The following is a 224634-nucleotide window of genomic DNA, read 5'->3' as shown; positions in this document are numbered from 1 at the left end:
TTGGTGAAGGCCAGCAGGAAGAACAGGCCGGCATGCGGCAAAGCGAGGCGGAAGGACGGTCCGCGCAAGCCGAGATAGAGCTGCAGGGCTATCGCCGCGATGGCGACGCGAAACAGCACCAGCACCAGCGGTTGGAGTTCCGCCACCGCGATGCGGGCGAAGAAGAACGAGCCGCCCCAGATGGCGCCGAGCAGCAGCAACTGCCCCCAGTCCCTGAGCGTCATCGGTCCGCGTGGCGCAGATACAGCGGTCACTGCCATATGAATCCTCCCCCAGACAGCCGGAATGCCGACCGTCAGGCGGAAGCCATATCTGGTCCGGCGGCAAGGGCCACCCGAAACCCGACTGGCAACCAAGCCTTTCGGCAAAGGCCAGTGCCGTGCCGCAGGAGCACGAGACACAGAATTGTTTTCATTGCAGCGCCGCGCGCCTCCAGAGACGCGCAAAGGACGCTGCAAGGTTCATCCCTGGCGCATGATCCTTTCCGAAAGTCGAAATTAACTTTCGGGGTCATGCGCTAGCCGCTAGCTTGGATTAATTGTGCGAGCTGAAGTCGGGGATTCGTCCATGCAGCGATTCGAGAATGCAAGCGAGGCTGCACTGGCGCTTCGCCCGGACGACCCGGTCTACTGCTTCCGCCCGCAGGTCTTGAAGGCGGATGCGAAGCAGTTCATGGGCATGTTCCCCGGCAAGACCGCCTACGCGGTCAAGACCAATGGCGAGCAGATCGTGCTGAAGACGCTGGTCGAGGCCGGCGTCACCGCCTTCGACGTCGCTTCACCAGGCGAGTTCGCCGCTGTGCGCGCTGTCTCGCCCGATGCGGAGATGCTCTACATGCATCCGGTCAAGGCGCAGTCGGACATCAAGCTGGCACTGGAGAAATACGGCATTCGCGTCATCTCGCTCGACCATGAGGACGAGATCACCAAGCTGACCCGCGTGGTGCGGGCGCTCGATATTGACCCGGGCGCGGTCAGCGTCTTCGTGCGTGTGCAGACAAAGGGCCATGCCGCCTACGAGCTGTCCAAGAAATTCGGCGCCGGGCCTGCCTATGCGGTCGAACTCGCCGAGCGGCTGAACCGCACCGGCTACAAGGTCGGCCTGTGTTTCCATGTCGGCAGCCAGATCGAGGATCCCGACACCTATGAGCGGGCGCTGGCCTCGGCCGACTGGGTGCGCAACCGGCTGACCTTCGACATTGCCGGGCTCGATGTCGGCGGCGGCTTTCCGGCCGAATACGGCCATGATCCCAACCGCAAGCAGATCGAGATGCCGTCGCTCGGCCAGATCATGTCGCGGCTGTCAGGCGACCTGAAGGAATATCAGTTCGACCAGATGCCGCTGGTGGCGGAGCCGGGCCGGGTGATCGTGGCGCGCTGCCTGTCGCTGATCGTGCGGGTGCTGTTGCGCAAGGGCAAGCGGCTCTACATCAATGACGGTATCTGGGCGTCGCTGTCGGATTCGTGGACCGGCAAGATCACGCTGCCGGCGCGGTTTATCCCCGATCCGGCAATCCGCACGCGCAATGGCGACGAGAACAAGATCGTACCGTTCAAGGTGTGCGGGGCGACCTGCGATTCCGTCGACATCTTGTCGCGGCCGTTCTGGCTGCCGGAAACCGTCGACACCGGCGACTGGATCGAGATCGGCCATATCGGCGCTTACTCGCTGTCGCTCAGAACCCGCTTCAACGGCTTCTATCCCGACACCTTCGTCGAGGTCACGACGCCCTTCGACGAGGGCGACGCGCCGGTGGGGTTCGCAAGTTTGGAGACGATGGCGGATTAGGAAAAAAGGGGTGAGTAGTCAGTAGTCATGAGTAGTCAGTAGTCAGCAGGGAATCGCTATATCTCACTACTCACTACTCACTACTCACTACTCACTACTCGCTCTCTTCACAATTTTTCCAACAGCTCCGGCGTCGGCCAGCCATCGACCGGCATGCCGAGGCGCATCTGCTCCTTGCGGATGGCTTCACGGGTGTTGGTGCCCAAAATGCCGTCGACGGTGCCGACGTCGTAGCCCCTGGCCTCGAGCTTGGTCTGCAGTTCTTTCATCTGCTCATTGGTGAGGCCGGGCTCGGGATTGCGCGGGTCGAGCGGCGGCGCGCCCGCCAGCCGCGCGGCGAGATTGGCCGCGGTCAGCGCGTAGGTGAAGGACTGGTTCCATTCGAGATAGACGTCGAAATTCTCGTAGGTGAGAAAGGCCGGGCCCCTGCGGCCCATGGGCAACGCCAGGCCGGCCTTCAGCCCCTTGTCGACCAGCGGCGAGCCGTCGGGATTGGTGACGCCCCACTGCGCCCACTGCGTCAGCGGCAGCTTGTTGGTGCGCCCGGTCTGGTCCCACGGCATCTCTTCGGGCACGCGCACTTCCTGGATCCAGGGTTCGTCCCGTTTCCAGCCGCGCGACAGCACCTTGTTGCCCGTGGTCATGATCACGTCGGGCACGGAGCCGCGCAGATCGATTTTGCCGTCGCCGTCGCCATCGATGCCCCGCGCGAGATAGTCGGATGGCAGGATCTGCGTCTGGCCAATCTCGCCGGCCCAGGCGCCGGTGACGTCGGCCGGCAGCACGCCGCGATCGATCAGTTCCAGGAGCGGCACCAGTTGCTGGCGGAAAAGCTGCGGGCGGCGGCAGTCATGCGACAGCGTCACCAATGCGCTCAGCGTATGGAAATCGCCCTGCACGGCGCCGAAATCCGTTTCAAGCGCCCAGAAGGCGGTGATGACCGGGGCCTGGACGCCGAACTGCTGGTCGGCGCGGGCGAAGATGTCGGCGTATTTCTTCATGTTCGCCGCACCTTGCTTCAGCCGGTAAGCCGAGATCATGCGGTTGGAAAACTGGACGAAGGTCTGCGTGAAGACGCCCTGCGCACGGTCGCGCGCCAGAGCCCTCTCGTCGATCCTGGCGTCCTCCAGCGCATCAAGACCGACCGCGCCGACACCGGCAGCCTTGGCTTCCGCCGCCACACCCTGCTTCCAGGTTTCAAAATCGCCGCCGCATTCCTGCGCCATCGCCGGCAAGGCCGTGGCGCACAAGAACAGCGCCGCGAGGGCTTGGGAACGCAGTCGCATCAGCTTCCTTTCGAAACGAGAGGGCATTGTCGTGCCTGAAAGCGCAACGCCCTGAATTACCAGCGGTTGCACTCTTTAGCGCTGGCTGTGTCGAAAGCAGGCGGCAGGCCCGGTGTCAACGGCTGATCTGTCGCAATCACTATTCCCGCGGCTTGCTGCCGTTGTCACGGTGTCAACGGGTGTTCTGCCGCAACCCCCATTCCCGCGGCCTCGCTGCCGTTGCCACGGTGTCAACGGGTGATCTGCCGCAACCCCCATTCCCGCGGCTTGCTGCCGTTGCCACGGCGTCAACGGGTGTTCTGCCGCAGCCACTTGTTCCAGGCGGATTCCGAGCCGTTGAAGACGTTGATGTCGGACTTGCCGGTCATGCCGGGAACGATGCCGGTTCCGGTGTACTGCCAGAAGGTGAAAGGGTGGCCACCATATTTCTCGCGCGGGTGTCCGGCGACGGAGCGCAGCCAGTAGGGATAGCCGCGGAAGGTCGACAGTTCATTGTCGTCGAAGAAGTCGACCGAGGTGTAGATGATCGGCTTCTTGCCGTAATGCCGCTCCACGATTTCGAGGAAGGTGGTCATCTCCGCGCGCACCGTGGCGGCGTCGGGGCGCAGCCGGCAGGTCGGCGAGTTCGGGTTCCATTCCATGTCGAGAACCGGCGGCATGGCGGAGCGGTCGACGGGGACATTCTGGATGAACCAGCGCGCCTGGGTGGCTGCCGGAGTGCAGAAATAGAAGAAATGATAGGCCGCGCGTGGAATCCCATTGGCTTTCGTGCGCGCCCAGTGCTCGCTGAAATACTCATCGAAACGGTCACCGCCTTCCGTTGCCTTGATGAAGGCGAAGGAGATGCCGCTGGCCTTGGCCGCCGGCCAATCGACCGAGGTCTGGTATTTGGACACGTCGGTACCATGGACGGCATAGTTCCACGGCGCACCGCTGTCCCACTCATGCGGCTTTGAATCGGCAAAGCGCGGCGCGCGCACGGCCACCGTCGGGCTGCTCGACGCGGATGGCGACAGCGGCGAGAGATCGTCCACGGTCGAGCAGGCGCCGAGCAGCGTCAGCATGAAAAGGACCGCAAGACGGCGCATTGCAACTTCCAAGCCGGAATCAGCCGGTCGCTGATGGGTCTGTGCACTGATGGCCGAAGCTGGTCTGGCCCCCTCCAGGCGATCGCCCCACGCATCGCCTGGCATATTCGTTTTTCGTGCATGTCGTTGTCCCAAAACCGCTGAGCGCTTTTGGCCGACATGCACCCCTGTGATCGCCGATCATGGTTGATATCTGGTTTATGGCGGTCGACAAGAGGCCCGATTTTGCGGAAGCAATGGCGGCAATTCGATGACATAAACGTCAGGCGAATGCCTGGGAGGCAATGGATGCGGTTCGTCGTCAAGATCGTCAAATGGCTGCTTGGCCTGATCGTGCTGGCTATCGCCGCGCTGTTTGCCTGGCTCTATATCGCGCCGCCGGAACTGATCCGCGTCGGCTCGGGCTATTCGGCCAAGATCGTCTGCTCCAACGTCTTCATCGCCGGGCGCGATGCCAACGAGGTGCTGGCCGTCGACGTGCAGGCGCCGGGCCACCCGCTGCTGCGCTTGATGCGGGTTTCGGTCGACAAGAACCGGGGGACGGTTTCGGCCGGCCTGCTCGGCTTCCTCGGCAAGAGCGAGGCGGTTGCCCGCGACGGGCTGGGCTGCGCCTCGGTCCCCGACGGCGATGTCGGCAAGGCGCGGCGCACGGCAACCCACGCCTCGCCATCGCCGACCAGTCAGGATGCGCTGTGGCCCGAGGGCGAACGGGTCGATGCCTCGCAAAATCTCGAGGTCTCGAAGATCGTCGGGGATGACGCGCTGGCCGGCACCGGCATGCGCGCGATCGTGGTGATCAAGAACGGCCGCGTCGTCGCCGAACGCTACGGCGACGGTTTTTCGGCCAAGACGCCGCTGCTCGGCTGGTCGATGACCAAGACAGTGAATGCCGCTATCGTCGGCACGCTGGTCAAGGATGGGAAGATGACGGTCGACAACAAGGGCCTGTTCACGCCGTGGAAGGCCGACGGCCGCGCCGCGATCAGCCTTGCCGACATGATGGCGATGTCGAGCGGGCTGGAGTTCAACGAGGATTATGGCGACGTCGCCGACGTCACGCGCATGCTCTATCTCGAACCTGACATGGCGGGCTTTGCCGCAACCAAACCCCTCACCGGTGAGGTCGGCAAGACGTTTTCCTATTCGAGTGGCACGGCGGTGATGCTGTCACGCGTCTGGCAGGACGCGATCGGCGACAAGGCCAAGGCATTGACGTGGCCGCGCATGGCGCTGTTCGAGCCGCTCGGCATGCGTAGCGCGGTGCTCGAGACCGACGAGCAGGGCACTTTCGTCGGCTCGTCCTATCTCTACGCCACAGCGCATGACTGGGCCCGCTTCGGCCAGTTCCTGCTGCAGGGCGGTGTATGGAACGGCAACCAAATCCTGCCGGCCGGCTTCGTGGAATGGATGCGCGAGCCGGCATCCGCCTCGAAGGTCTACGGCAAGGGCCAGTTATGGATCGAAGCGCCGGGCGACGAGGAAAACCCCGGCGCCGGCGTCGCGGCCGGGCTGCCGAAGGACACTTACTGGATGGAGGGCCATGACGGACAGACCGTCGCCATCATTCCGTCTGAGCAATTGGTGGTGGTGCGGCTCGGGCTAACGCCGGCCAAGTTCAACTACCGCCCGCAAGCAATGGTGGGAGCGCTCGTGAAGGCGCTGCATTAAGCGGCAGTCGGTTGCTGTAGAGTTTCTTCTAGGCCGCGGTCGCCAAAGGCTTGGCGCGATCAATCCGCGCCCGCTCCTCGGGTGAATTCATGACCTGCCAAAGATCGCTGCGGCGCTGCACGTTGAGCCAGAAATCCGGGCTGTTGCCAAAGACCCGCGCAAGAATGAGCGCGGTCGCGGCCGTCACGTTGCGGCGGTCGTTGCACAATTCGTTGACATGCTTGCGCTGAACCCCCATCGCTTCCGCCAAAGCAGCCTGTGTCAGGCCAAGTGGTTGCATAAATTCTTCCGTGAGGATTTCACCCACCGTTGCCGGCTTGCGTGTGGTCATCAACATGTGTCGTCTCATCTGTAGCTATGATCGTCGAGATGGATATCCGACGCTTCACCACGGCCGCCATTCCACCGAAAGATCAGCCGCCATTGGTTGTTGACGCGGATTGAGTGGAAGCCATCGAGACTACCACGCAACTTTTCGAAGTGATTGCTCGGCGGTACGCGCAAATCCTGATCGGTCGTCGCGTCATCGATCATCTGGAGCTTGCGGAACAACCGGCCTTCAAGATCGGACGGAATGTTGCGGGAATGGATGTCTTCCACGAAAAAGGCTCGCAGCCATCCGTCCCGAAACCCGACGATCACTTTCTATCTCCAGCATGGAGATAGTGTACCACCCTTTGGGTCATTCTGCAATCGCGAAGGGCGAACCCTGCTGATCGCGTTCACCGGATTGACCTTGGAATTGGAGCGTTGGGCCGCCGATGGCGAAAGCGCGCCGGGTTCTACGGCTGTTTTGTCTGCGATGTCAGGTGCCGAGCTTGATCACAGCCAGCCAGGAATAACCGTGATAAAGCGTGCGGAAACGGAAGGTTGCGCCGGTTCGCTCGGCTTCCGATTCCAGAACGTCGCGCAGGGATTCACGCGGCGTGACGTGGAATTTTTTCAGCCAGCCGCGCAGCAAGGTGCGGAACCAGCCTGGCAGACCTTCCTGCTGGCCGAAATCGACGACGTGCAGCGAGCCCATCGGGGCCAGCGCGGCAAGTGCTGCCGATACCGTCTTCTCCCAGCCCGGGATCATCGACAGCGAATAGGATACGAAGACGCGGTCGAAGCTGCCTTGGCCAAACAGCGCCTTCGCGTTGAAATCCGTGGCATCGCCCCTTGCCAGCATGACGCGATCAGAGAGGCCTTCGCGGGCAACCGCGGCGCCTGCCGTCTCCAGCATTTCGGCCGAAATATCGAGGCCGAAGAAGCGCGCGTCTGGATAGGCGCGGGCGGCGAGGATGATGTTGCGGCCGGTGCCGCAGCCGAGTTCCAGTACGGTGCCGCCCGATGGCACGTCCAGTCCCGATATCAGCTTGTCGCGGCCGAGCAGGTAGTATTTGCGGGTCAGGTCGTAGACATGGCGCTGCCAGCGGTAGACGCCGTCCATCAGTTCGGCGTGGCTGGCCGGCAGCTCCGTCGTGCTCATGCGGCGCGCTTCACATAGAGGTGGAAGCCGCCATAGATGGCCGAGCGGTCGCGGGCCGAGAATTCGCGCGAGGCCTCGTTCTGGTAATCCCACTGGTCGAGAAGCGAGGTGGAAACGCGGCCCGGCAGCAGGCTGGGCTCGGCAGCGGTGCGGAAAATGACGCGCGCCCCAGTGGAGGCGGAGCGGGTGATTTCCGACCACAGTGCATTGAGCTGGTCATCGGTCATCCAGTCCTGCGCGTCGAGCAGGATGAAGCGGTCGACGGCGCCGGCATCCTTGCCGGCGAGGAATTCGATCAGGTTGGCGTGATGGATGGCGACGCGGTCGACATTGCCGCGGATGGTCTCGTAATTGTGCTTTTCCAGATAGGCGGGCAGGGCGGCCTCGCCTGGTTCCGGGTAGCGGCGAGCAAAGGCCTGCCAGGCGAAGTAATTGTTTTCCAAGGGGAAGTCGCAGGCAAGCTTCTCCAAGCGGGCCTTAAGCACGCTGGCCATGGTGCCGTCGCCGGAGGTGATCAGCGAATCATACTGCGCCGGCGGAATGCCGAGACCGAACAGCGAGGCTTTTCGCGAGGTCGCCCATTTCAGAAGCTTCCTGTCGAAGACCGGCGCCAGCTCCTCGTTGAAGAAGCGGCGCTGTTCGCCGATATTCCTGGCTTCCATCATGCGGGCCGGGTTGACGCCGAACAATTTCGCCGTGCGGTGGCCCATGGCGATGAACAGGCCGAGCAGGCCGGTCTGGTAGAAATTGCGGTCGAAGACACCAATACGCCGGCGGCCGCGCCAGTTGCGGTGTTCCCAATAGTGGCGGCTGACCGGGTCGAGATGCGGCGCGATGAAACGGTCGTAGGCTTCCGAATTGTGGCTGGTGTCGGCGGCGCCGAAGAAGCGGAACAGGTCGCTCTGCGAAGGCAGATGGCGGACTGCCTCAAGCTTCATGCGGTTCAGCGCGATGTGAGCGGCGTTGAGGTCGACAGCGTCGATCCGTGCCGGCGAACGGGTAAGGTAGGCCAGGATGTTGCAGCCGCCGGAAGCGATGGTGACGACGCGATGACCCTGGCCAAGTTGCATCGCGTCCATGTCGACGTCAGGATCTTCCCAGATCTGCGGATAGACAAGGCCGGAAAACAGGAAGGCGAACAGCCGCTCGGAAATGCCAGCTTTCGAAAGCGCGCGGTTCTGGTAGACGGCTTTTCCAACTTCCTTGCCGCGGCGAAAAACCAGATCCGAGGAGACGTCCGTCATGGCAAAGTGATTCCCCATTTGCTTTGCCGCAAGCGGGTATCGCAGGGTCATGACAGGCCGGTGACAGCCTGTTGACGTCTTCCTTACAGCTTGCCAAACCCGCCCGGCGTCGGCGTCGTCACGATCACCGCCTCGCCAGCGTCGAGCACGGTCTGGTCGCAGGCCTTCAGCACCTTGACCGTGCCGTCGTTGCGGCGGACCTTGGTCGAGCCGACTTCGCCGTCGCCGCCGCCATCCAGCCCCCGTGGCGGGCGGTTGCGGTGCGAGGACAGGATCGCGCATTCCATTTTCTCGAGGAAGCGGATGGTGCGTTTGGTGCCGTCGCCGGCGTTCCATTTGCCCTTGCCGCCCGAGCCTTCGCGGATGTGAAAATCCTCCAGCACCACGGGAAAGCGCAGTTCAAGCACCTCCGGATCGGTTAGGCGCGAATTGGTCATATGGGTGTGCACGCCGGAGGTGCCGGCAAAGCCGCGGCCGGAGTTCATATGGCCGGCCGGCGAGCCGGAACAGATGGTCTCGTAATATTGGTACTTCTTGTTGCCGAAAGTCAGGTTGTTCATCGTGCCCTGCGCATTGGCCATCGCGCTCATGGCGCCGAACAGCGCATTGGTTACGTGCTGCGAGGTCTCGACATTGCCGGCGACGACGGCGGCAGGGTAGGCGGGCTTCAGCATACAGCCGTCGGGAATGACGATGTTGATCGGCCTGAGGCAGCCGGCATTCATCGGGATCATGTCCTCGACCATGACGCGGAAGGCGTAGAGCACGGCCGCGCGCGCCACCGGCTCAGGGGCGTTGAAATTGTTCTTCATGACAGGCGACGTGCCGGTGAAGTCGACGGTCGCCTCGCGCTTTTGGCGATCGACCGTGATCTTCACCTTGATGACCTGGCCGGTATCGGTCGGATATTCATATTCCGACGTGTCCGGCAGCCGCTCCAGCACCCGGCGCACGCTCTCGGCGGCATTGTCCTGGACATGGCCCATATAGGCCTCGACGACATCAAGTCCGAAATGGGAGACCATCTTGCGCAGTTCGGCGACACCCTTCTCGTTGGCGGCAATCTGTGCCTTGAGATCGGCGATGTTCTGGTGCGGGTTGCGGGCGGGGTAGCGATGATCGGTGAGCAGCGTATGCAGCTCCGTCTCGCGGAATTTTCCGCCGTCGACGATGCGGAAATTGTCGAACAGAATGCCTTCCTCGTCGACCGTGGTGGCGAGCGGCGTCATCGAGCCCGGGGCGGTGCCGCCAATGTCGGCATGGTGGCCGCGCGAGGCCGCCCAGAAGAGGATGTTTTTCCTGATGTCGTCGAAGACCGGTGTCACCACGGTGATGTCGGGCAGATGCGTGCCGCCATTATAGGGGGCATTCAAGGCAAAGACGTCGCCAGGGTGGATGTCGCCGGAGTTCAGCCGGATGATGGTTTCGACCGAACGGTCCATGGAGCCGAGATGCACCGGCATGTGCGGCGCATTGGCGACCAGCGCCCCGGTGTGGTCGAAGACGGCGCAGGAAAAATCCAGCCTTTCCTTGATGTTGACGGAATAGGCGGTGTTCTGCAGCGTCACGCCCATCTGCTCGGCGATCGACATGAAGAGATTGTTGAAGACTTCGAGCATCACCGGATCGGCTTGCGTGCCCAGGGCAGCGGCGCGCGCTTTCTTTTCCGTGCGACGGATGACGACGTGATTGAGGTTGGTGATTTCAGCAAGCCAGCCCGGCTCGACGACGATGGTCTGGTTCGGCTCGATGATCAAGGCGGGGCCGGCGACCAGATTGGACGGTCCGAGGGTCTCGCGACGGTAGACGCCAGCTTCATGCCACTGGCCTTCCGTGTAGATTAGCCGGGTCTCGGAAGCGGCTGGATGGACCCTTGCCGGTCCGGCAGGCGCATGGGCCTCGGCGCTGGTCTGGCCGGTTTCGGTGCCCTCGACGCCGACGGTCTCGACCACCATCGGCTTGTCGTCATAGACGAAACCGAATTGCGCTTTGTGGGCGATTTCGAAATCGCGCTTTGCCTGGAAGATCGAATCGTTCTCAAAATTCACCGGGAGGGTCGTGTCGGTGCCGTCATAGCGAATGTGCAGCACCGGCCTGGTGGCAACCGCGTCCTTGGCGATGCCTTGCGCCGCCAGTTCCGCGATCACGGCCTTTTTCAAGGTGGCGATGAGGCCGCCAATCTCCGTTCTGGACTCTTCGGCGAGCGGCTTGAGCAGCGCCTGCTGGCGCGAGGCGAACACGGAGGCCAAGCCGATGCCATAGGCCGAAAGCAGGCCGGAGAAGGGATGGATCAGCACGGCCTCCATGCCAAGCGCGTCCGCGACCAGGCACGCGTGCTGTCCGCCGGCGCCGCCGAAGCAGTTCAGGAGGTATTCGGTGACGTCGTAGCCGCGCTGCACAGAAATCTTCTTGATCGCATTGGCCATGTTCTCGACCGCGATGGTGACGAAGCCCTCGGCGACCGATTCGGGCGGCCGGCCATCGCCGATCTCAGCGGCAAGTGCCGCGAATTTCGCACGTACGGTTTGCGCGTCGAGCGGCGCGTCCTGGCCGGAACCGAAGATCGACGGGAAGAAGTCGGGCTGCAGCTTGCCGAGCATGACATTGGCATCGGTCACCGCCAACGGGCCGCCGCGCCGGTAGGCGGCGGGGCCGGGATTGGCGCCCGCGGAGTCCGGTCCGACGCGGAAACGCCCGGCCTCGTAGTGCAGGATCGAGCCGCCGCCGGCGGCGACCGTGTGGATGCGCATCATCGGCGCGCGGACGCGCACACCGGCGACTTCCGTGTCGAAGGCCCGTTCATACTCGCCGTCATAGTGGGCGACGTCGGTGGACGTACCGCCCATGTCGAAGCCGATGACCTTGTCGAAACCGGCGAGCTTCGCCGTCTCGACCATGCCGACCACGCCGCCGGCCGGGCCCGACAGCAATGCGTCCTTGCCCTGGAACATGTCGGCGGCGGTGAGCCCGCCAGAAGACATCATGAACATCAGGCGAGGGGATTCGTTGTTTTTTCCCGCCGCACCCGGTTCTCCCGCCACCCCCAGTTCTCCCGCCACCCTTTGCACATAGCGCGACAGGATCGGCGACAGATAGGCGTCGACCACCGCGGTGTCGCCGCGGCCGACCAGCTTGATCAGCGGCGAGACCTCGTGGCTGACCGAGACCTGTCCGAAACCAAGCTTGCGGCAGACCTTGGCCACCGCCTTCTCGTGATCGGGATATTTCCAGGCATGCATGAAGACGATCGCCACCGCATCGATGCCATCGGCTTTCGCTTGTTCTATGGCCGGCCGGCAGGCTGATATGTCGAGCAGCCGTTCGACGCGGCCGTCGGCGAGCACACGCTCGTCGACCTCGATGACGCGCTCATAGAGCTGTTCGGGAAGGATGATCTCCTTGGCGAAGATGTCCGGTCGCGCCTGGTACGCAATCCCTAACGCATCGCGAAACCCCTTGGTGATGAGCAACAACACGCGGTCGCCCTTGCGCTCCAGGAGGGCGTTGGTGGCCACGGTCGTGCCCATCTTGATGTCGCCGATCAGGCTGGACGGGATCGCGGCGGCCGGTTCAAGGTCGAGCAGGTCGCGGATGCCCTGAATGGCCGCATCGGCATAGGCCTCAGGATTCTCCGACAGCAATTTGCGCGGATGCAGCCCGCCTTGCGGGTCACGGCCGATAATATCGGTGAAGGTGCCGCCGCGATCGATCCAGAAATCCCATTTCGCGGTCATGCGGCTGTCTCCGGTATTCGTTTTCGTTATCGTTGTTAAAGCGCCCAAGCGCCGGCAGCAATGTCGCCTGCATGCCATTGATGTTACAGGCGGAAACGCAACGTTATGAAACCCATGGCCGTCCGGGGCATTTCTCCTTCGACCGTTCACCGCAACGTGAACGTGTGTTGAAGGAGAGACGTAATGAAAAAGCTCATTCTTGCTTCGGTGTCCGCCCTGGCCCTGCTGGGCGTTGCCGCCTGCAGCGACAGTGGCACAGGCACTGACAACACCACCACGCAGAGCACCAATCCGCCGGCTGCCGAGCAGCCGATGAAGCCCGCGGCCCCGGCCGATAATTCGACCAAGCCTGCCGAGCCGGCTCCGGCAACGCCCGCTCCTGCGCCCGCGCAGTAGTTTGTAAGCAGTAGGTGTCTTGGGAGGAAGGCCGGCTTCATGCCGGCCTTTCTCGTGGAGACCGCGCTCGGGACCGTGGATCGTCGGTGGCCACGGACCCGATAGAGAGTGGCCGTTATTGGCTTGATAGCGGGGACCGGTTGGCTCTATGAAGCTGGCCATGTCGATTTGGGACCGCCTCGGCGACTTCATCACGCGGGTTTCGTCTTCAACCACGTCAGGCGTCGCCGACGTGGTTGAAGCTGTGCGCACGGTTTTCTCCGGCGATGCCGACCTGCGCCGCCGCGTCGCCTTCTCGGTGGCGATGATCGCGCTGTCGGCCAAGATGGCCAAGGCCGACGGTATCGTCACCCAGGATGAGGTGCGCGCCTTCCAGGAAATTTTCGAAGTGCCGCCGAAGGAGACGCGCAACGTCGCGCGGCTGTTCGATCTGGCCCAGCGGGATGTGGCCGGTTTCGAGACCTATGCCGAGCGCATGGCGCAGCTCTGCGGCTCCGGGCACTCCAATTGCGTGATGTTGGAAGACATACTCGATGGCCTGTTCCACATCGCCAAGGCCGATGGGTTGGTGCATGAGCGCGAAGGCATCTTCCTGCACCGTATCGCCGAGATCTTCCGTATTGACGAGACGCATTACGAATCGATCATGGCGCGGCACGTCAATCTTGGTGCCGGTGACCCCTATGTCGTCCTCGGCATCGAGCGGGGCAAGCCGTTCGAGGAGGTCAGGAAACGCTATCGCAAGCTGGTGTCGGACAACCACCCGGATCGGCTGATCGCGCGCGGGCTGCCGCAGGAATTCATCAAGATCGCGACGACCAGGGTCGCGGCGATCAACGCCGCCTACGAGATGATCGAGCGGGGTCTGCGGCACGCATGAGCGGCTTCCTGCCCGACGAGCCAAGCGCCGAGGTCAGGGTATCGCCGAATTTCGGGCCAAGGCGCGACGCGCAGAAGCCCGACATGATTGTGCTGCACTACACGGGCATGGCTACCGGGGCCGCGGCCGAAGCCTGGCTGTGCGATCCGGCGAGTGAAGTCTCGTCGCATTATCTCGTCCATGAGAATGGTCACGTCGTGCAGATGGTGCGGGAAAGCGATCGCGCGTGGCACGCCGGCCAGAGTTCCTGGTTCGGACGCACCGACATCAATTCCTGCTCGATCGGCATCGAAATCGTCAATCCCGGCCATTCACTGGGCTATCCCGGCTTTCCGAAACGTCAGATCACGGCGGTCATCGAGCTGTGCAAGGGGATTGTCACGCGGCACGCGATCACCCCCCAGCGGGTGTTGGCGCACTCCGACGTGGCGCCGGGGCGCAAGATCGATCCCGGCGAGAAGTTCCCATGGGCCGCGCTGTTTAAGGCCGGTGTCGGTCATCTCGTGCCGGCCGCTCCCGTCAGGCGCGGAGCCGCGCTGAAGTCCGGTGACCGCGGTGCCGATGTGGAGACGCTGCAGTCGATGCTGTCGCTTTATGGCTATGGCGTCGAGATATCGGGCATTTTCGACGACCGGACACGAATTGTCGTTGAGGCCTTTCAACGGCATTTTCGACCGCGCCGGATCGACGGAATCGCCGACGGCTCGACGATGCGCACGCTGCAGAAACTGCTTGCTTCCGCGAGGAATTGACCTCAGGTCAAGAGCGGGTCCAAGTAATCCTCGCTGGTCATAAAGTTACAAACTGTCACTGAAAGTGACTTGCCTCGCCTTCATTGGCGCCAAATCGGACTTCAAAGGGCGTTTCGTACAGTTTGTCGGACGTCCATCCCCCCGGGTGTTCCGATATTGATCAAGCGATGCCACGCGAAGATCTTCGCGTGGCCCCAACAGAACAGGATCACATGCAGAAATTGACCGTTTTAACGGCAGCTCTTGCTGCCGGGGTAATGAGTTTTGCCTTCAGTGCGGCCGACGCCGCGCCGTTAAGTCCACGGGCCGACCAGGGCCTCGTCGCGGCATCCGCCAAAGGCAAGGCCATTTCGGCCAAAAGCAACAAGACGACGAAGCAGGTTTCCGCGAAAGTGGAAAAGGCAAGCTGGGCCAAGGCAAGTGGGACCAAGGCAAGTAAGACCGGGGCAGGGAAATCCTCCGCCAAGAGGCAGACAAAGCGCGGCCGCAAAACCGTGGACATGACGACGACCGCATCGATCGGTCTCGGCAACGTCGCTGCGGCGACCGCGGCGGTGACGAGCGGTGGCCAGTATTCCGCGATTGTCGGCCGCTACGCGGCGACCTACGGGGTTCCGGTGTCGCTGGCCCAGGCCGTGATCAAGATCGAAAGCAACTACCGGCCGAATATGGTCGGCGGCGCCGGCGAGATCGGACTGATGCAGATCAAGCCGGCAACCGCGCGCATGATGGGTTACAGCGGGTCGGCCAAGGGCCTGTTCGATCCCGACACCAACATCAAATACGGCATGAAGTACCTCGCCATGGCGCGCGACCTCGGCGGCGGCACGACCTGCGGCACCATCCTGAAATACAATGCCGGCCATGGCGCCACCCGCATGAACCCGGTTTCGGCGGCCTATTGCAGCAAGGTCAAGGTCCAGTTGGCGGCTGTCGGCGCACCGGCTTGACAAGAACCGGGCACGACGGCTTTTTCGGTTGCGTTTTGCGGTGTGAACCCCTTTATACGCCCTGCCAGCTGGCCGGGCGGCCGCACCCGCAAACGCCGAAAGGCCGCGGGTGAGGAAAGTCCGGGCTCCATGGAAACACGGTGCCGGTTAATGGCCGGCGGGGGCGACCCCAGGGAAAGTGCCACAGAAAGCAAACCGCCACGACTTTGTCGGGGTAAGGGTGAAAGGGTGGGGTAAGAGCCCACCGCGCGACTGGCAACAGGAGCGGCACGGTAAACCCCACCGGGAGCAAGACCGAATAGGGGCGGTGCGAGGGGGAACCCTCGAGGGCTGTTTCCGGTCCACCGTCCGGGTAGGTTGCGTGAGGCGCATGGCAACATGCGCCCAAGATGAATGGCCGCCACGTTCTCGCCTCGCAAGGGGCGAGGGCCATACAAAACCCGGCTTACAGGCCAGCTGGCAGTTTCTCTCCACGACATCTGGGATAAAGCCTTTGATGCCAGAAGGTTACGCCCATGGGCGCAGCTTCTGATTCAACGCATGGCGCTGATTTGCCCCGCCGCAAGACAGAGATATCCGCCGACTTTTCTTGAAACTGGTGCGATTAAATCGTACCATCACGGCTCATCATCAGGAGCCTATCGTGGGTCAGGTCGACAAACGCAGCATCACGCTTTCGCCGGAGTTGGCTCAGGCCGTCGACGATGTGGTCGCGGCTGGAGAATACGCTTCGGCGAGCGAGGTGATCCGCGATGCGTTGAGGCAATGGAAGGACCGCCGCGACCTGATGGGCTACACGGTTGAGGAACTGCGCAAGCTGGTGCAGGAGGGGATCGACAGCGGGCCTGGTCGGTTTGCCTCGATGGACGAAATCAAGGCGGAGGCCCGCAGGCGTCTGCGATCTGACGACGCGGCATGAAGTTGCTGCCAATCGACCGCAGCGCTCGTGCGGAAGAGGATTTGGTTGCGATCCGGCTTCATATTGCGGGCAACAACGAGGCAGCAGCGGACCGGTTGCTTGATCGTTTAGCGGCAAGATGGCAGCAATTGTCGACTTAATCCCTTCTCAGGTGCGCCACGCAACGACATTGCGCCGGGTATCCGCCATCTGATTGTCGGCGAATATCTCACCTTGTACCGGGTCGGCGGTGATGCGATCGAAGTTCTTCGCGTGCTGCATGGTCGGCGCAACATCGAAGCCAATGACCTCGGCTCCTAAGCAATCCAGGAGAAGCGCTAGCGCTTTCCCTTGCGGAATCGCGTAATTGCGTAAAACAAGGAGTTAGGGCGGTTCGGCGATCCCATCAAACGCTGACCCGCTCGTGGTCGATTTGTCAGTCGCTGATCCTGTCCAGCGAGGCCTCGATCGCCTTCCAGAGTTCTTCCACCGGCTCACAACCGACCGACAGGCGAACGAAGCCGGCCGGAACCGCGTCGCCTCGCTTCAAGCGCCGCTCGGCCGAGGTGTGGACGCCGCCGAAGGAGGTCGCGGCCTGCATCAGGTCGCAATTGTTGATGAAATCCTCGGCTTTCTGCTCGGAAGCGAGTTCGAAGGAGATGAGGAAGCCGAAGCGCTCCATCTGGGCGCGGGCAAGATTGTGCGAGGGATCGCCTTCCAGGCCGGGATAGCGCAGGCCGTTGATCGCCCGATGGCCTTGCAGGCGCCGCGCGATCACTTCCGCCGACGAACACATGCGGTCGAAGCGCACATCCAATGTTTCCAGGCCGCGATGCACCAGCCAGGCTTCGAACGGCCCGGGGATGCTGCCCGAGACCTCGCGCCAGCCGGTCACGGCGGCGATGATATCCGCATTGCGGCTGGCAACATGTCCGAACAGCACGTCGGAATGGCCATTGGGTGCCTTGGTGTCGGCGGCGACAACGATATCGGCGCCGTGATCGAGAGGGCGCTGGCCGAAGGGCGTCATCGTCGTGTTGTCGACCACCAGCAGCGCGCCGGCCTTGTGGACGGCTTCGGCGACAGCGGCGATATCGCAGATGTCCAGCCCCGGATTGGCCGGCGTTTCGACGAAGGCCAGGCGATAGCCCGCAAAACCGCCGTCAAGGAAAGTCGATGTCGGCCGGACATCGTAGGAGACACCGAGCGGTTGCAGGAAGCGATCAGCCAGCGCCCTGGTGGTGTGATAACCGTCCGAAGGCAGCAGGACATGGTCGCCGGCCTTGAGCATGGCAAAGAATGCCGCCGAGATCGCTGCCATTCCCGAGGGAAAGCCGACGCAGGGCGCGTCTTCCAAATGGGACAACATGTGTTCGACGGCATCCCAGGTCGGGTTGCTGAAACGGCCGTACTGGTTGAAGCCGGTGGCATCGCCCGGTGCATGGAAGATGGCGGCCATGGTCAGTGGCAGGGGAATGGAATCGCCCATGGCAAACCCGCTGCGACGCAAATGGGGAAGGGCCGCGGCGCGCGATTTGGCAGTTTCAGACATCGAGTTTCAAATCCCTTGGCGATCGGTGATATGGGGAGACGCTATGCCCGGCCGCGGCTCGCGGCAAGGCGTCTCCAGTTAGACCAGCGAGGCTCTAAACGGTTCGTTAGGCTTAATAGACCATAAAGACGAGACGTGCCGTCAAAGCCTTCTCGTCGCCGTGATGCGCATGTTTGTGAAGCCTATTCCCGTTGACGCCCATAGTGCCCCATGGTATCCCATTTCGACATCAAAGCCTTCGTTCCGCGTCAGGGTAAAGCGTACGCCAATCGGGCAGCCGCGGCGGCTGCGCGTTTGCCGTTTTTTGCCCGTGTGGACGAGGTTGGTGCGGGGCAGACGCAGCGCTGCGGTGGCGCGTGCGACACGATGAAGAGGGGTGCGGCCGCGCAGGCGGCTGCAACGTGTGATGGACCGGTTTCTGTCGAACACGGTGAGCAGGATCGATGCGAAGGGACGGGTGTCCGTTCCGGCGCATTTCCGTGCCGTGGTGCAGAAGCGCGGCTATTCGGAACTCTATGCGCTGCGGTGCCTGGATCTGCCGGCGATGGATGTCGGCGGGCTCGATCTGCTCGATCGCTACGAACAACGCATCGCGCGGGAAGACCCGTTCCTGCAGGCTGCGGACGACATGTCGTTCTTCTGCCATGGCGACGGAGCGTTCCTGAAACTCGACCAGGACGGCCGCATCACCATGACCGATTTCATTCGCGAACATGCCGGCATTTCCGCGGAGGTGGCCTTTGTCGGGCGCGGCAATTTCTTTCAGATCTGGGAGCCGGGACGGCTTGCGACCTACGGCGCGCAGGCGCGTGCCAGGCTTTTGCAGCTTCGGCAGGGGACGAAGGCTCGCGAGGCCAAGGCTGGGGAGCGACCGGAATGACGGTGGGCCACGGCGATGATATCAACGCCGTTGGCGGATCGGTCCGCCACATTCCGGTCCTCCTTGGCGAAGTGCTGGAAGCGCTGGCGCCGGCGGAGGGCGACATCGTCATCGACGGCACGTTCGGCGCCGGCGGCTACACCAAGGCCATCCTGGCGGCAGGCGCGTCCGTGATTGCCATCGACCGCGATCCGGATGCCATCGCGGCCGGCCGCGACCTCGAGGCGCAATCCGGCGGCCGGCTGAAGCTGGTGCAGGCGCCGTTCTCGACGCTCGACGAGCACGTCGAAAGCGTCGATGGCGTCGTGCTCGACATCGGCGTTTCCTCCATGCAGCTCGACCAGGCCGAGCGCGGCTTTTCCTTCCGCAACGACGGACCGCTCGACATGCGCATGGCGCAGGCGGGCCTGAGTGCTGCCGATGTCGTCAACAGTTTCAAGCCGGGCGACCTTGCCCGCATCTTCGGCTTCCTCGGCGAAGAGCGTCACGCCGGCCGCATCGCCCGCATGATCGAGGCGCGCCGGGAAAAACGCCCATTTGAGCGCACGCTCGAACTCGCCGATGCGATCGAAACCCATATTGGACGCGCGCCGAAGGACAAGATCCATCCGGCGACCCGCGTCTTCCAGGCGCTGCGCATCTTCGTCAATGACGAGCTCGGCGAACTGGCCAGGGCGCTGTTCGCGGCCGAACGCGCGCTGAAGCCTGGTGGACGGCTCGCCGTGGTGACGTTCCATTCGCTGGAAGACCGCATCGTCAAGCGCTTCATCGCCGACCGCGCCGACACCATGACCGGCTCGCGCCACATGCCGGAGGCGCAGGCGCGCACCGCGACATTCCGCAAGGCTGGTGGCGGGGTGACCGCAGGCGATGCCGAGGTTGCGGCCAACCCACGCGCCCGCTCGGCCAGGTTGCGTGCCGCGATCCGCACCGAGGCTCCGGCGCGCGGCGACGATTTTTCGATTTTCGGCCTTCCAAAACTTCCCGGCATCGACCGGCCGGGGGAGAGGTAAGCACGTGTTTCGTACCAGCGACATTGTCCTGATCGCCGTCATGGTTTCGGCGGCCGCCCTGACCTACAAGGCCAAGCGCGAGGCCGAGGACCAGTTGGCGGCCGTGCAGAAGATCCATGCCGAGATCCGTTACGAGGAGGACACGATCGACCTGCTCAAGGCCGACTGGAGCCTGCTCACCCAGCCGTCGCGCCTGCAGAAGCTGGCCGAACTCTATAAGTCGCAGCTCGCGCTGGAGCCGGTCAGCGCCCGCCAGATCGTGGGCCTGGGCGACCTGCCGGCCAAGGCCCTCGATATCCAGGACATCCTGAACGGGCGCCAGGGCGCGATGGCCGACAATTCCGATAAGGCGCCTTCAGGCGACAAGGATCCCGTCGTGACCGGAGACATCGCCCAATGATCGGCAAACTGCTGAAGCGCTTCGCGTCGGTAAGGCGCGCCAGGACGGGCGAGGACAGATCGATCGTGGTCGAAGGCGCCCGCAAGGCGACAGGCGGCAAGGGCAAGGCGCGCATCGTGATGACGATGGCCGTGTTCTTCGGCATCTTCTCGACCATATCCGGGCGGCTGGTCTATCTCGGTTTCCAGACACCCGACCTGTCGGGCGGCCCGCAGAGCCGGGTGACCGCCTCGCGGCCCGACATTGTCGACCGCAACGGCGAAGTGCTGGCCACCGACATCAAGACGGCGTCGCTGTTCGCCGAACCGCGCCGCATCGTCGATGCCGACGAGGCGATCGAGAAGCTGTCGACGGTGCTGCCCGAAATCGACTACGAGCAGACCTATCACAAGCTGAAGAGCGGCGCCGGCTTCGTCTGGCTGCAGCGGCAGCTGACGCCCAAGCAGCAGGCCGACATCATGCAGCTCGGCATTCCCGGTTTTGGCTTCCGCACCGAAAAGCGCCGTTTCTATCCAAGCGGCGAAACCTCGTCCTACGTTGTCGGTCTGACCAACATCGACAACCAGGGCATTTCCGGCATGGAGAAATATATCGATGAGCAGGGCCTGAGCGACCTGCAGGCGTCGGGCCTGGCGGTGGCGAAGGATCTCAGGCCGGTGAAGCTTTCGATCGACCTGCGCGTCCAGCATGTGGTGCGCGACGAGATTGCCGCCGGCCTGGAACGCTATCGCGCCATGGGCGCAGGCGCGGTCGTGCTCAACGTCAAGACCGGCGAAGTGGTGGCCATGGCCTCGGTGCCGGATTTCGATCCGAACAATCCCTACAATGCGCAGGACAAGGACCGGCTCAACCGGATGTCGGCGGGGCTCTATGAAATGGGCTCGACGTTCAAAAGCTTCACCTCTGCCATGGCGCTCGATTCCGGCAAGGCGACGATGTCGAGCCGCTTCGACGCTTCGCATCCAATCCGCGTCGGCCACCAGGCCATTCACGATTTCCACGGCAAGAACCGTGTGCTGTCGTTGCCGGAGGTGTTCCTCTATTCGTCCAACATCGGATCGGCCAGGGAGGCAGAGCTGGTCGGCATCGAGGCGCACCGCGAATTCCTGCACCGCCTCGGCATTCTGGAGAAGATGCAGACCGAACTGCCCGAAGTCGCCCGCCCGACCGAGCCGAAAGTCTGGAAGCAGGTCAACTCGTTCACCATCGCCTTCGGCCATGGCGTGTCGACGACGCCGCTGCAGGCGGCTGTCGGCTGCGCAGCGCTGGTCAATGGCGGATATCTGATGGAGCCGACATTCCTGGTCCGCAGCCAAGAGGACGCGATGGCGGCAGCCAAGAAAGTGGTCGCCGACAAAACCGTCGAGGGCATGCGCTACCTCTACACGCTCAACGCCGAAAAGGGCTCGGCCAGAAACGCCCGCGTTCCCGGCTACCGCGTCGGCGGCAAGACCGGAACGGCCGAGAAGGTCATCAACGGCCGTTACTCGAAGGAGTTGAATTTCAACACCTTCGTCGCCGCCTTCCCGATGGACGATCCGCAATATCTGGTGTTCACCATCGCCGACGCCCCGCATCCGGAAAAGCCTGGGATGACCGACGTCGCCGCCAACAATGCTGGGGTTATGGCCGGCAATATCATCAGGCGTTCAGCGGCCATGCTTGGCGTGAAGCCAGATTTCAGCCATGAAAATGGTGCAACGCTGGTTTCCTATCAGTGATTCTTAGGGCGCGCCGGCAACTGCGCGCTATTTTGTTGCGGTGAACGGGACTCGATGAAGCTCAAAGATCTAGCCGGTATCCTGCCAGTCGAAGGAACAGCTTCCGCCGATCTGGAGGTCACCGGCATCTCGTCCGATTCCCGCCAGGTAAAACCGGGCGTCGTCTTTTTCGCGCTTGCCGGAACCAAGGCCGATGGCGCGAGCTACGCCGCTGATGCGGCCCGGCGTGGCGCCGCCATGATCGTCCTGGGCAAAGGCAGCGCCCTTGCCGATTTGCCGGTTCCGGTGCTGGCGGTCGATGATCCGCGCCTGGCACTGGCGTTGAGTGCCGCCCGCTACTTCGGCAGACAGCCGCAAACCATGGTCGCGGTTACCGGCACCAGCGGCAAGACATCGGTTGCCGCCTTCACCAGGCAGATTTGGGAGCAGGCGGGATACGCCGCCGCCTCGATCGGCACCACTGGCGTGGTCGCGCCCGGCCGCAACGAATATGGTTCGCTGACGACACCCGATCCGGTCGCCCTGCACCGGTTGCTCAGGGAATTGGCCGATGCCGGCGTTACCCACGCCTCGATGGAGGCCTCCAGCCACGGGCTCGACCAGCGCCGCCTCGATGGGGTGAAGCTCTCGGCCGGGGGCTTCACCAATCTCGGCCGCGACCACATGGATTACCATCCGACGATCGAGGATTATCATCGCGCCAAATTGCGCCTGTTCGACACGTTGCTGCCGAAGGGCGCCCCCGCCGTCGTCTTCGCCGACGATCCGTGGTCCGAGCCGACGATAAAGGCGGCGCGGGCCGCCGGGCTTGATGTGCTGACGGTCGGCCGCCATGGCGATTTCCTCAGGCTGAAGCGGGTCGAGCATGAGCGTCATCGCCAGCGTGCCGAGGTCGAGGCCGACGGTGTGATCCACGAGATCGACCTGCCGCTCGCCGGCGATTTCCAGATCGCGAATGCGCTGGTTTCGGCGGGGCTGGCCATTTCCACTGGAACGCCTGTCGCCAAAGCCTTGGCGGCATTGGAGAAATTGAAAGGCGCGCCGGGCCGGCTCGACCTCGTCGGCACCACGGCGAGCGGCGCGCCGGTCTATGTCGATTACGCGCACAAGCCCGATGCGCTGGAGAACGTGCTGGCCTCGGTGCGTCCGTTCACCACCGGCCGTGTCATGGTCGTCTTCGGCTGTGGTGGCGACCGCGACCGTGGCAAACGACCGATCATGGGCGAGATCGCGACACGGCTTGCAGATGTCGTCATCGTCACCGACGACAATCCGCGCTCGGAAGTGCCCGAAACCATCCGCGCCGCCATTCTTGGGGCCGCGCCCGGCGCCATGGAGATCGGCGACCGGCGCAAGGCTATCCACGAGGCTGTCGGCATGCTGCATGCCGGCGATACGCTGATCGTGGCCGGCAAGGGTCATGAGGAAGGCCAGACGATCGGCTCGGAAACGCTGCATTTCTCCGACCACGAGGAAGTGCGCGCCGCGCTCCGGGAGCATGCCGCATGAGCTTGCTGTGGACGTCGGAAGCGCTGGTTGCCGCCACGGACGGGCGGCCGCTCGGCCCCATGCCCGAAGGCATATCGGGCATTTCGATCGACAGCCGCAGCCTGCAGCCGGGCGATGCTTTCTTTGCCATCAAGGGCGAGGCGATGGACGGCCATGACTTCGTCACCGCGGCCATCAAGGCCGGCGCCGGCGTGCTGGTGGTGGCCGAAGGCAAGCTGCCCTCACTTGGCCGGTTGACCGCGCCGATAATCGTCGTCGACGACGTCCTGGTTGCGCTGGAAAAGCTCGGTGTCGCGGCGCGCGCCCGCTCGCAAGCCAAGATCATCGCGGTGACCGGCTCAGCGGGCAAGACCACGACCAAGGAGGCGCTGCGCCACGTGCTTTCGGCTGTCGGCAAGGTGCATGCCTCGGCGCAGTCCTTCAACAACCATTGGGGCGTGCCGCTGACCTTGGCGCGCATGCCCGCCGATTGCGACTATGCCGTGTTCGAGATCGGCATGAACCATCCCGACGAGATCCGGCCGCTGGTGAAGATGGTGCGGCCGCATGTCGCCATCGTCACCATGATCGCGGCCGCGCATCTTGGCTTCTTCCGCAACCTGGACGAGATCGCCAAGGCCAAGGCCGAGATTTTCGAGGGCCTGGAGCCCGATGGTGCTGCCGTCCTCAACCGCGACGATGCGCGTTTCAAGCTGCTGTACAAGATGGCACAGGCTGCCAGCGTCGAGCATATCCATGGCTTCGGCGAGAATGCGCGCTCGACCTTCAAGCTGGTCAAGTGCGAGTTGCATGCCGACCATTCCGACATCGTCGCCAGGATCAGCGGCCACGATATCATCGCCCGTATCGGCGCGCCCGGCCGGCACATGGTGCAGAACGTGCTGGCGGTGCTTGGCGCCGCCCATCTGGTTGGCGCCGATCTCGACAAGGTTGCATTGGCGCTGGCCGATCTCTCGGCCGAGCGCGGGCGCGGCAAGCGCCACGTGCTGCGGCATCCCGGTGGCCCGATTTCGGGCCGGGCCGGGGGCCCGATTTCGAGCCAGGCCGGTGGCTCGATCACGCTGATCGACGAGAGCTACAACGCCAATCCTGCCTCGATGGCGGCCGCGATGGCGCTGCTCAACGCGACGCCGGTAACGAGCGAGGGCAGGCGCATCGCCGTGCTTGGCGACATGCTCGAGCTCGGCGATCACTCGGCCAAGCTGCACGCCGCTCTTGCCGATCTCATCGTCGGCACCGGCACGCGGACGGTCTTTCTCGGCGGCCCGGAAATGCGGTCGCTGGCGGAAGCGCTGCCGGACGATATCAGGACGGAATACCGCGCCGGCGTCGAGGAGTTGAAGCCGGTGCTGCTCGCCGCGCTGAAGCCGGGCGACGTGGTGATGATCAAATCGTCGAAGGGCATCGGTTTTGCAAAACTGGTCGATGCGCTGCTGGGCAAATTCCCGGCTGAAACGACAACAAGCAACCAGACCTAGTCGGGGGACGAAAGCGCATGTTCACACTGCTGGTCGATTTCGCGGACAAGGTCTCTGTCTTCAATGTCTTCCGCTACATCACGTTCCGCACCGGCGGGGCGCTGATCACCTCCGCCCTGATCGTCTTCATCTTCGGGCCGACCATCATCAATTCGCTGCGGCTCAGGCAAGGCAAGGGCCAACCGATCCGCGCCGACGGGCCGCAGACCCATTTCAAAAAGGCAGGTACGCCGACCATGGGCGGACTGATGATCCTGTCCGGCATCATCGGCTCGTCGCTTTTATGGGCGAACCTGTCCAGCATCTATGTCTGGGTGGTGCTTTTGGTGACACTCGGCTTCGGCTCGATCGGCTTTTACGACGACTATCTGAAGGTGACGAAGCAGTCGCATCTCGGCTTCTCCGGCAAGGCGCGGCTTGCGCTGGAATTCGTTATCGCCGGCATCGCCGCCTGGGCGATCATGCACAATGGCCAGGCGCCGTTCTCGTCGTCGCTGACATTCCCCTTCGCCAAGGAATTCATCATCAACCTCGGCTGGTTCTTCATTCCATTCTCCTGCTTCGTCATCGTCGGCGCCGGCAATGCGGTGAACCTGACCGATGGCCTCGACGGCCTGGCGATCGTGCCGATCATGATCGCGGCGGCGTCCTTCGGCGTCATCGCCTATCTCTCGGGCAACGCGGTTTTCGCCGAATATCTGCAGATCCATTTCGTGCCCGGCACTGGTGAACTGGCGGTCGTGCTTGGCGCGGTCATCGGCGCTGGCCTCGGCTTCCTGTGGTTCAACGCGCCGCCCGCGGCGATATTCATGGGCGACACCGGATCGCTGGCCATGGGCGGCCTGATCGGCACGGTCGCGGTCGCCACCAAGCACGAGATCGTGCTCGTCATCGTCGGCGGCCTGTTCGTGGTCGAGATTCTCTCGGTCATCATCCAAGTCGGCTACTTCAAGATGACCGGCAAGCGCGTGTTCCTGATGGCGCCGATCCACCATCATTTCGAAAAGCTCGGCTGGACCGAAAGCCAGGTGGTGATCCGCTTCTGGATCATCGCCGTCATCCTGGCGCTGGTCGGTCTTTCCACCCTCAAGCTCAGGTAGGCCGCCACTTGATCCCCGCCGCATCCTTCGCAGGCAAGCGTGTATCGCTCTTCGGGCTCGGCGGCTCGGGGATCGCCACGGCGCGCGCGCTGATCGAGGGCGGCGCCGAGGTGCTGGCCTGGGACGACAATCCCGGCAGCGTCGCCAAGGCGGCCGCCACCGGCATCGCCACCGGCGATCTGCGTGGCGCCGACTGGGCCGGTTTTTCCGCCTTCGTGCTGTCACCCGGCGTGCCGCTGACCCATCCCAAGCCGCACTGGACCGTGGAGTTGGCGCGCGGGGCCGGCGTCGAGGTCATCGGCGATATCGAGCTGTTCTGCAGGGAACGGACGCAGCGTGCGCCGGATGCTCCCTTCATCGCCATCACCGGCACCAACGGCAAGTCGACGACGACGGCGCTGACAGCGCATATCCTTCAAGCCTCCGGGCGCGACACGCAGATGGGCGGCAATATCGGCCGTGCGGTGATGACGCTCGATCCGCCGAAGCCCGGCCGGCATTATGTAGTCGAATGCTCGTCCTACCAGATCGACCTTGCGCCCTCGATCAATCCGACGGCCGGCATCCTGCTCAATCTGACGCCCGACCATCTCGACCGCCACGGCACCATGCAGCACTACGCTTCGATCAAGGAGCGGCTGGTGGCGGGCAGCGAGACGGCGATCATCGGCATCGACGATTCCTGGTGCTCGCAGATCGCCGATCGGCTGGAGCGGGCAGGGCGGCAGGTCGTCCGCATTTCCAAGCGCCTGCCGCTGACCGACGGCTATTTCGCCGACGGCACCAATCTGATGGAAGCCGTGCACGGCCGCTACAGCCGGGTAGCCTTCCTCGAAGGCATTGGCTCGCTGCGTGGTCAGCACAATGCGCAAAACGCGTTGGCCGCCGTCGCCGCTTGCCTCAAGGTCGGGCTCAACCTTGGCGAGATCCAGTCTGGGCTGGAAAGCTTCCCGGGTCTGGCGCACCGCATGGAGCAGGTTGGCCGCAAGGACCATGTGCTGTTCGTCAACGATTCCAAGGCGACCAATGCCGATGCCGCCGCACCCGCGCTGTCCAGCTTCAATCGCATCTACTGGATCGCCGGCGGCCTGCCCAAGGAAGGCGGCATCGAGCCGCTACGCGGTTTTTTCCCGCGCATCGCCAAGGCTTATCTGATCGGCGAGGCGGCGCCCGCCTTTTCGGCGACGCTCGGCGAGGCCGTGCCCTACGAGATCTCGGGCACGCTGGCGGCAGCGGTGGAGCATGCCGCGCATGACGCGGCCAAGGACGACAGTGGCGAGGCGGTGGTGCTGTTGTCGCCGGCCTGCGCCAGTTTCGACCAGTTCAAGAATTTCGAGGTCCGCGGCGAAGCCTTCAGGCAAGCTGCGAGCGCTATGGATGGCGTCAAACCCATCGGAGGGGCACGATAATGCAGAGCCGTCTCGACAAAAGTCCGGTCGCAACCTGGTGGTGGACCATCGATCGCTGGTTCCTGGCGGCGTTTCTGTCGCTGATGGGGCTCGGCATCGTGTTGTCCTTCGCGGCAAGTCCTGCGGTGGCCGAACGCATCGGCCTCGACAGTTTCCATTTCGCCACCCGGCAGATCATCTTCACCGTGCCTGCGCTCGGCGTGATGCTGGCGGTCTCGTTCCTGGATTCCAGGCAGATCCGGCGCATGTCGCTGATCATGCTGTGCCTGATGCTGGTGCTGATGGTGGCGGTGCTCTATGTCGGCGTCGAGGTGAAGGGCGCGCGCCGCTGGGTGTCGCTTGCCGGCCTGTCCATCCAGCCGTCCGAGTTCCTCAAGCCGGCCTTCGTCATCATGTGCGCGTGGCTGTTCGCCGAGCACAAGCGCCAGCCCGACATTCCGGGCAATCTGTTCGCCATGCTGCTCCTGGTGCTGGTCGTGTCGCTGCTGGTGGCGCAGCCGGACCTCGGCCAAACCATGCTGACCACCGGCACCTGGGGCATCATGTTCTTCATGGCGGGGCTGCCATGGCTTTGGATCATCGTGCTGGGCGCTGCCGGCGTCGGCGGCGTCTTCGCCGCCTATACGGTGTTTCCGCACGTCGCGCTGCGCATCGACAAATTCCTCACCGGCGAAGGCGACACGTTCCAGGTCGACATGGGCCGCGATGCGCTGATCAATGGCGGCTGGTTCGGCGTCGGGCCGGGCGAGGGCACCGTCAAGCGGGTCATCCCCGACAGCCATGCCGACTTCGTCTTCTCGGTCGCGGGCGAAGAATTTGGGCTGATCATGTGTTTCTTCATCATGTCGATCTTCGCCTTCATCGTGCTGCGCGGTCTCAACACGGCGCTCAAGGAGCATGACGACTTCACCCGTTATGCGGTCGGCGGTCTGGTCACCGTGTTCGGCCTGCAGGCCGTCATCAACATGTGCGTCAACCTGCAGCTGGTGCCGGCAAAGGGCATGACGCTGCCCTTCATCTCCTATGGCGGCTCCTCGCAGATCGCCATCGCCATCTCGATGGGGATGGTGCTGGCGCTGACGCGCAAGCGGCCGGAAAAGCGCAAGCAGATGGGCTTTACCCTGCCGCAGCGCGCCATGCCGGCGGAGTGACATGGCCAGAGGCGTTATCCTTCTCGCGGCGGGCGGAACCGGCGGACATCTGTTTCCAGCCGAAGCGCTGGCGCATGAACTTTTCGATCGCGGCTGGGCGGTGCATCTGGCGACCGACACCCGGGCCGAACGGTTTGCCGCCCATTTTCCTGCGGCGGCCGTCCATCCGATCCAGTCGGCGACGTTAGGCTCGAAAAATCCCTTCGCCCTGCTCGGCGCCTTCTGGAAAATCTGGAGCGGCGTGCGTCAGGCCTCCGCCATCATCGGCAGGGTCAAGCCGGAGGCCGTGGTCGGCTTTGGCGGCTATCCGACCTTGCCGCCGCTCTACGCGGCGACGCGGCGCAAGGTGCCGACGCTGATCCACGAGCAGAACGCGGTGATGGGGCGCGCCAACCGGGCGCTGGCCGGCCGTGTCGACGCGATAGCCGGCGGCTTCCTGCCGCAGGATGAAAGCGCGGCCGGCGCCAAGACTGTGACGACCGGCAATCCGGTCCGGCCGGCTGTGCTCGAAGCGGCCAGGACGCCTTACGCGGCTTCGACCGGGGATGAGCCCTTCCGCCTGCTGGTGTTCGGCGGCAGCCAGGGCGCACAATTCTTTTCCGATGCCATGCCAGGGGCCATCGCGCTGCTTTCCGACGCACAGCGCAAGCGCCTTGTCGTGACCCAACAAGCTCGCGCGGACGACGTGGCGCGGGTGAAGGCGGCCTATGCCGCGCTCGGCGTCGCCGTCGAGGTCTCGCCGTTCTTCACCGACATGGCGGCGCGCATAGCGGCGGCGCATCTTGTAATCTCTCGTTCCGGCGCCTCGACCGTGTCGGAAATCGCCGTCATCGGCCGGCCGGCGCTGCTGGTGCCCTATCCCTTCGCGCTCGACCACGACCAGGCGGCCAATGCAGCCGCCCTTGCGGCCGCCGGCGGTGGCGAGGTGCATGTGCAATCCTCGCTTTCGCCCGAGCGCATCGCGGCACTGCTCGGCGCCCTGATAGACCAACCGGAGCGGCTGGCGACGATGGCTGCCGCGGCCAAGTCGGTCGGCAGGCCCGACGCGGCGCGGTTGCTCGCCGACCTCACAGAGGCTATTGCGTCCCGCAAAACAGTATCGGATTTCAGGAAGGGGACGCACCCATGAAGATGCCGCAGACCATCGGCCTCGTGCATTTCATCGGCATTGGCGGCATCGGCATGAGCGGCATCGCGGAGGTGCTGCACAATCTCGGCTACAAGGTGCAGGGCTCCGATCAGGCCGACAGCGCCAATGTGCAGCGGCTGCGCGACAAGGGTATCGAATGCTTCGTCGGCCACAAGCCGGAGAATCTCGGTGACGCCGAGGTCATCGTCGTCTCGACGGCGATCAAGAAGTCGAATCCGGAGCTGAAGGCGGCGCGTGAAAAGCTGTTGCCGATCGTGCGCCGCGCGGAGATGCTGGCCGAACTGATGCGTTTTCGCCAGGCGGTGGCGATCGGCGGCACGCATGGCAAGACGACGACGACCTCGATGGTGGCGACGCTGCTCGAGGCCGGCGGGCTCGACCCGACCGTCATCAATGGCGGCATCATCAATGCGTACGGCACCAATGCCCGCATGGGCGATGGCGAGTGGATGGTGGTCGAAGCCGACGAAAGCGACGGCACCTTCCTCAAGCTGCCGGCCGACATCGCCGTCATCACCAACATCGACCCCGAGCATCTCGATCATTACGGCAATTTCGACAATGTGCGCGAAGCGTTCCGCCAGTTCGTCGAGAACGTGCCTTTCTATGGCTTTGGGGTGATGTGCACCGATCACCCGGAAGTGCAGGCGCTGGTCGGGCGCATCGAGGATCGGCGCGTCATCACCTATGGCGAGAACGCACAGGCCGATGTGCGCTTCACCAACCATCGCATGGCGGGGGCGACCTCGGAGTTCGACGTGATCATCCGCGACCGCAAGGGGCGCGGCCAGACGGCGATATCGGGCCTGCGCCTGCCGATGCCCGGCCGCCACAATGTCTCCAACGCGACCGCCGCGATCGCGGTCGCGCACGAACTCGGCCTGTCGGCCGAGGCGATCAAGAAAGGCCTGTCGTCTTTCGCCGGCGTCAAGCGCCGCTTTACCCACACCGGTTCCTGGAACGGTGTCGACGTGTTCGACGATTACGGCCACCACCCGGTCGAAATCTCGGCGGTGCTGAAGGCGGCGCGCAGCGCCACCAACGGGCGTGTCATCGCCATTGCCCAGCCGCACCGCTTCACCCGGTTGCATGATCTGTTCAACGAGTTCTCCGCCTGCTTCAACGATGCCGACACGGTGATGGTCACCCCGGTCTACGCCGCCGGCGAAGAGCCGATGGACGGCGTGACATCGGACGCGCTGGTGTCGCGTATCCGCGCCGGCGGCCATCGCGACGCCCGCTACATCGAGGGACCGGCCGACATCGCGCCCGTCATCCGCGACATCGCCAAGCCCGGCGACTTTGTCGTCTTTCTCGGCGCCGGCAATATCACTCAGTGGGCCTATGCGCTGCCGAAGGAGCTTGCCGCCCCATGATGAACGGCCAGGCCCTGATCGACAGACTTGGCGACCGGCTGGCCGGTCTGCGCGGCCGCGTCACGCCGAATGCCGAGATGGACAAGATCACCTGGTTCCGGGCTGGCGGCCTTGCCGAGGCGCTGTTCCAGCCTGCGGACGAGGAGGATCTGTCGGCCTTCCTCAGAGCGGTTCCCAAAGAGATACCCTTGACCATCGTCGGCGTCGGCTCGAACCTTCTGGTCCGCGACGGCGGCATTCCCGGTTTCGTCATCAGGCTTTCGGCCAAGGGCTTCGGCGAGGCCGAAGTCGTTTCCCCGATCAGGATCAAGGCAGGTGCCGCCACGCCAGACAAGCGCATGGCGGCGGTGGCGCTTGAGGCCGGCATTGGCGGCTTCCATTTCTATCACGGCATTCCAGGCGCTATCGGCGGCGCGCTCAGGATGAATGCCGGCGCCAACGGGGTCGAGACGCGCGAGCGTGTCGTCGAGGTGCGGGCGCTCGACCGCGCGGGCAACGCCCAAACGCTGAGCAATGCCGAGATGGGCTATGCCTACCGCCATTCGGCGGCGCCCGCCGGGCTGATCTTCACTTCGGCCGTTTTCGAAGGCTTTGTCGAGGACAGGGCGGTGATCAAGGCGGCGATGGATGCGGTGCAGAACCATCGCGAGACCGTACAGCCGATCCGCGAGAAGACGGGCGGCTCGACCTTCAAGAATCCGGAAGGCACGTCGGCCTGGAAGGAGATCGACAAGGCGGGTTGCCGCGGGCTGATGATCGGCGGTGCGCAGATGTCGCCGATGCACTGCAACTTTATGATCAACACCGGAACGGCGACCGGCTACGACCTCGAATATCTCGGCGAGACGGTGCGCGCGCGGGTGCTCGAGCATTCCGGCATCCGGTTGCAGTGGGAGATCAAGCGCATCGGCAATTTCCGTTCCGGATATGCCGTCCAGGAGTTCCTCGGCCAGCTTCTCTAGCGCCTCTTGAAGTTCACGTGATGCGTGAACTTCAACCGGATCGAAATACCGTGAAATCGTTGCCGCAAAGACTCAGCGACACGGTTTTCGCATCCATTTTCTCAGAAAGTGAATCTCTCGGAATCATAAGTGCTTGCCAGTGAATCAACTCTCTGATTCTCTGCCCTGAAGCGTTTCCTGATTTGAGTCGTTCGACGCGTTTTCAGCGTTTTCCGTCTGGGGGGCAACCTGCCGGGAGACTCAGACTCAATGTTGCGGAAATCTTATGTTTTTGGTCCGCGGTGAGAGGGGATGACGGGGAATGAAAAGCAAGCATGTGGCCGTATTGCTGGGAGGTTTCTCGTCCGAGCGGCCCGTGTCTCTGTCTTCCGGAAAGGCCTGTGCCGATGCGCTGGAGCAGGAGGGTTACCAGGTCACCCGCGTCGATGTCGGGCGCGATGTCGGCTCGGTGCTTGCCGAGCTCAAGCCTGACGTCGCCTTCAATGCGCTGCACGGGCCTTTTGGTGAGGACGGTACCATCCAGGGCATCCTCGAATATCTCGGCATTCCCTACAGCCATTCCGGCGTGCTCGCCTCGGCGCTTGCCATGAACAAGGAGCAGGCGAAGAAGGTCGTCAAATCGGTCGGCGTCCCCGTTGCCGAATCGAAGGTCTCCAATCGGTTCTCCATCCAGAACAAGCATCCGATGAAGCCGCCCTATGTGGTCAAGCCGGTCAGCGAGGGGTCGAGCTTTGGCGTCGTCATCGTGTCGGAGGGGCAATCGCACCCGCCGCAGGTAATCGGGTCGTCCGAATGGAAATATGGCGATACCGTCATGGTCGAGCGCTACATCCATGGGCGCGAGCTGACCTGTGCTGTCATGGGCGATGTGGCGCTTGGCGTCTGCGAGATCATCCCGACGGGCCATTCCTTCTACGACTATGATTCAAAATATGTCGCGGGGGGATCAAAACACGAATGCCCCGCAAAAGTTTCACCGAATATTTACCAAAAAATACAGACACTGGCGCTCAAGGCTCACCAAGCTGTCGGCTGTCGGGGCGTTTCCCGGTCGGACTTCCGTTATGACGATCGTCACTCCGAAAATGGCGAGGTTGTATGGCTCGAGGTCAACACTCAGCCGGGCATGACGCCGACGTCTCTGGTGCCTGAAATTGCCGCCCATGCCGGGCATTCGTTTGGTGAATTGTTGAGTTGGATGGTGGAGGACGCTTCGTGTCTGCGTTGAAATGGGGACAGGGTAAGGTGAGGGGCGCGGCCGGGCCGTCGCTGTTCGGCCTGCCATTGTCGTTGGACCATTTCGTTCTGCCGCGCGTGCTTCGCCGCCCGGTACGCATCCTGACGCGCCTGGGCGATGGTGAATTCCAGGCGCCGCGCTTCTCCGCCGCGATCATGTCGTCGGTACTGCTGGTGTCGAGTGGCGCCTATGGCGCCTACCTCGGCGGTCACGCCGACGGGATCATTCAAAGCATCACCGCCCGCACCGGCTTCGCGGTCGACCAGGTCAAGGTGGTCGGCAACCGTCAGACTTCGGAGATCGACATTCTCGACAGGCTGGAACTCGATGGCTGGACGTCGCTGATCGGCTTCGACGCCGAGGCCGCGCGGGAGCGTATCGCCACCTTGCCCTGGATCCAGGTTGCCGCGGTGCGCAAGGTCTATCCGCACACGCTGGAAGTGCGCGTCGAGGAGCGTGCGGCTTTCGCGCTCTGGCAGCAGGGCAACGACCTCTCCGTCATCGAGAAGGATGGCGCCGTCATCGCGCCGTTCTCGGGCGGCAAGCAGGTGCTCCTGCCGCTGCTGATCGGCACCGGCGCGCCCGCCAAGGCGCCCGATTTCCTGGCCAGGGTCGAACACTATCCCGACCTCGCCGGCCGCATCAAAGGCTATGTCCGTGTTGGCGAGCGGCGCTGGGACCTGAAGCTGGACAACGGCATCACCATCAAGTTGCCCGAGGATGACGAGGACCAGGCGCTCGCCGAACTCGTCAAGATGGACCATGACAAGGGGCTGTTGTCGCGCGACATCGCCGCCGTCGACATGCGCCTGACAGACCGGCTGGTCGTGGAGCTGACGCCGCAGGCGGCGACGCAGCGCGAAGCCGCGCTCAACGAGAAGCCGAAAACCCTCAAGCGCAAGCCGGAGACGAAGATATGAGCTGGCTTGGCGGTTCTGGCGATGCCTCGTCGCGCCGGTCGGGCACCCTGACGGTGCTGGATGTCGGCTCGAACAAGGTCTGCTGCATGGTGGCCAAGCTGAAGCCGAACGATGACGGCAAGCTCCTGCGCGGCCGCTCGCATCGCATCCAGGTCATCGGCATCGGCCACCAGAAATCGCAAGGCGTGAAGTCCGGCGTCATCGTCGATCTCGACCGGGCCGAGCATGCCATTCGCCTCTCCGTCGACGCCGCCGAACGCATGGCCGGGCTGACGGTCGATTCGCTGATCGTCAACATGACCGCCGGCCGGCTGAAGAGCGAAAGCTTCTCGGCGACCATCAATCTTGGCGGCCACGAGGCCGACGAAGCCGACATCAAGCGCGTGCTCGGCGCCGGTGCCAAGCAGGCGCTGAAGGCCGAGCGCGAGGTGGTCCATTCGCTGCCCGTCGGCTTCTCGCTCGATGCCGAGCGTGGCGTGCGCGATCCGCGTGGCATGGTGGGCGACACGCTTGGCGTCGACATGCATGTGCTGACGGGCGATGCGGCGCCGATGCGCAATCTGGAGCTCTCCATCAACCGCTCGCATTTGTCGGTCGAGCGCATGGTGGCGACGCCCTATGCCAGCGGGCTGGCGGCACTGGTCGACGACGAGCTGGAACTCGGAGCCGCCTGCATCGACATGGGCGGCGGCACGACGACGATCTCGGTGTTTTCGGAAGGCAAGTTCGTCCATGGCGACGCCATCGCCATCGGCGGTAACCATGTGACGCTCGACATGGCCAAGGGACTTTCGACCTCGCTCGACGCCGCCGAACGGCTGAAGGTGATGCACGGCTCGGCGCTGCCGGGCAGCGCCGACGACCGCGACCTGGTCTCGATCCAGCCGATCGGCGACGATGGCGACGTGCCGCTGCAGATCCCGCGTTCGGTGATGACGCGCATCGTGCGCGCCCGCATCGACGAGACGCTCGAACTCCTGCGTGACCGGTTGAACAAGTCCGGTTACGGCAATGCGGTCGGCAAGCGCGTCGTGCTCACCGGCGGCGCCAGCCAGCTGGCCGGCCTGCCGGAAGCGGCGCGCCGCATCCTGGGGCGCAATGTACGCATCGGTCGCCCGCTCGGCGTGGCGGGCCTGCCCGAAGCGGCGAAAGGCCCGGCTTTCTCGGCCGCGGTCGGGCTTCTGATCTATCCGCAGATGGCGAGCTTCGAGAGCCATCCGGCGAAAGGCATTTCCGGTCTCAGAATGACCGGAACGGGTGGAAAACTGCATCGCATGAGTCAGTGGTTGAGAGACAGTTTCTAATTGACGGGGACAGCCCCATAGGCGGCCGCGGCGGCGAAGCGGCGTGAAAGGCAAAGGACGGAGACAATGACTATCAATCTGCAGAAGCCGGACATCACCGAGCTTAAGCCGCGCATCACCGTGTTCGGTGTGGGCGGCGGCGGCGGCAATGCCGTGAACAACATGATCACCGCCGGACTGCGCGGTGTCGAGTTCGTCGTGGCCAACACCGACGCGCAGGCGCTGACCATGTCGAAGGCCTCTCGGCTGATCCAGCTTGGCGCGCATGTCACCGAGGGGCTCGGTGCCGGATCGCAGCCGGAAGTCGGCCGCGCGGCGGCGGAAGAGTGCATCGACGAGATTCTCGACCATCTCACCAACACCCATATGTGCTTCGTCACCGCCGGCATGGGCGGCGGCACCGGTACGGGTGCTGCTCCGGTTGTTGCCCGCGCAGCGCGCGAGAAGGGCATTCTCACCGTCGGCGTCGTCACCAAGCCGTTCCACTTCGAAGGCCAGCGCCGCATGAAGACGGCCGACTTCGGCATCGAGGAGCTGCAGAAATGCGTCGACACCTTGATCGTCATCCCCAACCAGAACCTGTTCCGGCTGGCCAATGACAAGACCACCTTCGCCGACGCCTTCGCGATGGCGGACCAGGTGCTCTACTCCGGTGTGGCCTGCATCACCGACCTGATGGTCAAGGAAGGCCTGATCAACCTCGACTTCGCCGACGTGCGTTCGGTGATGCGCGAGATGGGCAAGGCGATGATGGGCACCGGCGAGGCTTCGGGCGAGGGCCGCGCGATGGCGGCGGCGGAAGCCGCGATCGCCAACCCGCTGCTCGACGAGACCTCGATGAAGGGCGCCAAGGGCTTGCTGATCTCGATCACCGGCGGCCGCGACCTGACCCTGTTCGAAGTCGACGAAGCGGCGACCCGCATCCGCGAGGAAGTCGACCAGGACGCCAACATCATCCTGGGCGCCACGTTCGACGAGGAACTCGAAGGCGTCATCCGCGTCTCGGTGGTAGCCACCGGCATCGACAAGTCGGCGGCCGAAATCGCCGCCGCGCCGATCTCGATCCGGACCGCACCGCCGAAGCAGGCTGCCCGGCCGGCCGTCGCCCCTGTGGAAAGCCGCCCGGCGCCGGTCCAGCAGACGGTGTATGAGCCGCGCGCCGCCGATCCGGTCGCCGAAGCCATCCAGTTGGCCGAAGCCAATGCCGCGGCCATGGCGCAGGCTCGTCCGGCTCCTGTCGCCCATGCGGACGATTTCCGCCCGCAGAGCAAGATCTTCCAGGCGCCGCCCGCACAACCGCAGCCTATGGTGCAGCCGGTCGTCCAGCAGATGATGCAGCCGGCTCCGCAGCCACGCGAAATGCTGCGTGAAGTCCAGCAGCCGGTGGCGATGGCGCCGCAGCGCATGCCCCGCGTCGAGGACTTTCCGCCGGTCGTCAAGGCCGAGGTCGACGCCAAGAGCCGCCCGGCCGACCACGAGAACAGCGGCCCGATGGGCCTCCTGAAGCGCCTGACCAATGGCCTGACCCGCCGCGAGGAGGAGCCCGCACGGCTGCAGCCGGCGCAGCCGCGCGAGCCCAAGCTGCGCCAAGCGGCACCGGAAGTGCGCCGCCTCGCCAGCCAGGACGCCCAGCTTTACGCGCCGCGGCGCGGCCAGCTGGACGATCAGGGCCGCCTGACGCCGCAGACCAGGGCGACTCAGGAGGACGATCAGCTGGAGATTCCGGCGTTCCTGCGCCGCCAGGCCAACTGAGCGGTTAACGGACTGTAACAATTGTTAACAGGCAGGCAAGAAATTGCTTGCCTGTTAACGTTTAAAATGCCGCATAATCAACGGGTTATGACATCGTACATGTTCCAGTTCGCGGTTACAAAGAGTAAGAAACCGTGATTTGGAGTCTCCTTGCCGGGACATTATCTTCGCTGCCTACCATAGTCGGTTTGCCGGGATTTCGGGGGAAGTCGCCCTGCCTGCCGATTTAACAAGAGCCGCGCCCTCGGGCTGGAGAAGCGGACCTAGGCATTACGGGCTCATGGGGATTGTCTTGCACGACCACCAGACGACAGTGAAGACGCGCGCGTCGCTTACAGGCACCGGCGTTCACAGCGGCAAAGAAGTTTCCATCAGTTTCCTGCCCGCGGATGCCGATACCGGCATCGTATTCGCGCTCCTCAATGGAGACGGGCAGGGCCGTGAGTTCCGCGCCCTGTTTTCCGAAATCGGCGCCACCGACCTGTGCACCATGCTTGGCGATCCCTCGGGCGAGCACATCGCCACGGTCGAGCACATCATGGCCGCCCTGTTCGGGCTCGGCATCGACAATGTCATCATCGAGATCGACGGGTACGAGGTTCCAATCCTCGACGGCAGCGCCATGGCGTTCGTCGAAGCCATCGACCAGGCCGGCATCGAGACGCTGGCCGTCAAGCGGCGCTATATCAGGGTGGTCAAGCCGGTCCGCATCGAGAACGGCGCCTCCTGGGCGGAGTTCAGGCCCTATGACGGCACCCGTTTCGAGGTCGAGATCGATTTCGAAAGCCCGGCGATCGGCCGTCAGCTCTTCGCATCGGACATCAACGCCGATATTTTCCGCCGCGACATCGCGCGGGCCCGCACCTTCGGCTTCATGAAGGACGTCGAGCGGCTGTGGGCCGCCGGCTATGCTCTGGGATCCTCGCTGGAAAATTCCCTGGTGATCGGTGACGACAACCGCGTCATCAATATGGGCGGCCTGCGCTATCCCAATGAGTTCGTGCGCCACAAGACGCTCGACGCCATGGGCGACCTGGCGCTGGCCGGCGCGCGCTTCATCGGTTGTTTCCGCTCCTATCGCGGCGGCCATCGGCTGAACGCCGCCGCACTGCGGCGCCTGCTGTCGGACCGCACCGCCTTCGAGATCGTCGAGACGACACGCCGTGAGCGTGGTCGCGCCGCCGAGATGAACGCCGTCAATGCGCCTCTCTATGCGCCCTGGATGATCTGATTTTCTTAATCTTTTTCGGATTCCATGGCGGTATGGGTGTTGCATGAATGCATCATCCATCGGCGAAATTGCGTAGATTTTCACGCCACGGTCCGCCGCCACAAAAATGCGCGATTGGCTGGACATAGCGTTGCCGGGCAAGGCGGTTATGGTTTATGGCTGCTGCCGTCGATTAGTGCATGTCGCTCAAAGGTGGGGACCAGTTTTGGGACAACTGCATGCAACGAGCATTAAAATAACGCCGAAAGGGCGCAATCCAATCATGTTCTTCAAGCGAGTCGGTCAATCGAAAGCGCCGCAGCGGTCTGTTTTCCTGGCGCTTTCGGTGGTTGTTCCATCGCTCTTTCTGGCGGCTTGCATGTCGTCGGAAAAAGACATCGACCTGTCGACCTATGTCGACCAGACCGAACCGGCCGACGTTCTCTACAATCAGGGCCTGGCCAATCTGAACGCCGGCCGCCTGGATGAGGCAAGCAAGAAATTCGACGCGGTCGACCGCCAGCACCCCTATTCGGAATGGGCCCGCAAATCGATGGTGATGGGCGCGTTCGCCGACTATCGAAAGGGCAGCTACGACGATGCGATCCAGTCGGCGAAGCGGTACCTGGCGCTCTATCCGTCCACGGATGACGCGGCCTATGCCCAGTACATCATTGGTCTGAGCTACTATCGCCAGATCAAGGATGTGACGCAGGACCAGAAGGAAGCACGCCAGACCCTGCAGACGATGCAGGACCTGGTGACGCGCTGGCCGACGTCGGAATATGTCGACGATGCCAAGGAAAAGATCCGCTTCGCCAACGACCAGCTCGCGGGCAAGGAAATGCAGATCGGCCGCTATTATCTGGAGCGCCGCGAGTACATCGCCGCCGTCAAACGCTTCCGCACCGTGGTCGAAAACTATTCCAACACCCGCCATGTCGAGGAAGCGCTCGCGCGCCTTACCGAAAGCTATTACGCGTTGGGCTTGACCTCGGAGGCCCAGACGGCGGCCGCGGTGCTCGGTACCAACTATCCCGACAGTTCGTGGTACAAGGATTCCTACAAGCTGCTGCAGAGCAACGGGCTGGCGCCGCGTGAAAATGCCGGGTCGTGGATATCCAAGGCCGGGAAGCTGATCACCGGCGCCTGACCGCGGAGCCTCCGAGCGAAGCGCGCAGCGCGCTTTTTCGGATTGATCCGAAGCTCAAACAAAAAGATAGTGCGGCGCTGCGACTCCAACTGTCGGGTGCCGCTTTATCCTTTTGTTTTTCGTGCCTGTCGTTATCCCGAAACCGGGTCCACTTTTGGGCGGCATGCAATAGGTCCGGTTTCTCATGCTTTCCAGACTGTCGATCCGCGATATCGTCCTGATCGAAAAGCTGGACATCGACTTCCAGCCGGGCCTTTCCGTGCTGACCGGCGAAACCGGCGCCGGCAAGTCCATCCTGCTCGATGCCTTGTCGCTGGCGCTCGGCGCGCGCGGCGATGCCTCGCTGGTGCGCCACGGCGCGTCCCAGGGCCAGGTCATTGCCGTGTTCGATGTTCCGCGCAACCATCCGGTGCGCGCGCTGCTCGCCGAAAACGCCATCGAGGACGATGGCGACGTCATCCTGCGGCGCGTGCAGACGGCGGATGGCCGGACCCGTGTGTTCGTCAACGACCAGCCGTCCTCCGTGACGCTGATGCGCGATGTCGGCCGCGCCCTGGTCGAGATTCACGGCCAGCATGACGAGCGCGCCTTGGTCGATCCCGGCGCGCATCGCGATGTGCTCGATGCTTTCGGCGGCCATCTCGGCGCCGTCCGCTCGACCGGCGAGGCATGGCGGCACTGGCGCGCCGCCCAGCAGGAGCTGACGCGCCATCGCGCCAAGGTGGAAGCCGCCGCGCGCGAAGCCGACTATCTGCGCGCCGCGGTTGCCGAACTGACCAAGCTCGATCCGCAGCCGGGCGAAGAAACCGAACTTGCCGAGCTGCGTGCCCACATGATGCGCGCCGAGAAGATCGCTTCCGAAATTCACGACGCGCAGGATGTGCTGTCGGGCCCGTCCTCGCCCTTGCCGCAACTGGCCAGCCTGCTGAGACGGCTGCAGCGCAAGGCGACGGAGGCGCCCGGCCTGCTCGAGGACGTGGTGAAGTCGCTGGACGAAGCCATGCTGTCTCTCGACGCGGCGCAGTCGGGCGTCGAGGCCGCGCTTCGTGCCACGGAGTATGATCCGCAGCGGCTGGAGAAAGCCGAGGAACGTCTGTTTTCGCTGCGCGCGGCGTCACGCAAGCACAGCGTCGCAGTCGACGACCTGGCGCAGCTGCGCGACACGATGGTTGCCGATCTCGCCGATCTCGACGCCGGCGAAGAACGCCTGCACGGCTTGGAAAAGCAGGCGGCCGCCGCGCGCGAAGCCTATGACATCGCCGCCGCACAGCTGTCCTCGCTTCGCCATGCCGCGGCGGTCGGTCTGACCAAGGCGGTGATGGCCGAACTGCCGGCGCTGAAGCTCGAACGCGCGGCCTTTATCGTCGAGATGAAGAGCGAGGCCGAGGCGCGCATGGAAGAGGGCATCGACCAGATCGAGTTCTGGGTGCGCACCAATCCTGGCACGCGGCCCGGGCCGATGATGAAGGTTGCCTCCGGCGGCGAGCTTTCGCGCTTTCTCCTGGCGTTAAAGGTGGCGCTGGCCGACCGTGGCTCGGCGCCGACATTGGTTTTCGACGAAATCGACACCGGGGTGGGCGGCGCTGTCGCCGACGCCATCGGCCAGCGGCTGGCGCGGCTGTCGAAGCGCGTCCAGGTGCTTTCCGTCACCCATGCGCCGCAAGTGGCGGCGCGCGCGGCAACACATTTCCTGATCTCCAAATCGGGCAGCACCGACCGTGTCGCGACCGGAATTGCCGAGATGGACAGGACGGCGCGGCAGGAGGAGATCGCCCGCATGCTGGCTGGCGCCACGATCACCGACGAGGCGCGCGCCGCCGCCGAGCGGCTGCTGCGCGAGAATACAAACGCGGCATGAGACGATCCGGCGTCATGAGACGATCAGGCGTCATGGGGCGAGTCAGGATATGGCTCCATCCTGCTGTTCAGGAATGATCTTTTCCGAAAACCGGTTCCCACCTTTCAAGATCATGCTCTATTGTGGCGCGCCACCGTTCAGGGACAAAAAGCATGGCCGAAAAACCTGTCGATTCGCTCAGCGAAAGCGAGGCTGAAGCCGAACTCCAGCGCCTTGCCGAGGAGATCGCCGGTCACGACCGGCGCTACCATGCCGAGGACGCGCCCACGATCACGGACGCCGAGTATGACGCGCTGCGGCGGCGCAATCTTGCCATCGAGGAGCGCTTTCCCGGGCTGGTGCGTGAGGATTCGCCCTCGCTCAGGGTGGGTGCCGCCCCGGCGGAAGGCTTCACCAAGGTGCGCCATGCCGTGCCGATGCTCAGCCTCGCCAAGGCCTATACCGACGCCGACGTCACCGATTTCATCGAGCGCGGCCGGCGCTTCTTCGACCGCGACAAGGACCTCGACATTGCCTTCACCGCCGAACCGAAGATCGACGGGCTGTCGGCTTCGCTGCGTTACGAAAAGGGCGTGTTCGTGCAAGGCGCGACGCGCGGCGACGGCGCTGTCGGCGAGGACATCACTGCCAACCTCAGGACCATCGCCGACATTCCCGCCAAGCTGAAGGGTTCAGGCTGGCCCGAGACCATCGAGATCCGCGGCGAGGTCTATATGACCTATGCCGAATTCGAGGCGCTCAAGGCGCGCTCGGCGGCTGTGGGGGGCCAGGATTACGTCAATCCGCGCAACACGGCGGCCGGGTCGCTGCGCCAGAAGGATCCATCCGTCACCGCCAGCCGCAACCTCAAATTCTTTGCCTACGCGTGGGGTTACACGACGGCGGATCCGGCACCAACGCAGTATGAAGCGGTGCAGAAATTCGCCGATTGGGGCTTCAAGATCAGCCCGCTGATGGTGCGGGCGAAATCGGTCGAGGAACTGGTCGCGCATTATCACCTGATCGAGGAGCAACGCTCGTCGCTCGGCTATGACATAGACGGGGTCGTCTACAAGGTCGACCAGCTGGAGCTGCAGCGCCGCTGGGGTTTCGTCACCGGTGAGCCGCGCTGGGCCGTCGCGCACAAATTCCCGGCCGAACAGGCGATGACGACCGTGCAGAGGATCGACATCCAGGTCGGCCGAACCGGCACGCTGGCGCCGGTCGCGCGGCTTGCGCCGGTGACGGTCGGCGGCGTGGTGGTGGAGAACGTCACGCTGCACAATGAAGATTATATCAAGGGCCTGGACAGCACCGGCCAGCCGATCCGCGACGGCATCGACGTGCGCATCGGCGACACGGTGGTGATCCAGCGGGCAGGCGATGTCATCCCGCAGATCGTCAGCGTCGTCATCGACAAGCGTCCGCCCGATGCCGTGCCGTACGAATTCCCGCACTCTTGCCCGATCTGCGGCTCGCCGGCGACGCGCGAGATCAACGAGAAGACCGGCAAGGAGGATTCGCGCCGCCGCTGCACGGGCGAACTGATCTGCCCGGCGCAGGCCGTGGAAGGGCTGCGCCACTTCGTGTCGCGCGGCGCCCTGGATATCGAAGGCCTGGGCGCGGAGAACATCGACACGTTTTTCAATGCGGGTTTGATCAAGACAGCCGCCGACATCTTCACGCTCAGGGAGCGCCGCCCCGCCGTGACCAAGGCGCTGGCCGAGCGGCGCGAGGAGCAGGCCAGGCAACGCGAGGCCGCATCCGGCAAGACCCGCAAGAATGTGCGCAGCATCGAGGACCGCAATTACGAAGGCCTCGACAAATTGTTCGCGGCCATCGATTCGCGCCGCGAGCCGGAGCTCGACCGCTTCATCTTCGCGCTCGGCATCCGCCATATAGGCGAGACGACGGCCGCCGTGCTTGCGCGAACATTCTCGACCATCGAGGAGCTGATCCGGGTCGGCAAGGAGACGGCGGCGGCGGAGGATCCGCATTCGGTCTTCCCGTCGATCAACGGCATTGGCGATACGGTGATCGATGCGCTGCGCGATTTCTTCGGCAACGAGCGCAATGACGAGGTGCTCGAGAAGTTGCTGCAACAGGTCAAGCCGAAGCCCTATATCGTCACCGTCTCGGCCGACAGCGAAGTTGCCGGCAAGACGATTGTCTTTACCGGTTCGCTGGAAAAGATGACCCGTTCCGAAGCCAAGGCGATGGCCGAACGTCTCGGCGCCAAGGTGGCCGGTTCGGTTTCGGCCAAGACCGATCTTTTGGTGGCGGGACCGGGTGCGGGCTCAAAGCTCAAGCTTGCCAGCGAACTCGGCGTCGAGGTCATCGACGAGGACACCTGGCTGCAGCGGGTCGGCAAGTCGTGACGGGCGGAACGTTCAAAGGTTTTGGTCCGAAAGCCATTCCGTTCTTCAAGGCGCTGGATTTCCACCAGAGCCGCGAATGGTTTGCGGAAAACCGCGCGCTTTTCGACAGCGATCTCCATGGGCCGATCGGCGATCTGGTCGAGGTCCTTACGGAGCGTTTCGCAACGGCGGGGCTTGGTCTGCGCGGCGACCGCAAGAAATCGCTGTTCCGCATCAATCGCGACGTCCGCTTTGCCAAGGACAAACGTCCCTACAACAGGCATGTTTCGGCCATTCTGTCACCAGACGGCAGCAAGACAGGCCTGGGCGTCTTCTACGTGCATGTCGGGCTCGAGCGCTGCTTTGCCGACGTGGCCTGGTGGAACCCTGAGCCGCCGCTCTTGCTGGCGATGCGCAAGGCGATCACCGATCGGCCCGGCGAATTCCGCAAGCTGCTTTCAACGTTGAAGAAAAACGACCTTGAATTCGAAACCGAAGGCCGCATGAAGCGGGCGCCGCGCGGTTTTGAGCAGATCGCGGACGCCGATCTCGCGGAGGCCGTGCGCAACCGGCATTTCGTCGTCCAGCGTGTCATCGATCCGACCGAAATTCACGCGCCGGCGCTGGTCGACGAGCTTGTCGATTTTACATTGCGCGCCAAGCCGCTGCTCGACTGGGGCAGGGCGATCCAAGGCAAGGTGACCGGTTAGTTTTCCGATCCGTTGGACAGGGCGGGCTACATCCGCATCAGGAGACCCCCATCGACGGCCAGCTCTATTCCGGTGATGTAGCTTGCCGCGTCGGAAAGCAGGAAGAGCGCCGCATTGGCCATGTCCTGCGGCGTGCCGATGCGGCCGAGCGGTGTGTAGTCGGCAACGGCGGCGCGCTTCTCCTCGGTGTCCCAGCGCGCCTGCAGCGGCGTCAGCGCCATGCCCGGGCAGATGGCGTTGGAGCGGATTCGCTCGCCGGCCAACTGCATGGCCAGCGACTTCGACAGCGCGCAGACGCCGGCCTTCGACGCCTGGTAGGCATCCTGTGGCTTCGGATCGCCGCGATACCACTGGATGGTCGAGAAATGCACCATGGCGCCGCCACGCCCGCCTGCGCGCATTTGCGGAACAACCGCGCGCGCCGTGTGCACGAAGGATTTCAGGTTGATGTTGAAGACCTGGTCCCAGACGTCGAGGTCCATCTCGAGGGCCGACTTGTCGCGGCCGAACCAGAGCACGCCTGCGACATTGGCGAGATAGTCGATACCGCCGCGTTCGCGGCCCGCAGCGCCGATGGTCCGTTCAACAAAGCCGGCGTCGGTGAGGTCGCCCTGGGCGAAGGTCAGCCGGTCGTCATAGGCGGCGAGCGCTGTCGGGCGCGGCTTGACGTCGATGGCGGTGACCGACGCGCCGGCATCGAGCAACGCCAGCGTGATCGCCTCGCCCATGCCGCCACCGGCCCCGGTGACGACTGCGTGCCTGCCGGTGAAATCATAAGCGATCATTAAAATCCCCCTCGTGTATTTCTGCCAAATGCCTGCCAGGGCGACAATAGAATATCGCGTAAATCCTAACAGGGATCATTTCCGCTGATCGTTTGGCTCAAGCGAATTCGTGTGACAAGCCGGGCAGTGCTTCCTACATCAGCCCTCTGACCGGGGAGAGATATGTCGGCGCAAGCAATTTCCGAGAACGGCGCGAAAAGCGATTTCTGGCAAGGCGTACGGCTCTCCATGCCGGTCGTGGTGGCGGCGGCGCCGTTCGGGCTGTTGTTCGGCGCGATCGCCGTCGACAACGGCTTTTCCGTTTTCGAAGCCTTCCTGATGAGCGCGCTGATCTTCGGCGGCGCCAGCCAGATGGTCGGCATAGAACTGTTCGGCCAGCATGTCGCGCCGTGGCTGATCGTGCTGTCGATCTTCGCCGTCAATTTCCGCCACGTGCTCTATTCCGCCGGCATTGGCCGGCGCATCGCGCACTGGTCCGGGGTGCAGCAGGCGCTCGGTTTCTTCATCCTCACCGATCCGCAATTCGCCGTCGCCGAAGCCAGGGCCCAGTCGGGCCAGACCGTCGGCTTTGCCTGGTATCTGGGACTTGGGCTGCCGGTCTATGTATTCTGGACCATCGAAAGCGCGCTCGGCGCGCTGTTTGGAAAGCTCATTCCCGATCCCCATGCCCTGGGCATCGATTTCCTGCTGCCGATCTATTTCCTTGGCCTGGTGATGGGCTTCCGCAAGCGGCCGCTGTGGCTGCCGGTGGTCGTCGCCAGTGCCTGCGCCTCGATCATCGCCTACAAGACAGTGGGTTCGCCCTGGCACGTTTCGATCGGCGCCATCGCCGGTGTGTTGCTCGCCGTCGTCCTGCCGCCGCATCACAGCGGTGTGGAGACAAGGCCATGAGCACGACCTTCTGGATCATCATCGCCGGCGCCATCGCCACCTATCTCACCCGTATTGGCGGGCATCTGGTCATCTCGCGTTTCGATCACATCCATCCGCGGGTCGAGGCCGGGCTCAACGCCGTGCCTGCGGCGGTGCTGACGACGCTGGTGGCGCCGGCGGCGCTCGGCGCAGGCCCGGCGGAGTGGGCAGCGCTGGTCGTCTCCGCGCTGGTGGCGCTGCGTGGCGGGCTGATGGCGATGTTTCTGGCGGGCGCGGCGGTGTTGATCGTAGCGCGGCAGTTCGTCGGGTAGGGCGTATCGATATCCAGGCGATTCCGGCCCGCAGACGGCTGATAGCTGCGCTTCGGTGCTCCAATCCGGTTCTCCGTATCAACCGTTTTCGAACCGGCCTGGCCTGAACCTCGACACGCCCTTCAGCGCTTCAGAAAATCAAATCTTCGCATCGTGCGGCAGCGGTGCCGTTGCCTTTTCGAGCCAGGCCAGCGTTTCGCCGTCGAGCATCGGACCGATCTCGGCCAGCACGCGGGCGTGGTAGGCGTCGAGCCAGTGCAATTCGTCTCGCGTCAGCAGATCCGATCGCACCAGCCTGACGTCGATCGGGGCCAGCGTCAGCGTCTCGAAACCGTGCATAGCGATGTCGCCGCCCTCGATCTGTTCGGCCGGCGTTACCAGGATGAGGTTCTCGATGCGGATGCCGTAGGCGCCTTCCTTGTAGTAGCCGGGTTCGTTCGACAGCATCATGCCTTCGAGCAGCTTTTCGGTGCCGGTGCGGGCGATACGCTGCGGACCCTCATGCACGGCCAGGTATGAGCCGACACCGTGGCCGGTGCCATGGGCGAAATCGCAGCCATGCCTCCACAGCGCGATGCGGGCGACGGCGTCGATCTCCGAGCCGCGCGTGCCGGGGGGGAAGCGCAGCGTGGAAATGCCGATCATGCCTTTCAGCACCAGCGTGAAGCGCTCGCGCATCTCTTCGGTCGGCTGGCCGATCGGCACGGTGCGGGTGATGTCCGTGGTGCCGTCCTGGTACTGCGCACCGGAATCGAGCAGGAACAGCTCACCGGCCTGGAGCTTGCGGCTGGTGGCGCGCGAGACGCGGTAATGCATGATGGCGCCGTTCGGGCCGGCGCCCGAAATGGTGTCGAAAGAGACGTCGCGCAGCGGCATCTGCGTTTCCTCGCCGGTCTGCCGGCGGGTTTCTTCGAGCCTGGTGACAACCGCGATTTCGTCGAGTGAGCCGGGTTTCTGGCGCTCCAGCCAGCACAACAGCTTGGCCACCGCCGCGCCGTCGCGGCGATGCGCGGCGCGCGAGCCGTTGATCTCGGCCTGGTTCTTGGTGGCGCGCGGAATGCGGGCAGGGTCGGGCGCGGCAATCACCGTGCCGCCATTGTCCTCGACCAGCGTGCGCAGCCGGTCGGCGGCCAGCACCGGATCGAGCGCGATTTTCGCGCCGCTTTTCGCAAGTGCGGCGATCGCCGCTTCGAACTCCCCGGGCTCATGCGGATCGGCGAGTTGGGTGAGGTAGGCCGCCACCTGGCGCGAGAACTTGCGCCGATCCATGAAAAGCTGGTGCGACCCGTCGGCGGCGAGTATGGCGAAGCCGAGCGCCAGCGGCGTGTGCGGCACGTCACCGCCACGGATGTTGAAGGCCCAGGCGATGGACGATGGGTCGGTCAGCACCGCATTGGTGGCGCCGTCCTTGCCGATCGCCGTCGCCAGCCGCGCCAGCTTGTCCTTGGCGAGTTCGCCGGCAAAGCCGATCGGATGAAGCTCGATCGGGGTCACGGGTGCGGCGGGCTGATCCTTCCAGATGATGTCGATCGGGTTCCTGTCGAGTGGCACCAGCACCGCGCCGGTCTTGTCGGCGGAGGCCTGCAGCGCCTTGACCTCGCCGATCGTGTGCAGCCAGGGATCGAAGCCCAGGCGCACGCCCTTGCCGATGTTGTCCTTGAGCCAGACGGCGGGCGGATTGTCGACCAGACTTTCGATCGAAAAGATGTCGAGATCGACCTCATTGCGCACCTGCAGCGTATAGCGCCCGTCGACAAAGACGAAGGCGCGGTCGCGCAGCACGATGGCGACACCGGCCGAGCCGCTGAAGCCGGTCAGCCATTTCAGCCGTGCCGACCGGTCGGCGACGTATTCGCCCTGGTGCTCGTCGGCGCGCGGAACGATGAAGCCGTCGAGGCCATTGGCGCCCAGCCACTGGCGCAGCAGCGCCACGCGCGGCTTGCCGACCGCCGGATCGCCCGCGGAATCGAAGCTCTGGAACATGATGGGCCTCCTTGGTATCCGCTCGACCGTAACCTATGGGCCTGGAAAGCGGAATCGATTTTCCGGCTGGTGCAAATTGCTACAGCGTCCGCCGGGTGACAACCAAATGAGGCTGGTCCAGCCATGAATGAAGGAGGCGGCGGCATTCTCTTGCCGACCCGCATCGAAGTCCAGCAACCGGGACCGTTGAGGGCCGGCAACCGCCTTGCCGGCCTCAGTGCTTGAGATGGATAGTCACCCAGCCTTCGCGGTGCAAGGTACTGACGTGGCGGAAGTTCTGGCCGACATAGGCCGAGATCACAGCGTCGCGCTGGCGGTCGAGGATGCCCGACAGCACGATCGAGCCGCCAAGCGTGATATGCCCTGCCATTTGCGGTGCCAGCCGCATCAGCGGCCGCGCCAATATGTTGGCGACGATGAGGTCGAAGGGCGCGCGCCTGGCAAAGATCGGGTGGTGAAAGCCAGGCGCGGTCACCGTCTCGATCAGGCCTTTGACGTGATTCAGACGCGCATTGGCGGCGGCAACCTTGACCGCGACCGGATCGATGTCGGTGGCCAGCACCGGAATATGTGCCAGCTTGGCGACGGCGATCGCCAGCACCGCACTGCCGGTACCGAGGTCGAGCGCGTTGCGCGGGTGCTCGCGCCGCACGACTTTCTCCAGCATTTCGAGGCAGCCCGCGGTGGTGCCGTGGTGGCCGGTGCCGAAGGCAAGGCCCGCTTCGATCTCGATGGCGAGTTCGCCGCTGTGGCGCTTCCTGCTGTCATGCGCGCCGTGGACGAAGAAACGGCCGGCGCGCACCGGCTTCAACCCTTCCAGGGACCGTGCCACCCAGTCGATGTCGGGCAACGCCTCGCGCTCGACCGGTCTCGACAAAGCCAGGCCTGCGAGAACATCCTTCAGCCGCGCCTCGACCGCTTCGACGTCGCCATCGGCGTAGAGCGAGACCTCGTGGATGTCGGCCTCTTCGTCCACCTCCAGCACGGCGATCGGCAGGCCCTCATCCTCGAAGGCCGTTTCGAGCGCCGCGAAGATGCGCTCGGCCTCGATCTTTCCGGTGGTGAAATGGAGCCGCGTCTGGGTCATGTGAATTCTTGTCAGCCCTTCGCGGCGAGGCGTTTCAGCTTCTCCACGGCGGTGCTGGCATTCTCGCCATAGGCGATCGTGCCCGCGAAGTCGCCCTTGGCGTTGAGCAGCAGGACCGAGGCGGTGTGGTCCATGGTGTAGTCGCCGTCGCCGGTGTCGACCTTCTTCCAATAGATGCCGAACGCCTTGGCCATGGCATGGACCTTGTCCGGATCGCCGGTAATGCCGGTGATGCGGTCGGAGAAATTGCTGACATAGGCGTCCATCACCGGCGGCGTATCGCGCTCCGGATCGACCGATACGAAATAGGCATGCAGGTTCTTGCCATCGTCGCCGAGCGTCTTCAGCCAGCCGGAGAGTTCGAACAGCGTGGTCGGGCAAACTTCGGGGCAGTGGGTGAAGCCGAAAAAGACGACGCTGGGCTGCCCCCGGAAAGCGGCTTCGGTGATCGGTGCGCCTTTCTGGTCGACCAGGGTAAAGGGCGCGCCGAACGGTTCGCCGCCATAGTGACCGCGATACCAGTCGAAAGTCAGCCAGCCGATGCCGGCCGCCATCAGAATGAGAATGCCGACTAGGATAGAACGCATCATCAAAAAAGTCCGTCCGTAATGTCACGGCGCGCCGGCCAGAACCATGCACCCGTTGTAGGCCACAGTCTTAGCGGTTCGACGGGGTACACGCAAAGATGCCGCGTTGACGCAACCGGCTATGGCGGATGCCTGCGGTTTGATCCGACCTTCCGGCTTGCAATGTGTCAGCCTTGGCCCCACCTGAGACCCCGGCAACCCGAACCGCAGGAGGATTCTTTGCCGGGATTGACTGGGCCAGAATTTATCGGACGAGGCTTGATTGGGCGAAAACTAATCGGCGGTGCCTTGGCCGCGTGTGTCGTGCTTGCCGCCGGTAGCGCCATCGCCGAGGAAGTCGGCAAGGTCGGCGTCGACTGGATCGGCAACGACATCATCGTCGAGGCGATCAAGGATCCGAAAGTGGAGGGCGTGACCTGCCACGTTTCCTATTTCGATCGCAGTGTCATCGACCGCTTGCACAAGGGCAACTGGTTCGAGGATCCCAGTGATTCCTCGATCTCCTGCCGTCAGACCGGTCCGATCACCATCGGGGATATTGATACGAGCGAAGGCGGCGAGGAGGTTTTCAAACAAGGCATCAGCCTGATCTGGAAGAAGCAGGTGGTGAACCGCATCTACGACAAGGCCAACGAGACCTTGATCTATCTGTCGCATTCGCGCCAAGTCCAGAACGGCTCGGCCAAGATGTCGGTTACGACGGTGCCGCTCTATGGCCAGAATGTGGTGTGGAGCAACGGCAAGCCGAAATAGGCGGGTCGAACTCTACCCTGTCCTGTTCTGGCTGGCGATTGGCCCCGCTTGCGGGACCAATCGGTCTGACGTAAAGCCGCCGGCATGGACCGTTCTGAAGATCTCGTTGCGAAAGATCCCGAGCCGCGCATTCATCCAACCGCTGAGATGAAGGGCTGCAAGCTTGGCCGCTACGCCGCGATCGGCGAACGCGTCGTGCTGCGCGAGGTCATCGTCGGCGATTTCTCCTATTTCGAACGCCATGCCGAGGCGATCTACACGACGATCGGCAAATTCTGCTCGATCGCCGCCAACAGCCGCATCAATGCGCTGGAGCATCCGATCGAGCGGCTGACCCAGCACAAGGTCAGCTACCGGCCGAACGAGTATTTCCGCTGGCTGGGCGTCGATGCCGCGTTCCGCGACCGGCGGCGGTCGAAGGCCGTGACCATCGGCCATGATGTGTGGATCGGCCATGGCGCGGTCATCTTGCCCGGGATCGCCATTGGCAATGGTGCGGTCATCGGCGCCAATGCGGTGGTGACGCGGGACGTACCGTCCTACACGATCGTTGCCGGCGTGCCGGCGAAGCCGCTCAAGCAGCGCTTTGCCCCTGAAATAGCGGCACGCATCGAAGCTCTCGCCTGGTGGGACTGGCCCGTCGAGAAACTCGCCAGGGCGGTTCCCGACATGCAGGCAATGCCGATCGAGGCTTTCCTCGACCGCTGGGAAAACGACGCCGTCTGACGGAATGAAACCCCTTCCGCCATGCGGGGGTGGCGCAGCGGAAGGGGCTGGAGGTAAACCGCTGTGAAGCGGAAGGAACAGGCTCTTTGCCTGCACGGCTACAATGGCCTTAAACCGATAAGGTGTGTTTTGTTCCAGATGCGCGCTTTGCGTGCATTCGATTGCGTGGGCCGTATTTTTACCGGCGGGAACCCGAAATGGCTGCTGGTTGTTTCTTCCGGCGGACCGCATGACGCGGCGCTGTTTTGAGGGACCACATGATCGAGAAGCTTTTCACCAAATTCGCCAACCAGATCGCCCATCTCACCGGCCTACCGCTGACATTTGCGGTGTGTTGCCTGATCGTTATCGTCTGGGCGGTGAGCGGGCCGTTCTTCAATTTTTCCGACACCTGGCAGCTGGTGATCAACACCGGAACCACGATCATCACCTTCCTGATGGTGTTTCTCATCCAAAACACCCAGAATCGGGACGGCGCCGCGATCCAGGCCAAGCTCGACGAGTTGATACGGGTCAGCGAGGCCAAAAACACCTTCATCGGCATCGAGCACCTGACTGAAGCCGAGGTCCAGGAGATCCGCGCCAAATGCGAGGTCGCGGCGAAGCGGCATGACGACAAAGTCGCGACCATGGCCGCAAAGAAAGTCGTGGCGGCAAAACGCAAACCGAAAAAAGAGGCGGCACGAAGCGCCAGCGGCTGAACCCGCGGTCAATCCCGAGTGTTCCGCCGGTGTTCGAGTTATGTGATCCGCACAGCGGCCATGTTCGGGACATGCTCATCGCTTCATGAACGCCGCGAATGCATCCTTGTGGCCGGGGTGCCAGCGCGACAGGGCAGGGCGGTTTTCGATGATGTCGCCGATCGCCCAGGCCATGCGCTTTTCGTCCATGGGTCGCGCCGTCTCATTGTCGGGACACAGGATATAGAAGTCGCCCCCGACCAGCGATTCCAGCATGAAATCGATCACCTGTTCGCCCGTCCACGCTCCCGCCGGCTTTTCGGTCGCGCCCTCGGTCAGGCCGGTATAGGTGAAGCCGGGGATGAGCAGATGCGCCGACAGGCGGGCGCCGGGTTCATTGCGCAGCGCATGCGCCAAGCCCTCGGTAAAGGTTTTCACGCCAGCCTTGGAAACGTTGTAGGCGAGGTTGCCGGGCGGTGTGGTGATGCCTTGCTTGGAGCCGGTGTTGACGATCAGGCCCGGCTTGGCCGACGCCAGCATGCGCGGCGCGAAAGCTTCGACGCCATGCACCACGCCCCAGAAATTGATGTCGAGCAGCCGCTTCCAGCCGTCGCGGTTTTCCCAGGGCTTTCCGGGGTTGTCGCCGGCACCGGCATTGTTCATCAGCAGCGAGACCTCGCCGAAGGCGCCGAATGCCCGGTCGGCGAGGCGATCGACCTCATCGGCCTTCGAAACGTCCGATGCGACGGCAAGCACGGCGTCGTCACCGGCAATCGCGGAGACGGCCCGCGCGGCATCGTCGAGGCGCGGCCCGCCAATGTCGGCCAGCACGATCTTCATGCCCATCAGCGCCAGCCGTTTGGCCGCGGCAAGGCCGATGCCGCTGGCGGCGCCGGTAATGACGGCGGTGTTGCCAGGGGCAAGCGCTGGCAGGGCGGTCTGGATCTCGGTGTCGGCGATCATCGGCGATGGTTTCCTTTTTTGATGGCGCCGAACTTAGCGCCGGAACGGGCCTGCGCAAGCCTCCGTCGGGCTTGTCGGGTTGACCGGCCCGGTCGGGGCTGCGCATGCTACGACGCCAAAAAGGAGATTTCCGATTGACGGATTGGGTTGCAATTCTGAAGGAACAGACCGCCACCGGCGACCGGATGGGGCGCGAGGTGCCGCAGATGCTGGCCAATCCCGATATCAGCGAAGCCCAGGTGAAGACTCTGTTTTCGGCGCTCGAGCAACAGGCCGAGTTCGTCGAGAAACTGCGCATGGCGCTGGAAAAGTTCGGCCATGATTTCTCGATCATCAAGGTGGCGGAGCGGCTGGAAGAGCGCTACGCCGATCTGGCCGCTTCGGTGGCGGAAAAGCTGAAGGCGATGCGCGGTTAGGCAATTCCACGAAACGTGTGAAGCGGTTTGCCCTCTCGGATTGCGTCAGGCAGATGGCTATTTTTCGATCACCCGCGCAAAGCGCGTGTCCGGCACCAGCCAGATCAGGGCGACGGCGACATAGAGCGCCACGCCGATCCACCGGTCGAGGAAGGTCAGCCCAACGGCCGCTATGTAGACGGCGAGCGAAATCCTTCCCTTGCGATCGCGGCCGATTGCCTTGGCGAATGCGGTGTCCGGCCCATGCAGCCGATGCAGCGCAATGACCAGGATGCTGTAGGCGGTCGCACACATTACAAGGTCAAAACCATAGACCGCGACCGGAACCGCGGCGAAATGGTTCTCGCCCATGAAGGCGGTCGTCACCGGCATCAGGGACAACCAGAACAGCAGATGCAGGTTCGCCCACAGCACGCGGCCGTCGACACGCTGCACGGTATGGAACATGTTGTGCAGATTGTTCCAGTAGATGCCGACATTGATGAACGAAAGCACGTAGCACAGGAAGACCGGCCACTGCGGCAGCAGCGCCGAAAAATCCTCGCCTTCCGGAACCTTCAAGTCCAGCACCATGATGGTGATGATGATCGCCACCACGCCGTCGGTGAATGCCTCGACCCTGCCCTTGCCCATGATCACCACCTCGGTCCGCGACGAATTGCCGAAAGATAGTAAATCGTTAGCGGATGTTGGCATGCCGATAAACGGCGTACGCAAAATTCCTCAACTATATCAGGGGAAACTTCCATGCGTGACCAAGTCGTGCATCCGCCGGTTATCGTCGTGCGCCCGCCGCACACGCCGCGTCCCGGCAAATGCAAGATCGCGTCCGGTTTCTCCTGCAATACGGCAGGGATGCCGTGATCATCGGCTTGCCTGGCCGGGCAACGCCCACCATGGTGTCAGGAGCCTCACCGCCGACCGGAACGTCGGCGGTGAGGAGGCGTTAACGTCGCGACCCCTGAACCTGGTGACGAGGTTGGCCATGGCCTTTCGCGATCTGACGCAAACTCAGAACGAAGCCGGCAGCGACGTCCTCGCGATCCCGACTGTCGCGGCGATGATCGCGGTGCTGTTTGCCGGCAGCACGGTGCTGACGCCTCTCTATATCGTCTACAAGCAGCAATTCGGCTTTTCGCAAATCACCTTGACGCTGATCTACGCGGTCTATGTCGTCGGCAATCTCGGCGCCCTGCTGGTGTTCGGCAGCGTTTCGGATGTCGTCGGGCGCCGGCCGGCGGCGCTTGCAGCCATGATCGTCGCCGTCATCAGCGCGGTTGTGTTCCTGTTTGCCGGCAATGTCGCGTCGCTCGATGTTGCGCGGATCCTGAGCGGACTTGGCATCGGCGTGGGCGCCGGGACGGGAACCGCGTGGATCGCCGAGCTTCTTCCAGAGGCCGGCAGGTCGCGCGCCAGCGTCATCGCCACCAGCACCAACTTTCTCGGCCTCGGTTTCGGGGCGCTTGTTTCGGGGCTGCTGGCCCAATACGAGCCGTGGCCATTGCGTCTGGTCTTCATTGTCTACCTGGCGACGCTCGCGGTGGTGACGATCATGGTCTGGCGCACGCGCGAAACGGTGATGAAGCCAGGCGGCCTTGGCAAGGTCTCCATGCGGCCGCGGCTTTCCGTGCCGACGCAGATCCGTTCGCGCTTCGTGGCGCCGGCGGTGACCGGCTTTGGCGCGATGGCGTTGGTCGGCTTCTATGCGGCGGTGGCGCCGAGCATTCTGGCGCAGCAACTGCATGAGGCCAACCACGCCGTGGCCGGTGCGCTGTTCTTCGAACTGGCGATGGTCGCGGCAATCAGCATCGTGGCGCTGGCGCGGATGGGGAGCAGCAAGGCGATGCTGGCCGCGCTGGCCTTGATGATCCCAAGCACCATGCTTGTGGTGGCGGCGCAGATGCTGGCCTCGATGGCGCTGATGATCGCGGCGACCGCCTGCTGCGGCGTGGCGGCCGCGCTCGGCTATCGCGGCGGCTTGCAAGTGGTGAACGAGATCGCGCCGCGGGATCGCCGCGCCGAGGTCGTGTCCAGTTTCTTCGTCTGCTGCTTTGTCGGCAACGCCTTGCCTGTCATCGGCATCGGCGTCGTGTCGACCTATGCCAGTGCTGTCGCCGCGAGCCTGGCCTTCGCGGCCATGATCATCGCGTTCGCGCTGGTGGCGCTCGCCTTCGGGCTCAGACAGAAGCGCTGAGGCCGCCGCGCCAGCCCGGCAAGGCACGCCGGCAAGGCGGGCGGCATCAGCCGTTCGGCGTTTCAGGCGCCATGTTCGCGCGCTGGCGCGGCACGCCAAGCCCGGTGTCGGGCGGCTCGCCGGCAGCCGGCCTGTTCTCGATCATGTGCAAGCTGCGCCAGCCGCCGAAGCGGTAATAGATCGCGGCCAGGATCAGAGACGTGATCGAACCGGCCGGAAAACTCCACCACAGCGCTTCCTCGCCGATCACGCCGCGCATGTAATAGGCAAAGCCGGTGCGCACGACGAGCACCGAGATCACCAGGATGATCAGCGGCGGCATCACGGCACCCGTGGCGCGCACCGTGGCGAACAGCACGATGGTGATGCCGAACAGGATGAACGACCAGGACGCGGCCGTGTTGATATGCGCGGCGATATCGATCGCCGCGCTGTCGCTGCTCAGGAACAGGCTCAGGATCGAACGGTCGAAGACCCATAGCAGCGCGACGAGGGCGCCGGTCAGGACAAGGTTGAAACCGACGCCGGAGGCGGCGATGCGGCCGATCCGGTCCCAGCGACCGGCGCCGACATTCTGCGCCGCCATGGAAGAGACCGCGGCGCCGATGGCTAGCGCCGGCATCTGGATGTAGGTCCAGAGCTGCGCGGCGATACCGTAGGCGGCGGCGACCTGCGAACCGTAGGAATTGACGATGCCCATCACCGTCAGGGCCGCCGCCGAGATGACGATCATCTGCAGGCCCATCGGCACGCCCTTGAAGACGACGATGCGCAGCAGCGCCGGATCCGGGCGCAGCAGGACGAGATTGGCGCCGGCCAGCCGCAACGGATGCTTGCGCGCGTAGAGCACGACGAGGATGGCGACGACGCTCACGGTCTGGCCGATCAGAGTCGAGGTGGCGGAACCGGCGATGCCGAGTTCAGGAAACGGGCCGATGCCGCGGATGAGCAGGGGATTGAGCACGATGTCGAGCACGACCGCCAGCGCCATGAAGATGAAGGGGGTGCGTGAATCGCCCGCACCGCGCAGCACGGTCATGACGAAGGACAGAAGGTTCATCATCGGCACGGCGACGAAGATGATGCGCAGGTAGGAGCGTGCGAGCGGCAAGGCGTCGGCCGGCGTGCCGAGCGCGCCCAGGATGGCGTCGACCCAGATCCAGCCGCAGACCGCGAACATCACTGAAACGAGGAAGAAGAAGGTGGCGCTGGTGCCGACGATGCGGCGCGCCTCGGGCAGGTCGCGGGCGCCGACCGACTGCGCCACCAGGATTGTGGCCGCCATGCCGATGCCGAACACCGTGCCGAGGATCAGGAACAGAACGAGGTTGGCGTTGGACGTCGCGGTCAGCGCCGACTCGCCGAGGAAGCGGCCCACCCAGACGGCGTTGACCGAGCCGTTCAGCGATTGCAGCACGTTGGAGCCGAGCACCGGCAAGGCGAAGAGCAGCAGCGTGCGCGGGATCGGGCCGCTGGTCAGGTCGCCGGTACGCCGGCGTGCGGGCATTTTTTCGTCCATGGCGGCCAACCTGGCAAATGTGACTCTGGCCCGCGACGATATCGCAGGCCGGACCGAGATGCACCCTGCGCCGAGGCGCAGTGACCGTCGATCGGTCAGGCACGCCGGAATGGAATTCCATCGGCAAGAACGTCGTCCGGCTGCGTGCGCTTATGAACCAGGACATCATCGACCGCCCGCTCAGGTCTTCGTGCGGCCCAACCTGTCGGCAGCCGGCAAGATCATGGCCGTGTCGAGCAGGACGGCCGAGCCGATCGATGCCGGCGTGCCGAAGGACGCGGAATTCCTGAAGTAGGCCTTCACCACCTGCTCAAGCGGACGCGCCAGGCGCGCCCGCTTGAGCAGTGATCGTTACTTCTTGCCGAGACCTGGCAGCGTGACCTGATAGACCAGGAACATGGTGTCGACATCGGCGCCGTCATCGGCCTTGTAAGGCGCGCCGACCTGGAAGCCGTCCTGGGCGAGGAAGTCATTGTCGTTGCCGACGAACAGGAAATAGTCGTCGGGCAGCTTCGGATCGAGGACGCTGGCCAACGACATCGCTTCCCACTTCTCCGAAAGCTCGTTGTGGTCCTTCGCGCCGCCATTGTGCAGGCCGAAGTGGTCAAGCGCGGTGGCGTCGTTGATGTCGATGAACGGCGTCAGCTTGGCCGGCGTCACCGAGGGATCAAGCACGCCCTTGGGCGCGACCGGCTTGTCGGCCGCATCGAAGGCGCCGCCCGCGATGTCGGTCGCGCCGGAGACGTCGACGATGTTGATCTGGCGGTAGAGCGAAGCGTCACCCTTCTTCAGGCCCTGGCCGTTGCCGCTGTCGCGCGCCAGCATCAGGAAGGACGTGGCCGAAAGCGCCACGATCTCGCTCTGCGCGGCGATTTTGGTCTTGCCCTTGGCGTCCTTGAACACCGGCAGTGGCACGACATATTCATGCGCGAGCTTCAGATGGGCGAGGTCGGAAGCATCGTAGACCAGCGCCCGCGTGTTCTGCCGTGTCGAGGGTGAATCGCCGCCATCCTGCCTCGGCGCCGACTGCAGCACGGCGATCAGGAACTTGCCGTCCGGCGTCATCGCCATGCCTTCGAGGCCCTGGTTGTTCTGGCGCCCGGTTTCGGGATCCTTCGGATCAGGGTCGGCGGCGCCCGGGCCGGGATTGTCGGAGGAGAAGTTCGGCGCTCCCTTGCGCATCGGCACGAGAGCCGCAGGCGGCTGGGTCGCCGACATCAGGCGGCCTTGCGCGGAGAACCTGTAGATGTTGGGGCCGTACTCGTCGGAGATGAACATCGAGCCGTCCGGCAGCCGCACGATGGCTTCATTGTCGAGCGCGAGCTTGCCATTGGTGGCGACGGGCAGCATGGGCATGTCGCCGGCCGCGGCGCGTACGTCCGACAGCGGATCGAGGCCGGTGGCATCGGCGCCCTTGTCGTCTGTGAGAAGCATGGTGTCGGCAAGCGTCGCCTTGACGCCCGTCTGCTCCTGGCCGGCGGCGGGAGCCCCGCCCGGCGCAACAGGCGTGAACTCGATGGCGATGGTGTTGAGGCGCGGCCGGTAGTCGGTGGTGCCGGCGACATTGTAGCCACGGTCGGGCAGTAGCCAGAGCGATCCCTTGTAGGTGCCGGCATCATGCGTCCAGCCCGAAATGTCAATCGCCATGCCCGAGCCCGAGCCGAAGGTCTCGCCGAACGTGTCGCGCTGGTCGGCCGGGATGCGGCCGACGCCGACAAGGCCCTTGTTGATGTAGGCCACGCCATCGGCAAGCGCCGGGGTGAGGGCGGTGAACAAGGCCAGCGCGACGCCGAGCGAGGCGGTTCGGTGCAGGTGTTTCATGGACAATCCTCTTTGTGACGAAGCACGCCGGAGCGGCCGAAGGAAAAATGAAAAAGAGGTGCCGCATCGATGATGCCGCGCGTGCCTCCCCGAAAGCGATCTAAGGCGTCAACATGATGCTTGCGTGACAGAGGGCGACACGGGTCAGCCGGTATCTCCATGTGCTGATAAAAAACGCTGGAGAGCGGGAATTGGTGACCTCCCATGGAGCGTCCCTGGCATAATAGGCACTTATGTCTAGTACGGATATGATGGCGGCTTCGAACTGACCGGGAGGGTTGAAGCCGCACTGTCGCGCCGTGGTCATCGGGGGCGGCGTTGTCGGCGCCTCGGACGGATTTGGCTACCACGATCGGCAAGAGCGTCGCGCTGGCGTTGGTGGACGACGATTTCGCCGGGGAGGGGATGGCGCTTTGCGTGCACATTGTCGGCGTCGAACGGACGGCGCGGGTCATCGCGGCTTCGCCTACAGTCCCCAAGGCAGGGCGATGCGGCAATGAGGAGGAGTTTCTGATGGTCGATGACGCTGCACGGGATACGAGGCGCGAACGCCGGCGGGGACGCATGGGCGAGGCGGGCAGCGAATCAAGCCGCAAGCCCAATTACCGGTCGCTGAAGAACCCATTCCTGCCGCAGCCGATCTTTTCCGACGACCAGGTGGCGTCGATCCACGGCACGGCGCTGCGCGTGCTGGAAGAATTGGGCATCAAGGTGCTGCTGCCCGAGGCGCGCGAGGTGCTCGCCCGCGCCGGCGCCCTGGTCGACCCCGACACCGATATGGTGCGCATCGGTCGCGACATGGTGGCGGCAGCCTTAGCCTCGGCGCCGCGATCGATCCACGCTTATGCCGGCGCGCGCTCTCGGGACCTGTCGCTCGAACTGGGCTCGATGACGTTCCTGGCCGGCTCCGGCGCGCCCAACGTCACCGATCTCGAGCGCGGCCGGCGGCCCGGGACGCTGGTCGCCTTCGAGGAGTTGATCAAGCTGGTGCAGCATTTCGACGTCTTGCACATGCTGGGGCCATGCATCGAACCGCAGGACATCGACAATCGTTTCCGCCACTATGCCGTCAACCGGGCGCAGCTGACCCTGTCGGACAAATTTCCGTTCGTGTTCGCGCGCGGCACGCCGCAGGTCGATGACAGTTTCGAGATGATCAGGCTGGCGCGCGGGCTGTCCGAGGACGAGTTCCGCTCGGGCGCGCATTGCTACACCGTCATCAACACCAACTCGCCGCGCCAGCTCGACATTCCGATGGCGCAAGGCATCATCGATTTCGCCAAGGCGGGCCAGGTCCTGATCATCACGCCGTTCTGCCTGGCGGGTGCGATGGCGCCGATCACGGTGGCCGGCGCGCTGACCTTGCAGCATGCCGAAGCGCTGGCCGGGCTGACGCTGGCGCAGATCGTGCGGCCGGGCGCGCCGGTGGTCTACGGTTCCTTCTCCTCCAATGTCGACATGAAATCGGGCGCACCGGCCTTCGGCACGCCGGAGCACGTGAAGGCGACACTGGGTGCAGGCCAGCTGGCGCGCTTCACCGGTCTGCCCTGGCGCTCGGGCGGCGGCAGCGCGGCCAACATTTCGGACGCGCAGGCCGCGCACGAGACGCAGTTCGCGCTATGGGGCTCGGTGCTGTCGGGCGCCACCGTCTGCATCCACGCGGCCGGCTGGCTGGAAGGGGGCTTGAGCGTTTCCCTGGAAAAGCTGGTCACCGACATCGAGGCGCTGCAGACGGTCGCGGAACTTTGTGCGGCGACCCCCGGTGACGACGACGCAATAGGCTTCGAGGCGATCGCCGAAGTGCAGCCGGGCGGCCACTTCTTCTCGGCCGGCCACACCATGGCGCGCTACCGCACCGCCTTCTACGAGCCGCTGGTGGCCGACTGGTCGAATTTCGGCAACTGGACGCAAAGCGGCTCGAAGACCGCCACCGAACGCGCCACCGGCATCTGGAAGCGCACCCTTGCCGATTTCGAGCCGCCGGCCGCGGCGGCCGCCGCGTCAGGCGTGCTCGACGCGTTCATCGCCCGGCGCACCGAAGAGGGCGGCGCGGCGCCGGTGTCGTGAGATAGTTCGCGGATCCATCATCCCGAATTGTGGCCGTGATCTCGGAACCTGCGGCGCGTCCCACGCATTCATGGATGCGGGCCAATGCCTGGCTCCATCCGCGAGCCGTTGAGGGAGGACGACATGGGTTTCGACCAGTACCACGAACCGCCGGAAGAGCTGTCGCAGGAAGTGCGGACCTTTGCCCGCATGATCACCTCGCTGATCGAGGAGGCGGAAGCGATCAGCTGGTACGAACAGCGCATGTCGGTCGAGAAGAACCCGCAGGCCAAGGCGATCATGAAGAACGCACAGAGCGAGGAGTTCAAGCATTTCGGCATGGACCTCGAATTCCTGCTGCGCCAGAAGACGGATTGGCGCGTGGAACTGAAGGAAATCCTGTTTACGACGGGGGATATCGTGAAGGCCGGGGAGAAGGGCGAGAAGAAGGTGGATTGAGGCCGGACGTCAGCCTTCGAGGCTGGCAGCCTCACACTGGCAGCACAAACCCGTCCAGTACGCGCTTCTGGCCGGCCTTATCGAAGTCGATGGTCAGCTTGTTGCCCTCGATGGCTGAAATGTTGCCGTTGCCGAATTTCTGGTGGAAGACGCGGTCGCCGACGCTGAAGGCGGACGGCGTGTCGGAGACGGACTTGGCGACCAGTTCACCGTCGATGGTGCGGCCCTTGACGCTGGTGCGGCCGGCGCCGTAGCCGGAGTCTGTTTCACCATAGCCGATGCGTTCGACCTGATGGCCCGAACGCGTGCCCCAGTTGCGGTCGGTCGCCTCGGTGCGGTTGGCCTGCGCACGCTGCCAACCCGGCGTCGAATAGGTGTTAGAGAAGGCGCCGGATTTTTCCCCGCCGCCCGAAGTGCCGCCGATATTGTCGAAGCGCGAAGCGCCATAGGGGTTCTGTCTTCCCGCCCCCTGGCCGCCGCCACGGCCGGATGCGAACGAGCCGCCGCCATAGGGATTGCCGTAGCCGCCATAGGAGTTGCCGGCTTCGGCGACCTCGACATGGGCTTCCGGCAGTTCCTCGAGAAAGCGCGACGGGATGGTCGATTGCCAGAGCCCGTGGATGAGGCGGTTGGAGACGAACCAGATATGCAGGTTCTTCTTGGCCCGCGTCAGCCCGACATAGGCGAGCCGCCGCTCTTCCTCGAGCCCGGAGCGGCCGCCTTCGTCGAGTGCGCGCTGATGGGGAAAGAGGCCTTCTTCCCAGCCGGGCAGGAAGACGGTCTCGAATTCGAGGCCCTTGGCCGAATGCAGCGTCATGATGGAGACGGCATCGAGCCCGGCATTCTGCTCGGCATCCATGACCAGCGCGACATGTTCGAGGAAGGAGCGCAGCGATTCGTACTCCTCCATCGAACGGATCAGTTCCTTCAGGTTCTCAAGCCGCCCGGGGGCTTCCGCCGAGCGGTCGTTCTTCCACATGTCGGTGTAGCCGCTCTCCTCGAGAATGGTCTCGGCAAGTTCGGTGTGCGGCGTGGTTTCCAGCGCCTTTTGCCAGCGTTCGAAATTGGCAGCGACCTCGCGCAGCGCGGCGCGCGGTTTCGGCTTCAGCTCGTCGCTTTCCGCCAGTGTACCCGCCGCCTCCAGCATCGGGATGCGCAAGGCGCGCGCGGTGTCGTGGATCTGGCGGATGGTCGCTTCGCCCAAGCCGCGCTTGGGCACATTGACGATGCGCTCGAAGGCGAGGTCGTCGGTGCTGTTGGCGACGACGCGGAAGAAGGCCAGCGCGTCGCGGATTTCCATGCGCTCGTAAAAACGCGGACCGCCGATGACGCGGTAGTTAAGGCCGAGCGTGATGAAGCGGTCCTCGAAGGCGCGCATCTGGAAGGACGCGCGGACCAGGATCGCCATGTCGTTCAAATTGTGCTTCTGGCGCTGGTAGGCCTCGATGGTCTCGCCGATGGCGCGGGCTTCCTCCTCCGAATCCCAGGCGGCGTGGACGTTGACCTTGCCGTCCTCCGGATCGTTGCGGTCGGTGAACAGCGTTTTGCCGAAACGGCCCTCATTGTAGGCGATGAGATGGGAGGCGGCGCCCAGTATGTGCGCGGTCGAGCGGTAGTTGCGCTCCAGCCGGATGATGGTGGCGCCCGGAAAATCCTTGTCGAAGCGCAGGATGTTGTCGACCTCGGCGCCGCGCCAGCCATAGATCGACTGGTCGTCATCGCCGACGCAGCAGATGTTAACTTTGTTTTCGCTCACGGGCTGTTCCGCGCCTGCCGGCGCGGGCCCTCCGCGGGGGCCTCGCAACGGCTCGGACGCCCGGTCGGGCTTGCGGCCTTCGGCCGAAACTGCTGAATCGTCCTCTGGAGTTGCGGGTCTATAGCTAGCCGCTTCCGTTTTATCCGAAACACCGGAAAAACTTGGAGCGCGCCCACCCGGAGAACCACTTCGCGCTGGTTGTGATCCGCTCGGCCTTTGCGCCAAGAGACGCAGCCACATGTATTGGGCAGTGTTGGTGTCCTGGTACTCGTCGACGAGGATGTATTTGAACCGCCGGTGATAGTCCTTCAGCACATCGGGATTGGCGCGGAGGATGCGGATCGGGTGGCAGAGCAAATCGCCGAAATCGCAGGCGTTCAGCGTCTGCAGCCGCTCCTGATAGGCCTTGTAGAGCTCGCGGCCCTTGCCGTTGGCGAAGCTGCGCGCATCGCCCTCGGCGATATCGGCCGGACCCTGGCCCTTGTTCTTCCAGCCGTCGATCATCTGGGCGAATTGTTTCGCGGGCCAGCGCTTGTCGTCCAGGCCCTCGGCCTGGATCAGCTGCTTGATCAAGCGCACGACGTCGTCGGTATCGAGGATGGTGAAGTCGGATCTCAGGCCGGCAAGCTCGGCGTGGCGGCGCAGCAGTTTCACCCCGATCGAGTGGAAGGTGCCGAGCCACGGCATGCCCTCGACATTGCCTTCGCCGATCAGGATGCCGATGCGCTGTTTCATCTCGCGCGCGGCCTTGTTGGTGAAGGTGACGGCCAGGATCTGCGAGGGGAAGGCCCTGCCGGTGGCAAGGATGTGGGCGATGCGGGTGGTCAGCACGCGCGTCTTGCCCGTGCCGGCGCCGGCCAGCACCAGAACCGGGCCTTCGGTGGTCTCCACGGCCAGCCGCTGCTCGGGATTCAAGCCCCTGAGATAGTCGGGCGCATTGTTTTGGCCGCCGCGGGCAGCCATGGCGCGCGCGGCAATGCCCGACGGGGCCGTGGGCCGCGCATTGGGTTCGTCGAAAAAGGGCATGTCTTCGGAAAAGCCGGACATCTCCCCCGAATGTAGTGATTCGGGAGGGAAAGACCAGAACTGTCTACGTTTTGTTCCGGTAAAGTGCCCGATACGGCGGCTTCACCGATATGGGAACCGCCGTTGTGGAACAATCCCAGGCGGAACGAGGTTGCTGCCCGCGGGTCCGCGACCTACGCTTGACAGGCGCCGCCGTCGGGAGAAAGTTGCACGGGCAACACGCAATGCCGGGTTGCCCTTGCCCGCCCCATGCGCGCAACAGTCGAAGGAGTATCATCTTGGCTGTCACCATCACCTCCCTCATTCTCTTCCTCATAGGCCTGGCGCTTGGCGCCGGCGGCATCTGGTTGGCTTCGCTGGGCGGCAGTTGGTACTACATCATCGTCGGTCTCGCCTTCCTGGTCGCCGCCTGGCTGCTCTACCGGCGCCGTTCCACGGCGCTCTGGCTCTACGCGGCGATCGTGCTCGGCACGCTGGCCTGGGCGGTCTGGGAAACCGGCTTCGACTGGTGGGAACTCGGTCCCCGCGGCGGCATCATCGTGCTGGTGGCGTTGTGGCTGCTGACGCCGTGGGCGCGGCGCGGCCTTGCCGGTCCGGACGGGCGAGCCCCTTTGATCCTTGCCGTGCTGGCATCGCTGGCGGTGGCCGGCTATTCGATGACCACGGACCCGAAGGACATCGGCGGCGCCCTCGACACCGACAAGGTGATCCCCAACGCCAATCTCGGCGGCGATGTGCCTGCGGGCGAATGGCACTATTACGGGCGCACGCAGTTCGGCCAGCGCTATTCGCCGCTCGACCAGATCACGCCGGAAAACGTCGCCAACCTGAAGCCGGCCTGGACCTATCGCACCGGCGACGTCAAGGGCCCCGACGATGTCGGCGAGACCACTTATCAGGTGACACCGCTCAAAGTGGGCGACACGCTCTATATCTGCACGCCGCACAACTTCGCCATCGCCGTCGATGCGGCGACCGGCAAGGAGAAGTGGCGCTACGATCCCAAGATCAAGCTCGACAAGGACCGCCAGCACCAGACCTGCCGGGGCGTCTCCTATTATGCCGACGCAGCAGGCGCCGCCGGCCAGCCCTGCGCGGCGCGCGTCTACCTGCCGACCTCGGATGCGCGGCTGATCGCGCTCGACGCCGCCAACGGGCAGGTTTGCCCGGCCTTCGCCGAGGGCGGCACGCTCAATCTGTTGACGGGCATGCCGTATCCGAAGTCGGGCTATTACTACTCGACCTCGGCGCCGCTGATTGCCGGCGGCAAGATCATCGTCGGCGGGGCGGTCAACGACAATTATTCGACGCAGGAGCCGTCCGGCGTCATCCGCGCCTATGATGCGAGCAGCGGCAAATTGCTGTGGAACTGGGATTCCGGCAATCCGGACCAGACGACGCCGCTGCCGGCCGGCCAGACCTACACCGCCAACTCGCCCAACATGTGGTCGACGCCGAGCGCCGACGAGAAGCTCGGCCTGCTCTACGTGCCGCTCGGCAACCAGACGCCGGACCAGCTCGGCATGGGCCGCAGTGCCAATGTGGAGAAATTCTCCTCCTCGATCACCGCGCTGGACCTCAACACCGGGCAGTTGAAATGGGTGCGCCAGACCGTGCACCATGACCTCTGGGACATGGACGTGCCGGCGCAGCCGAGCCTGATCGACATCACCAAGGCCGACGGCTCCGTGGTGCCCGCGCTGGTCGGGCCGACCAAGCAAGGGGACCTCTATGTGCTCGACCGGCGCACCGGCGAGCCGGTGATTGCGGTCAAGGAAGTGCCGGCGCCCGGCGGCGCCATCGAGGGCGACCACACATCGCCGACGCAGCCCGCGTCCGATCTTTCCTTCAACCCGCCGCCGCTGACCGAGCACGATATGTGGGGCATCACCATGTTCGACCAGCTGGCGTGCCGCATCGCGCTTCACAAATTGCGCTATGAAGGCCGCTACACGCCGCCTTCGCTGCAGGGATCGCTGGTTTATCCCGGCAATTTCGGCACGTTCAACTGGGGTGGCGTGGCGGTCGATCCGGTGCGGCAAGTGATGTTCGGGATGCCAACCTATCTTGCCTTCACGTCGCGGCTGGTGCCGCGCGCCGACGTGCCGCCGCCGGGCGACACCAAGGGCAGCGAGCAGGGGTTGAACCGCAATGACGGCGCGCCCTATGCCGTGGTGATGGGACCGTTCCTGTCGCCACTCGGCATTCCCTGCCAGGCGCCGCCCTGGGGCTACGTCGCGGGCGTCGATCTTCGCACCGGCGCGATTGCCTACAAGCACCGCAACGGCACCGTCTATGACATGACGCCGCTGCCGTTGCCGTTCAAGGTCGGGGTGCCCGGCATTGGCGGCCCGATGATCACCGCCGGCGGTGTCGCCTTCCTGGGTGCCGCGGTCGACGACTATCTGCGCGCCTATGACCTGACGTCAGGCAAGCAGCTCTGGCAGGCGCGGCTGCCGGCCGGAGGGCAATCGACGCCGATGACCTACACCGTCGCGGACGGACGCCAGTTCGTGGTCATCGTCGCCGGCGGCCACGGCTCGGTGGGCACCAAGCCGGGCGATTACGTGATGGCCTACGCGCTGCCGAAGTAGGCAGGCGGGGTTACCGGGTCCGGCGAGCCGACGATCAGCCGAGCCCCAGATGGCTCTTTAGGCTCGGCACCGAGCCAAGCACTTGGTTGGTCAGATCGGGGCCCGCGGCCGCCTCGGCCTGCTGGACAAGCGTCTCGCCAGCCTTCTGGATCTGCGCCAAGTCGAGGCCGGAGGCCTTGAGCGCCGCGAGGCCGTTGACCAGCGCGCCGGCCTTTTCGCCGAGAACGCCGCCAAGCGCGCCCTGCAGCGACGACAGGAAGCCGCCACCGCCGCCGGCCGGGGCGGCCATGACGTCATATTTCTGCGCCAGCGCATCGGCGCCCGGAATCTTGGCGAAGAAGGAGGAGGCGCTGGTGCCTTCGGCCTCGTGCTCGAGCACCGAGAAAATGGTGCCGACGACCTTTTCGGTCGTGGCCTGGTCGAGACCGGCCTTCTGCGAGACGGTGTTCACGATGTCCTGAACGTCCATGACTTCACATCAACTTTGGGTTTTCAAGTTCGCGGGCTGGCGCTTGCGGCTGCGGACCCTGACCATGGACTTGCGGCTTGCCGCGACAACGGCCGCGCGCATCGCCAGAACGGCCGCCACTGCTGCCACGAAGGCGGTTGCCAGGATCGGCGAGGGCATGGTCATCGGCATTGTTCCTTTCAGATCGGGCCTATAGGACCGAGGGCGACCGGCCAGCCAGTTTCCCCCACTATTGTGGCAGCGCCATCAAGATTTGTCACCGATGACAAAAACGTGATGATCCTCGGCCGACCGACGGCCGCGAGGCAGCGAGATGTCACGCTCCGGTGACTGGACGATGAGAGGCTCGCCCCTATCTTGCGACCGGCAAGGACACCGCAGTCGCGACGAGATCGGGGAAGCCCATGGCCGACGTCACCACCAAACCCGTCATCACCCAGGCGATGATCGATGCCTATGACGAATACACGCATCTGACACTGGATCGCCGCCGCTTCATGGAGCAACTGACCAGGCTTGCCGGATCGGGCGCGGCGGCCGCCGCGATCGCGCCGATGCTGGCGGCGAACTCGGCCCAGGCGGCGATCGTCGCCGACAACGATGCCCGCGTGAAGGGCGAGGACATCACCTATCCCGGCAGCGGCGGCGAGATGAAGGGCTATCTGGTCAGGCCTGCGGACCAGGCCGGCAAGCTCGGCACGGTCGTCGTCATCCATGAAAACAGGGGACTCAACCCGCATATCCGCGACGTCGCCCGGCGCGTGGCGCTGGAAGGGTTCGTGGCGCTCGCGCCGGATTTCCTGTCGCCGCTCGGCGGCACGCCCACTGACGAGGACAAGGCGCGCGACATGTTCGGGAAGCTCGACCCGGCGCAGACCGTGGCCAATGGCGTGGCGACGGTCGCCTTCCTCAAGGGCGACAAGGACGGCAACGGCAAGGTCGGCGCCATCGGCTTCTGCTGGGGCGGCGGCGCGGCCAACATGCTGGCCGTCAATGCGCCCGACCTTGCCGCGAGCGTCGCCTATTACGGCATGCAGCCGAAGGCCGCCGACGTCTCGAAGATCAAGGCCGCGTTGCTGCTGCACTATGCCGGCCTCGACGAGCGCACCAATGCCGGCATCGATGCGTTCAAGAAGGAACTCGATGCCGCGCATGTCGAATACACGGTCTATGTCTATGAAGGCGCCAACCATGCCTTCAACAACGACACCTCGGTGGCGCGCTACGACAAGAAGGCGGCCGACCTCGCCTGGGGCAGGACGATCGCCTTCCTCAGGCAGAAGCTGGCATGACCATCGCCTTCAGGCCGCCGGCGCCCAGATCGTCTTGAAGGCCGGCGACAGGGTGAAGCCCGCCGGGCGCTCCGATTTCGGCGGCGGGCGCCGCACGCCTTCCTGCAAATAGCGCAGGGCAGAGGTCAGCCCGTTCATCGTGTAGGGCTTGGCGATGACGCCGATCGCACCGGCGAAGTGGTCGGGGATGCGCTTCGGGTTGGCGGTCATGAAAATGACCATCGAGTTCTTCCTGTCGCCAATATATTCGGCAACGTCGATGCCGGTCGGGCCGTCGGTGAGATGGATGTCGACAAAGGCGATATCGGCCTGCGTGGTATCGACCATGTCCTTTGCTTCGGCGAGCGATGTTGCCCAGCCGACGACGCTGTGCCCGGCGTCCTCGACCAGGCTCTCCAACTCCATGGCCAGCAGCGCCTCGTCCTCGACGATCAGGACCTTGAGCGGTTCAATCATGACAGGTTCCCTTTGTGCTGTGGTCCATTGGGCATCGAGATGACAACGCGAGTGCCGGGACCGGCATCGCGCCACTCGATGTCGGCACGCAATTGGCGGGCAAGCGACTTGATCAGCCGCATGCCGAAGGAGGCGTCGCCATTGGCGCCCGCCATGCCGACGCCGTCATCCGAGACCTCGATGTTCAAATGGCCGTCCGGCTGGCTCATCTTGATGCCGATGCTGCCCGATCTCGTGCCGTCGGGCCTTTCCTTGAAGGCATGCTTGAGCGCGTTGGTGACGAGTTCGTTGACCATCAGCGCCACCGGCGTCGCCTTCTCGGCCGGGACGACGACTGGCTCGAGATCGAGTGTCGGGTTGATTTCCGAACGTCCCGAAGCAGTCAGCAGGTCGGAGATGAGATCCTTGGCGAAGTCGGAAACATCGAACTTGCTGACATCCTTGGACTGGTAGAGCCGGCGGTGCACGGTGCTGAGCGCCTCTATGCGCTCCAACATCGTGCCAAGCGAGCGCTTGAGGTTCGCGTCGGAGACGGTGCGGCTCTGCATGAGGATAAGCGAGGAGATCATCTGCAGATTGTTCTTCACCCGATGATCGACCTCATGCAGCAGCGTGGTCTGCGCCTCAAGCGCCGCTTCGAGCTCAGCCGTGCGTTCCTTGACGGCCTTTTCGAAACGCTCCTTGTCCGCGGTGATGCGATTTTCCCAGAGCTTCCGGTCGGAAACATCGAGTTGCGAAGCGAAGAAGAACTGCATTTCGCCTTTGTCGTTGGAGACGGGGCTTATGTAGAGCGCGTTCCAGAAGGTCGACCCGTCCTTGCGGTAATTCAGGATATCGACACTGATGTCGGTTTCATCGGCGATCGCGGCGCGTATCTGAGCGATAGCTTCCTTGTCGCTCTCCGGCCCCTGCAGGAAGCGGCAGTTCCTGCCGAGAACCTCGTCGCGCTCATAACCCGTCAGGCGCAGGAAGGCGTCGTTTGCAAAGACGATCGGATTGTCCTGCCGGCGCGGATCGGTAATGATCATCGACATGCGCGTGGCGCGGATGGCCGCCGCGAAGGGGTCGCCCTTGCCGTGCTCGACATGAAGGTCGTCGGTCATATGCCATGCGTCCGCCGGCTCCCTGGTCCGTTTCCGTTCCATAGCGTCGCTCCAAGCCATTTTTCGCGGGAGACAACGGCTCAAAGTAGAATTTGGTTTCAATCTCGGCTGGCCTGTCGCAGTTCGTCGCAGGCGGGAACCGATGGAGGCTTTCCGCAACCGACCGCGAGGAAGGGGTTTCCCGGCTAGCCAGCCGAGGCCGGCCTGTGAAGCGCAACGCCGGCCACGACCAGCGCGATGCCGAGGCAATCGGACGGACCGGGTACCTGGCGCAGCACGACGACGCCGATCAGCGTTGCGGTGACCGGCAGCAGCGACAGCATCAGCGCGAAACTCGCGCGCGGGAACCGCGCCATGGCGAGCTGGTCGCATACGTATGGAATGACCGACGAGCAGATGCCGACGCCGATGGCAGCGACGAGCAGCGGCGGCGACAAAAAGGCGGGCAGGGCGTCGGTGAAGCCAACGGGCAGCACGACGACGAAAGCGACCGCCATGGCCGCACCCAGGCCGGCGATGCCGTCGCCGGCGCCCGCGCGGGCGACACGGTGGCCAAGCACGATGTAGCCGACAAAGAGCGCGCCGTTGAGGAACGCCCAGACCAGCCCGACCGGGTCGCTTGACCATTTGACGTCGATCAGCAGCAAGGTGCCGGTCACGGCGACGGCAAGAGCGGCCAGGTTGCGGGCCGTCCTGAGGCCGGCGAGCGCGACGCCGATGGTGCCGACGAATTCGATCGCCGCAACCAGCGAGATCGGCAGGCGGTCGAGCGCCAGGTAGAACGAACAGTTCATCACCGCCAGGCAAGCACCGAAGGCAACGAGCAGGAGCCGCGTCGGAGGATCGGCGCTGGCGAAGGTTCGCCATGGGCGGGTCAATGGCGCGAAGACCAGCGCCGCGGTGGCTATGCGCAGCCAGGCCATGCCGAGCACGCCGACTTGCGCAAAAAGCAGCACGGCGAAGGCCGGGCCGAGATAGTGGAAGACAGCGCTGACAGCGAACCAGATATGAGGCGGCAATCTTGTCGCGAGCCCGGCGAGCGCGGGGCCGGCAAAGGCCGGGGTGGCAGCGGCAGGGCTGGTATGCGGGGCTTGCCTCTGGTCATCCATGGGATCAGTATCGTAGCCGATCCTCCCTATTCATATGGATGATGACCAGCTTGACCCATCATTCCTTTCCCGGAAGCAAGGAGTTTTCCATGAAACGCCTTCGAAACGAAAATGCCGACATCGACGCGGCCGACATGAAGATCCTGCGCCTGCTGGAAGAGGACGCGCGCATCAGCACCGCGGAGCTGGCCCGTTCCGTCGGCCTGTCTGCGCCGAGCGTGGCGGAGCGCATCAAGCGGCTGCAGGAGAACGGCGTGATTGAGGCCTATTGCGTCAGGATCAACCCGGCGGCGCTTGGCCTGAAACTGTCCGCGTGGCTGCGCATCCGGCCGGTGCCTGGGCAATTGTCAGTCGTGGCCGAGATCATCCGTGAGTTGCCGGAGATCGCACAATGCGACCGGGTGACCGGAGAGGACTGTTTCATCGCGCTGGCGCATGTCGGCTCGGTCGCCGAACTCGAACGGGTGATCGACCGCATCATCCCCTATGCGATGACCAACACGGCGATCATCCAGTCGTCGCCGGTGATCGCGCGCTCGCCGCTGGCGGCGATCAGGCAACGGCGCTAAGCGTGGCCGCGCTTCAGGCGGGCGCGCTTCAGGATGCTGCGCCAGCGGATCATGTCGAACGGGATCGGTTCGTTGTTGTTGGCGATGTGAAAGATCTCGTTGTCGACATTCTTGAGCGAACGCCAGAAATCGTAGTCCGATATGCGCGGATCGGCCGCCAGCCTGTCCACCTCGACCTTGATGTCGGTTTTCATGCACGTTCCTCGAACCGGCTTCGCCGCGCCGCCCGCTAAAACAACCCTGTGCGGACGTTTTCGACCGCTCCGCTGAGTCGTTCAACGGCTCAAATGGCTTGTTCCCGTTAAATCCTCGGTAAGGTTAATGCGGGTGCGAGGTGGCTTCAAGCACGCGTGCCAGCCGATTTGAGGAACCCGGCGATTTTGGATCGCGGGTGTGGCATTGAGGCCAGACCCGGTCGCCTGGGCTTCGCCCTATTTGCGCTTGATGCCGATCGAACGGCCGGCGCGCTCGGGCATCGGGAGCACGGAGTGGGCGGCGCGCATGGCTTCGATCCTGGCCAGTACATCGGCGGGAAAGGGCGCCACCTTCGGCCCCGACATGTCGACATGCAGCGACAAGGTCTCGGACGTGGCGGCGAGCCAGCCGTCGACATGGCGGATTTCCTGATAGGCCCGCAGCCGCTTCTCGTCATGGTCGATGAGCTGGAAGGAGACCGTGACCTTGTGGTCGAGATGCAGCTCCCTGACGTAGCAGACATGGACCTCGGCGGTGTAGATGGTGAGCCGCCGCTCTTTCACATAGTCCAGACCCATGCCCATCGCCTCGAAGGCCTCGTCCGAGCAGCGGTCGAACAGCACGTTGTAATAGGCCATGTTGAGATGGCCGTTATAGTCGATCCAGTCCTTCTCGATGTCCATGGGCCTGGAGACGAAGGGGGCGGGAATGGACATCGAAACTTCCTTGTTCTGGTGCTGGACAGAGTAGCCGGTGAGTGTCTTTACATTCTGACGCAATTTCGGATGGAAAACCGCTTCACACTTTTCCTGAAATTGCTTTAGGCATCCATACTCGCATAACAAGCGTGGGCGCTGGTCCATTCGCGGAGGAATTTATGGCTCTGAGCGACCTCAATCCGGTCGAACGCAACGAGGAAGGCATCGCGGCGGTGCTTGGCATCCTCAAGCAGCGGCTGGGCGAGCGCTTCCAGACCGGACAGGCCATCCGCTCGCAGCACGCGCATACGACCACCTATATTCCGACGCAGGCGCCCGACGGCGTCGCTTTCCCGGAGACGACGGCCGAGGTGCAGGAAATCGTGCGTGCCTGTGCCGCACACCGTGTGCCGGTGATCGCGTTTGGCGTCGGCTCGTCGCTCGAAGGCCACACCAATGCGCCGGGTGGAGGCATTTCGGCCGATACGTCGCGGATGAACCGCATTCTTTCGGTCAATCCGCAGGATCTCGACTGCACGGTGGAGCCGGGCGTCACGCGCGAGGACCTGAACCGGCATCTGCGCGATACCGGCCTCTTCTTCCCAATCGATCCGGGCGCCAATGCCTCGCTCGGCGGCATGGCGGCGACGCGGGCGTCCGGCACCAATGCGGTGCGCTACGGGACGATGCGCGAGAACGTGCTGTCGCTGACCGCCGTCATGGCCGACGGCGAGACGGTGACGACCGGCAAGCGGGCGAAGAAGAGTTCGGCCGGCTACGACCTGACCCGGCTGCTGGTCGGCTCCGAGGGCACGCTTGGCATCATCACAGCACTGACCTTGAAGCTGCAAGGCATTCCGCAGGCGATCTCGGGCGGCGTCTGCCCGTTCCCGAGCGTCGAAGCGGCCTGCAACGCCGTCATCGCGACGATCCAGATGGGCATTCCGGTGGCGCGCATCGAACTGGTCAACGCGCTGCAGATGCGGGCGATGAAGACCTATTCCAAGCTCGATTATCCCGAGAGCCCGTGCCTGTTCGTCGAGTTTCATGGCAGCGACGCCGGCGTTGCCGAACAGGCGGAGACCTTTGGGATGATCGCGGAAGAAAATGGCGGCGGGCCGTTCCTGTGGACCAGCGTTGCCGAGGAGCGCACCAAATTGTGGAAGGCCAGGCACGACGCCTACTGGGCGTCGCTGACCTTGCGGCCGGGCGCCAAGGGGCTGTCGACCGATGTCTGCGTACCGATCTCGCGCTTTGCCGAATGCGTCATGGAAACCGAGGCCGACATTGCCGAGATGGGACTTATCGCGCCCATCGTCGGCCATGCCGGAGACGGCAATTTCCACGTGCTGGTGCTGATGGATGTCAACGATCCCAAGGAAATCGCGCTGTCGGAAAAATTCGTGGCACGGCTCAACATGCGGGCGATCGCCATGGAGGGTACCTGCACCGGCGAGCACGGCATCGGGCAAGGCAAGATCGGGTTCCTGCGCCACGAACTCGGCCATGGCGTCGACATCATGCGCACGATCAAGCAGGCGCTCGATCCGCAAAACATCATGAATCCGGGCAAGATCCTGCCTGACGCGGGCTAAGGGCATCGCGAACAGCGCGTCTTGACCGCGCCGCCATTCGGGTCGAGGCGGTGCTGGCCATGGCGATGCGGCGGCTGAACGGCGAGGCCGAACGGCGGCGCCAACTGGCGGCCCGCACTTCGCTGGTCGACAATGCGCGCAAGGCGCTGGCCTTGAAGCAGAAAGCTCCGGACGGTCCCACGCACAATTCGCGCACCGCCCACGAGGGCATGCGGGCCGTGGCCAACCAGAAGGTTCCAAATCTTGTTCGGCCGGCCGAACTCGGCCGCCAGCGCAAGGCGGCCAATGTGGCGCAGGCGAAACGCGACGCACGCTAAGGGGCCGTCAACCGCCGCTCTACCCTGCAGCGGAAAGCTGCTCCCGGGCGTCCTGCGCAAGCGTCTGCAGCATGGGGCGGGTCGGGGCGAAGAAGGTCGTGCCGGTGTGCGGCGTGGAGACATCGAGCAGCCGGTCGTAGGCGCCGGGCGGGTCGCCGACATACATGCGCTGCAGCATTTTCTCCGTGACCCAGAGATATCTGCTGTAGCCGATGAAGTAGGTGCCGAATTCGTTCTGCCCGGGCCTGCCGAACGGCATGTTGTCACGCAATATGTCGTGTTCGTTGCCGTCGGCATCGACCACGGTGGCCAGCGACTTGTGCGATTTGCGCGGCGCGTCGTCATCGTCGATTTCGATGTTGTCGATCTTAGTGCGGCCGATGATCGCCTCCTGCTCGGGCGTGGGAATGCGCGCCCAGGCCTGCATGTCGTGCAGATATTTCTGGACCACGACATAGCTGCCGCCGGCGAAATCGGCATCCTCGTCACCGACCAGCGCCGAGGCGGGCAAATCGAGGCCGGCCGGGTTGGCGGTGCCGTCGACGAAGCCGAGCAGGTCGCGGGCGTCGAAATAGCGAAAGCCGATCACTTCGTCGACGACGCTGACGCCGGGACCAAGCCTGTCGAGCAGGATACGCTCGAATTCGAAGCACATGTCGGGCCGCTCGGCGCGGATGTGAAAGAGCAGGTCGCCCGGTGTCGTTGGCGCCGAATGGACCGCGCCCTTGATCGGCGCGAACGGCTTCAGTTCCAGCGGCCGCCGGCCGGGGCTGAGCCGGTCCCAGAGATCGCGGCCGATGCCGGCGATGCAGGACAGGCGCCCGCCGAGATCGCGGAATCCGACAGTCTTGACCAGATCGTCGAGTTCGCCGAGCACGGAACAAACCCTGGCCAGAGCCGGCTGATCGCCGGCGACGATGCCGACAAGGAAAATCGCCGACTGCGATAGCGGGGCATCGACACTCTGCGCATCGATCGGCACGCGATCCCAGTTCTTGCCCGACATCCGAGAATCTCCGCTTTTCCCGGATTTGTTTCAGATCGTCCGACATGACGCAACACGGGATGAATTGCCTCTTTATCGACACGCGGATGCGGGTAGAGTGCGGCGGAATTGCAATCAACCTGTTCGGAGCTGATGCTCGCACGCCTGTTCGTGATCTTCGGTGGCCTGTTCGTGCTGGTGCTGCTTGCGGCGCTGGTGGTGCCGCATTTTATCGACTGGACTGGCTACCGCGCCGAGTTCGAGCGCGAGGCAAGCGCCATCCTCGGCCGCAAGGTAACCGTGCAGGGCGACGCCACGGCAAGGCTGCTGCCGTTTCCCTCGGTGACCTTTTCCAAAGTCGCCGTCGCCGGTGGCCCCGACGGTCAGCCGGCCATGACCGTCGAGACGTTTTCGATGGACGCGGAACTGGCACCCTTCCTGCGCGGCGAGGTGCTGATCTTCGACATGCGGCTGGTGCGGCCGAAGGCGACCATCGACATCGCCGCCGACGGAACCGTCGATTGGGCCATGCGCCCGTCCTCGCCCTTCGACCCCGGCCAGGTCTCGATCGAGAAACTGACTGTGACGGAAGGGCAGATTGAACTGCGCCATGCCGCCGGCGGCCGCACCCACATCTTTTCGGAGATCAACTCGACCATTTCGGCCAAGTCGCTGGCCGGTCCGTGGCGCATGGATGGCACGTTGCGGCTGGACGGGTTGCGGACCACGGTCGCGGCGTCGACCGGCAAGGCCGAACCCTCCGGGCAGATGCGGTTACGGGTGAAGGCGGATCCCGACGCCTATCCGCTGGTCATCGAGACCGACGGCAATGCCGGCATCGTCAACGGTGCCGCCGTCTATTCCGGCCAGTTCAAGATTTCGGGCGCGGACAAGGATAGCGCGGGCAAGAATTCAGCCGAGTTGCGCGGCACGGACGGCGAGACGGTGAAAGTCAGCACCGGCAAGTCCGATCCGGGCTTCCGGCTTAACGGCAAGTTCTCGCTCGATCACCAGAAGCTTGGCGTCGACGAATTCCGTTTCGAGACCGGTCCGCTCGACAATCCCTACACCGCCGATGGCAAGGCCTCGGTCGATTTCGGCCAGAAACCGAGTTTCGCCATCGAGGCGAATGGCGCGCAGGTTCAGTTCGACGAGGCGGTGGGTGCCCAGGCGGGTACGGGCCTGACGCTGGATCAGCGCATCGCCGGGTTGGAACAGGCGCTGCTCGATCTGCCGAAGCCGACCATTCCCGGCACGGTCGAGGTCAAGTTGCCGGCGGTGGTGGCCGGCGACACGACGGTGCGGGATGTTCATCTTTCGGCCGAGCCGGTCGGTGACGGTTGGTCGGTGAAATCGCTGGCCGCGACCTTGCCCGGCCGCACCAAGCTGGAAGCCGATGGCAATGTCATGCTCAACGTACAGGGCCATTTCGGCTTTACCGGCTCGTTGCTGCTGGCCGTGGCGCAGCCTTCGGGTTTTGCCGCCTGGCTGTCGAAGGATGTCGACGAGGCGATCCGCCGTCTGCCTGCCGCCGGTTTCAAGGCCAAGGTCGATCTCTCGCAAAATCATCAATCCTTCAGCGATCTCGAACTGATCCTCGGCAAGGCGAAGTTTTCCGGCCGCATTGATTCCAGCCAGCCCGAAGACGCAAAGCCATCGGTGCTGATGCGGCTCGAGGGCGGCGATCTCGATGTCGATGGGCTGGCGGCCTTCGCCTCGATCTTCGTCAGCGACAAGGGAGCCAATCGTTTTGCCGACAGCGACCTCGATTTCCAGATCAAGGCCGGCCCTGTCAGCGCCGGCGGCTTGACCGCCGACACGGTCGATACCGCGCTCAGGCTGCGCGACGGGCTGCTCGAAATCGACCGGCTGTCTGTCGGCGGGCTGGCCGGTTCCTCGATCAGCGCCACCGGCCGCATCAAGGATTTTCCGGCGAGCCCGACCGGCAAGCTGGACGCCTCGGTGGTCGCGGTCGACCTCAAACCGCTGATCGATGTCGCAGCACGGCACTATCCGGACAATGCCGTGCTGAAGGGGCTCGCAGACCGCGCCGCAGCCTATCCCGACTTGTTCCAGGACGCGCGCGTCGACCTCGTGGCCAGTGCCGCCGACAATGGCGACGGCACCACGGGCCTGGCGGTGAGCGGGCAAGGCAAGGCCGGTGGCTCGTCCTTTTCGGCGTCGCTGTCGGGGAAGGGCGCGGTGGACAGGCTTGCCGACGCGCCGGTGACACTGACTTTCAATGCCAGGAACCCGGACGCAACCGCCTTGCTCGCGCTCTACGGCCTGCCGGCGCTGCCGCTCGGCATGCTGGGTGAAGCAAGCACCGACATCCAGGCCAAGGGCACGCTTTCCGGCGGTCTGGCGACGAGCTTCAGCCTTGCCGGCAATGACTTCAAAGCCGGCTTCGAGGGGATGGTCGCCGACACGCCGCAAGGCCCGACGGCCAAGGGCAAGATCAACCTCGACGCCTCCGACATCGAGCCGTGGCTGATGACGACGGGCATCGGCCTGCCCGGCATGGGCGCCGGCATGTCGACATCGCTGGCCGCGCAGGCCGATTACGGCAATGGCCTGCTGGTGCTCTCCGGGCTCAGCGGCGCCATCAACGAGGCGGCTGTGTCCGGCGACATCAACCTCGATGTCAAGCAGGGGGTCGACGGCAAGGACGGCGTGCCGCATCTGGCTGGGGCGCTGGCGCTCGACGAACTCGACCTCGATCCGATGGCGGTGGCGCTGTTTGGCGATTCCGCTTTTCTCGTGGACAAGAACGGGTCCGACAAGAGTGACAATGCCGACAAGAATAACAGGGCCGACAAGAATGACAGGGCCGACAAGAATGATAGGGCCGACAAGAATGACAAATCCGGCGCGTGGCCGTCGGCGCCGTTCAGCCAGAAGTCCAGCCTGCCGTTCACGGCCGAACTCGACCTGACCACGGCTTCGCTGACCGTTGGCCCGCTCGCCACCGCCTATGACGCGGCACTCTCGCTCAAGCTCGACCCGGAAGGCATTCGGGTCACCGATCTCAAGGCCAAATTCCTCGGCGGGGCGCTCTCCGGCCTGTTCGAGCTGAAGAACAATGACGGTACCGGGCTTTTCACCGGACAGATGAAACTGGCGGGTGCCGATCTGGCTGATGTCTTGCCGGATGCGGGCATCGGCGGCAGCGGCGATTTCTCGACGACGCTGTCGACCAGCGGCAAATCCGTCGACGCGATGATTGCCGCTCTATCGGGATCCGGCACGGCGACGCTGAAGGGCTTGCGGATCGCCGGCGTCAATCCTGACGCGTTCGGCGCATTCCTGGCCAAGGCGGATGCGATCGGACGCGATATCGACGCCGCCAAGACGGCTGGTTTCGCGCCTGACATAGCCGCCGACGGCAGCTTCGCCGCCGGGAATGCCGAGGTCGCCTTCACGATTGCCGGCGGCACGCTCAGGGCGCCGCCGATCAGCCTTGAAAACCCGGCGGCGACCTTGTCGGCCGACATCATGGCGGATCTCAACGCCGGCACGGTTTCCGCCAAGGGCGCGGTCACCTATCGGCCCGGCGACGAAGCGCTGGTCGGCTCCGAGCCGGCCGTGAATTTCACCGCCGAGGGGCCGTTCGGTGCCGTGAAACGGCAGTTCGACAGCGAGCCCCTGGCGCAATTCCTGACCCAGCGTGCGCTGGAAAAAGAACAGCAACGCGTCGAGGCGATGCAGGCCGCGCTGCTGGAGAAACAGCGGCTGCGACGCGAAGTGCGCTATTACGCGGCGCTTCAGGATGCCCGCGACAAGGCCGCGGAGGAGCTGCGCCAACAAGAGGAAGCGGCGCGCCTGAAGGCAGAGGCCGACGCCAGGGCGAAAGCGGAGGCCGACGCTCAGGCCCAGGCCGACGCGGATGCCAAGGCGAAGGCCGACGCGGAAGCAAAAGCCAAGGCGGATGCCGAGGCCAAGGCGGCGGCGGAACAGCAGGCAGCGGACGAGGCGGCCAAGGCGCAGGCCGAGCAGGAGCGCCAGAAGGCGGAGGAGGCGATGCGCATTGCCTCCCAGGAAAAGGCCAGGCTCGAAGCCGAGCGCAAGGCGGCGCAACAGGCACCCAAGGCCGAGCAGGTGCCCGCCAACGACAATCCGCCTCCAGCCAAGCCGAAAGCCAATCCGTTCACGGTCGACAATCTGTTGAAGTCACTGCAGTAGGCAGCAGGGCTAGGCTTTCCGGTTGGTCACCCGCCGGGCAATCGTCTCAAGAACGAACGTTTCGGCGCCGTCGGCGACGTATCTGGCGTGGCGGAAATCGCGGATGGCGGCAAGCTTGCCGCCCTGCCAACCCAGCAGGATGAAGTATGCCGGCGCTGCCGTCGGGTCGTTGGGATCGCGCACGAGGATTGCCGGACGGTCCTCGACGAAACCAGGCTGGAAATGCCAGTCCCGCACCCGGGAATAATTGCCGAAATAGGTGGCCACCTCCTTGCGGCCGTTGAGCCTTGCCCTGGCCACCAGTTCCAGCCGCACTTCGTCGGCCAGCATGTCTCGCACGGCGTCGAAGTCGCGGGCGTTGAAGCGATCGACATAGGCGTCGAGCAACAGGCGCTCCGACGCACTCAGCCTGGGAACAGGACGATCGTCCTGTTCGTCGGCGAGCTCACGCAGCCGGCCACGGCCACGATGCAGCGCTGCCTTGATCGCGGGGATGCTGGTGTCGAGCATGGTGCTGATTTCCCGCAGCGAATAGCCCAGCACATCCATCATGATGACGCTGCTTCGCTGCGCGACGGGAAGGCGCATGAAACTGTGCAATCCGGCTGCCGCAGCCTGCCGCTCGGCGATGGAATTTGCCGGGTCGGCGATCATGTCCGGCTCCTCCTCGGAGAAAGTCTTCTCACGGGCGCGGCGGCGCAAAAAGTCGAGCGCCGCATTGTGGGCGATGCGAAACAGCCAGCCTTCGGGATTGGCGATCGGGACGGTGCCGGCCAAGGCCTCGAATGCCTTGGCCAGCGCCTCCTGCACGACGTCCTCGCCATCGATGACCGAGCCTGTCATCCGGGCGCAGTAGCGATGCAGTTTGGGGCGCAATTCGCCGAACAAGCGGTCGAAAGGCTCTGGGATCTCGCCTGGATTGTTCATGCACCGGCCGTTCTTGACATGGTTCTATTCAGGCTACTCGTCCAGCATCCGATAATGGCCCACCACTGTCATCACGTCACGATGCGGAGGGTCGACGCAGCGATCCCTGATGCCACTCTGAAAAGCCTGGAAGGCGGCAAGCCCTGTGATGAGGTCGGCATGCCCGTCGGTTTCGGTCTCGACGAGATGGACGAAAGTGCCATTGCCGGAGCGCCAGGTCATGTAGCGAACGCCTTCCGGCGATTTGCCGCGCAGTTCCTCGAACACTGCCTTGACGAGGCGCTCGTTCTCGTCGGCCCGGTCCGGCTTCGTCTTGTAGCGTATCAAATGGCGTTTCATCGCATTGGCTCCCTTGGCTGTCGCCTGTCCAAGACGCCGCGGCCAGGCCAAAGGATTCGGATTCCGGAAAAATAGTCCGGTGAAAAAAATAGTTCGGTATCGGCCCGATGCTGGACGTCAGTCCTGGCTCCGGTCGAGCAGGCGCCGCAGCATGGGTTCGATGCGCGAGAGCTCGTCGAGATGCGCGGCCGACAGTTCGGCCAGGCAATCGTCGGCGCGTTCGGTCAGCCGCAGCAGCACGCGGCGGTGGTCGTCCTTGTCCTGGTCGCGTGCGACCAGTCCTGCCTCGCCGAGACGGTTGACCAGTTCGACGGCGCTGTGGTGACGGATGCGCAGGCGTTCCGCCAGGTCGCCGACCGTCACCGGCCCGCCGCCGGGATATCCCTTGATCGCCAGCAGCGCCTGGTGCTGGCGCGGGGTCAGGCCGGCGTCCTCGGCCTGCACCTGGCTGAATTCGAGGAAGCGGCGGATGAGGTAGCGGAACTCGGATAGCCGCTGGTAGTCGGATTGCCTGATGGCGGGGCGTGGTGTCTTGGGCTGCGTCATGTCGGAGATGTCTTCGTTTTCCGGTGAAAGCTCAAACGAAATTTCGAGCGAAAGCCGCTTGAACAGATATATCGTGTTACGATACATACCCGGCCGACAACCGGCTGGCCACTTCGACCGTGCCGCAGAACTCCAGACACGGCCGCCGCCAGGAAGCAAAGCCACCATGAAGACCCATAACTCCAATCCCGATCATCTCCGGGATTTCACCACGGATGCCCGAGTGCTGCTCGTCGCCGCGATAGCGGTGGTGGTGGCGACCGCCGGGCTGTTTGCCGGCATCGCGCTTCTGAAGCTGATCCGGCTCGCCACCAACATCGCCTATTTCGGCCAATTCTCGCTTGCCGAGCTGAAGCTGCAGGATACGCCGCTCGGGCTTGCCGCCGTCATCGTTCCGGTCATCGGCGCGCTCATCATCGGCCTGATGGCGCGCTACGGCAGCGAGAAGATCCGCGGCCACGGCATTCCCGAGGCCATCGAGGCGATCCTGCTTGGGCGCTCCAAGCTCGATGCCAAGGTGGCGATCCTGAAACCGCTGTCGTCGGCGATCTCGATCGGCTCCGGCGGGCCGTTCGGCGCCGAGGGTCCGATCATCATGACTGGCGGCGCCATCGGCTCGTTGATCGCGCAGATGCTGCCGGTCTCGGACAACGAGCGCAAGACATTGCTGGTGGCGGGAGCGGCGGCCGGCATGACCACCGTGTTCGGCACGCCGATCGCAGCCATCATGCTGGCGGTCGAATTGCTGCTGTTCGAATGGACGCCACGCAGCTTCATCCCCGTCGCGGTGGCGGCCATCGTGGCCGAGGTGGAGCGCACCATGCTGCACATGCCAGGGCCGATCTTTCCGTTCGCGGGCAACATGGCTATCTCCTTCGTCGGCCTTGGCGGCTGGGTGCTGGTCGGCATCTGCGCCGGCCTGTTGTCCGGGCTGCTGACGCAGATGGTCTATGCCTGCGAGGACGGCTTCCAGAAGCTGCCGATCCACTGGATGTGGTGGCCGATGCTCGGCGGCCTGGTGGTCGGCATAGGCGGCTTGATCGACCCACGGGCGCTCGGCGTCGGCTATGACAACATCGCCGACATGCTGGGCGGCCGCACGATCGCCACCGCGGCGTTGCTGCTGCTGGTGGTCAAGGCCATCATTTGGTCGGTTGCGCTCGGCTCGGGGACTTCGGGCGGCGTGCTGGCGCCGCTGTTGATCATGGGGGGCGCGATGGGGGCGGTGCTTGCCGGCATCCTGCCGGCGGCGGACCCGGGCTTCTGGGCACTGCTGGCGATGGCCGCCACCATGGGCGGCACGATGCGCGCGCCGCTGACAGCCACTTTCTTCGCCGTCGAGCTGACCGGCAACACGCATGTGCTGGTGCCGCTGATCGCGGCTTGTGCCGCGGCGCACGCGGTCACCGTGCTGCTGATGAAGCGTTCGATCCTGACCGAGAAGATCGCCAGGCGGGGGCACCATCTGGTTCGCGAATATCGCGTCGACCCCTTCGCGCTGACCAGGGTGCGCGAGGTGATGACGGCGCAGGTCGAGAGCGTGCCGGCAACGATGACGCTGCATGGTGCGGCCGCCTTCCTGACCGCGCCGGAAACCCGGCATCCGAGTTTTCCCGTGGTCGATGAAAACAGGCAGGTGCTTGGCCTCATCGATCCGCCGGCGATCCTGCGCTGGCGCCGTGCCGGCAAGCACCGGACGACGACACTCGGCGAGCTGCTGGCTGGAAGCAAGGTGACGCTGGCCCATCCCGACGAATATCTGGAAGGCTTGTCGGACAAATTGCTGACCGCCAATGTCTCGCATCTGCCGGTCGTGGCGCGTGAGGATGGAAGGTTGGTCGGCTATGTCGGCTGGAAGGATCTGATGCGCGTGCGCTCGCGCAAGCAGGCCGAGGAGCGTGAGCGCTCCACCTTGCTCGGCTTCGGGCGCGGGAAAAAGGCGGATCCGGTCGAGGGTGCGTAAGTTCAGGCGCTCGTCGCGCGCTTCGCCCACTCCAGGACATGCAGCCTGAGCGCCGAGGACAGGTTGGTGTCACGGGGCCGGGTCTCGTCGATTTCGGCGACAAGGGCGGCGAGCGTCAGCTTCCTGGTCGCCGCGATGGCGACGAGATCGTCATAGAAGGGCTTTTCGAGGGAATAGCTGGTGCGATGGCCGCGAATGGTCACCGAGCGTTTTTCGACGGCGCTCATTGATCGTCAGGCAGGGTGGGCTTTTTTTCGCGATGATGGCCCGCGACAAACCTTTCGCTCTTGTCGGCGATCAGGCGGTCGCGTTCCTTTTCGGCCTTGGTGCGACCGTGCAAGGCGCGATTGCGGCTGGCCGTTTGTGCCTTGTCGTCCCGCGCCTTCTGCTTGCGAGCCTGGCGGAGATTGACGATGTCGGCCACGGACCGCGAGCCTATTTCTTGCGGAAGGCGTCGAGCGAGACCACTTCGGCGCCCTTGGTGCCGGCATCCGCGGCGGTTGCCTTCTTCTCCGCCTCGGCGGCGGCCTTCTTCTCGGCCTTCGGCTTCTTCTCTGACACGATGGTCAGCGGCTCAGGCGCCGGTGCTGCCGGTTCCTCGTCGGGCTGCGCATCGGTCTTGACGTCGAATTCGAGCTCGAAATTGACGGAGGGGTCGTAGAAGCCGCGCACGGCCGAGAACGGGATTTCCAGTTTTTCCGGCACGTCGGAGAAGGAGAGACCGACCTCGAAACCGGTGTCGGTCACCTTCAGGTCCCAATACTGGAACTGGATGACGATGGTCATCTGCTCGGGATAGCGCTCGCGCAGCCGCGACGAGACGCGCACGCCCGGCGCGCCGGTCAGGAAGGTGATGAAGAAATGATGGTTGCCGGGGAGGCCGGTGCGCGCGACCTCTGCCAGGACCTTGCGCATGACGCCGCGCAACGCCTCCTGGGCCAGAATGTCGTAGCGGATGTGGTCGTCGGCCATGAGGTGGTCGGGTTCCGTTGAATCGTCCGCATAGCTGTAATCAAGCTTGGGCGCGGCGTAAACCTGATATAGACCGCCGCCGCGCCGAAGCCAGGACTATTGCAAACGATTTGATCGGCAAGGCGGCTTGGCGGCAACGCCAAATGTTATGCGTTAGCCAGCGCAGCGTGTCTTTTGACGCTGGTCGGGGAAGGGCGCTTGCCGAAAGCGCGCAGGAAGGTGCGCACGCCGTTTGTCGCCGATTGCACCACCTCGTCCTCGCCCGGCGTGCCGCCAAGCATGAAGGTGGTCTGCAATTCGGCATTGACGAGGCCGAGGAACTGGCGCGCCGCGACGTCGGGATCGTCGATCGCGAGATAGCCGCCATAGGCAAGGCGGGCGAAGCGGGCGGCGATCGCCGGCCATGTCCTGCCGGGTCCCTGTTCGCGCCATTCGGCAAAGAGCTCGGGATAGCGCTCGCCCTCGGTCTGGATCAGCTTGCGCAGGAATTTTCCGTCGCGGTTGCAGATGCAGTTCTGGTTCAGGCGCACGGCAAAACCGATCAGGTCGGCCTCAAGATCCCCAGGCTGATCGGGGAAGGTGGCGATGGTGGCGAAAATGCCGGCGTTGCAGCGCTCGGTCAGGTCGCGCACCACCGCGATGAACAGTTTTTCCTTGTCGCCATGGTGGTTGTAGACCGTCTGGCGCGACACGCCGGCCTCAACCGCGATCAGGTCGATATTGGCGCCGGAGAAGCCTTCGCGGCAGAACACGCCGGCAGCGGCGTCGACGATCGACAGGCGCTTGGCCTCGTGGCCGCGTGGCGGGAAAGTGTCAGGAGAAACGCCCGGTCTCATGAAAATCTATATAGAGGTGATTGACGATTTAGACAAGACTGTCTAAATTTGTGGACACGATATAAGGGGATTTCGCTCCGGAGACGAATAAATTTGCTCCAAGAGTAGGAAACCCACGGGATGGAACGTCCTAGGGTCAGACGTCGCCTGGCGGCGGCAACCAGATTCGAAAGAAGCCAATATCATGAGCCCCAAATTCCTCCGCATCGCGGTCGTGCTCGGCCTGTTGTCCGCCATCGGCCCGTTCGCCATCGACATGTATCTGCCCGCTTTGCCGTCGATCGGCACCGATCTGCATGCTGGCACCGCCGCCGTGCAGATGAGCCTTTTGATCTTCTTCCTGTCGATGGGCTTCGGCCAGATCGTCGTCGGGCCGATCTCAGACATGGTCGGCCGCAAGCTGCCGCTCTATGGCGGCCTGGCGCTGTTCATGGCCGGCGGCATCGGCTCGGCAATGGCGCCGACCATCGAGTGGCTGATCGCCTTCCGCTTCCTGCAGGGGCTTGGCGCCAGCGCCGGAATGGCCATTCCGCGTGCCATCGTGCGCGACCTGCACACCGGCAACGAGGCCGCCAAGCTGATGTCGCTGCTGATGCTGGTGTTTTCGGTGTCGCCGATCCTGGCGCCGCTGACCGGCAGCCAGATCATTGAGAATTTCGGCTGGCGCGCCGTGTTCTGGACCGTGACCGGCGCGGCGGTGCTTGCCACCATCCTGCTCGCGACCTCGCTCAAGGAGACACGGCCGGCGGAAGAACGCGTCGGGTCCTCCTTCGGTACCGCCCTTGCCGGCTACCGCTTCCTGATGGGCGACCGTAATTTCCTCGGCCTGGTGGCGATCGCCGGCTTCGGCATTGCGAGCTTCTTCGTCTATCTGTCGAGTTCGTCCTTCATCCTGATCGACCATTACGGGCTGTCGCCTTCGGTCTACAGCGTCTTCTTCTCGATCAACGCGGTTGCCTTCATCGGCATGTCGCAGTTGACGGGCCTGCTTTCCGAACGGTTCGGACTGAAGCGCGTGGTGTGGGTGGCGGTGACCGGCTACGCGACGACGATGGTTGTGCTGTTCGCGATCATGGTGACGGGCGTCGATCGGCTTGACGTGATGACGGCCCTGCTGTTCGTCGGCTACGGCTTCCTCGGCTTGGTCATCCCGACCACATCGGTGCTGGCCATGGAAGAGCATGGCGAGATCGCCGGCACGGCGTCGGCGCTGATGGGCACGCTGCACTTCGCCATCGGCGCGCTCGCCATGGGCGTCGCCGGTGTGTTCTTCGACGGCACGCCGCTGCCGATGGTCGCCGGCATCACGCTCTGCGCGGTGATCTCGTTCGCACTGGCGAAAGTCACGCTTGGCCGTTCGCGCGAAGCGGTCGAAGCGCCGGCGGAGTAAGCACCTTTTCCAATAAACCAGGGGAGGCCGGGTCGATCCCGGCCTTTTTTGTGTTGAAGCCGGCGTTTGCCCCCGGGTTGAAGACCGCGCTCTGGCTGCTGACGCTCAGCTGAGTTCCTGGGCGAGCCCGATGAGAAGCCCTTCAGGCCCACGGATGTAGCAGAGCCGGTACACGTCCTTGTACTCGACCACTTCGCCTACGAGTTGCGCGCCGCGCGTGCGGAGCCTTTCAAGCGTGTCGTCGATGTCGTCCACGGTGAACATGACGCGGAGGTAGCCCAGGGCGTTGACCGGGGCGGTCCGGTGATCCGCGACGACAGGCGGCGCGAGGAAGCGGGAGAGCTCCAGCCGGCTGTGGCCGTCCGGCGTGCGCATCATGGCAATCTCGACATGCTGGTGGCCCAGTCCGGTGACGCGTCCGGCCCATTCTCCTTCTACCGTGGCCCGCCCTTCGAGCTCGAGGCCGAGTTCGCGAAAGAAATCGATCGTCACTCCAAGGTCTTCGACGACGATTCCTACATTGTCCATCCGCTTGAGCGCCATGTTTCCGATCTCCATGGGGTGTGGTTTCAGTTTACAAGGTATCGCCTGGTCCACCAACGCACAGGAAAGGCCGGACCCGTCCGACCTCTTTATGTCCGCGATGTCAGCGGCAATCCAGCAGCGTCGAGGAGGAAGCGTACACGCTCTTCGACTGGGGCCAGCGGCAAGGTCACCAGTTCGTAGCCGAGTGCGGCATAGACGCCGGCCACGGACTGGCAAGTGCGCTCGGCCTCGTCGAGGGTTTGCTTGCGTTCTTCGTCCTGGGTGAAGATCTCCGGCCATGGCGGGGCGACGAAGACGCGACGCGCATAGCGGAATTCCGTGGGCGGCACTGGTGAGGTGATCCGGCACCGGCAGGCCGCAGAGCCTGAGATAGCCGATCGTGTCCGGCACGCCGCGATCAAAGAAGACCGGACCGGCCAGCTCGCGGACCGCACGGTACGAGCGCATTTCCCACGACAGCATCAGTTCGGCGAACAATGCGCGATCGCTCCAGGGCAGGGCGGTTCCACCAATGGCGGATTGGTCGCGGATGATGCCGCGCCCGGCCTCGGCGGATGTCGCAAAGCCCGCCTGCCGCAAGGCTTCGATCAAGGTGGTCTTGCCGGAACCGGGGCCGCCGGTCAGCACGAAGAATCGATCGGAATTGTTTTGCATTTTGTCCATGGAGAAAGGGCACGCAACGCAGCGGCTTCGCAGCCGTGGACGTGCGAAGTCTTGACGGCAGGAACCGTTGTGCGTCACGCAAAATGAAAGGGGGAGAAGTGGAGGTTTCTGTTGCCAGGTACCTCCGAACCCCGCCTAGAAGTGCGAACCCCTAGGGCTTGATTTGAAGCTATCGCACTGCATTAAGCAGCGAGACGTGCTTCCGCATAGTTGTCGTTGGCAACTATAAGTTTAGCCCGATGACGGTGGTACAATGCCGGGCAAAAGTACGATCTTTACACCTTCGTCGATCCTATTTCGCCCCCAGCAAAAACCGCTCTGTCCTCAACAGCGGCTTTTGGTGGAGGCGCCGGGTACCGCCCCCGGGTCCGAACGGCTTATTTCATCGCCCATTTATCGCCATAGTCGGTCAAGCCGACAAAACGAATATAGGGGGGCTTGCGCGGAAATGAAAGGCCGCAATGGTGCTTTGTCCCTGTGTCAAATTGCGACGCGAAGGGTTGACTTGGGCGCGGTCTCAACCGAAGCTTTGCGGGCGGTGAGGAGTTACCGACCTAGCGCACAAGTTGCGAAGCGCGCCACAGCCCTCATCGATCGGATCCGTGGCGCCGACGAGGGGAATTCTGATGGCCGACTATCTTGCGGATGTGAAGAAATATGACGCCGCGGCAAGCGCCGATGCGGTCGAAAAAATCGTCAAGCACCTGGGCATTGCGCTGAGGAACCGCGATTCCTCGCTGGTGTCCTGCACGGATCCGAAGGAATTGGCGCGGGTCAAGGAGAGCTGGGTGGCCAAGAAGCTCGGCGTCAGCGACGGGGCGAAAGCCGACGCCGCGATCGAGAAGACTTGCAAGGCGATGCACGCCGACAACACCAAGAACCGCGTGACCTTCTACTATCTGGTGGCCAAGGACCTGGGCAAGCTCGGCTCTCTCTGAGACCTTTGGTTACTTCATCCTGGCGGCCGGTTGGCGATTTCCGCGCTTCCGGTTCGCCGGTGAGGATTCTGGGCGGGCTTCGTCCCTGCTAAGTGGGGACGATCTCAGACAAGCGTGGCGTCAGCGCCTATATGCGCTATGATCGGAGAGATCCCGAATCGAGCCCGGAACCGATGCGCCAATATCTCGATCTCCTGCAGCATGTGCTGGACAACGGCGCCGATCGTGGCGACCGCACCGGCACCGGCACGCGCTCCGTCTTCGGCTACCAGATGCGCTTCGATCTGGCGCGCGGATTTCCGGTCACCACCACCAAGAAGCTGCATCTGAAGTCGATCATCCATGAACTCCTCTGGTTCCTGGCCGGCGACACCAACATCAAGTACCTGACCGACCACGGCGTTTCGATCTGGGATGAATGGGCCGACGAGAATGGCGATCTCGGCCCGGTCTACGGCAGGCAGTGGCGATCCTGGCCAGACGGCCATGGCGGCTCGATCGACCAAATCGCCAATCTTCTCAAGGAGATCCGCCGCAATCCTCAATCACGGCGGCTGATCGTCTCGGCCTGGAATCCCGCCGAGGTGGAAGCAATGGCGCTGCCGCCTTGCCACTGCCTTTTCCAGTTCTACGTGTCCGAGGGCCGGCTTTCCTGCCAGCTCTACCAGCGCTCCGCCGACATCTTCCTCGGCGTGCCGTTCAACATCGCGTCCTACGCGCTGCTGACGCTGATGGTGGCGCAGGTGACCGGGCTGAAGCCGGGCGATTTCGTCCACACGCTTGGCGACGCGCATCTCTACTCGAACCATTTCGAGCAGGCGCGCGAACAGTTGCGGCGCACGCCAAGGACCCTGCCGACGATGTGGATCAATCCTGAGGTGAAGGACCTTTTCGCCTTCCACTTCGAGGATTTCCGGCTGGAAAACTACGTCGCCGATGCGTCGATCAAGGCGCCCATCGCGGTCTGAGCCGCGGCTTTTCAGTCGATGCCGACCATCACGTCCGAGGCCTTGACCACGTCGTAGGCCTGCTTGCCCTTTTCGAGCTTGAGGTCGGCGGCAGCTTCATTGGTGATCGAGGCGGTGACGATGATGCCGCCGCCGATGTCGATGCGTACATGCGAGGTGGTGGCTCCCTTGACGATTTCGGTGATCGTTCCCTCGAGCACGTTGCGGGCGCTGATCTTCATTGCAGTTCCTTTCGCGGCGGCGGTCTTATCAGAACAATCATGCAGCGCCGGATCGAGTTTCAGCCGGCCGGGCCTTCCCTTGTTATATCCATGCGGATATATCGGTCTACAGGCTTCGAGCCAACCGGAGTTTGAACCCAGGGAGAGTTTTCGATGACACGCAAAGGTTTCGGGTTGAGGATGATCGCCATTGGCGGCTTTGCGGCGACATTGATGGCGGCAATGCCGGCAGCGCACGCGGAAGACAAGGTCGTGGTGTTCGCGGCGGCCAGTCTCAAGGACGCGCTCGATGCGGTGAACAAGGCCTGCGAAGCCGATGTCGGCGAGGCCGCGACCGTTTCCTATGCCGCGAGTTCGGCATTGGCCAAGCAGATCGAGGGTGGGGCGCCGGCCGACGTCTTCATCTCCGCCGATCTCGACTGGATGAAATATCTCTCCGACAAGAAGCTGACCAAGCCCGACACGGAAGTGAAGCTGCTGGGCAACGAGATCGTGCTGGTGGCGCCGAAGGATTCGACGGTCGAAACCAAGATCGAGAAAGGCTTTGACCTCGCCAAGCTCGTCGGCGATGGCAAGCTTGCCATGGGCGACTTCAAGGCCGTGCCGGCCGGCAAGTACGGCAAGGCGGCATTGGAATCGCTCGGCGTCTGGTCCTCGGTCGAGGGCAAGGTGGCACAGGCCGAGAATGTCCGTGCGGCGCTGAAGCTGGTTTCAACTGGTGAGGCCGCCCTCGGCATCGTCTATGCCACCGACGCGCACGCCGAAAAGGGCGTCAAGGTGGTCGGCACCTTCCCCGAGGATTCACATCCGCCGATCATCTATCCGGTTGCCCAGACCGCCGATTCGAAGGACAAGGATACGCTGGCCTTCCTGAAGTGCCTGCAGTCCGCCAAGGCTGGCGCGCTCTTTAGGGAACAGGGTTTTACCGTGCTCACGCCCAGCAACTGAGTCGGCGAGCAACTGAGTTCGAAAAGGCCCGATACCGCACTATGAGCTGGCTGCTGGACCTCACTCCCGACGAATGGAATGCGGTCCGGCTGTCCATCAAGGTGGCGACGGTGGCGATGCTCGCCAGCCTGCCGCCGGGCATAGCGATCGCGCTGCTGCTTGCCCGGGGGCAATTCTGGGGCAAGACGCTGCTCAACGGGGTGGTGCACCTGCCGCTGATCCTGCCGCCCGTGGTGACCGGTTATCTCCTGCTTTTGACGTTCGGCAAGCGCGGCCCGGCCGGTGCCTTCTTGGCCGAGCATTTCGGCATCGTCTTCTCGTTTCGCTGGACGGGTGCCGCCCTTGCTTGCGGTGTCATGGGCTTTCCCCTGATGGTGCGGGCGATCCGGCTGTCGATCGAGGCGGTGGATCGCAAGATGGAGGCGGCGGCGGGAACGCTCGGCGCCAACCCGCTGTGGGTGTTCGGCACCATCACGCTGCCGCTGATCCTGCCCGGGCTGATCGCCGGCGCCATCCTGTCCTTCGCCAAGGCGATGGGCGAGTTCGGCGCGACGATCACTTTCGTCTCCAACATTCCTGGCGAGACGCAGACGCTGCCGTCGGCGATCTACACTTTTACCCAGGTGCCGGGCGGCGACGAAGGGGCGCTGCGACTGACGCTGATTTCGATCGTCATCTCGATGGCGGCATTGGTCGCATCGGAAGTGCTGGCGCGGCGGGTCGGGCGGCGGATGGACATCGAATGAGCGTCCTTGTCGACATCGGCCACCGGCTTGGCGATTTCGCCATCGATGCCCGCTTCGAGAGCGCCGGACGGCTGACGGCGCTGTTCGGGCCGTCCGGTTCCGGCAAGACGACGCTGATCAACATGATTGCCGGGCTGATCCGGCCGGACAAGGGGCGCATCGAGGTCGATGGCCGCGTGCTGGTCGACGCGGGTGCCGGCATTTTCGTGCCAAGGCACAAACGCCGCATCGGCATGGTGTTCCAGGATGCGCGCCTGTTTCCGCATATGAGCGTGATGAGCAATCTGTGCTACGGTCGCTGGTTCACGCCGGCGGCGGAACGCTATGCGGACATGGACGCCGTTGTAGAATTGCTGGGCATCGGCCCGCTGCTTGGGCGACGACCGGCAAAACTCTCGGGCGGCGAGAAGCAGCGCGTGGCGATCGGCAGGGCGCTGCTGGCCAGCCCCAGACTGCTGCTCATGGACGAGCCGCTGGCCTCGCTCGACGAAGCGCGCAAGGCCGAGATCCTGCCCTATATCGAGCGGCTGCGCGACGAAACGAAGATCCCGATCGTCTATGTCAGCCATTCGGTCGCCGAGGTGGCGCGGCTGGCGAGCCACGTCGTGATGCTGGCGCGGGGCAAGGTCACGGCCAGCGGCCCGACCGACGCTGTCATGCAAAGGCTCGACCTGTTGCCGGTGGAAGAGCGCGGCGAGGGCGGCGCCGTGCTGGACACGAAGGTGCTGCGTCACGAGGAGGCTTTTGGGATGACCGTGCTCGGCTCGGCCGCCGGCGAGATCCGCGTGCCGCGTCTTGGGATGAAGGCCGGGGCTCCCGTGCGTATCCGCATTCGCGCTCGCGACGTGATGATCGCCGCGGAGGAACCGACGGGCCTCAGTGCCCTCAACATCCTGCCCGGCACGATCGTCGCGATCAGTCCCGGCGAGGGGCCGACGGTCGAAATCGGCATCGACTGCAATGGGGCAACGGTGCTCGCCCGCATCACGGAACAGTCGCGGCAGGCGCTGAAGCTGCGGCTCGGCGGCAAGGTTTTCGCGGTGGTCAAGACCGTGAGCTTCGATCGGGGAAATACCGGCGCCGGTCTGCCGCTCGACGTCGATGGCTGACAGCGGCGGTGATCGGCGCTATATTGTTTTGGAATAACGGTCGCCGAAGCTGAAGCGGTCGCGGAGGAGCAACAATGCCGTCGCTGAGCTTGCGGATAAATCTCGATCCGGACGGGCGGATCGGTCCTGGCAAGATTGAGCTTCTGGAGCACATCGCCACCTTCGGTTCGATCTCGGCCGCCGCGCGCGGCATGGAGATGTCCTACAAGCACGCATGGGACCTGGTCGAGGACATGAACCGGGTGTTCGGCAAGCCGCTGGTGGCGGCGCAGACCGGCGGCCGCAAGGGCGGCGGCGCGCAACTGACGACCGTCGGCCTGGCCGTGGTCAGCCGTTTTCGCGCCATCGAGCGCGCGGCGAGTGCGGCCGCGGCGACGCATATGGACGCGTTGCAGTCGGAGATTGAGGCGGGATAGGGGAGTAGTGAGTAGTGAGTAGTGAGTAGCGAGTAGTGAGTAGTGAGTACAGCCTAGTCCCTACTGACTACTGACTACTGACTACTGACTACTCACTATTCCACTACTCCGGCTTTCGCAGCAAATACGTATCCATGATCCAGCCTTTCTTCCGGCGGGCTTCGTCGCGGCGCTTTTCGATGTCGGCGCCGACATCGCCAAGGCGGCCGGAGATGATGATCTCGTCGGGCGTGCCTAGGTAGGCGCCCCATTGGATGAAAAGGTCCTGGTCAGCCAGCGTGTTGAAGGCGCATTTGCCGTCGAGCATGACGACGGCGCTGCCGGCATTGTCCGGCATGCCTTCCTCGGTCAGGCGGCGGCCGGTGGTGATCAGCACGGGATCGCCGATGCGGTTCAGCGCCGTTTTGTGGCTGGCTGCCAGCGCCTGGACGGCCGTTATACCGGGGATGACTTCCAGGTCGAATGCAACATTGCCCCTCAGGCGCACGCGCTCGAGGATGCGCAGAGCGCTGTCATAGAGCGAAGGATCGCCCCAAATCAGGAAGGCGCCGCAGCCATCACCGGAGATCTCGTCGCGGATCAGTGCCTCGTAGATGGCGGCGATGGCTTCATGCCAGTCGTCGACGGTCGAACGATAGGAAGAGGTTGGTTCGGCACGCACCGGCACGTCGAACTCGACCCGGCGTGAGGCCGGGTTGGTGACGAAGCGGTCGCAGATGCCGCGCCGCAGGTTGGCAAGGTCGGTCTTGTCGGTGCCCTTGTCGGGAATAAACAGGACGTCCGCCCTGTTCAGCCCTGCTATGGCCTGGACAGTCATGTGGTCGGGATTGCCGGCGCCGATGCCGATGACGAGAAGCTTGCGCATGGCGCGAACTCCTGCCCCATCGGAACCTGTTAGTCCAGACCGCCTGCGTGTCCAGACCGCGTGCGTGTCCAGACCGCCCGCGTGTCCAGACCGGTCACGCACGCCCAGCAAGCGGAAGGGCTTTGAAACGCCGCATCGAACGGCTAGGGTCATCCAGGCATTCCAGCCGAGGGGGCTTCGATGTTGCGATCTGTTCTGGCTTTAGCGTTGGCGCTTTCAGCGGCGCCTGCAATGGCCAATGATTCGGTTGCCGAGCTTGGCACCGGCGGCCTGATCCTGTCGCGCAGCGATGCCGTGGCGATGCAAAGCGAGGATCTTTTCATCTCGCCCGAAAAGGTGACGGTGGACTACGTCTTCCACAACAACACCGACAAGGATGTCGACGCGATAGTCGCCTTCCCGATGCCCGACATTTCGGGCGATCCCGAAGAGATGCCGGCGATCCCGGAAAACCAGAGCGATAATTTCCTCGGCTTCGAGGTGACGATCGACGGCGTCGCGGCCAAGCCCCAACTCGAGCAGAAGGTGCTCGCGCTCGGCATCGACATCGGCGCCGACCTCAAGGCGCAAAACGTGCCCTTCAACCCGTTCGGCGACGCGGCCAAGGCGGCGCTGGCGAAGCTGCCGCAAGGGGTGGCTGACGACTGGGTCGACCGCGGCATCATCATCGGGGATTCCACAGCCGACAGTGGCCAAAAACCGGTCTATTCGCCGTTCTGGCAATTGCGCTCGACCTATTGGTGGCGCGCGGCCTTTCCGGCCAACAAGGACGTTCACGTCTCGCACCGCTACAAGCCCAGCGTGGGCGGCACATCCTCGGTCAGTTTCTTCAATGAAGGCCAGTTCCAGAACTCATACGCGGCCTACAAGAGCCGCTACTGCATGGACGACACATTCGAGAATGCGGTGCGCAAGGCGGCGAAGGACAATCCGGACGACTATCCCAAATTCTACGAAAGCCGCATCGCCTATATTCTGACCACCGGCGGCAACTGGGCGGCGGGCACCATCGGCAAGTTCAAGCTGACCATTGACAAGGGCAACCCGAAAGCCCTGGTCTCGTTCTGCGGCGACAACGTCAAAAAGGTCGGGCCGACGCGTTTCGAGATGAAGGCGAACGATTTCTATCCCGAGCACGACATCGACATCCTCCTGCTTGTCCCGTCGGACAGCAATGGCGGGGATGCAAACTGATGCATGTCGCGATCTATGTCGCCATTGCCGAGAACGGCGTGATCGGGCGGGACGGCGGGTTGCCCTGGCGGCTCTCCACCGACCTCAAGCGGTTCAAGGCCGACACGATGGGCAAGCCCATCATCATGGGCCGCAAGACCTATGAAGGCATCGGCCGGCCGCTGCCGGGCAGGCTGAACATCGTCGTCACCCGCGACAAGGCCTGGCGTGCCGAGGGCGTCGAGGTGGCGCATACGCTCGAAGCCGCGATCCAGCTGGCAACCGTGCGCGGACGCCGCATGACGGGCGTCGACGAGGTCTGCATCATCGGCGGCGGCGAAATCTATGCCCAGGCGCTGCCGCTGGCCGAGCGCCTGCACGTGACCCATGTGCTGGCCGCCGTCGATGGCGACGCGCATTTCCCGCCGATCGACCCTGATGCATGGCAAGTGGTCAGTTCGCGGGAGATTGCGTCAGGAGAAAAGGACAGCCATGCGACGCGCTATACGGTTTATGAGCGCCGCCGCGAGATAGTTTGAAGATAAAGGACGACAAAGGGTCGCTACCGGCCCAAAACGGATGAAGTCGGCGGCGCATCGCGTTGAAAGCGCGCCGTGGCGTCCCTATAGAAGAACGACACTGGATTTGCGCCGTAACCGCGGCGCTTGAGGGAATTCCAAGCGAAAGGACATTCATGCCCTGGAACGACAAAGGTGGCGGAGGCGGCGGCCCGTGGGGTGGCGGCGGTAACAATCAGGGACCCTGGGGGCAGGGACCGAAGGGGCCAAGCGGCCCGCAGGGGTCGCCTCCCGACCTCGAGGACATCATTCGCCGTGGCCAGGATCGGCTGCGGCGCGCGCTGCCCGGCGGCGGTGGCGCCAGTCCGGCGGTGTTCGGCCTGATTGCCGCGGTGCTGGTTGTTCTGTGGGCCTTCCAGGCGGTCTATACCGTGCAGCCCGACGAGGTCGCGGTCGAACTGCGCTTCGGCAAGCCGAAGGCCGAGCTTTCCCAGCCAGGCCTGCATTTCCACTGGTGGCCTCTCGAGACCGTCGAGACGGCGAAGATTTCAGAGCAGCTTGTCGACATTGGCGGCGGCAATACCAGCGGCAACGGGCTGATGCTCTCGGGCGACCAGAATATCGTCAATGTGCAGTTTTCGGTGGCCTACCAGGTCTCCGATCCCCGCGCTTACCTGTTCGACGTCTCCGACCCGGACGGCATGCTGCGGCAGGTTGCCGAGAGCGCCATGCGCGAAGCCGTCGGCCGCCGGCCGGCGCAGGACATTTTCCGCGACGATCGCCAGGGCATCGCGGCCTCGGTGCGCGAGATCATCCAGACGACGCTGGACGGCTACAAGGCCGGTCTCAACGTCAACGCCGTCTCCATCGAGGATGCGGCACCGCCACGCGAGGTGGCAGATGCGTTCGACGAGGTGCAGCGCGCCGAGCAGGACGAGGACAAGTTCGTCGAGCAGGCCAATCAGTATTCCAACCAGAAGCTCGGCCAGGCACGCGGCGAGGCGGCCCAGGTCCGCGAAGACGCGGCCGCCTACAAAAACCGTGTGGTGCAGGAAGCCGAAGGTGAGGCGCAGCGCTTCATCTCGGTCTACGACGAATATGCCAAAGCCCCCGATGTCACGCGCAAACGCCTTTATCTGGAAACCATGGAGAGGGTTCTGAAGGACTCGAGCAAGGTCATCGTCGAGCAGAACAACGGACAGGGTGTCTTGCCTTATCTGCCGCTGCCCGCATTGCAGCCGAAACCGCCAGCACCGGCCGCGCCCGCCGCGAACACGGGAGGTACCAAGTGATGGCCAACCGTGTTCCCATCTTCGTCGCCGTGGCGGCGGTCGTCCTGTTCCTGATCTATTCCTCGGTCTTCGTGGTCAATGCGCGCCAGCAGGCGCTGGTGCTCCGCTTCGGTGAGATCGTCGACGTCAAGAGCGAGCCCGGTATCTACTTCAAGGCGCCGTTCTCGTTCTTCGACGCCGATACGGTGCAACTGATCGAAAACAGGGTGCTGCGCTTCGACCTCGACAACATCCGCGTCCAGGTCTCGGGCGGCAAATTCTATGAGGTCGATGCCTTCATCGCCTATCGCATCTCGGATCCGCGCGTCTTCCGGGCCGCCGTGTCCGGTCAGATTGAACTGGCCGAAGCGCGGCTCAGGACGCGTCTCGACGCTGCCCTGCGCCGCGTCTACGGTCTGCGCGATTTCGAGGCCGCGCTTTCCGAAGAGCGTGCCGTGATGATGCGCGAAGTGCGCGATCAGCTCAGGCCCGACGCCACGTCGCTCGGCTTGCAGATCGAGGATGTTCGCATCCGCCGCACCGACCTGACGGCCGAAGTTTCACAGCAGACCTACGACCGCATGAAGGCGGAACGCCTGGCGGAGGCCGCGCGGCTGCGGGCACGCGGCAACGAAGCGGCACAGCGCATCACGGCGCGCGCCGATCGTGAAGTGGTCGAGATCGTTGCCGAAGCGCAGAAGGAGTCCGAGATCCTGCGCGGTGAGGGCGAGGCGCAGCGCAGCGCCACCTTCGCCGATGCCTACAAGCGCGATCCCGCCTTCTTCGACTTCTACCGGTCGATGAATGCCTATGGCACCGCGCTGGACAACACCGGGACGACCATGGTGCTGTCGCCGAGTTCGGAGTTCTTCCGCTACTTCCGCGATCCCGACGGCAAGGAAGGACCGGCGAAACCGACGGCGCCGGCTGCGGCACCTGCCGCGCCGACGACACAACCCAGCACCGGCCAGTAACGGCCGGTGCAGGATTTCTTCGCGGCGATAGGCCTGGTCCTCGTCATAGAGGGCCTGGTCTATGGCGGCTTTCCCCGCCTTGCGAAGAAGCTCGCGGGCGAAGTGCTGTCGATGCCGAAGAATGCGTTGCGGATCGGCGGGCTGGCGGCGATCGCCATTGGTGTTGGCGTCGTCTGGCTGGTGCGGGGCGTGTAGAGGCGGCGGTTTGCGGAATAACGCTCGATTTACACTCCACCGATAGTCATAGCCGCAAACGTGCCGTATTTCTTGCCATCATGGCGCGACACGGCGTTTTCGTCGAAGCGCTTTTCTCTTTTAGAAATGCCGGGAGGCTTCTCGATGACATCCAACACCCTTTTGGACGCCGCTCGACGGACGTTGGTCGCCGGCGCGGCAGCGCTGGTCCTGGGCGCCGTCGCCGTTCCGTCCTTCGTGACCCCGACATTCGCCGCCGACGGACCGGCGTCGGTCGCCGACCTGGCGCAAGGCGTGCTTGGCGCGGTGGTCAACATCTCGACCTCGCAGACGGTGAAGGGCACGGAAGGGCCGGGCGCGGTGCCGATGCCGCAACTGCCCGAAGGCTCGCCGTTCCAGGATTTCTTCGACGATTTCTTCAAGAACCGCGGTGGCGAAAAGGATGGCGGCTCGCAGAAGGTCCAGTCGCTCGGTTCAGGTTTCGTCATCGACGCCGAACAAGGCATCGTCGTCACCAACAACCACGTGATCGCCGATGCCGACGACATCGAGGTCAATTTCTCCGATGGCGTGACCTTGAAGGCGACGCTGGTCGGCACCGACACCAAGACCGACGTCGCGGTGCTGAAGGTCGATCCGAAAGGCCACAAGCTGACAGCGGTGAAATTCGGCGATTCCACCAAGATGCGCGTCGGCGACTGGGTGATGGCGGTCGGCAATCCGTTCGGCCTCGGCGGCACGGTCACGGTCGGCATCGTCTCGGCGCGCAACCGCGATATCAATTCAGGCCCCTATGACGACTTCATCCAGACCGACGCCGCGATCAACCGCGGCAATTCGGGCGGGCCGCTGTTCAACAGCGCCGGTGAGGTCATCGGCATGAACACGGCGATCATTTCGCCGTCCGGCGGTTCGATCGGCATCGGCTTCTCCATTCCCTCGCAGCTCGCCTCTGGCGTCGTCGAGCAGTTGCGCCAATATGGCGAGACGCGGCGCGGCTGGCTCGGCGTGCGCATCCAGCCGGTGACCGACGACATCGCGGAAAGCCTCGGCATGGCGACCGCCAAGGGCGCGCTGGTGGCCGGCGTCATCAAGGGCGGACCAGTCGACAACGGCACCATCCAGGCCGGCGACGTCATCATCAAGTTCGACGGCAAGGACATCCATGAAATGCGCGACCTGCCGCGCGTCGTCGCCGAAAGCCCGGTGGGCAAGGCCGTCGACGTGCTGATCGTGCGCAAGGGTGTCGAGCAGACGGTGAAGGTGACGCTCGGCCGGCTTGAGGATGGCGAGAAGCTGGCCAGCGGCGAGAATGGCAATACCGACCAGGACAAGGGCGCTGACAAGGCTCCGGCCGTCTCGACCGCCTCGGTGCTTGGCATGACGGTCGGCGAACTCAACGACGAGACGCGCAAGAAGTTCAGCATCGCCGGCGATGTTTCCGGCGTCGTCATCACCGACGTGGCCAAGGACTCCGCCGCCGCGGAACGCGGTATCCAGCCTGGCGAGGTGATCACCGAGATCGCGCAGGAGTCGGTCGCCACGCCTAAGGACGTCATGGACCGGATTGGCGCGCTGAAGGAGCAGGGCCGCAAGAACGCGCTCTTGATGCTGGCGTCGAAGACCGGTGAGTTGCGCTTCGTTACGATCCGGATGGATTGATCCAGTACGCCGGCAGAATCTGATTTTGATGGAAGGGCGGTTAGAGAGCCGCCCTTTTTCTTGCCTGCCAGTCCTCGCGCGACAGCCGGTAGAGCACATGCCGCTTGAGCGCGGGATGGCTGTCTGGAATGCTGGGGTGGTCGAAATCGCTCGATGGGTCGGCGGTCATGCCGAGGCGTTTCATAACGGCGGTCGAGCGGTGGTTTTCCGCCACGGCGAAGGAAACGATCTCGTCGACGGCCAGTGTCTCGAAGCCGTAGGCCAGCCATGCCTCCGAGGCCTCGGTGACATAGCCCTTGCCCCAGAATTCGGGAGCCAACCGCCAGCCGATCTCGATTGTGTCGGCCGGCAGCGATGGCACATCATCGGTCGCGAGGAGGCCGACGAAACCGATGCATTCGCCGGTCGCGGCAATCTCGGCCGCGGCGAAGCCGTAGCCGTCCTCATCGACCCAGGCGCGGAACTCATCCATCTTGGCGTCGGCGGCGGCACGGTCGCGGCGAAACGGGAAGAACTCCATCACGCGATCATCGGAATTGATGCGATGGAACAATTCGCGGTCGCGATCCTCCCAATTGCGCAGGATCAGGCGTTCGGTACGGATTGGCTTCATTGGACGAATTCTTCCTGCCGGTAGCCCTGCAGATAGAGCAGCGCAGTGAGGTCGGCATGGTCGATCCGGACTTTTGCCTGCGCCGCGACGGAAGGCTTGGCATGCAGCGCGACACCGGTTCCGGCCAGGCGGATCATGTCGAGATCGTTGGCGCCGTCGCCGACGGCGATGGCATCGGCCGGCGTCAGGCCAAGACGGGCACAGATTTCGAGCAGCGCCTCGGCCTTGGCGGCGCGGCCGAGGATCGGCTCGCCGACCAGCCCGGTGAAGCGTCCGTCTTGGTCGAGAAGGCGGTTGGCGCGGTCTTCCTGAAAGCCAAGCATCGCAGCGATGCGCGTGGTGAAAACCTCGAACCCACCCGAGACGAGCGCCGTCCAGGCGCCGTTGGCACGCATGGTCTGGACCAGCGCGCGGCCGCCCGAGGCCAAGGTCAGCCGATTGGCGACGATATGGTCGACGACGGCGGCATCGAGCCCCTTGAGGAGCGCCACGCGCTCGCGCAGCGCCGGCTCGAAGGCGATCTCGCCGTTCATCGACCGTGCGGTGATCGCCGCGACATGATCCTTGACGCCGATCTCGTCGGCCAGCTCGTCGATGCACTCCTGGTCGATCATGGTCGAGTCCATGTCGGCGAGAAGGATTTTCTTGCGGCGTGTTTCAGCCTGCTGGACGATCACGTCGACGGGCTCAGCGGCCAGTGCGGTACGAAGGCTCGCGGTCGTTTCATCAGCCTGCGCCGCTGGCGGCAGGGCAATGTCACAGGCAATGCCTTCGGCCAGCCATACGACAGCGCTTGCGCCCACCGACCGTGAGGCCATATTCGCAAGCGATGGCGACAGAGCGCGATCGGCGGGACGGGAAACAAGCGTGGCAATGAGCGGCATCGAGAATTCCGGCACGGATGCGGGCGAAGGCCGCGTGAAGAACGCGATCCTGATAGCCGGGCCGACCGCCAGCGGCAAGTCGGCGCTGGCGCTTGAACTGGCCGAACGCACAGGCGGCGTCATCGTCAACACCGATTCCATGCAGGGCTATGCGGTTCTCGACGTGCTGACGGCCCGGCCGCAGGCGGCCGAGCTCGCACGAGCGCCGCATTTTCTCTATGGGCATGTCCATCCCGGCACCGCCTACTCGACCGGCGCCTGGCTGCGCGACGTCATGAAACTCATTGATGACGGGACGCTCTCGCGGCGGCCAATCTTCGTCGGTGGCACCGGCCTCTACTTTCGTGCGCTGGCTGAAGGGATTTCGGAAATGCCTGATATTCCGCAACGGATACGCGACCGCTGGCGCTACGAATTGAAGGAGCAAGGCGCGGTCAAGCTGCATGCCTTGCTGCTACGCGAGGATTCGAGCGTCGCCATGCAGTTGAAGCCAACCGACAGTCAGCGCATCGTGCGGGCGCTCGAGGTGCTCGACGCCTCCGGCCGGTCGATCTTGGACTGGCAGGCAGAGCGCGGCCTCCCGCTCATCGACAGGCCGAGCGCGCATTTCCTGGTCGTCGAGCCGGATCGGGCAGCATTGGTTGACCGCATCGAAAGGCGTTTCGACCAGATGCTGGACAAGGGCGCGCTGGAGGAAGTCAAGCAGCTTGCGGCCCTTCGTCTGGATCCAGACCTGCCGGCGATGAAGGCGATCGGGGTTCGCGAGCTCCAGGCCGCGATCTCAGGGCAGTCGAGCTTTCCCGAGGCGATCGAGCGCGCCAAGATCGCGACAAGGCAATATGCCAAGCGGCAAGCCACCTGGTTTCGCCATCAACTGGGGCCGGAATGGCAGAGACTTCGCCCCGGTGACGATCTCGAAACCACGATCCAAACACTTGTTGCTAATGCAACTTAAAAAGTTGCCCCTGAGGGAAGGGTTCTCGCCGAAGTTGTCGGAATTAACGCTCCGTAAGTCGGTCCCTGCGATAAGGTCATGGGGTATTTTTCCATCGGGGAGCAGATGCGTTTCCACAAAGCGGAATCCGCTTTTTTCGTCTTTATCTTCGTGATCCTGGCTGCTGGCCTGGTGACCCTGCACGCCTATGGGCAACTGCAATCCTTCGCCACTGAACTCCATACGGCCTCCGGCCTGGACAAGGTCATCTACCTCAACAAGCTCCTGTTCGCGACTGGCGTACTGCTCGCCACCGCGCTGTTTTTCGGCATCTTCTTCATCTATCCGCTGATCCGCAAGCAGGCGACCGAAGAGGGCAAGTTGCGCGCCATGACGGTGTCGCTCAGCGCCCGCTCCGAAACGCTCGAGCATGCCGCCCTGACCGACGGCCTGACCGGCATGCAGAACCGACGCTATTTCGACGACGCGCTGAAGGAATATCTCGAGGAGTTCCGGCGCATCGAAAAACCGGTCGGGCTGATGATCCTCGATCTCGACCATTTCAAGCAGGTCAACGACACGCACGGCCACGATGTCGGCGACGAGGTGCTCAAGGCTGTCGCCAGATGCCTCAAGGACATGACACGTTTCCACGATGTGGTGGCGCGCCTGGGTGGTGAGGAGTTCGCCGTGGTCACGCCCAACATGGAGGCGGACCTTCTGGCCAAATTCGCCGAGCGCATCCGCAAGGCGATCGCCAACATGTCGATCCTCTCCGGCAACAATGTCCGGCTCAAGATCACCACCAGCGTCGGGCTTGCAGTCTGGGATCGCAAGGAAACGGCCGAGGAATTCTACCGCCGCGCCGACCGCCAGCTCTACGAAGCCAAAAGGCAAGGCCGCAACCGCGTCTGCGCCTAAAATCCCATCCCTGAATTCGTGATGCTGGCCGTTTGCTGCCGACTTCTGCGCTTCCGGCCTTCGCCGGCCGAAGCACTTATGAGACGTTGCGCTTTAAGGCTGCGGCCGGCGAAGGCCAGTGCTCACGGACCAAAACACCAATCGGCTCAGCCTGACCAACTCCCTGACGGGCTTCGCCCAAGCTTTCCGACGAAGACGGGATAGGCCGCTTGCACGGATTCTCGGGACTATTCATGGAGGCGTGACGCTCAGCTCAATCGTTCTGCGGGCGCAGGCCGAAGGTGGCGGGTTTGAGGCCGTAGCGTGTGTCGAAATCTTCGTCCGACTGCACGCGCGTCGCCGCCGGCGCTTTGCGGTAGTCGGGGTCGCCCGCCTGCCGGCCGGAATCGACCACCTCGGCGAAAGCCATCGCCTGGCTCTGCGGTTTCGGCACGTTGCGCAGCCGCTCCACGATCGCCACCAGGTCGACCTCGCCGGCCTTGGACGTCACGTCTTCCTCGCGCTTGGCCGTGCCTGGAAGCAGGTGAGCGGGCAGTCTTTCGAATTTCAGCCGCATGGTCGTCGCCACGCCTTCGCCGAAGGCGATCGCTTCGCGCTGGCCCATGGAGGACAGGAAAGCGAGCGTGGAGGCAGAAGAGTCGGCGATTGCCGAGCGGATGATCGCCTGGTCCTGCTCGTTGGCGAGCCGCATGGCGAAGAAGGTCGAGCACTGCGAGAGAATGGTCGGGTCGAGCTCGCCGGGGCGCTGGGTGACGACGCCGAGATAGCAACCATATTTGCGGCCTTCCTTGGCGATGCGCGACAGCGCGTGCCGGGTCGGCGCGAAGCCGAGACGCGCATCGGCGGGCATGTAGCGGTGCGCTTCCTCGCATAGGAACAACAGCTGCAGCTTGCCTTCGCTCCACAAAGCAAGGTCGAAGGCCAGACGCGCCAGCACCGAGCAGACGGAATTGACCACTTCCGACGGCATGCCGGCCATCTCGAAGCAGGTCACCGGACGGCCATGATGCGGCACGCGGAAGATGTTGCCGATCGTTTCGTGGATGGTGTCCTCGATCAGGCGCGAATTGAACATGAAGCGGTAGCGCGGATCGGCCGCCGCCGATTCGATGCGTGTCTTGAGCGATTTGAGGGTTGGACGATCGGTCTTGCTTTCGAGCATGCCCATGCGCTCGTCGATCTGCTTGAGCAGGTCGGCGATGCGGTAGGGCACCGGCGTATCGGCGGTCAGCGCATCGCTGCCGCGCCTGAGATAGGCGCCTGAACCGGGGTTGCGATAGAGATTCTTGGCGAGCGGAATGAGGTCACGAAGGGCATCGATCTCTTCCGGCACCGTCTCGCGTCCGCGAAACAGCACTTCGGCGAATTCCTCCAGCGTGAACATCCAAAACGGCAGGTCGAGCGTCTTGGAATCGACCCTGACGCAATATTCGGGTAGCGAGGCCGCGAACTCGTTGTGCGGATCGAGGATCAGGATGCGCAGGTCCGGTCGCGCCGCGATCGACTTGCGCAGCAGCAGCGACACCGCTGTCGACTTGCCGACGCCGGTCGTGCCGACAATGGCGAAGTGGCGCGCCAGCGTGTCATCGATGGCGATGTTGGCGGCGATCGCCTCGTCCTGCGCCAGCGAGCCGATGGTGATCGAATGGCGGCCGGCCAGGTCATAGACCGCCTGCAGGTCGCGGGTGCGGATGCGGTGCGCGACGGCGCCGATATGCGGATAGATGGTGATGCCGCGGTCGAAGATCGGCCTGGCCCCGGTTTCGGCGCCGTCACGGACTTCGCCGATCAGTTCGATGCTGACCTCGATGGCGTTCTTGCCGTCACTGTTCCAGGCCAGATCCGACTTGCCGATCGCGTAGACCAGGCCGACGGTTCGCGTCGTGCCAAGATTGATCGAGATCATCTTGCCGACCGTCCACAGGCCGGTGATCGCGCCATCGGCGTCGTCGGCATAGGCGCTGATGGTGGCGCGCGCACCGTCGCATTGCACGACATTGCCCAGGATGCGCTTGTCGTGCTGGTCGGCTGTGCGGCGCTCCTGCGATGTCGGTTCTCCGACTGAAGCTTCGCGTTCGACATACATGGACAGGCCAATCCTCATTTCCCTTGAGGCCGTACCCTACAGGAACGGGGTTAAGGTCGGATGAGGTCGGATGGTGTAGAGAGGATTAAGGTCCTGGTGAAAATTGCTTTGAAATGGCTCTTCACGCGCCTATTGATTTCGTTATAATGAACGAATGGATGATATAGCGAACGACATTTCCTCGACCATCGGCAGGCGTATCCATACCGAAAGGACCATGCGGGACTGGTCGCTGGCCGAGCTCGCCGAACACTCCGGTGTTTCCAAGGCAATGCTGAGCACGATCGAGCGCGGCATGACCAGCCCAACGGCGGCACTTCTGGTGCGCATAGCGGCGGCCTTCGGCATGACGCTCTCGACCCTCATCGCACGGGCGGAATTGCAGGGCGGCGGGCTGCTGCGCGCAGCCGGCCAGCCAGTGTGGCGCGACCCCGACACAGGCTATGTCAGGCGGCATTTGTCGCCGGCCTGCGACATGCCGCTCGAACTGATCAAGGTCCATCTGCCGGCGGGCGCGAAGGTCAGCTTGCCGGCGGCTTCCTACGCCTTCATCAAGCAGCAGATCTGGCTGATCTCGGGAAAACTCGAATTCACCGAGGGTGACCAGGTGCACAGGCTCGAACCGGGCGACTGCCTGGCGCTCGGAGCGCCGTCGGATTGCACCTTTCATGCGCTGGAGCCGGGCGCCGATTATCTCGTCGCCCTGGTCAGGAGCTGACGTCATGGCACGACGGCCAAAGCGCTCCCACAATGGGGGGCCGCCTCTTGACGACTACAAGGGGCCGCCATGGGGCAAGGGCGATCCATACATCTTCCTGGCCTGGCAGGCCGCGCACGCCAATGCATGGAAGGCGCCGAGCCGCGAAGTCATGCTGATGCGGATGGACAAGGCCGAACGGCTGGGGCTGACCTATGAGGAGTACACGCTCGAGATCCTGGAGCGCGGTCGGCATCTCAAGGAAGAAGACACCGAACGCATCGGCGCCATCAAGGCCGCGCGCAAGCGGCGGCGTGTGCGCCATCTCGACTGAAGCGGCGCTGTCGACCCATCAATCGTTTCCAGAGGACCAGGTATGAACGTCATAGAAATCGGGCCGTTGACCGCAAGCCGGGAAACACTCGCACAGCTGACCGATCTGCTGGTCGAAACGGTTGCCGCCGGCGGATCGGTCAGCTTCATGCATCCGCTGGCGTTGGATGTTGCCAGCGCGTTCTGGGAGACGTCGCTGGCCGCGGCGGCACGAGGGCAAAGAATGGTGCTTGGGGCATGGGACGGCGGCGCTCTGGTCGGCACCGTCACCCTGCTGCTCGACTGTCCGCCCAATCAGCCGCATCGGGCCGAGATCGCCAAGCTGATGACATCGGTCGGGCAGCGGGGCAGGGGTGTCGGGACGCGCCTGATGCGAGCCGCCGAACGCCTCGCGGCGGAGAAGGGACGCACGCTGCTGGTTCTGGATACGGCGAGCGAAGAGGGTGCGTCGGGACTTTATGAGAAGCTTGGCTTCACCTTGGCCGGCGAAGTTCCGGACTATGCGCTGAAGCCGCATGGCGGGCTGACGGGCACGCTGATCTACTGGAAGCGCATCGGCACAGCGTCGCGGTAACGCCAGTCACTCATGCCTTCCCGGCGAGGCGCTTCAGCAGCCAATGGCGGAAATCCTGCTCGGCGCTGGTCAGGTGCGCGGTCGACGGCCCCGTCAGGAAATGCCCTGACGTGCTGGGCAGCTCAAAAACGGAAAGCCGGACCAGCGCTCCGCCGTCGAGCGCCGCGTCGATTAGGGGCCGCGACCCAAGGAGGACGCCGGCACCGGCGCTCGCCGCATGCATGGCGGCAACGAAACTGTCGAAGCGATGCGAGCGCCGGGGATGGCCGGCCAATCCGGCCGCCGCGAACCATTCGGCCCACATCTCGCGTGCGCCGGCCACCAGAAGCAGCGGCAGCGATGTCCAGTCGGCGGCACTGGCCAAGGCCGGGCTTGCCACCGGCACAAGCCGCTCGGCGGTCAGCCTCTCGGCCTCGCGTCCGGGAAAGGATCCGTTGCCGAAACGGATGTCGAGCGCCGAGCCTGGCAAATCGTAGTCGGTCGGGCGATGGATCGTCACCAGATCAAGCTGGATGCGCGGCAGCGCCTCGGCGAGGTCGGGCAGCGCCGGAACCAGCGCCAGCAGCGCAAACGAGATCGGCACCCGGAGCGAGACGGTCTGGACGGCGCGCGGTTCGAACAGTTCCGTGGTGCTGCTGCCAATGGTGGCGAAGGCCGACTGGATGTGGGGCAGGTAGGCGGCACCTTCCGGCGACAGCGCGACCCCACGCGCCAGCCGCGAGAACAGACGCGTCTTCAGCCTTTCCTCGAGCAGCCGGATGTGCTGGCTGACGGCCGCCTGGGTCAGGCCGAGTTCGGCTGCCGCCGCGGTGAAGTTCGACAGCCGTGCCGCAGCCTCGAAACTGCGCAGCCAGTCGAGTGGAGGAAGGGTAGGAGCGGTTCGCCGTGCCATTACCAAATCGCTGCCATTGGCCAAAAAATGATAATTGGAATTATACCTTTCGGGAGGTCAACATGCAATCCAAACCACGGCACGACCGTGGGCAACAAGGCGACAGGACGGATTTCCATGCTCACCCACGTGCTGGTTGGCGATGAAGGCAGAACAATCGAACTTGGTTGGACAGAAGGCAAGCGTACCCGCTTCCACGCCGTCTGGCTGCGCGACAACGCGCTTGACGACAAGACGCGCAGCGCCGGCAATGGCCAACGCCTGATCACCATCCTCGACATTCCGGCGAAGACGAGAATTGGCGCTGCCGCCATCAAGGCCGGAGCGCTGGAGATCAGCTTCGAGCCGGAGGGAAAAACGGTCAGCTTTCCCGCCCAATGGCTGCGTGCGAACGCCTATGATCGCGACGAGACACGCCAGCCTGGTTGGACAGGCGATGTCATCCAGCGCTGGACCAGGGCGACGATGCAGAACGCGGTGCCGCGCGCCAGCTATCCGGCGGCCTTGCATGGCCGCGGTGTCCTGCGCGAATGGCTTTCGGCGGTGAGGACTTATGGTTTTGCGGTGATGGACGGGCTGCCGGCCGAATCCGGGGCGCTGTGCAAGGTGTCCGACCTGTTCGGCTATATCAGGGAGACCAATTACGGGCGCTGGTTCGAAGTGCGCGCCGAGGTCAACCCGAACAATCTCGCCTACACCAATCTCGGCCTGCAGGCGCATACCGACAATCCCTATCGCGATCCGGTGCCGACGCTGCAGATCCTGTCCTGCATCGAGAACACGGTGGAGGGCGGTGAATCCAGCGTCGTCGACGGCTTTGCCGTCGCGGCCGCTCTTCAAACGGAAAATCCCGAAGGTTTTCGGCTGTTGAGTTCCCATGCGGCGCGGTTCGAATATGCGGGGTCGTCCGGCGTGCGGCTGCAGGCGAAGCGCCCGATGATCGAGCTTGGACCCGACGGCGAACTGATCTGCATCCGCTTCAACAACCGTTCGCTGGCGCCGACCGTCGACGTGTCGTTCGCCGAGATGGGCGCTTATTATGCCGCCTACCGCCGCTTCGCCGAGCTGATCGAGGATCCATCCTTCGAAGTCACCTTCAAGCTCGAGCCCGGCCAGGCCTTCATCGTCGACAACACCCGCGTCATGCATGCCCGCAAGGCGTTTTCCGGCACCGGCAAGCGCTGGCTGCAGGGATGCTACGCCGACAAGGACGGCCTGTTGTCGACGCTCGCGGCGATCGAACACGGCTTCAAGGAGGCCGCGGAATGATCGGCCAGGATCTGAACGCGGACACCATCGTCGAATTCATCGCCGACATTTTTGAGCGCCGGGGCGCCGAATCCTATCTCGGCGAGCCGGTGACGATGTCCGAGCATATGCTGCAAGGGGCTTGGCTGGCGGAACAGGATGGAGCCCCAGACGTGCTGGTGGCCGCCGCGCTGCTGCACGACATCGGCCATTACACCAGCGAGTTCGGCACCTATTCGCCTGACGATGTCGAGGACAAGCACCATGACGAGGCCGGCGGCGAAGTGCTGGCGCCGTTCTTCCCGCCTGTCATCGTCGAGTGCGTCCGGCTGCACGTTGCCGCCAAGCGCTATCTCTGCGCCGCCGACCCGACCTATTTCTCCAGGCTGTCGCCGGCTTCGGTTCATACCTTGTCGCTGCAGGGCGGACCGATGAGTGCCGACGAGGTGGCTGCGTTCCGCGAGAACCCGTTCCATGAGGAAGCGGTGCGGGTTCGCATCTGGGACGAGGGCGGCAAGGTCGCCAATATGCGGACGCGGGCGTTTCGCGACTATGTGCCGTTGCTGCAGCGCGTCGTGCACGACTTCGCCAATCGGCCCTGACGAGACCAATGATCAGGAGGAGACAGCCATGTGCTTCTGCTTCGACGGCGAAAGCGCGGTGGCGGCATACCGGCCCTGCCGCGAGCGTTTGGCTGACGAGGGCGTTTTCACGCCATCGCCGACCAGCCCCAGCGGCGAACTCGCCGCTGCCGCCTTGTTCGACGTCGCCGACGCGGGACAGGTTCACCGTGTCGATGCGGGAGACGCGACCTATCCCTTGTGATGGACCTGCTGCAGCCCGTAGACTGGTGTCGGCAAGCCAACCTGCCGGGCTTTGAGCTGCAGCGCCAGATATTGCGAATAGTGGCGTGACTGATGGAGGTTGCCGCCATGGAACCACAGCGCCTCCTGCTGGGTCGGCTTCCACATGTTGCGCTGCTCGCCTTCCCAGGGGCCGGGATCCTTGGCGGTGTTGGAGCCAAGGCCCCAGACCTTGCCGACCTTGTCAGCCACCTCCTGCGAGATGAGGTCCGCCGCCCATCCGTTCATCGAGCCGTAGCCTGTGGCGTAGATCACGAGATCGGCCGGCAATTCGGTGCCATCGGCGAATTTGACGCCGGTTTGCGTCAATTCCCGCACCGCCGCACCTGGTCCGCTCTTGAGCTTGATCGAGCCGTCTATGACCAGGTCGCAGGCGCCGACATCGATGTAGTAACCCGAACCCCGGCGCAGATATTTCATGAACAGGCCTGAGCCGTCATCGCCCCAGTCGAGCAGGAAGCCGGCCTTTTCCAGGTCCGCGTAGAACTTCGCGTCGCGTTCCTTCATCTGCTGGTAAAGCGGGATCTGGAACTCGTGCAGGATGCGATAGGGCAGGGAGGCGAAGATCAGGTCGGCCTTGCGCGTCGTCATGCCGTTCTCCACCGCCTGCTCGGAATAGAGTGCGCTGAGCCCGATATCCATCAGTGTGTCGGACTTGACGATATGGGTGGAGGAGCGCTGCACCATGGTAACGTCCGCGCCTCTCTCCCAGAGAGCCGCGCAGATGTCGTGGGCGGAGTTGTTGGAGCCGATGACCACGACCTTCTTGCCGCGATATTTGTCGGGGCCGGGATGGGTCGAGGAATGCTGCTGCTCGCCCTTGAAGATGTCCTGGCCCTTGTATTTCGGCCAGTTCGCCTTGCCGGACATGCCGGTGGCCAGCACCAACTGCTTGGGCTTGAGCACGATCTCTTCGCCGTCTCGCTCGACCACGACGGTCCATTCCTTGGCCGTCTCGTCGTATTTCGCGGATTTAGCCGAGGTGGAGGACCAGTAGTTCAGCTCCATCACCTTCGTGTACATCTCCAGCCAGTCGCCGATCTTGTCCTTCGGGGCGAAGACCGGCCAGTTCTTGGGGAAGTCGATATAGGGCAGATGGTCGTACCAGACCGGATCGTGCAGGCAGAGCGACTTGTAGCGCTTGCGCCAGGAATCGCCGGGACGCTCGTTCTTCTCGATGATGATCGTCGACACGCCGAGCTGCCGAAGCCGCGCGCCAAGCGCGATGCCGCCCTGGCCGCCGCCGATGATCACGACATAAGGCTGCTTGCCGCGGCCGAGTTCGGCGATCTCGTCATCACGCTCCTCGCGCCAGGATTTCCTGTCCTTGCCGTGACCGTGCTTGGCGCCGAGCGGCCGATTGAAACCGGCCTTCTCCTCATGGCCCTTGAGTTCGGCCATGGTGGTGAGCAAGGTCCAGATCAGGTCGCCCTTGAACCGCACCAGGCCGAAGCCGCGCGCCACCTCGGTCTCGAAGGTGATCCAGGCGGTGGTGACGCCGTCCGCTTCGGTCGCCTCCTCGCCTTCGGCCACCTTCCAGTCGCTCGGCCGGGTTCCAGCCAGCGTCGCTTTCAGCATGTCGCGGATCTGCTCCTGGCCCTCCATCGTCCGGAGATTCCAGGTGAAGGTGACGAGGTCGCGCCAGTAGCAATCCGCCTGGAAACAGTTGACCGCCGCGTCGATGTCGCCGGTCTCCAGCGCCTTGCCAAGCTTGTCGAGCAGGGCCTGCGCCTTCGTGGTGGGTGTTCTCTCGAGCATGGTTTCTCCTCCGGTTGTCGGTTTCCAAGAACGCCTGTTCAGGCTTCCACTGGAACAGCAAGCGGCCGGCCGGGACCTCCCTGCTTGGGGATGGGACTCCCATTCGCCGGCAACGCGTTTCCTCCCAGGCACGTCGTCAGCCCGGCATAGTGGTGCGTCGATGGGATGGGCTCAACTGTACTATGGTAGCGCGCGGCGGAGCCGATCTCACGGCTGAGTGAATTCGTACGGTACCCCATTGACGACCCCGCGACTTCGCCTTTATGGTCCGCCACCATGAAAACGGCACTCATTCTCGTAGGAAGGCGCGTGGGCAAGGCGGTGTAACCGCCGGGCGAAAACCCCCCATGCGCAGACACAGGCTCCCTCGGGGGCCTTTTTTATTGCCTGAAACACGACTAAACGACCAGCAACGCCCAATGGCGGACAGTACGGGACCAGACCGATGAGCAATGGACAGAACGAGCGGCGCGAGATGGCAGGTAGGGAAATGACCGGCGCCGAAATGGTGGTGCAGGCGCTGAAGGACAATGGCGTCAAGCATGTCTTCGGTTATCCCGGCGGCGCCGTTCTCCCGATCTATGACGAGATCTTCCAGCAGGACGAGGTCGAGCACATCCTCGTGCGGCACGAACAGGGCGCCGGCCATGCGGCAGAGGGGTATGCGCGGTCGACCGGCAAGGCCGGCGTCATGCTGGTGACATCGGGTCCCGGAGCCACCAATGCGGTGACGCCGCTGCAGGATGCGCTGATGGATTCGATCCCGCTGGTCTGCCTGACCGGTCAGGTGCCGACCTCGCTCATCGGCTCCGATGCGTTCCAGGAATGCGACACGGTCGGCATTACGCGGCCCTGCACCAAGCACAACTGGCTGGTGAAGGACGTCAACGAACTCGCCGCGACCATCCACGAGGCCTTCCATGTCGCGACGACCGGCCGTCCCGGTCCGGTCGTGGTCGACATCCCGAAGGACGTGCAGTTCGCCAAGGGCTTTTATGTGCCGCCGCAGATCGCGCCGCGCACCAGCTACCAGCCCAAGGTCCAGGGCGACCTGGAGAAGATCAAGGCGGCGGTCGAACTGATGGCCGGCGCCAGGAAACCGGTGATCTATTCTGGCGGCGGTGTCATCAATTCCGGCCCGGAAGCGAGCCATCTCTTGCGCGAACTGGTCGACCTCACCGGTTTCCCGATCACCTCGACGCTGATGGGGCTCGGCGCCTACCCGGCGTCGGGCAAGAACTGGCTCGGCATGCTCGGCATGCACGGCACCTACGAAGCCAACATGGCCATGCATGACTGCGACGTCATGCTCTGCATCGGCGCGCGCTTCGACGACCGTATCACCGGCAGGCTGAATGCGTTCTCGCCGAACTCGCGCAAGATCCACATCGATATCGATCCGTCCTCGATCAACAAGAACGTCCACACCGAAGTGCCCATCATCGGCGATGTCGGGCGCGTGCTGGAAGACATGGTGCGGCTGTGGCGGGCAACCGCCAGGGCCGACAAGAAGGCGCTCTACCCCTGGTGGGAGCAGATCGCCAAATGGCGCGGGCGCGATTCCCTCGCCTTCAAGATGAACAACGACGTGATCATGCCGCAATACGCCATCCAGCGGCTGTACGAGCTGACCAAGGACATGGACACCTACATCACCACCGAGGTCGGCCAGCACCAGATGTGGGCGGCGCAGCATTATCATTTCGAGAAGCCGAACCGCTGGATGACCTCGGGCGGGCTGGGCACGATGGGCTACGGCCTGCCTGCCGCGCTCGGCGTGCAGATCGCGCATCCCGACGCGCTGGTCGTCGACATTGCCGGCGATGCTTCGGTGCAGATGACCATGCAGGAGATGAGCGCCGCCGTGCAGCACGACGCGCCGATCAAGATCTTCATCCTCAACAACCAGTATATGGGCATGGTGCGCCAGTGGCAGCAGCTGCTGCACGGCAATCGGTTGTCGCACTCCTACACCGAAGCGATGCCCGATTTCGTCAAGCTGGCCGAGGCCTATGGCGGCCATGGCATTCGCTGCGACAAGCCAGACGAACTGGATGACGCGATCAAGGAGATGATCTCGGTCAGGAAACCGGTGCTGTTCGACTGCCGCGTGGCGACGCTCGCCAACTGCTTCCCGATGATCCCGTCTGGCAAGGCGCATAACGAGATGCTGTTGCCGGACGAGGCCACCGACGAGGTAGTGGCCAATGCAATCGACGCCAAGGGCAGGGAACTGGTGTAGACGACGGACCGGGGCAGGGCTTGTCAAGATAAGCCGTGCGGAAACAGATAGTTAGATCAAGAATTTGAGATTCATGTCATGAACGCACAGCACCTTCAACCCACCGGTTCCGCCTACTTCATCGCCAAGGAAACGGAACGGCCGGAAAACCACACGCTTTCCGTGCTGGTCGATAACGAACCGGGCGTGCTCGCCCGGGTCATCGGCCTGTTTTCCGGGCGTGGCTACAACATCGAGAGCCTGACCGTCTCGGAAACCGAGCATGAAAAACACCTGTCGCGCATCACCATCGTGACGCGCGGCACGCCGCATGTGCTGGAGCAGATCAAGCATCAGCTCGAGCGCATCGTGCCGGTGCATCGCGTGGTCGATCTCACCGTGCGTTCGCACGAGTTCGGACAGGAGCGGCCGCTGGAACGGGAACTGGCGCTGGTCAAGGTTGCCGGCACCGGCGAGGCCCGGGTCGAGGCGCTCAGGCTCGCCGACGCGTTCCGCGCCAGCGTCATCGACGCCAACACCGAGCATTTTATCTTCGAGATCACCGGCAAGGGCTCCAAGCTCGACCAGTTCATCGCCATCATGAAGCCGCTCGGCCTGGTCGAGATCTGCCGCACCGGCGTGGCAGCCATGAACCGCGGCCCGCAGGGGATGTAGCAGTCATACGAAATTAAAGTTCAGCAATCACGGTCGGGCGAGGCGATCCGAAAAGCGAACTGAGACTTGGTGGCGCATGACCCCACGACAAGATCTGGTGATACATGTGATGATGTACGCACTGATCGCATACTCGATCTGGGTGCTTGCCCACGGCTGGGTGACGATGACAGTCCCAGCCTTACGAGGCAATGAATGGGTTGCCTATGCGGATAATCCAACCAGATTCTGGGACCTGATCTTCTTCCACGCGGGGTCCATTGTCATCTTCAGTTGGCTTCTCTGGGCTCTGAAGTATCGCCGTCGGAACTGACGCGCCGCTGGCCGTACAGGCGGATCACTGCGGCGCGCATTGGACCACTCGAATGACGTTGCGTCCGGCGCCCGGTCGATTTAAGTCAGTATTGCTGACCTTTGGAGCCGTCATGACCCTCGACGCCTTCCTTGCCCTGCTGCTCTACGCCCTGGTGACCTCGGTCACGCCGGGCCCGAACAACTTTATGCTGCTGGCGTCGGGCGTGAATTTCGGCATCGTGCGGACTATCCCGCATATGCTCGGCATCAGCATCGGATTTCTCGTCCTTTTGCTTGCCGTCGGCTTCGGGCTTGGGGCGGTGCTGACCGCGTTCCCCGCGCTGCACACCGGGCTTAAGATCGCCGGCGCCGTCTATCTGCTCTACCTGGCCTGGAAGATTGCCATGTCCCGCTCGCTCAGCGGCAAGGGCGAGACGGATGCGCGGCCGATGCGATTCATCGATGCGGCGGCCTTCCAGTGGGTCAACCCCAAGGCTTGGGTGATGGCAATCACCGCGATGGCCGTCTATACCAATCCCGAACGGCCATTCTTGTCCGTCATTCTGATCGGCGTGGCCTTCACCGTGGTCAATCTTCCCAGCGTCTCGGTCTGGGCCGGATTCGGCACGGCACTGCGCGGCTTCCTGTCCGACCCGGTGCGGTTGAAATGGTTCAACATCGCCATGGGCGTGCTGCTGGCGGCGACGCTTTGGCCGATGCTGCGCTAGATAAGGCTGCCCTCTCGGAGGCCATTTTTCCGAGCCCATCCGGCTTCCGGCTTTGAGGATAGCCGGCTGCACAGCTATTGTGCAGTGCACATTAAATCTTCGTAATGCCGTGTTTTGGCCCTTTTCCGACAAACCCGCGTCCTATCTATTCGGCGAAATCGCGGCAGTGAGCCGGGAATTGCGCTAGAATACGACCACCTGGCTATGGCGTGTCGGACGGAGAGGTCTTTTGTCGATGCGTGGAAAAGTCATGCTTTCATTGCTGGCGGTCGCCTGTGTCGGCGCGGCCTGGCTCTATCTGTCGCCGGACGCGCTGAACAAGGCTCAGCAGTTCCTCGGCGCAAAGCAGGTCGCCGCGACAGACAAGCCAGCGACCGACAAGCCAGCCACCGAAAAGCCAGCGACGGGGGACAAGGCGGCGGGTGGCGGCAACGGTGCCCGTTCGGCCTCGATCGTTTCGGCGACGGCGACGACCGCGGATTTCCCGATCCGCCGCTATGCCATTGGCTTCGTCTCCTCTCCGGCCGTGGTCAACATCAACGCGCGCGTCTCCAGCCAGATCGTGTCGATCGACGTCAAGGACGGGCAGATGGTGAAGGCGGGCGACCTCCTGTTCTCACTCGACGATCGGGCGCTGAAGGCGCAACTCGCCAAGGACCAGGCAGCGCTTGCCAAGGACCAGGCGCTGCTTGCCAGCTCGAACTCCGACCTTCAGCGCGCCAAGGACCTTGTCGCCAAGCAGGCCGGTACGCAGCAGACCTACGACCAGGCCGTTGCCGCGCAGAAGGCGGCGGCGGCGACCGTCGATGCCGACAAGGCGACGATCGACGCCGACAATGTCCAGCTTGGCTTTGCCACCATCACCGCGCCGATCGCCGGCAGGCTGGGTGCCGTGAATGTCGCCGTCGGCGACCTCGTCACCGTCAGCAACGGCAACAGCAGCACGGCGACGCCACTGGTAACCATCACCCAGATGGACCCGCTGCAGGTCAACTTCAATCTGCCGGAAAGCAACCTTGCGCTGCTTCACAAGGCGCTTGCCAATCCACAGCAGAACGCGGTGACGTTGATCCAGAACGGCGACCCGACGCCGATCGGCAAGGGTACGCTCGATTTCGTCGATTCCAGCGTCGACACCGCATCGGGCACGATCGCGACGCGGGCAAGCATTCCGAATGCCGATCTTTCCCTTTGGCCGGGCCAGTATGTGAATGTCGTGCTCGACGCCGGCATCATGCCGCGGATGACCTCGGTTCCGACCGTGGCGGTGCAGCCCAGCCAGAAGGGGCCGTTCGTGTACGTGGTCAAGCCGGACAGCACTGTCGAGATGCGGCCGGTGCAGGTGGCGCTGACCGAAGGCGCAAACAGCGCCATCAGTCAGGGGCTGAAAAGCGGCGAGAAGGTCGTCACCGAGGGCCAGACAAGGCTGAAGAACGGCGCCGCGGTGCATGAAGGCAAGGCGGCCGCGCCGAAGGTTGCCGAGGCGACCAACGCCGGCGAGGCGGCCCAATGATCTCCGAATTCTGTATCCGCAGGCCGGTCGCCACCCTTCTGATGTCGTTCGCCCTCGTGCTGGGCGGACTGTTCGCCTACAAATTCCTGCCGGTGGCGGCACTGCCGAGCGCCGAATTCCCGGTCGTCAACGTCTCGGCCTCGCTGCCCGGCGCTTCGCCGGAAACCATGGCCACGTCGGTGGCGACGCCGCTGATCAAGCAGTTCGCGACCATCGCCGGCATCGATTCCATTTCGACCACCAACTCGCTCGGCCAGACCTCGATCGCCATCCAGTTCGTGCTCAACCGCAACATCGACGCGGCCGCCGCCGACGTCCAGGCGGCGATCGCGCGCACGCAGAAATCGCTACCGCCGCAGATGACGGCGCCGCCAAGCTACCGCAAGGTCAATCCGGCCGATGCGCCGATCCTCTTGATGTCGCTGGTCAGCGACACGGTGCCGCTGACCGACCTCGATGCCTTCGCCGAAAACGTCATCTCGCCGTCGCTGTCGACCATCGACGGCGTCGCACAGGTCTCGATCTTCGGCCAGCAGAAATACGCGGTGCGCATCCAGATCGATCCGACCGCGCTTGCCGCGCGCGGCATCTCGATCGATCAGCTGCAGGCGGCGGTCGCGTCCGCCAACAGCAACACGCCGCTCGGCGTGCTGCAGAACAACAAGCAGCAGCTCACCATCACCGCCAACACGCAGCTTACCGACGCGGCCGGTTTCTCAAACCTCATCATCGCTACCAAGAACGGCCACCCGGTGCGGCTGGGCGAGGTGACCCGTGTCGTCGATTCGGTGCAGACCACCACGACCGCAAGCTGGTATGACGGTACCCGCGCGATCATCATGGCGGTGCAGCGCCAGCCGGACGCCAACACGGTCGACGTCGTCGACAAGGTCAAGGCGATGCTGCCGTCCTTCCAGGACCAGATGCCGGCCGCAGCCCAGATCAAGCTGCTCAACGACCGCTCGAGCTCGATCCGCCAGGCGGTCGACGACGTGCAGTTCACGCTGCTTTTGACCATCGCGCTGGTGGTGATGGTGATCTTCGTGTTCCTGCGTCGCGTCACGGCGACCATCATCCCGGCCGTGGCGGTGCCGATCTCGCTGATCGCCACGCTCGGCGCGATGTTCCTGTTCGGCTTTTCCATCGACAACATATCGCTGATGGGCCTGACGCTCGCCGTCGGCCTTGTCGTCGACGATGCCATCGTGATGCTCGAAAACATCTTCCGCCATATGGAAGAGGATGGGCTGTCGGCCTTCGACGCGTCGCTGAAGGGCGCGCGCGAAATCGGTTTCACCATCATCTCGATCTCGATCTCGCTGGTGGCTGTGTTCATCCCGGTGCTTCTGATGGGTGGCGTGATCGGGCGCATCTTCAACGAGTTCGCCGTCGTGGTGACCGTCGCCATCCTGGCCTCCATGTTCGTGTCGCTGACGCTGACGCCGATGTTGTGCTCGCGGCTGCTGTCGGTGACCAAGGCCGACCGCGAGGCACATGGTGCTGGCCACAAGCGCGATTTCCTCACGCGCGGCTACGATCGGATTCTGAGCTTCTGCCTGCGGCACACCTTCCTGGTGTTCCTCGTCTTCGTCGGCACCGCGGCAGCCTCGGTGTGGCTGATCGAGGTTTCGCCGAAGGGTTTCTTCCCGCAAGAAGATATCGGCCAGATTTCGGTGACCACCATCGCGCGCCAGGACATTTCGTTCGACGCCATGGCCAAGCTGCAAGGGCAGGTGGCCAGCGTGTTCTCGAAGTCACCCTATGTCGACCATGTGGCGTGGTCGGCGGGCAGCGGTAACAATGCGCTGAACCAGGGACAGCTCTTCGTCCAGCTCAAGGGCAAGGACCAGCGTCCCGATATCGAGAAGGTGCTTGCGGATCTGCGCAAGCAACTGGCCGGCGTGGCGGGCATCGAGACTTACATGCAGCCGGTGCAGAATCTGCGGCTCGGCTCGCGCTCGTCGGCCAGTGCCTACCAGCTTGTGGTTCAGGGCCTCGATACCGGCCTGACGGATCAGTGGGCGCAGAAACTGAATGACGCGATGGCGGCCGACCACACGACCTTCACCGACGTCACCAGCGACCTGCAGAACAACGCCTTGCAGGCGACGCTGGTGGTGGACCGCGACAAGGCCGCCCAACTCGGTATCGACACCGACACGCTGCGCTCGGCGCTTTATGGCGGGTTCGGCACCGACCAGGTTTCAACGATCTTCGGCTCGGCCGACAGTTACGAAGTCATCGCCGAACTCGATCCCAAGATCGAATGGTCGCCGGAGCGGATGCTTGCCATCCAGATGCGGACGGCGAGCGGCAGCCTGGTGCCGCTCGGCGCCTTCGCCAGGGTCGACCGCACGGCCGGAGCCTTGACGGTTAACCAGCTCGGCCAGCTTCCGGCGGTGACGATCTCCTACAACCTGCCGCAGGGCGTGGCGCTGGGCGACAGTGTGAAACGCATCGACGCGCTGAAAGAGCAGATCGGCATGCCGACGGCGATCTCGACGACCTTCGCCGGCACCGCCAAGACCTTCCAGGATTCGCTTGCCAACCAGGGCCTGCTGGTCGGCGGCGCCATCCTGACCATCTATATCGTGCTCGGCATTCTGTATGAGAGCTTCATCCACCCGCTCACCATTCTGACCGGCCTGCCGTCGGCTGTGCTCGGGGCGGTTGTCGCCTTGCGCTTCGCCGGCATGGATTTGTCCGTCATCGCGGTGATCGGCATCCTGATGCTGATCGGCATCGTCAAGAAGAACGGCATCATGATGGTCGACGTCGCGCTTGAACTGCGACGAGAGGGCATGTCGGCCACCGATTCCATCCACAAAGCCTGCCTGATGCGGTTCAGGCCGATCATGATGACGACGCTGGCGGCACTGATGGGCACGTTCCCGATCGCGCTCGGCACCGGCGCCAGCGCGGAACTGCGCCAGCCGCTGGGCGTTGCCGTCGTCGGCGGCCTGCTCGCCTCGCAGGCGCTGACCCTGTTCGTGACACCGGTGATCTACGTCTACATGGAGAATTTCTCGGGCTGGCTGGTCGGACTCATGCCGAAGCGCAAGGCCGAGTTGCACCTGGTCGAAGAGGGCGACCAGCCCTCGCTGTTCGGCACCAATGACGACATCCCCGGTGAGCCGCAGAAGACCGCCGCCGAGTAGCAGGTCGCCACGCACCCAGTTCCGCTGGCCCAAGCCGTGATACTTGCGGCCGGCGGATCGGAACTTTAGTTTGCCGTCATGTCCCACGATCATGACCACGACAACGAACTCGATCCGTTTGCCGCGCGTGTGCGCGCGCTGGAAACCATCCTGACCCGCAAGGGGCTGATCGATCCGGCTGCGATCGACGTCATCGTAGATACCTACGAGACGAAGATCGGTCCGCGCAACGGCGCCCGGGTGGTGGCCAAGGCCTGGAGCGATCCCGCTTTTGCCGCGTGGCTGAGGCGCGACGCGACGGCGGCGATCGAATCGCTGAGCTATACCGGTCGGCAAGGCGAGCATATGCAGGCGGTGTTCAACACCGGGAATACCCACAACCTCGTCGTCTGCACATTGTGCTCCTGTTATCCGTGGTCGGTGCTTGGCCTGCCGCCGGTGTGGTACAAGGCGCCGCCCTACAGGTCGCGCGCGGTGATCGATCCGCGCGGCGTGCTCGAGGAGTTCGGGCTGGTGCTGCCGGCCGGGACGAAGATACGCGTCTGGGATTCGACAGCGGAACTGCGCTATCTCGTCGTGCCGATGCGACCGGAGGGAACCGAAGGCTGGAGCGAGGAGCGGCTGGCCGAGCTGGTGAGCCGCGATGCCATGATCGGCACGGCTCTGGCGAGTCACCCGGCATGAACGGGCCGCAGGATCTCGGCGGACAGATGGGTTTCGGGCCGGTCGCGCCCGAACGAGACGAGCCGTATTTCCATGCCGACTGGGAGAGGCGGGCGCTCGGCTTGACGCTCTGCGCCGGCGGCATGGGCGCCTGGAACATCGACGAGAGCCGGCACGCACGGGAATCGCTGCATCCGGCCGATTATTATGGCTCCAGCTACTATCAGATATGGATCAAGGCGCTTGAGATCTTGCTCAAGCGGCATGGTTTCGTCAGCGAGCGCGACCTCGGGGCGGGCGAGGCGATTGATCCGGCGGCGACACCCAAAAGAGTGCTGAAGGCGGAAAACGTTCCCGCTGTGCTGGCCAAGGGCGGTCCTTGCGATCGGCCGGTGGAGACAGCGCCACGCTTCAAGGCCGGGGATTCTGTGCGGACGAAAAACTTCAACCCCACCGGCCATACCAGGCTGCCGCGCTATGCGCGCGACAAGCAGGGCACCATCGAGGCGGTGCGCGACGGCTTCGTCTTTCCCGACAGCAACGCGCATGGGCAGGGCGAGAATCCGCAATGGGTCTATACCGTGGTTTTCGATGGCACGGAAATCTGGGGCGAGGGCGCCGACCCGACACTGACCGTCTCGATCGACGCCTGGGAGAGCTATCTTGAGCCGGCCTGAAGCGAAGGGATCCGCCGCCAGTTTGCCCGCCGGCTTCGACGCACCGGTGTTCGCCGAGCCATGGCAGGCCGAAGCCTTCGCCATGACTGTGGCACTGCACGACAAGGGCCTGTTTTCGTGGAACGAATGGGCGGATGCCCTGTCAGCCGAGGTGAAGAAGCCGGATGCCGCGGCGGACGGCCATGACTATTACGAGCATTGGCTGGCGGCGCTGGAAGGGCTGCTCGCCTCCAAGGGGCTGGCTGCCAAGCCGGACGTCGATGCGATGGCGCGGGCCTGGGAGCGCGCCGCGCACGCCACGCCACACGGCAAGCCGATCCTGCTGGAGAACGATCCGCACGCTGCCAACTGAATTTTCGTTCCCTTTACGTTCTTGCTTGCGGCTGATAGCCTGAACAGCAGGGAAGTTCGCCACCGGCGTGTCGATGGTGGTGGCGGCGATCTTGTGTTTGCCACGCGAATCCGGTCACACGATCAGATGGAATTTTCACCCCAACAAGATGAGGCGCTGCAAGCGGTCGCCCGCTGGCTGAAGACCGGCACGCCGCAGCTGTTCCGGCTGTTTGGCTATGCCGGCACCGGCAAGACGACGCTGGCGCGCTATTTCGCCGAACATGTCGACGGCCAGGTGCAGTTCGCAGCCTTCACCGGCAAGGCCGCCCAGGTGCTGCGCTCCAAGGGCGCGGTCAACGCCCGCACCATCCATTCGCTGATCTACCGGCCCAAGGGCGAGGAATCGGTGGCCGACGAGGTCACCGGCAAGACCTCGATGTCGCCAACCTTCTCACTCAACCGGCAGAGCCCGATCTCGCGCGCCAAACTGGTCGTCATCGACGAGTGCTCGATGGTCGACGAGCAGCTTGGCCGTGACCTGATGAGTTTCGGCACGCCGATCCTGGTGCTGGGCGACCCCGGCCAGTTGCCGCCGATCTCGGGTGGCGGCTTCTTCACCGACCATGAGCCAGACTTCCTGCTGACCGAGATCCACCGGCAGGCGCGCGACAATCCGATCCTGCGGCTGGCGCTCGATGTGCGCGAGGGCCGCGAATTCATGCGCGGCGACTACGGCACTGCGAAGGTGATCGGCAAGGAAGACGTCAACCAGGAACTGGTGCTGAGAGCGGACCAGGTGCTGGTCGGCACCAACCGCACGCGGCGGCGCTACAACCAGCGCCTGCGCGAGCTCAAGGGCTTCAATGCCGATTATCCGCAAGCCGGCGACAAGCTGGTGTGCCTGCGCAACGATCCCGCCAAGGGCTTGCTCAACGGCTCGCTGTGGAAGGTGATGACCTCGTCGCGCGAGACGGTCAAGCCCGGGATCAATCTTCTGGTTTCGCCCGAGGAGGACGATCCGGATCGCGGCGTCGCGAAAATCAAGTTGCTGAAGGCGGCGTTCGAGGATCCTGACGCCGAAATCCCTTGGCAGCAGAAGAAGCGCTTCGACGATTTCGACTATGGCTATGCGCTGACGGTGCACAAGGCGCAGGGCTCGCAGTGGAACGAGATCGTGCTATTCGACGAGAGCTGGGCCTTCAAGGAAACGCGCCAGCGCTGGCTTTACACAGCTATCACCCGGGCCGCCGAACGCCTGACCATCGTCAGGTAGAAGGGGGGTAGCCGGGAGAACCGTTTCATCCTCTTTCTGGAGCGGCGGTCGCCTCCTCACTCGTCGGCCGCGCGCCGAGCCATTCCCAGGCAGCGGCTTCGTCCTCGATCTTGAAATGCCTGAATTCGACGGGCGAGGAAGCCGGCAAGGCGTGTCGTGCATTCGGCGTCCAGTCAGGGGCGCCGATCGCCGCGCAACGGCCAATATGTTCCAATGCATGGACGGCACCCTTCTTGATGGTCTCGTCCGAGATGTCGGCCCAGTCGACGCCCTCATGATCGACTATGCGCACGGCCACGTCGATTTTCTGATGGAGCAAATAGGCCGCCTCCAGCAGGCCGAACAGGTTTTCGGCATCGGCGGCCGAGACATGGCCGACCACATCGATGGCAAAGAGGTCGTCGCGGCTGGTCTCGATGCGGCGGATCGCCGGCACGGATTGGAGGAAATTCAAGGTGGTGCCTCCCTTTCGTGGAGTATGTTGGTCTTCTGGAACACCGGAAAGGCCCTATCTGTTCCCGTCAAAGACGCTATAGATGCGCCGTCTCAAATGCGCCGTGCCGGAACGAATGAGCGTGGCGCGCCTCGATCGCCTGTTTCACGGACGCCAAACCATGCCAGCCAAGCTTTCCGTCAACCTCAACGCCATCGCCATGCTGCGCAACCGGCGCGACCTGCCGTGGCCCAATGTGATCGCTGTCGGACGCCTCGCCCTTGCCGCCGGAGCGCATGGGCTGACGGTGCATCCGCGCCCCGACGAACGTCACACAAGGCATTCCGACCTGCCCGAGATCAGGGCGCTGATCGACGACGAGTTCCCGCAGGCGGAATTCAACATCGAGGGCTACCCAAGCGAGGATTTCCTGGCGCTGGTGGAGAAGCATCAGCCCGAACAGGTGACGCTTGTGCCCGACGATCCCTCCCAGGCAACCTCCGACCATGGCTGGAACTTCGTCACCGATGCGGCGTTGCTGACGCCGATCGTCAGACGCCTGAAGAAGGGTGGTTTCAGGGTCTCGCTGTTTTCCGATGCCGACCCCGCCGGCATGGCGGCCGCGCGCGACACGGGCGCCGATCGTATCGAACTCTATACCGGCCCTTATGGCAGCTACCATTCCGATTCAGGTAGGGCGGCCAAAGAACTGGAAAGATTGGGAAAAACCGCTGACGCGGCATTTGCCGCCGGTCTCCAGGTCAATGCCGGGCACGATCTGACGGTGGCCAATCTGCCCGCGCTGGCCAGGCGCATTCCGGCATTGGCCGAAGTGTCGATCGGACATGGGTTGACAGCCGACGCGTTGGAGTATGGCATGGCCGGCACAGTGGGCCGGTTCCTCAGGGCCTGCGGTTGGTAGGGGGCAATGCTTCGTATTGGTATGGCAGCCATCGCGTGCATTTGATATCGTATCGCAGCATGCATAAAGCACCGCGCGCTTATCGGAGAGTGGTCGATGGCCCTTGCCAATAGCGGGAGCGAAGCTGAAACCGTCGAGCAATCGAGCCATGCCGGGGTCGAGCAGCACAGCACCAAGGTTCTCATGCTGGGCGCACTCGGCGTTGTCTATGGCGACATAGGCACAAGTCCGATCTACGCCTTTCGCGAGGCGCTTCACGCTTCGCCCGGCATCGATACGCGCGTTCACGTGCTTGGCGTGCTGTCGCTGATCGTCTGGGCGCTGACGATCATCGTGACCGTCAAATACGTTGCCTTCGTGCTTCGTGCCGACAACAAGGGCGAAGGCGGCACGCTGTCGCTGATGTCATTGGCACGCAGCGCCTATCCCAAAGGCGCTCGACTGATTCTGGTGATCGGTCTTTGCGGCGCGGCGCTGTTTTTCGGCGATTCGATCATAACGCCGGCCATCTCGGTGCTGTCGGCGGTCGAAGGCCTCACCGTGGTCACCCCAACGCTCGACGCCTATGTCGTGCCGATCACGCTGGTCATCCTTGCCATCCTGTTCTCCGTGCAACGCTTCGGCACGGGAAAGGTGGCGGCGGTGTTCGGGCCGGTGACGGCGCTGTGGTTCCTGGCCATCGGCGTTGCCGGCATCTATCACTTGATGGACGATCCATCGATCCTGCTTGCCATCAATCCCTATTACGCGGTCATTTATCTGGCCAGCACACCGACCGCCGCCTTTCTCACCGTCGGCGCCGTGTTCCTGGCGGTAACCGGGGCCGAGGCGCTTTATGTCGATCTCGGCCATTTCGGACGCAAGCCGATCGTGCTGGCATGGTTTTCCGTGGTTTTCCCCTGCCTGCTGCTCAACTATTTCGGGCAGGGCGCCTTTGTGCTCGCCAATGACGGAAAACCGACCAATCCGTTCTTCCAGATGCTGCCTGACTGGGCACTGATGCCGATGGTGGGACTTGCAACGGCCGCGACGGTCATTGCCAGCCAGGCGGTCATTTCAGGAGCTTTTTCGCTGACCCGCCAGGCGGTGCAGCTCAATCTTCTGCCGCGCATCGAGGTGCAGCATACCTCGGAAATGCAGTCCGGGCAGATCTACATGCCGCGCGTCAACCTGCTCATAGCAATGGGTGTGATGCTGCTGGTGGTCGGTTTCGGCAGTTCGAGTTCGCTGGCTTCCGCCTACGGCATCTCGGTGACCGGCGAAATGCTGATGACGACGATCCTGCTGTTCGTGGTGATGCGCAAGATGTGGAAATGGAAGCTGGCGCTCGCCCTGGCGCTGACCTTGCTGTTCGGCGTCATCGACAGCGGCTTCTTCCTGGCCAATGTCGTGAAGATCGTGGAAGGCGGCTGGGTCTCGATCACCGTTGCCTGCCTGATGGGACTGATCATGTGGACGTGGATACGCGGCACCCGCTATCTCTTCGACAAGACCCGCCGCAACGAAATCCCGCTCGATTTCCTCGCCGGCAATCTGCTGAAGAAGAAGCCGCAGCTGGTGTCCGGCACCGCGGTGTTCCTGACCAGCGATCCCTTGAGCGCGCCGACCGCCCTGATGCACAGCCTCAAGCACTACAAGGTGCTGCACGAGCAGAACGTCATCCTTTCGGTGGTGACCGCGCCGCAGCCCGTCGTGCCCGACAGCGAACGCGTCAAGATGGAGACGGTCAACGAGTTGTTCATGCGGGTGACGCTGACCTTCGGCTACATGGAACAGCCCAACATCCCGCGCGCGCTGGCGATCTGCCGCAAGCAGGGCTGGAAATTCGACATCATGACGACGTCGTTCTTCCTGTCGCGGCGGTCGCTGAAAGCCTCGCCCAATTCAGGCATGCCGGTGTGGCAGGACAGGCTGTTCATCGGACTGGCGCGCTCGGCGGCCGACGCGACGGAGTATTTCCAGATCCCGACCGGCCGCGTCGTTGAAATCGGCACGCAGGTCGCCATTTAACAGACGTGCTCGCCGGCCCGCAGGTTTTGCCATGGGTCCGGACATGAGCCCGCGAATGTCGCATTGACCGGCATTCGCTCGAAGTCGCCCACAAGAAGCCGCGCGCTGCCAACATGAGTGCCATAACGTTACGGCACTTGATATTGCAGTGCAGCAAGCGTAGAGCACCGCGCGTTTATCGGAGTGTCGTACATGGCCCTTGCCAGTGCTGGTAGTGAGGCAGAACCCGTCGACCAATCGAGCCATCCCGAAATCGAGCAGCACAGCACCAAGGTGTTGATGCTGGGCGCGCTCGGCGTGGTCTATGGCGATATCGGCACCAGCCCGATCTATGCTTTCCGCGAGGCGCTGGTCGCGTCGTCGGGCGGGCAAGTTGCCGACCGTGGCGACATTCTTGGCGTTTTGTCGCTGATCATCTGGTCGCTGACGATCATCGTCACCATCAAATACATCATGTTCGTGCTGCGGGCCGACAATCGCGGCGAGGGCGGAGTGCTGTCGCTGATGGCGCTGGCGCGCGGCAGTTTTCCGAAACGCTCGGCGCTGATGCTCGGCATCGGCATCGTCGGCGCTTCGCTGTTTTTCGGCGACGCCGTCATCACGCCGGCGATTTCGGTGCTGTCGGCGGTCGAGGGCATGAATGTCGTCACCCCCACCTTCCAACCTTACGTCGTGCCACTGACGCTGGTCATCCTCGCCATGGTGTTCGCTGTTCAGCGTTTCGGCACCGGTGGCGTCGGGCTGGTCTTCGGCCCGGTGACCGCGATCTGGTTCCTGGCCATCGGCCTTTCCGGTCTCAAGCACATCATCGCCGATCCGGAGATCCTGTGGGCAGTCAGCCCGCACTATATCGTCGCTTTCCTGATCCATTCGCCCGATGTGGCTTTCGTCACCATCGGCGCCATCTTCCTTGCCGTCACCGGCGCGGAGGCGCTTTACGCCGATCTCGGCCATTTCGGCCGCAAACCCATCGTGCTCGCCTGGCTCTCGATCGTGTTCCCCTGCCTGCTGTTGAACTATGCCGGGCAAGGCGCCTTCGTGCTGGCGAAGAACGGCGTGGTCGGCCATCCGTTCTTCGAAATGAACGAGGGTTGGGCGCTGATCCCGATGGTGGTGCTGGCGACGGCGGCGACGGTCATTGCCAGCCAGGCGGTCATTTCAGGGGCTTTTTCGCTGACCCGCCAGGCGGTGCAGCTCAACATGCTGCCCAGGCTCCAAATCCTGCACACGTCGGAAAAGCAGTCCGGCCAGATCTACATGCCGCGCGTCAACCTGCTGCTGGCGCTGGTGGTGATGATGCTGGTGGTCGGCTTCGGCGAGTCCAGCAAGCTGGCCTCCGCCTACGGCATCTCGGTGACCGGCAACATGCTGGTGACGACGGTGCTGCTTTATGTGGTCATGACCCGTATCTGGAAGTGGAAGCTGTCGGTGGCGGTCCCGCTGACCGTGCTGTTCGCTTTCATCGATGTCGGCTTCTTCGCCTCCAACATCGTCAAGGTGTTCGAAGGCGGCTGGGCGTCGCTGGTGGTGGCCTTCACCATCGTGCTGGGCATGTGGACCTGGGTGCGTGGCAGCCGCTATCTCTTCGACAAGACCCGCCGCAACGAAATCCCGCTCGATTTCCTCGCCGGCAATCTGCTGAAGAAGAAGCCGCAGCTGGTGTCCGGCACCGCGGTGTTCCTGACCAGCGATCCCTTGAGCGCGCCGACCGCCCTGATGCACAGCCTCAAGCACTACAAGGTGCTGCACGAGCAGAACGTCATCCTTTCGGTGGTGACCGCGCCGCAGCCCGTCGTGCCCGACAGCGAACGCGTCAAGATGGAGACGGTCAACGAGTTGTTCATGCGGGTGACGCTGACCTTCGGCTACATGGAACAGCCCAACATCCCGCGCGCGCTGGCGATCTGCCGCAAGCAGGGCTGGAAATTCGACATCATGACGACGTCGTTCTTCCTGTCGCGGCGGTCGCTGAAAGCCTCGCCCAATTCAGGCATGCCGGTGTGGCAGGACAGGCTGTTCATCGGCCTGGCGCGCACGGCGGCCGACGCGACCGAATATTTCCAGATCCCGACCGGGCGTGTGGTAGAAATCGGCACGCAGGTGGCGATCTGACGAGGTCGATCGCCTCGGCCTGACGGGGAGGTGGCCATGGGCGGCGAATTGGTGCTTGTCACCGGCGGATCGGGTTTCCTCGGCGCGCACTGTATTCTTGCCCTGTTGAAGGCGGGCTATCGCGTGCGCACGACGGTGCGCGCCGCCAAGCGTGAAGCCGACGTTATCGCCATGCTCGAGGCCGGCGGCGGCGAGCCGGGCGACAGGCTTTCCTTTGCCATCGCCGACCTCATGAGCGATGCCGGCTGGCCCGACGCTGTCGCCGGCTGCGACTATGTCCTGCATGTCGCGTCACCATTTCCGCCCGGCGCGCCGAAGCATGAGGACGACCTAATCATCCCGGCTCGAGAAGGCGCGTTGCGCGTGCTCAGGGCGGCGCGAGACGCTGGCGTCAAACGCGTCGTGCTGACCTCGTCCTTCGCCGCCATCGGCTATGGCAAGATGCCGCCCGGCGGCCGGCCTTTCACCGAGGAGAGCTGGACCGATCCGACGACCAAGGTCAGCGCCTATGTGAAATCGAAGACGCTCGCCGAGCGCGCGGCCTGGGATTTCATCGCCGCCGAGGGTGGCAAGCTGGAGTTGGCCGTCGTCAATCCGGTCGGCATTTTCGGACCAGTGCTCGGGTCCGACCATTCGACCTCCACCGAATTTGTTCAGCGCATGATGAACGGTGCGATGCCTGGGTTGCCGCGCCTGTCGTTCGGCGTGGTCGACGCGCGCGACGTGGCGGACCTGCATGTGCGCGCAATGACCAATCCCGCCGCCAGTGGCGAGCGCTTCCTGGCCGTTGCCGGCGATTTCATGACCGTGCGGGAGATCGCCCAGACGGTGAAAACGCGGCTCGGCGCGGCCGCCTCGCGGGTCACGACCCGGGAGCTTCCCGATTGGTTGGTGCGGGTGGTGGGGCTGTTCAACGCGGAAGCCGCGCAACTCGTGACGGAACTCGGCAAGGTCAAGAATGCCACCAACGCCAAGGCGGTGCGCATGCTCGGCTGGGCGCCGCGCTCGCGCGAGGACGCGCTGGCCGCCACCGCCGAAAGCCTGGTCCGGCTCGGGCTGGTCAAGACCCCGAAATAGCGCGGCGGGAGAAAGAACTTCCCGCCGCGCTGACATCAACCCGCCAGTGCGGCCTTGTTGGCCTCGAGGAACTGCTTCAGCGGTACCGATTTCCGACCGGAAAGTGTCTCGACCGAATCCGTTACCATGCCAAGGTCGCCGGCGCGCGTGGCGGCGTCGAAGGACACCAGGAGCCTGGCGATCGGCTCGGGCAGCCCGGCTGCCTTCATGCCTTCGGTCAGCGCTTCATCGGAGAGCTGGACGACCTGGATCGGCTTGCCTGTGACTTCGGTGACGAGCACGGCGACTTCGGCTGATGTGTAGGCCTCGGGGCCAGTCAGCGTGTAAGTCGTGCTTTCGGTGTTATCCGAAGCCAGCCCCGCGGCTATGGCCGCGGCGAGGTCGTCACGCGCGCCATAGGAAATCGCGCCGTCGGCCGCCGACGTATACCATTGGCCCGATGCGAGGATTTGCGGCATCGCCATGAACAGGTTCTCGTCGTACCAGCCGTTGCGGAAGATCGTGTAGGGAATGCCGCTGGCCTTGATCGCCTGCTCGGTGTCGTAATGATCGGGGGCAAAGAGCACGGCGGAACCGGGTTCGGTGTTGGGCAACGAGGTGTAAAGCAGGTGGCCAACGCCAGCCTGCCTGGCCGCCGCGACGGCGGCAAGCTGCTGCTCGCGCCGCTTTCCCTGGATCGCCAGCTCGTTGGTCGAAATGATGAGCGCCCGGTCGGCGCCCGCGAAGGCTTGGGCAAGCGAGGCCCGATCGTCGAAATCGGCCCCGCGAACGGTGACGCCGCGCGCCGACAGGTCGGCAAGATTGGCGGGCGTGCGGGTCGTGGCGATGATCCGGGCCGCCGGCACCTCGAACGTGTCCAGCAGATGGTTGATGACGCTGCGGCCGAGCTGGCCGGACGCGCCGGTGACGAGAAGAATTGCGGTCATGGGGGATACTGACATTGCGCCGGAAGGGCGGTTCGGGTGGTGGTCTCAAAAAGAGACCAGCACTAAAATAGGAATTGACCCGGTGCCGTAAAGAAGGCAGTTTTTGGGGAGGTAGGCACACGCAGGGAACCAGCCATGGACAGCCGGACCGTCAATCTGAAATCCAAACTCGAAGTCTACAAAGCGATGACCGACGGCGGAAACATTGCCGATTGCCCGGTCCGCGACGTCATCCAGGGCCTCAATGGCAAATGGAGTTCGCTGCTGACGGCGGCGCTGGCCGAGCAGCCTTATCGCTTCGGCGAGCTGCGGCGGCTGGTTCCCGATATCTCGCAGCGCATGTTGACCCAGACGCTCTACGATCTGCAGCGCGACGGCTATGTGCGCCGCGAGGTGTTTCCGACCAAGCCGCCCAGCGTCGAATACAGCCTGACCGACCTTGGGCGATCGATGTTCGACGCTTTGCAGTATCTGCTGCAGTGGGCCGAAAACAACCATGACGCAGTGCGCGGCGCGCGGACTGCCTTCGATTCGACGCAGGCTTGACCAGCAGGCTAGCGCTCGGCGTCGCGACTTGATTTCGTCCGGCGGCTGAAGGATTGTCCCGGCCAGTTCGGCTTGGGGGCAGCGGCATTCCCTACGATATCGCAATCGCCGGCGCTGGTCCGGCCGGGCTCGCCGCGGCGCTCTATCTCAAGCGCGCCGGCCACCGCGTCACCATCTTCGAGCGCTTCGAGGAACCGAGGCCGGTCGGCTCTGGGCTGATCCTGCAGCCGACCGGGCTGACGGTGCTCGCCGATCTCGGCCTGCTCGACGACATCATGGCGCTGGGCAGCAGGATCGACCGGCTGCATGGCGTCGATGCGTCGAGCGGCCGCACCGTGCTCGATGTCCGCTACGATGCCCAGCGCGGCAACCGTTTCGGCCTGGCGGTACACAGGGCCGCCCTGTTCGGCGTACTCTTTCGCGCTGCCCGGCGCGAGGCGATCCCCATCGAGACCGGCGTCGAAATCGAGGCCCTGGAGACCGGCGAGCGGGTCACGCTGATCCGAGGCAACGGCCGAAGGGAAGGGCCATTCGATCTGATTGTCGACGCCAGCGGCGCGCGCTCGAAGCTGCGGCGGTGCGCCGGTAGTGCCGAAGCGCCACGGCCACTCACCTATGGCGCGTTCTGGGCATCGCTCGGCTGGCGCGGCGAGGGCTTTGACGAGCACGCGCTCTTGCAGCGCTACGACAAGGCCAGCGTGATGATCGGCGTGCTGCCGATCGGCCGGCCGGAACCGGGTGCCGAAAGGATGGCGGCCTTCTTCTGGAGCCTGAAACCGGCGGATGCCGATGTAGTCCGCAGCCTCGGCATCGATGCCTGGAGGGAGCGGGTGGTGCGGCTGTGGCCACGGGCCGAGGCGTTCACCAGCCAGATCGACAGTTTCGACCAGCTCTCGCTGGCCCGCTACGGCCATCACACGATGAAGTTTCCGGTTTGCCGGCGGCTGGCCGTGATCGGCGACGCCGCCCATTCGACCAGCCCGCAGCTTGGCCAGGGCGCCAACATGGCGCTGCTCGACGCCGCGGCACTTAGCTATGCGCTGGCGCGAGCGGACGGCGTGGAGACAGCGCTGGAAGTCTATGCGCGAGCGCGGCGCCGGCATGTCAGGGTCTTTCAGGCACTGTCGCTGGCGTTCACGCCCTTCTACCAGTCGGATTCGGTGGCGCTGCCCTTCATCCGCGACAGGCTGGTGGCGACGATCGCCAAGATCCCGCCGGCGCCGCGGTTCCTGGCCTCCATGGTCGCCGGCACGGTGATCGATCCGTTCAGGCGGGCTGGGCTTGCCGAAGCGCTATGGCCGGATCGCCTTGCCGAATGAGGCTCGATAGAAATGATCCCTTCGCCCGCAGGAAGGCATGCAGGCGCTGCGGATAGTCCGGCGCCACGGCCTGCCTGATCGACGGACGGTCACTCAACGCACTGCGCCAAGCCTGGACAAGCGGCTTGCCGTCAAGAATGCCGAAATCGCCGATCCGATCGAAGGCGTCCAGGTAGCGGAAGACCGGACCGTAAACGGCATCGACGAGGGAAAAGCGATTGCCAGCGAACCATGGCCCGCTCCGCCCGGCGCCGCCCGGCAGTTCAGCCTCAACACGGTCGAACATTGCCGACAGCGCGCTGGCTTCGGCGAGGAAGCCGGCCTCGCTCGGCGCTGAATAGAACCGGCCGATGGTGTTGAGGATGGCTGAGCCATACTCGATCCAGGCGCGGTGCCGGGCGCGTGCATAGGGGTCGGCGGGGTGGAGGGGATTGGCCTGCGTTTCCTCGAGGAATTCGAGGATGACCGCGGATTCGAAGATTATCGTCTCGTCGCCATTTTGCCGTACGCACAGCAATGGCACCTTGCCGAGCGGCGAGATCGCCTTGAACCAGTCCGGTTTGTCGGCAAGGTCGATGTCGATCCGCTCGAACGGCACGCCTTTCTCGGCCAGCGAAATCGCGGCGCGCTGGACATAGGGGCAGAGCGGATGGCTGACGAGAACAAGGGTGTCGGCGGGTTTCATAGGAATGTGCCTTTCGATATCGATGCAATTGCATTTATGTAGATGCATGTGCATTGAACGTCAAGCTTGATGCATCTGCATCTATCGCCTAGGGTGGGCCATGACCGAAAAAGACAAGCCTTCGCCTGAAGCCATCAAGGCCTGGGCCCGCCTGATGCGGGTTTCGCGCCAACTGCTGGAACGGGCCGAAGACGCGCTGAAGGAGGGCGGCCTGCCGCCGCTCGCCTGGTACGATGTGCTGCACGAGCTTGCCGAGGCGGGCGAGGGCGGTTTGCGGCCGTTTCAATTGACCGAACGCACCCTGTTCGCGCAGTACAACATCTCGCGTCTATTGGCCCGGCTCGAGGCCGACGGGCTGGTCGAGAAACTGCCGGTGGCCGACGATGGCCGCGGCCAGACCATCCGCGTCACGGCCAAGGGACGGGAGACGCGCCGCCGCATGTGGGCGATCTACGGCAGGTCGATCGAGGAATTGGTTGGCGCCAAACTCTCGCCGGATGAGCTGAGCATGGTCTCGGCACTGCTGGGCCGCCTGCGTCATCTGCCTACCGGGGACTGAGCATGCGGACTGCGCGGCTGCGCGGACATCAGCGGATTTTTTCTTCTTTGCCCTTGCGCCGCTCACCGGATTGCGCAATATGCCGAACCGTAACGTACGGTACGGCAGGTCGAATTCACGCCCTGCCTTGTCCTTCCGAGGGAAGAGCGTGTTGCACAGCGTGCCCGACATCGACAACAGCGCGGCGCTGACGGAGCGGCAGCAGGCCGTCCTGGACGCGGCTTTGCGGCTGCTGGTCGAGGAAGGCGATCATCTGACCATGACCGCCGTGGCGCGTCGCGCGAGCTGCTCGAAGGAGACGCTCTACAAATGGTTCGGCGATCGCGATGGGCTCTTGACGGCGACCGTGCAGTGGCAGGCCTCGAAAGTGCGGGTGGCTTCCGTCGACGGCAAGGGGCTTGATCTTGCCTCGCTCACGGCGAGCCTGGAGCGCTTTGCCTCCGACTGGTTGAAGGTGATCTCCAGCGATACGTCGATCGCCCTCAATAGGGTGGCGGTCGGCCATGCCGGTTCGGGGAAGGACAATCTCGGCGCCGTCGTGCTGGAGAATGGGCGCTTTGCGCTGGCCAAGCGGCTGAAGCCCGTGCTGGAAGCCGGCCGGCAGGCCGGGCTCCTTGAATTCGGGGATGCCGAGATGGCCTTCCGTACCTTTTTCGGGCTGGTTGGCCGGGACGTGCAGATCCGCCTGCTGCTCGGCGACCGGCTGGAATTGACTGAAGCGACGATCGGCGGCGATGCCGTCCGCGCGACGCAGCAGTTTCTCGCTCTTTTCGGAGCAAAAAACGGGCCTCAGGGCTTTTGATCTTCAAAAACGGGAAGGAAGTAAAATGCGTGTCTATTACGATCGTGATGCCGATCTCAACCTGATCAAGGGCAAGAAGGTCGCCATCATCGGCTATGGCAGCCAGGGCAGGGCGCATGCGCTCAATCTCAAGGATTCCGGCGCCAAGGAGATCGCGATCGGTCTCAAGGCCGGCTCGGCGACCGCCAAGAAGGTCGAGGCCGACGGGCTCAAGGTGATGAGCGTCGCCGACGCCGCCAAATGGGCCGATCTGATGATGATGGCGACGCCCGACGAATTGCAGGCCGACATCTACAAGAACGAAATCGCGCCGAACATCCGCGACGGTGCCGCGATCGCCTTCGCGCACGGCCTCAACGTGCATTTCGGCCTCATCGAGCCGAAGTCGACCGTCGACGTCGTCATGATCGCGCCAAAGGGTCCAGGCCACACGGTGCGCGGCGAATATCAGAAGGGCGGCGGCGTGCCGTGCCTGGTCGCCGTCAACCAGGACGCCTCGGGCAACGCGCTCGATCTCGCGCTTTCCTATGCCTGCGGCGTCGGCGGCGGCCGTTCGGGCATCATCGAAACCAATTTCCGCGAGGAATGCGAGACCGACCTGTTCGGTGAGCAGGTCGTGCTGTGCGGCGGTCTGGTCGAACTGATCCGCGCCGGCTTCGAGACGCTGGTGGAAGCCGGCTATGCGCCGGAAATGGCCTATTTCGAGTGCCTGCACGAGGTCAAGCTGATCGTCGACCTGATCTATGAAGGCGGCATCGCCAACATGAACTACTCGATCTCGAACACCGCCGAGTGGGGCGAATATGTCTCGGGTCCGCGCATCATCACCGCCGAGGCCAAGGCCGAGATGAAGCGCGTGCTGAAGGACATCCAGACGGGAAAGTTCACCTCGGAATGGATGCAGGAATACCGCGCCGGCATGTCCCGCTTCAAGGGCATCCGCCGCAACAACGACGGCCACCAGATCGAGGAAGTCGGCGCCAAGCTGCGCGCCATGATGCCATGGATTTCCAAGAACAAGCTGGTCGACAAGGCCAAGAACTAATCTCCGTCTCACCGGACGTGATGTACGGGGGGCAAAATGCCCCCCGTAATCAGTAGGCTAGCCGCTGATGCGGCGACAATGATCGCATTTCGGGAGTCCACCGGTTCCAGAAACCACGTTCTTGAGTTCGATATTGTTGCCTTCCGTGCACTTCGTTTCATCGTGGTACACGTTGCGATCACTATTCGCCTTGGAGTGCCACGGGCTTTTCTTGGACATAATTTTCCTTTCCGCGACGCGTTGTCGACGCGGTTGTGAGTTGAGTTCAGTCGTGTAAAATGAGGGAGTCGAATTGGCTGACGGCGCTAACGCACCGTCAACCAACGCCGGCTAGACTGGGACAACTAAAGCCATAGGTTTCGCGGTCCTTGCCGCCTCCTTCCGGTTTTGGCTCTGTGATGCGGCCGCTGGCTAGGCATTCACCGCATCACACTCGATCTCGAAGGCGACCGGCAACGCCGGTCGCCTTCGTATTATCTTTCATCGTCTGACAAATCTTCGTGTCGGTCCATTTCGCCTCCGAGGTCATCGGAGGTCGAAAGACCGACCCCGTCCACTTCATATCGACCATAGCCGATCCGCTTCAGCCGACCCTTGCGCGTTAGATAGCCAAGTGCGTTGTAGACTTCCTTGGGAGCGGCGCCGACGCGGTCTTCTACGTGCTGCCTCACTTCCGCAACTGTGAACTCTTCACGGTGTTTCATCAATGAGACGACACTGGAGAGGACGTCGCCGGCCTTCGGCGAATCTGGCGTGCCAACCACCTTCAAAAGCTCACGGGCCACGAGATCTCTTTGCGCTGCTGGGAGCGATCCAAGCAAGGTCTTGATAAGGGCAAGAGTCTGCTCGGCCTGCACAGTTTCCTGCGAGGCAGTTGACTTCGACGATGCGTTCGGAAAACGGGCAACGTTCGACATGACTAAAGTATGTCACAGCATACTCTCAGTGTCGAATCGCATCTCGGAGGGTGCGCTAACCTGGGGAAAAGTTCAACGATTTTTTCCGCATCCCCTAGCTGTTGATGTGGAAATCCTCAGAGCTACCAACTCTAGCTTGCAGCGGAGTCTGACTCGTAATATTTAGCGACCTCAATGGCCGGTTCGTATTGGGGTCGTTCGTTCCACCGAATCATTTAGCTTACGAAAGGGCGAAGGTTGCGAGCGCGGCTGGACATAATGCCAGCTATGATTCAGTACCACCCCTGCAGAGATGACCTCCGCGAGGCGCTTAATCTCGCCAAACGAAAACGGCGCCGCAATGCGACGCCGTTCTGGTGTGATCGGCTACAACTCAACTATAGGGCGACCAGCATTGCTGGCGCGGGCCATTATAGGGTTGGAACGTGTTGTCGTAGGCGCGATACGAGCGGTAGCGGTTGTAGCACCATTGCACATGCGCGTTCGACAGCCGGCCGGCGCGATAATAGCGGCGCGGCGCCGGCGCATAGTAATCGTAGTTGTTGTAGTTGTTGTTGTACATGCTGCCGAGGCCGAGCCCCAAGCCGAGACCGAGGACCGCCGCCGCGCCATCATCGTAGTAGCGTCCGCCACGATAATGATGGCGGCCATGGCGCCACCGCCAGTTGTCGCCGCCGTTCCAGTTGCCACCACCATTCCAGTGGCGGCCGCTCCAGTTGCCTCCGCCATTCCAGTGGCGGCCGTTCCAATTGCCTGACCGGCGCCATCTCCAATCGCCGCCGTTGTTTCCGCCAGCCCAGCCCTCGCGGACCGGGATGACCGTCGGCGCGGCGGTGCTGGCCGGGATCGACACATCCGGCTGCAGAATCGGCGCGGCAGCGGATGGCGCCGTGATGCCGGAGACAATACCGAGCGCTATCAGCCCGGATTTGACAGTGGAAGAAAAGAGCGCGTTCATTGCACTTCTCCAAGAGAACAGGCCCCACGCCTACCCTGGAATGGGCTTACCGTGGACCTTTGCGTCTGAACGGCGGATGAACGGAAAGGTTCCGTCAACCATGGCGCGAACGCCACCAGGACCAAGGGATCCCTGCTTGTGGTCCTGCGATCTTGTTTTCCGCCGCTCTTGCAGGCAAAGGTCAGCGCATGTCGCTGCGCCTTGCCACCTTCAATGTCGAGAACCTGATGAACAGGTTCGATTTTTCCGGCTTTCGCAACCAGCTCAACGAGGATCGCACGCTGGCGCTCTTCGATATCCAGAGCGAGGCCGAATACAAGATGCTGGAACAGGCGCGCGCCATCGCGCAATCCGACGACACGCGCCAGCTGACGGCGTTGGCGATTGCCGCCGCCCGTGCCGACATCATCTGCATGCAGGAGGTCGACAACATCGAGGCCTTGAAGGCCTTCGAGTACGGCTATCTGTTCAAGATGGTGGGGCAGGGCTACCGCCAGAAATACACCACGTCGGGCAATGATTCGCGCGGCATCGATGTCGCGGTGATGATGCGCAACGAGACCGCGCAGGGACAGCCGATCGAATTCGTGCGCATGACCAGCCACGCCTATGTCACCTACGAGCAGTTCGGGTTGCATACGCCCGAGCTGGCGGCCCTCGGCAACCAGCCCAATGAACGCATCTTCCGGCGCGACTGCCTGGAGGTCGACATCAAGGTGGGCGGCGCGCCGATGACGCTCTATCTCGTGCACTTCAAGTCCATGGGCTCTCCCCGCAACGGGCTCGACGGACGCGAGGCGACAATGCCGGTGCGCATCGCGGAGGCGCAGGCCGTGCGGCGCATCATCGAGGAGCGTTTCGGGGCGGAGCACGCGGCCGACAAGCGCTGGGCGATCTGCGGCGACATGAACGATTACCGCCAGCGGGTGAAGATCGCCGGCGATGAGGTCGACGGCTACCGTTTCGAGGTGGTCGACGAGAACCTGTCCTGCATCAATGTGCTGACGGCGGGCGGCTTCTGTGAAAATGTGGTCGAGCGGCGGCCGGAAATGAACCGCTGGACCTTCTATCACACACGCGGGCCGCAAGAGCGGCATCTGTGCCAGCTCGACTATATCCTGCTGTCGAAGGGGCTGGCGGCGAAGAACGCCACCGCAGTTCCCGACATCATCCGCAATGGCCAGCCCTGGCGCACGATCTTTCCCGCGGGCCAGGAAGTCGAGCGCTTCCCGCGCGCCGGCTGGGATCGGCCCAAGGCTTCGGACCACTGCCCGGTAGCGATCACGCTGGACATGGCCTGAGCCGACATGAATTTTGATCTTCCGCGCAATGTCATCCTGCCGGTCGATGCCATCGATGTCCGTCTCGATCCCGGCCCGCATCCCTTCGCGGTGGAGAATGCCGCGGTGATTGCCGAGAACTGGCGGGGCGAGATCGAGGCCAATCCGGCGCTGTTCGACGGCATTGTGGTGCTGCTTTCCGAGCTTGCCTATCGCGACCGCAGCCTTATCGGCCGCTGCCATGCGGTCAATTACTCGACCTTCATGCTGTGGCGGAAGCGGCGCGAGAATTCCGGCGCCGAACACGCCTATGCCCATGCCGTGCTGGTGGCCGGGGACAACGCTCTGGTGGCGATCCGCATGGGACCGCGAACCGTCAGTGCCGGCCGGGTCTATTTCGCCGCCGGTTCGTTCGAGCCGATCGATTTCCGCGACGGTCTCGTCGATGTCGATTTCAACATGATGCGCGAGGTGCGCGAGGAGACCGGCATCGACCTATCGAACGCCAGGCGTGGTGTGCGCTGGCACGCCCTGTCGACGGCAAGCGGCACTGTCATCTTCCGCCGCTATCACGTCGACGCGCCCGCCGATGAGATCGCGCGCCAAATCTTGGCCTTCGTCGCCACCGAAGCCGACCCGGAGATCGAGGGGCCGGTGATCATCCGCCATGCCGGCGACCTGCCGGACGGCCTGTCGCCGCACATGAAGCCGCTGATCGAGTGGCATTTCGCGCGCGCAGACTAATATCGGTGCGTACCAGTTGTATCTGATAGCAGATTTTCTATGCTGATAGCAGTGACATCATTATAGATTGGAATGATATCGATGAGCGCCGTCACGATCCGCAATTTGCCAGAGGAGACGCTCCGCGCCTTGAAGGTGCGGGCTGCGCATCATGGCCGCAGCACTGAGGCCGAAATGCGTGAGATCCTGGAAACGGCCGTGCGGCCGGCCAACCGGGTCAAGCTCGGCTCGCTGCTCGCCGCCATCGGCCGCGAGGCCGGATTGTCGCAAGAGGATGTCGATACCTTGCAGCAGCTCCGCGACAAAACACCGGGCGAGCCGGTGCGGTTCGAATGATCCTCATCGACACCAGCGTCATGTCTGAGCCATGGAGACCTGCACCCGATCCTCGCGTCATCGCGTGGATCGACGCCCAGGCCGTCGAAACCCTATATCTTTCGGCCGTCACCGTGGCTGAGTTGCGTTTCGGGATCGCGGCCATGCCTTCCGGCAAGCGCCGCACGACCCTGCATGATCGTCTTGAGCAGGACGCGTTGCCGTTGTTTGCGGGCCGCATTCTGCCGTTCGATCTCGACGCGTCGCGCGCCTATGCCGACCTCATGGTACAGGCGCGTGCCGCAGGCAAGGCGATCGGCAACGCCGACGGTTATATCGCGGCGACGGCCGTAGCGCACGGTCTCACTATCGCCACACGTGACACCGGTCCATTCGCGGCCGCCGGTTTGAACACCGTCAATCCGTGGGAAAGCGCGTCGTAGCCTTGCCTGCCACTGAAACCGTACGTCGGTGCCGCGACCATGTCGTGGAGCGGCCAGGCCCTATGATGTCTTGCTTGTGAGTGCCTTGCGGTCGTTGCGCGCGGCGACGAAGAACAGGATGAAGCCGATACCCAGCAACCCACCCATGGCCATTCCCATCGTCTGGCCAACGACCGCCTGGAAATCGGCGGTGACGCGATCGGGATTGGTCATGCCGTAGCGGGCGAGATACCACCAGATGCCTGCAAGGGCGGCCTCGATGATGATCATCAGCAGGATCACGCGCGCCTTCTTGCTCATCAGCTGCTCCTCGTCCAGATATGCCTTGGCATAACATCGCCAACACAGTGACGACAGGGTTGGGCAAGGCGGAAACGTCGAAGGTTGTGTAACACCGGCCCGGAGTGCCGGGCTGCCTTCGCAGCTTACCCTTTTACTCGTGACGCAAGGCGTCGATCGGATCGAGCCTGGCGCCGCGCAGCGCCGGGAAGAAGCCGAACACCATGCCGATCAGCGCGGAGAAGCCGACGGCAAGCAGAATGACGGCCGGGCTTGGCGCGAAAGGTATGGTCAGCGTCACCGAGGCAAGGCCGGCCAGCGCCAGCCCAATCAGGATGCCGATGATGCCGCCAAGCAGCGACAGCACCGTCGCCTCGACCAGGAACTGGATGAGGATGTGCTTTTCATGCGCGCCGATGGCGAGCCGGATGCCGATCTCGCGCGTGCGCTCGGTGACCGACACCAGCATGATGTTCATGATGCCGATGCCGCCGACCAGCAGGCTGACACCGGCGACCGCGCCCAGCATGCCGGTCATCGTCGTGGTGGCGCTGGCCATGGCGTCGGCGATCTGGGTCATGTCGCGGATGCCGAAATCGCTCTCGCGGTCGGGCGTAATGCGGCGCGCATCGCGCAAAATGTCCTCGACGCGCGGCTGCAATTCGGTGGTCGGCGTGCGGTCGTCGGCGGCGATGTAGATGTTGTCGATGTCGCGATTGCCGGCGATGCGGCGCTGATAGGCGGCGAGGGGCATCAGCACGACATTGTCCTGGTCCTGGCCGAAGCCGGTGTAGCCTTTCGGCTCGAGCAGCCCAACGATCCTGCAGGAGGTGCGGTTGACGCGGATGATCTCGCCCTCGGGATCGCCGGCGCCGAAGAATTGCTGGCGCACCGTCTCGCCGATCAGGCACACACCGGTGCCGGAGCGGGTTTCGGAATCGCTGAACGGGCGGCCGGACACCAGCTTCCAGTCGCGTGCGTCGAGATAGGCGCTGTCGGTGCCGGTGACGCCAGAGGTCAGGCTCTCGGTGCCGAAGATGACGCGCACCTGCTTCTGCGCGGCCGGCGAGATGGCGCGGGCGCCGGTGAGATGCGCAACCAGCGCCGCCAGATCCTTTTCCGCCAGCGGCCGCACCGTCTGGTCGAGCCCGCCCGGACCGCCGGGGCCGGCCGGGCGCCCGGCTCGGACGACCAGCAGATTGCTGCCGAGCTTGGAAATGTCGGACTTGACCTTTTGCGTGGTGCCGGAGCCGATGGTCAGCATGGCAATGACGGCGGCGACGCCGATGACGATGCCGAGCAAGGTCAGGAACGAGCGCAGCACGTTGCGGCGGATCGAGCGCAGCGAGAGGCGGACGGTTTCCCAGATCATGCCACCTCCATATTCATGGTGTCGGAGGCGACATGGCCGTCGAGGAAGCGGATGGTACGCTCGGCATATTCGGCGACATCGGCTTCGTGGGTGACCATGGTGACGGTCAGGCCAAGCTCTTTGTTCAGACGCGTCAGCAGCTCCATGATCTCATGCGTGCGTGCGGTGTCGAGATTGCCGGTCGGCTCGTCGGCGACGAGCAGCGTCGGCCTGGTGACGATGGCGCGTGCGATCGCCACGCGCTGCTGCTGGCCGCCGGAGAGTTCGGCCGGCGTGTGATGTTCGCGGCCGACAAGGCCGACCTCGGCCAGCGCCTGCATGGCAAGGTCGCGGCGCTCGCGGGCGGCGACACCACGATAGATCAGCGGCAGTTCCACATTTTCGGCCGCGGTGGTGCGGGCCAAGAGATTGTAGCCCTGGAAGACGAAGCCGACATAGAGGTTGCGCAGCATGGCGCGGCGGTTGCGGTCGAGCCGGCCGGCATCGACGCCCATGAAGGAATAGGTTCCGGCCGTCGGCGTGTCGAGGCAACCGATGATGTTCATCGCCGTCGACTTGCCGGAGCCCGATGGGCCCATGATGGCGACGAATTCACCGCGCCGGATGGCAAGATCGACTCCGGCCAGCGCATGCACCTTGGCTTCGCCCTGGCCGTAGCTCTTCCAGACCTTGTCGAAGGTGATGAGGGGGGCGCCCGCGGCCACTGCCTCAGCTCCGCGACTGCGAAGCGGTGATGATCTGAGCGCCTTCCTCCAGGCCGGAGGTGATCTCGGTCAGTTCACCATCGGTCGAACCGATCTTGACGTTGACCGGGTGCGGGCGGCCGTTCTCCAGCACATAGAGCGTGCGGGAACCATCGGTCGGGGTCTGTGCCGCCGGGCGCTGGCGATTGCCGCGGCCCATGCGGCCGGTGAACAGGTCGCTCAGGCTCCAGCCGCGCGCCGCTTGCTGTGCCGGGCGGTAGCGGAAAGCGGACGAGGGCACGGTTAGCACGTCCTTGGCTTCCCTCGTGACCACAGAAACGGTGGCGGTCATGCCGGGCCGCAGCAGCAACTCGTTGTTGTCGACTTCGAGCCGCGCATTGTAGGTGACGACGCCGTCCGTCGTGACCGAGGCATAGGAGATGTCGCGGATTTTGGCATCGAACGGCCGCTCAGGGAAAGCGTCGACGGTGAAACGGGCATGCTGGCCCGACTTGACCGCGCCGATATCGGCTTCGTCGACCGCCGCCACCAGTTCCATGTTCCTCAAATCGGCGGCGATGATGAACAGCACCGGCGCCTGCAGCGAGGAAGCGACCGTCTGGCCGGGGTCGACTGAACGCGTCAGCACGATGCCGTCGATCGGCGCGTAGATGGTGCTGTTGGCAAGGTCGGTCTGCTGCGACTTGAGATCGGCATTGGCGATGGCGAGATTGGCCTCGGCGCTATCGAGTGCCGCCTTGGAACGGTCGCGCGTCGCCGTCGCCGCCTCGAGCGACTGGTCGGTTGCCATGCCACGCTTGGTCAGGGCCGCGGCGCGGACAAGCGCACTCTCGTTCTCGGCGAGCGTCACCCTGGCGTCCTCCACATTGGCGGCCGCTCCCTTAGCGGACGCTTCGGCGCGTTCGATCTGGACCTGCAGCTTGGCGGTGTCGAGGGCCGCCAGCACGTCACCCTTCTTCACCTGCTGGTTCTCGTTGACCGCGACCGAGCGTATGATGCCTGAGAGCTGGCTTGATATGTCGACCTGGGTGAGCGGCTGCAGCGTGCCTGTCGCCGACACCTGGACGGTGAGGTCGGCCTTGGCGGCCGGCACCGTGGTGTAGTCAATCCTGGTCGGCGTGCCCGCATACCATTGATAGAGGCCAAGGCCGGCGGCAAGCACGATGAGGGTCAGCAACGCATAGAGCCAGCCACGCCGGCGCGTCCTGCGCCGACCGGTCTGGTCGAGCCCAAGCGCCGTCTCGATGGCGGAATCCGATTCCGTCTTTGGCAGATTGACAATCTGGTCCACGTCGGACCCCTATGATGCGTAATGTCCCTGTCTGTGCACAGATCAGGCTTACCGGTTCGAATATCAAATTAAATTTCGCCCATGTTGGGATTGAGGCAGGGATGCAAACCCGGAATTACTTGCTTTACGATGTGTTTACGACCGAGCGACTGGCCGGCAACCCGCTGGCCGTGGTGTTGGATTGCAAAGGTCTGGACACGGCAGCGATGCAGGCCATCGCGCGCGAGTTCAACCTGTCCGAATCGGTTTTCGTGTTGCCGCCGGACAATCCCAAGCACCGCAACCGCATCCGCATCTTCACGCCCGATTATGAAATGCCATTCGCCGGCCATCCGACGGTGGGCTCGGCCATCGCGTTGGCCGAACTGGCGGGCGAGGGCGGCGCCGGCATCTTCGTGCTTGAAGAGAACATCGGCCCGGTGCGTTGCGCGGTCAGCACGCATGATGGCGCCACCTTCGCCGAGTTCGACCTGGCAAAATTGCCGGAGCCGCTGAAGCTGGAGACCGATCCGGAGGCGATCGGCGCCGCCCTTGGCCTGGCGCCGCACGAGATCGGCTTCGAGAATCACCGCATCGCCTTCTGGTCGGCCGGCGTGCCCTATGTGACCATTCCTGTCGCCAATCTCGAAGCGGCGGGCCGCATCCGGCTGGACAACCAGGCATGGTCGGAACTGGCGCCGCGCAAGAGCGAATGGGCCTTCGCCAGCCCGTACGTCTATTGCCGCGAGACGGTGAATCACGAAAGCGCTTTCCATGTCCGCATGATCGTTCCCGGCACGCCTTCCTATGAGGACCCGGCGACCGGTTCGGCAGCGGCGGCCTTCGCCGGCGCCATCATGCATTTCGACGGTCCGACGGACGGGGTTTCGCAGCTATGGATCGAACAGGGACTGGAGATGGGCCGGCCGTCGCGCATCCGCCTCGAACTGACCGTGCAAGGCGGAAAACTGGCGTCCGCGCGCATTGGCGGGCATGCGATCAAGGTGGCGGAAGGCAAGCTTTTCGCCTGATTGGAGAGAGCCCCGGTCGATTTGTCGGGAAATGATTCCAGCAGGGCTGGACAGGACCGGTATCGGCGGCTATATGCCCGCCAACGCCGGTTTTTGCCGGCCGAGTGGGTGCGTAGCTCAGTTGGTAGAGCAGCTGACTCTTAATCAGCGGGTCCACAGTTCAATCCTGTGCGCACCCACCAAATTCCTAGAAGACTTGGTGGAAAGACCCTGAAGGCAAGAGGCGTTTGGCGCGTCTCGCACCGCAATGGCCGTTCACTGCGCCGCTTTGCCAATACTGGCCTTGAACTTGACCTTCATGGCGATCTGCCCGGTCACCGTCATCTGCGATCCCGCAGCGCCTCCCATGCTGCGATCCCTGGCGTTGACGTTCGTGGTCACGCTGGTTACTCGCACGTGTCGGCGACGGTATCGAGCACCATGGCGAAACTGGCGGCAGCGACCTTGTAGAACGAACGCAGCGCGGTTTGCTGCTGTGTGGCGACATCCTCTTCGTCCTTGACCGGAAGGGTCATGGTCAGGCTGGACTGGACCTTGGCCAGCCCATCGTCGCCCGTGTGCCGGAAGCAGCCGTTCTCATCGACATACTGCGAAAAAGCTGGCGCAGCAGTGCCGAAAAGCAGTGCAATGACAGGTATCGCCTTCAAATACATCGCCTGATCTCCGCATGAGATCTACTGATCTCATGTAACAATCAAACGACGTTATTATTTTGGCTCAATCACGTTAAAAGTTTGACCGATTATTTCTCCGAAACTCCAGCCTCGGCAAAGCTTGCCATCCTCGCATGGCACTCCAGCGCCGAGCGGACGATGTTGACGGCGAGGCAGGCGCCGGAGCCTTCGCCGAGCCGCATGCCGAGATCAAGCAGCGGCGGCATTGCGAGCGCTTCGAGCAGGCCGCGATGACCCGATTCGGCTGAGACGTGGGCGGCGATCGTATGGGCAAGGCCGGTCGGGTGCAGCTTCGCCAGCGGCGCGGCGGCGGCGGTGCAGACGAAGCCGTCGAGCAGCACGGGTATGCCGAGATGGCGGGCGGCGAGCGTGGCGCCGAAGATGGCGGCGAGTTCGCGCCCGCCGAGCGCGGCAGCGATGCCCAGCGGATCGGCGAGGGCCGCGGCGTGGCGCTTCAGGCCGGCTTCGATGGCGACCACCTTGCGCTTCAGGCCGGCGTCGTCGACGCCGGTGCCGCGCCCGGTCCATTTTTCGGCGCCGCCGCCGAACAAGGCAGCCGAAATGGCGGCGGCGGGCGTGGTGTTGCCGATGCCCATTTCGCCAAAGCAGACCAGGTCGAGGTCTTTCGTCACGGCGTCATAGCCCGCCGAGACAGCGGCGAGGAAGGCCTTCTCATCCATTGCCGGCACTTGCGTGAAGTCACCGGTGGGATGGTCGAGATCGAGCGGGATGACGTCGAGTTCCGCGCCGGCGATGCGTGCGAGCTGGTTGATGGCGGCCCCCCCGCCGGCAAAATTCGCCACCATCTGCACGGTGACTTCGGAGGGATAGGCGGACACGCCCTGCGCGGTGACGCCGTGGTTGCCGGCGAAGACGAAGACTTTCACGCGGTCGAGCCTTGGCATGTCGCGGCCTTGCCAGCGCGCCAGCCAGGCGGCGATCGCTTCGAGTTTCCCGAGGCTGCCTTGCGGCTTGGTCAGCGTGTCCTGGCGGCGAGCGACGGCACTGGCGGCCACTTCGCTGCCGGCAGGCAGGTCGAGGCAGGCGGCGCGCAGTTCATCGAGGGATTTGAAGGGCATAGGGGCAATGTCTCCGGAAGGGAATCAGGTCAAGGGGGTCAGGAAAGGGCGACGGAAGCGACGAGAAGCACCGCGATTTCGCTCAACTGCTGCAAGGCGCCAACCGTGTCGCCGGTCTGGCCCTCGATCTGGTTGAGGCAAAGGGCGTGGAAGGCGGCAAAGAACAGGCCGAGCAGGATGAGCGCGGCAATGGCGCCGCCAAGCCCGAGCAGGAGTAGTGGTATCGCGCCGAGCACGGCTCCGGCTATTGCCGTTTCGAGCGAAACGGTGCCGGCGCCAGCCGACAGGCCGTCGGACCGCGCCGGTGGCAAGAGATGCATGAAGGCGCCGAGCACGCCACGCGAGGCTGCGTGCGCCGCCACGAGCGCAAACAGAGCCTGTGTGGGTTCCACCACTTGCGACAGCGCGCTCCAGCGGATCAGCAGCGCCAGCGCCAGCGCCATGGCGCCATAAGCGCCGATGCGGCTGTCGCGCATGATCTCGAGCTTGCGGCCGCGCGACTTGCCGCCACCGAAGCCGTCGGCAACGTCCGACAATCCATCCTCGTGCAGGCAGCCCGTGGTAGCCACGGTTGCAACAAGGGCAAGGGCAGCCGCCGGCCCAGTGGCAAGGCCAAAGCGTTCCGCCGTGGCAAAAACGACGGCGCCGATCAGGCCGACGACAAGGCCGGCAATGGGGGCGGCCCAGATCGCGGCGGCGAGGTTGCGGCCGCGAAAATCAAACACGGGCAGCGGCAGGCGGGTGAAGAAGACCAGGCAAAGCGCGATGTCGTCGAGGACTTGCCGGGGCGACAGGGTGATTTTCGGGAGCTTCATGGCCCTAGCTCCTCGCAATCGCATGAAAGAAGGTGCCGCTGACGTGGCCGCGCCGGTAGCCTGAGGCGCCGAGCGGATTGCCCTGGCCATCGGCAAGGTCAGCCAGCGGCTCGTCATTGCCGGTGGCCGTCATCTGCGCATAGTGGAATTCGTGACCCCGGATCAGCGCGCCCTGCGAACCCAGCGGGCAATCGGCACGCAGCCGAGCCTCGCGGTAGCCAAGATTCATCTTGCGCCTGGCGAAGCTGGTGGAATGGCCGAGCAGGCCGAGCATGCGATGCGTTTCGCCTGATGCATCCTCCATCGCTTCACCAAGCACCATGAAGCCACCGCATTCGCCATGGATCGGCTTTGTCGTGGCGAAACGTGCCATCCCCGCATGGAAATTCGCGGCGGCCGTGAGTTTGCCGGCATGAAGCTCGGGATAGCCGCCGGGCAGCCAGCAAACATCGCAATCCTCGTCCGGCGCTTCGTCGGCGAGCGGCGAGAACGGGACGATTTCCGCGCCGGCCTTGCGCCAATAAGCGGCGACATGCGGGTAGAGGAAGGTGAAGGCGGCATCCTCGGCAAGCGCGATGCGTTGACCGGGCGGCCGCAGCGCGTCGGCGAAGGAACCTGCTGCCGGGGCGAAGGGCGTTGCCAGCGCCATGACCGCGTCGAGGTCGAGCGACTTCTCCGCCGTGTCGGCGAGCCGGTCGAGATGCGCCATCAGGTCGTCATATTCGCCGGCCTGGACGAGGCCGAGATGGCGCTCGGGCAAATTGAGCGAGGGGTCGCGCAAAATAGCGCCGACGACTGGCAGGCCGATCGCCTCGATGGCGTCGCCGGACAGCTTCCGATGGCGCTCGCTGCCCAGCCGGTTGAGCACGACGCCGGCCATGCGCACATCCGGGTCGTACGTGGCAAAACCCTTGGCGACGGCCGCCGCCGTCGTCGACTGGCCTGACACGTCGAGCACCAGCAGCACCGGCAGACCGTAGAGCCGGGCCAGATCGGCAGCCGAACCGGTGCGGCCAGGCGAGGCCGGGATGCCGTCGAACAGGCCCATGGCGCTTTCGAGGATGACGAAATCGGTGTCGTCGGCCGCTTGCGCGGCGAGCGCATTGAGCAGCGACGGTGACATCGCCCAGCTGTCGAGATTGACGCCGGACAGGCCGGTGGCGGCGGTGTGGAAGCCAGGATCGATATAATCGGGGCCGGACTTGGCGCCGCGCACTTTCAGGCCACGCCGGGTGAGTGCGCGCAGGATGCCGATGGTGACGCTGGTCTTGCCCGAACCAGAGCGCGGCGCGCCGATGATGATCGCCCGGGCCGTCATGCCCCGCCCGCCAGTGCCGCGCGCATGGCGACGATGCCGCCGACGACGATCAATGCCGGCGAGGCGAGCCCGGCCGCCGCCGCTGCCTCGGCAATGGTGGCGAGCGTGGCGACGATGGTCCTTTCCCGCGGCGTCGTCGCGGCGACGATCACGGCCGCCGGTGTCGATGGCGCCAGTCCGCCGTCGAGCAGGGCGGCTGCTATGAGAGGCAGATTGGCCATGCCCATGTAGACGACGACCGGCTGGCCGGTGCGGGCGATCGCCGCCCAGTCGAGATCGTCATCGGTGCCGGCGGCGTGGCCAGTCGCCAGAATGACAGCCTTGTTGATGCCGCGCATGGTGGCGGGAATGCCGGTGGCGGCGAGCGCGCTGAGACCCGAGGTGAGGCCTGGCAGGACGCGGAACGGAATGTTCTCACGCGCCAGCGCCAGCGCCCCTTCGCCGCCACGGCCGAAAATATAGGGATCGCCGCCCTTCAGCCTGATGACGCGGCGGCCTTCACGCGCCAGCCGCACCAGCAGAGCGGTGATGTCATCCTGCTTCATCGAGGGCTTGCCGCCGCGTTTTCCCGCAAAGAAAAGCTCGGCATTTCCGGCAACAGCAACCACATCGGGCGAAACCAGCGCGTCGTAGACCAGCGCATCCGCCTCGGCCAGTGCCGCCAGCACCTCCAGCGTCAGGCAGCCGGGATCGCCGGGACCGGCGCCGGCCAGCCAGACATGCCCCGGCTCAAGCGGACGCGGCTTGAAGTTCAGCCGTGCGAGCGCCTGTTCGAGTGTGGCGTTTTCGCCGTTATTTCCAGTGCTGGCGCTCACAATCCGTCCCGTCCGCGAAAACGCCGCTGGTAATGGGCGTCGTACAATGAACTCTCGCCGAAATCTTGTGCCGCCAGCGAGCGGCCGACGAAAATGAGCGCTGTACGCTCCATCGGATCGGCCGCCAGTTGTGCCTCGATGGATTCCAGCGTGCCGGTCAGCACGCGTTCGTCCGGCCACGAGGCGCGGAAGACAATCGCCACCGGGCAATCGCCGCCATAGTGCGGCGTCAGCTCGGCGACGACGCGGTCGATGGCGTGGATGGCAAGGTGGATGGCCAGCGTGGCGCCGGTGCGGCCGAAGCCGGCCAGGGTTTCGCCCGGCGGCATTTTCGACGCACGTCCGGAAACGCGGGTCAGCACCAGGCTTTGCGCGACTTCGGGGATGGTCAGCTCGCGGCGAAGTGCGGCGGCGGCGGCCGCGAAGGAAGGGACGCCCGGCGTCAGCGTGTAGGGGATGCCATGCTTTTCCAGCCGGCGGATCTGCTCGGCCACGGCACTCCACACCGACAGGTCGCCGGAATGCAGGCGGGCAACATCATGGCCGGCCATTTGGGCTGCCACATATTCAGCCTCGATCTCGTCGAGCGACATCGGCGCGGTGTCGACCAGCTTCGTTCCCGGCGCGCAATGCTGCAGCAGTTCCGGCGCGACGATGGAGCCGGCGTGGAGGCAGACCGGGCAACTCGCCAGGAGCCTTGCGCCACGCAGCGTGATGAGGTCCGCCGCACCTGGGCCGGCGCCGATGAAATGGACGGTCATGGCGCGTCTCCGCTGATGGCGATGGCGCAGGTGACCGGACCGAGCACGGTGCGGGACCCAAGCAGCGTCGCGCCTTTGCCGGCGACGGCAAGGGCGGAGGCTTCCGAGACCGATGACGTGCCCGCCAGCTCCCGCGAGAGGCTGGAGCTGCTGAGCGTCCCCGGCGAGGCGGCCTGAAGGGCTGCGTCGTCGACGATAATGACGGGAAGGTTCAGCTTGCGACCGGCGGCGGCGATGGCGTCTTCATCCTTCTTGAGCGCCGCGGTGGCCAGTGCCGAAAGAGCTGTCATCGCCAGGCCATGCGTTTCGAGTGCGGTTTCTATGGCCGCGAGCACGTCCTCGACGGTGACGCCCCTTCGGCTGCCGATGCCCGCGACCATCATGGCTTCACCCAGCTCCATTGCGTGACGGGCATGGCCGGCCGCCATGCCTGCATGGAGCCGACCGGCGAAGCGCGGGAGATGCCGATGCGGGTGAGGTCGCCGCCGCGCTTTGTGTGCTGGGCGAGGAGCAGGGCTTCCATTTCCAACGTCACCGCGTTGGCGACAAGACGGCCGCCGGCGCGCAAGGCTCTGATGGCGGCGTTCATGACGCCGGCGTCGCTGCCGCCGCCGCCGATGAAGATGGCATCAGGTGTCTCCAGTCTGGCCAGGGCCTTGGGCGCGCTGCCTTCCACAATGACAAGGCCGGGAACGCCGCAGGCAACGGCGTTGTGGCCGATGCGGGCGGCGCGAGCCGGGTCGGCCTCGATGGCGATGGCGCGCAGCGAAGGGTGGGCGAGCATCCATTCGATGCCAATCGAGCCCGAGCCGGCGCCGACATCCCACAGCAATTCGCCCCGCCTCGGCGCCAGCGCCGACAGGGTGATAGCGCGGATTTCGCGCTTGGTGATCTGGCCGTCATGCTCAAACAGATGGTCGGCGAGGCCTGCCGTGAGCGACAGCACGCGCGCCTGCGGGGCCGAATCAATTTCGATGGCCAGGACATTGAGCGGATTGATGTTTTCGAGGTCGAAAGCATCGGCGCGAGCCGAGCGCAATGTCTCCTTCGGCCCGCCCAACGCTTCCAGCACCGTCAGCCGCGAAGTGCCGAAGTCGAGTTCGGCGAGCAGGCGGGCAACCGCCGCCGGAGCGAAGCCATCGGATGTCAGCGCCAGGATGCGGGCGTTGGGCTGCAGCAGTGGGCGGATCAGGTCGATCGGGTGGCCGTGCAGTGAGACGGTCTCGATATCCTGTAGCGCCCAGCCAAGCCGCGCCGCGGCCAGCGACAACGCCGACGGCGCTGGTATGACGTGCATCTCGCGCGGCTTGACCTTGCGGGCGAGGGTGGCGCCGACCCCGTGGAAGAACGGGTCGCCGGAGGCGAGCACGCAGACGTTCCTACCGGCAAGCGCCAGGACGTCGGCCATCCCGGCATCGAAAGGAACCGGCCAGGGACGCGGCTTGCCCTTGGCGAAGGAAGCGACGAGCGCCAGGTGCCGCTTGCCGCCGAAGATGAACTCCGCCTCGGCGATCCGCCGCTTGGCCTCGTCGCCGAGACCCGCTAAACCGTCCTCACCGATGCCGACGATTGTGAGCCATCTCGGGTTGGGCTTGGCGGCGCGGGGACCCTCAGCAGGCATGATGACCCACCGCATTCTGATCCTCGGCGGCACCACCGAAGCCCGGCAACTGGCCGGAAAACTGGCGGCGCGCGCCGATTGCTCGGTCACGCTGTCGCTGGCCGGCCGTACGGAAAATCCCGTCGCGCAAGGGGTGCCCGTGCGAAGTGGAGGGTTCGGGGGTGCCGACGGTTTGGCCGCTTACCTCAGGAAGAAAGGCACTGGTCTGCTGATCGACGCCACGCATCCCTACGCGGCGCGTATCTCCGTCAATGCCGCGCAAGCGGCACGCGCCACAGGCGTGCCGATCCTTGCCTTGCGGCGTCCGGGCTGGGATGTCGTTCAGGGCGACCGCTGGCTTGAGGTGGACAGCGTTGCCGGGGCGGCACGGGCGCTTGGACCGGCGCCACGCCGTGTATTTCTGGCGCTGGGCCGGCAGGAGGTCACCGCCTTCGAGGCCGCACCCCAACACCACTACCTCATCCGCAGCGTCGATCCGGTCGAGCCGAAGCTGGTTGTGCCCGATGCCGACTATCTGCTCGCGCGGGGGCCATTTGGCGAGACCGACGAGCGCGTGCTGCTCGAAAAGCATCGTATCGATGTCGTGGTGTCGAAGAACAGCGGCGGCACGGCGACATACGGGAAGATTGCCGCGGCGCGAACGCTCGGCATCGAGGTGATCATGGTGCGCAGGCCCGTCCTGCCGGATGTGCCTTCGGCTGAGACCGTCGAAGCGCTGGCCGCGATGGTCCGTCATTTCGTCGAGCCCGATGCCGAGCGCGGCGTGTAGACCAGCGCCGGCTTTTCGCCGCGCTTGATGATCCGGGTCTCCGGCGAGCCGATGATGATGCAGGTCGCCATGTCGGCCTTTTCGGCGTCGACATCGGCCAGCAGATAGACCTCGATGCGCTCGTCGGGCCGGCCGGCGGCGCGGCCGAAGATCACCGGCGTCGTGCCGGGCAGGATGGCGGCCAGGCATTCGAAGGCGCGGCCAAGCTGCCAGGGACGCGCCTTGCTGATCGGATTGTAGAGCGCAATCACGAAGCCGGCGCCGGCCGCCGCCAGAAGACGCAGTTCGATCAGATCCCAAGGCTTCAGGTTGTCGGACAGCGAGATAGCGCAGAAGTCGTGGCCAAGCGGCGCGCCGATGCGGGCGGCGACCGCGAGCATGGCGGTGACGCCGGGCACGACAGCGACATCGACCGCGCGCCATTCGGCCGGACCGGCCTCGATGGCCTCGCAGACCGCTGCGGCCATGGCGAAGACGCCGGGATCGCCGCCCGACACCACGGCGACGTCGTGACCCTCGGCGGCCTTGGTCAAGGCATCCTTGGAGCGGGCGAGTTCCTCGCGGTTGTCGGAAGCGACACGGGTCTGGTCCGGGCGCAGGCCGAGCCGGTCCAGATACGGCTTGTAGCCGTAGAAGAATTTGGCCTCGGCGATAGCGTGGCTGGCTTGCGGCGTGACCTGGTCTGCATTGCCGGGCCCGAGGCCGATGACGGTGAGACGGCCGCTCATATCTGGGCTCCAGCCGCGCCCGGCCGACCGGACCAGCCGGCAACCAGCACAATGGCGAAGTAGGGCGCCTTGTCATCCGGCTTGTCGGCAAGTTTCATCGAGACGCTGCCGGCCATCGTGCCGCGCTCGACATAAACGGCGCGCGTCAGCCTGCCGGTCGCCTCCAGCGCGCGCCTGATCTTGGGCAGGTTGCGGCCGACCTTCATGATGACGGCGGCGTCGGTGTCGGCGAGGCGGCGCGTCAGCTCGAACTCGCTCATCGTGCCGGGCAGCACGGTCAGCACGTCGTCGCCCTGGACGATCGGCACACCGGTCTGCGACCAGCAGCCGGACATTGCGGTGATGCCGGGAATGACCTCGGTGGGGAAACGATGGGCAAGGCGGACATGCAGATGCATGTAGGACCCGTAGAACAGGGGATCGCCTTCGGACAGCACGGCAACCACCCTGCCGGCGTCGAGGTGCTCGGCGACCTGTTCCGCCGACTCCTCGTAGAAACCCGTGATCTGCGACCGGTAATCGTCGTGATCTTTGTCGATCTCGGTGGTCACGGGATAGAGCAGCGGCAGTTCCAGCATGTCGGGCCGGAAGCGCGCCTCGACGATGGCGCGCGCATTGCTGTTGTTGCCGCGCTTGGCGAAATACGCCACGACATCGGCCTCGGCCAGCACCCGCGCGGCCTTCAGCGTCAACAATTCTGGGTCGCCGGGACCGGTGCCGACACCAACGAGACGGCCTTTGGGGAGCGCGTTCACAGACCCGGCCTCGCCAGTGAATTGAGCGCGGCGGCGGTCATGGCGCTGCCTCCAAGCCTGCCGCGCACGATGGCATAGGGCACGCCATAGGAATTCTCGGCCAGTGCGTCCTTGGATTCGGCAGCGCCGACGAAGCCGACCGGCATGCCGATAATGGCCGCCGGCTTCGGCGCGCCATCGCGCAACTTCTCCAGGAGATAAAAGAGCGCGGTCGGTGCGTTGCCGATGGCGACCACCGAACCGGCGATGCGCTCGCCCCAGAGGTCGATGGCGGCCGCCGAGCGGGTATTGCCGATCTGCCTCGCGATGTCGTGCGTGCGCGGGTCGCGCAAGGTGCAGATCACCTCATTGCCGGCCGGCAGCCGGGCGCGGGTGACGCCATGCGAGACCATTTCGGCGTCGCAGAAGATCGGCGCGCCGGCGGCAAGGGCTTTGCGCGCGGCGCTGACGAAATCGGGGGAGAAAACGAAATGACTTGCTGCCTCGACCTGGCCGCAGGCATGGATCATGCGGATGGCGACATCGGCCTCGGCCTCGGAAAAGCGCGAGAGATCGGCCTCGGCGCGGATGATGGCGAAGGAGCGCTCGTAGATCGCCGTGCCGTCGTGGATATAGTCGTAGGCGGCCATGCTCATTCCTGTTGGTACATTTCGGCGATTGCTGCCGTGCCAAGCCTTGTCAGGCAAGCGGCGGCGGTTTCGCCCTGATGTCGTGCGCCGCGGATCATCGCCGCGACGCGGCTGAAGCCGCGCGGGGCGTCATAGCCCGGCCTGTAGCCGGCAGGAAGAGACTTTGCCGTCGCGTTCACGACAAGTCCGGCTCCATTTTCGCCGCCGACTATTGTGAGCGCTGCCGGGCCGGGATTGGCGCAGCCCTTGGCGCAGCCCGACACGTGCAGCGTGAAATCGAGGATGTCGGCGTTTTTGGTGGCGATCGCCTCGGCGATGTCGCGGGTCGCGATCCGGCCGGAAGCGCAGGCCGGGGCGCCGGGGCAGGCCGCGATGCGCGTGCGCGGGTCGGTGGGAGAGGTGACGAAGCCGAGGGTGGCGGCGGTGTGGTGAAGGGATTGATTGGCTTCCGTCGGCTGGCCGAGGAAAAGCAAGGCGCGGCCAGGGGCGAGGCGGATCTCTGACGTGCCGAGGGCAAGAGCTTTTTGCGCGAGGCCGATGATCTTGTCCGCCGGCATGCTGCCGTAGGGAAGGCCGATGCCGAAGGTGAAAATGTCGCCGGCTAAGGAGAAAAGGCCGATAGGCCTGCGCGAGGCGCCCCCCTCTGTCCTGCCGGACATCTCCCCATCAGGGGGGGAGATCGGCAGCTTCGACTCCGGCTTTTCCTTAACAACATCGGAGATTGGCGAAACCGTCGGTGACATCGTGATCTCCCCCCTAGAGGGGGAGATGTCCGGCAGGACAGAGGGGGGCGCCTCGCGCAAACTTGTCAAGCATAGCCAACCCGCCAGAGACACCAACTGCCGCTCCGACAAATCCCGCGCACGAGACTCGCGCCCCTTCTCGGTAACCATCCTGAGCACCGCAACCGCAACATCGCGCGCAGTGTCTTCTTCCGCCGCGACCAGCAATCTTGCGCTCTGCCCATCACCGGCAACAGAGACCTGCCACTGAACTCCGACACCACTCCGTACCGCCTTCAGCCGCACATCGGCTGTTACCGCATCCAGAGTCAGCTGCCCGCCGCCATCCACGACAACCGAAACCTTCGGCCCCAGCCTTGGCGCCAGTCCGGCATCTTCAACGGCCGCCCTGATCCGTTCCGCCAGCGGCCGCGGATCGGCAATCTCGTGTGGGTCGATGCCAGCCAGCGGTCCGGTCTCGACAGGCACGCCAGTGCGTATCGCAATGCCCAGAGCGTCGACTTCCGCAGCCAGCAATCGCGCACTTTGCGTGGTCAGGCCACGTATCTGCAGGCTGCCGCGCGCGGTCACCTCCATGATGCCCTTGCCATGGCGCAGGGCGGATTCGCACAGCCCGACCAGCAATGCCGGCGGCAACCCACCGGTGACCGGATTGAGCCGAACCAGCAGGCCATCGCCAGTCTGCATCGGTGCCGACAAAGCGGGGCAGGCGCCGCGGCGCGAGTAGGCGTTCATGCCGCCAACTCCTGTGCTTCGGCAATCAGGGCCGCGAGGTCGTCGTCGATCGAATTGCGCAAGGGATGCCAGAGGCCCCGCCGGCGCGCCGACAGGAGGCGTTCGGCAATGACCTTCGCGGCGGCCGGGTTTTCGCGCAGGATGAAGGCGCGGACGTCCGCGTCGCCGAGATAGGCATCGTGCACGGCCTCGATCAGCGCGCCCGGTATCGCCTGGGTGGTCTCGGCAAAGCCGACCAGCCGGTCGACCGTTTCGGCGAATTCCGAGGCGCCGCGCGGGCCGTGGCGCATCTGGCCCGCTATGAAGCGGGCATTGACGGCGCGGGCGCGCACCACGCGCGTCACAGCCTCACCGAGCGAACGCGGCTTCGGCCTCTGCGGATCCGTGGTGTCGAGCACGATGACGTCGGCATTCCTGCCAAGTGCTGCAAGGGCGGCCGAAAAGCCGCCGATAAAGGCGACATCGGCGGAGCCTTCGAGGATGTCGCGGCCGGGATCGTTGCCGGTGTGAACGAGAAGATCGGCTTCGGCGATGCGGTTCTCGAAAGCGCCTGGCGCGGCGACCCCTTCGCCGCCGGCGCCGCCATAGGCATGCGATGTGGCATCGAGATAGGCGCGTCCGATCTCTTCGCGCGCCGCCCAGTCGCCGCTCGACAGCAAGTCCTCGACGCCGGCGCCGTACATGCCGGGCGAGGTGCCGAAAATGCGAGGGCTGATCTTGCCCTCGGCACGCGTCCTTGCGGCAAGCGGGTTTTCCGAATCCTCCTCGTTGCGCGCGGCAACGGCGTTGGCAGCGGCATCAATCAGCGCGATCTGGGTCGGGAACATGTCGCGGAACAGGCCTGATATGCGCCAGGTGACGTCGACGCGCGGACGGCCAAGCGTGGCCGGCGGCAGCACCTCGATGCCGGTGACGCGGCCGGTGGCGGCATCCCATTGCGGCCGACAGCCCATCAGCGAAAGCCCCTGCGCGATCTCCTCGCCGCCGGTGCGCAGCGACGCCGAACCCCAGAGGTCGATGACCAGCGAGCGCGGCCAGTCGCCATGCGATTGCATATAGGCGCGCACCACTTCTTCGGCAGCGGCCTTGCCGATCTCATAAGCGGTCGGCGTCGGCATCGTGCGCGGGTCCGAAGTGAACAGGTTGCGGCCGGTGGGCAGCACGTCGGAACGGCCGCGCGCGGGGGCGCCGGCCGGGCCTGCCTTGACGTGGCGGCCGTCGAGTGCGTCGAGAAATGCGGCCTTTTCGGTCTCGGCGCTTTGCCGGCGCATAAGGTCGGGCTCGTCCTCGGCTGCACGGCCATAGACATGCAGCCCGTCCTTGATGGCGAAATCCTTGAGATCGCAGAGCCAGGCATCGATGCGGCGCAGCGCCTCGTCCGGCGCGTCGGTGCCGGCGACGCCTGCCTCCACGGCGAGGCCTGTCGTCTGCGCGGTTTCGATGATCAGCCTGGCCAGGCGGTCGCGGCGGCGGCGGTCAAGCCCATCCGCCTGCGCGTATTCGTCGACCAGCCGTTCAAGCTTGTGCTGGTTCTCGTCCAACCCGGCGCCGGTCAGCGGCGGGGGCAGATGGCCGAGCGTGACGGCGGCGATCCGCCGCTTCGCCTGTGCCGCCTCGCCGGGATTGGAGACGATGAAGGGATAGATGACGGGTAATGCGCCGGTGACGATCTCGGGGAAGCAGGTTTGCGAGAGCGCAACCGTCTTGCCCGGCAGCCATTCCAGCGTGCCGTGCGCACCGACATGGATGAGAGCGTGAGTGCCGAGCGATTTGCGCAGCCAGAGGCCGAAGGCGAGCAATGCATGGCGCGGCGGCAGCACCGGGTCGTGGTAATCGGCGCGGCGGTCGGCCGAGCGGCCACGGTCGGGAGCGAGCGCCACGGTGATATTGCCGAAGATTGCGGCGCGGAAGGGGAAGTGGTTTTCCAAGCCAGCCAGCGAAGGTTGGCGTTCCGTCGCGCCCCCCTCTGTCCTGCCGGACATCTCCCCCACAGGGGGGGAGATCGGCAGTGTGACAGCCGGCTCTTCCCCTGCGTCCTTGATGGTCAGCGAAAGCGGCGATCGGAGGGCAATCTCCCCCCTCGTGGGGGAGATGTCCGGCAGGACAGAGGGGGGCGCCTCGCGCAAACCTGTCCCCTCTGCCTTTCCCCAAGCGGCTTCTACCGCGGCAATTGCTGCGGGCGGTAGCTCCTTCGAAAACCCCAAATAATCCTGCAACGCCAGTCCGTGCCCGCCGCTTGCCAGCAAATCCAGCAACTCACGTGCCGTTTGCGGAATCCCCTCAACGGCATAGCCCTCTTCCTTGAGATCATGCAGCATGGCAAGCACGCTGGACGGCACGTCGAGCCCGACGGCGTAGCCGGTGCGGCCGGGCGCGCTGGGATAATCCGGGATGAGGATCGCCAGCTTGCGCTCGGCGCGGGGCGTTGCTCGCAGCCGGATAAAGGCCGCGACGCGGTTCGCCACTTGCGCCACGCGATCCGGTTCCGGCCGGTTGGCGAAGGCGCGATGGCCTAGCGCCGGGTCAACCTCGCTTTCGTCCTTGAATGAGATCGCGCCAGCCAGGATGCGGCCGTCGAGTTCGGGCAGCACGACATGCATGGCGAGGTCGGCGGGCGCCAGCCCGCGCTGGTTGGCCTGCCAGACGTCGCGGCGGGTGGTGGCGACGATGACCTGGAAAACCGGCACGCCGGCGCGGTCGAACAGGGTTTCGACGCCGGGCTCGGCGCCGGATGCGAAGGCTGTGGCGGTAATGATGGCGGCGGGCTTTAGCGATGCGATGGCGTTTTCGACGAACCCTAGGGACGCTGGGTCCTTCAGGCTGGAAAGGAAGATCGGAACCGGGAGCATGCCGCGCTGCTCCAGCGCATCAAAAAGCGCATCGATGGGGGCGACATCGGCGGCCAGCAGCATCGAACGGTAGAAAAGGATAGGGATGATGGGCGCGCCGAACTTGTCGGCGCCGAGTTCCGACTTTTCTACGACGCCAAATGCCGGTTGATAGTAACCCGCTTTCGGCACCTTGACCGGCTCGGCCACGGCCACGTCCGATCCGGCAAGCGACGCAAGCCTATGCACCAGCGCGCTCATATTGGCCGGTCCGCCTTCGCGGAAATAGTTGAGCAGCCCGTCCAGTTCCTCGCGCGGCAGCGTCGAGGCTTCGATCAGCCTGATGTCCTCGTCATGGCTTTCACCGGGAAGCAGCGCCAGTTTTATGCCGCGCTCGCGGGCAACCGCGGCCAACTGGTCGCAGCCATAGCGCCACCAATCATAGCCGCCGAGAATGCGCACAAGGATGATCCTGGCGTGGCGGGCGACGCTGTCGACCCAGAGATCGACCGACATGGGATGGCGCAGGTCGCGCAGCGCAGCCAGCCGCATCGTGGGCAGCCGGTCGGCGTCGGCCTTCCATGCCGCGGCCAGTCCGGCAAGGTCGCTGTCGGTGAAGGACAGCGCCACCATGTCCGCCGGCGTCTGCCGAAGATCGACCGGCTCGGCGAGATCGTCGAGCGAGGCGGAAGTGGTGGTGAGGATGTGCATTGCGGTCCGTGTCTGAGCTCAGCCGGCGAGTATATGCTCGATCGCCGGGCGGTTCAGCCCCTTGAGCCCGATGACGACAAGGCGCGAGCGCCGGTCGTCGTCAGCCGTCCAGGCGCGGTCGTAATAATGGTTGACGCGCGGACCGACCGCCTGCAGCAAAAGCCGCATCGGCTTGCCGCCGACCTCGACGAAGCCTTTCACCCGCAGCACGTTCTCCTGTTCGGCCGCGATCGCGACGCGCTTTGCCAACTCGTCCGGATTGGCGATCGACGGAATGTCGATGACGAAGGAATCGAAATCATCGTGCTCATGGTCGAGTTCGTCGTCGTGATGGGTCTTGCGGTTCTCGATGTCGTCCTCGACGGCGAGACCGAGCCCGAGCAGCACCGAGGGATCGACCTTGCCATGAGACGTCGGCACGATCTTCACGGCGCGGGCGGAGTGTTCGTTGATAATGGCGTTGGCGCGGGCTGAACCGGCGGCATCCATCAGGTCGCTCTTCGACAGGATGATCAGGTCGGCGCAGGCAATCTGGTCCTCGAACACTTCCTCGACCGGGTCGTCATGGTCGAGGCTCTCGTCCTGCGCGCGCTGCGCCTGCAGGGCGTCCATGTCGTTGGCGACGCGGCCTTCCGCCAGTGCGGGACCGTCGACCACGGCGATGACGCCATCGACCGTTACGCGGCTCTTCACCGTCGGCCACTGGAAAGCCTGGACCAGCGGCTTGGGCAGAGCGAGGCCCGAGGTTTCGATCAGGATATGGTCGACCTTAGGCGTCAGCGACAGGATCTGGTCGAGCGCCGGCACGAAATCATCGGCCACGGTGCAGCAGATACAGCCATTGGCCAGTTCGACGATGTTTTCCTCTGGGCAGGTGTCGATGCCGCATCCCTTGAGGATCTCGCCGTCGATGCCGATGTCGCCGAACTCGTTGACGATGATGGCAATCCGCTTGCCGCCGGCGTTTTCCAGGAGATGGCGGACCAGCGTCGTCTTGCCGGCGCCGAGGAAGCCGGTGACGACGGTGCAGGGAACGCGGGACAGAGATGTTGTCATGATCAATCTTTCAGCATGTCGAGGGGAGGGATGCGGGCAACGAGGCCGCGCTTGAGGCTATCGGGTCTGCCTCGCCAGGGAATGAGGCCGTCGTTCGAGGTGGCGAAGAGTTTCGCGCCGGTGACGAGATCGGCGCCGCTGCTCGCGGTCAGATCGCCGAACACATAGCTCCAGCAGCCGTCGCGCAGGATCGCGGCGCTCAGCCGGCGCTTGCAATTGCCGAGGCATTCGACCGTGCGGATGCGAATCTTCTCGCCCGAGGCGGCTTGGCGCGTATCTTCGGCCAAAAGTTCGCCGGCCCGGGGATGGGCGTCGGAGCCGGTCTCGTCGCGACAGGAAGCGCAGACGATGACCGTGATGCCGGCCAGGGGATGATCCCCGCCGGACGAAATGTCGGTTGTTTCAGCCGAAAAACTGCTGTCGCGATCCACATCAGGCTCCTTGCCCGGAAAACCCGCCAGGCGATCGGATTCTTGCATTCCAGACGGCAGGTCTCCTGGCTCGCGGGTCATCGCCTTGGGTAGCCGCCTTCCCGGGACAATCCCAGTGGCTTTCGGCCTTGGCTCTTCGCTCACAGTTGCGGGGACAGCCGCGGATTTGGGATCTTCAATCCCGCACCGCATTCCCTCTTGGCTCCTCCCTTTGCCGAGAGGAGACCGTCTGGATGGGATTTAGGCTCTTGCGGGCAGCGGTGTCAACGCGAGCTTACGACACCGCGATGTCGGACAGCGCCGGGCCGAGGTCGCCGGCAGGCGTTATTTCCATGCGCTCGAGGCCAAGCCAGCCCTGCATCTGCTTCAATTCCTCGAAGAGCTGGGCTGCGGTTTCGGGCGGTGCGCCGGGCTCGGCGTAGGCGGCATGGACGCGCAGGACACTGGCCGGCCGGTCAGCCTTGAGGTCGACGCGCGCCACGATCCTGTCGCCGAGCAGGAAAGGCAGGACATAGTAGCCGTATTGGCGCTTGTCGGCCGGCGTGTAGATTTCGATGCGGTAATGGAAGTCGAACAGCCGCTCCGAGCGCGAACGCTCGAAGACGACCGGATCGAACGGCGCCAGCAGAGCGCGGGCCTCGATCTTGCGCGGGATACGGGCGTCCTTGTGAAGGTAAGCCGGCTTGTCCCAGCCCTCGACACGGACCGGCAGCAAGTCGCCGAGCTCGACCAGTTCCTCCAGCCGGCCTTTCATGTCGGCCGGCGAGAGTCGAAAATAATCGCGCAGGTCGCCTGATGTCGCCACGCCATGGGCACGGGCGGAAATGCGCAGCAATTCGCGGTGCGCGTCCTCAGGCGTCGGTACCGGCAGATCGAGGATCGCCTGCGGCAGCACGCGCTCCGGCAGGTCGTAAAAGCGCTCGAAGCCGCGCCGGTGCGCGGTGGTGATGCGCCCGGCCCAGAACAGCCATTCGAAGGCGTGCTTGGCATGGCTCCAACCCCACCAGCCACCGGAGCCTTTCTGGCCTTCGAGCGCCGAAGCGGCGATCGGCCCGCGCGTGACGACCTCGCGGTAGATCTCTTCTATATAGGCGGCGTGCTCGCGGCCCCATTTGGCCAGCCCCAGATACATTTCATCGCCTTGCTCGGCGCGCTGCATGCGCCAGCGCATCAGTGGGTAGGTCTCGACCGGCAGGAACGAGGCTTCATGCGCCCAATATTCGAAGACGGTGCGCTTGCGCGTCACGGCGGCGTTGTCGAGCAAAGCGAGGGGATAGGGGCCGAGACGCGAATAGAGCGGCATGTAATGAGCGCGCACCACCGCACTGACGGAATCGATCTGCAACAGGCCGGTGCGGGACAGAACGCGGGCGAAATGGCGGCGGTCCGGCGTGCCGGCGGGGCGGGGATCGAGAAATCCCTGGGCGGCGAGCGCGATGCGCCGCGCGGCGGCAAGCGAGATCTTTTCCTTCATTCGGATGCGTCCCTGATGGACCTGTCTGGCGTCATTGCTCGGCGTGATTCCCGTCCATGCTAGCAGGGTTTTGGCGGCAACCCTGTCAGGAGAGAAAAGTGGAGTTAAAAGCGAAGGAAATCAAACAGGAGCGGATGGGACCAGTTTCTCCCGGAATGCCGTCCAGCTCGGTGTTTTGAACAAGGTTTGACTTGCTTCGCTGGAAGTGCTGCGCTAACCCTCGCCGCGTTGCAGCATAGGCCCCTTAAAACGGTTCAGCGGTTAATCTGTCACGCTTCCGCATTAAGGTTCGGTGCTGTAGTCAAAATGGATTGGCGCCAACGGAAAGCCGCTGCATGAACGCACTTCTCAGTTCGTACCTGCCCATCGTCCTGTTTATCGGCGTGGCACTGGTCGTCGGCCTGGCGCTGCTGGCGGCTCCGTTCCTGGTGGCGTATCGCAACCCCGATCCCGAAAAGCTTTCCGCCTACGAGTGCGGTTTCAACTCGTTCGACGATGCCCGCATGAAATTCGACATCCGCTTCTACCTGGTGTCGATCCTGTTCATTATATTTGACCTGGAAGTTGCCTTCCTCTTCCCCTGGGCAGTGTCCTTCTCGAAGATCGGCATGCTCGGTTTCTGGTCAATGATGGTGTTTTTGGCAGTGCTGACCATCGGCTTTGCCTATGAATGGAAAAAAGGAGCGCTGGAATGGGATTGAACGACAGTTCAGGCACCCTCGTCGCGCCGAAGCCCAAAGGTATTATCGATCCCAACACCGGCAGGCCGGTGGGGGAGGACGATCCCTTCTTCCTCGAAATCAACAATGAGCTTGCCGACAAGGGTTTTCTGGTCACCTCGACCGAGGCGCTGATCACCTGGGCGCGCAGCGGCTCGCTGATGTTCATGACCTTCGGTCTGGCTTGCTGCGCGGTCGAGATGATCCACACCTCGATGCCGCGCTACGATTCGGAGCGGTTCGGTGTCGCGCCGCGCGCGTCTCCGCGCCAGTCCGACATCATGATCGTCGCCGGCACGCTGACCAACAAGATGGCGCCGGCGCTGCGCAAGGTCTACGACCAGATGCCGGAGCCGCGCTACGTCATCTCGATGGGCTCCTGCGCCAATGGCGGCGGCTACTATCACTATTCCTATTCGGTGGTGCGTGGCTGCGACCGGGTCGTGCCGGTCGACATCTATGTGCCCGGCTGCCCGCCGAGCGCCGAAGCCCTGCTCTATGGCATTCTTCTGCTGCAGAAGAAGATCCGCCGCACCGGCACGATCGAACGGTAAATCCATGGCCGCCTCCTTAAGCGAACTGTCGACCTATCTCGGCGAGAAGCTGCCTGGCCGCTTCGGCGATGCGGTATTCGCCTATGGCGAGCTCACCGTTCACGTCGAGCCTCAAAACCTGATCGAGGTGATGACCTTCCTGCGCGACGATGCGCGCTGCCAGTTCATCTCGATCATCGATGTCTGCGGTGCCGACTACCCGTCGCGGGCCAAGCGCTTCGACGTCGTCTATCACCTGCTTTCGCCGAAGCAGAATGTGCGCATTCGCATCAAGGTGCAGACCGACGAGGAGACGATGGTGCCTTCGATCACCGGCGTCTATCCCGGCGCCGACTGGTTCGAGCGCGAAACCTACGATCTCTATGGCGTGCTGTTTTCGGGCCATCCGGACCTGCGCCGCCTGCTGACCGACTACGGTTTCGAGGGCCATCCGCTGCGCAAGGATTTCCCGCTGACCGGTTTCGTCGAAGTGCGTTACGACGACGAAGCCAAGCGCGTCATCTACGAGCCGGTGGAACTGAAGCAGGAATTCCGCAATTTCGATTTTCTGTCCCCATGGGAAGGCACGGATTACGTGCTGCCAGGGGATGAGAAGGCAAAGCAGTAATGGCTGAAACCTCCGTCCGCAACTTTAACATCAACTTCGGACCTCAACACCCTGCCGCGCACGGCGTTTTGCGCCTCGTGCTGGAGTTGGACGGCGAAGTCGTCGACCGCGTCGATCCGCATATCGGGCTCTTGCATCGCGGTACGGAGAAGCTGATCGAAGCAAAAACCTATCTGCAGGCGCTGCCTTATCTCGACCGGCTCGATTATTGCGCACCGATGAACCAGGAGCACGCCTTCGCGCTGGCCGCCGAGCGCCTGCTCGGCATCGAGGTGCCGAGGCGCGGCCAGCTGATCCGCGTGCTCTATTGCGAAATCGGCCGTATCATGTCGCACATCCTCAATGTGACGACGCAAGCCATGGATGTCGGCGCGCTGACGCCGCCGCTGTGGGGCTTCGTCGAGCGCGAAAAGCTGATGGTGTTCTATGAGCGCGCCTCCGGCTCGCGCATGCATGCGGCCTATTTCCGGCCCGGCGGCGTCCACCAGGACCTGCCGCGGCAGCTGGTCGAGGACATCGGCAAGTGGATCGAACCTTTCCTGAAATCGCTCGACGATCTCGACAGGCTGCTCACCGGCAACCGCATTTTCAAGCAGCGCAATGTCGACATCGGCATCGTCTCGCTGGCCGACGCCTGGGCCTGGGGCTTTTCGGGCGTCATGGTCCGTGGTTCGGGCTCGCCGTGGGACCTGCGCAAGTCGCAGCCCTATGAATGCTATTCGGAAATGGATTTCGACATCCCTATCGGCAAGAATGGCGACTGTTTCGACCGCTACCTCGTGCGCATGGAAGAAATGCGCCAGTCGGCACGGATCATGCGCCAGTGCATCGATCTCTTGCTCGGCAAGGAAAGCACCGGCCCGGTGTCGAACCTCGACGGCAAGGTGGTGCCGCCCAAGCGCCAGGCGATGAAGCGTTCGATGGAAGCGCTCATCCATCACTTCAAGCTCTATACCGAGGGCTACCGCGTGCCGGCCGGCGAAGTCTATGCGGCGGTCGAGGCGCCAAAGGGCGAGTTCGGCGTCTACCTGGTCTCCGACGGCACCAACAAGCCCTACCGCTGCAAGCTGCGCGCACCCGGTTTCGCGCATCTGCAAGCCATGGACTTCCTCTGCCGCGGCCACATGCTGGCCGACGTCACCGCCGTCCTCGGCTCCCTCGACATCGTGTTTGGTGAGGTCGATCGCTAAATGTCAGTCCGCCGTCTCGCAGAAGCCAGCGTCCAGCCAGCCTCCTTCGCCTTCAACCGGGCGAATGCGGCAGCGGCGAAGCAATGGATCAAGAAGTATCCCAAGGGCCGCGAGCAGTCGGCGATCATTCCCCTGCTGATGATAGCGCAGGAGCAGGAAGGCTGGGTCACCAAGGCGGCGATCGAGACGATTTCCGACATGCTCGGCATGCCGCGTATCCGCGGCCTCGAGGTCGCGACCTTCTATACGCAGTACCAGTTGAACCCCGTCGGCACCCGTGCGCACATCCAGGTTTGCGGTACCACGCCCTGCATGCTGCGCGGCTCGGAAGCGCTGATGGATGTGTGCCGCTCGAAGATCCATCACGACCAATTCCACACCAACGACAAGGGCACCTTGTCGTGGGAGGAGGTCGAGTGCCTCGGCGCCTGCGTCAACGCGCCGATGGTCATGGTGTTCAAGGATACGTTCGAGGATCTGACACCGGAACGGCTGGCTGAAATCATCGATCTCTACGATGCGGGCAAGGGCGCCTCGGTGACGCCGGGACCGCAGAACGGCCGCACCGGCTCGGAGCCGGCCTCCGGCCTGACCACGTTGAAGAGCGAGAAGGCGATCCTCAAGTCGACCCGCGACCGTGAAGCCCGGGAAGCGGCCAGGGCCGCGAAGGCAGCGCCCGACGCGATCATCGCTGCGCCTGTGCCGGCACCGGCCGCCCCAGCTGCGCCTGGTCCGGTTGCTCCGTCGAAATCCAGCAGGCCGAAGACCGCCGCGCCAGAGACCAACCCGACGTTGAAGACGCCGTCGCCGGCCAAGGTCGCGCCGGTCACCGAGAACGCGGCCAGCGTTGCGGCACCCCTCCACTCGGCCGCCAACGCCAACAAGGCCGCTCCTGAAGTCGAGGCGACTCCAAAACAACGCAATGGGCCGAAGAACCGGGCCGAACCGGGCAGCGCCTTCAAGGCGCCAGAGACCAAGCAGCCTGCCGCCAAGCCGACCAAGAAGCCGGTCTGAGGGACGAAAAATGCTTCAGGACAAAGACCGCATCTTCACCAACATATACGGCCTCTTCGACAAGTCGCTGGCCGGCGCCATGGCGCGCGGCGCCTGGGACAACACGCCCGGCATCGTCGCCAAGGGGCGTGAGTGGATCGTCAACGAGATGAAGGCGTCGGGACTGCGCGGACGCGGCGGCGCCGGCTTCCCGACCGGGCTGAAATGGTCGTTCATGCCCAAACAGAGCGACGGCCGGCCAAGCTATCTCGTCATCAACGCCGACGAATCCGAGCCCGGCACCTGCAAGGACCGCGACATCCTGCGCAACGATCCGCACACGCTGGTCGAGGGCGCGTTTCTGGCCGGCTTCGCCATGGGCGCGATTGCCGCCTACATCTATGTGCGCGGCGAGTTCATCCGCGAGCGCGAGGCGCTGCAGCGGGCGATCGAGGAGGCCTACGAGGCCAAGCTGATCGGCAAGAACAACACGTCGGGCTACGATTTTGAAATCTACATGCATCACGGCGCCGGCGCTTATATCTGCGGCGAGGAAACGGCGCTGCTGGAAAGCCTCGAAGGCAAGAAGGGCCAGCCCCGGCTGAAACCGCCATTCCCGGCCAATGTCGGCCTCTATGGCTGCCCGACCACTGTCAACAATGTCGAATCGATCGCGGTGGCGCCGACCATCCTGCGCCGGGGGGCTGCCTGGTTCTCGTCCTTCGGCCGGCCCAACAATGTCGGCACCAAGCTGTTCTGCGTTTCCGGCCACGTCAACAATCCGTGCACCGTCGAAGAGGCGATGTCGATCCCGTTCCGCGAGCTTATCGAGACCCATTGCGGCGGCATCCGCGGCGGCTGGGACAATCTGCTCGCCGTCATTCCGGGCGGCGCCTCGGTGCCACTGGTGCCGGCGGAGCAGATCATCGATACGCCGATGGATTTCGACGCGCTGCGCGATCTCAAGTCCGGCCTCGGCACGGCCGCCGTCATCGTCATGGACAAGTCGACCGATGTCGTGAAGGCGATCGCGCGGCTTTCCTACTTCTACAAGCATGAAAGCTGCGGCCAGTGCACGCCGTGCCGCGAGGGCACCGGCTGGATGTGGCGGGTGATGGAGCGGCTGGTGCGCGGCGAGGCTCAGAAGCGCGAGATCGACATGCTGCTCGACGTCACCAAGCAGGTCGAAGGCCACACGATCTGCGCGCTGGGCGATGCGGCGGCATGGCCGATCCAGGGCCTGATGCGGCATTTCCGCGGCGAGGTGGAGCGGCGCATCGACGAGTTTTCGCGCAACGCGCACCGGGCCGAACCGGTGATGGTGGCGGCGGAATAACAAGAAACTTTTGAACGCGGGAAGAAACGGGGCGGGGCGAACGAAGAAACGACCAGGAGAACTCTATGGCGCCGTATTCGACACCCTACCCATTGATGCCCAATTTGGACCAGATCGAGAAGATGAACCAGGACCTGACCAGGATGATGCCGAAGGAGATGGCCAGCGCCGTCAACCTTTTCGCGCACCCTGTCGCGGGTGCGGCGGCGATGTCGGCGCTTGGCATGGGGCTCGCCAATCATGCGTTCGGCGTCTGGATGGGCGCGCTTTCGGGGGCCGCCGAGGCATCACACCGCCTCATGCAGCCGCTGATCGAGGATTTCGAGGCACGCGTCGAGCAATTCGAGGATGCGAACTCGTCGTCCATCAGGGCGCGGGCGACCGCGAAGACGATGATTGCCGAGGCGCAGTCCTTCGCCCAGGAAGTCACCGATATCGCAGCCAGGGAAGCCGCCACCACCGCGCCGGCCGCCAATGCCGCTCCGGCAACAAGCGAGGCAGCGGATGTGCTGCTGCCGGAAGATTTCAGGCAGCCCAAGGCCATGGAGAAGCCGACGAGGCCGTCCGACCTCAAGGCGATATCGGGCATCGGCCCGAAGCTGGAAAGAGTGCTGAACGGCCTCGGTATCTGGACGTTTGCCCAGATCGCCGCATGGTCGCCGCAAGAGATTGCCTGGGTCGACGATTATCTGTCGTTCAAGGGCCGCATCGGCCGTGACGACTGGACTGCCCAGGCGGCGGCGCTGGCCGCGAAGAAGTGAATGAAATGTCGGGCGCTGCGTCTGTCGCGCCCGGAAAATGAGATTGCGGGAAATCCGCAGGGGTTTGAGGCGAATGGCAAAGCTCAAGGTCGACGGGAAAGAAATCACTGTACCCGACCATTACACGCTGCTGCAGGCGGCCGAGGACGCGGGCGCGGAAGTGCCGCGCTTCTGCTTCCATGAGCGGCTGTCGATCGCCGGCAATTGCCGCATGTGCCTGATCGAGGTGAAGGGCGGACCGCCCAAGCCGCAGGCCTCCTGCGCCATGGGTGTGCGCGACCTGCGCCCCGGCCCGAACGGCGAGCCGCCGGAAATCTTCACCAACACGCCGATGGTCAAGAAGGCCCGGGAAGGCGTGATGGAATTCCTGCTGATCAACCATCCGTTGGACTGCCCCATCTGCGATCAGGGCGGCGAGTGCGACCTGCAGGACCAGGCGATGGCCTTCGGCGTCGATTCCTCGCGCTACCACGAGAACAAGCGCGCGGTGGAAGACAAGTATATCGGCCCGCTGGTCAAGACAGTGATGAACCGCTGCATCCACTGCACGCGCTGCGTCCGCTTCACCACCGAAGTTGCCGGCATTTCCGAACTCGGCCTGATCGGCCGCGGCGAGGATGCCGAGATCACCACCTATCTCGAACAGGCAATGACCTCGGAGTTGCAGGGCAATGTGATCGATCTCTGCCCGGTCGGCGCGCTGACCTCCAAGCCCTTCGCCTTCCAGGCCCGGCCGTGGGAGCTGACCAAGACCGAATCCATCGACGTGATGGATGCCGTCGGCTCGGCGATCCGCGTCGACAGCCGTGGGCGCGAAGTGATGCGCATCCTGCCGCGCGTCAACGAAGCCGTGAACGAGGAATGGATTTCCGACAAGACCCGCTTCATCTGGGACGGCCTGCGCACGCAGCGCCTCGATCGCCCCTATGTGCGCAAGGACGGCAGGCTGGTTCCGGCGAGCTGGGCCGAAGCGTTCGCGGCGATCAAGGGCGCGGTTTCGGCGGCGGCCCCCGACAAGATCGGCGCCATCGCGGGCGATCTCGCGGCGGTTGAGGAAATCTACGCGCTGAAGCTTCTGATGGCCTCGCTCGGTTCGAAGAACACCGATTGCCGCCAGGACGGCGCGGCGCTCGATCCGGCACTCGGACGCGCCAGCTATATCTTCAACCCGACCATCGAAGGCATCGAGCAGGCCGACGCGGTGCTGATCATCGGGGCCAATCCGCGCTTCGAGGCCTCGGTGCTCAACGCCCGCATCCGCAAGCGCTGGCGCCTCGGCAATCTGCCGGTCGGTGTCATCGGCGATGTCGGCGACACGCGCTATGACTACGAACAGCTGGGCGCCGGGCCGGATTCGCTGAAGGATCTGGCGGACGGCAACGGCAAGTTCTTCCAGGCGCTGAAGAAGGCGACGCATCCCCTTATTATCGTCGGTCAGGGCGCTCTGGCGCGCGCCGATGGCGCGGCCGTGCTCGGCCAAGCGGCCAGGCTCGCCGCCGCCGTGAATGCCGCACGCGCCGACTGGAATGGCTTTGCCGTGCTGCACACCGCAGCGGCGCGCGTCGGTGGCCTGGACCTCGGCTTCGTGCCGGGCGAGGGCGGCAAGAACGTCGCCGGCATGCTGGGCGAGACGGATGTCCTGTTCCTGCTCGGCGCCGACGAGATCGACATGAGCAAGACCGGCGGCGCCTTCGTCGTCTATGTCGGCACGCACGGCGACGCCGGCGCGCATCGCGCCAATGTCATCCTGCCGGCGGCTGCCTATACCGAAAAGTCCGGCACCTACGTCAACACCGAAGGGCGCGTGCAGCAGACCAACCGCGCCGGCTTCGCGCCGGGCGACGCGCGCGAGGATTGGGCCATCTTGCGGGCGCTGTCCGACGTACTGGGCAAGACACTGCCGTTCGATTCGCTGCCGCAGCTGCGCGCAAAGCTCTATGGCGAATACCCGCATCTGGCTCGCATCGACCAGGTCGCGGCCGGCAATGCCGAGGATATCGCCGGCGTGGCGAAGCTCGGCGGGCGGTTGAACAAGGGAACCTTCACCTCGCCGGTCAAGGATTTCTACCTGACCAACCCGATCGCGCGCGCATCGGCCGTGATGGCGGAATGCTCGGCACTGGCCAAGAGCGGCTTCAAGCAGGCGGCGGAATAAGCATGGACACCTTCTTCTCCTTCTACGTGCTGCCGGCGCTGCTGATCCTCTTGAAGTCGGTCGTGCTGATCGTGGTGCTGCTGATCTTCGTCGCCTACATCCTCTATGCCGACCGCAAGATCTGGGCGGCGGTGCAGCTTCGCCGTGGCCCGAATGTCGTCGGCCCCTGGGGCACGCTGCAGGCCTTCGCCGACCTGCTGAAATTCGTCTTCAAGGAACCGGTCATCCCGTCGGGCGCCAACAAGGGCGTCTTCCTGCTGGCGCCACTTGTCTCCGCCGTGCTGGCGATCTCGGCCTGGGCGGTCATACCGGTCAGCCAGGGTTGGGCGATCGCCAACGTCAATGTCGGCATCCTCTATGTCTTCGCCATCTCCTCGCTCGAGGTCTATGGCGTGATCATGGGCGGCTGGGCGTCCAACTCGAAATATCCGTTCCTCGGCGCGTTGCGTTCGGCGGCGCAGATGGTGTCATACGAAGTTTCGATCGGCTTCGTCATCGTCACCGTGCTGCTCACCGCCGGCTCGCTCAACCTCAGCGATATCGTGCTGTCGCAGCAGGGTGGGCTTGGTACGCGGCTCGGGCTGCCCAACACGTTCCTCGACTGGAACTGGCTGGCGCTGTTCCCGATGTTCGTCATCTTCTTCATCTCGGCGTTGGCGGAGACCAACCGTCCGCCCTTCGATCTGGTCGAAGCCGAATCGGAGCTGGTCGCCGGCCACATGGTCGAATATTCGTCGACGCCGTTCCTTTTGTTCTTCCTCGGCGAGTATGTCGCGATCGTGCTGATGTGCGCGCTGGCCACCATCCTGTTCCTCGGCGGCTGGCTGCCTCCCTTCGACTTCGCGCCCTTCACCTGGGTGCCCGGCGTCATCTGGTTCGTGCTGAAGGTCTGTTTCGTGTTCTTCGGCATCTCGATGGTGAAGGCCTTCGTGCCGCGCTACCGCTACGACCAGCTGATGCGGCTGGGCTGGAAAGTGTTCCTGCCGATCTCGCTGTTCATGGTGGTCGCCACCGCCGCCTTCCTCAAGATCACGGGGTTTGCGTGATGTCCGCTTTGTCCCAGGCCGCAAAATCGCTGCTGCTGCAGGATTTCGTCAGCGCCTTCTTCCTGTCGATGCGCCAGTTCTTCGCGCCGAAGGAGACGATCAACTATCCGCACGAGAAGGGGCCGATCAGCCCGCGCTTTCGCGGCGAGCATGCGTTGCGCCGCTATCCCAATGGCGAGGAACGCTGCATCGCCTGCAAATTATGCGAGGCGATCTGCCCGGCGCAGGCGATCACCATCGAGGCCGGCCCGCGCCGCAATGACGGCACGCGCCGCACGGTGCGTTACGATATCGACATGGTGAAGTGCATCTATTGCGGCTTCTGCCAGGAAGCCTGCCCGGTCGACGCCATCGTCGAGGGGCCGAATTTCGAATTCGCGACGGAAACGCGCGAGGAACTCTACTACGACAAGGACAGGCTGCTGGCGAATGGCGACCGGTGGGAGCGCGAACTGGCGCGCAACATCTCGCTGGACTCGCCCTATCGCTGACATCTGACGCATGGACGGGGCGAGGGGCCTCGTCCAGGGGATGATCCCGAAAAGTTGCGGACTTTTCGGACAAGATCATCCTCCGGAAGACAAAAGTGTCGCATGTTTCTTTTGATCAGGTATTTCAACCCGATCGGAACATGCGATAGGACACAACGAAACTTGCCGACCGGAGGCGGTCGCAAACATCAAACAGGACGAGCGTCCTGTTTGGACAGGAACCCGGGGGATCCCCAATGCTGAGTGGACTAGAGGCGGCCTTCTTCTACCTCTTCGCCTTTGTCGCCGTGGCGTCGGCGTTCATGGTCATTTCGTCGCGCAACCCCGTGCATTCGGTGCTGTTCCTGATCCTGACCTTCTTCAACGCCGCCGGCCTGTTCATGCTGACCGGCGCCGAGTTCCTGGCGATGATCCTGCTCGTCGTCTATGTCGGCGCGGTCCTGGTGCTGTTCCTGTTCGTCGTCATGATGCTCGACGTCGATTTCGCCGAATTGAAGAGCGGCGCCCTGCAATACGCGCCGATCGGCGCGCTGGTCGGGCTGATCCTGGCGGCGGAGCTGATCGTGGTGCTGGGCGGCTACACCTTCGCGCCGAAGCTCGCCTCGACGGTCGCAAAGCCCATCCCGGATCTCGCCGCGCGATCGAACACGGCGGCGCTCGGCGACATCCTCTATACCGACTACCTCTACTACTTCCAGATTTCGGGCCTCATCCTGCTGGTCGCCATGATCGGCGCCATCGTCTTGACGCTGCGCCACAAGGAAGGGGTCAAGCGGCAGTCGATCGCAGCCCAGGTCGGCCGCACCGCGGCGACCGGCATGGAAATCCGCAAGGTCAAGTCGGGCGAAGGAGTCTGAGATGGTCGTCGGCATCGCACATTATCTGACCGTATCGGCGATCCTGTTCACGCTCGGCGTGTTCGGCATCTTCCTCAACCGCCGCAACATCATCGTCATCCTGATGTCGATCGAGCTGATCCTGCTGGCGGTCAACATCAATTTCGTCGCCTTTTCGGCGGCGCTCGGCGATCTGGTCGGCCAGGTGTTCGCGCTGTTCGTGCTGACGGTCGCGGCGGCTGAAGCCGCCATCGGGCTTGCCATTCTCGTCGTCTTCTTCCGTAACCGCGGCTCGATCGCGGTCGAAGACGTGAACATGATGAAGGGTTGACGGGGCGACTATGTATCAAGCGATCGTCTTCCTTCCGCTGCTCGGCTTCCTGATCGTCGGCCTGTTCGGCAATGCGCTCGGTGCCAAGGCATCCGAATACATCACCTCCGGCTTGCTGGTGATTGCGGCCGTGCTGTCGTGGGTCGCCTTCTTTTCCGTCGGCTTCGGCCATGGCGAGGTGTTCACAGTGCCGGTGCTGCACTGGATCCAGTCCGGCGGGCTGGACGTCTCCTGGGCGCTCAGGATCGACACGCTGACGGTGGTGATGCTGGTGGTGGTCAACACCGTGTCGGCGCTGGTTCACATCTATTCGATCGGCTACATGCACCACGATCCGAACCGGCCGCGCTTCTTCGCCTATCTGTCGCTGTTCACCTTCGCCATGCTGATGCTGGTCACGGCTGACAACCTCGTGCAGATGTTCTTCGGCTGGGAAGGGGTGGGCCTCGCGTCCTACCTGCTGATCGGCTTCTGGTACAAGAAGCCGTCGGCCAATGCCGCGGCAATAAAGGCCTTCGTCGTCAACCGCGTCGGCGATTTCGGTTTTGCGCTCGGCATTTTCGGCGTCTTCGTGCTGTTCGGCTCGGTCAATCTCGGCACGATCTTTGCCAATGCGGCGACGTTCATCCCGGCCGAAGGCGCGCCGCAAGGTGCCGCCGTGCTCACCTTCCTCGGCCATGCGCTCGACAAGCAGGCGGCAATGACCGTCGTCTGCCTGCTGCTGTTCATGGGTGCAATGGGCAAGTCGGCGCAGGTGCCGCTGCACACCTGGCTGCCGGACGCCATGGAGGGCCCGACCCCGGTGTCGGCGCTGATCCATGCCGCCACCATGGTGACGGCCGGCGTGTTCATGCTGGCGCGGCTTTCGCCGCTGTTCGAATTGTCGCACTCGGCGCTGACGGTGGTCACCTTCATCGGCGCCTTCACCGCCTTCTTCGCGGCGACTGTCGGCCTGGTCCAGAACGACATCAAGCGTGTCATCGCCTATTCGACCTGCTCGCAGCTCGGCTACATGTTCGTGGCGCTCGGCGTCGGCGCCTATGGCGCGGCGATCTTCCATTTGTTCACGCACGCCTTCTTCAAGGCGCTGCTGTTCCTCGGTTCCGGCTCGGTCATCCACGCCGTCTCCGACGAGCAGGACATGCGCAAGATGGGCGGCCTGAGGACGCTGATCCCGACCACCTACTGGATGATGGTGATCGGCACGCTGGCGCTGACCGGCGTCGGCATTCCGGTGACCGTCATCGGCACCGCCGGCTTCTTCTCCAAGGACGCCATCATCGAGGCCTCCTTCGCCGGCCACAATTCGGTCGCCGGCCTGGCCTTCATCCTGCTGGTCATCGCCGCCGGCTTCACCTCCTTCTATTCCTGGCGGCTGATCTTCATGACTTTCCATGGCAAGCCGCGGGCGAGCCATGAGGTGATGCATCACGTCCATGAATCGCCGCCGGTGATGCTGGTGCCGCTGTTCGTGCTGGCGGCCGGCGCGCTGTTTGCCGGTATCATCTTCCACAATTCCTTTATCGGCGAAGGCTATGCCGAGTTCTGGAAGGCGTCGCTGTTCACGCTGCCGGACAACCATATCCTGCACGAGATCCACGAATTGCCGCTGTGGGTAGAGCTCTCGCCCTTCATCGCCATGCTGATCGGTTTCGCTCTGGCCTGGAAGTTCTACATCCGCTCGCCGGAGATGCCGGTCAATCTGGCCGCCCAGCATCGCGGGCTTTACGCCTTCCTGCTCAACAAGTGGTATTTCGACGAGCTTTACGACTTCCTGTTCGTTCGCCCGGCCAAGCGTCTCGGTCACTTCCTGTGGAAGACCGGTGATGGGACCATCATCGATGGGCTCGGGCCTGACGGCATTTCGGCGCGCGTCGTCGACGTCACCAACCGCGTCGTCAAGCTGCAGACCGGCTATCTCTACCACTACGCCTTCGCCATGCTGATCGGCGTTGCCGCACTCGTCACCTGGATGATGCTCTGATGACCGCCTGGCCAATCCTCTCGCTGGTCACCTTCCTGCCTCTGGTTGGTGTGCTGCTGATCCTGTTCATCAACGATGACAGCGAAAACGCGCGCCGCAACATCCGCGCCATTGCGTTCATCACCACGGCGTTCACCTTCCTGGTGTCGCTGTTCATCTGGGCCGGCTTCGACAATTCGCAGGCCGGATTCCAGTTTGTCGAAAAGGTCGCCTGGCTCGATTCCGGCATTTCCTACCATATGGGCGTCGACGGCATTTCCATGCTGTTCGTCGTTCTGACGACCTTCCTGATGCCGCTTTGCATCCTGGCGTCGTGGGAAGCGATCGAAAAGCGCGTCAAGGCCTACATGATCGCCTTCCTGCTTCTGGAAACGCTGATGATCGGCGTGTTCTGCGCGCTGGACATCGTGCTGTTCTACGTCTTCTTCGAAGCCGGACTGATCCCGATGTTCATCATCATCGGCGTATGGGGCGGCAAGCGGCGCGTCTACGCCTCGTTCAAGTTCTTCCTCTATACGCTGGCCGGCTCGGTGCTGATGCTGCTCGCCATCATGGCGATGTTCTTCCAGTCCGGCACCACCGACATCCCGACGCTTCTGACGCACAGCTTCCCGGCCAACATGCAGACCTGGCTGTGGCTTGCCTTCTTCGCCTCCTTCGCGGTGAAGATGCCGATGTGGCCGGTGCACACCTGGCTGCCCGACGCCCACGTCGAGGCACCGACGGCGGGCTCGGTCATCCTGGCCGGCATCCTGCTGAAAATGGGCGGATACGGCTTCCTGCGCTTCTCCTTGCCGATGTTCCCGCTGGCCTCCGAAATGTTCGCGCCGCTGGTGTTCACGCTGTCGGTCGTCGCCATCATCTACACCTCGCTGGTGGCGCTGATGCAGGAGGACATGAAGAAGCTGATCGCCTATTCGTCGGTCGCCCATATGGGCTTCGTCACCATGGGCATCTTTGCAATGAACCAGGAAGGCGTGCAGGGCGCTATCTTCCAGATGCTCAGCCACGGTCTGGTGTCGGGCGCGCTGTTCCTGTGCGTCGGAGTCATCTATGACCGCATGCACACCCGCGAGATCGCCGCCTATGGCGGTCTCGTCAACAACATGCCGAAATACGCGACCGTGTTCCTGATCTTCACCATGGCCAATGTCGGCCTGCCGGGCACGTCAGGTTTCGTCGGCGAGTTCCTGACCATGCTTGGTGTGTTCCGGGTCAACACCTGGGTGGCGTTCTTCGCCGCCACCGGCGTCATTCTGTCGGCGGCCTATGCGCTTTGGCTCTACCGCCGGGTGATTTTCGGCGCGCTGACCAAGGACAGCCTGAAGGGGCTGCTCGACCTGTCGACCCGCGAGAAGGCGATCATCTATCCGCTGGTCGTGCTGGTCATCTTCTTCGGCGTCTATCCCGCACCCGTCTTCGACGCGACGGCCCAGTCGGTCAAGTCGCTCGTCACCAATGTCACCGCATCCATCGGCGCCGCGCAGACCGCGGCGGCGAACTGACCCAGGGGTTTTGCGAACCATGACGCCGGACCTTCTCTCCAGCCTGTCGCTCTCGACGCCCGAGCTGATCCTTGCCATCGGCGCGCTCGCGCTGCTTATGGTCGGGGCCTATTCGCGTTCCAACACCGCCAATACCGTGACCGGCCTTGCCGTCGCCGTGCTGGTGATCGCAGGCGCCTGGCTGATCTTCCACGCAGGGCAGGGCAGCGCCTATGGCAATGCCTTCATCCAGGATTCCTTCGCCCGCTTCATGAAGGTGCTGGCGCTGATCGGCTCGGCGGTGACGCTGATCATGTCGATGCGCTTTGCCAAGGCGGAACGTTTCGACAAGTTCGAATATCCGGTGCTGATCCTGCTTTGCACGCTCGGCATGATGCTGATGATCTCGGCCAACGGCATGATCGGGCTCTATCTCGGCCTCGAACTGCAGTCGCTTGCGATCTATGTGCTGGCGGCGATCAATCGCGACAATTTGCGTTCGACAGAAGCCGGCCTGAAATATTTCGTCCTCGGCGCGCTGTCCTCGGGCATGCTGCTCTACGGCATCAGCCTGGTCTACGGCTATACCGGCAACACCGGCTTCCAGGAGATCGCCACGGCGCTGGGCGGCGGCGAGCGCCAGCTTGGCCTTGTCGTCGGCCTCGTCTTCGTGCTGGCCGGGCTTGCCTTCAAGATCTCGGCGGTGCCGTTCCACATGTGGACGCCAGACGTCTATGAGGGCGCACCGACACCGGTGACAGCCTTCCTGGCGGCAGCGCCGAAAATGGCGGCGATGGCGCTGATCGTGCGCGTCACCATGGGTGCGTTCAAGCCGATCGCCTCCGACTGGCAGCAGATCATCGTCTTCATCTCGATCGCCTCGATGGCGCTTGGCTCCTTCGCCGCGATCGGCCAGACCAACATCAAGCGGCTGATGGCCTATTCCTCGATCGGCCATATGGGCTACGCGCTGGTCGGCCTTGCCGCCAACAGCCAGGCCGGCGTGCGCGGCGTCGCCATCTACATGCTGATCTACCTGGTGATGACGCTCGGCACCTTCGCCTTCATCCTTGCCATGCGGCGCAAGGAAGGCAATGTCGAGCAGATCAGCGATCTCGCCGGCCTCTCGTCGACCAACCCCATCATGGCGACGATCCTGACCATCCTGATGTTCTCGCTGGCCGGCATTCCGCCGCTCGCCGGCTTCTGGGGGAAGTGGTACGTCTTCCTCGCCGCCATCAACGCCAACCTTTATGCGCTGGCAATCATCGGCGTGCTCGCTTCCGTGGTGGGCGCTTACTACTACCTGCGCATCATCAAGATCATGTGGTTCGATGAGCCGGTCGGCGGCTTTGTGCCGATGGCCAGCGAGTTGCGTGTCGTGCTCGGCGTCAGTGGCGCCTTCGTGCTGTTCTACGTGCTGATCGGCGGGCCGATCGGGACCTATGCCGAAGCCGCCGCCAAGACATTTTTCTGACGGGATGGCATTTCGGCTGGCTCCAACCTCGGCGTCGGAAGGGTTCCGGCTCGAAGCGCATGACAGTGTCGGCTCCACCAACGCGCTGGCGCTAGACCATGCCCGGGCGGGCGATCCGGGCAAGCTCTGGGTCGTTTCCAAGAAGCAGGAAAGCGGACGCGGCCGGCGTGGCCGTGCCTGGGCAACGCCGGAAGGCAATCTGGCGGCGACGCTGCTCCTCATCACCGGCGGCGAATTGCGCCTTGCCGCGACGCTCGGCTTCGTCGCGGGGCTGGCGCTGGCCGACGCGCTCGACGCGGTGGTGCCGAAGGGCCGCATCGCGATAGGCCTCGACGGAGCGAGCCAGGGACAGAACCGTTTCGAGCTGAAATGGCCAAACGATGTGCTCGCCTCCGGCGCCAAGCTGGCCGGCATCCTGCTGGAGTCGGCGATGCTTGACGGTAGCCGCTTCGCGGTGGCGGTGGGCATCGGCGTCAATGTGGTGGCGCATCCGCGGGATTTGCCTTATCCCGCGACATCGCTTCACGCGTTGGGCGCGGCTTGCGATGCCGAAACGCTGTTTCTGGCGCTGTCGGATGCCTGGAGCGAGAATGCCCGCCTGTGGGACGAAGGACGTGGCCTTGCCGCCATCAGGAAGCGTTGGCTGGCCCGCGCGGCGGGCCTTGGCGGCGAGGTTGCTGTCAGAATTGACGGTAATGTGGTGCGTGGCGTGTTCGAGACCATTGACGAGGACTGCCGTTTCGTGATCCGCGACGATGACGGGTCTGTTCTGACGGTCGCCGCCGGCGATGTGCATTTCGGCGCGGTGGCGTCCGCGCGGATATAATTTGTTTTTGAGCAATTCCGGACGGAAAACCGGTAGGCACTTGCTGGAATTGCTTTAACGGCTTGGCCCGAGGGTCAGGAAGGAAAAAATCATGGCGAAAGCGGACAACGCCGAACTCGTCTTCGTGCCGCTCGGCGGCGTGGGCGAGATCGGCATGAACTTCGCCCTCTACGGCTACGGCCCGCCGAGCGCGCGCGAATGGATCGTCATCGATGTCGGCGTCACCTTTCCCGACGCGGCGCATCCGGGCGTCGACCTGATTCTGCCCGACACGCGCTTCATAGAGGAGAACCTCGCCAATCTGCGCGGCATCATCATCACCCACGCGCATGAGGACCACTACGGCGCGCTGCTCGACATCTGGCCGAAGCTGAAGGCGCCGGTCTGGATGACGCCGTTCAGCGCCGGGCTGCTGGAAGCCAAGCGTCAGGGCGAGCAGGGCGCGCCGAAGATCCCGCTGACAATCTACCGGGCGGGCGAAAAGTTCACGGTGGGCCCCTTCGAGATCGAAGCCATTCCGGTGGCACACTCCATTCCCGAACCCATGTCGCTGGCGATCACCTCGCCGGCCGGCACCGTCATCCACACCGGCGACTGGAAGATCGATCCGGAGCCGACGATCGGTCCCAAGACCGACGAGGCGCGGTTCCGCGCCTATGGCGAGAAAGGCGTGCTGGCGCTGATCTGCGATTCGACCAATGCGCTGCGCGAAGGCGAGTCGCCTTCGGAAGTGGCCGTGGGCGAGGGCCTGAAAGGCGTCATCCAGGCGGCCAAGGGCCGCGTCGCCGTCACCACCTTCTCCTCCAATGTCGGACGCATCGTTTCCATCGCCAGGGCAGCGCGCGATGCCGGCCGCCAGTGCCTTGTGCTCGGCCGCTCGTTGAAGCGCGTCATCGATGTGGCCGGCGAACTTGGCTACATGGACGGCCTGCCGGAGTTCATCGCCGAGGAGGATTTCGGCTTCATCCCGCGCGAGAACCTGGTCATCATCTGCACCGGCAGCCAGGGCGAGCCGTTGGCGGCACTTGCCAAGCTGTCGCGCGACGAGATGAAATCGGTGTCGCTGACGGCGGGCGACACGGTGGTGTTTTCCTCGCGCACCATTCCCGGCAACGAGAAGGCGATCCTCGAGATCAAGAACCGCCTCATCGATCTCGGCATCAAGATCATCGAGGACGGCGATGCGCTGGTGCATGTCTCTGGCCACCCCCGCCGCAGCGAACTGCGCAAGATGTATGAATGGGTGCGTCCGCAAATCGGCGTTCCCGTGCATGGCGAGGCGGCGCATCTGGTGGCGCAGGGCTCGCTGATGTCCACCTCCGGCATCGGCCAGGTGGCGCAGGTGCGCGACGGCGACATGCTGCGGCTCGCTCCCGGTCCCGCCACGATCATCGACCAGGTGCCGTTCGGCCGCGTCTACAAGGACGGCAATCTGATCGGCACCGATCAGGCGATGGGTATTCGCGACAGGCGCAAGCTGTCCTTTGCCGGTCACGTCGCGGTCAATGTCGTGCTTGATGACAAGTACGAGCTGGCCGGCGATCCCGACCTGGTCGCCATTGGCGTCGCCGAAACCGACGCCCGTGGCGAGATGCTCGAGGACCTGATGATCGATGCGGCCGTCGGTGCGGTCGATTCGATCCCCCGCCAGCGCCGCAAGGACCTCGACCTGGTGCAGGAGGCGGTGCGGCGCGCAGTGCGCGGCGCGGCCAACGAAGCGTGGGGCAAGAAACCGCTGGTGACGGTTTTCGTCACCCGGTGACGGAGGCGTCGGGGGCTCGGATGTTCAGCTGATAGCTGACCGGAATCCAGCGAAAGGAATGGTCTGTCCGCTCGACATAGCCCAGACCCGGAAACGGCATGTGGTGGCCGGCGACGAGCAGGCGCCGCTCGGCAGCCATGCCGAGCAGCCGCTTGCGGGTCTCGATCGCCTTTTCCTTGTCGTCGTCGAAATCGGCATGCCATTGCGGACGCTGGATCGCCACGACATAGTGCAGGAAAGCGTCCGACCAGATCAGCAATTGCTGTCCGTCGCTTTCGACAAGGAAGGCCAAAAGCCCGGCGGAGTGACCGGCCGCGTCGATGGCAGTGATGCCCGGCACCACTTCGTCTCCAGGCGCTATGAACGTCGCGCGGTCGGCCAAGCCGGTGCAAATGCGCCTAAAGAGATCACGATTGGCCAACCTGGCCGGACGCACCGCATTTCCTTCGGTCCAGAACGCGAATTCCGCTGCGCCGAATACCAGGCGTGCGCGGCTGAAAACGGATGCGCCATTCCGGACAAGCCCGCCAATGTGGTCCGGGTGCCCGTGGGTGATGACCACCACATCGATGTCATCAGGGCCGAGCCCAAGGGCTTGCAAACACTCCAGGAGTGAACTGTCTTCATCTCCGCAGCCAGTGTCGAACAGGATCTTTTCGGAACCGGTATCGATCAGCGTCGGGATGAAGCAATGCTCGTAGCGATCCTGGTCGATGAAGTTCGAAACCGCGAGTTCGAGCACGGCCGCCGGCGGCTGTCCGGCCGCGAAGGCCGATGCAAGCCCGTCTCTGACATCGACGGCATCGAGCAGAGCGGCAATTTTGAACGACCCGAGATCGAAGGTGAAAACGCGGGGGCGGGCAGGGCTGATTCCGGACATTGGCCTTTGTACTTTGTGGCTGCTGGTTGCAACAGGTGCGACAGTGCGCTCCTCGCGAAAGGCTGTTGATCTCGGCTGATTTGACGTATGACGCCAGTCGTTGGACCTGGGAGAAAAAGCTCGGACATGCTCGGACGGCTGAACCATGTCGCGCTTGCGGTGCCGGATTTGACCGCCGCCGTTGCAGCTTACCGCAACACGCTCGGCGCCGAAGTGACCGAGCCGCAGGCGTTGCCGGAGCATGGCGTCACCGTGGTGTTCGTCGATGTCGGCAACACCAAGGTCGAGTTGCTGGAGCCGCTTGGCGAGGGCTCGCCAATCGCGGCATTCCTCGAGAAGAACCCGTCGGGCGGCATGCATCATCTCTGCTACGAGGTCGACGACATCCTGGCCGCGCGCGACCAGCTCAAGGCCGCCGGTGCCAGGGTGCTTGGCGACGGCAATCCCAAACCAGGCGCGCACGGCAAGCCGGTGCTGTTCCTGCATCCGAAGGATTTCTTCGGCACGCTGATCGAACTGGAGCAATCATGAGCTGGGTCTCGTTCACCGCGCTGTTTTTCGCGACCTGGTGGGTGGTGCTGTTTGCCGTCCTGCCGTTCAGCGTCAGAACGCAGGACGACGATCACGACGTGACGCTGGGCACGGTGCCGAGCGCGCCGCGCGGGCCGCATATGCTGCGTGCGGTGATCCGCACCACCATCGCAACGGCGGTCCTGATGGGCATTTTCTACGGCCTGACGCACGGGCTGGGATACAGCCTCAACGACATCCCGCACATCGTGCCGGATTTCAGTCCGACCCCAGGGAAATAGACGTGGCGGCAAGGGTGCTCCGATAAGGTCGGAGCGCTGCGGATGGGATTGAGATGCCGCCCTGTACGGCGGCTACTGCTGCTGACGCAAGGTCATGTAGCCTGCCAATTCGCGGCGCTAACCAGATGATTGCACAAAAAAAATGCAAGGCACAAGGCCTTGCAATTAAACGCGTCCGATCTGTTTCCGGTATCCGGCGGCAGCGAGTAACCGCGCCTAGATCGCATCCTCCCAAGACTTTGACCGCGTAGGAGAGCAGATTTTTTTCTGCCCTCTCGGTTATCGGGGCACATTAGCCCAACGGAAATGAAAATGTCACGAAGAATTTTGCCTTGAAACGGGCAATCTCGTGCTGCACTGCACAATAGTGCGGCAGGCTTTGCTTTTGAAACGTCCAGTCAGGGTCGACAGAGCCTTTGCGGCATGTTCGCAATTGACGCGCGCAAAGAATTGACGGCCAAACACGAAGAGGTTCGGTGCGTTCCATTGTCGGCGCGGGTTGTTCCGGAAGCGAGGGATTCGGGCTCGGAAGGGGCCTACGTGGTGGGATGGCCGGGTTTCCATTCGGTCATGAAATCGCTATGAAGCCGGGGCAAGCAAGCCTGCGCCGCGCCGATTCTGGCGTGGCCATTCTCATTCACGGACCTGTCCATGCGTTTGTCGCGCTATTTCCTGCCTATCCTCAAAGAAAACCCGCGCGAGGCCGAAATCGTCTCGCATCGGCTGATGCTGCGCGCCGGCATGATCCGCCAGCAGGGGCAAGGCAGTTTTTCCTGGCTGCCGCTGGGCAAACGGGTGCTGGACAAGGTCTGCAAGATCATCCGCGAGGAGCAGAACCGCGCCGGTGCGCTGGAGATCCTGATGCCGACCATCCAGTCGGCCGATCTGTGGCGCGAGAGCGGCCGTTACAACGACTACGGCAAGGAGATGCTGCGCATCAAGGACCGGCAGGACCGCGACATGCTCTACGGTCCGACCAACGAGGAAATGGTCACCGAGATTTTTCGCGCTTACGTCAAATCCTACAAGGACCTGCCGCTCAACCTCTACCACATACAGTGGAAGTTCCGTGACGAGGTGCGGCCGCGCTTCGGCGTCATGCGCTCGCGCGAATTCCTGATGAAGGACGCCTATTCCTTCGATCTCGACTTCGAAGGCGCGAGAGCCGCCTACAACCGGATGTTCGTGTCCTATCTCAGGACCTTCACGCGCATGGGCCTGCAGGCCATTCCGATGCGGGCCGACACCGGTCCGATCGGCGGCGATCTCAGCCACGAGTTCATCATCCTGGCCGACACTGGTGAAAGCCAGGTCTTCTGCCATCGCGATTACCTGTCGCTTGCCGTGCCCGGCGCGAACACCGACTTCGCCAATGACGGCGAGATAGCAGATATCGTCAAGACGTGGACGACGCCTTACGCCGCCACCGACGAGATGCATGACGAGGCGGCCTGGGAGAAGGTTCCGACTGGCGACCGGGTCTCGGCGCGCGGCATCGAGGTAGGCCATATCTTCCACTTCGGCGAGAAATATTCCAAGCCGATGGGGGCCAAGGTGACGGGGCCCGACGGCAAGGATCATTTCGCCTCGGGCGGCTCCTACGGTATCGGCCCGTCGCGGCTGGTCGCGGCGATCATCGAGGCCAGCCATGACGAGAACGGCATCATCTGGCCGGAAGCGGTGGCGCCGTTCGATATCGGCCTGATCAACATGAAGGCGGGCGATGCCGACTGTGATCGCGTCTGCGACGAGCTCAACGCCGCCTTCACCGCCGCCGGCAAGGATGTGCTCTATGACGACACCGACCAGCGGCCGGGCGGCAAATTCGCCACCGCCGACCTGATCGGCCTGCCGTGGCAAGTGATCGTCGGGCCGCGCGGCGTCGCCGCTGGCGAGGTCGAGATCAAGAATCGCAAGACCGGCGAGCGCGTGACGCTGCCGATCGCCGACGCGGCCAAACACTTCGGTGCCGCCGCATGAGCGAGGCGGCGGCAGCGAGATCGGCGGGCGCCGGCCCTTTTTCCATCTTCGAGCGCACGGTCGCCTGGCGCTATTTGCGTTCGCGGCGCAAGGAGACGGTGATCTCGGTGATCGCCTCGATCTCTTTTCTCGGCATCATGCTGGGCGTCGCCACGCTGATCGTGGTCATGGCGGTGATGAACGGCTTCCGCGCCGAGCTTTTGACGCGCATCCTTGGCGTCAACGGCCATCTGATCGTGCAGCCGCTCGATTCACCGCTTGAGGACTATGCCCAGGTCGCCAGCCGCATCAACGGCGTACCCGGGGTCAAATACGCCATCCCGCTGATCGACGGCCAGGTGCTGGCGCAAGGCAATGTCGGCGGCGGCACCGGCGCGCTGGTGCGCGGCATCCGGGGTGAAGATCTCGGCAAGATCGCCATCGTGGCCAGCAACATCAAGCAAGGCACGCTCGCCGATTTCGATACCGGCGAGGGTGTCGCCATCGGCAAGCGCATGGCCGAGAATCTCGGCCTGACGCTCGGCGATACCATTACCTTGATCTCGCCGGACGGGGATGTGACGCCGCTCGGCACCACACCGCGCATGAAGGGCTACAAGATCGCGGCGATCTTCGAGGTCGGCATGTCTGAATATGACACGTCGATCGTCTACATGCCGTTCTCCGAAGCGCAGCTCTACTTCAACATGGACGGCCGGGCGCAGACGATCGAGATCTATGTCGACAATCCCGACGATGTCGACGCGCTGAAACCCAAGGTGGAAGCGGCGGCGCAGCGGCCGATCGACATGGTCGACTGGCGCCAGCGCAACGAGACCTTCTTTTCGGCTCTGCAGGTCGAACGCAACGTCATGTTCATGATCCTGACGCTGATCGTGCTGGTGGCGGCACTCAACATCATTTCCGGACTGATCATGCTGGTGAAGGACAAGGGGCATGATATCGCCATCCTGCGCACCATGGGCGCCTCGCGCGGCGCCATCCTGCGCATCTTCCTGATGACTGGGGCGGCGATCGGCGTGACGGGCACGCTCGCCGGCGTGCTGCTCGGCGTCGTGATCTGCACCAACATCGAATCGATCCGCCAGTTCTTCTCCTGGATGACCGGCAAGGTGCTGTTCAACCCGGAGCTCTATTTCCTCAGCCAGTTGCCGGCCAAGATGGATCCGCGCGAGACGACCTATGTCATCATCATGGCGCTTGCGCTGTCCTTCCTGGCAACGGTGTTTCCGGCATGGCGGGCGGCCCGCCTCGATCCAGTCGAAGCCTTGAGGTACGAGTAGTGGCCGAGGTCCTTATCGAGCTGAAGAGCGTCGAACGGCACTACGTCCAGGGGCCGCGCAAGCTCACCATCCTGAACGGCGCCGATTTCGCGCTGCGGCGCGGTGAAATGGTGGCGCTGGTGGCCCCGTCGGGCACCGGCAAATCGACGCTGCTGCATACGGCCGGGCTGCTGGAGCGGCCGGATGCCGGCGACGTGATCCTGTCCGGACGCGCCTGTGGCCGGCTGTCCGACGACGAGCGCACCTCGATCCGCCGCAACGATGTCGGCTTCGTCTATCAGTTCCATCATTTGCTGCCGGAGTTTTCCGCGCTGGAAAACATCATGATGCCGCAGCTCATCAAGGGCCTGCCGCGCAAGGAAGCGTCCGAGCGAGCGGCGCAACTGCTCGACTACATGCAGATCGGCAAACGGGCGTCGCACCGGCCGTCGGAGCTTTCCGGCGGCGAGCAGCAGCGCGTCGCCATCGCGCGTGCGGTCGCCAATGCGCCGCTGGTGCTGCTCGCCGACGAGCCCACCGGCAACCTCGACCCGGTCACAGCCTCCTACGTGTTCGAGGCGCTGGAGGCACTGGTGCGGCAATCGGGCCTCGCGGCGCTGATCGCCACCCACAATCACGAGCTTGCATCGCGCATGGACCGGCGCGTCACGTTGGCCGACGGCAAGGTGGTGCCGCTCTAAGGACGATTCTCACCCGACGTGTACCGCGCGGGGGTAGCTTAGAACCGCCAGTGAGCGCTCATTGCGATCAGAGTGGACGATATCGCGCTCGTCGCCAGGATGGCCAACCAAATTACGAGATTGCGAGAGAGGCGCCGCCGGCGACCTTGTCGCATACGCTTTCGCCAGCGTTCCCTTGATTTGCGCCTCCGTATTTCCCCATGTCGATCGCTCAGCAATGCCTCAGGCCCAGGCATTTTCGGCTCAGCCAAAATTTAATACAAGCGGTCGCTAATTTGTTCTTCCCGGGCTGAAGCCTACCCTGGCAAGCTTCCAACTCCCTCTCTTAGCGACCAATTAACGTTTCACTAACCGTGCACAGTTCCCCGCCCATGGCCATACCTCCCAGCGGTTGACAATGGAACAAAATTAGAACAAACTAGAAACATATCAACAACAGGAGAGAGTTATGACCGATCTGGTTCAGGATGTCATCTCGCTGGTTTGCATGAGCGCGTTTCTTGTCTCCATGGCGATCTGGATCGGAGCCATGTGATTTGGCAGCGTCGGCCGTCGCTGTTTCTCGATGACCAATGCCGCCCCGCCGTTAAGCTTTTCTTGCCGCAGCAAAGTTAGGGTGCGGCTCCAAGGCAGGGAGCAACGTCCAGGTGTCGCCCATCGTCACGGCCATTCTCGTGGCCAGCAATCTCGGGCTGATCTTTCTCCTGATGACCGTGCCGCTTGGTTTGCGCACGGTCAGGTCGAGCCGCATCGTGGCGATGGACCGGCAGCGCCTGTGGCAGGCGCTGTGGCCGCTCGGCAGCAATGCCGGCTGGTCCGGCGAGATCCTGTCGGCGCAGCCGCTGGACGAAGAGGGCGTCGCCCGCATCACGCTCTCTTGGGAAGGCCGCGATGGCAAGCCGATAGAGCGCAGGGCGCAGTTTGAAGATGTCGTCGAGGGCAGCCGCTTCTCGATGCAGGTGATCGAGGACACCGCGCTCGATAGCTCGTTCTGGAAGGACTATGGCGAGACCGCCGAACTGGTTTCGGAGGGAAGCGGCACGCGCGTGACGCTCAGCCGGACCGACCGCTACCGCGGCGTGGCTTTCCTGGTGTTTCGCTATTTCGCCATGCGCCGCGAGCTCTCCAAGCTGCAGCGTTGGGCAAGGACCGGGCAGTATCGCAAGGGTGGCTGGTTCGAGCATCCGCTGAGCCAGGTCGGCTTTGCCGTGTTGTCGGCATTGATGCTGTGGCCGTTCTTCGGCCTTCACCTCGGCGGGCTGGCGCTGGCCGCGATCCTGACGTCGGTGGTGGCGCTGCACGAACTCGGCCACATGGCGGCGTTCCGGCTGACGGGCCATCGCAGGGCGCGGATGATCTTCATCCCGCTGCTTGGCGGCATCGCCATTGGCGGCCGGCCCTATAACAGCCGTTTCGAAGTGGCCTTCGTGGCGTTGATGGGGGCGGGGTTTTCCGCCTTCCTGGTGCCGATCGTCATCGCCGCCAGCGTTCTTGCCGGCGGCGAGGGTCACAAGGCGGCTGCCGCGCTACTCGCCGCACTCGCAGGCTGCGCTGCCCTGTTCAACATCGCCAATCTGGTGCCGGTGTGGAAGTTCGACGGCGGCCAGGTGCTGCGCCAGATCTGCCCGGGGCCGGTCGTCCTGGCGCTGGCGTCCTTCTCGCTGCTCTCGGCCTTTCTGGCGCTTGGCTGGCGGGCCGGTTTTTCCCTGGGCTTCCTGCTCGCGGCCGGTGCGGTATTTTCGATTCTCAGCCTGCTCACCGTCGGCAGCGGGGTGAAGCCACGCCACGAACTGGAGCCGATCGGCACTGTCGATCGTTTGGTCATCGCCGGGGCCTTGCTGGCGGTGTTCGCCATCCACGGCTGCGGCGTGTTGTGGGCGTCAGGGCAGTTGCTCTGAGCTGGTTGGGTCCGAAAGGATCAACCCGTCTTGCGGGCAGCCTCGACCGGCAAAGCCGCCACGGGACCAAAAACATCCTCGAAGGCTGATTTCAGCGCCAGATCCAGATCGGCCATGCCGACGGGCAGGCCGAGGTCGACGAGGCTAGTGACGCCGTGGTCCTGGACCCCGCACGGCACGATGCCGCCGAAATGCTCGAGCTCCGGTTCGACATTGATGGCGATGCCATGGAAGCTCACCCACCGCCGCAGCCTTATGCCGATTGCCGCGATCTTGTCCTCGGCAGGTGAGCCGTCGGGCAAAGCAGGGCGATCTGGCCGTACCACCCAGACACCAACCCGGTCCTCGCGGCGTTCGCCGCGCACGTTGAAGGCGGCGAGCGTGCCGATGATCCACTGTTCGAGCGCCGCGACGAAGGCGCGCACGTCCTCGCGCCGGCGCTTCAGGTCGAGCATGACATAGGCGACCCGCTGGCCTGGCCCATGATAAGTGTATTCGCCGCCGCGTCCGGCCGCAAAGACCGGAAAGCGATCGGGTTCGATCAGGTCCTCGATGCGGGCGCTGGTGCCGGCGGTGTAGAGCGGCGGATGTTCGACCAGCCAGACCATTTCGCCGGCAGCCCCGCCGCGGATCGCCTCGGCGCGCGCCTCCATGAACGCAAGCGCATCGGGATAGGCGACAAGGCCGGGCTCGACCAGCCATTCCACCGGGGCCGAACCGGGCAAGGGCAGGAACGACGTGGCAATCTGGCTGCGTTCTGGCATGGCGTCTCTCTTGTCGCCTTCCATATGGCGATATCAAGCAGAAACGTCCAGTTCGCCGTGCGCTTGGGCGCCGAGCATCCGACGCGCCGGCAAGACAATGAGTGCTTGCTGGTTCAATTCGCAGCTGTGTCGTCAGGATGATTTGGTGCGGTCGAGAAGACTCGAACTTCCACGGGTTGCCCCACAGCGACCTCAACGCTGCGCGTCTACCAATTCCGCCACGACCGCACGTGGTAGAGCCGGAACCGACCGGCTCGCGGCGTGTAGCAAATCGTTTCCAGCGAAACAAGTGCGCCACGAGTATTTAATCGCTGGGAATGGCTACAACGGATCAATCGCTTTGCGCGCCCGGAAACGAAGGCGGCGGCGCGTCTTGGAGACTGCGTCGCCGCGTCCGTCTTTCGCCCGAACCTGCGGCTACGCCGCCTGCTTCCTCCGCGCCAGCGTATCTGCCACAACCTCGCCAAACGATGACGGCGTCGGCACGATGATGACGCCGGCCTCTTTCAGGATCTCGACCTTTTCCTGCGCGGACTCGCCGAAGGCCGAGATGATGGCGCCGGCATGACCCATGCGGCGGCCTTTGGGGGCGGACAGGCCGGCGATGTAGGCGATCAGCGGCTTCCTCATATTGTCGCGCGCCCAGATCGCGGCTTCGGCTTCCTGCGGTCCGCCGATCTCGCCGATCATGACCACGGCGTCGGTCTCGTCGTCCTGCTCGAACAGCTTCAGAACGTCCTTGAAGGAGGAGCCGTTGATCGGATCGCCGCCAATGCCGACGCTGGTCGACACGCCGATGCCGAGCGCCTTCATCTGCGAGGCGGCTTCATAGCCCAGCGTTCCCGAGCGGCCGACGATGCCGATGCGGCCGGGCAGGTAGATCGAGCCGGGCATGATGCCCATCAGCGCCTGTCCCGGCGTGATGATGCCGGCGCAATTCGGCCCGACCAGCCGCATGCGGTCCTCGAAGCGGTAGCGGCGCATGTAGCGCTTGACCTGCATCATGTCCTGCGAGGGGATGCCGTCGGTGATGCAGACGCAGAGCTTTATTCCCGCATCCGCCGCTTCCATGATCGAATCGGCTGCAAAGGGCGGCGGCACGAAGACGATGCTAGCTTCGGCACGGGTCTCGCGCACCGCGCCCTTGACCGTGTTGAAGACGGGCAGGCCGAGATGCGTCTGGCCGCCCTTGCCGGGCGTGACGCCGCCGACGAGCTTGGTGCCGTAGCGCTTCATGTCCTCGGCATGGAAGCTGCCGATCTTGCCGGTGAAACCTTGCACGATGACGCGCGTGCTGCGGTTGAGCAGGATTGCCATTTTTCCGTCCTCCCTCAGGCTGCTTTTTTGTTGGTGGCCACGCGCCAGGCGGCGACGGCTTTTTCGGCGGCTTCGGCGAGCGTGTCGGCGACGATCACCGCCTCGCCGGAATCGGCCAGGATCTTGCGCCCTTCCTCGGCCCTGGTGCCGGACAGCCGCACCACCAGCGGCACGTTGACGCCGACCTCGCGGATCGCCTTGATGACGCCCTCGGCGACCCAGTCGCAACGGTTGATGCCGGCAAAGATGTTGACCAGGATGGTCTCGACATTCTTGTCGCCGAGCACGGCGCGGAAGGATTTCGCGACCCGCTCGGGCGAAGCGCCGCCGCCGATGTCGAGGAAGTTGGCCGGCTCGCCGCCAGCGATCTTGATCATGTCCATCGTCGCCATGGCGAGCCCGGCGCCATTGATGATGCAGCCAATATTGCCGTCGAGGCCGACATAGGAGAGGCCGCGATCGCTGGCGAAGGTTTCGCGCGGGTCTTCCTGGCTCTTGTCGCGCAATTCGGAGATTTCGGGCCGCCGGAACAGCGCGTTCTCATCGAACGACATCTTGGCGTCGAGCGCCACCAGGCTGCCGTCGCGGGTCACCACCAGCGGATTGATCTCCAGCATCGAGGCGTCGTAGTCGCGGAACACCTGGTAACAGCTGAAGATGGTCTCGGTCGCCTTGCCGATCAGGCTGTCCTCCAGGCCGAGCCCGAAGGCGATCTCGCGCGCCTGGAAGCGCTGCATGCCGACACCGGGATCGACGGTGGCGCGGATGATCGAATCGGGTGCCTTCTCGGCGATCTCCTCGATTTCCATGCCGCCGGCGGCCGAGGCCACGATCATGACGCGCTCTTCCTTGCGGTCGAGCACGAAGCCGAGATAGAGCTCCTGCGCGATGTCGACGGCTTCCTCCAGATAGAGGCGCGAGATCAGCTTGCCACGCGGGCCGGTCTGGTGGGTCACCAGCTTGCGCCCGAGCATGGCTTCGGCGGCGCTGGAAATTTCCTCGTCATTGGCGCAGAGCTTGATGCCGCCGGCCTTGCCGCGCGCGCCGGAATGAACCTGCGCCTTCAGCACCCATTTGCCGCCGCCGATCTCGCGCGCCCGGTAGGTCGCCTGTTCGGGGCTGTAGGCCAGGCCGCCACGCGGCACATGGATCCCATGCCGGGCGAGCAGTTCCTTGGCTTGGTATTCGTGGATGTCCATTCTTTTCTCCTCCCCAAATCGTCAAAGTGCCGCGACGTGCTGTTGGCCGGCGCGTTCGATGGCGTCGTTGACCACCAGAACGTTGCGCGCCATGCGTTCCGACGCGGCGTCGATCATCTTGCCGTCGAGTGCGGCGGCACCCTTGCCCTGCGCCTCCGCCTCTTTCAGCACTTCGAGGATGCGGCGGGCGCGCGTGACTTCCTTCTCCGGCGGCGAGAAGACGTCGTTGGCCAAGGCAATCTGCGAGGGATGGATCGCCCATTTGCCTTCGATGCCGAGCGCGGCGGCGCGCCTGGCGGCCGCCTTGTAGCCTTCCGGGTCGGAGAAATCGCCGAACGGTCCGTCGATGGCGCGCAGGCCGTAGGCGCGGCAGGCGACGGTCATCCGCGACAGGGCGAAATGCCACTGGTCGCCGGGATAGTCGGGATTGAGGCCGCCAATATTGACGGTCCGCGCCTTGCAGCTTGCCGCATAGTCGGCAACGCCGAAATGCATGGCTTCCAGCCGTCCAGGGGTGGCGGCGATAGCCTCGACATTGGCCATGCCGAGCGCGGTCTCGATCAGGGCTTCCAGGCCGACACGGGTCTTGAAGCCCTTGGCCATCTCGATCTGGTTGACCATGGCCTCGACCATGTAGAGGTCGGCCGGAACGCCGACCTTGGGCACCAGTATGGTGTCCAGCCGGTCGCCGGCCTGCTCCATGACGTCGACAACGTCGCGGTACATGTAGTGCGTGTCCAGCCCGTTGATGCGCACCGAGACGGTCTTGCCCTTGGCGCGCCAGTCGATGTCGTTCAGGGCCTGGATGATGTTCTTGCGTGCGCGTTCCTTGTCGGGCGGCGCGACGGCGTCCTCAATGTCGAGGAAGACGAAGTCGGCGGCGCTGTTGGCCGCCTTGTCGATCATCTCCGGGCTGGAGCCTGGAACCGCCAGTTCGCTGCGCTGCAACCTGAGTTTCTTGAGGTGGTTAATGGTGTGGCTCATCGTCGACTCCCTCAGGCGGCTTCGGCGACCGGCAGCGCGGCCGAGGCGCGGAAATGCTGGATGGCGGCGCCGACGCCGGAGCCCGGCGCCAGCCGGACGCCACAATCGAGCAGCGCCATTTCCGCCGCCGAAAGCGAGGCCAGAACCATCACCTCGTTCAGCCAGCCGAGATGGCCAATGCGGAAAACCTTGCCGAACACCTTGTTGAGGCCGCCGCCCAGCGACGCCTGGTAGGCCTGGTAGGCGCGCTTGACGACGTCGCCGCTGTCGATGCCATCCGGCACGAGAATGGCGCTGACCGTGTCCGAATGCCATTTTGGCGCCTTGGCGCAGAGCTTCAGCCCCCACGCGTCGACCGCCTTGCGCACACCTTCGGCGAGGCGATGGTGCCGGGAGAAGATGGTCTCCAGCCCTTCCTCGGCGATCAGGTCGAGCGAGGCGCGCAGGCCGCGCAGCAATTGTGTCGCCGGGGTGTAAGGGAAATAGCCGGCATCGTTGGCGCGGATCATGTCCTCGAAGGAGAAGAAACAGCGCCGGTGGGTGGCGGTTCTCGAAGCGACGAGCGCCTTCCTGCTCACCGACAGGAAGCCGAGGCCGGCCGGCAGCATGAAGCCTTTCTGCGAGCCGCTGACGGCGCAGTCGACGCCCCATTCTTCCTGGCGAAAGTCGATCGAGCCGATCGACGAGACGCCGTCGACGAAAAGAAGGGCAGGGTGGTTCACATCGTCGAGCGCGGCGCGGCAGCCGGCGACGTCGCTGGTGACGCCTGTCGCCGTCTCGTTCTGTGTGCAGAAAATCGCCTTGATGCGGTGCGTCTTGTCCGCCTTCAGCCGCTCCGCATAGAGTTCCAGCGGAACGCCGGTTCCCCATTCGCAGTCGATGACGTCGACCTCGAAACCGAGCCGTTCGGCCATGTCGACCCACAGATGCGAGAACTGGCCGAAACGCGACATCAAAACGCGGTCGCCTGGGCTGAGCACATTGGTCATCGCCGCTTCCCAGGCTCCGGTGCCCGAGGACGGGTAGATGAAGACGCGGCCGGTCTCGTTCTTGAAGACCCGTTTGATGTCCTCGAACAGCGGCAGGGTGAGGTCGGGAAAGGTGGCCGCGCGCATGTCCTCCATCGGCAGGTTCATCGCTTGGCGTACCTGCTCGGGGATGTTGGTCGGCCCGGGAATGAAAAGATGGGTGAAACCGGCCATGATGCGAACTCCTCCTGATCCAGCAAAGCGGTGGTGGGAGTTTCGTTTCGACGGCCGATGCCGACAACACCTTGGCGGGTAAGATCTCACCGCATGCGGGTGGGTATGGCCTACCCGGTCGCCCTACCCGAAAGGCTGCCTTTGGCTACGCCTCTCTCGTGAATAGAGCGCGACCGCCATGGCGCGGTTGCGGACGTCCAGCTTGTCGTACAGATTCTTGAGATGGTACTTCACGGTGTTTTCGGAGATGCCGGTCCGGGTGGCGATCTGCAAATTGGTCCAGCCGTCGGACAATACCGCCAGCAGTTCACGCTCGCGCACGGTAAGCCGGGATAGAGGCGTATCGTTGACCTTGTTGATGTCGATATAGGGGATGCAGATGCGGCCGTGCGCGACAGCCAGGATCGTGTCGAAGATGATGGCGGGATCGTCGAACTGGAAGCAGTAGCCCTGGGCCCCCAGGCGCACGCACTGTTTCAGGATGCCGATGTCATGGTCGTTTGAAAAGACCGCGATGCGAACGTCGAGCTTGCGGGCCTGGACCTCGGCCAGGACATCAGCGCCGTCCATGTCGGACAGCTTCCAGCCGATCACGGCGACATCGAACTCCTGGACCGCTGCCAGCTCCAGGAAATGCCTGCCGCTTTGTACGGAGGCCAAAAGCTCGAAGCGCCCGTCGCAGTCCAGCATTTCGCGCAGAGCCGATATGACGAGCGGATTGCGTTCAGCCACGACCACGCGAACGCGCCGCTCGTCGATTGCCTTGCTTTCTGTCCGCGACCTGGTCTTCAAGGGCTTCCGGCTTTTTTGTTGCGGCTTGGGGGTCCAGCCGATGCCTGGACCTGCATCATGACAATTCTGCCCCAATCGCGCACGGGTGCTCTTTCCCCAGCGACATGCGCTGTCGCGTGGCCGGGCCACAAGCACACCCGCTTTTGACGGAATCGACTAGGTCGCGCACGCCCGACAATGTCGCGTCGGTGGAAAACGACGCCTTTGCGCAAGCGGGATTTTTCGGCTGGAATTCCCGTGCGTTGGAGCGACGGGCTGCGAAATCGAATCATGCCGCCGCTCCAAATTTCTTGTTTGTGGTCGGACCCAAAACCGATTTCCACTTTTCGGAATCATGGTCTAGACCTGACTGGCAACCTTTCCGGGATTCTGATGGCTGGAGACGCTGGTGGAAGGCCAGGACAAGCAGACGACCTCCGCCAAGGCGGCTGACGACGCCCACGCCGACATCTATGGCGAGGACGGCGCGGTCCTTTCGTCCTTCCTTGCTCAGATCGGTGCGGCGATCGCCGACCGCGATACGCTGACCCTCAAGCGCGAAGTCGACGACCTGCACCAGTCGGAACTTGGCGACCTCATCGAGGCGCTGCATCCCGAGCAGCGGCGCGCGTTGGTCGAGCTGCTGGGCGCCGACTTCGATTTTTCCGCGCTGACCGAAGTCGACGAGGCGATCCGCATGGATATCGTCGACAATCTGCCCAATGCGCAGATCGCGCAGGCCGTGCAGGCACTCGATTCCGACGACGCGGTCTACATTCTCGAAGACCTCGAGCCGGAAGACCAGGACGAGATCCTGTCGCAGCTGCCGTTCACCGAGCGGATCAGGCTGCGGCGCTCGCTCGACTACCCGGAAGAGACCGCCGGGCGGCGCATGCAGACCGAGTTCGTCGCTGTGCCGCCTTTCTGGACCATCGGCCAGACCATCGACTACATGCGCGAGGACAAGAACCTTCCGGACCGCTTCAGCCAGATCTTCGTCATCGATCCGACCTTCAAGTTGTTGGGGGCCATCGATCTCGACCAGATCCTGCGCGCCAAGCGCGCGGTCAAGGTGGGGGAGGTCATGCATGAGACGCGGCACGCCATTCCCGCCACCATGGACCAGGAAGAGGCGGCGCGGGAATTCGAACAATACGACCTTCTGTCGGCCGCGGTCGTCGACGAAAACGAACGGCTGGTCGGCGTGCTGACCATCGACGATGTCGTCGACGTCATCCAGCAGGAGGCGGAGGAAGACCTGCTGCGCATGGGCGGCGTCGGTGACGAAGAGCTCTCCGACAGCATTCTGGCGACCTCGCGCTCGCGCGTTCCCTGGCTGCTCGTCAATCTGCTGACGGCATTCCTGGCGGCATCGGTGATCGGCCTGTTCGACCACACGATCGAGCGGATCGTGGCACTCGCCGTGCTGATGCCGATCGTGGCCGGCATGGGCGGCAATGCCGGTTCGCAGACCATGACCGTCACCGTGCGGGCGCTGGCGACCAGGGATCTCGACATCTACAACGCCGGCCGCATCATCCGCCGCGAGATGGGCGTCGGCTTCATCAACGGCATCGTCTTCGCCGTGCTGATCGGCATCGTCGCCGCAAGTTGGTTCCACGACCCTAATCTCGGCGGCATCATCGCGGCGGCTATGATCATCAACATGTTCGTGGCGGCCCTTGCCGGCATCCTGATCCCGCTGCTGCTCGACAGGTTCAAGGTGGATCCCGCGGTCGCTTCGGCGGTTTTCGTCACCACGGTCACCGATGTCGTTGGATTCTTTGCCTTCCTCGGCCTCGCGAGCTGGTGGTTCGGCGTCCGGTAAGGGTGTCAATTGACTTTTACGTAAATGCCGTGCGAGGCTTGTACGGGGTGCCGTGTCGATTCCGGCGGGCAAGGGTTTGGTTCGGGACAGAAGGGCGACGCCGCATGGCGATCGCCTGGAATTCCGGCAGGGAGTGACAATGCGGGAATATTATTCGATCACCGAACTGACCCGCGAATTCGACGTGTCGACGCGGACGCTGCGTTTCTATGAAGACGAGGGATTGGTGCAGCCGGTGCGGCGCGGCCGCACCCGGCTGTTTCGCCCTTCCGACCGCCATCTCATCCGGCAGATCATGCGCGGAAAACGCCTCGGCTTCTCGATCAACGAGATCCGCGAGATCATCCAGATGTACAAGGAGCCGCCGGGCGAGGTCGGGCAGCTCAAGCTGATGATCAAGCGCATCGAGGAAAAGCGCGAAGACCTCAGGCAGAAACGTCGCGACCTCGAGGAGACGCTGGCCGAACTCGACCAGGCCGAGGAGTCTTGCGTCGAGCGGCTGGTCGAGCTCGGCGTCAACACGTAGCCCTGCTCAAATCCAGCGCCGGACTCTTTTTGCATAGTCGCGGTATTTCTTGCCGAATTTCGCCGCCAATATCTTTTCCTCGCCCTCGATCGCGACCTTCTGGGTGACGAAGGCGGCCACGAAGGCAAGCAGGAAGAACCAGGCGATGCCCGAGACGAAGGCGACGCCGATCAACAGCAGCGTGTTGGCCAGGTACATCGGATTGCGGCTGACGCCGAAGGGGCCGGTCGTGACGAGATGATCGGGCACGGCGTTGGGATTGAGCGTGGTCCTGGCCCGTATCATGGTGCGGATCGCTGTGAACCAGAGTACGGCCACGGCGAACAATGCCACCCAGCCGGCGGCGAACAGGATGTCGCCAAGGAGATCGCCGATCCAGGGCAGCGGGATGTAGAGGCCGAGCACGACACTGATGAGGATGGCGGCGGCGTAGATCACCGGCGGCCACGGTACCAGCCCAGGCTTCGGCCCGGTCCCAGGCTTCGGTTCGATCCCAGGTTTTGGCCCGATCATTGTGTCCCTCCCTCCGTCATCTTGTCCTCGGTCTTGGCGGTGCACGTTGCGGCAAGATCGGACAGATGCGCCCTGAAGTCCGCAGTCTGGTCGTTGTTGAAGAGCCGATCAAGAGAGGCTTCGCCTTCGAGCGTTTCGAGCATGCAGCCGCAATAGCTCGAACAGAAGGTTGCGTTGCGCATCTGCTCGCACGATCGCTGGCAGGTTTTCAGGAAATTGACCTGCGGGGTTTCGACTTGCGCCGGCATCACTTGCGAGAACAGCCAGACGCAGCCGATCAGCAGCGGCTGGTGGATCAGGTAGAAAGCCAGGCTGTGGCGGCCGATGAAGACCAGCGGGTTGGACCAGCGTCCGGGCGCCAGGTTCGCCAGGCGTGCCCTTATGCCGGAAGTGGAAGCGAATTTGGCCACCGCAATGCCCGTAAGCACGGCGCCGAACCAGGGGAACAGCGGAACGTAGTCGTTGGAGCGCGGGTTGATCGCCGACAGGCCGATCCACCAGAGCCAGGGATGATCGAGGGCCTCGAAGCGCAGGTAGACTGGTGCCGCGATGACGAGCGCGGCGACGGCAAGCGTCAGCAGCGCCGGCAGGCGCAGGAACGCGAGGCCGAGCAGGCTGGCGAGCGCGATCTCGTGCAGGATGCCGAAAAAGATGAATCCGTCGGGCGTGGCGATGCGGGTGACGACCGAAATGGCGACCGCCGCGCCGGCGATCATGGCGAACCGCTTCCAGAAGCCGTTCCAGCGGATCTGTCGGCCATGGGCGAGATAGAGGCTGACCCCGACCAGGAACAGGAAGGTCGATGCGATGCAGCGGGCGTAGAACTTCCACCAGCCGAAGGCGGTGAGGCCGGGATCGGTGTAGCCGAAGAATTCCAGGTCCCAGGTGAAGTGGTAGCTCGCCATCGCGATCAGCGCGATGCCACGCAAGATATCGATGGCGACGATGCGCTTCGATGGCTGCGGGACGGGTACGGTCGGCGTGTGGATGCTCATGGTCTCGCGATCTGATTCAGCCCCTCCACGACGACTATCACGGTTGCACCGGATAGAAGAAGACCGGGCGCCTTGGCCTGCACCGCGCGGCGGGGTCCGCGCCAGCCGCCGGGTTGGGCCAGCGCGGAAAAGCCTTTGACCGGCTTCGCTTTTTGCCGGATGTGCGTCGGTTTCCTCTTAATGGGCCTGAAATGTCCACGGCAGATTTAACGCCTCGATTCTGCTTTGGGGAAGCAATGTCCACCCATGTTCGCCATCCGATCTGGCTTCCGGCCCTCAAGGCCGCGGATGCGCGCACCTTCGCCTCGCTGTACGCGGTCGAATCCTTCGCCCGCGCCATGGTGTCGAGCGTCATACCGATCCAGGCCTACGAGATTCTCCGCAACGAGCAGATCGTCTCGATACTCTACACCGCCGTGTCCCTGCTCGGCCTGTCGGTGACCTTGTTCATGCCGATGCTGATCCGCCGCTTCGCGCGGCGCTGGGTCTACACGGCGGGCGCCTGCCTGCTCGCCATCGGCTCGCTGTTCTTCGTCACCCATACGCTCGCCGGGCAACTGGCCGGAATGCTGTGCCGGGTGATGGGCGCCAGCGCGCTGTCGATCACGCTCAACCTCTACATCATGGATCACATCCGCAAGACCGATTTCATGCAGGCCGAATCGCTGCGCATGGCGTGGTCGATGGTTGCCTGGACCTGCGGGCCGACGCTCGGCATTTTTCTCTATACGCGCTTCGGCATTTATGCCGCGCATGGCGCGGTGGCGGTGTTCGCCATGGCCTTGCTGGCGCTGTTCTGGACCTATCGGCTGAGCGACAACCAGTCGATCCGCCCGGGCAAGACACGACCGGCCAATCCGCTCGCCAACATCGGCCGCTTCGTCGCGCAGCCGAGGCTGAGGCTCGCCTGGCTGATAGCCTTCGGCCGCTCCTGCTTCTGGACGACCTTCTTCGTCTATGGTCCGCTGTTCATGGTCATCACCGGCGAGGGTGAATTGGCCGGCGGCCTGCTGGTCTCGGCCGGCAACGCGCTGCTGTTCATGGCGATCTTCTGGGGCAAGGCGGGGAAACGCTTCGGCGGCCGCAGGACCATGACATTTGCCTATTTCGCCATGTCGGCGACGCTGCTGGCGGCCGGTGCCGTGGGCGAAACCGTGCCGTTGCTCACCGGCGCCTTCCTGCTGTGCGGCGCCTTCTTCACCATCGCGCTCGACGCGCTCGGTTCGACCGCCTTCATGCGCTCGGTGCGCTCTTATGAGCGCGCGCAGATGGCGGCGGTCTACCGCACCTATCTCGATTTTTCCGAACTGACGCCGCCGCTGGTCTATTCGGTGGTGCTGGCCTTCTTCGGTCTGGGCTCGGTGTTCGTCACGCTCGGACTGCTTGCCGTGTTCTGCGGCTTCATGACCTGGCGATATCTGCCGAAGTCCCTGTGATCTTCAGGCCTCGGGTGAGCGCGCAGCGTGCCGTTCGCGCACCCAATCGTGGAAGCGGTGAAGGTCGTACTCCTCGGGCATCAGCACGCCAGCTGTATGACGCATCGAGCGCAGGCCCTTCTGGTTGACCTCGCAGATTGCTGCGTCCTCCTCCAGCACCTGTGTGCCGAAGGCAACGATGTTGTCGATGTCGGTCTCAGCGAGCGCCTCGGGCGCGAACAGCCATTCCGCGGTCAATTCGGTCTGTTCGGGACCGAGCGGCGTAAGCCGCACGGTCCTGACATAGTCGACATGGCCGACGATGAACATCGACGGCAGGTTGGTGGCGTAAGTCTGACCGGCGGTTCGTTCCGCCGGCGTCAAGCCCGGGAAGACCGGCCCGTGCGCCTGCCCATCACGCGACCATGTCTCAGCCCCGGTGCGCAGGCCGCCGGAAAATTCCGGCGCGTCATTGTCGGCGTGACGGAGCCATTCGGGATCGTCATGCCGGCTCATCAGGCCGCGGCCATAGATCGGCACCAGCCGCGACAGGTCCTTGTGAACGCCCGGGCAGTGCAGGCACTCGTTGAAATTTTCCCAAAAAATCTTCCAGTTGCAGTTCATCACCTTGCGCAGCACGTGCCCTGATACCAGCGTTTCCAGCGGCCAGTTGTCGAAGTCGCCGGAGGCCGGGTCGAAGGAGGATTGCGCCGAGCTGGCGGCATCTTCCGCAAGATTGACGAAGACGAAGCCCCGCCACACCGAGAGCGCGACGCGATAAAGCGGGTGATCGGCCTTGTCGAAGCCGTCAGGCAGCGATTTCGACGGCACGCGCACCAGATCGCCACGCAGCGAATAGGACCAGGCGTGATACGGGCAGGTGATCAGCCGCGCCTTCAGCCGGCCCTGGCTTTCCTGGCAAAGCTGCGAGCCGCGATGCCGGCAGGTGTTGTGGAAGGCATGCAACTCGCCGGTGTCGTCGCGCAGCAGGAGGATTTCCTGCATACCGACGCGGAAGGTGCGGAACGCCAAAGGCTGGGCAAGGTCGGCCTCGCGGCAGACGAGCAGCCAGTTCCTGTACCAGATGGCGTCGAGATCGCGCTGATAGTTGTCCTGGTCCCAATAGGCCGACGAGGGCAGCGTCGGCTCGGTTCGAGTCAGGCCGTTATAGGGCACGCGCTCGCTGGCATTGGGCTGCATGGCTGGCTTCCCGTGAGGGGCGCCAGCCGACACCCGGCCATGAAGTTTGTCAATCGGGACGGGATGAGGGCAGCTTCGCCGATGCGACGCTCCTGCGCTGGCGGCTGTCGGAATTTGGTTTGCCGGGCGCGGCGAATTTCCCTATAGTCACCGATGTCGTCGGTTCCTTTTTGGAGCCAAGAGGGAATGCGGTGCGGGCAGGAATTCCTGCCCAATGCCGTGGCTGCCCCCGCAACTGTGTGCGGTAGTCCTCTCCATATGCCACTGAAGATTTTTCTTCGGGAAGGTGGGGAAGGGCGCTTATCCGCGAGCCAGGAGACCTGCCGGCGACAGGAAACTGACTTCGATGCCCTCGGGTGGAGGGCGAAAGGACAAGACATGACTACCGCTTCCGTCTCCCTCGGCGCCTCCGTCTCCTCGCAGTCGCGCTTCATGCAGCTCGCGCTCGCGGCGCTGCTCGGCATCTTCGTCGTCGGCTTTGTCGGCTTCTCGCATATCGATGCGGTCCACAATGCTGCCCACGACTATCGCCACTCGATGGCGTTTCCCTGCCACTAACGAGGATCCGACATCATGAATCTGTTTCGCAACGTCGTGTTCGTCGCGGCGATCGCGGGGCTCGTGGCCGGTGTCGTTCTCGCCTGCATGCAGGCCTATGCCACCGTGCCGCTGATCCTCAAGGCGGAAGTCTATGAAAAGGCCGGCGGCGGCCACCACCATGATCACGCGATCGCACCAGCGGCGACCAATGATGCCATGAGCACGGCGCCCGCTGGCAATGCCATGAGCTCTGCCGCGCCCGCGGGCACCGATGCCATGGCACCGGCGGAGGAAGACGAAGGCTGGGCGCCGGCCGACGGTTTCGAGCGTTTCGCCTTTAGCGTGGTTGCCAATATCGTCACCGGGATCGGCTTCGCACTGGTCCTGGTCGCGGTTTCCGAGTTCTTCGGCGGCGTCGGCAACTGGCGCCAGGGTGTGTTCTGGGGTTTGGCCGGCTTTGCCGTGTTCACACTGGCACCGGGCCTCGGACTGCAGCCGGAACTGCCGGCAATGCCGGCGGCCGATCTTCTGCCGCGCCAGATCTGGTGGACGGCGACGGCGGCCGCGACCGCGATCGGCCTAGGCCTGATCGTCTTTCGCAGATCGCTGCCATTGACCATCCTCGCCGTCTTGCTGATCGTCGCGCCGCATGTCGTCGGCGCGCCGCAGCCCGACAGTTTCGAAACACCGATCCCGGAAGGCCTGCACCATCAGTTCGTGGTGGCGGTGACGGTGACCAATCTGGTGTTCTGGCTGGTGCTCGGCGCGATCGTGGGCGTGGTGCGCAGGCGCTTCACCGGCATGGCGACCAGCCTGCGCGACAGCTTTGCCTGATCGCGGCAGGCTGACCTTCATCATCGGTGGTGCGCGCTCCGGCAAGAGCGCGCACGCCGAAACCCTGGTGACGGCATTGCCCTCGCCATGGGCCTATATCGCCACGGCGCAAGCCAATGACGACGAGATGCGCGAGCGCATCGCGCTGCACCGCTCGCGGCGCGGTGAGGGCTGGTCGACCACCGATGCGCCACTCGACCTCGCCGAAGCGCTGGAGGCGTTGCCAGACGGGCAGCCGGTGCTTGTCGACTGCCTGACGCTGTGGCTGACCAATCACATGGTGGCCGATCACGACGTCGAGGCCGCGTGCCGGCGGCTGGCGGACGTGCTGTCTCGGCCGCGCGGACCGTGGTTCGTGGTGACGAACGAGGTCGGGCAAGGCATCGTGCCCGACAACGCGCTGGCGCGTCGGTTTCGTGACGATGCCGGCCGGCTCAACCAGCGGGTCGCGGCAGTAGCCGACACGGTGCTGCTCATGGTGGCGGGGCTACCGCTCAAGGTGAAGTGAAATGACCGATATCGACGGCAAGGATGAAGAACGCCATCGCGCCAAGATGGCCAAGCGCAAGGCAGTGCAGGACGCCGAGGTTGCGGGCAAGACGATCGAGAAAGGGTTGCTGATCGTCAACACCGGTCCCGGCAAGGGCAAGACCACGGCCGCCTTCGGTCTCGCGCTGCGCGTGCTCGGCTACGGCAAGCGCGTCGGCGTCGTCCAGTTCATCAAGGGCAAGTGGCACACCGGCGAGAAGGACGCCTTTGCCGTCTTTGGCGACCGTGTCGTCTGGCACGCAATGGGCGAGGGTTTCACCTGGGAGACGCAGGACCTGAAGCGCGACATCGCGGCCGCCGAGGCCGCCTGGGCCAAGGCTCTGGAATTGATCGACGATCCCTCGATCAGCCTTGTCGTGCTCGACGAGCTCAACATTGCCTTGCGCTACGACTATCTCGCTCTCGACAAGGTGGTTGCGGCGCTCAAGGCTCGCCGCGAAGGCCTGCATGTCGTCGTCACCGGCCGCAACGCCAAGCCGGCACTGGTCGAGGCGGCGGACCTGGTCACCGAGATGGGGGTGACAAAGCACCATTTCTCGGCTGGCGTGAAAGCGCAGCAAGGCATCGAGTTCTAGAAAACCAGAACGGCGATCAGCGCGACAAGGCCGAACAAGCCGATCAGCAGGTAGTCCGCGACCCGGTAAAGCTTGAGCGCCCGCCTGATATCGCCGCTGTCGACATCGCGGCGGCCGCCTTCGCCCATGAAGATGTCGTCGACCATGACACCGCCATAGCTGCGTGGTCCGGCGAGCGCCAGCCCGAGCGCGCCGGCCATGGCCGCTTCCGGCCAGCCGGCATTGGGCGAGCGGTGTTTTTTCGCGTCGCGCCTCACCGCCTGCCAGGCGTCGCGGGGGTCGGCGCCCTCGACCAGGAGGGAAGCGAGCACGATCAGCAGCGCCGTCAGCCGCGATGCAGGCAGGTTGATCCAGTCGTCGAAGCGCGCCGCCGCCCAGCCGAAGGCCTCATGGCGCGGAGTCCGGTGGCCGACCATCGAATCGGCGGTGTTGGCCGCCTTGTAGGCCGCGCCGCCGGCGAGCCCTCCGACCCCGGTCCAGAAGGCGGGGGCGACGATGCCGTCGGAAAAATTTTCCGCCAGGCTCTCGATCGCCGCGCGGCAGACGCCGGCGCGGTCGAGCGTCTCGGGATCACGGCCGACGATCCGCGAAACGGCGGCTCGGCCCATGTCGAGGCCTCCGCTGTCGAGCGCGTCGGCGACGGCTTCGACATGTTCGTAAAGGCTTTTCTGCGACAGAAGCGATGTCGCCAGAAAGACGGCAACGATCCACCCCAGGGGGACGAACCAGAGCAGAACAAGCTGCACGCAAAGGCCCGCTATCGCAGGCACCAGCACGATGACCAGAAGCGCCTGGACACCACGTTGGCGACGCAACGCGTCGGGATCAGTGGCGCGGTTGAGCCGCAAGTCGAGAAAGGATATCAGCCTGCCGAACCATGTCACCGGATGGCCGATGGCGCGAAACAGCCAGTCGGGATAACCAAGGGCGAATTCGACAATTAATGACAGGAAAGCGATCAGGACTGACATGAAGCTTCTTGAAAGAGCGGTGGACCATGGTGGAAGTCTTGGCCGGGCAAGGGCGCTTTTCCCCAATGCCGTGCTGCCTTTCGTCGACCTCTCGACCGGTATCAATCCGCACTCCTACCCGCTTTTCGACCTGCCCGCCACCTCGCTGTGGCGATTGCCAGAGGCCGCGCGTGGGCGCGAACTGATAGAGATTGCGGCCAACACCTATGGCGCGCCTTCCCCAGCAAGCGTGGTGGCGGCCCCTGGCACACAGATCCTGTTGCCGCGCGTCGCCTCGCTGGTGAGGCCCGGCAAGGCAATGGTGCTGGGGCCGACCTATGCCGAACACGCCCGGGCGGCGGCGATTGCCGGGCACGACGTGGTCGAGGTCAGCGATTTCGCGGCGCTGGCGGAAGCCGACCTCGCCATCATAGTCAATCCGAACAATCCCGATGGGCGCGTCGTCGAGCGCGACCGGTTGCTGGTGCTGGCCGCCGGACTTCGCGCCAAGGGCGGGCTGCTGGTCGTCGACGAGGCGTTCATGGATGTCGGTCCACGCGAGCACAGCCTCGCCGGCGATGTCGGCCAGGGCGGCATCGTCGTGCTGCGTTCCTTCGGGAAGTTCTTTGGTTTGGCCGGCCTGCGGCTCGGGTTCGCGCTTGCCGACGCGCCGACGGCTGAACGGCTGGACATGCAGTTCGGGCCGTGGGCTGTCGCAGGACCGGCCCTGGAATATGGCATCCGCGCGCTCGCCGATCTCGACTGGCAGGATGCGATGCGGGCGTCGCTGGCAGAAGCGACGATGCGGCTCGACGCGCTGTTTAGCCGTTTCGGCGTTCCCGTCGCGGGGGGCACCACGCTGTTCCGCTATCTCAGCCTGCCCGATGCCGACGGCCTGTTTTCCGGCCTTGGCCAGAGCGGCATCCTGCTGCGGCATTTCTCTGAACGGCCGCATACCCTGCGCGCCGGCCTGCCGGGGAGCGAGGAGGAATGGCGCAGGCTCGAATCCGCCCTTGCCGATTGGGCGTCGCGGCGCGAGGATCGGTCGAAAGGTTTCAAACAATGATCCATGTCTGCTCGCTGGCGAAAATCGAGGAAGTGGTGGCCAGGACCGGCGCCGACCGCATGCTGTCGCTGCTCGCCGCCGGAACGGACGTAGTCCGACCGGCCTCGATCCCAAGGGAAAACCATCTGCACCTGGTCATGCACGACATCGCCGTGGCGCAGGACGGCATGACCATGCCGGGCGAGGAGCATGTCCGTAACCTGCTCGATTTCGCACGCCGCTGGGACCGGGCGAAACCAATGCTGGTGCACTGCTATGCCGGCATCAGCCGTTCGACCGCCTCGGCCTATATCATCGCCGCGGCTTTGGCGCCGAAACGCAACGAGGTGGAACTGGCGCGGACGCTGCGAGCGCTATCGCCTTCGGCGACGCCCAATCCGCGGCTGATCGCGGTGGCCGACGCGCTGCTCGAGCGCAACGGCCGCATGATCGAGGCGATCGAGTCGATCGGGCGCGGCGCCGACGCCTTTGAAGGCACGCCGTTCGCCCTCCAGATCGACGGTTAGCTATTTCAGCCACTCCGCGAGCTTGGCCTTGCGCACATCCCGCACTAGGTTGATGAACCCGTCAGCCTGATATTCCGCGGTCAGCCGGCCTTTCTCGGCTGTCGCGATGCTGGCGTCGCCGACCACGCCGTTCGGGTTGAGATCCCCGGCAATCCAGGCGAAGGCGTGGGTGCCTGTGTGGCGCAACAGCGAGAATTCCTTCTCGGCCTTGGCGACGTTGGAAACGAAATTGTCGGCCTTGCCCATGTCGACGAGATCTGGCCGGAAATGCAGCATCAGCGACGTCTCGACATCGCCGCCATGAATGCCGTGACGATCCTCGAGTTCGGTGTACATGCCGGCCGGGCGGCCAAAGCGCTGCCAACTGGTCTTCACCGCCAGCATCTTTTCGCGCACGCGCAATTCGCGCGTGACGATGCCCATGATCTCCTCATTGCCGCCATGCGAATTGACGACGATAAGCTTGCGCACGCCGGCGCGCGCGATCGACAGGCCAAGCTCGGTCCAGGCGTCGACCAGCGTCGTTGCCGGCAAGGTGAGAGTGCCCGGCGCGTGCAGATGCTCGTTCGACTTGCCAACCGCCTGGACCGGCAGGATGCGGATGTCGAGATCGTCGGGCAAGCGTGAAATCACCGTGTCGAGCATGCCGTTCATGATCGAAGTGTCGGTCGACACAGGCAGATGCGGTCCATGCTGCTCGATAGCCGCCAGCGGCAGCACCGCGATTGTCGCCTCGGGATCGATCGAGGCGTATTCGGTGGTCCGGTAGTCGCCCCACCATACGCGTTTCTTGCCAGCAGTCATGTCACGCCTCTTCAAATGATCAGGTCAGACCTAGCGCGGTGCGGCCGGCCTGTCGATCACCCGGCCGCGATGGCCTCGACCTCGACCTTGAATTCGGGCCGGGCAAAGCCGGAAACGATCATCAGCGTCGAGGCTGGCGCCGGGCTCGAAAACAGCCGGTCGCGAACCTCCATATAGGGCCGCAGATGCGCGCGGTCGGTGACATAGGCGTTGATGCGAACGATGTCGCCAAGTCCCAGCCCGGCTTCGCCCAGAACCGCCGCGATGTTCCTGAAGCAGAGTTCGGCCTGCGCGCCGGCATCTTCCGGTATCTGGTCGTCCGCCGTGATGGCGACCTGGCCCGAGCACAGCACCAGCCGCTTGCCGGCCGGCACCTCGACGCCGTGGCTGTAGCGGGCAAAGGGTGGCTTGATCGACTTAGGGGTAAGGAATTTGAACATGGCAATCTCCTGGATATCGCCAGCCTAAGGCCGGATGCATTGCACCATCAAGATGGTGGTGCATGTCGCCGGTGCGATTGTGGACAGGCGTTCAAAAAATAGGCACGATGCCCTTCGGTGCAGCACGACCTTTCCGGCTTTCGCAGATGGCTGTGGTGCAGGCGGGCGGGTCCCGGCGCGCGACGCCGGTGGCATGTGTCTTGCTTCTTGAATCTTTGGTGTCAAGCACGGCGCGCAACGCGCCGGTGCAAATAAAGGGCGGTGTCAATGTACGTGAAACAGAAGATTTCGGCCGCGGTGGTGGCCCTGCTTGCAGCCAGCACGCTGGGCGCGGCGGCGAATGAAAAAGTCACTTTCGGCACCAACTGGCTCGCCGAGCCGGAACATGGCGGCTATTACCAGGCCGTGGCCGATGGCACCTATGCCGCCTGCGGTCTCGACGTCACCATCATGCAGGGCGGCCCGCAGGTCAGCGGCCGGCCGATGTTGCTCGCCGGCAAGATCGATTTCTACATGGGCGGCAATCTGCTGTCGGCCTTCGACGCCGTCCAGCAAGGCATTCCGATGCGTGTGGTGGCAGCCGACTTCCAGAAGGACCCGCAGGTCATCATGTCCCACCCCGGCGAGGGGCTCGACAAATGGGAAGACCTGAAGAACGCCGAGCAGTACATTCTGGGTGACGAAGGCGTGCAGACCTTCTTCCAGTGGATGGTCATCGAGCTCGGTTTCGACGCTTCAAAGCGCGTGCCCTACACCTACAACACCGCGCCTTTCCTTGCCAACAAGAAGTCGATCCAGCAGGGCTACGTCACCTCGGAGCCGTTCGCGGTCAAGAGGGAAGGCGGCTTCGTGCCGAACCAGTTCCTGCTCGCCGACTACGGCTGGGACACCTATTCGACTACGATCGAGGTGATGCAGGAGACGATCGACAAGAAGCCTGAGGTGGTCCAGTGCTTCGTCGATGGCTCGGCCAAGGGCTGGTACAAGTACCTCTACGGCGACAACAAGGCCGCCAACGACATGATCAAGAAAGACAATCCTGACATGAGCGACGAGCAGATCGCCTTCTCGATCGAGCAGATGAAGAAGTTCGGCCTGGCCGATTCCGGCGACACCGAGAAGCTCGGCATCGGCGCCATGAAGGAAGAACGGATCAAGAGCTTCTACGACAAGATGGTCAAGGCCAAGGTCACGCCTGAAGGCATCGACATCACGAAAGCCTACACGCTGGCCTTCATCAACAAGGGGGTCGGGCTCGAGCTGAAGAAATAGGCCGGCCCGGCATGATGCGGGAACAGGTGGCGCAAACGCCCGCCTCGGACATGGCTCCGACCTTGCTGGCGCTTCGTGGCGTCGGCAAGGTCTTTTCCAACGGCGTGACGGCGCTCAGCGATGTCGACCTGACGATCCGGGAAGGCGATTTCCTCAGCCTGCTCGGACCGTCGGGCTGCGGCAAGTCGACGGCGCTGCGGCTGATTGCCGGCCTGTCCACGCCGACATCCGGCGTGCTCGACTGGCGCGGCGGCGGCTCGCTCGACCGTGCCAATATCGGCTTCGTCTTCCAGGAGCCGACGCTGCTGCCCTGGGCCAGCGTCTTCGACAATGTCTGGCTGCCGCTCAGGCTGAAAGGCATTTCCCGCGCCAAGGCCGCCCCGGCGATAACGGAGATGCTGGCGCGGGTGCACCTCACCGGCTTCGAGGACGCCGTGCCGCGCGAACTCTCCGGCGGCATGAAGATGCGCGTCTCGATCGCGCGCGCCATGGTGACCAAGCCACGCGTGCTGTTGATGGACGAGCCGTTCGCGGCCCTCGACGAGATCACCCGCTTCAAGCTCAACAACGACCTGCTGGAACTGTGGCAAGACGAGCGCTTCACCGTCGTCTTCGTCACCCACAGTGTGTTCGAAAGCGTGTTTCTCTCCAACCGCGTCGTCGTCATGGCGGCTCGGCCGGGGCGGGTGTTCGACGAACTCGCGATCGAGGCCTCCTATCCGCGCGATGATGCGTTTCGCACCTCGCCTGACTATGCGGCCCTTTGCCGGCAAGCCTCGGATGTGCTGGTCAATGCCATCAATTCAACAGTGGGCTCGCATCATGACGGCCATTGACGGCACGTTGAAACTCGACCCCGAGGAAGCGCGCCGCGTGCGCCAGGAGCGGTTTGAGCGGATCGGCCGCTGGGTTCTGCCGCTGGCGATCATGATCCTGGCGATCTGGCTGTGGGACCGCATCTGCGTGTGGAACGAGATCCCGCAATACATCCTGCCGCGCCCCGGCGTTGTGCTGACAACGCTCTACAACGATGCCGGCCTGCTGTTTTCCGCACTGCTGGTCACCTTGCGCATCACCTTCCTCAGCCTGCTGCTGGCGGTGGTCGGTGGCGTCGGCCTGGCGGTCTTGTTCGCGCAGTCGAAATGGGTGGAGATGTCGTTCTTCCCCTTCGCCATCGTGCTGCAGGTGACACCGATCGTGGCGATCTTTCCGCTGATCAACATCTATGTCGACAATCAGACGACCAAGCTCCTGCTCTGCGCCTGGATCGTCGCCTTCTTCCCGATCCTGTCGAACACCACGCTCGGCCTCAACTCGGTCGACCGCAACCTGCGCGACCTGTTCAAGCTCAACGGCGCGACGCGCTGGCAGCAGCTGCGCTATCTCAGGCTGCCGGCGGCTATGCCGTATTTTCTCGGCGGGCTGAAGATCGCCGGCGGCCTGTCGCTGATCGGCGCCGTGGTGGCCGAGTTCGTCGCCGGCGCCACCGGCCAGTCGTCCGGGCTTGCCTCGCGCATCATCGAAGCGGGTTACCGGCTCAACGCGCCAAGGCTGTTCGCGGCGCTGTTCCTGATATCGCTGACAGGCATCCTGATCTTTCTCGTGCTGTCGCTGATTTCGCATCTCATTTTGCGGCGCTGGCACGAGAGCGCGCTGAAGCAGGAGCGGTAGACCTTGATACCAGCCTCTGGCTCTTACCGCCTTGCCAACGCGCGTGTTCATCAATCTGTCACGCTTGGTCTGGCTGCGACCTTCGACAGCGACGGTTTCGCCCTTGCCGACATTACCGTCGCGGACGGCAAGATTTCCAGCATCGCCGCGCAGGCCGCATCGAAGCTACCGCCGGGCGTCATCGACCTTGCCGGCCGTATCGTGCTGCCGTGTTTCGTCGACTGCCACACGCATATCGACAAGGGCCATATCTGGCCACGAAAGCCCAATCCAGACGGCAGCTTCATGGGCGCTCTGAACGCCACGGGCGCCGACCGCGTGGCGCGCTGGAGCGCCGAGGATGTGGCGCGTCGCATGGATTTCTCGCTGCGCTCGGCCTACGCGCATGGCACCAGGGCGCTTAGAACTCATATCGACAGCGTCGCGCCGCAGGAGGAAATCTCCTGGCCCGTGTTCGAGACGATGCGCGAGGCATGGCGTGGCCGCATCGAATTGCAGGGTGCCTGCCTGCTCGGCATCGAGGGCGTGCGCGACAAGAAATGGTTCGACAGGCTGGCCAAACGCGTAGCCGCCGCCAAGGGCGTGCTTGGAGTCGTCACCTATATGGTGCCGGACCTGGAAGAGCTGCTCGACCACGTTTTCGCGCAGGCAATCAAGCACGGGCTCGACCTTGATTTCCACGCCGACGAGACTGATGACATCGCCGCGATCTCGCTGAAGAAGATCGCCGAGGCAGCGCTGTGGAACGGCTTCGAGGGCAACATCCTCATCGGCCATTGCTGCTCGCTGGCGCGCCAGCCCGATCTCGAGGTGCTGGACACGCTGGACAAGGTGGCGAAGGCCGGGCTGGCAATCGTGTCGCTGCCGATGTGCAATCTCTATTTGCAGGACCGTCGCGCTGACCAAACCACACCGCGCTGGCGTGGCGTGACGCTGCTGCATGAGATGAAGGCGAGGGGCATTGCGGTGGCCGTCGCTTCGGACAACACGCGCGATCCCTTCTATGCCTATGGCGATCTCGATATGCTGGAGGTCTACCGCATGGCGACGCGCGTCCTGCATTTCGATCATCCGGTCGGCGACTGGCCGCAGGCGGTCACCGCGACGCCGGCCCATGTGATGCGGCTCGATGGCTTCGGCACGCTCACCGCCGGAGGCGATGCCGACTTCGTGCTGTTCAAAGGTCGAAGCTGGACGGAATTGCTGTCGCGCCCCGAATCGGATCGCATCGTCGTGCGTGCGGGGCGAGCGATAGACCGGCAATTGCCCGACTATGCCGAACTCGACGGACTGATGGTGGAATGATGGATGTTTCGGCGCTCAAACGCGATCTCGACGGGATAAAACTCGACGACAATCCGGCCATCGTCCAGCAGAAGAGCCGCGACTTCTACTGGTACAGTCCGGTGCTGAAACAACAGCTCGACCATGTCACCGGCGACCTCATCGTGACGCCCAGGAACGAAGCCGAACTGATCCGCGTGCTTGCCGCCTGTCATCGCCATGGCGTGGCGGTGACGCCGCGCGGCAGCGGCACCGGCAATTATGGCCAGGCAATGCCGCTTTCGGGCGGTGTGGTGCTTAATCTCGCCGAGATGAACGAGATCAAGTCGATCGCGCCGGGGCGTGTGGTGACCGGACCGGGCGCGGTCCTGGCCGACATCGACAAGGCGACGCGCGCGCATTCCGGGCAGGAGCTGCGACTGTCGCCCTCCACCTACAACACCGCCTCGATCGGCGGTTTCATCGCCGGCGGCTCCGGCGGCGTCGGCTCGATCAATTTCGGCGGATTGCGTGATTTCGGCAATGTGCTGCGCCTGCGCGTGGTGACGATGGAGGCTGAGCCGAGGGTGCTCGAACTCACCGGCGAAGACCTGCACAAGGTGACCCACGCCTATGGCACCAATGGCATCATCTCGGAAGTCGAGATGCCGCTGACGGCGGCCTATGACTGGATCGACGTCATCGTCGGCTTCGACCAATTCATGGATGCGGCGCGCTATGGCAATGCGCTGGCCTGCCAAGACGGCATCCTGACCAAGCTGATCACGCCGGTCGCGGCACCCGTGCCGCAGCTTTATTTCAAGCGGCACCAGAAATTCTTCAGGGAAGGTCAAAGCATCTGCGTCGTCATGGTGGCGCGACATGGGCTGGATGCTTTTCTGGCCTTTACGCGCCGCGCCGGGGGTGAGGTGACCTACAACGCCACCACTGCGACCCCTGAGGAGAAAAAGGGCCTGCCGCCGGCCTATGAGCTGGCCTGGAACCACACGACGCTCCGGGCGCTGCGCGTCGACCCCGCCGTCACCTACCTGCAGTCGCTCTATCCCTTTCCCAACCAGCTGGCGCTGGTAGAGAAAATGGATGCGATGTTTCCCGGCGAAGTGTTCTCGCATCTCGAATTCGTGCGGCTGGATGGCAACATCACCTGCTTCGGCCTGCCGCTGGTCAAGTTCACCACCGAGGCGCGGCTTAACGAGATCATCCGCCTGCATGAGGAAAATGGCTGCCCGATCTTCAACCCGCACCGCTACACGCTGGAAGAGGGCGGCATGAAGCAGACCGACGCGGTGCAACTCGCCTTCAAGCGCGAGACCGACCCGCAAGGCCTGCTCAATCCCGGCAAGATGATCGCCTGGGAAAACCCGGACTATGACTACCGTTCGGGCCGGACGTTCCTGTTCAAGGGGTTGCAGAGGACCGGATGAGGAGAAGTTCGCGCTTGAACACCCCCCTCTGGCCTGCCGGCCATCTCCCCCGCAAGGGGGGAGATCGGACTGCCTCATTGCTTTCGCCAATTGTCAGCGTGGCAGGTTGGCGGCAGCGTTTAAGCTGCCAATCTCCCCCCTTGCGGGGGAGATGGCTGGCAGGCCAGAGGGGGGTGCCTCGCGCCGACCTGCGGAATATCCTCCCGTGAAAATCCTCGTCCTCTACGCTCATCCGGTCGAGACCAGCTTCAATGCCGGGCTGCATGGGACGATCGTCGAGCGGCTGACGGCGGCGGGTCACGTGGTCGACGATTGCGATCTCTATGCCGAAGAATTCGATCCGCGGCTGACGCGCCAGGAACGGTTGGACTATCACAATCAGCGCGGTCCCGGGGATCCTGCGGCGCCATACGTCGAGCGCCTGTTGCGGGCCGATGCGCTGGTGCTTTCCTATCCGGTCTGGAATTACGGTTTCCCGGCGATCCTGAAAGGGTTTTTCGATCGCGTCTTCCTGCCGGGCGTGTCGTTCAAGCTGGTCGACGGCAAGGTGGAGCCGTCGCTGCACAACATAAGAAAGGTCGCGGCGGTCACCACCTATGGCGGCAGCCGGTTCCGCGCCTTTCTGATGGGCGACCCGCCGCGAAAACTGATCAAGCGCATGCTGCGCGCCACGGTAAAGCCGGGTGCTCCGGTGACCTACCTCGCGCATTATTCGATGAACCTGTCGACCGATGAAACCCGAAAGTCCTTCACGGCGAAGGTCGCGGCCAGCATGGATGCATTCTGATGCGTGCCCTTGTCGTCTATTGCCATCCGGTGCCGGAGAGCTTCTGCGCCGCCATTCGCGACATCGCCGTGGATGTGCTGACGCGTCGAGGCTGGGACGTGCGGCTGCTCGACCTCTACGCCGAAAAGTTCGATCCGGTGATGAGCTGCCAGGAGCGGCGTAGCTACAATAGTCAGGCGCCGCAGGACCCGGCGCTGAAACCGCATTTCGAACTGCTCAACTGGGCCGAAGCGATCCTGTTCGTCTACCCGACCTGGTGGTACGGGCTGCCGGCGATGCTGAAGGGCTGGCTAGACCGGGTGTGGGCGACCGATGTCGCCTTCAAGCTGCCGGCGGGCAAGGGCGGGATCAAGTCGCTGATGACGCATGTCACCAAGGTCGGCGTCATCACCACTTGCGGTGCACCGACCTGGTGGAGCGTCGTCGTCGGCCAGCCCGGGCGCAAGACCTTGCTGCGCGGCATGCGGGCGCTGTGCGCCAGGCGCTGCAAGACGTTCTTCCTGGCGCATTATTTGATGGACGCCTCGACGCCGAAGACGCGAGCGGCGTTTCTGGTCAAGGTGCGGGCGAAGTTGGAGCGGTTTTGAAAGATTAGCACCTTCTCCCCGTGAACGAGGGAGAAGGAAAAAGCGCCGCTACATCTTCGTCCGTTCCGACTTCGGATCGTACATCGGTTTCAGCGATGCCTCAGCCGCAAACCGTTCGCCGGCGATCTCGATTTCATAAGTCGAGGCGAGCACATCCGCCTCGCCCTGCCCTTGGCACGGCACATAGCCCAGCCCGATCGCTCCGCCGAGATGATGGCCGTAATTGCCCGAAGTGATCGGACCGATGATCTTGCCATCGCGCAGGATCGCTTCGTTGTGGAAGAGCAGAGGCTGCGGGTCCTTGAGGCGGAACTGGACCAGGCGGCGGTCCAATCCGGCCTCCTTCTTCTTCAGCACGGCATCGCGGCCGATGAAATCGCCCTTGGCCGTCTTCACCGCGAAGCCGAGGCCCGCCTCCAGCACATTGTCCTCATCGGTGATGTCGTGTCCGAAATGGCGGAAAGCCTTTTCTATGCGGCAGGAATCCAGCGTGTGCAGTCCACAGAGCTTTAGCCCGACATCGGCACCGGCCTCAGCGATGGCCTCGAAGACATGGGCGGCCTGTTCGGTCGAGATGTAAAGCTCCCAGCCGAGCTCTCCGACATAGGTGACGCGGTGCGCCCGGGCGAGGCCCATGCCGATTTCGATCTCCTGGAACGTGCCGAACGGATTGTTCTCGTTGGAGAAGTCGTTGGGGCTGACCTTCTGGATCAGTTTTCGCGCATCCGGGCCCATCACGCAGAGCACGCTTTCAGCGGCGGTTACGTCCGTGATGATGACGAACTGGTCGCCGACATGCCGCCGCAGCCAGGCGAGGTCGCGCTGCAGCGTGGCGCCCGGCACGACGAGGAAATAGGCCGTATCCGAAAGCCGCGACACGGTGAGGTCGCTCTCTATGCCGCCGCGCTGGTTGAGCATTTGCGTGTAGACGATCTTGCCCGGCGCCACGTCCATGTCGTTGGCGCAGAGTCTTTGCAGGAAGGTGCAGGCGTCGCGGCCCTCGACGCGGATCTTGCCGAACGACGTCATGTCGAACAGGCCGACCTTGTCGCGGACAGCCAGATGCTCCTCGCGCTGGTTGTCGAACCAGTTCTGCCGCTTCCAGGAATAGCGATATTCGCGCTCCTGGCCTTCGCGGGCGAACCAGTTGGCACGCTCCCAGCCGGCGACTTCGCCGAACACGGCGCCGCGCGCCTTCAGATGCTCGTGCAGGGGCGAGCGGCGCACACCACGCGAGGTTGCCATCTGGCGATAGGGGAAATGGTCGGCATAGAGCAGGCCGAGCGTTTCGGAGACGCGTTCCTTGAGATAGCGGCGGTTCTTCTGGAAGGGTTGAGTGCGGCGGATGTCGACTTCCCACAGGTCGAACGGGGCTTCGCCATCGTTGATCCACTGCGCCAGCGCCATGCCGGCGCCGCCCGACGAGACGATGCCGATCGAATTGTAGCCGGTCGCCATCCAGTAGCCGCGCAACTCCGGCGCCTCGCCGAGATAATAGCGGTCATCAGGGGTGAAACTTTCAGGGCCGTTGAAGAAAGTGTGGATGCCGGCGGTCGCCAGCATCGGCATGCGGCTAACGCCCATTTCGAGGATCGGTTCGAAATGGTCCATGTCCTCCGGCAACTGGTCGAAGCAGAAATCCTCGCGGATGCCCTCCATGCCCCATGGCTTGGCCACCGGCTCGAAGGCGCCGAGCATCATCTTGCCGGCGTCTTCCTTATAGTAGGCGCACTCGTCCGGCACGCGCAGCACCGGCAGGCGGCCAAGGCCGGGGATCGGCTCGGTGACCAGATAAAAGTGCTCGCAGGCGTGCAGCGGGATGTTCACGCCGTTCTGGGCGCCGAGGTCGCGCGCCCACATGCCGGCGCAGTTGATGACGATGTCGGTCTCGATCGTGCCCTGGCCTTCGCCTTGCGCCCAGGACACGCCGGAGACGCGGCCATTTTTCGTATGGACCTTGGTGACCTTCACATTCTCCGCGATTGTGGCGCCGCGTTGGCGCGCACCCTTGGCAAGCGCCATGGCGATGTTGGCCGGGTCGCACTGGCCGTCGAGCGGCAGATGCACGGCGCCGACCACGTCCGAGACATTGAGATGCGGGTACATCTCCTTGACCTCATTGGGAGAAATCTCGCGCACGTCGACGTCGAAGGCGCGGGCGAGCGACGCCTGCCGGTAGATCTCGTGCTTGCGCTCTTCGGTCAGCGCCACGGTGATCGAGCCGACCTGGCGCATGCCGGTGCCGACCTCGGTCTCTGCTTCCAGCTTGACGTAGAGATCGGCCGAATATTTCGCCAGCCGGGTCATGTTCTGCGAGCCGCGCAACTGTCCGATCAGCCCGGCGGCGTGCCATGTCGTGCCCGAGGTCAGTTGCTTGCGCTCCAGAAGCACGATGTCGGTCCAGCCAAGCTTGGCCAGGTGGTAGGCGACCGAGCAGCCGGAGACGCCGCCGCCGATGATGACGACCCTTGCCTTGGTGGGAATGGCTTTCGTGGGAAGGCTCCTGGCAGTCATGCGGCCTCACGACGGTAGCTGGAAACGAAATGGCGCAGCCGGGCGGCTGCTTCCCTGAGCACGGGTTCGGGCTGGCACAGGCTGATTCTGATATGGCCGGCCGCGGCTTCGCCGAAACTCGAGCCCGGCATGACGCCGACCTTCTCCTTGTCGAGGAAGGCGAAGGCGAATTTCTCGTCGTCGGGTTCGACATCGGATATGTCGAGCATGACATACATGCCGCCTTCGGAACCGCGCACGGTGACATCGTTCATGCCACGCACGGCATCGAGCAGAACGGTGCGGCGCGCCGCGTAGCGTTCGGCGATGTCCTTGACGCCATGGTGCTGCTCCAGCGCCTCGGTGCAAGCGATGGAGATGAAGGCCGGCAGGCCGTAGGTCGTCACCAAATTGAGATTGATCAGCAGTGTGATCATTTTTTCCGGACCGGTCAGCCAGCCCATGCGCCAACCAGTCATGCCGTGGCTCTTGGACATCGAATTGATCACCAGCGTGCGCTCGGCCATGCCGGGCAGCGAGCGCGGCGAGACATGCTCGCCGCCGCCCAGCGTCCAGTAGACCTCGTCGGATAGCAGCCAGAGATCGTGCTCGCGGCAGATTTCGGCCAGCTGTTCCAGCCGCTCACGCGAATAGACGGCACCGGTCGGGTTGTTCGGCGTGTTGATCAGTATGGCGCGCGTGTTGGGCTTGAGTGCGGCACGGATCATGTCCGCGCGCGGTTGGAACCCATCCTCGGCCGGTGTCTCGACGACGGTGAAACTGGCACCGGCGGCACTGAAGGTGTTGGGATAGGTGGCATAGTAGGGGGCAACCACGATGGCGTGGTCGCCCGGGTCAAGAACGGCCTGCACGGCCGCGTAAAGTGCTGCTTGGCCGCCCGGCGTGGCGATGACCTCTTCCGGCGTCGTCTCGACACCGGTGCAGGCGCTGGAGGCCGCCGCCATCGCCTTGCGCAGGCGCGGCAGGCCGGGCAGCGGCGTGTAGTGATGGTTGCTGCCGCGAACCGCCGCAACGCAGGCTTCGATCGTCTCCGACGGCGTGTCGAAATCGTGGTCGCCGACCGACAGCATGATAATGTCCTCGCCGGCTTCCTTGCGGGCCCAGGCGGCGAAATGAACTTCCCAGCCGTCCTTGCCCGATGGAACAATGCCGGTGATGCGCGATGATGGTTTAGGCATGTGAGACTCCCGTGATCGCGTAGCCGTCCTGTTGCAGCCGGTCGCGCAAGGCGGCGATATGGGCAGGACCGACCTCGCAGCAACCGCCGACGATGTCCGCACCCGCTTCCACCCAGCCGACAGCCTGGTCGGCGTAGGCATCCGGACCGAGGTCGTGGCGGGCATGCAGTACATCCACCGTCCCGCCATGCTTGAGCGCTTCGGTGGAAGTGAAGCCATTGGCATAGGCACCGACCAGGCCGCCAAGCTCGATCAGTTCAGGCAAGGCCGCCGCAATCGCCTCGGGGCGGCAGCAGTTGAGCAGCCGCGCCGCCACCGGCAGATTTCCGAGCGCATCGGCCGCCGACGCAATCGTCTCGCCGCTGCGCAAGCGCGGCGTGCCGTGATCGGCCAGCGTCCATGACACCCAGACAGGCTTGCCGCTTTCCGATGCGGCGGTGACCGCCGCGCGCGCTTCCTCCGACGACGCCATGGTCTCGCAAAGGAACAGGTCGACACCGTCCACCTGCTCGGCGACGATGCGGCGGTAGATGTCGAGCGTCTCCTGGTAGGAGATCGTCAGCGCCGGCGCGTAGCTGCCGAAGAGCGGCGACAGGCAGCCGGCGATCGCCGCGTCGCCGGCCTCGTCACACGCTTGCCTGGCGAGCTCGATGCCACGCTTCTGCAATGGCTTGAACAGGTCTTCCGCGCCTTCGCGCGCCAGGCGTTCGGGCGTCGCCGAATAGGTGTTGATGGTGATGACGCGGGCGCCGGCGCGGATGAATTCGGCATGCAGGCCGCGCACAAGGTCCGGTTCGTCGATCAGCACCCTGGCCGACCACAGCGGCGTCGGCTCGGACTGGCTGCGCCGCACCAGCTCCTGGCCCATGCCGCCATCGGTGAGGATAACGTTCTTCATGCGCGCAGTCTTTCGTTCCTGGGATCCCACAAGGGTTCGTCCTGTTGCACGATCGCCTTGAAGCGATCGCCGAAGATCTCGACCTCAACCGATGTGCCGGGTTCGGTCAGGTCGGCGCGCAGCATGCCGAGCGCGATCGACTTGTCGACGCGATGGCCCCAGCCCCCCGACGTCGTCTCGCCGACGATCTGGCCGTCATGCCAAAGGGTCGACATGTAAGGCGCGTCGCAATCGCCGGGATCTTCGACCACCAGCGTGACGAAGCGTTTCTTCACGCCTTGCTGTTTTTCGTTCTGGAGGGCCGCCTTGCCGCGGAAATCGGGCTTTTCCCATTTGACGAAGCGCTCCAGACCGCCCTGCAGGATCGAATAGTCGGTCGACAGGTCGCCCTTCCAGGTGCGGTAGCCTTTTTCGAGCCGCAGCGAATCCAGTGCGTACATGCCAAACGGCTTCAGCCCATGATTCTGCCCGGCAGCGCAGATCGTATCGAAGATCGCGGCAGTGTCGTCGACCCTGGTGTGGATCTCCCAGCCGAGCTCGCCGGCGAAGGAGACGCGGACCAGCCTGGCCCAGCGCCCGGCAATCCTGGTTTCCTGATGCGTCAGCCAAGGCAAGGTCAGGTCGGCGTCACAGACGTCGGCAAGGATTTTTCGCGAGTTGGGACCGGCCAGGATCTGCGTGGAGAATTCGTCCGTCCGGTCGATCAGCTTGAACGCCGCATCCCCGGGCATGTGCGATTTCAGCCATTCGAAGTCATGCCACTGTGCCACCGCCGCGGTGATCAGCGTCATGGACTCCTCGCCATGGCGCACCACCGACATTTCGGTGACGATGCGGCCCTTGTCATCGGAGAAATAGACGAGGCCGATGCGGCCGGGCTTCGGCACCAGGCCGGTCACCTGCCGGCTCAGCCATTCGGCGGCACCAGGGCCTTCGAGATTGAAGCGCGAGAAGCCGGGCAGGTCGAGGATGCCGGCAGCGTCGCGGACAGCCAGGCACTCTTCGCGCACGCGCTGCTGCCAAGGCCCGTCGCGGCGGAAGGTCAGCGTGGCTTCCTCGGAGACGTCGTCGCCGTCCCGCGCGTACCAGGTGGCGCGTTCCCAGCCATTGTAGGCGTCGAAACGGGCACCCAGCGCCTTGATGCGATCGTGGATCGGCGACAGTTTCCTGTCACGTCCTTCCGGCCAGGCATGGCGCGGGAACTGGATGGCGTATTCGTTGCCATAGATCTCCATGCCCTTGGCCACACAATAGTCCGGCGCGGAAGCAAAGGAGGTGAAGCGGCGCGGATCGCACGACCACATGTCCCATTCGGTCTGGCCTTGCGTCACCCATTCGGCCAGCACCTTGCCGGCACCGCCGCCCTGGGCGATGCCGAAAGTGAAGACGCAAGCCTCGAAGGCGTTGGGAACGCCGGGCATCGGCCCGATCAGCGGATTGCCATCCGGCGCATAAGGGATCGGGCCGTTGATGACCTTGGAGAGGCCGGCGGTGCCGAGGATCGGCACACGGGCGACGGCGTCGGCCAGATAATGTTCCAGCCGGTCGAGGTCGTCGGGGAAGAGCTGGAAGGAAAAGTCGTCCGGCATGGGGTCGTTGTGGGTGGCCCAATGCGCGCGGCAATTGCGCTCATAGGGGCCGAGATTCATGCCCGCCTTTTCCTGGCGCAGATAATAGGAAGTATCGACGTCGCGCAGCAGCGGCAGCTTCTTGCCCTGTTCCTTCGACCAGGCGGCGAGTTCGGGGATTTCCTCGAACAAAATGTACTGGTGGCTCATCACCATCATCGGCACTTCGCGGCCGAACATCCTGCCGACTTCGGCGGCACGGTAGCCGGCTGCATTGACGACGATCTCGCAGCGGATCTCGCCTTGCGGTGTCTCGACCACCCACTCGTCCTTTTCGCGGCGCACGCCTGTCACGGGGCAGAACCGGATGATTTTCGCACCCATGTCGCGCGCGCCCTTGGCCAGCGCCTGCGTCAGCTGTGCCGGGTCGATGTCGCCGTCGCTCGGATCGTACAGCGCGCCCTTCAACTCATGCGTTTCGAGGAAGGGGTAGCGGCGCTTGATCTCGTCGAGCCCGATCACGTCTATGTCCATGCCTTGGTAACGGCCCATGCCCTTGGCGCGCTGGAATTCCTGGATGCGTTCCTTTGTGTGGGCGAGCCTGAGCGAGCCGGTGACATGGTAGTTCATGGGATAGTCGACGGCGTCGGCCAAGCCGCGATAGAGCTCGGTCGAATAGCGCTGCATGTTCATCAGCGACCAGGAGGAGGAGAAGGTGGGCACATTGCCGGCCGCATGCCAGGTCGAGCCGGAGGTCAGCTCGTTCTTTTCCAGGAGCACGCAGTCGGTCCAGCCGGCCTTGGCCAGGTGATAGAGCGACGAGGTGCCGACAACGCCACCTCCGATGATCACCACGCGCGCCGTGCTCGGCAAACCCGCCATGTTCTTCTCCCAATCTTCAAGCGCGCCGCGCTTCTTTTGCTTTATGGATGCATGTCGTCGGCGACATGCATCAATAGACCGGTGGCGACACCACCCAGATGACAACCGCCGGTTCGCTGCCTGGATTGCGCCAGCGGTAAGGCTTGCCTTCGAAGCGGAAGGAGTCGCCTTCGCCAAGCCGGTGCCAGACGCCCGCAATCTCGATGTCGAACTGCCCGGACGCGATGTATCCGGCCTCCTCGGTCGGCCGGCGGGCCTCGTTCTTCAACTCCGCGCCCGGCGCGAAGACAGACCGCACCATCTCGAAGGTACCACCGAGGTCCGGTGACAGAAGCTCCTCCACGAGGCCGGATTCGCTGGTGCCAAGCGTGCGGCGCTTGCCGGCGCGTACCACGACGCCGCGCTCGCTTTCCACGGGCACGTCATGGCTGAAGAAGAGGCTGATCGGCACGCCGAACAACTCGGCGAAGGCCCTGAGATCGCTGAGCGACGGCGTCGACAGACCGCGCTCGACCTGGCTGACCCAGCCGACCGAACGGCCCAGCTTCAGCGCGATCTCGGCCAGCGTAAGCCCGCGCACCCGGCGCAACGCCCTGATGTCGCCGGCCAGCACTCGTTCGCCAGGTCCCTGCAATGTTCGTGCGGTAGGGGAGGCCAAATCGCTCACTTCATGAAAATTTTCAGGCGAATTTCATGAGAAATGAAGCTCATGAAAAAATCAAGTAGATTTTCACCAATGCTCAAGATTTGCTTGCAGGATTTTGACGGTTCATGCAAAGCCTCCGCCGCGAGCGGCGAGTGGGGACGTCCGATCGAGAACACGGCTAAGGGACGGCCCATGCTGGAAAAGAAGGCTCGAATCGCGGTTGACGCCGAAATCGTCGACGATGCGATCATGTCGCGCCGTTCGGTGCGCGCATTTCTGCCCGACATGATCGACAACGAGACGATCCGTGACATACTGACTGTTGCGGCGCGCGCTCCTTCCGGCACCAACATGCAGCCGTGGCGCGTCTACGTTACCAAGGGCGGGAGCAAGCAGCGGATCACGGATGCCATCATGAATTCCGGCATCCGCGCGGAAAAAGCCGACTGGGACGAATATCGCTATTATCCCACCCAGTTCTTCGAGCCTTATCTCACCCGCCGCCGTGCCAACGGGTTCGGCCTCTATGGCGCGCTCGGCATAGGCCGTAGGGAAGTCGACAAGATGCGCGCCCAGCACGACCGCAACTTCGTTTTCTTCGACGCTCCGGTCGGCATGATCTTCACCATCGACCGCCGGCTCAACCAGGGTTCGTGGATCGATTACGGCATGTTCCTGCAAAACATCATGGTCGCGGCGCGGGGCAGGGGTCTGCATACCTGTCCGCAAGCGGCCTTCGCGCCCTATCACCGGCAGATCCGGCCGGTGCTCGGCATTCCCGACGAGGAGATCGTCGTCTGCGGCATGGCGCTCGGCTATGAAGACACTTCCAAGCCCGAGAACGCCTTCCGCACCGAGCGTGAGCCGCTCGAGGAATGGGTGACGTTCAGCGAATAGGCTCCCGTCCGGCGCAAGCCCGCTATTCCGTATTCATGTGCGCGCCGTGGCCACTGACATGGGCGCCGTCCTGCGGCGTCAGCTTGAGATAGGCTGATAGCGCGCAGAGCGTGATGACGCCTTCGATCACGAACAGGATCCGGAAGTTGCTGGCGACGGCCGGCCCGCCGCCGGCGAGAAACGACAGCATCGCAGCCGCCAGCCCGACGCTGATGGCGACCGCCAGTTGCCACAGGATATAGTAGAGCGCGCTGAAACGGGCGAGCTGTTCGGGCGCGATGTCGGAATAGGCGAGGTTGCCGGTTGAGGCCCATTGCACCGAGCGGAAGACGCCGAAGACGAAGATATAGGTGAGCGTGATCCAGACCGGGGTCGTTGCCTGCACCAAGGCGAAGCCCGCGACCATGGCGGCAACGACGGGCGTGTTGAAGACCAGCACGCGGCGAAAACCGAAACGGTTGAGGAGGCGCGGCATGAAGATACGCATACCCACCGAACCGACCGCCGCAACGAAGGTCAGCGATCCCGCCTGCACCGCGCTCATGCCGAAGCCGAGCTGGAACATCAGCGGCAGCAGGAAGACGACGGAGCTGAGGCCGATCGTGTCCAGGCCGCCGCCGGTAAGAAACGAGATGCGGAAGGTGCGGATGCGCAGGAGCTTGAGATCGAGCAGCGGATTGCGCACGCGAAGGCAGTAGAAGGAGGCGGCCGTCAGGATGATGACCGCCAGCGCAAGCTCGACCGCGATCATGCCGCCGGAAGCGTCCTTCGCCGCCAGCGAGTCCATGCCAAAGACCAGCAGGACCATGCCGCTGCCGACCAGCAAAAAGCCTGGAAAATCGAACCGCGTGCGCACCGGCTTG

216 protein-coding genes, 2 tRNA genes, 2 other RNA genes, 3 pseudogenes and 2 riboswitches (2 of these 225 only partly in view) are annotated in these 224634 nt (G+C 64.0%); of the genes and pseudogenes, 134 read left to right on the top strand and 89 right to left on the bottom strand.

Annotated elements, in window-relative coordinates; translation table 11 throughout:
• On the bottom strand, positions 1 to 260 hold the beginning of the coding sequence (locus LB524_RS01905) for a DMT family transporter (RefSeq protein WP_224523356.1). The gene continues 658 nt to the left of window position 1, outside the view; the window shows 260 of its 918 coding nt (coding positions 1-260); its start codon is at positions 258 to 260; the stop codon falls past the left edge of the window.
• 307 nt (positions 261 to 567) lie between these two features.
• Between LB524_RS01905 and LB524_RS01900 the strand changes: the two genes are divergently transcribed.
• Complete coding sequence (locus LB524_RS01900; RefSeq protein WP_023769640.1) at positions 568 to 1788, top strand: alanine racemase; 1221 nt, start codon at positions 568 to 570, stop codon at positions 1786 to 1788.
• A 107-nt stretch (positions 1789 to 1895) separates the two neighbouring features.
• Here LB524_RS01900 and LB524_RS01895 read toward each other — a convergent pair whose 3' ends face one another.
• Both LB524_RS01895 and LB524_RS01890 read right to left on the bottom strand, forming a co-directional pair.
• Complete coding sequence (locus LB524_RS01895; RefSeq protein WP_224523354.1) at positions 1896 to 3074, bottom strand: lytic murein transglycosylase; 1179 nt, start codon at positions 3072 to 3074, stop codon at positions 1896 to 1898.
• 287 nt (positions 3075 to 3361) lie between these two features.
• Positions 3362 to 4162: a GH25 family lysozyme gene (locus LB524_RS01890; RefSeq protein ID WP_224523352.1), complete on the bottom strand. Its 801-nt coding sequence runs from the start codon at positions 4160 to 4162 to the stop codon at positions 3362 to 3364.
• A 288-nt stretch (positions 4163 to 4450) separates the two neighbouring features.
• On the opposite strand from LB524_RS01890, the gene LB524_RS01885 reads away from it, so the two are divergent.
• Positions 4451 to 5830 carry a serine hydrolase domain-containing protein gene (locus tag LB524_RS01885; RefSeq protein WP_224523350.1) on the top strand — a complete coding sequence of 460 codons (1380 nt, stop codon included), beginning with the start codon at positions 4451 to 4453 and terminating at the stop codon, positions 5828 to 5830.
• A gap of 28 nt (positions 5831 to 5858) precedes the next feature.
• Here the strand turns inward: LB524_RS01885 and LB524_RS01880 are convergent, their stop codons facing one another.
• The 5 genes from LB524_RS01880 to LB524_RS01860 form a co-directional block, all read right to left on the bottom strand.
• On the bottom strand, positions 5859 to 6167 hold the full coding sequence (locus LB524_RS01880; protein ID WP_015317189.1) for a HigA family addiction module antitoxin: 309 nt from the start codon (positions 6165 to 6167) through the stop codon (positions 5859 to 5861).
• A gap of 8 nt (positions 6168 to 6175) precedes the next feature.
• On the bottom strand, positions 6176 to 6472 hold the full coding sequence (locus tag LB524_RS01875) for a type II toxin-antitoxin system RelE/ParE family toxin (RefSeq protein WP_140615608.1): 297 nt from the start codon (positions 6470 to 6472) through the stop codon (positions 6176 to 6178).
• Positions 6473 to 6635: 163 nt separating this feature from the next.
• Positions 6636 to 7301 carry a class I SAM-dependent methyltransferase gene (locus LB524_RS01870; RefSeq protein ID WP_140726082.1) on the bottom strand — a complete coding sequence of 222 codons (666 nt, stop codon included), beginning with the start codon at positions 7299 to 7301 and terminating at the stop codon, positions 6636 to 6638.
• Positions 7298 to 8596, bottom strand: a complete 1299-nt coding sequence (locus LB524_RS01865) for a DUF3419 family protein (protein ID WP_041163423.1) — start codon at positions 8594 to 8596, stop codon at positions 7298 to 7300. Before LB524_RS01865 ends, LB524_RS01870 begins: the two co-directional genes overlap by 4 nt.
• A gap of 32 nt (positions 8597 to 8628) precedes the next feature.
• Entirely contained in the window at positions 8629 to 12279 is a 3651-nt protein-coding gene (locus tag LB524_RS01860; RefSeq protein WP_224523348.1) for a hydantoinase B/oxoprolinase family protein, read from the bottom strand.
• Positions 12280 to 12462: 183 nt separating this feature from the next.
• Between LB524_RS01860 and LB524_RS01855 the strand changes: the two genes are divergently transcribed.
• From LB524_RS01855 to LB524_RS28765, 7 genes are all read left to right on the top strand, one after another.
• Positions 12463 to 12675: a hypothetical protein gene (locus LB524_RS01855; protein ID WP_015317194.1), complete on the top strand. Its 213-nt coding sequence runs from the start codon at positions 12463 to 12465 to the stop codon at positions 12673 to 12675.
• A 160-nt stretch (positions 12676 to 12835) separates the two neighbouring features.
• Positions 12836 to 13555, top strand: a complete 720-nt coding sequence (locus LB524_RS01850) for a J domain-containing protein (protein ID WP_041163805.1) — start codon at positions 12836 to 12838, stop codon at positions 13553 to 13555.
• Positions 13552 to 14307 carry an N-acetylmuramoyl-L-alanine amidase gene (locus tag LB524_RS01845; RefSeq protein WP_140615614.1) on the top strand — a complete coding sequence of 252 codons (756 nt, stop codon included), beginning with the start codon at positions 13552 to 13554 and terminating at the stop codon, positions 14305 to 14307. The genes LB524_RS01850 and LB524_RS01845 overlap by 4 nt, the downstream gene beginning before the upstream one ends.
• Positions 14308 to 14519: 212 nt before the next feature.
• Entirely contained in the window at positions 14520 to 15257 is a 738-nt protein-coding gene (locus tag LB524_RS01840) for a lytic transglycosylase domain-containing protein (RefSeq protein WP_140615616.1), read from the top strand.
• Positions 15258 to 15321: 64 nt separating this feature from the next.
• Positions 15322 to 15721: RNase P RNA component class A (gene rnpB, locus LB524_RS01835), an RNA gene on the top strand.
• A 179-nt stretch (positions 15722 to 15900) separates the two neighbouring features.
• Positions 15901 to 16176 carry a type II toxin-antitoxin system ParD family antitoxin gene (locus tag LB524_RS01830; RefSeq protein ID WP_140615618.1) on the top strand — a complete coding sequence of 92 codons (276 nt, stop codon included), beginning with the start codon at positions 15901 to 15903 and terminating at the stop codon, positions 16174 to 16176.
• Between the two features lie 168 nt (positions 16177 to 16344).
• Positions 16345 to 16476, top strand: coding sequence for a type II toxin-antitoxin system RelE/ParE family toxin (locus tag LB524_RS28765; RefSeq protein ID WP_318012210.1), 132 nt, complete (start codon positions 16345 to 16347; stop codon positions 16474 to 16476).
• A 115-nt stretch (positions 16477 to 16591) separates the two neighbouring features.
• Here LB524_RS28765 and LB524_RS01820 read toward each other — a convergent pair whose 3' ends face one another.
• Positions 16592 to 17707 (bottom strand): cystathionine gamma-lyase, encoded by a 1116-nt coding sequence (locus tag LB524_RS01820; protein WP_140615620.1) that lies wholly within the window; start codon positions 17705 to 17707, stop codon positions 16592 to 16594.
• Between the two features lie 406 nt (positions 17708 to 18113).
• Here LB524_RS01820 and mraZ point away from each other — a divergent pair, with 406 nt between their 5' ends.
• The 21 genes from mraZ to LB524_RS01715 all read left to right on the top strand — a co-directional run bounded on the left by mraZ (position 18114) and on the right by LB524_RS01715 (position 44336).
• A complete protein-coding gene (mraZ, locus tag LB524_RS01815) occupies positions 18114 to 18587 on the top strand; it encodes a division/cell wall cluster transcriptional repressor MraZ (RefSeq protein WP_140615622.1) in 474 nt (157 codons plus the stop codon).
• On the top strand, positions 18584 to 19600 hold the full coding sequence (gene rsmH, locus LB524_RS01810) for a 16S rRNA (cytosine(1402)-N(4))-methyltransferase RsmH (protein WP_015317202.1): 1017 nt from the start codon (positions 18584 to 18586) through the stop codon (positions 19598 to 19600). Before mraZ ends, rsmH begins: the two co-directional genes overlap by 4 nt.
• A gap of 4 nt (positions 19601 to 19604) precedes the next feature.
• On the top strand, positions 19605 to 20000 hold the full coding sequence (locus LB524_RS01805; RefSeq protein ID WP_015317203.1) for a hypothetical protein: 396 nt from the start codon (positions 19605 to 19607) through the stop codon (positions 19998 to 20000).
• The gene (locus LB524_RS01800; RefSeq protein ID WP_224523347.1) at positions 19997 to 21721 is read left to right on the top strand and encodes a peptidoglycan D,D-transpeptidase FtsI family protein; all 1725 of its coding nucleotides are present in this window, start codon (positions 19997 to 19999) and stop codon (positions 21719 to 21721) included. The genes LB524_RS01805 and LB524_RS01800 overlap by 4 nt, the downstream gene beginning before the upstream one ends.
• A 54-nt stretch (positions 21722 to 21775) precedes the next feature.
• Positions 21776 to 23230 (top strand): UDP-N-acetylmuramoyl-L-alanyl-D-glutamate--2,6-diaminopimelate ligase, encoded by a 1455-nt coding sequence (locus LB524_RS01795; protein ID WP_224523345.1) that lies wholly within the window; start codon positions 21776 to 21778, stop codon positions 23228 to 23230.
• On the top strand, positions 23227 to 24708 hold the full coding sequence (locus tag LB524_RS01790) for a UDP-N-acetylmuramoylalanyl-D-glutamyl-2,6-diaminopimelate--D-alanyl-D-alanine ligase (protein WP_224523342.1): 1482 nt from the start codon (positions 23227 to 23229) through the stop codon (positions 24706 to 24708). The genes LB524_RS01795 and LB524_RS01790 overlap by 4 nt, the downstream gene beginning before the upstream one ends.
• Positions 24709 to 24725: 17 nt before the next feature.
• Positions 24726 to 25808, top strand: a complete 1083-nt coding sequence (gene mraY / locus LB524_RS01785) for a phospho-N-acetylmuramoyl-pentapeptide-transferase (protein WP_015317207.1) — start codon at positions 24726 to 24728, stop codon at positions 25806 to 25808.
• An 8-nt stretch (positions 25809 to 25816) separates the two neighbouring features.
• Positions 25817 to 27217 carry a UDP-N-acetylmuramoyl-L-alanine--D-glutamate ligase gene (gene murD / locus LB524_RS01780; protein WP_224523340.1) on the top strand — a complete coding sequence of 467 codons (1401 nt, stop codon included), beginning with the start codon at positions 25817 to 25819 and terminating at the stop codon, positions 27215 to 27217.
• Positions 27217 to 28368 carry a putative lipid II flippase FtsW gene (ftsW, locus tag LB524_RS01775; RefSeq protein ID WP_015317209.1) on the top strand — a complete coding sequence of 384 codons (1152 nt, stop codon included), beginning with the start codon at positions 27217 to 27219 and terminating at the stop codon, positions 28366 to 28368. Before murD ends, ftsW begins: the two co-directional genes overlap by 1 nt.
• A gap of 1 nt (position 28369) precedes the next feature.
• A complete protein-coding gene (gene murG / locus LB524_RS01770; protein WP_224523339.1) occupies positions 28370 to 29497 on the top strand; it encodes an undecaprenyldiphospho-muramoylpentapeptide beta-N-acetylglucosaminyltransferase in 1128 nt (375 codons plus the stop codon).
• Entirely contained in the window at positions 29494 to 30894 is a 1401-nt protein-coding gene (gene murC, locus LB524_RS01765) for a UDP-N-acetylmuramate--L-alanine ligase (protein WP_224523337.1), read from the top strand. Before murG ends, murC begins: the two co-directional genes overlap by 4 nt.
• Positions 30891 to 31856 carry a UDP-N-acetylmuramate dehydrogenase gene (gene murB, locus LB524_RS01760; RefSeq protein WP_224523335.1) on the top strand — a complete coding sequence of 322 codons (966 nt, stop codon included), beginning with the start codon at positions 30891 to 30893 and terminating at the stop codon, positions 31854 to 31856. Before murC ends, murB begins: the two co-directional genes overlap by 4 nt.
• A gap of 301 nt (positions 31857 to 32157) precedes the next feature.
• Positions 32158 to 33084, top strand: a complete 927-nt coding sequence (locus LB524_RS01755; RefSeq protein WP_141907115.1) for a D-alanine--D-alanine ligase — start codon at positions 32158 to 32160, stop codon at positions 33082 to 33084.
• Positions 33072 to 34013, top strand: coding sequence for a cell division protein FtsQ/DivIB (locus LB524_RS01750; RefSeq protein WP_224523333.1), 942 nt, complete (start codon positions 33072 to 33074; stop codon positions 34011 to 34013). Before LB524_RS01755 ends, LB524_RS01750 begins: the two co-directional genes overlap by 13 nt.
• Positions 34010 to 35317, top strand: coding sequence for a cell division protein FtsA (ftsA, locus tag LB524_RS01745; RefSeq protein WP_015317215.1), 1308 nt, complete (start codon positions 34010 to 34012; stop codon positions 35315 to 35317). The genes LB524_RS01750 and ftsA overlap by 4 nt, the downstream gene beginning before the upstream one ends.
• 66 nt (positions 35318 to 35383) lie before the next feature.
• Positions 35384 to 37069 carry a cell division protein FtsZ gene (gene ftsZ, locus LB524_RS01740; RefSeq protein WP_224523331.1) on the top strand — a complete coding sequence of 562 codons (1686 nt, stop codon included), beginning with the start codon at positions 35384 to 35386 and terminating at the stop codon, positions 37067 to 37069.
• Between the two features lie 280 nt (positions 37070 to 37349).
• Positions 37350 to 38300, top strand: coding sequence for a UDP-3-O-acyl-N-acetylglucosamine deacetylase (gene lpxC / locus LB524_RS01735; protein ID WP_015317217.1), 951 nt, complete (start codon positions 37350 to 37352; stop codon positions 38298 to 38300).
• Between the two features lie 262 nt (positions 38301 to 38562).
• Positions 38563 to 39432 carry an outer membrane protein assembly factor BamD gene (locus tag LB524_RS01730; RefSeq protein WP_015317218.1) on the top strand — a complete coding sequence of 290 codons (870 nt, stop codon included), beginning with the start codon at positions 38563 to 38565 and terminating at the stop codon, positions 39430 to 39432.
• A 184-nt stretch (positions 39433 to 39616) separates the two neighbouring features.
• On the top strand, positions 39617 to 41290 hold the full coding sequence (recN, locus tag LB524_RS01725) for a DNA repair protein RecN (RefSeq protein ID WP_140714589.1): 1674 nt from the start codon (positions 39617 to 39619) through the stop codon (positions 41288 to 41290).
• A gap of 152 nt (positions 41291 to 41442) precedes the next feature.
• Positions 41443 to 43647: an NAD-dependent DNA ligase LigA gene (ligA, locus tag LB524_RS01720; RefSeq protein WP_224523320.1), complete on the top strand. Its 2205-nt coding sequence runs from the start codon at positions 41443 to 41445 to the stop codon at positions 43645 to 43647.
• Positions 43644 to 44336, top strand: coding sequence for a DUF2461 domain-containing protein (locus LB524_RS01715; protein WP_224523318.1), 693 nt, complete (start codon positions 43644 to 43646; stop codon positions 44334 to 44336). The genes ligA and LB524_RS01715 overlap by 4 nt, the downstream gene beginning before the upstream one ends.
• Before the next feature lie 26 nt (positions 44337 to 44362).
• On the opposite strand, the gene LB524_RS01710 is transcribed toward LB524_RS01715, so the two are convergent.
• Complete coding sequence (locus LB524_RS01710; RefSeq protein ID WP_140615645.1) at positions 44363 to 45121, bottom strand: SDR family NAD(P)-dependent oxidoreductase; 759 nt, start codon at positions 45119 to 45121, stop codon at positions 44363 to 44365.
• Positions 45122 to 45283: 162 nt separating this feature from the next.
• Between LB524_RS01710 and LB524_RS01705 the strand changes: the two genes are divergently transcribed.
• Together LB524_RS01705 and LB524_RS01700 are read left to right on the top strand one after the other, a co-directional pair.
• Positions 45284 to 46012, top strand: coding sequence for an AzlC family ABC transporter permease (locus LB524_RS01705; RefSeq protein WP_140726132.1), 729 nt, complete (start codon positions 45284 to 45286; stop codon positions 46010 to 46012).
• Complete coding sequence (locus tag LB524_RS01700; protein WP_023769676.1) at positions 46009 to 46305, top strand: AzlD family protein; 297 nt, start codon at positions 46009 to 46011, stop codon at positions 46303 to 46305. Before LB524_RS01705 ends, LB524_RS01700 begins: the two co-directional genes overlap by 4 nt.
• A 138-nt stretch (positions 46306 to 46443) precedes the next feature.
• Here LB524_RS01700 and LB524_RS01695 read toward each other — a convergent pair whose 3' ends face one another.
• The 3 genes from LB524_RS01695 to LB524_RS01685 all read right to left on the bottom strand — a co-directional run bounded on the left by LB524_RS01695 (position 46444) and on the right by LB524_RS01685 (position 49965).
• The gene (locus tag LB524_RS01695) at positions 46444 to 48288 is read right to left on the bottom strand and encodes an aminopeptidase P family protein (RefSeq protein WP_224523315.1); all 1845 of its coding nucleotides are present in this window, start codon (positions 48286 to 48288) and stop codon (positions 46444 to 46446) included.
• 214 nt (positions 48289 to 48502) lie between these two features.
• Positions 48503 to 49375 carry a 50S ribosomal protein L11 methyltransferase gene (locus LB524_RS01690; protein WP_224523314.1) on the bottom strand — a complete coding sequence of 291 codons (873 nt, stop codon included), beginning with the start codon at positions 49373 to 49375 and terminating at the stop codon, positions 48503 to 48505.
• An 11-nt stretch (positions 49376 to 49386) separates the two neighbouring features.
• Positions 49387 to 49965, bottom strand: a complete 579-nt coding sequence (locus tag LB524_RS01685) for an SCO family protein (protein WP_140615653.1) — start codon at positions 49963 to 49965, stop codon at positions 49387 to 49389.
• A 285-nt stretch (positions 49966 to 50250) separates the two neighbouring features.
• Between LB524_RS01685 and LB524_RS01680 the strand changes: the two genes are divergently transcribed.
• The 4 genes from LB524_RS01680 (at position 50251) to LB524_RS01665 (ending at position 52142) form a co-directional block, all read left to right on the top strand.
• Positions 50251 to 50715 carry a CreA family protein gene (locus tag LB524_RS01680; RefSeq protein WP_224523313.1) on the top strand — a complete coding sequence of 155 codons (465 nt, stop codon included), beginning with the start codon at positions 50251 to 50253 and terminating at the stop codon, positions 50713 to 50715.
• Between the two features lie 84 nt (positions 50716 to 50799).
• Positions 50800 to 51441: a DapH/DapD/GlmU-related protein gene (locus LB524_RS01675; protein WP_224523312.1), complete on the top strand. Its 642-nt coding sequence runs from the start codon at positions 50800 to 50802 to the stop codon at positions 51439 to 51441.
• Between the two features lie 63 nt (positions 51442 to 51504).
• Positions 51505 to 51690: a hypothetical protein gene (locus LB524_RS01670; protein ID WP_224523311.1), complete on the top strand. Its 186-nt coding sequence runs from the start codon at positions 51505 to 51507 to the stop codon at positions 51688 to 51690.
• 8 nt (positions 51691 to 51698) lie between these two features.
• Entirely contained in the window at positions 51699 to 52142 is a 444-nt protein-coding gene (locus LB524_RS01665) for a low affinity iron permease family protein (RefSeq protein ID WP_224523310.1), read from the top strand.
• 75 nt (positions 52143 to 52217) lie between these two features.
• Here the strand turns inward: LB524_RS01665 and LB524_RS01660 are convergent, their stop codons facing one another.
• A complete protein-coding gene (locus LB524_RS01660; protein ID WP_224523309.1) occupies positions 52218 to 53084 on the bottom strand; it encodes an SDR family NAD(P)-dependent oxidoreductase in 867 nt (288 codons plus the stop codon).
• A 134-nt stretch (positions 53085 to 53218) separates the two neighbouring features.
• On the opposite strand from LB524_RS01660, the gene LB524_RS01655 reads away from it, so the two are divergent.
• The gene (locus LB524_RS01655) at positions 53219 to 53500 is read left to right on the top strand and encodes a hypothetical protein (RefSeq protein ID WP_140615659.1); all 282 of its coding nucleotides are present in this window, start codon (positions 53219 to 53221) and stop codon (positions 53498 to 53500) included.
• A 57-nt stretch (positions 53501 to 53557) separates the two neighbouring features.
• On the opposite strand, the gene LB524_RS01650 is transcribed toward LB524_RS01655, so the two are convergent.
• Positions 53558 to 54133, bottom strand: coding sequence for a TMEM175 family protein (locus LB524_RS01650; RefSeq protein ID WP_140615661.1), 576 nt, complete (start codon positions 54131 to 54133; stop codon positions 53558 to 53560).
• A gap of 352 nt (positions 54134 to 54485) precedes the next feature.
• Here LB524_RS01650 and LB524_RS01645 point away from each other — a divergent pair, with 352 nt between their 5' ends.
• Positions 54486 to 55694, top strand: a complete 1209-nt coding sequence (locus LB524_RS01645) for an MFS transporter (protein ID WP_224523300.1) — start codon at positions 54486 to 54488, stop codon at positions 55692 to 55694.
• A 46-nt stretch (positions 55695 to 55740) separates the two neighbouring features.
• Here LB524_RS01645 and LB524_RS01640 read toward each other — a convergent pair whose 3' ends face one another.
• The gene (locus tag LB524_RS01640) at positions 55741 to 57213 is read right to left on the bottom strand and encodes an MATE family efflux transporter (protein ID WP_411909891.1); all 1473 of its coding nucleotides are present in this window, start codon (positions 57211 to 57213) and stop codon (positions 55741 to 55743) included.
• On the opposite strand from LB524_RS01640, the gene LB524_RS01635 reads away from it, so the two are divergent.
• Complete coding sequence (locus LB524_RS01635; RefSeq protein ID WP_224523296.1) at positions 57212 to 57508, top strand: hypothetical protein; 297 nt, start codon at positions 57212 to 57214, stop codon at positions 57506 to 57508. The genes LB524_RS01640 and LB524_RS01635 overlap by 2 nt on opposite strands.
• A gap of 56 nt (positions 57509 to 57564) precedes the next feature.
• Here LB524_RS01635 and LB524_RS01630 read toward each other — a convergent pair whose 3' ends face one another.
• The gene (locus tag LB524_RS01630) at positions 57565 to 59034 is read right to left on the bottom strand and encodes an esterase-like activity of phytase family protein (protein WP_224523294.1); all 1470 of its coding nucleotides are present in this window, start codon (positions 59032 to 59034) and stop codon (positions 57565 to 57567) included.
• Positions 59035 to 59547: 513 nt separating this feature from the next.
• Between LB524_RS01630 and LB524_RS01625 the strand changes: the two genes are divergently transcribed.
• The gene (locus tag LB524_RS01625) at positions 59548 to 61101 is read left to right on the top strand and encodes a trimethylamine methyltransferase family protein (protein WP_224523473.1); all 1554 of its coding nucleotides are present in this window, start codon (positions 59548 to 59550) and stop codon (positions 61099 to 61101) included.
• Positions 61102 to 61224: 123 nt separating this feature from the next.
• Positions 61225 to 61539, top strand: coding sequence for a hypothetical protein (locus tag LB524_RS01620; RefSeq protein WP_140661187.1), 315 nt, complete (start codon positions 61225 to 61227; stop codon positions 61537 to 61539).
• 31 nt (positions 61540 to 61570) lie between these two features.
• On the opposite strand, the gene LB524_RS01615 is transcribed toward LB524_RS01620, so the two are convergent.
• Complete coding sequence (locus LB524_RS01615; RefSeq protein WP_224523293.1) at positions 61571 to 64342, bottom strand: ATP-dependent helicase; 2772 nt, start codon at positions 64340 to 64342, stop codon at positions 61571 to 61573.
• Between the two features lie 257 nt (positions 64343 to 64599).
• Between LB524_RS01615 and LB524_RS01610 the strand changes: the two genes are divergently transcribed.
• Positions 64600 to 66915, top strand: a complete 2316-nt coding sequence (locus tag LB524_RS01610; RefSeq protein WP_318012209.1) for a glucose/quinate/shikimate family membrane-bound PQQ-dependent dehydrogenase — start codon at positions 64600 to 64602, stop codon at positions 66913 to 66915.
• A 34-nt stretch (positions 66916 to 66949) separates the two neighbouring features.
• On the opposite strand, the gene LB524_RS01605 is transcribed toward LB524_RS01610, so the two are convergent.
• Positions 66950 to 67384 carry a hypothetical protein gene (locus LB524_RS01605; protein ID WP_015317242.1) on the bottom strand — a complete coding sequence of 145 codons (435 nt, stop codon included), beginning with the start codon at positions 67382 to 67384 and terminating at the stop codon, positions 66950 to 66952.
• A gap of 9 nt (positions 67385 to 67393) precedes the next feature.
• Entirely contained in the window at positions 67394 to 67555 is a 162-nt protein-coding gene (locus LB524_RS01600; protein ID WP_181171126.1) for a hypothetical protein, read from the bottom strand.
• Positions 67556 to 67788: 233 nt separating this feature from the next.
• Between LB524_RS01600 and LB524_RS01595 the strand changes: the two genes are divergently transcribed.
• Positions 67789 to 68676: a dienelactone hydrolase family protein gene (locus LB524_RS01595; protein ID WP_224523291.1), complete on the top strand. Its 888-nt coding sequence runs from the start codon at positions 67789 to 67791 to the stop codon at positions 68674 to 68676.
• Between the two features lie 9 nt (positions 68677 to 68685).
• On the opposite strand, the gene LB524_RS01590 is transcribed toward LB524_RS01595, so the two are convergent.
• The 3 genes from LB524_RS01590 to LB524_RS01580 all read right to left on the bottom strand — a co-directional run bounded on the left by LB524_RS01590 (position 68686) and on the right by LB524_RS01580 (position 71344).
• Positions 68686 to 69132 (bottom strand): response regulator, encoded by a 447-nt coding sequence (locus LB524_RS01590; RefSeq protein WP_015317245.1) that lies wholly within the window; start codon positions 69130 to 69132, stop codon positions 68686 to 68688.
• A complete protein-coding gene (locus tag LB524_RS01585; RefSeq protein WP_167331122.1) occupies positions 69129 to 70235 on the bottom strand; it encodes a sensor histidine kinase in 1107 nt (368 codons plus the stop codon). Before LB524_RS01585 ends, LB524_RS01590 begins: the two co-directional genes overlap by 4 nt.
• A gap of 185 nt (positions 70236 to 70420) precedes the next feature.
• Positions 70421 to 71344, bottom strand: coding sequence for an EamA family transporter (locus LB524_RS01580; protein WP_224523290.1), 924 nt, complete (start codon positions 71342 to 71344; stop codon positions 70421 to 70423).
• An 89-nt stretch (positions 71345 to 71433) separates the two neighbouring features.
• Between LB524_RS01580 and LB524_RS01575 the strand changes: the two genes are divergently transcribed.
• Positions 71434 to 71913 (top strand): Lrp/AsnC family transcriptional regulator, encoded by a 480-nt coding sequence (locus LB524_RS01575; RefSeq protein ID WP_140615683.1) that lies wholly within the window; start codon positions 71434 to 71436, stop codon positions 71911 to 71913.
• Here LB524_RS01575 and LB524_RS01570 read toward each other — a convergent pair.
• Both LB524_RS01570 and LB524_RS01565 read right to left on the bottom strand, forming a co-directional pair.
• Positions 71910 to 72107: a hypothetical protein gene (locus LB524_RS01570; protein WP_015317249.1), complete on the bottom strand. Its 198-nt coding sequence runs from the start codon at positions 72105 to 72107 to the stop codon at positions 71910 to 71912. The two genes, LB524_RS01575 and LB524_RS01570, sit on opposite strands and share 4 nt — an antisense overlap.
• Positions 72108 to 72344: 237 nt before the next feature.
• Entirely contained in the window at positions 72345 to 72824 is a 480-nt protein-coding gene (locus LB524_RS01565; protein ID WP_141907117.1) for a thioesterase family protein, read from the bottom strand.
• Between the two features lie 161 nt (positions 72825 to 72985).
• Between LB524_RS01565 and LB524_RS01560 the strand changes: the two genes are divergently transcribed.
• Positions 72986 to 74401: an FAD-binding oxidoreductase gene (locus tag LB524_RS01560; protein WP_224523289.1), complete on the top strand. Its 1416-nt coding sequence runs from the start codon at positions 72986 to 72988 to the stop codon at positions 74399 to 74401.
• A 47-nt stretch (positions 74402 to 74448) separates the two neighbouring features.
• A pseudogene (locus tag LB524_RS01555) lies at positions 74449 to 74718 on the top strand (hypothetical protein); the annotation flags it as partial.
• 19 nt (positions 74719 to 74737) lie between these two features.
• Here LB524_RS01555 and LB524_RS01550 read toward each other — a convergent pair.
• On the bottom strand, positions 74738 to 75724 hold the full coding sequence (locus LB524_RS01550) for a Dyp-type peroxidase (RefSeq protein ID WP_140714632.1): 987 nt from the start codon (positions 75722 to 75724) through the stop codon (positions 74738 to 74740).
• Between the two features lie 132 nt (positions 75725 to 75856).
• On the opposite strand from LB524_RS01550, the gene LB524_RS01545 reads away from it, so the two are divergent.
• On the top strand, positions 75857 to 79885 hold the full coding sequence (locus tag LB524_RS01545; RefSeq protein WP_224523288.1) for an AsmA-like C-terminal region-containing protein: 4029 nt from the start codon (positions 75857 to 75859) through the stop codon (positions 79883 to 79885).
• 9 nt (positions 79886 to 79894) lie between these two features.
• Here the strand turns inward: LB524_RS01545 and LB524_RS01540 are convergent, their stop codons facing one another.
• The 3 genes from LB524_RS01540 to LB524_RS01530 all read right to left on the bottom strand — a co-directional run bounded on the left by LB524_RS01540 (position 79895) and on the right by LB524_RS01530 (position 81697).
• Positions 79895 to 80812, bottom strand: a complete 918-nt coding sequence (locus tag LB524_RS01540; protein ID WP_140789253.1) for a sigma-70 family RNA polymerase sigma factor — start codon at positions 80810 to 80812, stop codon at positions 79895 to 79897.
• A 33-nt stretch (positions 80813 to 80845) separates the two neighbouring features.
• A complete protein-coding gene (locus LB524_RS01535; RefSeq protein ID WP_140660943.1) occupies positions 80846 to 81151 on the bottom strand; it encodes a hypothetical protein in 306 nt (101 codons plus the stop codon).
• A gap of 117 nt (positions 81152 to 81268) precedes the next feature.
• Entirely contained in the window at positions 81269 to 81697 is a 429-nt protein-coding gene (locus LB524_RS01530; RefSeq protein WP_181166287.1) for a MarR family winged helix-turn-helix transcriptional regulator, read from the bottom strand.
• 166 nt (positions 81698 to 81863) lie between these two features.
• On the opposite strand from LB524_RS01530, the gene LB524_RS01525 reads away from it, so the two are divergent.
• Positions 81864 to 83660, top strand: a complete 1797-nt coding sequence (locus tag LB524_RS01525; RefSeq protein ID WP_140726185.1) for a chloride channel protein — start codon at positions 81864 to 81866, stop codon at positions 83658 to 83660.
• A 2-nt stretch (positions 83661 to 83662) separates the two neighbouring features.
• On the opposite strand, the gene LB524_RS01520 is transcribed toward LB524_RS01525, so the two are convergent.
• The 4 genes from LB524_RS01520 to LB524_RS01505 form a co-directional block, all read right to left on the bottom strand.
• The gene (locus LB524_RS01520; RefSeq protein ID WP_015317259.1) at positions 83663 to 83887 is read right to left on the bottom strand and encodes a ribbon-helix-helix domain-containing protein; all 225 of its coding nucleotides are present in this window, start codon (positions 83885 to 83887) and stop codon (positions 83663 to 83665) included.
• Entirely contained in the window at positions 83884 to 84084 is a 201-nt protein-coding gene (locus tag LB524_RS01515; RefSeq protein ID WP_224523286.1) for a DUF4169 family protein, read from the bottom strand. The genes LB524_RS01520 and LB524_RS01515 overlap by 4 nt, the downstream gene beginning before the upstream one ends.
• 11 nt (positions 84085 to 84095) lie before the next feature.
• The gene (locus tag LB524_RS01510) at positions 84096 to 84632 is read right to left on the bottom strand and encodes an SspB family protein (RefSeq protein WP_023782673.1); all 537 of its coding nucleotides are present in this window, start codon (positions 84630 to 84632) and stop codon (positions 84096 to 84098) included.
• A gap of 146 nt (positions 84633 to 84778) precedes the next feature.
• Positions 84779 to 85468 carry a TetR/AcrR family transcriptional regulator gene (locus LB524_RS01505; protein WP_224523284.1) on the bottom strand — a complete coding sequence of 230 codons (690 nt, stop codon included), beginning with the start codon at positions 85466 to 85468 and terminating at the stop codon, positions 84779 to 84781.
• 184 nt (positions 85469 to 85652) lie between these two features.
• Between LB524_RS01505 and LB524_RS01500 the strand changes: the two genes are divergently transcribed.
• Positions 85653 to 86858 carry a multidrug effflux MFS transporter gene (locus LB524_RS01500; RefSeq protein ID WP_224523282.1) on the top strand — a complete coding sequence of 402 codons (1206 nt, stop codon included), beginning with the start codon at positions 85653 to 85655 and terminating at the stop codon, positions 86856 to 86858.
• A gap of 105 nt (positions 86859 to 86963) precedes the next feature.
• On the opposite strand, the gene LB524_RS01495 is transcribed toward LB524_RS01500, so the two are convergent.
• From LB524_RS01495 to ssrA, 3 genes and pseudogenes are all read right to left on the bottom strand, one after another.
• Entirely contained in the window at positions 86964 to 87401 is a 438-nt protein-coding gene (locus LB524_RS01495) for a VOC family protein (protein ID WP_140726196.1), read from the bottom strand.
• 89 nt (positions 87402 to 87490) lie between these two features.
• A pseudogene (locus tag LB524_RS01490) lies at positions 87491 to 88058 on the bottom strand (AAA family ATPase).
• 106 nt (positions 88059 to 88164) lie between these two features.
• Positions 88165 to 88525: a transfer-messenger RNA gene (ssrA, locus tag LB524_RS01485) on the bottom strand.
• A gap of 168 nt (positions 88526 to 88693) precedes the next feature.
• Here ssrA and LB524_RS01480 point away from each other — a divergent pair.
• Both LB524_RS01480 and LB524_RS01475 read left to right on the top strand, forming a co-directional pair.
• Positions 88694 to 89005: a DUF2853 family protein gene (locus LB524_RS01480; RefSeq protein WP_015317265.1), complete on the top strand. Its 312-nt coding sequence runs from the start codon at positions 88694 to 88696 to the stop codon at positions 89003 to 89005.
• Positions 89006 to 89178: 173 nt separating this feature from the next.
• Positions 89179 to 89973 (top strand): thymidylate synthase, encoded by a 795-nt coding sequence (locus tag LB524_RS01475; RefSeq protein ID WP_140726216.1) that lies wholly within the window; start codon positions 89179 to 89181, stop codon positions 89971 to 89973.
• Between the two features lie 11 nt (positions 89974 to 89984).
• On the opposite strand, the gene LB524_RS01470 is transcribed toward LB524_RS01475, so the two are convergent.
• Entirely contained in the window at positions 89985 to 90194 is a 210-nt protein-coding gene (locus LB524_RS01470) for a molybdopterin-binding protein (RefSeq protein ID WP_224523279.1), read from the bottom strand.
• Between the two features lie 153 nt (positions 90195 to 90347).
• Between LB524_RS01470 and modA the strand changes: the two genes are divergently transcribed.
• The 4 genes from modA to LB524_RS01450 all read left to right on the top strand — a co-directional run bounded on the left by modA (position 90348) and on the right by LB524_RS01450 (position 93413).
• Positions 90348 to 91142, top strand: coding sequence for a molybdate ABC transporter substrate-binding protein (gene modA / locus LB524_RS01465; RefSeq protein WP_015317268.1), 795 nt, complete (start codon positions 90348 to 90350; stop codon positions 91140 to 91142).
• Positions 91143 to 91183: 41 nt separating this feature from the next.
• A complete protein-coding gene (modB, locus tag LB524_RS01460) occupies positions 91184 to 91888 on the top strand; it encodes a molybdate ABC transporter permease subunit (protein ID WP_023782669.1) in 705 nt (234 codons plus the stop codon).
• A complete protein-coding gene (gene modC / locus LB524_RS01455) occupies positions 91885 to 92997 on the top strand; it encodes a molybdenum ABC transporter ATP-binding protein (RefSeq protein WP_224523277.1) in 1113 nt (370 codons plus the stop codon). The genes modB and modC overlap by 4 nt, the downstream gene beginning before the upstream one ends.
• Positions 92998 to 93071: 74 nt before the next feature.
• On the top strand, positions 93072 to 93413 hold the full coding sequence (locus tag LB524_RS01450) for a winged helix-turn-helix domain-containing protein (protein WP_015317271.1): 342 nt from the start codon (positions 93072 to 93074) through the stop codon (positions 93411 to 93413).
• Positions 93414 to 93516: 103 nt separating this feature from the next.
• Here the strand turns inward: LB524_RS01450 and cobF are convergent, their stop codons facing one another.
• Positions 93517 to 94278, bottom strand: coding sequence for a precorrin-6A synthase (deacetylating) (cobF, locus tag LB524_RS01445; RefSeq protein ID WP_224523274.1), 762 nt, complete (start codon positions 94276 to 94278; stop codon positions 93517 to 93519).
• Between the two features lie 180 nt (positions 94279 to 94458).
• On the opposite strand from cobF, the gene LB524_RS01440 reads away from it, so the two are divergent.
• From LB524_RS01440 to LB524_RS01415, 6 genes are all read left to right on the top strand, one after another.
• A complete protein-coding gene (locus tag LB524_RS01440; protein WP_224523273.1) occupies positions 94459 to 95472 on the top strand; it encodes a DUF4424 domain-containing protein in 1014 nt (337 codons plus the stop codon).
• Positions 95472 to 95990: a dihydrofolate reductase gene (locus LB524_RS01435; protein WP_224523272.1), complete on the top strand. Its 519-nt coding sequence runs from the start codon at positions 95472 to 95474 to the stop codon at positions 95988 to 95990. Before LB524_RS01440 ends, LB524_RS01435 begins: the two co-directional genes overlap by 1 nt.
• Positions 95991 to 96145: 155 nt before the next feature.
• Positions 96146 to 97261: an FtsH protease activity modulator HflK gene (gene hflK, locus LB524_RS01430; protein ID WP_015317275.1), complete on the top strand. Its 1116-nt coding sequence runs from the start codon at positions 96146 to 96148 to the stop codon at positions 97259 to 97261.
• Positions 97261 to 98214 (top strand): protease modulator HflC, encoded by a 954-nt coding sequence (gene hflC, locus LB524_RS01425; RefSeq protein ID WP_140822191.1) that lies wholly within the window; start codon positions 97261 to 97263, stop codon positions 98212 to 98214. The genes hflK and hflC overlap by 1 nt, the downstream gene beginning before the upstream one ends.
• Before the next feature lie 6 nt (positions 98215 to 98220).
• Complete coding sequence (locus LB524_RS01420) at positions 98221 to 98409, top strand: DUF2065 domain-containing protein (RefSeq protein WP_224523271.1); 189 nt, start codon at positions 98221 to 98223, stop codon at positions 98407 to 98409.
• Positions 98410 to 98553: 144 nt separating this feature from the next.
• The gene (locus LB524_RS01415; RefSeq protein ID WP_140788782.1) at positions 98554 to 100071 is read left to right on the top strand and encodes a DegQ family serine endoprotease; all 1518 of its coding nucleotides are present in this window, start codon (positions 98554 to 98556) and stop codon (positions 100069 to 100071) included.
• 40 nt (positions 100072 to 100111) lie between these two features.
• On the opposite strand, the gene LB524_RS01410 is transcribed toward LB524_RS01415, so the two are convergent.
• Together LB524_RS01410 and serB are read right to left on the bottom strand one after the other, a co-directional pair.
• Positions 100112 to 100684: a GNAT family N-acetyltransferase gene (locus LB524_RS01410; protein ID WP_140714668.1), complete on the bottom strand. Its 573-nt coding sequence runs from the start codon at positions 100682 to 100684 to the stop codon at positions 100112 to 100114.
• Entirely contained in the window at positions 100681 to 101568 is an 888-nt protein-coding gene (gene serB / locus LB524_RS01405; protein WP_015317280.1) for a phosphoserine phosphatase SerB, read from the bottom strand. The genes LB524_RS01410 and serB overlap by 4 nt, the downstream gene beginning before the upstream one ends.
• On the opposite strand from serB, the gene miaA reads away from it, so the two are divergent.
• Positions 101558 to 102523 (top strand): tRNA (adenosine(37)-N6)-dimethylallyltransferase MiaA, encoded by a 966-nt coding sequence (gene miaA, locus LB524_RS01400; protein ID WP_224523268.1) that lies wholly within the window; start codon positions 101558 to 101560, stop codon positions 102521 to 102523. The genes serB and miaA overlap by 11 nt on opposite strands.
• Positions 102524 to 102628: 105 nt before the next feature.
• The gene (locus tag LB524_RS01395; RefSeq protein ID WP_140724132.1) at positions 102629 to 103423 is read left to right on the top strand and encodes a GGDEF domain-containing protein; all 795 of its coding nucleotides are present in this window, start codon (positions 102629 to 102631) and stop codon (positions 103421 to 103423) included.
• Between the two features lie 253 nt (positions 103424 to 103676).
• Here LB524_RS01395 and LB524_RS01390 read toward each other — a convergent pair whose 3' ends face one another.
• Positions 103677 to 105509, bottom strand: coding sequence for an ATP-binding protein (locus LB524_RS01390; protein ID WP_224523266.1), 1833 nt, complete (start codon positions 105507 to 105509; stop codon positions 103677 to 103679).
• A gap of 154 nt (positions 105510 to 105663) precedes the next feature.
• Here LB524_RS01390 and LB524_RS01385 point away from each other — a divergent pair, with 154 nt between their 5' ends.
• The 3 genes from LB524_RS01385 to LB524_RS01375 are packed head-to-tail and all read left to right on the top strand — an operon-like array spanning position 105664 to position 107113.
• Positions 105664 to 106227: a helix-turn-helix domain-containing protein gene (locus LB524_RS01385; protein ID WP_140714676.1), complete on the top strand. Its 564-nt coding sequence runs from the start codon at positions 105664 to 105666 to the stop codon at positions 106225 to 106227.
• A gap of 4 nt (positions 106228 to 106231) precedes the next feature.
• Positions 106232 to 106540, top strand: a complete 309-nt coding sequence (locus tag LB524_RS01380) for a hypothetical protein (protein WP_015317285.1) — start codon at positions 106232 to 106234, stop codon at positions 106538 to 106540.
• 42 nt (positions 106541 to 106582) lie between these two features.
• The gene (locus LB524_RS01375; protein WP_015317286.1) at positions 106583 to 107113 is read left to right on the top strand and encodes a GNAT family N-acetyltransferase; all 531 of its coding nucleotides are present in this window, start codon (positions 106583 to 106585) and stop codon (positions 107111 to 107113) included.
• 10 nt (positions 107114 to 107123) lie between these two features.
• Here the strand turns inward: LB524_RS01375 and LB524_RS01370 are convergent, their stop codons facing one another.
• Positions 107124 to 108005, bottom strand: coding sequence for a LysR family transcriptional regulator (locus tag LB524_RS01370; protein WP_015317287.1), 882 nt, complete (start codon positions 108003 to 108005; stop codon positions 107124 to 107126).
• Between the two features lie 117 nt (positions 108006 to 108122).
• On the opposite strand from LB524_RS01370, the gene LB524_RS01365 reads away from it, so the two are divergent.
• The 3 genes from LB524_RS01365 to LB524_RS01355 are packed head-to-tail and all read left to right on the top strand — an operon-like array spanning position 108123 to position 110078.
• Positions 108123 to 109274: a gamma-butyrobetaine dioxygenase gene (locus tag LB524_RS01365; RefSeq protein WP_015317288.1), complete on the top strand. Its 1152-nt coding sequence runs from the start codon at positions 108123 to 108125 to the stop codon at positions 109272 to 109274.
• Positions 109271 to 109855 carry an HD domain-containing protein gene (locus tag LB524_RS01360; protein WP_015317289.1) on the top strand — a complete coding sequence of 195 codons (585 nt, stop codon included), beginning with the start codon at positions 109271 to 109273 and terminating at the stop codon, positions 109853 to 109855. The genes LB524_RS01365 and LB524_RS01360 overlap by 4 nt, the downstream gene beginning before the upstream one ends.
• A gap of 28 nt (positions 109856 to 109883) precedes the next feature.
• Entirely contained in the window at positions 109884 to 110078 is a 195-nt protein-coding gene (locus tag LB524_RS01355) for a hypothetical protein (protein WP_015317290.1), read from the top strand.
• On the opposite strand, the gene LB524_RS01350 is transcribed toward LB524_RS01355, so the two are convergent.
• Positions 110066 to 111874: an NAD(P)/FAD-dependent oxidoreductase gene (locus LB524_RS01350; protein WP_224523265.1), complete on the bottom strand. Its 1809-nt coding sequence runs from the start codon at positions 111872 to 111874 to the stop codon at positions 110066 to 110068. The two genes, LB524_RS01355 and LB524_RS01350, sit on opposite strands and share 13 nt — an antisense overlap.
• A gap of 445 nt (positions 111875 to 112319) precedes the next feature.
• Here LB524_RS01350 and LB524_RS01345 point away from each other — a divergent pair, with 445 nt between their 5' ends.
• From LB524_RS01345 to LB524_RS01305, 9 genes are all read left to right on the top strand, one after another.
• Entirely contained in the window at positions 112320 to 114116 is a 1797-nt protein-coding gene (locus LB524_RS01345; RefSeq protein ID WP_140822173.1) for an acetolactate synthase 3 large subunit, read from the top strand.
• A gap of 78 nt (positions 114117 to 114194) precedes the next feature.
• On the top strand, positions 114195 to 114770 hold the full coding sequence (gene ilvN, locus LB524_RS01340) for an acetolactate synthase small subunit (RefSeq protein ID WP_013894763.1): 576 nt from the start codon (positions 114195 to 114197) through the stop codon (positions 114768 to 114770).
• 425 nt (positions 114771 to 115195) lie between these two features.
• Positions 115196 to 115792 (top strand): LysE family translocator, encoded by a 597-nt coding sequence (locus LB524_RS01335; RefSeq protein WP_015317294.1) that lies wholly within the window; start codon positions 115196 to 115198, stop codon positions 115790 to 115792.
• Positions 115793 to 116027: 235 nt separating this feature from the next.
• Positions 116028 to 117305 carry an efflux RND transporter periplasmic adaptor subunit gene (locus LB524_RS01330; RefSeq protein ID WP_140822166.1) on the top strand — a complete coding sequence of 426 codons (1278 nt, stop codon included), beginning with the start codon at positions 116028 to 116030 and terminating at the stop codon, positions 117303 to 117305.
• Positions 117302 to 120463 carry an efflux RND transporter permease subunit gene (locus LB524_RS01325; RefSeq protein WP_140660968.1) on the top strand — a complete coding sequence of 1054 codons (3162 nt, stop codon included), beginning with the start codon at positions 117302 to 117304 and terminating at the stop codon, positions 120461 to 120463. The genes LB524_RS01330 and LB524_RS01325 overlap by 4 nt, the downstream gene beginning before the upstream one ends.
• A gap of 78 nt (positions 120464 to 120541) precedes the next feature.
• On the top strand, positions 120542 to 121147 hold the full coding sequence (gene nthA, locus LB524_RS01320) for a nitrile hydratase subunit alpha (protein ID WP_015317297.1): 606 nt from the start codon (positions 120542 to 120544) through the stop codon (positions 121145 to 121147).
• Positions 121144 to 121803, top strand: a complete 660-nt coding sequence (nthB, locus tag LB524_RS01315; RefSeq protein ID WP_140615756.1) for a nitrile hydratase subunit beta — start codon at positions 121144 to 121146, stop codon at positions 121801 to 121803. Before nthA ends, nthB begins: the two co-directional genes overlap by 4 nt.
• Positions 121790 to 122155, top strand: coding sequence for a nitrile hydratase accessory protein (locus LB524_RS01310; protein ID WP_015317299.1), 366 nt, complete (start codon positions 121790 to 121792; stop codon positions 122153 to 122155). The genes nthB and LB524_RS01310 overlap by 14 nt, the downstream gene beginning before the upstream one ends.
• 126 nt (positions 122156 to 122281) lie before the next feature.
• On the top strand, positions 122282 to 123409 hold the full coding sequence (locus LB524_RS01305; RefSeq protein ID WP_140714693.1) for an ATP-dependent RecD-like DNA helicase: 1128 nt from the start codon (positions 122282 to 122284) through the stop codon (positions 123407 to 123409).
• A 25-nt stretch (positions 123410 to 123434) separates the two neighbouring features.
• Here LB524_RS01305 and LB524_RS01300 read toward each other — a convergent pair whose 3' ends face one another.
• The gene (locus LB524_RS01300; protein ID WP_015317301.1) at positions 123435 to 123863 is read right to left on the bottom strand and encodes an STAS/SEC14 domain-containing protein; all 429 of its coding nucleotides are present in this window, start codon (positions 123861 to 123863) and stop codon (positions 123435 to 123437) included.
• Between the two features lie 160 nt (positions 123864 to 124023).
• Here LB524_RS01300 and LB524_RS01295 point away from each other — a divergent pair, with 160 nt between their 5' ends.
• The 4 genes from LB524_RS01295 (at position 124024) to LB524_RS01280 (ending at position 129963) form a co-directional block, all read left to right on the top strand.
• Complete coding sequence (locus LB524_RS01295; RefSeq protein ID WP_224523471.1) at positions 124024 to 124764, top strand: pyridoxine 5'-phosphate synthase; 741 nt, start codon at positions 124024 to 124026, stop codon at positions 124762 to 124764.
• A 96-nt stretch (positions 124765 to 124860) separates the two neighbouring features.
• Positions 124861 to 126774 carry a potassium transporter Kup gene (locus LB524_RS01290; RefSeq protein WP_224523262.1) on the top strand — a complete coding sequence of 638 codons (1914 nt, stop codon included), beginning with the start codon at positions 124861 to 124863 and terminating at the stop codon, positions 126772 to 126774.
• A gap of 192 nt (positions 126775 to 126966) precedes the next feature.
• The gene (locus LB524_RS01285; RefSeq protein WP_140660970.1) at positions 126967 to 128886 is read left to right on the top strand and encodes a potassium transporter Kup; all 1920 of its coding nucleotides are present in this window, start codon (positions 126967 to 126969) and stop codon (positions 128884 to 128886) included.
• A 36-nt stretch (positions 128887 to 128922) separates the two neighbouring features.
• Positions 128923 to 129963: an SDR family oxidoreductase gene (locus LB524_RS01280; protein ID WP_224523260.1), complete on the top strand. Its 1041-nt coding sequence runs from the start codon at positions 128923 to 128925 to the stop codon at positions 129961 to 129963.
• A 35-nt stretch (positions 129964 to 129998) separates the two neighbouring features.
• Here the strand turns inward: LB524_RS01280 and LB524_RS01275 are convergent, their stop codons facing one another.
• Positions 129999 to 130889, bottom strand: coding sequence for an SDR family oxidoreductase (locus LB524_RS01275; protein ID WP_224523259.1), 891 nt, complete (start codon positions 130887 to 130889; stop codon positions 129999 to 130001).
• A gap of 135 nt (positions 130890 to 131024) precedes the next feature.
• Here LB524_RS01275 and LB524_RS01270 point away from each other — a divergent pair, with 135 nt between their 5' ends.
• The gene (locus tag LB524_RS01270; protein WP_015317307.1) at positions 131025 to 131435 is read left to right on the top strand and encodes a winged helix-turn-helix transcriptional regulator; all 411 of its coding nucleotides are present in this window, start codon (positions 131025 to 131027) and stop codon (positions 131433 to 131435) included.
• A 53-nt stretch (positions 131436 to 131488) separates the two neighbouring features.
• Positions 131489 to 132754, top strand: coding sequence for an FAD-dependent oxidoreductase (locus LB524_RS01265; RefSeq protein ID WP_224523258.1), 1266 nt, complete (start codon positions 131489 to 131491; stop codon positions 132752 to 132754).
• Here LB524_RS01265 and LB524_RS01260 read toward each other — a convergent pair.
• Complete coding sequence (locus tag LB524_RS01260) at positions 132702 to 133439, bottom strand: glutathione S-transferase family protein (RefSeq protein ID WP_224523257.1); 738 nt, start codon at positions 133437 to 133439, stop codon at positions 132702 to 132704. The genes LB524_RS01265 and LB524_RS01260 overlap by 53 nt on opposite strands.
• A 100-nt stretch (positions 133440 to 133539) precedes the next feature.
• Between LB524_RS01260 and LB524_RS01255 the strand changes: the two genes are divergently transcribed.
• The 3 genes from LB524_RS01255 (at position 133540) to ilvC (ending at position 135845) form a co-directional block, all read left to right on the top strand.
• Positions 133540 to 133998 (top strand): MarR family winged helix-turn-helix transcriptional regulator, encoded by a 459-nt coding sequence (locus LB524_RS01255; RefSeq protein ID WP_224523256.1) that lies wholly within the window; start codon positions 133540 to 133542, stop codon positions 133996 to 133998.
• A gap of 148 nt (positions 133999 to 134146) precedes the next feature.
• Positions 134147 to 134800, top strand: coding sequence for a TetR/AcrR family transcriptional regulator (locus tag LB524_RS01250; protein WP_224523255.1), 654 nt, complete (start codon positions 134147 to 134149; stop codon positions 134798 to 134800).
• Between the two features lie 25 nt (positions 134801 to 134825).
• Positions 134826 to 135845, top strand: a complete 1020-nt coding sequence (gene ilvC, locus LB524_RS01245; RefSeq protein WP_224523254.1) for a ketol-acid reductoisomerase — start codon at positions 134826 to 134828, stop codon at positions 135843 to 135845.
• 473 nt (positions 135846 to 136318) lie between these two features.
• On the opposite strand, the gene LB524_RS01240 is transcribed toward ilvC, so the two are convergent.
• Both LB524_RS01240 and LB524_RS01235 read right to left on the bottom strand, forming a co-directional pair.
• Positions 136319 to 136762 carry a hypothetical protein gene (locus tag LB524_RS01240; protein WP_224523253.1) on the bottom strand — a complete coding sequence of 148 codons (444 nt, stop codon included), beginning with the start codon at positions 136760 to 136762 and terminating at the stop codon, positions 136319 to 136321.
• Positions 136763 to 137135: 373 nt separating this feature from the next.
• On the bottom strand, positions 137136 to 137720 hold the full coding sequence (locus LB524_RS01235) for a BA14K family protein (RefSeq protein WP_224523251.1): 585 nt from the start codon (positions 137718 to 137720) through the stop codon (positions 137136 to 137138).
• 188 nt (positions 137721 to 137908) lie between these two features.
• Between LB524_RS01235 and LB524_RS01230 the strand changes: the two genes are divergently transcribed.
• The 4 genes from LB524_RS01230 to LB524_RS01215 all read left to right on the top strand — a co-directional run bounded on the left by LB524_RS01230 (position 137909) and on the right by LB524_RS01215 (position 140502).
• Entirely contained in the window at positions 137909 to 139021 is a 1113-nt protein-coding gene (locus tag LB524_RS01230) for an endonuclease/exonuclease/phosphatase family protein (RefSeq protein WP_015317313.1), read from the top strand.
• A gap of 6 nt (positions 139022 to 139027) precedes the next feature.
• Entirely contained in the window at positions 139028 to 139744 is a 717-nt protein-coding gene (locus LB524_RS01225) for a hypothetical protein (protein WP_224523250.1), read from the top strand.
• Between the two features lie 81 nt (positions 139745 to 139825).
• A complete protein-coding gene (locus LB524_RS01220) occupies positions 139826 to 140080 on the top strand; it encodes a FitA-like ribbon-helix-helix domain-containing protein (protein ID WP_140615778.1) in 255 nt (84 codons plus the stop codon).
• Positions 140077 to 140502 carry a type II toxin-antitoxin system VapC family toxin gene (locus LB524_RS01215; RefSeq protein ID WP_140714715.1) on the top strand — a complete coding sequence of 142 codons (426 nt, stop codon included), beginning with the start codon at positions 140077 to 140079 and terminating at the stop codon, positions 140500 to 140502. The genes LB524_RS01220 and LB524_RS01215 overlap by 4 nt, the downstream gene beginning before the upstream one ends.
• A 60-nt stretch (positions 140503 to 140562) precedes the next feature.
• Here the strand turns inward: LB524_RS01215 and LB524_RS01210 are convergent, their stop codons facing one another.
• From LB524_RS01210 to LB524_RS01195, 4 genes are all read right to left on the bottom strand, one after another.
• Entirely contained in the window at positions 140563 to 140802 is a 240-nt protein-coding gene (locus LB524_RS01210; protein WP_224523249.1) for an NDUFA4 family protein, read from the bottom strand.
• Positions 140803 to 140935: 133 nt separating this feature from the next.
• Positions 140936 to 142153 (bottom strand): ABC transporter permease, encoded by a 1218-nt coding sequence (locus LB524_RS01205; RefSeq protein WP_140660981.1) that lies wholly within the window; start codon positions 142151 to 142153, stop codon positions 140936 to 140938.
• Positions 142150 to 142857 (bottom strand): ABC transporter ATP-binding protein, encoded by a 708-nt coding sequence (locus LB524_RS01200; protein ID WP_140714721.1) that lies wholly within the window; start codon positions 142855 to 142857, stop codon positions 142150 to 142152. The genes LB524_RS01205 and LB524_RS01200 overlap by 4 nt, the downstream gene beginning before the upstream one ends.
• A gap of 4 nt (positions 142858 to 142861) precedes the next feature.
• Positions 142862 to 144148 (bottom strand): efflux RND transporter periplasmic adaptor subunit, encoded by a 1287-nt coding sequence (locus LB524_RS01195; protein ID WP_015317320.1) that lies wholly within the window; start codon positions 144146 to 144148, stop codon positions 142862 to 142864.
• Between the two features lie 101 nt (positions 144149 to 144249).
• On the opposite strand from LB524_RS01195, the gene LB524_RS01190 reads away from it, so the two are divergent.
• Both LB524_RS01190 and LB524_RS01185 read left to right on the top strand, forming a co-directional pair.
• Positions 144250 to 145158: a PhzF family phenazine biosynthesis protein gene (locus LB524_RS01190; protein ID WP_140873420.1), complete on the top strand. Its 909-nt coding sequence runs from the start codon at positions 144250 to 144252 to the stop codon at positions 145156 to 145158.
• Positions 145159 to 145264: 106 nt separating this feature from the next.
• Positions 145265 to 145340 (top strand) — tRNA-Lys (locus LB524_RS01185).
• A gap of 73 nt (positions 145341 to 145413) precedes the next feature.
• Here LB524_RS01185 and LB524_RS28760 read toward each other — a convergent pair.
• The 9 genes from LB524_RS28760 to LB524_RS01145 form a co-directional block, all read right to left on the bottom strand.
• Entirely contained in the window at positions 145414 to 145539 is a 126-nt protein-coding gene (locus tag LB524_RS28760) for a hypothetical protein (protein WP_263486421.1), read from the bottom strand.
• A 5-nt stretch (positions 145540 to 145544) separates the two neighbouring features.
• Positions 145545 to 145811 (bottom strand): hypothetical protein, encoded by a 267-nt coding sequence (locus LB524_RS01180; protein ID WP_224523248.1) that lies wholly within the window; start codon positions 145809 to 145811, stop codon positions 145545 to 145547.
• Positions 145812 to 145900: 89 nt separating this feature from the next.
• Complete coding sequence (gene cobT, locus LB524_RS01175; protein ID WP_224523247.1) at positions 145901 to 146911, bottom strand: nicotinate-nucleotide--dimethylbenzimidazole phosphoribosyltransferase; 1011 nt, start codon at positions 146909 to 146911, stop codon at positions 145901 to 145903.
• Positions 146912 to 146949: 38 nt separating this feature from the next.
• Positions 146950 to 147726: an adenosylcobinamide-GDP ribazoletransferase gene (gene cobS / locus LB524_RS01170; RefSeq protein WP_224523246.1), complete on the bottom strand. Its 777-nt coding sequence runs from the start codon at positions 147724 to 147726 to the stop codon at positions 146950 to 146952.
• Between the two features lie 4 nt (positions 147727 to 147730).
• Entirely contained in the window at positions 147731 to 149044 is a 1314-nt protein-coding gene (locus LB524_RS01165; protein ID WP_224523245.1) for a cobyrinate a,c-diamide synthase, read from the bottom strand.
• Positions 149041 to 149859 (bottom strand): uroporphyrinogen-III C-methyltransferase, encoded by an 819-nt coding sequence (gene cobA / locus LB524_RS01160; RefSeq protein WP_224523244.1) that lies wholly within the window; start codon positions 149857 to 149859, stop codon positions 149041 to 149043. Before cobA ends, LB524_RS01165 begins: the two co-directional genes overlap by 4 nt.
• Entirely contained in the window at positions 149856 to 150620 is a 765-nt protein-coding gene (cobM, locus tag LB524_RS01155) for a precorrin-4 C(11)-methyltransferase (protein ID WP_224523242.1), read from the bottom strand. Before cobM ends, cobA begins: the two co-directional genes overlap by 4 nt.
• Positions 150617 to 151003 (bottom strand): cobalamin biosynthesis protein, encoded by a 387-nt coding sequence (locus LB524_RS01150; protein ID WP_140660991.1) that lies wholly within the window; start codon positions 151001 to 151003, stop codon positions 150617 to 150619. The genes cobM and LB524_RS01150 overlap by 4 nt, the downstream gene beginning before the upstream one ends.
• Positions 151000 to 152241 (bottom strand): bifunctional cobalt-precorrin-7 (C(5))-methyltransferase/cobalt-precorrin-6B (C(15))-methyltransferase, encoded by a 1242-nt coding sequence (locus tag LB524_RS01145; protein ID WP_015317328.1) that lies wholly within the window; start codon positions 152239 to 152241, stop codon positions 151000 to 151002. The genes LB524_RS01150 and LB524_RS01145 overlap by 4 nt, the downstream gene beginning before the upstream one ends.
• Before the next feature lies 1 nt (position 152242).
• On the opposite strand from LB524_RS01145, the gene LB524_RS01140 reads away from it, so the two are divergent.
• On the top strand, positions 152243 to 153010 hold the full coding sequence (locus tag LB524_RS01140; protein ID WP_224523240.1) for a cobalt-precorrin-6A reductase: 768 nt from the start codon (positions 152243 to 152245) through the stop codon (positions 153008 to 153010).
• Here the strand turns inward: LB524_RS01140 and LB524_RS01135 are convergent.
• From LB524_RS01135 to LB524_RS01100, 8 genes are all read right to left on the bottom strand, one after another.
• On the bottom strand, positions 152974 to 153738 hold the full coding sequence (locus LB524_RS01135) for a precorrin-3B C(17)-methyltransferase (protein ID WP_224523239.1): 765 nt from the start codon (positions 153736 to 153738) through the stop codon (positions 152974 to 152976). The genes LB524_RS01140 and LB524_RS01135 overlap by 37 nt on opposite strands.
• Positions 153735 to 154493 carry a precorrin-2 C(20)-methyltransferase gene (locus LB524_RS01130; protein ID WP_140822119.1) on the bottom strand — a complete coding sequence of 253 codons (759 nt, stop codon included), beginning with the start codon at positions 154491 to 154493 and terminating at the stop codon, positions 153735 to 153737. Before LB524_RS01130 ends, LB524_RS01135 begins: the two co-directional genes overlap by 4 nt.
• Entirely contained in the window at positions 154490 to 155122 is a 633-nt protein-coding gene (locus LB524_RS01125) for a precorrin-8X methylmutase (RefSeq protein WP_140615803.1), read from the bottom strand. Before LB524_RS01125 ends, LB524_RS01130 begins: the two co-directional genes overlap by 4 nt.
• Before the next feature lie 2 nt (positions 155123 to 155124).
• Positions 155125 to 156600, bottom strand: a complete 1476-nt coding sequence (gene cobG, locus LB524_RS01120) for a precorrin-3B synthase (RefSeq protein ID WP_224523237.1) — start codon at positions 156598 to 156600, stop codon at positions 155125 to 155127.
• Entirely contained in the window at positions 156597 to 160139 is a 3543-nt protein-coding gene (locus LB524_RS01115; protein ID WP_224523235.1) for a cobaltochelatase subunit CobN, read from the bottom strand. The genes cobG and LB524_RS01115 overlap by 4 nt, the downstream gene beginning before the upstream one ends.
• An 18-nt stretch (positions 160140 to 160157) precedes the next feature.
• Positions 160158 to 161195 carry a cobalamin biosynthesis protein CobW gene (gene cobW, locus LB524_RS01110; RefSeq protein ID WP_224523227.1) on the bottom strand — a complete coding sequence of 346 codons (1038 nt, stop codon included), beginning with the start codon at positions 161193 to 161195 and terminating at the stop codon, positions 160158 to 160160.
• Between the two features lie 2 nt (positions 161196 to 161197).
• The gene (locus LB524_RS01105; protein ID WP_224523469.1) at positions 161198 to 161626 is read right to left on the bottom strand and encodes a DUF1636 family protein; all 429 of its coding nucleotides are present in this window, start codon (positions 161624 to 161626) and stop codon (positions 161198 to 161200) included.
• Between the two features lie 37 nt (positions 161627 to 161663).
• Positions 161664 to 161871, bottom strand: a riboswitch (cobalamin riboswitch).
• Between the two features lie 29 nt (positions 161872 to 161900).
• Complete coding sequence (locus LB524_RS01100) at positions 161901 to 163100, bottom strand: winged helix-turn-helix domain-containing protein (RefSeq protein ID WP_224523226.1); 1200 nt, start codon at positions 163098 to 163100, stop codon at positions 161901 to 161903.
• A 335-nt stretch (positions 163101 to 163435) separates the two neighbouring features.
• On the opposite strand from LB524_RS01100, the gene LB524_RS01095 reads away from it, so the two are divergent.
• The 17 genes and pseudogenes from LB524_RS01095 (at position 163436) to LB524_RS01015 (ending at position 181652) form a co-directional block, all read left to right on the top strand.
• On the top strand, positions 163436 to 163801 hold the full coding sequence (locus LB524_RS01095) for an NADH-quinone oxidoreductase subunit A (protein WP_010910112.1): 366 nt from the start codon (positions 163436 to 163438) through the stop codon (positions 163799 to 163801).
• Positions 163792 to 164373, top strand: coding sequence for a NuoB/complex I 20 kDa subunit family protein (locus LB524_RS01090; protein WP_015317338.1), 582 nt, complete (start codon positions 163792 to 163794; stop codon positions 164371 to 164373). The genes LB524_RS01095 and LB524_RS01090 overlap by 10 nt, the downstream gene beginning before the upstream one ends.
• Positions 164374 to 164377: 4 nt before the next feature.
• Positions 164378 to 164980: an NADH-quinone oxidoreductase subunit C gene (locus tag LB524_RS01085; RefSeq protein ID WP_140661000.1), complete on the top strand. Its 603-nt coding sequence runs from the start codon at positions 164378 to 164380 to the stop codon at positions 164978 to 164980.
• On the top strand, positions 164980 to 166170 hold the full coding sequence (locus LB524_RS01080; RefSeq protein ID WP_224523219.1) for an NADH-quinone oxidoreductase subunit D: 1191 nt from the start codon (positions 164980 to 164982) through the stop codon (positions 166168 to 166170). Before LB524_RS01085 ends, LB524_RS01080 begins: the two co-directional genes overlap by 1 nt.
• Positions 166171 to 167172 (top strand): annotated as a pseudogene (nuoE, locus tag LB524_RS01075) (NADH-quinone oxidoreductase subunit NuoE); the annotation flags it as partial.
• 22 nt (positions 167173 to 167194) lie between these two features.
• Positions 167195 to 168499: an NADH-quinone oxidoreductase subunit NuoF gene (gene nuoF, locus LB524_RS01070; RefSeq protein ID WP_015317342.1), complete on the top strand. Its 1305-nt coding sequence runs from the start codon at positions 167195 to 167197 to the stop codon at positions 168497 to 168499.
• Positions 168500 to 168564: 65 nt separating this feature from the next.
• Positions 168565 to 169260 carry a hypothetical protein gene (locus LB524_RS01065; protein WP_015317343.1) on the top strand — a complete coding sequence of 232 codons (696 nt, stop codon included), beginning with the start codon at positions 168565 to 168567 and terminating at the stop codon, positions 169258 to 169260.
• A gap of 73 nt (positions 169261 to 169333) precedes the next feature.
• Positions 169334 to 171415, top strand: a complete 2082-nt coding sequence (nuoG, locus tag LB524_RS01060; RefSeq protein WP_224523216.1) for an NADH-quinone oxidoreductase subunit NuoG — start codon at positions 169334 to 169336, stop codon at positions 171413 to 171415.
• A 2-nt stretch (positions 171416 to 171417) separates the two neighbouring features.
• Positions 171418 to 172461: an NADH-quinone oxidoreductase subunit NuoH gene (gene nuoH / locus LB524_RS01055; protein ID WP_015317345.1), complete on the top strand. Its 1044-nt coding sequence runs from the start codon at positions 171418 to 171420 to the stop codon at positions 172459 to 172461.
• Positions 172461 to 172952 (top strand): NADH-quinone oxidoreductase subunit NuoI, encoded by a 492-nt coding sequence (gene nuoI / locus LB524_RS01050; RefSeq protein ID WP_015317346.1) that lies wholly within the window; start codon positions 172461 to 172463, stop codon positions 172950 to 172952. The genes nuoH and nuoI overlap by 1 nt, the downstream gene beginning before the upstream one ends.
• Before the next feature lie 236 nt (positions 172953 to 173188).
• The gene (locus tag LB524_RS01045; RefSeq protein WP_015317347.1) at positions 173189 to 173809 is read left to right on the top strand and encodes an NADH-quinone oxidoreductase subunit J; all 621 of its coding nucleotides are present in this window, start codon (positions 173189 to 173191) and stop codon (positions 173807 to 173809) included.
• Position 173810: 1 nt separating this feature from the next.
• Positions 173811 to 174119, top strand: coding sequence for an NADH-quinone oxidoreductase subunit NuoK (nuoK, locus tag LB524_RS01040; protein ID WP_023798863.1), 309 nt, complete (start codon positions 173811 to 173813; stop codon positions 174117 to 174119).
• 10 nt (positions 174120 to 174129) lie between these two features.
• Positions 174130 to 176103, top strand: a complete 1974-nt coding sequence (gene nuoL, locus LB524_RS01035; protein ID WP_140873444.1) for an NADH-quinone oxidoreductase subunit L — start codon at positions 174130 to 174132, stop codon at positions 176101 to 176103.
• A complete protein-coding gene (locus LB524_RS01030) occupies positions 176103 to 177608 on the top strand; it encodes an NADH-quinone oxidoreductase subunit M (protein WP_224523208.1) in 1506 nt (501 codons plus the stop codon). Before nuoL ends, LB524_RS01030 begins: the two co-directional genes overlap by 1 nt.
• A 19-nt stretch (positions 177609 to 177627) precedes the next feature.
• Positions 177628 to 179064, top strand: coding sequence for an NADH-quinone oxidoreductase subunit NuoN (gene nuoN, locus LB524_RS01025; RefSeq protein WP_015317351.1), 1437 nt, complete (start codon positions 177628 to 177630; stop codon positions 179062 to 179064).
• A gap of 4 nt (positions 179065 to 179068) precedes the next feature.
• Entirely contained in the window at positions 179069 to 179890 is an 822-nt protein-coding gene (locus tag LB524_RS01020; RefSeq protein ID WP_140615830.1) for a biotin--[acetyl-CoA-carboxylase] ligase, read from the top strand.
• A gap of 91 nt (positions 179891 to 179981) precedes the next feature.
• Positions 179982 to 181652, top strand: a complete 1671-nt coding sequence (locus tag LB524_RS01015; protein WP_224523207.1) for a ribonuclease J — start codon at positions 179982 to 179984, stop codon at positions 181650 to 181652.
• Here LB524_RS01015 and LB524_RS01010 read toward each other — a convergent pair.
• Positions 181642 to 182532 (bottom strand): MBL fold metallo-hydrolase, encoded by an 891-nt coding sequence (locus LB524_RS01010; RefSeq protein ID WP_224523206.1) that lies wholly within the window; start codon positions 182530 to 182532, stop codon positions 181642 to 181644. The two genes, LB524_RS01015 and LB524_RS01010, sit on opposite strands and share 11 nt — an antisense overlap.
• A gap of 126 nt (positions 182533 to 182658) precedes the next feature.
• Here LB524_RS01010 and mce point away from each other — a divergent pair, with 126 nt between their 5' ends.
• The 6 genes from mce (at position 182659) to LB524_RS00980 (ending at position 189185) form a co-directional block, all read left to right on the top strand.
• Positions 182659 to 183063, top strand: coding sequence for a methylmalonyl-CoA epimerase (gene mce, locus LB524_RS01005; protein ID WP_015317355.1), 405 nt, complete (start codon positions 182659 to 182661; stop codon positions 183061 to 183063).
• Entirely contained in the window at positions 183060 to 183344 is a 285-nt protein-coding gene (locus tag LB524_RS01000) for a DUF1467 family protein (RefSeq protein ID WP_023769792.1), read from the top strand. The genes mce and LB524_RS01000 overlap by 4 nt, the downstream gene beginning before the upstream one ends.
• Positions 183345 to 183995: 651 nt before the next feature.
• Positions 183996 to 185324 (top strand): proline--tRNA ligase, encoded by a 1329-nt coding sequence (gene proS, locus LB524_RS00995; protein ID WP_015317358.1) that lies wholly within the window; start codon positions 183996 to 183998, stop codon positions 185322 to 185324.
• Positions 185321 to 186607 carry a lipoprotein-releasing ABC transporter permease subunit gene (locus LB524_RS00990; RefSeq protein ID WP_015317359.1) on the top strand — a complete coding sequence of 429 codons (1287 nt, stop codon included), beginning with the start codon at positions 185321 to 185323 and terminating at the stop codon, positions 186605 to 186607. The genes proS and LB524_RS00990 overlap by 4 nt, the downstream gene beginning before the upstream one ends.
• Positions 186607 to 187287, top strand: coding sequence for an ABC transporter ATP-binding protein (locus tag LB524_RS00985; protein WP_140615836.1), 681 nt, complete (start codon positions 186607 to 186609; stop codon positions 187285 to 187287). The genes LB524_RS00990 and LB524_RS00985 overlap by 1 nt, the downstream gene beginning before the upstream one ends.
• A 647-nt stretch (positions 187288 to 187934) precedes the next feature.
• A complete protein-coding gene (locus tag LB524_RS00980; protein WP_224523205.1) occupies positions 187935 to 189185 on the top strand; it encodes a site-2 protease family protein in 1251 nt (416 codons plus the stop codon).
• A 20-nt stretch (positions 189186 to 189205) separates the two neighbouring features.
• Here LB524_RS00980 and lipB read toward each other — a convergent pair whose 3' ends face one another.
• The 7 genes from lipB to LB524_RS00945 all read right to left on the bottom strand — a co-directional run bounded on the left by lipB (position 189206) and on the right by LB524_RS00945 (position 195341).
• Complete coding sequence (gene lipB, locus LB524_RS00975; protein ID WP_140822098.1) at positions 189206 to 189949, bottom strand: lipoyl(octanoyl) transferase LipB; 744 nt, start codon at positions 189947 to 189949, stop codon at positions 189206 to 189208.
• A 143-nt stretch (positions 189950 to 190092) separates the two neighbouring features.
• A tRNA-Leu gene (locus LB524_RS00970) sits at positions 190093 to 190177 on the bottom strand.
• A 189-nt stretch (positions 190178 to 190366) separates the two neighbouring features.
• Positions 190367 to 191266: a succinate--CoA ligase subunit alpha gene (sucD, locus tag LB524_RS00965; RefSeq protein WP_015317363.1), complete on the bottom strand. Its 900-nt coding sequence runs from the start codon at positions 191264 to 191266 to the stop codon at positions 190367 to 190369.
• A gap of 14 nt (positions 191267 to 191280) precedes the next feature.
• A complete protein-coding gene (locus tag LB524_RS00960; protein ID WP_015317364.1) occupies positions 191281 to 192465 on the bottom strand; it encodes a malate--CoA ligase subunit beta in 1185 nt (394 codons plus the stop codon).
• 21 nt (positions 192466 to 192486) lie between these two features.
• Positions 192487 to 193449, bottom strand: coding sequence for an HpcH/HpaI aldolase/citrate lyase family protein (locus LB524_RS00955; protein ID WP_015317365.1), 963 nt, complete (start codon positions 193447 to 193449; stop codon positions 192487 to 192489).
• An 11-nt stretch (positions 193450 to 193460) separates the two neighbouring features.
• Positions 193461 to 194651, bottom strand: a complete 1191-nt coding sequence (locus LB524_RS00950) for an aminotransferase class V-fold PLP-dependent enzyme (protein WP_224523204.1) — start codon at positions 194649 to 194651, stop codon at positions 193461 to 193463.
• A 123-nt stretch (positions 194652 to 194774) separates the two neighbouring features.
• The gene (locus LB524_RS00945) at positions 194775 to 195341 is read right to left on the bottom strand and encodes a response regulator transcription factor (RefSeq protein WP_051041364.1); all 567 of its coding nucleotides are present in this window, start codon (positions 195339 to 195341) and stop codon (positions 194775 to 194777) included.
• Positions 195342 to 195831: 490 nt separating this feature from the next.
• Between LB524_RS00945 and mgtE the strand changes: the two genes are divergently transcribed.
• Positions 195832 to 197250 carry a magnesium transporter gene (mgtE, locus tag LB524_RS00940; RefSeq protein ID WP_015317368.1) on the top strand — a complete coding sequence of 473 codons (1419 nt, stop codon included), beginning with the start codon at positions 195832 to 195834 and terminating at the stop codon, positions 197248 to 197250.
• A gap of 139 nt (positions 197251 to 197389) precedes the next feature.
• Complete coding sequence (locus tag LB524_RS00935; RefSeq protein WP_006203215.1) at positions 197390 to 197776, top strand: MerR family transcriptional regulator; 387 nt, start codon at positions 197390 to 197392, stop codon at positions 197774 to 197776.
• A gap of 6 nt (positions 197777 to 197782) precedes the next feature.
• On the opposite strand, the gene LB524_RS00930 is transcribed toward LB524_RS00935, so the two are convergent.
• Positions 197783 to 198289, bottom strand: a complete 507-nt coding sequence (locus LB524_RS00930) for a methyltransferase family protein (RefSeq protein WP_140723996.1) — start codon at positions 198287 to 198289, stop codon at positions 197783 to 197785.
• Positions 198286 to 199284: a heparan-alpha-glucosaminide N-acetyltransferase gene (locus tag LB524_RS00925; protein ID WP_224523203.1), complete on the bottom strand. Its 999-nt coding sequence runs from the start codon at positions 199282 to 199284 to the stop codon at positions 198286 to 198288. The genes LB524_RS00930 and LB524_RS00925 overlap by 4 nt, the downstream gene beginning before the upstream one ends.
• Positions 199285 to 199520: 236 nt before the next feature.
• Here LB524_RS00925 and LB524_RS00920 point away from each other — a divergent pair, with 236 nt between their 5' ends.
• Positions 199521 to 200720, top strand: a complete 1200-nt coding sequence (locus LB524_RS00920) for an MFS transporter (RefSeq protein ID WP_224523202.1) — start codon at positions 199521 to 199523, stop codon at positions 200718 to 200720.
• A 3-nt stretch (positions 200721 to 200723) separates the two neighbouring features.
• Here LB524_RS00920 and LB524_RS00915 read toward each other — a convergent pair whose 3' ends face one another.
• Positions 200724 to 201899, bottom strand: a complete 1176-nt coding sequence (locus LB524_RS00915) for an aromatic ring-hydroxylating oxygenase subunit alpha (protein WP_224523201.1) — start codon at positions 201897 to 201899, stop codon at positions 200724 to 200726.
• 143 nt (positions 201900 to 202042) lie between these two features.
• A riboswitch (cobalamin riboswitch) is annotated at positions 202043 to 202242 on the top strand.
• A gap of 35 nt (positions 202243 to 202277) precedes the next feature.
• Here LB524_RS00915 and LB524_RS00910 point away from each other — a divergent pair.
• Genes LB524_RS00910 through cobO form a run of 4 tightly spaced genes read left to right on the top strand, consistent with a single transcriptional unit; the run spans position 202278 to position 204397 of the window.
• Positions 202278 to 202457: a CbtB domain-containing protein gene (locus LB524_RS00910; RefSeq protein ID WP_015317373.1), complete on the top strand. Its 180-nt coding sequence runs from the start codon at positions 202278 to 202280 to the stop codon at positions 202455 to 202457.
• Positions 202458 to 202472: 15 nt separating this feature from the next.
• The gene (locus tag LB524_RS00905) at positions 202473 to 203273 is read left to right on the top strand and encodes a CbtA family protein (protein WP_224523199.1); all 801 of its coding nucleotides are present in this window, start codon (positions 202473 to 202475) and stop codon (positions 203271 to 203273) included.
• A complete protein-coding gene (gene cobU / locus LB524_RS00900) occupies positions 203266 to 203781 on the top strand; it encodes a bifunctional adenosylcobinamide kinase/adenosylcobinamide-phosphate guanylyltransferase (protein ID WP_224523197.1) in 516 nt (171 codons plus the stop codon). The genes LB524_RS00905 and cobU overlap by 8 nt, the downstream gene beginning before the upstream one ends.
• 1 nt (position 203782) lies before the next feature.
• Entirely contained in the window at positions 203783 to 204397 is a 615-nt protein-coding gene (cobO, locus tag LB524_RS00895) for a cob(I)yrinic acid a,c-diamide adenosyltransferase (RefSeq protein WP_224523195.1), read from the top strand.
• On the opposite strand, the gene cbiB is transcribed toward cobO, so the two are convergent.
• Positions 204394 to 205368: an adenosylcobinamide-phosphate synthase CbiB gene (gene cbiB, locus LB524_RS00890; protein WP_224523193.1), complete on the bottom strand. Its 975-nt coding sequence runs from the start codon at positions 205366 to 205368 to the stop codon at positions 204394 to 204396. The two genes, cobO and cbiB, sit on opposite strands and share 4 nt — an antisense overlap.
• Between cbiB and cobD the strand changes: the two genes are divergently transcribed.
• Together cobD and LB524_RS00880 are read left to right on the top strand one after the other, a co-directional pair.
• On the top strand, positions 205367 to 206413 hold the full coding sequence (gene cobD, locus LB524_RS00885) for a threonine-phosphate decarboxylase CobD (RefSeq protein WP_224523190.1): 1047 nt from the start codon (positions 205367 to 205369) through the stop codon (positions 206411 to 206413). The genes cbiB and cobD overlap by 2 nt on opposite strands.
• On the top strand, positions 206410 to 206919 hold the full coding sequence (locus LB524_RS00880; RefSeq protein ID WP_140822082.1) for a tyrosine phosphatase family protein: 510 nt from the start codon (positions 206410 to 206412) through the stop codon (positions 206917 to 206919). The genes cobD and LB524_RS00880 overlap by 4 nt, the downstream gene beginning before the upstream one ends.
• Here the strand turns inward: LB524_RS00880 and LB524_RS00875 are convergent, their stop codons facing one another.
• Positions 206920 to 207723: a creatininase family protein gene (locus tag LB524_RS00875; RefSeq protein WP_140661022.1), complete on the bottom strand. Its 804-nt coding sequence runs from the start codon at positions 207721 to 207723 to the stop codon at positions 206920 to 206922.
• 56 nt (positions 207724 to 207779) lie between these two features.
• Positions 207780 to 208163 carry a RidA family protein gene (locus LB524_RS00870; protein WP_140615865.1) on the bottom strand — a complete coding sequence of 128 codons (384 nt, stop codon included), beginning with the start codon at positions 208161 to 208163 and terminating at the stop codon, positions 207780 to 207782.
• Positions 208164 to 208430: 267 nt separating this feature from the next.
• On the opposite strand from LB524_RS00870, the gene LB524_RS00865 reads away from it, so the two are divergent.
• The 7 genes from LB524_RS00865 to LB524_RS00835 all read left to right on the top strand — a co-directional run bounded on the left by LB524_RS00865 (position 208431) and on the right by LB524_RS00835 (position 215188).
• Positions 208431 to 209435, top strand: coding sequence for an ABC transporter substrate-binding protein (locus LB524_RS00865; RefSeq protein ID WP_140714786.1), 1005 nt, complete (start codon positions 208431 to 208433; stop codon positions 209433 to 209435).
• 11 nt (positions 209436 to 209446) lie between these two features.
• On the top strand, positions 209447 to 210271 hold the full coding sequence (locus LB524_RS00860) for an ABC transporter ATP-binding protein (RefSeq protein ID WP_140714788.1): 825 nt from the start codon (positions 209447 to 209449) through the stop codon (positions 210269 to 210271).
• On the top strand, positions 210258 to 211106 hold the full coding sequence (locus LB524_RS00855; RefSeq protein ID WP_015317384.1) for an ABC transporter permease: 849 nt from the start codon (positions 210258 to 210260) through the stop codon (positions 211104 to 211106). Before LB524_RS00860 ends, LB524_RS00855 begins: the two co-directional genes overlap by 14 nt.
• Before the next feature lie 3 nt (positions 211107 to 211109).
• A complete protein-coding gene (locus LB524_RS00850; protein ID WP_140714790.1) occupies positions 211110 to 212411 on the top strand; it encodes a cytosine deaminase in 1302 nt (433 codons plus the stop codon).
• On the top strand, positions 212411 to 213814 hold the full coding sequence (locus LB524_RS00845) for an FAD-binding oxidoreductase (RefSeq protein WP_140714954.1): 1404 nt from the start codon (positions 212411 to 212413) through the stop codon (positions 213812 to 213814). The genes LB524_RS00850 and LB524_RS00845 overlap by 1 nt, the downstream gene beginning before the upstream one ends.
• A gap of 205 nt (positions 213815 to 214019) precedes the next feature.
• A complete protein-coding gene (locus LB524_RS00840; protein ID WP_224523188.1) occupies positions 214020 to 214601 on the top strand; it encodes an NAD(P)H-dependent oxidoreductase in 582 nt (193 codons plus the stop codon).
• Entirely contained in the window at positions 214601 to 215188 is a 588-nt protein-coding gene (locus tag LB524_RS00835; RefSeq protein WP_224523186.1) for an NAD(P)H-dependent oxidoreductase, read from the top strand. Before LB524_RS00840 ends, LB524_RS00835 begins: the two co-directional genes overlap by 1 nt.
• A 48-nt stretch (positions 215189 to 215236) precedes the next feature.
• Here the strand turns inward: LB524_RS00835 and LB524_RS00830 are convergent, their stop codons facing one another.
• The 5 genes from LB524_RS00830 to LB524_RS00810 all read right to left on the bottom strand — a co-directional run bounded on the left by LB524_RS00830 (position 215237) and on the right by LB524_RS00810 (position 222841).
• Positions 215237 to 217702, bottom strand: a complete 2466-nt coding sequence (locus tag LB524_RS00830) for an FAD-dependent oxidoreductase (RefSeq protein ID WP_224523184.1) — start codon at positions 217700 to 217702, stop codon at positions 215237 to 215239.
• The gene (locus LB524_RS00825) at positions 217699 to 218880 is read right to left on the bottom strand and encodes a pyridoxal phosphate-dependent aminotransferase (protein WP_224523182.1); all 1182 of its coding nucleotides are present in this window, start codon (positions 218878 to 218880) and stop codon (positions 217699 to 217701) included. The genes LB524_RS00830 and LB524_RS00825 overlap by 4 nt, the downstream gene beginning before the upstream one ends.
• The gene (locus tag LB524_RS00820; RefSeq protein ID WP_224523180.1) at positions 218873 to 219778 is read right to left on the bottom strand and encodes a homocysteine S-methyltransferase family protein; all 906 of its coding nucleotides are present in this window, start codon (positions 219776 to 219778) and stop codon (positions 218873 to 218875) included. Before LB524_RS00820 ends, LB524_RS00825 begins: the two co-directional genes overlap by 8 nt.
• Entirely contained in the window at positions 219775 to 222228 is a 2454-nt protein-coding gene (locus LB524_RS00815; RefSeq protein WP_224523178.1) for an FAD-dependent oxidoreductase, read from the bottom strand. The genes LB524_RS00820 and LB524_RS00815 overlap by 4 nt, the downstream gene beginning before the upstream one ends.
• A 70-nt stretch (positions 222229 to 222298) precedes the next feature.
• Positions 222299 to 222841 (bottom strand): helix-turn-helix domain-containing protein, encoded by a 543-nt coding sequence (locus LB524_RS00810; protein ID WP_023769828.1) that lies wholly within the window; start codon positions 222839 to 222841, stop codon positions 222299 to 222301.
• 225 nt (positions 222842 to 223066) lie between these two features.
• Here LB524_RS00810 and LB524_RS00805 point away from each other — a divergent pair, with 225 nt between their 5' ends.
• A complete protein-coding gene (locus LB524_RS00805) occupies positions 223067 to 223771 on the top strand; it encodes a nitroreductase (RefSeq protein WP_224523176.1) in 705 nt (234 codons plus the stop codon).
• A 22-nt stretch (positions 223772 to 223793) separates the two neighbouring features.
• Here the strand turns inward: LB524_RS00805 and LB524_RS00800 are convergent, their stop codons facing one another.
• Positions 223794 to 224634 carry the 3' portion of an MFS transporter gene (locus tag LB524_RS00800; protein WP_224523174.1) on the bottom strand. The gene runs 602 nt beyond the window's last position, so 841 of the gene's 1443 nt are visible here — the last part of the coding sequence; its start codon lies beyond the right edge, outside the window; its stop codon occupies positions 223794 to 223796.

Source organism: Mesorhizobium sp. ESP6-5 (genome assembly GCF_020164695.1).
Lineage (GTDB): Bacteria > Pseudomonadota > Alphaproteobacteria > Rhizobiales > Rhizobiaceae > Mesorhizobium > Mesorhizobium australicum.
Note: the sequence above shows the minus strand (reverse complement) of the source record. Positions and strands in the feature narration are given on the sequence as shown.

What these genes read in the sequence shown, in the direction of transcription:
- LB524_RS01900 (WP_023769640.1), top strand. Translation starts at nt 568, where the DNA reads ATGCAGCGATTCGAGAATGCAAGCGAGGCTGCACTGGCGCTTCGCCCG.
- LB524_RS01895 (WP_224523354.1), bottom strand. Translation starts at nt 3,074, where the DNA reads ATGCGACTGCGTTCCCAAGCCCTCGCGGCGCTGTTCTTGTGCGCCACG.
- LB524_RS01890 (WP_224523352.1), bottom strand. Translation starts at nt 4,162, where the DNA reads ATGCGCCGTCTTGCGGTCCTTTTCATGCTGACGCTGCTCGGCGCCTGC.
- LB524_RS01885 (WP_224523350.1), top strand. Translation starts at nt 4,451, where the DNA reads ATGCGGTTCGTCGTCAAGATCGTCAAATGGCTGCTTGGCCTGATCGTG.
- LB524_RS01880 (WP_015317189.1), bottom strand. Translation starts at nt 6,167, where the DNA reads ATGTTGATGACCACACGCAAGCCGGCAACGGTGGGTGAAATCCTCACG.
- LB524_RS01870 (WP_140726082.1), bottom strand. Translation starts at nt 7,301, where the DNA reads ATGAGCACGACGGAGCTGCCGGCCAGCCACGCCGAACTGATGGACGGC.
- LB524_RS01865 (WP_041163423.1), bottom strand. Translation starts at nt 8,596, where the DNA reads ATGACCCTGCGATACCCGCTTGCGGCAAAGCAAATGGGGAATCACTTT.
- LB524_RS01860 (WP_224523348.1), bottom strand. Translation starts at nt 12,279, where the DNA reads ATGACCGCGAAATGGGATTTCTGGATCGATCGCGGCGGCACCTTCACC.
- LB524_RS01855 (WP_015317194.1), top strand. Translation starts at nt 12,463, where the DNA reads ATGAAAAAGCTCATTCTTGCTTCGGTGTCCGCCCTGGCCCTGCTGGGC.
- LB524_RS01850 (WP_041163805.1), top strand. Translation starts at nt 12,836, where the DNA reads ATGTCGATTTGGGACCGCCTCGGCGACTTCATCACGCGGGTTTCGTCT.
- LB524_RS01845 (WP_140615614.1), top strand. Translation starts at nt 13,552, where the DNA reads ATGAGCGGCTTCCTGCCCGACGAGCCAAGCGCCGAGGTCAGGGTATCG.
- LB524_RS01840 (WP_140615616.1), top strand. Translation starts at nt 14,520, where the DNA reads ATGCAGAAATTGACCGTTTTAACGGCAGCTCTTGCTGCCGGGGTAATG.
- LB524_RS01820 (WP_140615620.1), bottom strand. Translation starts at nt 17,707, where the DNA reads ATGTCTGAAACTGCCAAATCGCGCGCCGCGGCCCTTCCCCATTTGCGT.
- mraZ (WP_140615622.1), top strand. Translation starts at nt 18,114, where the DNA reads ATGGACCGGTTTCTGTCGAACACGGTGAGCAGGATCGATGCGAAGGGA.
- rsmH (WP_015317202.1), top strand. Translation starts at nt 18,584, where the DNA reads ATGACGGTGGGCCACGGCGATGATATCAACGCCGTTGGCGGATCGGTC.
- LB524_RS01800 (WP_224523347.1), top strand. Translation starts at nt 19,997, where the DNA reads ATGATCGGCAAACTGCTGAAGCGCTTCGCGTCGGTAAGGCGCGCCAGG.
- LB524_RS01795 (WP_224523345.1), top strand. Translation starts at nt 21,776, where the DNA reads ATGAAGCTCAAAGATCTAGCCGGTATCCTGCCAGTCGAAGGAACAGCT.
- LB524_RS01790 (WP_224523342.1), top strand. Translation starts at nt 23,227, where the DNA reads ATGAGCTTGCTGTGGACGTCGGAAGCGCTGGTTGCCGCCACGGACGGG.
- mraY (WP_015317207.1), top strand. Translation starts at nt 24,726, where the DNA reads ATGTTCACACTGCTGGTCGATTTCGCGGACAAGGTCTCTGTCTTCAAT.
- ftsW (WP_015317209.1), top strand. Translation starts at nt 27,217, where the DNA reads ATGCAGAGCCGTCTCGACAAAAGTCCGGTCGCAACCTGGTGGTGGACC.
- murG (WP_224523339.1), top strand. Translation starts at nt 28,370, where the DNA reads ATGGCCAGAGGCGTTATCCTTCTCGCGGCGGGCGGAACCGGCGGACAT.
- murC (WP_224523337.1), top strand. Translation starts at nt 29,494, where the DNA reads ATGAAGATGCCGCAGACCATCGGCCTCGTGCATTTCATCGGCATTGGC.
- murB (WP_224523335.1), top strand. Translation starts at nt 30,891, where the DNA reads ATGATGAACGGCCAGGCCCTGATCGACAGACTTGGCGACCGGCTGGCC.
- LB524_RS01755 (WP_141907115.1), top strand. Translation starts at nt 32,158, where the DNA reads ATGAAAAGCAAGCATGTGGCCGTATTGCTGGGAGGTTTCTCGTCCGAG.
- ftsA (WP_015317215.1), top strand. Translation starts at nt 34,010, where the DNA reads ATGAGCTGGCTTGGCGGTTCTGGCGATGCCTCGTCGCGCCGGTCGGGC.
- ftsZ (WP_224523331.1), top strand. Translation starts at nt 35,384, where the DNA reads ATGACTATCAATCTGCAGAAGCCGGACATCACCGAGCTTAAGCCGCGC.
- lpxC (WP_015317217.1), top strand. Translation starts at nt 37,350, where the DNA reads ATGGGGATTGTCTTGCACGACCACCAGACGACAGTGAAGACGCGCGCG.
- LB524_RS01730 (WP_015317218.1), top strand. Translation starts at nt 38,563, where the DNA reads ATGTTCTTCAAGCGAGTCGGTCAATCGAAAGCGCCGCAGCGGTCTGTT.
- recN (WP_140714589.1), top strand. Translation starts at nt 39,617, where the DNA reads ATGCTTTCCAGACTGTCGATCCGCGATATCGTCCTGATCGAAAAGCTG.
- ligA (WP_224523320.1), top strand. Translation starts at nt 41,443, where the DNA reads ATGGCCGAAAAACCTGTCGATTCGCTCAGCGAAAGCGAGGCTGAAGCC.
- LB524_RS01710 (WP_140615645.1), bottom strand. Translation starts at nt 45,121, where the DNA reads ATGATCGCTTATGATTTCACCGGCAGGCACGCAGTCGTCACCGGGGCC.
- LB524_RS01705 (WP_140726132.1), top strand. Translation starts at nt 45,284, where the DNA reads ATGTCGGCGCAAGCAATTTCCGAGAACGGCGCGAAAAGCGATTTCTGG.
- LB524_RS01700 (WP_023769676.1), top strand. Translation starts at nt 46,009, where the DNA reads ATGAGCACGACCTTCTGGATCATCATCGCCGGCGCCATCGCCACCTAT.
- LB524_RS01695 (WP_224523315.1), bottom strand. Translation starts at nt 48,288, where the DNA reads ATGTTCCAGAGCTTCGATTCCGCGGGCGATCCGGCGGTCGGCAAGCCG.
- LB524_RS01690 (WP_224523314.1), bottom strand. Translation starts at nt 49,375, where the DNA reads ATGACCCAGACGCGGCTCCATTTCACCACCGGAAAGATCGAGGCCGAG.
- LB524_RS01685 (WP_140615653.1), bottom strand. Translation starts at nt 49,965, where the DNA reads ATGATGCGTTCTATCCTAGTCGGCATTCTCATTCTGATGGCGGCCGGC.
- LB524_RS01675 (WP_224523312.1), top strand. Translation starts at nt 50,800, where the DNA reads ATGGACCGTTCTGAAGATCTCGTTGCGAAAGATCCCGAGCCGCGCATT.
- LB524_RS01665 (WP_224523310.1), top strand. Translation starts at nt 51,699, where the DNA reads ATGATCGAGAAGCTTTTCACCAAATTCGCCAACCAGATCGCCCATCTC.
- LB524_RS01660 (WP_224523309.1), bottom strand. Translation starts at nt 53,084, where the DNA reads ATGATCGCCGACACCGAGATCCAGACCGCCCTGCCAGCGCTTGCCCCT.
- LB524_RS01650 (WP_140615661.1), bottom strand. Translation starts at nt 54,133, where the DNA reads ATGGGCAAGGGCAGGGTCGAGGCATTCACCGACGGCGTGGTGGCGATC.
- LB524_RS01645 (WP_224523300.1), top strand. Translation starts at nt 54,486, where the DNA reads ATGGCCTTTCGCGATCTGACGCAAACTCAGAACGAAGCCGGCAGCGAC.
- LB524_RS01635 (WP_224523296.1), top strand. Translation starts at nt 57,212, where the DNA reads ATGGCGGCCAACCTGGCAAATGTGACTCTGGCCCGCGACGATATCGCA.
- LB524_RS01640 (WP_411909891.1), bottom strand. Translation starts at nt 57,213, where the DNA reads ATGGACGAAAAAATGCCCGCACGCCGGCGTACCGGCGACCTGACCAGC.
- LB524_RS01630 (WP_224523294.1), bottom strand. Translation starts at nt 59,034, where the DNA reads ATGAAACACCTGCACCGAACCGCCTCGCTCGGCGTCGCGCTGGCCTTG.
- LB524_RS01625 (WP_224523473.1), top strand. Translation starts at nt 59,548, where the DNA reads ATGGTCGATGACGCTGCACGGGATACGAGGCGCGAACGCCGGCGGGGA.
- LB524_RS01620 (WP_140661187.1), top strand. Translation starts at nt 61,225, where the DNA reads ATGGGTTTCGACCAGTACCACGAACCGCCGGAAGAGCTGTCGCAGGAA.
- LB524_RS01615 (WP_224523293.1), bottom strand. Translation starts at nt 64,342, where the DNA reads ATGTCCGGCTTTTCCGAAGACATGCCCTTTTTCGACGAACCCAATGCG.
- LB524_RS01605 (WP_015317242.1), bottom strand. Translation starts at nt 67,384, where the DNA reads ATGGACGTTCAGGACATCGTGAACACCGTCTCGCAGAAGGCCGGTCTC.
- LB524_RS01600 (WP_181171126.1), bottom strand. Translation starts at nt 67,555, where the DNA reads ATGCCGATGACCATGCCCTCGCCGATCCTGGCAACCGCCTTCGTGGCA.
- LB524_RS01595 (WP_224523291.1), top strand. Translation starts at nt 67,789, where the DNA reads ATGGCCGACGTCACCACCAAACCCGTCATCACCCAGGCGATGATCGAT.
- LB524_RS01590 (WP_015317245.1), bottom strand. Translation starts at nt 69,132, where the DNA reads ATGATTGAACCGCTCAAGGTCCTGATCGTCGAGGACGAGGCGCTGCTG.
- LB524_RS01585 (WP_167331122.1), bottom strand. Translation starts at nt 70,235, where the DNA reads ATGACCGACGACCTTCATGTCGAGCACGGCAAGGGCGACCCCTTCGCG.
- LB524_RS01580 (WP_224523290.1), bottom strand. Translation starts at nt 71,344, where the DNA reads ATGGATGACCAGAGGCAAGCCCCGCATACCAGCCCTGCCGCTGCCACC.
- LB524_RS01575 (WP_140615683.1), top strand. Translation starts at nt 71,434, where the DNA reads ATGAAACGCCTTCGAAACGAAAATGCCGACATCGACGCGGCCGACATG.
- LB524_RS01570 (WP_015317249.1), bottom strand. Translation starts at nt 72,107, where the DNA reads ATGAAAACCGACATCAAGGTCGAGGTGGACAGGCTGGCGGCCGATCCG.
- LB524_RS01565 (WP_141907117.1), bottom strand. Translation starts at nt 72,824, where the DNA reads ATGTCCATTCCCGCCCCCTTCGTCTCCAGGCCCATGGACATCGAGAAG.
- LB524_RS01560 (WP_224523289.1), top strand. Translation starts at nt 72,986, where the DNA reads ATGGCTCTGAGCGACCTCAATCCGGTCGAACGCAACGAGGAAGGCATC.
- LB524_RS01550 (WP_140714632.1), bottom strand. Translation starts at nt 75,724, where the DNA reads ATGTCGGGCAAGAACTGGGATCGCGTGCCGATCGATGCGCAGAGTGTC.
- LB524_RS01545 (WP_224523288.1), top strand. Translation starts at nt 75,857, where the DNA reads ATGCTCGCACGCCTGTTCGTGATCTTCGGTGGCCTGTTCGTGCTGGTG.
- LB524_RS01540 (WP_140789253.1), bottom strand. Translation starts at nt 80,812, where the DNA reads ATGAACAATCCAGGCGAGATCCCAGAGCCTTTCGACCGCTTGTTCGGC.
- LB524_RS01535 (WP_140660943.1), bottom strand. Translation starts at nt 81,151, where the DNA reads ATGAAACGCCATTTGATACGCTACAAGACGAAGCCGGACCGGGCCGAC.
- LB524_RS01530 (WP_181166287.1), bottom strand. Translation starts at nt 81,697, where the DNA reads ATGACGCAGCCCAAGACACCACGCCCCGCCATCAGGCAATCCGACTAC.
- LB524_RS01525 (WP_140726185.1), top strand. Translation starts at nt 81,864, where the DNA reads ATGAAGACCCATAACTCCAATCCCGATCATCTCCGGGATTTCACCACG.
- LB524_RS01520 (WP_015317259.1), bottom strand. Translation starts at nt 83,887, where the DNA reads ATGAGCGCCGTCGAAAAACGCTCGGTGACCATTCGCGGCCATCGCACC.
- LB524_RS01510 (WP_023782673.1), bottom strand. Translation starts at nt 84,632, where the DNA reads ATGGCCGACGACCACATCCGCTACGACATTCTGGCCCAGGAGGCGTTG.
- LB524_RS01505 (WP_224523284.1), bottom strand. Translation starts at nt 85,468, where the DNA reads ATGAGACCGGGCGTTTCTCCTGACACTTTCCCGCCACGCGGCCACGAG.
- LB524_RS01500 (WP_224523282.1), top strand. Translation starts at nt 85,653, where the DNA reads ATGAGCCCCAAATTCCTCCGCATCGCGGTCGTGCTCGGCCTGTTGTCC.
- LB524_RS01495 (WP_140726196.1), bottom strand. Translation starts at nt 87,401, where the DNA reads ATGGCGCTCAAGCGGATGGACAATGTAGGAATCGTCGTCGAAGACCTT.
- LB524_RS01480 (WP_015317265.1), top strand. Translation starts at nt 88,694, where the DNA reads ATGGCCGACTATCTTGCGGATGTGAAGAAATATGACGCCGCGGCAAGC.
- LB524_RS01475 (WP_140726216.1), top strand. Translation starts at nt 89,179, where the DNA reads ATGCGCCAATATCTCGATCTCCTGCAGCATGTGCTGGACAACGGCGCC.
- LB524_RS01470 (WP_224523279.1), bottom strand. Translation starts at nt 90,194, where the DNA reads ATGAAGATCAGCGCCCGCAACGTGCTCGAGGGAACGATCACCGAAATC.
- modA (WP_015317268.1), top strand. Translation starts at nt 90,348, where the DNA reads ATGACACGCAAAGGTTTCGGGTTGAGGATGATCGCCATTGGCGGCTTT.
- modB (WP_023782669.1), top strand. Translation starts at nt 91,184, where the DNA reads ATGAGCTGGCTGCTGGACCTCACTCCCGACGAATGGAATGCGGTCCGG.
- modC (WP_224523277.1), top strand. Translation starts at nt 91,885, where the DNA reads ATGAGCGTCCTTGTCGACATCGGCCACCGGCTTGGCGATTTCGCCATC.
- LB524_RS01450 (WP_015317271.1), top strand. Translation starts at nt 93,072, where the DNA reads ATGCCGTCGCTGAGCTTGCGGATAAATCTCGATCCGGACGGGCGGATC.
- cobF (WP_224523274.1), bottom strand. Translation starts at nt 94,278, where the DNA reads ATGCGCAAGCTTCTCGTCATCGGCATCGGCGCCGGCAATCCCGACCAC.
- LB524_RS01440 (WP_224523273.1), top strand. Translation starts at nt 94,459, where the DNA reads ATGTTGCGATCTGTTCTGGCTTTAGCGTTGGCGCTTTCAGCGGCGCCT.
- LB524_RS01435 (WP_224523272.1), top strand. Translation starts at nt 95,472, where the DNA reads ATGCATGTCGCGATCTATGTCGCCATTGCCGAGAACGGCGTGATCGGG.
- hflK (WP_015317275.1), top strand. Translation starts at nt 96,146, where the DNA reads ATGCCCTGGAACGACAAAGGTGGCGGAGGCGGCGGCCCGTGGGGTGGC.
- hflC (WP_140822191.1), top strand. Translation starts at nt 97,261, where the DNA reads ATGGCCAACCGTGTTCCCATCTTCGTCGCCGTGGCGGCGGTCGTCCTG.
- LB524_RS01415 (WP_140788782.1), top strand. Translation starts at nt 98,554, where the DNA reads ATGACATCCAACACCCTTTTGGACGCCGCTCGACGGACGTTGGTCGCC.
- LB524_RS01410 (WP_140714668.1), bottom strand. Translation starts at nt 100,684, where the DNA reads ATGAAGCCAATCCGTACCGAACGCCTGATCCTGCGCAATTGGGAGGAT.
- miaA (WP_224523268.1), top strand. Translation starts at nt 101,558, where the DNA reads ATGAGCGGCATCGAGAATTCCGGCACGGATGCGGGCGAAGGCCGCGTG.
- serB (WP_015317280.1), bottom strand. Translation starts at nt 101,568, where the DNA reads ATGCCGCTCATTGCCACGCTTGTTTCCCGTCCCGCCGATCGCGCTCTG.
- LB524_RS01395 (WP_140724132.1), top strand. Translation starts at nt 102,629, where the DNA reads ATGCGTTTCCACAAAGCGGAATCCGCTTTTTTCGTCTTTATCTTCGTG.
- LB524_RS01390 (WP_224523266.1), bottom strand. Translation starts at nt 105,509, where the DNA reads ATGTATGTCGAACGCGAAGCTTCAGTCGGAGAACCGACATCGCAGGAG.
- LB524_RS01385 (WP_140714676.1), top strand. Translation starts at nt 105,664, where the DNA reads ATGGATGATATAGCGAACGACATTTCCTCGACCATCGGCAGGCGTATC.
- LB524_RS01380 (WP_015317285.1), top strand. Translation starts at nt 106,232, where the DNA reads ATGGCACGACGGCCAAAGCGCTCCCACAATGGGGGGCCGCCTCTTGAC.
- LB524_RS01375 (WP_015317286.1), top strand. Translation starts at nt 106,583, where the DNA reads ATGAACGTCATAGAAATCGGGCCGTTGACCGCAAGCCGGGAAACACTC.
- LB524_RS01370 (WP_015317287.1), bottom strand. Translation starts at nt 108,005, where the DNA reads ATGGCACGGCGAACCGCTCCTACCCTTCCTCCACTCGACTGGCTGCGC.
- LB524_RS01365 (WP_015317288.1), top strand. Translation starts at nt 108,123, where the DNA reads ATGCTCACCCACGTGCTGGTTGGCGATGAAGGCAGAACAATCGAACTT.
- LB524_RS01360 (WP_015317289.1), top strand. Translation starts at nt 109,271, where the DNA reads ATGATCGGCCAGGATCTGAACGCGGACACCATCGTCGAATTCATCGCC.
- LB524_RS01355 (WP_015317290.1), top strand. Translation starts at nt 109,884, where the DNA reads ATGTGCTTCTGCTTCGACGGCGAAAGCGCGGTGGCGGCATACCGGCCC.
- LB524_RS01350 (WP_224523265.1), bottom strand. Translation starts at nt 111,874, where the DNA reads ATGCTCGAGAGAACACCCACCACGAAGGCGCAGGCCCTGCTCGACAAG.
- LB524_RS01345 (WP_140822173.1), top strand. Translation starts at nt 112,320, where the DNA reads ATGAGCAATGGACAGAACGAGCGGCGCGAGATGGCAGGTAGGGAAATG.
- ilvN (WP_013894763.1), top strand. Translation starts at nt 114,195, where the DNA reads ATGAACGCACAGCACCTTCAACCCACCGGTTCCGCCTACTTCATCGCC.
- LB524_RS01335 (WP_015317294.1), top strand. Translation starts at nt 115,196, where the DNA reads ATGACCCTCGACGCCTTCCTTGCCCTGCTGCTCTACGCCCTGGTGACC.
- LB524_RS01330 (WP_140822166.1), top strand. Translation starts at nt 116,028, where the DNA reads ATGCGTGGAAAAGTCATGCTTTCATTGCTGGCGGTCGCCTGTGTCGGC.
- LB524_RS01325 (WP_140660968.1), top strand. Translation starts at nt 117,302, where the DNA reads ATGATCTCCGAATTCTGTATCCGCAGGCCGGTCGCCACCCTTCTGATG.
- nthA (WP_015317297.1), top strand. Translation starts at nt 120,542, where the DNA reads ATGTCCCACGATCATGACCACGACAACGAACTCGATCCGTTTGCCGCG.
- nthB (WP_140615756.1), top strand. Translation starts at nt 121,144, where the DNA reads ATGAACGGGCCGCAGGATCTCGGCGGACAGATGGGTTTCGGGCCGGTC.
- LB524_RS01305 (WP_140714693.1), top strand. Translation starts at nt 122,282, where the DNA reads ATGGAATTTTCACCCCAACAAGATGAGGCGCTGCAAGCGGTCGCCCGC.
- LB524_RS01295 (WP_224523471.1), top strand. Translation starts at nt 124,024, where the DNA reads ATGCCAGCCAAGCTTTCCGTCAACCTCAACGCCATCGCCATGCTGCGC.
- LB524_RS01290 (WP_224523262.1), top strand. Translation starts at nt 124,861, where the DNA reads ATGGCCCTTGCCAATAGCGGGAGCGAAGCTGAAACCGTCGAGCAATCG.
- LB524_RS01285 (WP_140660970.1), top strand. Translation starts at nt 126,967, where the DNA reads ATGGCCCTTGCCAGTGCTGGTAGTGAGGCAGAACCCGTCGACCAATCG.
- LB524_RS01280 (WP_224523260.1), top strand. Translation starts at nt 128,923, where the DNA reads ATGGGCGGCGAATTGGTGCTTGTCACCGGCGGATCGGGTTTCCTCGGC.
- LB524_RS01275 (WP_224523259.1), bottom strand. Translation starts at nt 130,889, where the DNA reads ATGACCGCAATTCTTCTCGTCACCGGCGCGTCCGGCCAGCTCGGCCGC.
- LB524_RS01270 (WP_015317307.1), top strand. Translation starts at nt 131,025, where the DNA reads ATGGACAGCCGGACCGTCAATCTGAAATCCAAACTCGAAGTCTACAAA.
- LB524_RS01260 (WP_224523257.1), bottom strand. Translation starts at nt 133,439, where the DNA reads ATGAAACCCGCCGACACCCTTGTTCTCGTCAGCCATCCGCTCTGCCCC.
- LB524_RS01255 (WP_224523256.1), top strand. Translation starts at nt 133,540, where the DNA reads ATGACCGAAAAAGACAAGCCTTCGCCTGAAGCCATCAAGGCCTGGGCC.
- ilvC (WP_224523254.1), top strand. Translation starts at nt 134,826, where the DNA reads ATGCGTGTCTATTACGATCGTGATGCCGATCTCAACCTGATCAAGGGC.
- LB524_RS01240 (WP_224523253.1), bottom strand. Translation starts at nt 136,762, where the DNA reads ATGTCGAACGTTGCCCGTTTTCCGAACGCATCGTCGAAGTCAACTGCC.
- LB524_RS01235 (WP_224523251.1), bottom strand. Translation starts at nt 137,720, where the DNA reads ATGAACGCGCTCTTTTCTTCCACTGTCAAATCCGGGCTGATAGCGCTC.
- LB524_RS01230 (WP_015317313.1), top strand. Translation starts at nt 137,909, where the DNA reads ATGTCGCTGCGCCTTGCCACCTTCAATGTCGAGAACCTGATGAACAGG.
- LB524_RS01225 (WP_224523250.1), top strand. Translation starts at nt 139,028, where the DNA reads ATGAATTTTGATCTTCCGCGCAATGTCATCCTGCCGGTCGATGCCATC.
- LB524_RS01220 (WP_140615778.1), top strand. Translation starts at nt 139,826, where the DNA reads ATGAGCGCCGTCACGATCCGCAATTTGCCAGAGGAGACGCTCCGCGCC.
- LB524_RS01215 (WP_140714715.1), top strand. Translation starts at nt 140,077, where the DNA reads ATGATCCTCATCGACACCAGCGTCATGTCTGAGCCATGGAGACCTGCA.
- LB524_RS01210 (WP_224523249.1), bottom strand. Translation starts at nt 140,802, where the DNA reads ATGAGCAAGAAGGCGCGCGTGATCCTGCTGATGATCATCATCGAGGCC.
- LB524_RS01205 (WP_140660981.1), bottom strand. Translation starts at nt 142,153, where the DNA reads ATGATCTGGGAAACCGTCCGCCTCTCGCTGCGCTCGATCCGCCGCAAC.
- LB524_RS01190 (WP_140873420.1), top strand. Translation starts at nt 144,250, where the DNA reads ATGCAAACCCGGAATTACTTGCTTTACGATGTGTTTACGACCGAGCGA.
- LB524_RS01180 (WP_224523248.1), bottom strand. Translation starts at nt 145,811, where the DNA reads ATGTATTTGAAGGCGATACCTGTCATTGCACTGCTTTTCGGCACTGCT.
- cobT (WP_224523247.1), bottom strand. Translation starts at nt 146,911, where the DNA reads ATGCCCTTCAAATCCCTCGATGAACTGCGCGCCGCCTGCCTCGACCTG.
- cobS (WP_224523246.1), bottom strand. Translation starts at nt 147,726, where the DNA reads ATGAAGCTCCCGAAAATCACCCTGTCGCCCCGGCAAGTCCTCGACGAC.
- LB524_RS01165 (WP_224523245.1), bottom strand. Translation starts at nt 149,044, where the DNA reads ATGACGGCCCGGGCGATCATCATCGGCGCGCCGCGCTCTGGTTCGGGC.
- cobM (WP_224523242.1), bottom strand. Translation starts at nt 150,620, where the DNA reads ATGACCGTCCATTTCATCGGCGCCGGCCCAGGTGCGGCGGACCTCATC.
- LB524_RS01150 (WP_140660991.1), bottom strand. Translation starts at nt 151,003, where the DNA reads ATGATGGTCGCGGGCATCGGCAGCCGAAGGGGCGTCACCGTCGAGGAC.
- LB524_RS01145 (WP_015317328.1), bottom strand. Translation starts at nt 152,241, where the DNA reads ATGCCTGCTGAGGGTCCCCGCGCCGCCAAGCCCAACCCGAGATGGCTC.
- LB524_RS01140 (WP_224523240.1), top strand. Translation starts at nt 152,243, where the DNA reads ATGACCCACCGCATTCTGATCCTCGGCGGCACCACCGAAGCCCGGCAA.
- LB524_RS01135 (WP_224523239.1), bottom strand. Translation starts at nt 153,738, where the DNA reads ATGAGCGGCCGTCTCACCGTCATCGGCCTCGGGCCCGGCAATGCAGAC.
- LB524_RS01125 (WP_140615803.1), bottom strand. Translation starts at nt 155,122, where the DNA reads ATGGCCGCCTACGACTATATCCACGACGGCACGGCGATCTACGAGCGC.
- cobG (WP_224523237.1), bottom strand. Translation starts at nt 156,600, where the DNA reads ATGAACGCCTACTCGCGCCGCGGCGCCTGCCCCGCTTTGTCGGCACCG.
- LB524_RS01115 (WP_224523235.1), bottom strand. Translation starts at nt 160,139, where the DNA reads ATGCACATCCTCACCACCACTTCCGCCTCGCTCGACGATCTCGCCGAG.
- cobW (WP_224523227.1), bottom strand. Translation starts at nt 161,195, where the DNA reads ATGACAACATCTCTGTCCCGCGTTCCCTGCACCGTCGTCACCGGCTTC.
- LB524_RS01100 (WP_224523226.1), bottom strand. Translation starts at nt 163,100, where the DNA reads ATGAAGGAAAAGATCTCGCTTGCCGCCGCGCGGCGCATCGCGCTCGCC.
- LB524_RS01095 (WP_010910112.1), top strand. Translation starts at nt 163,436, where the DNA reads ATGAACGCACTTCTCAGTTCGTACCTGCCCATCGTCCTGTTTATCGGC.
- LB524_RS01090 (WP_015317338.1), top strand. Translation starts at nt 163,792, where the DNA reads ATGGGATTGAACGACAGTTCAGGCACCCTCGTCGCGCCGAAGCCCAAA.
- LB524_RS01085 (WP_140661000.1), top strand. Translation starts at nt 164,378, where the DNA reads ATGGCCGCCTCCTTAAGCGAACTGTCGACCTATCTCGGCGAGAAGCTG.
- LB524_RS01080 (WP_224523219.1), top strand. Translation starts at nt 164,980, where the DNA reads ATGGCTGAAACCTCCGTCCGCAACTTTAACATCAACTTCGGACCTCAA.
- nuoF (WP_015317342.1), top strand. Translation starts at nt 167,195, where the DNA reads ATGCTTCAGGACAAAGACCGCATCTTCACCAACATATACGGCCTCTTC.
- LB524_RS01065 (WP_015317343.1), top strand. Translation starts at nt 168,565, where the DNA reads ATGGCGCCGTATTCGACACCCTACCCATTGATGCCCAATTTGGACCAG.
- nuoG (WP_224523216.1), top strand. Translation starts at nt 169,334, where the DNA reads ATGGCAAAGCTCAAGGTCGACGGGAAAGAAATCACTGTACCCGACCAT.
- nuoH (WP_015317345.1), top strand. Translation starts at nt 171,418, where the DNA reads ATGGACACCTTCTTCTCCTTCTACGTGCTGCCGGCGCTGCTGATCCTC.
- nuoI (WP_015317346.1), top strand. Translation starts at nt 172,461, where the DNA reads ATGTCCGCTTTGTCCCAGGCCGCAAAATCGCTGCTGCTGCAGGATTTC.
- LB524_RS01045 (WP_015317347.1), top strand. Translation starts at nt 173,189, where the DNA reads ATGCTGAGTGGACTAGAGGCGGCCTTCTTCTACCTCTTCGCCTTTGTC.
- nuoK (WP_023798863.1), top strand. Translation starts at nt 173,811, where the DNA reads ATGGTCGTCGGCATCGCACATTATCTGACCGTATCGGCGATCCTGTTC.
- nuoL (WP_140873444.1), top strand. Translation starts at nt 174,130, where the DNA reads ATGTATCAAGCGATCGTCTTCCTTCCGCTGCTCGGCTTCCTGATCGTC.
- LB524_RS01030 (WP_224523208.1), top strand. Translation starts at nt 176,103, where the DNA reads ATGACCGCCTGGCCAATCCTCTCGCTGGTCACCTTCCTGCCTCTGGTT.
- nuoN (WP_015317351.1), top strand. Translation starts at nt 177,628, where the DNA reads ATGACGCCGGACCTTCTCTCCAGCCTGTCGCTCTCGACGCCCGAGCTG.
- LB524_RS01020 (WP_140615830.1), top strand. Translation starts at nt 179,069, where the DNA reads ATGGCATTTCGGCTGGCTCCAACCTCGGCGTCGGAAGGGTTCCGGCTC.
- LB524_RS01015 (WP_224523207.1), top strand. Translation starts at nt 179,982, where the DNA reads ATGGCGAAAGCGGACAACGCCGAACTCGTCTTCGTGCCGCTCGGCGGC.
- LB524_RS01010 (WP_224523206.1), bottom strand. Translation starts at nt 182,532, where the DNA reads ATGTCCGGAATCAGCCCTGCCCGCCCCCGCGTTTTCACCTTCGATCTC.
- mce (WP_015317355.1), top strand. Translation starts at nt 182,659, where the DNA reads ATGCTCGGACGGCTGAACCATGTCGCGCTTGCGGTGCCGGATTTGACC.
- LB524_RS01000 (WP_023769792.1), top strand. Translation starts at nt 183,060, where the DNA reads ATGAGCTGGGTCTCGTTCACCGCGCTGTTTTTCGCGACCTGGTGGGTG.
- proS (WP_015317358.1), top strand. Translation starts at nt 183,996, where the DNA reads ATGCGTTTGTCGCGCTATTTCCTGCCTATCCTCAAAGAAAACCCGCGC.
- LB524_RS00990 (WP_015317359.1), top strand. Translation starts at nt 185,321, where the DNA reads ATGAGCGAGGCGGCGGCAGCGAGATCGGCGGGCGCCGGCCCTTTTTCC.
- lipB (WP_140822098.1), bottom strand. Translation starts at nt 189,949, where the DNA reads ATGCCAGAACGCAGCCAGATTGCCACGTCGTTCCTGCCCTTGCCCGGT.
- sucD (WP_015317363.1), bottom strand. Translation starts at nt 191,266, where the DNA reads ATGGCAATCCTGCTCAACCGCAGCACGCGCGTCATCGTGCAAGGTTTC.
- LB524_RS00960 (WP_015317364.1), bottom strand. Translation starts at nt 192,465, where the DNA reads ATGGACATCCACGAATACCAAGCCAAGGAACTGCTCGCCCGGCATGGG.
- LB524_RS00955 (WP_015317365.1), bottom strand. Translation starts at nt 193,449, where the DNA reads ATGAGCCACACCATTAACCACCTCAAGAAACTCAGGTTGCAGCGCAGC.
- LB524_RS00950 (WP_224523204.1), bottom strand. Translation starts at nt 194,651, where the DNA reads ATGGCCGGTTTCACCCATCTTTTCATTCCCGGGCCGACCAACATCCCC.
- LB524_RS00945 (WP_051041364.1), bottom strand. Translation starts at nt 195,341, where the DNA reads ATGCTGGACTGCGACGGGCGCTTCGAGCTTTTGGCCTCCGTACAAAGC.
- LB524_RS00935 (WP_006203215.1), top strand. Translation starts at nt 197,390, where the DNA reads ATGCGGGAATATTATTCGATCACCGAACTGACCCGCGAATTCGACGTG.
- LB524_RS00930 (WP_140723996.1), bottom strand. Translation starts at nt 198,289, where the DNA reads ATGATCGGGCCAAAACCTGGGATCGAACCGAAGCCTGGGACCGGGCCG.
- LB524_RS00925 (WP_224523203.1), bottom strand. Translation starts at nt 199,284, where the DNA reads ATGAGCATCCACACGCCGACCGTACCCGTCCCGCAGCCATCGAAGCGC.
- LB524_RS00920 (WP_224523202.1), top strand. Translation starts at nt 199,521, where the DNA reads ATGTCCACCCATGTTCGCCATCCGATCTGGCTTCCGGCCCTCAAGGCC.
- LB524_RS00915 (WP_224523201.1), bottom strand. Translation starts at nt 201,899, where the DNA reads ATGCAGCCCAATGCCAGCGAGCGCGTGCCCTATAACGGCCTGACTCGA.
- LB524_RS00910 (WP_015317373.1), top strand. Translation starts at nt 202,278, where the DNA reads ATGACTACCGCTTCCGTCTCCCTCGGCGCCTCCGTCTCCTCGCAGTCG.
- LB524_RS00905 (WP_224523199.1), top strand. Translation starts at nt 202,473, where the DNA reads ATGAATCTGTTTCGCAACGTCGTGTTCGTCGCGGCGATCGCGGGGCTC.
- cobO (WP_224523195.1), top strand. Translation starts at nt 203,783, where the DNA reads ATGACCGATATCGACGGCAAGGATGAAGAACGCCATCGCGCCAAGATG.
- cobD (WP_224523190.1), top strand. Translation starts at nt 205,367, where the DNA reads ATGAAGCTTCTTGAAAGAGCGGTGGACCATGGTGGAAGTCTTGGCCGG.
- cbiB (WP_224523193.1), bottom strand. Translation starts at nt 205,368, where the DNA reads ATGTCAGTCCTGATCGCTTTCCTGTCATTAATTGTCGAATTCGCCCTT.
- LB524_RS00880 (WP_140822082.1), top strand. Translation starts at nt 206,410, where the DNA reads ATGATCCATGTCTGCTCGCTGGCGAAAATCGAGGAAGTGGTGGCCAGG.
- LB524_RS00875 (WP_140661022.1), bottom strand. Translation starts at nt 207,723, where the DNA reads ATGACTGCTGGCAAGAAACGCGTATGGTGGGGCGACTACCGGACCACC.
- LB524_RS00870 (WP_140615865.1), bottom strand. Translation starts at nt 208,163, where the DNA reads ATGTTCAAATTCCTTACCCCTAAGTCGATCAAGCCACCCTTTGCCCGC.
- LB524_RS00865 (WP_140714786.1), top strand. Translation starts at nt 208,431, where the DNA reads ATGTACGTGAAACAGAAGATTTCGGCCGCGGTGGTGGCCCTGCTTGCA.
- LB524_RS00860 (WP_140714788.1), top strand. Translation starts at nt 209,447, where the DNA reads ATGATGCGGGAACAGGTGGCGCAAACGCCCGCCTCGGACATGGCTCCG.
- LB524_RS00855 (WP_015317384.1), top strand. Translation starts at nt 210,258, where the DNA reads ATGACGGCCATTGACGGCACGTTGAAACTCGACCCCGAGGAAGCGCGC.
- LB524_RS00845 (WP_140714954.1), top strand. Translation starts at nt 212,411, where the DNA reads ATGGATGTTTCGGCGCTCAAACGCGATCTCGACGGGATAAAACTCGAC.
- LB524_RS00835 (WP_224523186.1), top strand. Translation starts at nt 214,601, where the DNA reads ATGCGTGCCCTTGTCGTCTATTGCCATCCGGTGCCGGAGAGCTTCTGC.
- LB524_RS00830 (WP_224523184.1), bottom strand. Translation starts at nt 217,702, where the DNA reads ATGACTGCCAGGAGCCTTCCCACGAAAGCCATTCCCACCAAGGCAAGG.
- LB524_RS00825 (WP_224523182.1), bottom strand. Translation starts at nt 218,880, where the DNA reads ATGCCTAAACCATCATCGCGCATCACCGGCATTGTTCCATCGGGCAAG.
- LB524_RS00820 (WP_224523180.1), bottom strand. Translation starts at nt 219,778, where the DNA reads ATGAAGAACGTTATCCTCACCGATGGCGGCATGGGCCAGGAGCTGGTG.
- LB524_RS00815 (WP_224523178.1), bottom strand. Translation starts at nt 222,228, where the DNA reads ATGGCGGGTTTGCCGAGCACGGCGCGCGTGGTGATCATCGGAGGTGGC.
- LB524_RS00805 (WP_224523176.1), top strand. Translation starts at nt 223,067, where the DNA reads ATGCTGGAAAAGAAGGCTCGAATCGCGGTTGACGCCGAAATCGTCGAC.